Origin of the sequence: Tepidimonas fonticaldi (assembly GCF_007556755.1) — a bacterium.
GTDB lineage: Bacteria > Pseudomonadota > Gammaproteobacteria > Burkholderiales > Burkholderiaceae_C > Tepidimonas > Tepidimonas fonticaldi.
The window spans coordinates 1-191,205 of record NZ_VJOO01000003.1 but is presented as its reverse complement, the minus strand read 5'-3'; the positions used below and the strand labels follow the sequence as shown (position 1 = coordinate 191,205).

The following is a 191,205-nucleotide window of genomic DNA, read 5'->3' as shown; positions in this document are numbered from 1 at the left end:
ATGGGGGACGGGGCGGCATGGCCCCTTCGGCCAGCGGGCCCGCATCGGGCGGGGCCGGCTGGGGGTCGAAGCTGCCCCCTGGGGGCAGCTCCAGGTGGGCGGGCATGGCCAGGTGCGCCGGCAGCGCTCGGGGGCGCCGGCCCGCCCCGGGCGCTTTCGGGGGGGCGGGCGAGCGGCCCCGGTTGTTGCCGCGCAGATAGCGGTTGCGGCTGTCTCGGCCGCTGCCGGCGTGGTCCAGGGGCGGCAGGTAGCGCGACAGCTCCTCCAGCGCACGCTGGTACACGTCGCGCTTGAACTCGATCACCAGATCGAGCGGCACCCAGTAGTCGTTCCAGCGCCAGGCGTCGAATTCGGGGTGATCCGTGGCGCGCAGGTTCAGGTTCCAGTCGCCGCTGACCAAGCGCAGCAGAAACCAGATCTGCTTTTGGCCCTTGTAGTGGCCGCGCGCGTCGCGGCGGATGTAGCGGTCCGGCACCTCGTAGCGCAACCAGTCCCGTGTGCGGGCGATGATCGCCACGTGTTCCGGGCGCAGACCGATCTCCTCGTGCAGCTCCCGGTACATCGCCTGTTCCGGGGTCTCGCCGCGGTCGATGCCGCCTTGCGGGAACTGCCAGGAGTGGGTGCGGATGCGCTTGCCCCAGAACACCTGGTTCTTCTGGTTGAGCAGGATGATGCCGACATTGGGCCTGAAGCCGTCTCTGTCAAGCATAATCGACCCCAATTTTCAAAAACTGTCTCGATTATGCATCGCAGGTCGGGATTTGTGTCGCCATGAAAGCCTCCCAGTTCTTCATCTCCACCCTCAAGGAAGCCCCGGCCGACGCCGAGGTCGTCAGCCACCGGCTCATGATGCGCGCCGGCATGATCAAAAAGCTCGGTGCCGGCATCTACACCTACATGCCCATGGGGCTGCGCGTCATCCAGAAGGTGGAGCGCATCGTGCGCGAGGAGATGAACCGCGCCGGCGCGGTGGAGCTGACCATGCCCATCATCCAGCCCGCCGAGCTGTGGCAGGAGACCGGGCGCTTCGACAAGATGGGGCCGGAGCTGCTGCGCATCCGCGACCGGCACGAGCGCGACTTCGTCGTGCAGCCCACCAGCGAAGAGGTGGTGACCGACATCGCCCGCCAGGAGCTGCGCAGCTACAAGCAGTTGCCGAAGAACTTCTACCAGATCCAGACCAAGTTCCGCGACGAGCGCCGGCCGCGCTTTGGCCTGATGCGCGGGCGCGAGTTCATTATGAAGGACGCCTACAGCTTCGACCGCGATGCCGAGAGCGCGCAGCGCAGCTACCAGATCATGGCGCAGGCGTACCGGCGCATCTTCGACCGCTTCGGGCTGCGCTACCGCGCGGTGGCGGCCGACAGCGGCGCCATCGGCGGCGACCTGAGCGAGGAGTTCCAGGTGATCGCGGCCACTGGCGAGGATGCCATCGTCTACTGCCCGACCAGCGACTACGCTGCCAACCTGGAAAAGGCCGAGGCGCTGCCGCCCGCGGGCCCGCGCCCGGCGCCCGCGCAGTCGATGGCCAAGACCCCGACGCCGGGCAAAAGCACCTGCGCGCAGGTGGCCGAGCTGCTCGGCGTGCCGCTGGCGCGCACCGTCAAGTCCATCGTGCTGGCCACCGACGAGGTCAACGAGCGCGACGAGATCGTTGCCACCCGGATCTGGCTGCTGCTGCTGCGCGGCGACCACGACATGAACGAGGTCAAGGTCGGCAAGCTGCCCGGGCTGGAGCTGGGATTCCGCTTCGCCACCGAGGCCGAGATCGTCGAGCACTTCGGCTGCCGCCCCGGCTACCTGGGGCCGGTCGGCACGCGCAAAGCCGTGACGGTGGTGGCCGACCGCGAGGTGGCGGTGATGGCCGACTGGATCTGCGGCGCCAACGAGGTCGATTTTCACCTGACCGGCGTCAACTGGGGGCGCGACCTGCCGGAGCCGGATCTGGTGGCCGACATCCGCAACGTCGTCGCCGGCGACCCGTCGCCGGACGGCAAAGGGGTGCTGGCGATCGAGCGCGGCATCGAGGTCGGGCACGTGTTCTACCTCGGCACCAAGTACAGCCGGGCGATGAACGCCACCTTCCTCGATGAGGATGGCAAGCCCAAGCCGTTCGAGATGGGCTGCTACGGCATTGGCATCACGCGCCTGCCGGCGGCGGCCATCGAGCAGAACCACGACGAGCGCGGCATCATCTGGCCGGACGCGATCGCGCCGTTCACAGTGGTGATCTGCCCGATCGGCATGGACCGCAGCCCCACCGTGCGCGAGGCCGCCGAGCGCCTGCACGACGAGCTGGCCGCGCACGGGGTGGACGTCATCCTGGACGACCGCGGCGAGCGGCCCGGGGCCATGTTTGCCGACTGGGAGCTGATCGGCGTGCCGCACCGCGTCACCCTTGGCGACCGCGGCCTCAAGGACGGCCTGGTCGAGTACCAGCACCGGCGCGACACCGCGGCCACGCCGGTGCCGCTGGCCGACATCGTGGACTGGCTGCGCGGCCGCATCGCGGTGTGACCATGGATACGGCCCCCGGGCCAGGCCTCGACCGGCGCCGCTGTCTGGGGCGGCTGGCGGGGTTGGCCGCACCGGTGCTGGCGGGGCGGAGCCTCGTGCCCATCGCGGGGGCCTGGGCGTGGGCGGCCGCCGCCCCGGCGCAGGCCGGTGCCCAGATCGAGGAGCCGCTGTCCGACGCGGTCCGCCACGCGCTGCAGGCGGCCGTCGAGCAGCTCGATCCGCCGGAGCCCGAGTTTCTGACGGCCGAGGAGCGGCTGGCCTACCTGCGCTGGCTGAGCCGGGCGAGCTGGCAGTTGCGGCGCCGCAAGCCCGAACCCCAGGCGCGCGTCGATTTTCTGCAAACGGTCTGGTACGAAAGCCGGCGCGCCGGACTGGACACGGCGCTGGTGCTGGGCCTGATCGAGGTCGAGAGCGCCTTTCGCAAGTACGCGATCTCGCGGGCCGGCGCGCGCGGCTACATGCAGGTGATGCCGTTCTGGACGCGGGTCATCGGCGATGGGGATCCGGACAAGCTGTTCCATCTGCAAACCAATCTGCGCTATGGCTGCGTCATCCTGCGCCACTACCTGCAGCGCGAGCGCGGCGACCTGTTCCTGGCCCTGGGGCGCTACAACGGCAGCCGCGGACGCGCCCCCTACCCGAACGCGGTGTTCGCGGCCGAGCGCCGCTGGCGGCTGGCGTGAGGGCCGATCCGCACGGCGACCGAACTTCCGGCCGAATCCGGCCTCTGATGCGTGACCACGTGATGCCCGGCGGCGGGCGTCCGGTCGGTGAGGAGATGTCCATGCGTTGGCTGATCTGGGTGGTGTTTGCGCTTGCGATGGTGCTGTGGACGGCCGTGGTGTTCGTCGGCACCCAGCTCCTGGGCTGGGCGGCGGGGCTGCTGTCGTCCGGACAGGACGCCGCCGCGGTGACGCAGGCGGTCCAGCACTTTCCCTGGCCGGCATGGCTGGTGCTGTGGGTGGATCCGGCCTGGCTGCAGCAGCTCGCCGCCGCGCTGACGCAGTCGTGGGCCTGGCTGACGGCGGTGCTGCCGGCCTTCGCCACGATCGCCGGCTGGCTGGTGCCGCTGGCCTGGGTGGCGTGGGCGGTGGTCGCCTTCGGTCTGCTGGCGCTGGCCGTGGTGCTGCACGTGGTCAGTGGTCGCCTGGGGCGCCAGTGGGGCAGCCTGGCGGCGTCGGTGCGGGGACCCCATGGCCGTTGAGTTGGCGCGCGCGCTGCGCGAGGCGGCGGCCCGGCTGGGCGAGATGGCCGATTCCCCGCCGCCGGGCGGTGCCCCGGTCGCGCTGAGTCTGGGCGAGGTCGTCGATCTGCATGGCCACGGCTCGGGGGCCGTGCTGCTGATGGTGATGGCGCTGCTGACCGTGCTGCCGGTGGCCGGTGCCGGCACGGTCCTGAGCTTCGGCCTGTGGGCGCTGGCGCTGGCCTGGATGGCGGGACGTGACGCCATCGTGCTGCCGCGCCGCGTCGGCGCCGTGACGCTGCGCGGCACCTGGGCGACGCGCGGCCTGGAGCTGCTGGCCATGACCTACGAAACCGCCGCGCGCTGGCTGCGTCCGCGCTGGCCCGCCCTCGTCCACCCACGCCTGCGTCTGTGGTGGGGCCTGTGGATCGCGCTGATGGCAGGCATCATCTTCCTGCCGCTGCCGTTCGGCAACGTACTGCCCAGCCTCAGCCTGATCGCGCTGAGCCTGGGCTGGATGTTCCGCGACGGGCTGGCCTTGCTGGTGTCCGGGGCCATCGGGGCGGGGGCGATCGCCTACCTGGTCACGCTGTGGCAGGGGGTGGAGCACCTGTTTCGCTGGTGGTTCTGACCTCGTCCCCGGCCCTCACTGCAGGAAGCCGATGCGCGCGCGTCCGCCGGCAGCCGCGGGCAGGTCCCGCGTCTCGATGCGGTCGCGCCGGTCCAGCCGTGCGTTGCCAAAGCCGGTCATGAGCCCCCGGCGCATCTCGCGCGGGGCCATGCCCGCCAACTGATCGAGCACGTCGTCGCCCGGCTCCTCGTCGAACAACCGCCCCCAGTCGTGTGCGGCGCGCAGCCGCTGGTAGAGCTGGCGCGCAATGCCGCGGGCCTCGTCGCGCGTGGGCGGGGCGATCTCGAACACATTCATGCGGTTGAGGATGGGGTCCGGAATGGTCCGCTCGTCGTTCGCGGTGGTGATCCAGATGACCTGGCTGGCATCGATGGGCACCTCGGCGAACTCGTCCACGAAGCGCTGCGCCGTCTGCGGCTCCAGCAGGCCGTAGAGGGCGCCCAGGGGGTCGTACTGCGCGTCGCTGGCTTTGTCGATTTCGTCCACCACCAGCACCGGGTTGGCGTAATTGCCTTCCACCAGGGCCTCGAACACCTTGCCGGGTTTGGCGCCTTTCCATTGCGACGACGAGCCCGACAACAGCCAGCCGGCGGTCATCGAACTCATGGGCACCAGGGTCATGGTGGTGGCCAGCAGATCGGCGAGCTGCTGGGCGAAGTGGGTTTTGCCGACACCGGGCGGCCCCAGCAGCAACAGGGGGGTGATCTCCAGGCTGTCGCTGCTTTCCTGCGCCAGCGCGACGTGGCGCCGCACGTCGTCGAGCACGGCGCGGAAGTTGGGCAGCTGCTCGTACAGCGGCTCCAGATCGGGCACGCCAGAGGGCTTGACCGCGAAGCGCTGCGGGCCGCGCTCCAGCATGCGCTCGTAGGTTTGGCACAACGTCGCCTGTTCGCGATCATTGCCCTGGGCCTTCAGGCGCCGCAGGCGCTGTTCGACCTCCTCGGGGCTGAAGACGTCGCGCACCCGCGCGATCGGCAGGCCGCGGGTGGCGGGGATGGCGGGAACGGGGCTGGCTTCCATGGCACTCTCCTTCGACGACCAATCCTGCGGTCATTGAAGCATGGACCGTGCCAACGGCCCAACCCGGGCAATCCCGGATGGCGTATCTGCGCCGCTGGCGCGACCTTATGAGGTTGATGCCCCGAGGAGCTGTTGCAGCTCGCCGGACTCGTACATCTCCATCATGATGTCCGAGCCGCCGATGAACTCCCCGCGCACATAGAGCTGCGGAATGGTCGGCCAGTTGCTGTATTCCTTGATGCCCTGGCGGATTTCGGGGTCCTCCAGCACATTGACCGTGACGAGGCTCTTGGGATCGACCCCGCAGGCCTTGAGGATTTGCACCGCGCGGCCAGAAAAGCCACACATCGGAAAGCTCGCCGTGCCCTTCATGAACAGCACGAGGTCGTGGGATTTGACCAGTTGGTCGATGCGCTGCTGTACGTCGCTCATGGGTCCCTGCGAATGAGGTGATGAAAACCCTGGATTATCGCCAGTCCCCCGACCTGACGGGTGCCCGGCCGCCCATGCCCCCACCGGGGGCGGTATCACCCCGGCCAGCGGCCGCCGGTGCAGCGGCGGTGGCCGCCCAGATCGCGCCGATGGTCGATGTCGCGCCAACCCCCGTGTTCTAACAAGCTGGCAACCGCGTCGGCCTGGTCCCAGCCGTGCTCTAGGAGCAGCCAGCCGCCAGGTTCCAGCCGCGCAGGGGCGCCGGCGACGATGGCACGCAGGTCCTCCAGCCCATCCGCTCCCCCGACCAGGGCGCCGATGGGCTCGTGCCGCAAGGCGCCCAGGTGCGGATCGTCGGCGCGCAGATAGGGCGGATTGGCGACGATCAGGTCGAAGCGCACCGGCCACAGGGGGGCATCGGCCGTGCCGGCGTCATCGGCCCCCCCCGGCCAGGGCCGCCAGTCCGACCACCAGCGTCCCTGCACCCAGCGCACCGGCAGTCCCAGCCGCCGCCCGTTGGCCGCGGCCACGGTCAGGGCGTCGGCGCTCTGGTCCAGGCCCCAGACGGCTGCGTCCGGCCGGGCGTGCTGGAGGGCCAGCGCGATGGCACCGCTGCCGGTGCCCAGGTCCACCACCCGCACGCCCGCGTGTGCGGGCAGCACCGCCAGCGCCCAGTCCACCAGGGTTTCGGTGTCGGGGCGGGGGTCCAGCACGCGTGCGTCGACCCGCAAGGTCAGGCCATAGAAGCCGCGCTCGCCGGTCAGGTACGCCAGGGGCTCCCCGTCGATTCTGCGCTGGCACAGGGTCGCGTAGCGCGCGGCGGCCTCGGGCGCCAACGGGGTGTCGTCGTGGGCCAGCAGCCAGGCCCGGTCCGCCAGCGGTCGCCCCAGCGCATGCAGGAGCAGCCACTGGGCGTCCAACCGGTCCATGCCCCGCGCCTGGGCCGCCCGCAGCGCGTCGCGCAGGGTGGACGGCGCATCCGCACCGCAGGCCGGTGGGGGGTGGGGGGGCGCATCCATGTCCGGTCGGTGGGTCAGGCGGCCCCGGTGGCCCGCGCTTCCAGCTCGGCCATCAGCTCCGCGCCGTGCGCCAGCTGCAGCCCGTGGATCAGATCGTCCAGATCCCCCTCGAGCACGGCGGGCAGCTTGTACAGGGTCAGGTTGATGCGGTGATCCGTGACCCGGCCCTGGGGAAAGTTGTAGGTACGGATGCGGTCGCTGCGGTCGCCGCTGCCGATCAGGCCCTTGCGCGCGGCGGCCTCGCGGGCCTCGCGCTCGCGGCGTTCGCGCTCCTGCAGGCGCGCCAGCAGCACCTGCAGCGCACGGGCCTTGTTGCGGTGCTGGCTGCGGTCGTCCTGGCATTCGGCCACCAGGCCCGTGGGCAGGTGGGTGATGCGCACGGCCGAGTCGGTCTTGTTGACGTGCTGGCCGCCGGCACCGCTGGCGCGGAAGGTGTCGATGCGCAAGTCGGCGGGGTTGATCTGGACCGTCTGCGCTTCGTCCGGCTCGGGCAGCACGGCCACGGTGCAGGCGCTGGTGTGAATGCGCCCCTGCGACTCGGTGACCGGCACCCGCTGAACGCGGTGCCCGCCGGACTCGAAGCGCAGCCGCCCATACGCGCCCCGGCCGATGATGCGCAGCACGACCTCCTTGCTGCCGCCGAGCTCGCTCGGGGATTCGCTGATGACCTCGGCGCGCCAGCCCTGCCGCTCGGCGTCGCGGACGTACATGCGCGCGAGTTCGGCGGCAAACAGTGCGGCCTCCTCGCCGCCGGTGCCGGCGCGGATTTCGACGAAGGCATTGCGCTCGTCGTCGGGGTCGCGCGGCAGCAGCAGGGTCTGCAGTTGCGCGGCCAGGGTGTCGAGCTCGGTCTGCGCCGCGGCTTCCTCGTCCGCGGCCAGCGCGGCCAGGGCCGTGTCGCCGCTGAGCTGGGCCTCGGCCGCCAGCTGCCGGGCGCTGTCCCGATCGGCCTCGCGCTGCAGGTAGCGCCGATAGGGCTGGACGATGGCATCGGTCTCGGCGTGCTCGCGCGTCAGGGCGCGAAAGCGTTCCAGGTCGGTGGTCGCGTCCGGCGCCGCCAGTTGGGCGTCCAGCTCGTGCAGGCGCAGGCGCAGGCGCTCGAGCGTCTCGCGAACGAAGGGTTTCATGGGCGTGGGGCGGGCCCGTCCGCGGTACCGGAGCGTGCGGACGGTGCCTCCAGCCGTCCGCGCAGGAATAGGCGCGACACCACCTCGGCCGTGTGGCGGCGGCTCGCTTCGTCCCCGCTGTGCAGCTCGGCCAGCGCACCGTGCAGCATTTTTTGCGTCAGTCCGCGCGAGAGCGCCTCCAGCACGGTGTCCACATCCTCGCCACGGGCCAGCAGGCGCCGCGCGCGGGCGATTTCGGCCGTGCGCCAGGCGTCGGTCTGCGCCTGCAGATCGCGGATCAGCGCGACCACGCCCGCGTTCGGATCGCGCTGACGCAGCCAGTGCATGAAGCTCTGCACGCCGGCGTCGATGATGGCCTCGGCCTGGGCGACGGCGGCTTGGCGCTGGTCTTTGCCGGTCTGCACGACCGCGGCCAGGTCGTCCACGGTGTACAGGTACACATCGTCGAGGGCCTTGACCTCGGCCTCGATGTCCCGCGGGACGGCCAGATCGACCATGAACATGGGGCGGTGGCGGCGGCGCTTGAGTGCGCTTTCCACCATGCCCAGCCCGATCAGCGGCAGGGTGCTGGCGGTGCAGCTCACCACGGCGTCGAACTCGTGCAACCGCGCTGGCAGGTCGGACAGGCGCATCACCTCGGCCCCGAACCGGGCGGCCAGCTTTTCGCCGCGCTCCAGCGTGCGGTTGGCGATGACCATCGCGCGCGGCTGGCGCGCCGCGAAGTGGGTGGCGGCCAGCTCGATCATCTCGCCCGCGCCGACGAACAGGATGCGGATGTCGCGCAGGTCCTCGAACAACTGCCCGGCCAGCCGCACTGCCGCGGCCGCCATGCTGATGGAGTGGGCGCCGATCTCGGTGCTGCTGCGCACCTGTTTGGCGACCGCGAACGAGCGCTGGAACAACTGGTGCAGCGTGGTGCCGAGTGCGCCGGCCTCGTCCGCGACGCGCACCGCGTCCTTCAGCTGACCCAGGATCTGGGCCTCGCCCAGCACCATGCTGTCCAGCCCGCTGGCGACGCGAAAGGCGTGGCGTGCCGCCGCATCCTCGCGCAGCACATAGGCGTGCTGCATCAGCGTCTCGGGGGGCACGCCCGCGGCCTCGGCCAGCCAGTGCGCGGCGGGCTCGATCAGCGGCTCGTCGGCGGCGCAGTACAGCTCGGTGCGGTTGCAGGTGGACAGCAGGGCGGCTTCGGGCTGGCGCGCCACCGACGCGCGAAACCGCCGCAGCGCCTCGGGCACCTGGTCGAGGGCGAAGGCAAACCGCCCCCGCACATCGAGCGGGGCCGTTTGGTGGTTGATGCCGAGCGCCCAGACTGCCATGGTTGCGGATTATAAAATTTTGGGCTCCGTGGATGCCCTGGCCCTGCTTCTCCATTTGCTCAACCTCGTGGCGCCGGCCTGGGGCCTGGCGGCGCTGCTGGCGCCGGCGCTGGCCTGGCGGGGGGGCGCGCGCCCGCGCTGGCGCGCCGGGCTGGCGCATGGGGCATGGCTGGGGGTGTGGGGCTCGGCCGTGCTGATCGCGGGCCTGGTGCTGACCGGCCGGGACGGCCGCATGGCCACCTACGCCGCGCTGGTGGGCGTGATGGGCACGGTCGCGGCCTGGCGGGACGGGGCCGGACGCCGATGACCCCCACGGGTATCGGGGCGCCGACCCTGATGCCAGTGGTGCCGGGGTGCGCTGCGGTAACATCCGGTCCCCGTGTCGGCCGCCGCGCCTCCCCAGCGGGCCCCGCCGGCGCGCGGTCCGCCAGCCGCTACCGCCCATGAACGCTCCGACGCCCCTTCACGCCCTGCTCGACGCCGAGCCCGACGCCCCGCGCCTGCGCGAGATTCCGTACAACTACACCTCGTTTTCGGACCGGGAGATCGTCCTGCGGCTGCTGGGCGCGCGCGCCTGGGCGCTGCTGGAGCAATTGCGCCGCGAGCGCGCCACCGGCCGCTCCGCCCGCATGCTGTACGAGGTGTTGGGCGACATCTGGGTGGTGCAGCGCAACCCCTACCTGCAGGACGATCTGCTGGCCAACCCCAAGCGCCGCGCCGCGCTGATCGAGGCCCTCCACCACCGGCTGGGCGAGATCGAGAAGCGCCGCCGCCCGCAAGAGGACGCGCAGCGCGACGCCCTGGTCGGCGAACTGCTGGACCATGCGCGGCGCGCGGTGCAGGCCTTTGCCCAGGCGTTCGACGACATGGCGGCCCTGCGCCAGCGCGTCGTCAAGGTGCTGCGCCGCCACACCCACAAAGACAACATCAAGTTCGACGGCCTCAGCCGCGTCAGCCACGTCACCGACGCGACCGACTGGCGCGTGGAATACCCCTTCGTCGTCCTGACCCCCGACACCGAGGCCGAGATGGCCGGACTGGTCCAGGGCTGCATCGAGCTGGGCCTGACCATCGTCCCGCGCGGCGGTGGCACGGGTTACACCGGCGGTGCAGTGCCCTTGACGTGGAAGAGCGCGGTCATCAACACCGAAAAGCTGGAGTCCATGACCGAGGTCGAGCATGTGCGCCTGCCCGGCCTGGACCAGCCCGTGCCGACCATCTGGACCGAGGCCGGCGTCGTCACCCAGCGCGTGGCCGACGCCGCCGAGCGCGCCGGCTTCGTTTTCGCGGTGGATCCGACCTCGGCCGAGGCCTCGTGCATCGGCGGCAACATCGCGATGAACGCCGGGGGCAAGAAGGCGGTGCTGTGGGGCACGGCGCTAGACAACCTGGCGAGCTGGCGCATGGTCACGCCCGATGCCGAGTGGCTGGAGGTGCACCGCATCGGCCACAACCTGGGCAAGATCCACGACGCCGAAGTGGCCAGCTTCGAGCTGCGCTACTTTGCCGCCGACGGCAAGACGCCGCTGCGCACCGAGCGGCTGGACATCCCCGGTGCGCGCTTTCGCAAGGCCGGCCTGGGCAAGGACGTCACCGACAAATTTTTGAGCGGCCTGCCCGGCGTGCAGAAGGAGGGCTGCGACGGCATCATCACGAGCGCGCGCTGGGTGGTGCACCGCATGCCGGCGCACACGCGCACGGTGTGCTTGGAATTCTTCGGCAATCCCAAGGACGCCGTGCCCTCGATCGTCGAGATCAAGGACTTCATGTTCGCCGAGCAAAAGCGCACGGGCACGCTGCTGGCGGGGCTGGAGCACCTGGACGACCGTTACCTGAAGGCGGTGGGCTACACCACCAAGAGCAAGCGCGGCACCCTGCCCAAGATGGTGCTGATCGGCGACATCGTGGGCGACGACCCGGACGCCGTGGCCCGCGCCGCCAGCGAAGTGGTGCGGCTGGCCAACGCCCGTGCGGGCGAGGGCTTCACCGCCGTCAGCCCCGAGGCGCGCAAAAAATTCTGGGCCGACCGCAAGCGCACCGCGGCGATCAGCCGGCACACCAACGCCTTCAAGATCAACGAAGACGTCGTGATCCCGCTGGAGCGCATGGGCGAGTACACGCTGGGCATCGAGCGCATCAACATCGAGCTGAGCCTGCGCAACAAGATCCGCCTGTGCGACGAGCTGGAGGCCTTTTTCGCCCGGGGGTCGCTGCCGCTGGGCAAGGCCGAAGACCCCAACGATGCGCCGAGCCCCGAGTGGCTGGCCGAGCGCACCGAGCAGGCGCTCGCCCTGATCCGGGACGTGCGCAGCCAGTGGCAGGCGTGGTGCGACGGCCTGGACACGGTGCCGGCCGACGGCGGGCGCACGGTCTTCGAGCAGTTGCAGGACCACACCTGGCGCGCAAGCTGGAAGACGCAGATCCGCCAGCCGCTGCGCGACCTGTTCACCGGGGCCGTGTTCGCGCCGCTGCTGGCCGAGTGCGAGGCCATCCATCGCCGCGTGCTCAAAGGCCGGGTCTGGGTGGCGCTGCACATGCACGCCGGCGACGGCAATGTGCACACCAACATCCCGGTCAACAGCGACGACTATGCGATGCTGCAGACCGCGCACGAGGCGGTGGGCCGCATCATGGCCCTCGCGCGCAGCCTGGACGGGGTGATCTCGGGCGAGCACGGTATCGGCATCACCAAGCTGGAGTACCTCAGCGACGACGAAATCGCCCCCTTTGCCGACTACAAGCGCCGCGTGGACCCGCAGGGGCGCTTCAACCGCGGCAAGCTGTTGCGCGACGCCGCGGCGCTCGGCCCCGACGTGCACGCCGCCGACCTCAGCCAGGCCTACACCCCCAGCTTCGGCCTCATGGGCTACGAGTCGCTCATCATGCAGCAGAGCGACATCGGCGCCATCGCCGACAGCATCAAGGACTGCCTGCGCTGCGGCAAGTGCAAGCCGGTGTGCTCCACCCATGTGCCGCGCGCCAATCTGCTGTACAGCCCGCGCAACAAAATCCTGGCCACCAGCCTGCTGATCGAGGCCTTTCTGTACGAGGAGCAGACGCGCCGCGGCGTGTCCATCCAGCACTGGGAGGAGTTCGAGGACGTGGCCGACCACTGCACGGTCTGCCACAAGTGCGAGAGCCCCTGCCCGGTCAAGATCGACTTCGGCGACGTGTCGATGGCCATGCGCAACCTGCTGCGCAAGATGGGGCAGAAATCCTTCCGCCCGGGCAATGCGCTGGCGATGGCCTTCCTCAACGCCACCCGCCCCGAGACCATCAAGCTGATGCGCTCGGCCATGGTGGACGTGGGCTACAAGGCGCAGCGGCTGGCCCATGACGCCCTCAAGGGGCTGGCACGCCGGCAGACCGGCGCGCCCCCGGCCACCGTCGGTGCGGCGCCGGTCAAGGAGCAGGTCATCCACTTCATCAACAAGAAGATGCCCGGCAACCTGCCCAAGAAGACCGCGCGCGCGCTGCTGGACATCGAGGACAAGGCCTACGTGCCGATCATCCGCGACCCGCAGCGCACCAGCGCCGACGCCGAGGCGGTGTTCTACTTCCCCGGCTGCGGCTCGGAGCGGCTGTTCAGCCAGGTGGGCCTGGCCACGCAGGCCATGCTGTGGCACGTCGGCGTGCAGACCGTGCTGCCGCCGGGCTACCTCTGCTGCGGCTACCCGCAGCGCGGCAGCGGCCAGTTCGACAAGGCCGAGCAGATCATCACCGACAACCGCGTGCTGTTCCACCGCGTGGCCAACACGCTGAACTACCTGGACATCAAGACCGTGGTGGTGAGCTGCGGCACCTGCTACGACCAGTTGCAGGGCTACGAGTTCGACAAGATCTTCCCCGGCTGCCGCATCATCGACATCCACGAATACCTGCTGGAAAAGGGCGTCAAGCTCCAAGGCAAGGAGGCCTACCTCTACCACGACCCCTGCCACAGCCCGATGAAGCTGCAGGAGCCGCTCAAAACCGTCAAGGCGCTGGTGGGCGAGACGGTGGTGGCCAGCGACCGCTGCTGCGGCGAGTCCGGCACGCTCGCGGTGACGCGGCCCGACGTCTCGACCCAGGTGCGCTTCCGCAAGGAGCAGGAGCTGCGCAAGAACGAGCGCGAGCTGGCCGAATTGGCGCAGCGCACCGGGGCACAGGCCACGCCGGGCCGCACCAAGATCCTGACCTCCTGCCCGAGCTGTCTGCAGGGCCTGAGCCGCTACGGCGAAGACCTCAGCAACGGCCTGCTGGAGGCCGACTACATCGTCGTCGAGATCGCGCGCCAGATGCTGGGCGAAAACTGGCTGCCCGATTACGTGGCGCGCGCCAACGCCGGCGGCATCGAGCGGGTGCTGGTGTGACCGATTGCCCGCTGTGCCGCGACGATGGCGGCCTGCTGCTGTGGCGCGGTGAGGGCTGGCGCGTGGTGCGGGCGCTGGGCGCCGAGGTGGCCGCCGCGCCCGCGTGGTACCGCGTCATCGCCGCCGCGCACGTGGCCGAGTGGAGCGACCTGCCGCCGGCCGGGCAGGCGCGCGCGATGACGCTTGTGACGGCGGTGGAGCGCGCGCTGCGCGCCACGCTCGCGCCCACCAAGGTCAACCTGGCCAGCCTCGGCAACGTGGTGCCGCACCTGCACTGGCACGTGATCGCGCGCTTCGACTGGGACAGCCGCTTTCCGGCGCCGGTGTGGGTGCCGGCGCAGCGCGGTGACGACGCGCTGAGGCTCGCGGCGCTGCGCGAGCGGCTGCCGGCCTGCGACGCCGCCGTCGTGCAGGCATTGGATGCGCTGTCGATCACCCCCGTTCAGGAGAATCCGCGATGACCTCTGCGCCCCATCCCCACCCCACCGAGCTGACCGTGCACGGCGCCTCGCGCGTGCTGGAGATCGCTTTCGACGACGGTGCGCGCTTCCGCATCCCGTTCGAGCTGATGCGCGTCTATTCGCCCTCGGCCGAGGTGCAAGGGCACGGCCCCGGTCAGGCGGTGCTGCAGACCGGCAAGCGCCACGTCGAGATCGTCGCGCTGGAGCCGGTGGGCCACTATGCCGTGCAGCCGACCTTCTCCGACGGGCACGACAGCGGCATCTACACGTGGGAGTATCTGTACTTCCTGGGCAGCCGGCAGGCCGAGCTGTGGGTGGATTACGAACGCCGCCTGGCCGAAGCCGGTGTGGACCGCGACGCGCCAATGCCCGACCCGGCCGCGGCCGGGTGTGGCCGCCACTGAACGGTGCCGCCGCCCCAGCGTCTTTGGCGTACCATGGCGCCATGACGCAGACGCATTTTGGCTTCGAGACCGTCGACGAGCGCGAGAAGGCGCGGCGCGTGCGCGCCGTGTTCGATTCGGTGGCGCCGCGCTACGACTTGATGAACGACCTCATGTCCGCCGGCCTGCACCGCTGGTGGAAGGCCTATGCGGTCATGGTGGCCAATCCGCAGCCCGGGCAGCGCGTGCTGGACATCGCGGGCGGCACGGGCGATCTGGGGCTGGCGATCGCCCCGCGGGTGCGGCCCGGCGGGACGGTCGTGCACACCGACATCAATGCCGCCATGTTGCGCGAGGGCCGCGATCGGCTGCTCGACCACGGCATCGTGTTACCCACGGTGGTGTGCGACGCGGAGCAGCTGCCCTTCCCGGACGGGCATTTCGACCTCGTGACCGTGGCGTTCGGCTTGCGCAACATGACGCACAAGGAACTTGCGCTGCGCGAAATGAATCGAGTGCTCAAGGTCGGCGGCAAGCTGCTGGTGCTCGAGTTCTCCAAGGTCGCGCCCCCGCTGCGCAAAGCCTACGACTGGTACAGCTTCCACGTGCTGCCGCGACTGGGGCGCTGGGTGGCGAACGACGAGGCCAGCTACCGCTATCTGGCCGAGTCGATCCGCATGCACCCCGATCAGGAGACGCTGCGGGCCATGGTGCGCGAAGCGGGCTTCGGCCACGTCGACGTGCACAACCTGACCGGTGGCGTCGTCGCCTTGCATGTGGGACTGAAGACCTGAAACCTGCCCCGGCGCCGGGGCTGTACGGAGACATCGACGTGAACACGAAAATCGGGACCTGGCTGCTCGTGGCGGTGATGACGCTGTCGTCGGCCGAGGTGTGGGCCAAGCGGCTGGGGGGCGGTGGCTCGATGGGCAAGCAATCCAGCAACGTGGTGCAGCGCAACAGCGCGCCGCCGCAGCAAGCCCCCGCTCCGTCACCGTCGCAGGCCCAGCCCGCGCCCGCTGCGCCCGCCGGGGCCGCGGCCGGGGCGGCGGCCAAGCCGCAGCGCCCCTGGGGCGCGATGCTGGGGGGATTGGCGGCGGGGCTGGGCCTCGCGTGGCTGGCGTCGGCGCTGGGCTTTGGCGAAGCGTTCGCGCAGTTCCTGCTGGTCCTGCTGCTCGCCGTCGCGGTGCTGGCGGTCATCGCCTGGATGCGGCGCGGCCGCGCGGGCTCGGCCGCTCGCTCGCCCTTGGCGGTTCAGGGGGCGGGCACCGCCACCTCGCCGGTGACGCCGCGCAGCTACCAGCCGGGCAATGTGGGCAACGACGCCTCGGCCCGCCCGTGGGAGCGCACCCAGTTCAGCGGGGTCGATGCGGGCGCCTCCGGCACCGCCGGGGCCTCGGGCAGCCTGATCGGCAGCGCCCTCGGCAGCCACGCGGCCCTGTCGGGCTCCCAGTCCTGGGGCATTCCGGCCGACTTCGACACCGAGGGCTTTTTGCGGGCGTCCAAGGACAACTTCGTGCGCCTGCAGGCGGCCTGGGACCGCGGCGACATCCCCGCCCTGCGCGCGCTCATGACCGATGAGATGCTGGCGCAGATCGAGGCGCAGCTTGCCGAGCGCGAAGCGGCTCAGTCCGGTGTGCCCAACGTCACCGAGGTCGTGTCGCTGGACGCGCAGCTGCTCGGTATCGAGGACCTGGGTCGGGAGTACATGGCCAGCGTCGAGTTCTCCGGTCTGATCCGCGAGAACCCGGCGGAGGGGCCGGCGCCGTTCCGTGAGGTGTGGAACATCACCCGGCCCAAGGAAGGGCGCGGCGGCTGGCTGGTCGCGGGTGTGCAAGCCTTGCAGTGACGCGGCGGCGCGACCGCGTGCCGATCCGGCAGAATCGGGGGCATGACTGAGCCCCCGATTTTTTTTCAGCCCCGGCCCGGCACGGGCCCGTGGCGGCTGCCGACGCCGCCGGCCTGGCTGCTCGACGAGGCCCGCAACCGCATCGTGCTGCTCCTCAACCATGTGCTGCAGCAGGAGCCCGAGGCCATGCACCGCCTGCGCCGTCAGGCCGGCAAGTGGGTGCGGGTGCGCTGGGGCCGGGGGGGGCCGGCCGCGGGTGCGGGGGACATGGGGCTGGTCGTGCGCATTTCGCCGGCCGGTCTGCTGGAGAGCGCGGCCGACGAGGTCCGCGCCGATCTGGTGCTCGCGATCGACGAGCCGTCCCCGCTGACCTTGGCCGGCAAGCTGGCGCGGGGCGACAAGCCCGCGGTGGCCATCGAGGGGGATGTGCAACTGGCCGCCGACGTGGCGTGGCTGGTGGACAACGTGCGCTGGGATGTGGAGGAGGACCTCGCCCGGCTGATGGGCGACGCCATGGCCCACACCCTGGTGCAGACGGCCCGCACGGCAGCCTCGGCCCTGCGCGCCTGGGTCGTCCCCGCCGCGCAGGCCGCCCGGGAGCGGGCCGCAGCGCTGCGCGAGCGTGTCGCGCCCCGGCGCGCGCCGGACGACAGCGGCGGGACGGCGCCATGAGGCGGTGGCTGCGCGGCTGGTTCATCGTCTGGGTCGCTCTGCGCTACGGCCTCGACGAACTCGTCCTGTCGGGCTTTCGGCACCCGGTGCTGGCGTCGCTGCGCTGGCTGGTCACGGTCGGGCGCAACCTGTCGGCCCCGCGCGGGCAGCGCCTGCGCGAGGCGCTGGAGCGGCTGGGGCCGATATTCGTGAAGTTCGGGCAAGTGCTTTCCACCCGCCGCGATCTGCTGCCCCCGGACATTGCGGACGAGCTGGCGCGGCTGCAGGACCGCGTGCCGCCCTTTCCGACCGAGGTGGCCATCGCGACCATCGAGCGGGCCTTCGGCCGACCGCTGGATGCGGTGTTCGCCACCTTCGAGCGCGAGCCGGTGGCCAGCGCCTCGATCGCGCAGGTGCACTTTGCCACGCTGCGCGACGGGCGCGAGGTGGCGGTCAAGGTGCTGCGCCCCAACATGCTGCCGGTCATCGAGAAAGACCTGGCGCTCATGCGCACCATGGCGGGGTGGCTGGAGCGCCTGTCGCACGACGGCCGACGCCTCAAGCCGCGCGAGGTGGTGGCGGAGTTCGACAAATACCTGCACGACGAGCTCGACCTCGTGCGGGAGGCGTCCAACGCCGCGCAACTGCGCCGCAACATGGCCGGCTTGAACCTGGTGCTGATCCCCGAGATGTACTGGGACCACTGCCGCAGCGACGTGCTGGTCATGGAGCGCATGCGCGGCGTACCCATCAGCCAGGTGCAGCGTTTGCGCGAGGCCGGCGTGGACATCCGCCAGCTCGCGCGCGACGGCGTGACGATTTTTTTCACCCAGGTGTTTCGCGACGGCTTTTTCCATGCCGACATGCACCCGGGCAACATCCAGGTGTCCCTCGAGCCCGAGACCTTCGGGCGCTACATCTCGCTGGATTTTGGCATCGTCGGCACGCTCACGCAGTTCGACAAGGAGTACCTGGCGCAGAACTTCACGGCCTTCTTCCGGCGCGACTACAAGCGCGTGGCCGAGCTGCACATCGAGTCGGGGTGGGTGCCGGCCGGCACGCGCGTCGATGAGCTCGAAGCGGCCATCCGGGCCGTGTGCGAGCCCTACTTCGACCGGCCGCTCAAGGACATCTCGCTCGGGCTGGTGCTCATGCGGCTGTTCCAGACCTCGCGCCGCTTCAATGTCGAGATCCAGCCACAGCTCGTCCTGCTGCAAAAGACGCTGCTCAACATCGAAGGGCTGGGGCGCGAGCTCGACCCGGACCTGGACCTCTGGAGCACGGCCAAGCCGTTCCTGGAGCGGTGGATGCTGGAGCAGGTGGGCCCGAAAAAATTCTGGAGCCAGCTCAAGGCCGAGGCGCCGCACTACGCCAAGCTGGTGCCGGAGCTGCCGCGCCTGCTGCACGACTATCTGCGCCAGCGGCCGACCGACCTGCGCAGCGAGATCGACCGCCTGGTGCAGGAGCAGCGCCGCACCCAGCGGCTGCTGATGATGGTGATCTATGTGCTGTTCGGCTTCGTTGCGGGCTTGATGGCGATGCAGTGGTGGCTGCGCATGCGCCTGTGGTGAGCGCCGCCCTTGAAGGTCGGGCACGCATCCCCCACCTATAATGGGAAGTTTTTCCGGATTCGTGTCCCAACTTCGACTTCCTTGCAGGTGCAGCCATGCCCATCTACGCGTACAAGTGCGAGTCCTGTGGCCACGCCAAGGACGTGTTGCAAAAGGTGTCTGACGAGCCGCTGAGCGTGTGCCCGGCGTGCGGCGCGGCGACGTTTCGCAAGCAGTTGACGGCCGCCGGCTTCCAGCTCAAGGGGACCGGCTGGTACGTGACCGATTTCCGCAACGGCGGCGGGTCGGCATCGTCCGCGTCCACCGGCGCGGCCGCCGCCACGGCCACCGCCGGGGCCAGCACGGCCGCGGCGACCGACGGCGCCGCGGGCTCCACCCCGTGCGGGGCAGCCTGTGCCTGTCATTGACCGGGCGCGTGTGGTCGGCGCCCTGCGGCGGTGGCTGCTCGCGGGGCTGCTCGTGCTCGTCCCCCTGATCGTCACCCTGTGGGTGCTCGACTGGGTGGTCTCGACGCTGGACCAGACGCTCGACATTCTGCCGGCCGCGTGGCAGCCGGAGCGCTGGCTCGGCATGCGCGTGCCGGGCATGGGGGTGCTGCTGGCGCTGGCCATCGTGCTCGGGATCGGGGCGCTCGCGTCCAACTATGTCGGCAACCAGTTGGTGGCCTGGTGGCATGCGCTGCTGCAGCGCATCCCGGTGGTGCGCTCGATCTACTCCGGGGTCAAGCAGGTCTCGGACACGCTGCTGTCCGAAAAAGGCAACGCCTTCCGTCAGGCCCTGCTGGTGCAGTGGCCGCGCGAGGGCATGTGGACCATCGCCTTTCTGACCGGGGCGCCCGGGGGCGACGTCGCGCGCCACCTGCCGCCCCAGGACTACCTCAGCGTCTATGTGCCCACCACGCCCAACCCCACGGGCGGCTACTTCGTGATGGTGCACCGCCGTGACGTCGTGCCGCTGGCCATGACGGTGGACGAGGCGCTGACTTACGTCATTTCCATGGGTGTCATCGTGCCCGGCGGCCGCAAGGGCCCGCTGCCCCCGTCGGCGGCTGCGGTGCCCGGGTCGGCCTGAGTCCCGTTCGATTCCTCTCCCTTCCAAGGTTTTTTCCATGCACATGCGCACCACCTACTGCGGTCTGGTGACCGAGGCCCTGATGGGGCAAACCGTGACCCTGTGCGGCTGGGTCAACCGGCGCCGCGACCATGGCGGCGTGATCTTCGTCGATCTGCGCGATCGCGAGGGCACCGTGCAGGTGGTCTGCGACCCGGACCGCCCGGAGATGTTTGCCACCGCCGAAGGGCTGCGCAACGAGTTTTGCGTCCAGGTCAAAGGCGTGGTGCGCGCGCGCCCGGAGGGCACCGTCAACGAGTCGATTCGCAGCGGCCGCATCGAGGTGCTGTGCCACGAGATCACGGTACTCAACCCGAGCGTGACGCCGCCGTTCCAGCTCGACGACGAGCACCTGTCCGAGACCACGCGCCTGACTCACCGCGTGCTGGACCTGCGCCGCCCGTACATGCAGCGCAACCTGATGCTGCGCTACCGCGTGGCGATGGAGGTGCGCAAGTTCCTGGACGCCAACGGCTTCATCGACATCGAGACGCCGATGCTGACCAAGAGCACGCCGGAGGGCGCGCGCGATTACCTGGTGCCCAGCCGCGTGCACGACGGCATGTTCTTTGCCCTGCCGCAATCGCCCCAGTTGTTCAAGCAGTTGTTGATGGTGGCGGGCTACGACCGTTACTACCAGATCACCAAGTGCTTCCGCGACGAGGACCTGCGCGCCGACCGCCAGCCGGAGTTCACGCAGATCGACATCGAGACCTCGTTCCTGACCGAGCAGGAGATCCGCGACCTGTTCCAGGGCATGATCAAGACGGTGTTCGCCAACACCATCGGCGTGGATCTGGGCGAGTTTCCGGTCATGCCGTATGCCGAGGCGATGGCGCGCTACGGCTCAGACAAGCCGGATCTGCGCGTCAAGATGGAGTTCACCGAGCTGACCGACGTCATGAAGGACGTCGAGTTCAAGGTGTTCTCCGGACCGGCCAATCAGCCGGGCGGCCGCGTCGTCGCGCTGCGCGTGCCGGGCGGTGCCGAAATGAGCCGCTCCGAGATCGACGCCTACACCGAGTTCGTCAAGATCTACGGCGCCAAGGGGCTGGCGTGGATCAAGGTCAACGACCTGGCCGCCGGCCGCGACGGCCTGCAGTCGCCGATCGTCAAGAACCTGCACGACGCCGCCCTGCAGGCCATCCTGCAGCGCAGCGGGGCGCAAAACGGCGACCTGCTGTTCTTCGGCGCCGACAAGGCCAAGATCGTCAACGACGCCATCGGCGCGCTGCGCGTCAAGATCGGCCACAGCGACTTCGGCCGCAAGAACGGCTTGTTCGAGGACCGCTGGGCGCCGCTGTGGGTGGTGGACTTCCCGATGTTCGAGTACGACGAGGACGAAGGCCGCTGGGTGGCGGTGCACCACCCGTTCACCGCACCGAAGGACGGCCACGAGGAGCTGATGGCCACCGACCCGGGTGCCTGCCTGGCCAAGGCCTACGACATGGTGCTCAACGGCTGGGAGCTGGGCGGCGGCTCGGTGCGCATCCACCGCGCCGACGTGCAGCGCAAGGTGTTTGCCGCGCTCAACATCGGCGAGGAGGAAGCGCGCGCCAAATTCGGCTTCCTGCTCGACGCGCTGCAGTACGGCGCGCCGCCGCACGGCGGGCTGGCCTTCGGCCTGGACCGTCTGATCACGCTGATGACCGGCGCCGAGTCGATCCGTGACGTCATCGCCTTCCCGAAGACGCAGCGCGCGCAGTGCCTGCTGACGCACGCCCCGAGCCCGGTGGACGAGAAGCAGTTGCGCGAACTGCACATCCGCCTGCGCAACCCGCAGCCGGCATGATACGATGGAAACGATTGTTACCACAGGAGCCCTCTCATGACCGACAACACGTTGCAACCCAAGGACAAGCTCGTCGCCGACCTGAAGGTGGTCGTGGCGGATGCAGAGGAACTGCTGGCGGCCACCGCCCATTCGACGGGGGAGAAGGTGGCCGAACTGCGCGAGCGCCTGCAGGACAACCTGCGCTCGGCGCGGCACCGTCTGGCGGATGCCGAAGCGGCCCTGCGCGAGCGCACGCGCGAAGTGGCCAAAGCCACCGACCACTATGTGCATGAGCATCCCTGGAAAGCCATCGGTGTGGCCGCCGGCATCGGCCTGCTGGTGGGGATGCTGATCGGCCGCCGCTGATTCGCCGCGCCGGGGCGGTTGCCGCTCTGCGAGCCAACGGCATGGCACAAGACGAAAGGTCGGCGGGCAGCGCGGCGTCGGAATCGCTCGGGTCGGCCGTTCGGGGCTGGCTGCACGACACCGCCGAGTTGCTGCGTGTGCGCCTGGCACTGCTGGGCGTCGAGGCGGCCGAACACGCCCAGGATGTCGCCGAAGCGATGGGCGCGGCGGTGGCCGCCGCGGTGCTGTTGTCGCTCGGGCTCGGTTTTCTGGCGGTATTGCTGACGGTGCTGCTCTGGGACAGCCACCGGCTGCTGGCTCTGGCAGTCTTCACGGCGGTGTTTTTGACGCTGGGGGCCGTGGCTCTGGCGCGGGCGCAGCGCCGCTTGCGTGGGGTCCGCTGGTTTGCCGCCAGCACCGCCGAGCTGGCCCGTGACGTGGAGCGCCTGCGTGGCCGGGGGTGAGGCACGCGAGCGCCTCGCCGCGCGCCGGCAGGCGCTGCAGCAGCGCTCGACCGAATTGCGCGAGCGCTTGGCGATGCACGGCGCTGCGCTGGCACCCGCCATGGACTGGGCCGATCGCGCGCGCGAGGGCTGGCGCTGGATGCGCGCCCACCCCTGGGTGCCCCTGGCCGGTGCGGCGGTGCTGCTCCTGCGGCGCCCGCGCATGGTCTGGCGCGGGGCCTGGTGGGCGTGGCGGGGATGGCGGCTGTGGCAGCGCTACGCCATCTGGCTGGATGCGTTGGGGGTGCGGCCCGGACGCCGCGTCCCGGGGGTCGGGGGGCGTGCAGGCCGCGCCTAACCCGTTAGGGTATGCCGATACAATGCTTCGCAACGTATAGACAGGACGCGCCCCATGTTCGTCATCGTCGGCTGGCTGGTGGCCATCGGCTGTATCTTCGGTGTCTTCATCATCCACGGTGGCAACATCGGGGTCATCATGAAGGCGCTGCCCTTCGAGATGATCACCATCTTCGGGGCGGCCATCGGGGCGTTCATCGCCGGCAACCTGATGAAGGTGCTCAAGGGCGTCGGCCGGGGGTTGGGGGCCTGCTTCAAGGGCTCCAAGTACACCAAGGCCCGGTTCATGGACCTGCTGGCGCTGCTGTACGACATTTTGCAAAAGGCCCGCAAGGAGGGCCTGATGGCCATCGAGAGCGACGTCGAGAACCCCGAAGCCTCGCCCTTGTTCCAGAAATACCCGACGATCGCCAGCGATCACCACACGGTCGAGTTCATCACCGACTACCTGCGCCTGATGGTGTCGGGCAACCTCAATGCGCACGAGATCGAGGCCATCATGGACGCCGAGCTCGACACGCACCATGCCGAGGAACATGCGGCGGTGGCAGCCCTGCAGCGGCTGGCGGGGGCCCTGCCGGCTTTCGGTATCGTGGCGGCGGTGCTGGGCGTGGTCAACACGATGGGCTCGGTCGGTCAGCCGCCGGCGGTGCTGGGCGGCATGATCGGCTCGGCCCTGGTGGGCACGTTCCTGGGCATTTTGCTGGCCTACGGCTTTGCCGAGCCCCTGGCCAGCCTGCTGGAGCAAAAGGTCGAGGAGGCCAGCAAAGAGTTCCAGTGCGTCAAGACGACGCTGCTGGCCAGCATGCAGGGCTATGCGCCGATGACGGCGGTCGAGTTCGGGCGCAAGGTGCTCTTCTCGACCGAGCGGCCAACCTTCAGCGAGCTCGAGGCCCACGTCAAGAAAAAGTGACGACGCCACCCTGACCCCCCGCTCGCCGCCCCGAATCCGCACGTCCCATGGCCTCCTCCGGCAAGCCGCTGCAGCCCATCATCGTCAAGCGCGTCAAGAAAGGCGGGCATGGCGCGCACGGGGGTGCCTGGAAGATCGCCTACGCCGACTTCGTGACGGCGATGATGGCGTTCTTCCTGCTGATGTGGCTGCTGGGCTCGACCACCGAGGGCGACCGCAAAGGGCTGGCCGACTACTTCAACCAGCCGCTGAAGGTGATGCTGTTTGGCGGGCCGGGGTCGGGCGGCGCGAACAGCATTCTGGACGGCGGCGGCGACGACCTGACCAAGAGCGTGGGCGAAGACGCCAGCGGCAATGTCGACGAGAAGATGCGCGAGCTGGGCGCGCAGCTCGCCCGGGCCGAGGCGATCCGCCAGGACAAGCAACGCATCGCCACCTTGCGGGACAAGATCGAAAACATTATCAACCTCAACCCGCAACTGTCCGAGTTCAAAAGCCAGATCCGCCTGGAGATGGTGCAGGACGGCCTGAACATCCAGATCGTCGACGATCAGAACCGGGCGATGTTTGACACCGGCAGCGCGCTGGTCAAGCCCTACATGCGCGAGATCCTGCGTGCCATCGCGCAGGCGGTGGCCGAGGTGGACAACCGCATTGCGCTGTCCGGCCACACCGACGCCACCCCGTATGGCAGCGGCGAGCGCTCGTACAGCAACTGGGAGCTGTCGGCCGACCGGGCCAATGCGTCCCGCCGCGAGCTGGTGGCTGCCGGGCTGCCCGAGGGCAAGCTGGCGCGCGTGGTTGGCATGGCCGACAAGCAGCTGCTGTTTCCCGACCAGCCGTTCGACCCGCGCAACCGCCGCATCAGCATTCTGGTGCTCACCCGCGAGGCGGAGGAGCGCATGTCCAAATCCCTCGAGGCTGCGCCCACCATCAACGACGAAGGCGATGCCCGATCGGCGCTCGAGGCGGCGCAAAATCCCGCTGTCAAAGCGCCACCCGCTGCCAGTGGGCGGGCCGTGCCCTTAAACTAAGGGCGTCCCGGACGGAGTCTTCCATGGCCGATGTGCGTTTTTTGATTGTCGACGACTTTTCCACGATGCGCCGGATCGTGCGCAACCTGCTCAAGGAATTGGGGCATGGGGATGCCGACGAGGCGGAGGACGGCTCGGCGGCGTTGCACAAGCTGCGCAATGGCAAGTTCGACATGGTCATCACCGACATCAACATGCCGAACATGAACGGCTTCGAGCTGCTCACGCAGATCAAGTCCGACGAGAAGCTCAAGCACCTGCCGGTGCTGATGGTCACGGCCGAGGCGCGCAAGGAAGACATCATCGCCGCGGCGCAGGGCGGGGCGGCCGGCTACATCGTCAAGCCGTTCACGAAAGCCACGCTCGAGGAAAAGCTGACCAACATTTTCCGCAAGATGGGTTGGGCCTGACGGCACCACGGGGAGGGTAGGCCATGACCGATGCCGCATCCGAAGCGCCCAAGCCCGACGGCAAAGGCGACATCTATCAGCGTCTGGGGGAGATCACGCGCGAGCTGCACGAGGCGCTCAAGGCGCTGGGCTACATGCCCGCGCTCAAGGACGCCGTCGGTGAGCTGCCCGACGCGCGCAGCCGCCTGGAGTACATCGCGCGCCTGACGGGCGAGGCGGCGGAGAAGGTGCTCAACCGGGTGGACGAGGCCAAGGCCGAGCAGCACACGGTGATCGACAGCAGCCGCCAGTTGGTCGAGACGATCGGCGCGGTGCCGGGCCTGAAATGGGCCATGCCGGAGCTGCTGGAGTGGTCGCACAAAATCCAGGCGGCGGCCGAGCGCACCGACCACCACCTGACCGAGATCATGATGGCGCAGGATTTTCATGATCTGACGGGGCAGGTGATCAAGAAAGTGGTCGCCCTGGCCGGCACGCTGGAGCAGCAGTTGCTGCAACTGCTGATCGAAACCGCCCCGCCCGCGGCGCCGGCGGAGGCGTCCGGCAGCACCGCGTCGAACGAGCCGCGGCGGCCGGAGCTGTCCGGGCCGGTGGTCAACCCCGAGGGGCGCACCGACGTCGTCACCAGCCAGGCGCAGGTGGACGATCTGCTGGCCAGTCTGGGTTTCTGACGGCGGGCCCCCGGGGGCAGGGGCGGACGCGGAAGTGGCGGGTTTTGGCCGCCTTTTGGGCCTTTAGAAAACCCGGGTGCCGCCGGACAATGCGGTCGTCAGCCACTGAACGGCCGCCATGGAATCGACCCAGGACAAGAACCAACCCGCCACCCCGCGACGCCTGCAAAAGGCGCGCGCGGATGGCCAGGTCCCCCGGTCGCGGGACCTGACGCACCTGGCGGTGCTGGGCGGCGGGCTCGTGCTGCTGTGGTCCACGCTGCCGTGGGCCTTTGAGCGCCTGCGGGGCGCCATGCGCGAGGGCCTGCGCTTCGACGCCGTCACCGTGCGCGAACCGCAACGCATGCTCGAGCGCCTGGCGGATGCCCTGCAATTGGCGCTGGGTTACTACCTGCCGCTGGGCCTGGCGGTGATCGCCATCGCGGTGATCGCGCTGGTCGCGGCCGGGTCGTACGCGGTGAGCGCCAAGCCCTTGATGCCCGACTGGTCCAAGATCGGGCTGCTCAGCGGCATGAAGCGCTTGTTTTCGCGCCAGCAGGTGGTCGAGGTGCTCAAGCTGCTGGCCATCACGGCAATGATCGCGCTGATCGGCGCCTTGTATGTCGAATCGCACATCGGCGCATTCGCCAGCCTGCTGCTGCGCCCGCTGGATGCGGCGCTCGCTCAGACGGGCGAGTGGTTCGTGATCGGCGTGGCCTGGATGCTGGCCGTGGTGCTGCTCGTGGCGCTGGTGGACGTGCCGCTGCAGCAGTACCTGTACCGCCACCAGTTGCGCATGTCGCTGCAGGAGGTGAAGGACGAGCACAAGGAGACCGAGGGCAATCCCCTGGTCAAGAACAAGCGCCGCCAGCGGGCGCGCGAGATTGCTTACGGCCAGAGCGTGCGGCGCGTGCCCGAGGCCGACGCGGTCGTCATGAACCCGACCCACTACGCGGTGGCGTTGCGCTACGACGAGCGCACCATGGCGGCCCCGCATGTGATCGCCAAGGGGACCGATCTGCTGGCCCTGCGCATCCGCGACGTCGCCCGCGATGCGCGCGTGCCCGTGCTGGAGTCGCCCATGCTGGCCCGGGCCTTGTATGCCCACACCGAACTCGACCATCCCGTGCCGGCCGCGCTGTTCACGGCCGTGGCGCAGGTGATGGCCTACGTCTACCGTTTGCGCGCCGCGCTCAAGGGACAAGGGCCCATGCCCAAGCCGCCCCGTCCCGAGGTGCCCGTCGAACTCGATCCCCTGCACGGTCGCCAGCCGGCCTGAACCCTGTCCTGAGCCTTCCGACCCATGAACGCCGTTCTGCAATCGCTGCAACAGTCGCTGCGCCCCTGGCGGGGCCACGGTCAGGCGCTGGCCGCCCCGGCCCTGGTGTTGCTGGTGCTGGCCATGCTGGTGCTGCCTCTGCCGCCGTGGTTGCTGGACACCTTCTTCACCCTCAACATCGCGATTGCGCTGACGGTGATGATGGTGGCCGCCTACATGCGGCGCGCGCTCGACTTTGCGGTCTTCCCCACCGTGTTGCTGATCACCACGCTGCTGCGGTTGTCGCTCAACGTGGCCTCCACCCGCGTGGTGCTGATGGAAGGGCACACGGGGCCGGGCGCAGCCGGCGCGGTGATCGAGGCCTTCGGCACCTTTCTGATCGGCGGCAACTTCGCGGTCGGCCTGATCGTGTTCCTGATCCTGGTGGTGATCAACTTCGTCGTCATCACCAAGGGCGCCGAGCGCATCGCCGAAGTGGGCGCGCGCTTCACCCTGGACGCCATGCCCGGCAAGCAGATGGCCATCGACGCCGATCTGAACGCCGGCCTGATCGACCAGGCCGAGGCCAAGCGCCGCCGCGCCGAGGTGTCGGAGGAGGCGGACTTCTTCGGCAACATGGACGGTGCGTCCAAGTTCGTGCGCGGTGACGCCATCGCCGGCATCCTGATCCTGATCATCAACATCGTCGGCGGCTTTGCCATCGGCATGCTGCAGCATGGCTTGCCCCTGGAGCAGGCCGCGCACAGCTACATCACGCTGTCGGTGGGCGATGCGCTGGTGGCGCAGGTGCCCGGCCTGCTGGTGTCGGTGGCGGCGGCCATGGTGGTCTCGCGCGTCGGCAAGGAGGAGGATCTGGGCCAGCAGATCGTCGCGCAGATGTTCGACTCGCCCAAGGTGCTGGGCGTGACCGCCACCGTGATGGCGCTGCTGGGCAGCATCCCCGGCATGCCCAATCTGGTGTTCCTGGGCTTTGCGGCGATCATCGGTGCGGTGGCGTTCTGGCTGGCGCGCGAGCGGCGCAAGCCTTCGGCGCAGGAGCTGGCCGCCCAGCAGGCCGCGCAGGCGCCGGCCGAGACCGAGGCCACCTGGGACGACCTGCAGCCGGTGGACCTGCTGGGGCTGGAGCTGGGCTACCGCCTGATCGTGCTGGTGGACCGGTCGCGCCGCGGCGATCTGCTCACCCGCATCAAGGGCGTGCGCAAAAAGTTTGCGCAAGAGGTGGGCTTTTTGCCGCCCCCCGTGCATGTGCGCGACAACCTGGAGCTCAAGCCCAGCGCCTACCGCATCACGCTGCGCGGCGTCGTGGTGGGCGAGGGCGAGGTGTTCCCGGGGCAGTTTCTGGCCATCAATCCCGGCCACATCCGCACGCCGCTGATCGGGCAGCCCACGACGGACCCGGCCTTCGGTCTGCCGGCGACGTGGATCGAAGAACACCAGAAAGAAAGCGCGCAAATGGCGGGCTACACCGTCGTTGATGCGGAGACCGTGCTGGCCACGCATTTGTCACACTTGATGCAAGTCCACGCGGCCAAGCTGCTCAGCCGGACCGAGGTGCAAGAACTCGTCGAGCATGTGCGCAAGCTGGCCCCCAAACTGATCGAGGAAGTGATCCCGGCCATGGTGCCCATCGGCGTGTTCCAGAAAGTGCTGCAGCTGCTGCTGGAGGAGGCCGTGCACATCCGCGACATCCGCACGATCATCGAGACGCTGGCCGAACACGCCGGGCAGATTCAGGACCCGGTGGAGCTGGCGCGGCGGGTGCGTCAAGCGTTGGCGCCGGCCATCGTGCAACAGATTTACGGGCCGGTGCAGGAGCTGGAGGTCATCGCCATCGAGCCGGGGCTGGAGCGGCTGCTGACCCAGGCCCTCGGTCCGCAGAGCATGGGCGCGCTGGACCCGGGCGTGGCGGACATGTTGACCCAGTCGGCCGCCCGCGTCGCATCGCGCCAGGAAGAAAGCGGCGTGCCCGCCGTGCTGCTGGTGCCCGACGCCATTCGCCAGGGCATCGCGCGGCTGCTCAAGCGCGCCGCGCCGCGCCTGCAAGTGCTGGCGCACAGCGAGATCCCTGACACCCACACCATCCGCATCGGCCCGATCATTGGAGAGCCCGCATGAATGCGCAACGATTCGTCGCCCCCAACTCGCGCGAGGCCATGGCGCTGGCGCGAGCCGCCTTTGGCGAGCAGGCCGTGATCCTGTCCACCCGCTCGACGGAGCAGGGTTTCGAGGTGGTGGCCACGTCCGAGGATCAGCTCTCGGCGATTGCCGCACAGGTGGCTACGCCCGCCGCGGCGACGGGCCGTGCGCTGCCCGAGTCGCCGGTGGGGCGGTCCGGGCGCGCGACGCTGGGGCTGCAGCAGCGCGCGGCGGCCCAGTTGCCGCCCGTCTCGCCGGACAGCTCGGTGGCGCAGGACACCGAGACGCTGGCGATGAGCACGCTGTCGTTCCAGGAGTACGTGCGCGAGCGCATGCTGCGCAAGCGCCGCGAGGCCCTGCAAGGGGCACGGCCGGCGGAGGCGCCGGGGGCCGCCCGGCCCGCGGCGCCGGTGCGGGCGCAGCCCCAGCCGCAGCACCCGCGCCAGGCACCCGTTGCGCCGCGTGCGGACGATGCCATGGTGCTGCCCTTTGGCCGCACCCAGGCGGCGCCAGCGGCTGCGGCGGCCCCGCAACGCCCCGCCGCGCCGGCCGATGCCGCAGCCGCCGGGCAGGCCAATCCGCTCGCGGCCCAGTTGGCGGCGCTGCAGGCGATGATGGAGGAGCGCTTTCAGACCCTGGCCTGGCTGGGGCAGGCGCGCCACAACCCCATCCAGTCCCAGCTCATGCACAAATTCATCCGGGCCGGCTACTCGCCGACCGTGGCCCGGGCCGTGCTCGAGCGCCTGCCGGCGCAACTGGGGGCGGCCGAGGCCTGGCGCTGGACGCTGGAGGTGCTGGCGCGCAACCTGCGCGTGGCGCGCGAGCCGGGCCAGCTGTGCGACGAGGGCGGGGTTTTCGCCCTGATCGGCTCCACCGGCGTCGGCAAGACGACCACCGCCGCCAAGCTGGCCGCGCAGTGCGTCAAGGCCTACGGCGCCAACAGCGTGGGCCTGATCACGCTGGACACCTATCGCGTCGCGGGCTACGAGCAACTGCGCGCCTACGGCCGCATGCTGGGCGTGGTCGCGCACCTAGCGCACGACCGGGCCGCCCTGCAGGATCTGCTGGAGCTGCTGGCCAACAAGCGCATGGTGATCATCGACACCGCCGGGCTGGGTCAGAAAGATCCGCGCATCCAGGAGATGATGGCGCTGCTGCAGGCACCGCAGATCCGCAAGCTGCTGGTGGTCAACGCCGGCAGCCACGGCGACACGCTGGATGAGGTGTTCCAGGCCTACCGCGAGACCCCGCTGCACGGCGTGATCCTGTCCAAGGTGGACGAAGCCGCCAAGCTGGGGCCGGCCGTCGATGCGCTGATTCGCCACCAAGTCGTGCTGCGCGGGCTGACCACCGGCCAGCGCGTGCCGGAGGATTGGCAGCGCCCGGATGCCACCGCGTTGGTGCGCATGTCCATGGGCGGGCACGGCAAGTCGGCGTTCGACCCCACCCCGGCCGAGCTGCCGTTCTTCTTTGCGGACCCGGTGCACGCGGGCTGGCAGCCCGAAGGGGCTGCGCATGCTTGAGCCCGTTCACGACCAGGCCGCCGGCCTGCTGGCGTGGAACCTGCAGCCGCCCACCCGCGTGCTGGCGGTGGTGGCGACCGAGCGGGGCTCGGCGTCGCTGGAGCTGCTGTGGCGCCTGCGCCAAGGGTGCGAGGCGATCGGGGTGGCGTCCGCCGTGGTCGAGGGGCTGCCCGGCACATGGCCGGACGACGGTCCGCAGGCCGGGGGCGTCTGGCTCTGGCACACGCCGGTCAATACCGCCGTATCCTGGTGGCCGGTCGAAGACGGGGGCCGGCCGCTCGTGGCGCTGACCGCGGAGCCCGCCGCCCTGGTGGCCGCTTACCGCGCCCTCAAGGTCTTGCGGCAGGCGGGATTGCAGCCCGTCGTGGTGGCTCTGCCCGACGAGGCGCAAGGCTGCGCCGGTGCGAGGGGCGATTGCGCGCCGGCGCCGTTGCATGCCGCGCTGTCCGCGCTGCAGCGCACCTGCCAGGCGCACCTGGGTTGGGTGCCGGCCGTGTGGTGGCTGGGGTATCATGAATACCCATCGGCCGAGCCAGGAGGCGAGGCGGTGCTGTACAAGATACTGGATGCCGCGTGGACGCTGGACGTGCCCGGCGGCGAGGGAGGCGGACGGCGGCCATGCTGATGTTCTGCCCGGTATCACCGCCCCGGCCGATCCGATCGTCGGAGTTGTTGATGTATACGCCCAAGGGCACGCTCGACCGAGATGCGCAGTTGCGGCAGTACGCCCCTTTGGTGCATCGGCTGGCCCATTTGATGATTGCGCGCCTGCCGGCCAGCGTCGAGATCGATGACCTCATCCAGGTGGGCATGATCGGCCTGACCGAGGCGCTGGCCCGCTACGAGCCGTCCATGGGGGTGCAGTTCGAGACCTTCGCCAGCCAGCGCATCCGCGGTGCCATGCTCGACGAGCTGCGCGACGCGGACTGGATGTCGCGCGGCTCGCGCAAGCTGCAAAAAGACATCGAGGCGGCCATCCACCGGCTGGAGCAGCGCTTGCAGCGCCCTCCCAAGGAATCCGAGATCGCACAGGAGTTGGGCATGTCGCTGGCCGACTACCACGACACCCTCGCCCGCATGCGCGGGACGCAGTTGGTCTACCTGGAGGATTTGGGGGGCCGCAGCGAAGACGACGAGGGGTTTTTGGATCGCTTTTTGCCCGACGACGGCGAGCACAACCCGGAGAGCATCCTGGCCGATCAGCGCATGCGCGCGGCGCTCGTCGAGGCGATTGGCAAACTGCCCGAGCGCGAGCAGTACGTGATGAGCATGTACTACGAGCACGACATGAACCTGAAAGAGATCGCGGCCGTGCTGGGCGTCACCGAGTCGCGGGTCAGCCAGCTCCATTCGCAGGCGGTGGCCCGTCTGCGCGCCCGCTTGCGCGAGCACTGACACGGTCTGCGGCTGCGGTCAGCCGTAGCCGCCCACGCCACCGCGGCCTGGGCGCTGACGCCCCAGGCGGGTGTAGGCCTGCAAATCGTCCTGTGGCAGCAGTTGCGCCAGCGCGTGGCGCGTCGCACCCGACAAGCGGGCCTGCAGGTCGTTCAGGGTGAGCAGCCGTTGGCCGATATCGGCCAGCAGCACGGCCACATCCGCGGGGCGGTTGGCGGGAGCGGGGCGCTGAATCAGCGGGCGCACGGCCGAAAAGGCCTGAGCCAGATCGGCGCAGGCCGCCACCCAGGCGTCGGCATCCACCTCGCCGGCGGCATGCCGTGTCAACACTTGCAAGGCTTGATCGAGCCGATCACGCAGTCCTTCGAGCGCAGGCGTCCAATCGACGTCGGCCATGGAATGCCATCAACTGGAGCGGCGCGCTCCGGCCGCGGCCACACCGAGCAGCTCGCGGGCGCTGCTGAGCAATTTGTCGGCAATGGCTTCGGCGTTCACCGAAAAGCTGCCGTTTTGGATGGCGGTCCGCATGGCCTCCACCTTGGCGGCGTCGAAGCTGTCCGTGCCGGAGCGTGCCACACCGTTGGTCATGGCTTGCGTGACCGGGGAGAACTTGACGCTGGCGCTGGCCGTCTCGGCGGGCGTCGGCGCATTGCTGGTCGCGGGCGAACTCACCCCCTCCGCGGTGCGCTTGGACACCGGAGTCGGCAGGCCGAACTTGGATTCAGGCGAGTTGTTGACTTTCATGGCACTCTCCAGACCCCGTACCAGAGGTCATCTGAGAGCGTTATCGGCAGGATGAGCCCGGACTTTACCCCTTTTTTGACGTTTGTGGGGATTCACAAGGGAACCGAGACCGTCTGGGCATCCACCACGGTGCCGGTCAGCACCCGGCGGTTGGCCAGCCGCACGCGCACGGACTCGCCCACGCGCCCGTCGCCCAGTGCCTCGGCGGTGGCGGTCAGTGTAAAGCCTTGGCCTTCGACCCGCACCCGCACCACACTGCCCATGCCAAAGGCGTAGGGCGCGCGCACCAACCCGGTGCGCAGTACCTGTCCGGCGGCCAGACCGCGCGCGGCTTCCAGTCCCACCCAGTCTTTGGGCGCGACCAGCACGCTGTCGCGGTGGGCGGTCCACTCCACTTCGGTGGGTTCGGCATGCTCGGCGGTCAGCGTCTCGCCCGGCGCGACCGGGCGCCGCAGCACCCAGCCCGGCCCCCAGACCCGCACATAGATCGGCAGGAAGACGTTCCAGGGCACCGGCCCCTCGGTGCAGCGCAGCCCGATGCGGCTGCGGCCCCACAGCCGGGTGCCAGGGGGCAGGTGGGGCTCCACCCGCTGGCAGGGCGCCAAGCGCAGGCGGCTGTCCAGGGTGCCGACCTCGATGTCGGCCCGCAGCGGCACGGGCAGGGTGCCCTCGCGCAATTGCTGCCCCACCTCGCCGTTGAGCCATTGGCCGATCTGGGCACGCCACGGGGCGGAACCCAGCTCGGCCGCAGCGGGCTGCGGCGTCTGGGGCTGCGCCTGCGCAACCCCGCCGCCCCACAGCAGGGCGGCTGCCGCCAAGCCGGCCGACATCGTTTGCCGCCAGCGGGGAGAGGAGGGTCGGGCCGAGCAGAACACAAGCGCACTGTAGGCCGGCAGGCCCCTAAGCAATCGCCCGAAATGCGCCGCTTCGGGGGGTGCTTATCGCCGCTTCGTCCGCCCTCAAGTTTTTGACAATGTCTTCATCGAGCGACGGAATCGCGACACCGTCCAGACCCTCCGGGCAATTGCCAATCTTGTCACGCCAACCGCCGAGGCCGCCATGTTGAACCGACTGACCGATCGCATGGACCTGCTGGGACAGGCCCTGCAGTTGCGCGCCTACCGTCAGCAGGTCATCGCGAGCAACATCGCCAACGCCGAAACCGCGGGCTATGTCGCGCGGGATTTCGACTTTCGCTCCGCTCTGCAAGAGGCCCGTGCCGCCACGCGCCGCACGGCCCTCTCGGCCAGCGACGGGCTGGCGGGCAGCGATCCGCGGCACCTGCGCACGGCGGTGCACAGCGCCGCGGGCGTGGTTGATCGGGTCAAGGTCGCTTACACCGTGCAGACCCAGCCGTCGTTGGACCAAAACAGCGTGGATCTGGACCAGCAGCGCGCCAACTTCGTCGACAACGCGGTCCAGTACGAATCGACGCTGCGCTTCATCAACGGGCATGTCAAGACCATGCTCAGCGCCATCCAGGGCCAGTGATCGGGAGGCCGCCATGTCGATGTTTCGCATCTTCGATGTCTCGGGCAGCGCCATCAGCGCCCAGGCCCAGCGCCTCAACACCGTGGCCAGCAACCTGGCGAATGCCGACGCGGTCGCGGGCCCCGACGGGCGGGGCTATAAGGCGCGGCAAGTGATGTTCGAGACCGTGCCGATGGGTGAGCCCGCATCGGCCGGGGTCAAGGTCAAGACGGTGGTGGAAAGCGATGCGCCCAACCGCCGCGTCTACAACCCGCACCATCCCAGCGCCGATGCGCAGGGTTATGTGACCTATTCCAACGTCAACCCGGTGGAGGAGATGGTCAACATGATCGCCACGGCGCGCTCGTACCAAAACAACGTCGAGGTCATGAACACAGCCAAGTCGCTGTTGTTGAAGACCCTGCAGATGGGGCAGTGATCCCCGCATCGAAGGACAGACGCCATGTTCATGACCCCCTTGAGCAACAGCGAGATCGACGCCTACAACGCCCGCGGCGGCGCGCAGGCCGAATCGACCGACCCCAAGGCCGCGCAGGAGCGGTTTCTCAAGCTCTTCGTCGCGCAGCTCAACAACCAGGATCCGCTCAATCCGCTGGACAACGCGCAGATGACCACGCAGATGGCGCAGATCAACCAGGTGGTCGGCCTGCAGCAGGTCAACGAGACGCTCAAGAGCCTGGCGACGCAGTTCGGCATGGTCAGCAGCATCCAGGGCGCCCAGCTCGTGGGCCGCGAGGTGGCGAGCGAAGGCAACGGCCTGGTCGTGGCCGACGGCAAGGCACGCGGCGCGTTCAATCTGGCTGGTGCCGCGGACCGCGTGAGCGTCGAGATTCTGGGCCGCGCCGGCGAGGTGCTGGGCACCGTCGATTTGGGCGGACGGGGGGCGGGCCTGCAGACGTTCGAGTGGCCGCTCGGGTCGGTCGACCCGGCCCGCGTCGCCACGCTGCGCGTCACCGCCACGGGCGGCGGGCAGTCCGTCACGGCCACCCCGCTGGCGCTGCACAAGGTGCAGTCGGTGGGCTTGGTCGAGGGCGCGCTGCGCCTGCGCACCGATGGCGGCACGCTGGCTTACGACCAGGTCCTGGCCTTTCTTTGATCCGTTTGTTGTTTATTGCCCGACGAGGAGCACACCATGAGTTTCGGAACCGGCCTGTCTGGATTGAACGCCGCCAGCAAGAACCTGGACGTCATCGGCCACAACATCGCCAACGCCAACACCACCGGGATGAAGGCCGGTCGGGCGGAGTTTGCCGAAATGTACGCTGCCTCGCTCGGGGCGGCTGGCGGCAGCAACGGCGGCATTGGCGTGAGCGTGGCCACCGTGGCCCAGATGTTCACGCAAGGCAACATCAAGGTCACGGGCAACAACATGGACATGGCCATCAACGGGGAGGGCTTCTTCTCGGTGCAGATGGCGGACGGCTCCCTGGCCTACACGCGCAACGGCGAGTTCAAGCTCGACCGCGACGGCAACATCATCACCAACAATGGGGCCAAGCTGCTCGGGTATCAGACCGACACCGCCGGCAAGCCGACGTCGGTGGAGCCGGTCCCGTTGAATCTGCCGACCGGCAAGAACATCGACCCCAAGATGTCGACGGAACTCAAGCTGACGATGAACCTGGACTCGCGGGCCGATGTGCAAACGGTCGGTGCACCGTTGACGGCAGCCAACAAGGAGTTCGGCACGTCCATGAATGTGTACGACACCCTGGGCAACGCGATTCCGGTGCAGCTCTATTTCGTGAAGACGGCGGCCAACGCCTGGGACGTCGTGTCCGTTTATCAGCCCACCGATCCGCCCAATACGCCGGCCACGGAAACCAATCTGGGAACGATCTCGTTCGATCCGGCGACCGGCAAGCCCACGCTGCCGCTGACGCTGACCAACATCCAGATTGCGGCTGGCGCGGTCAACGCCACGGCCGGGCTGCCCGCCACGAACATCGATGTGGCGCTGAATTTTGGCGATCCCACCAACCCCGCAGCGGCCACGGTCACGCAGTTTGGCTCCAAGTTTGCGGTTTACGAGGTCGCCCAAGACGGCTACCCCTCTGGCGAGCTGACCTCGATTAACGTGGGGGAAGACGGTGTCATCACGGCCCGCTACTCCAATGGGGTGAGCCAGGCCAACGGTCAGATCATGCTGACCCGCTTCCGCAACGTTCAGGGGCTGCAACCCGTCAACGGCGGGTACTGGCAGAAGACGCAGGCGTCGGGTGACCCCATCATCGGCCAGCCGCTGACCGGCCGCTTCGGCCTGATCCGCTCCGGCGCGCTGGAAGAGTCCAACGTCGACCTGACGCAGGAGCTGGTCAACATGATCGTGGCGCAGCGGCACTACCAGGCCAATGCGCAGACGATCAAGACGCAGGACCAGGTGCAGCAAACGCTGGTCAACCTGCGCTGAGGTCGCGAGGAGTAAGGCATGGACCGCGTCATCTACACCACGCTGTCCGGGGCGTCTGCGGCGATGCAGCGCCATCAGGTCATCGCGCACAACCTGGCCAACGTCACCACCACCGGCTTTCGGGCCGAGCTGTCGACGTTTCGCGCGGTGCCTCTGCAGGGCGAGGGGGCGACGACGCGGGTGCATGCGCTGGAGGCGACGCCGGGCTACCTGGACAAGGCGGGACCGATGCAAAACACCGGGCGCCCGCTGGATGTGGCCGCCGTGGGCAACGCCTTCTTCGCCATCCAGGCCCTGGATGGCACCGAGGCCTACACCCGCGCCGGCGCGTTGCAGGTGAATGCCCAGGGCAACCTGGTCGGCTTCAATGGCCTGCCGATGCTGGGGACCGGGGGTGCGCCGCTCACCATCCCCGAGGGGGCGCAGGTGCGCATCGGGCGCGACGGCACCGTCACCGCCAAGGTGGGCGAGCAAGCCCCGCAGGAGGTCGGCCGCCTGAAGCTGGTGACCCCGGAGGCGGGCCAAAAGCTGGTGCGCGGCGAGGACGGGCTGTTTCGGGGCGGTGACGGCCAGCCCCTGCCGGCCGACCAGAACGCCACCCTGATCGACGGCATGCTGGAGGGCTCCAACGTCGATCCCATCCAGGCCATGGTGGACATGATCGCGGCCACGCGCCAGTACGAAGTGCAAATGCGGATGTTGCAAAACGCCGAGAAGAACGACCAGAGCGCCGCGCAGTTGCTCAGCCTCAACGCCTGAGCGGGAGAATTCTCATGATCAATTCGCTTCAGATCGCCAAGACGGGCATGCAGGCCCTGCAGACGCAGTTGGACGTCATCTCGCACAACCTGGCCAACGTGGGGACGCCGGGTTTCAAGCGCAGCACGGCGCTGTTCGAGGACCTGATCTACCAAAACCTGCGGCAGGTGGGCGGCAACGCCACCGAAAACGCCGAGCTGCCCACCGGGCTGCAGATCGGCCTGGGCGTGCGCACGGTGGCCACGGCGCGCACCTACACCCAGGGCAACCTCCGGCAAGAGGACGACAACCTGGCTGTGGCCATCAACGGCAACGGATTTTTCCGCGTGCAGCTGCCCGACGGCAGCATCGCCTACACGCGCGATGGCAGCTTCAAGCTCAACGAGGGGCAGCTGGTGACCAACCAGGGCTATCCGTTGGCCGACGCCATCCAGGTGCCGCAAAACGCCCGCAGCCTGACCATCGGCAAGGACGGCACGGTGACCGCCACCGTGGGCAACGCCGCCCAGCCCCAGGTCATCGGCCAAATCACACTGGCCAATTTCATCAATCCCGCTGGGCTGGAACCGCTCGGGCAAAACCTGTTTCGCGAGTCGCAGGTCTCGGGGGCGCCCGTCGAAGGGCCCCCGGGGGCCGAAGGCTTTGGGCAGACGCTGCAAGGCTATCTGGAAAGCTCCAACGTCAACGTCGTGCAGGAGCTGGTCAACATGATCCAGACCCAGCGCGCCTACGAGCTCAACTCCAAGGCCGTGACCACGTCCGACCAGATGCTGCAGCGCCTGACGCAGCTGTGATCCCCACCCCTGCCGGAGCCTTGCCATGAACGCCGCCCGCCGCCTGCTCGCCGTGGCCGCCGCCGCCCTGCTGGGAGGCTGCGCCTCGCTGTCCCAGATTCCGGACGTGGATCTGGCCAAACCGCCCGAGGACGGCATCCGCTACCCGCAGACGCGCCCGGCCGTGACCGAAGCGCCCAGCGGCTCGCTCTACACCGCGGTGGCGTACCGGCCGGGCTTCGAGGACCACCGCGCGCGCCTGCCGGGCGATGTGCTGACGATCCAGATCACCGAGTCGCTGTCCGCCTCGCAAAGCGCCAAGACCGATGTGGCGCGCGAAAGCAGCATCGGCGCGAGCGTGTCGGCCTTTCCGTTCGTCACCGGCACGGTGCTGGGCGATCTGACCACCGGCGCCAAGTCCAGCAACACCTTCAAGGGCGACGGCAAGACCGAGGCCAGCAACACCTTCCGCGGCTCCATCACCGCGGTGGTGACCGAGGTGCTGCCCAATGGCCACCTGGTCGTCATCGGCGAGAAGCAGATCGGCGTCAACCAGGCGGTGGACGTGCTGCAGTTCAGCGGCACGGTGGACCCGCGCGTCATCCAGCCGGGCAACGTCGTGCCCAGCACCCAGGTGGCCAACGTGCGCGTGCTGTCGCGCGGTCGCGGGGCGCCGGCCGATGCGCAAACATTTGGCTGGCTGGCACGGTTCTTTTTGACGCTTTTGCCGTTCTAAAGTTTTTCCACAATCGGTTCACGAGGTGATGCGCGATGAACCGATGGACTTTTCTCCCCCGCGGGCTGCTGGCCGCCATGACGATCATGGCCGCCTCGGCCCTGATGCCGGCCCCGGCGCAGGCCACGCGCGTCAAGGACGTGGCCGCCGTGCAGGGCGTGCGCAGCAACCAGTTGGTCGGCTACGGCCTGGTGGTGGGGCTGGACGGCACGGGTGACGGCAACAACGCCTACACCACCCGCAGCCTGGCCAATTTCATGCAGCAAATGGGCATCAGCCTGCCGCAGGGCGTGACGGTGCAGCCGAAGAACGTCGCCGCGGTGCTGGTGACGGCCGATCTGCCGGCGTTTGCCCGGCCCGGGCAGACGATCGATGTGACGGTGTCGTCGGTCGGCAGCGCCAAGTCGCTGCGCGGCGGCACGCTGATCCAGACGCCGCTGCGCGGCGCCGACGGGCAGGTCTACGCGCTGGCGCAGGGCAGCCTGGTGGTGGCCGGGGCCGGGGCGTCGGCCGGCGGCAGCAGCGTCACCGTCAACCACCTGAATGCCGGCCGCATCCCCAACGGCGCGCTGGTGGAGCGCACCGTGCCGACACCGCTGCTGCTGGGCGAGGGGGTCACGCTGGCGCTGCGGGCGGACGACTTTCAGACCGCCTCGCGCGTGGCGGCGGCGATCAACCGCGCCATCGGCGACGGCACCGCGCAGGCGCTGGACGGCCGCACGGTGCAGGTGCGCGCGCCGCGCGACCCCAACGAGCGCGTGGCGTTCCTGGCCAGTCTGGAGGATCTGCCGGTGGAGCTGGCCACGCCGACCGCGCGCGTCGTCTTCAACGCCCGCACCGGCTCGGTGGTGCTGAACCAGGCGGTCAAGCTCGCGCCGGCGGCCATCGCGCACGGCAACCTCTCCATCAGCATCAGCTCCACCCCGCAGGTCAGCCAGCCGCCGCCGCTGGCGCCCCCGGGGGCCCAGACCGTCGTGACCGAGAAGGCGGACATCCAGGTCCAGCAAGACGGCGGCAAGATCATCGAGGTGGAGGCCTCCGCGCAGCTGGCGGACGTGGTGCGCGCGCTCAACAAGCTGGGCGCCACGCCGCAGGATTTGCTCGCCATCCTGCAGGCGCTCAAGGCGGCCGGGGCGCTGAAGGCCGAGCTGGAGGTGATCTGACATGGTGGCCGACGTGCGCTTCACCCTGGGGGCCGACGCCGCGCGCGGGCTGGCGGCGGATGCCCGCAGCCTCGACGCCCTCAAGGGCGCCGCCGGCCGCGACCCGAAGGCGGCGCTGAAGGAGACCGCCCGTCAGTTCGAGGCGCTGTTCATGCGCGAACTGCTCAAGTCGATGCGCGAGGCGACGATGAAGAGCGGTTTGATGGACAACGAAGGCACCGACCTGGGCATGGACCTGCTCGATGAGCAGTGGGCGGTCAAGATGACCGGCCTGCCGGGGGGGCTGAGCGAGATGATCGAGCGCCAGTTGCAGCAGCAGATCGACCCCACGTCGCGGCCGCGTGCGGCGGACGGTGGTGCTGCGCCCGCCGCCACCACCCCGGCGACGCCCCCCAGCGCAGGGGCGGTGCCGCGCCCGACGGCGTCGCAGGCCGCGTTCGTCGAGCAGCACCGCAGCGCGGCGCAGCAGGTGCAGCGCGAAACCGGCATCCCCGCCGCCTTCATGATCGGTCAGGCCGCGCACGAGACCGGCTGGGGCCGCAGCGAGATCCGCACCGCCGACGGCGGCAACTCGCACAACCTGTTCGGCATCAAGGCCGGCCCGGGCTGGAGCGGCAAGGTCGCTGAGGTCACCACCACCGAGTACGTGGACGGCCAGCCGCGCAAGATGGTGCAGCGCTTTCGCGCCTACGACAGCTACGCCGAGGCGTTCCGAGACTACGCGCGGCTGATCACCGGCAGCCCGCGCTACCAGGCAGTGGTGCGCAACCTGCACTCGCCGCAGGCATTCGCCCAGCAGCTTCAGCAGGCCGGCTACGCCACCGACCCGCAGTACGCGGCCAAGCTGAGCCGCGTCATCAACACCACGCTGCAGCTGCAGCGTGCCCTGGCGTGAGGGGCGGGAGAACATCATGAGCGCCCTCAACATCGCCACCCGCGCGCTGACCACCAACCAGTCCGTGCTGCAGGTCATCGGCCACAACATCGCCAATGCCAACACCGAGGGCTACACGCGCCAGCGCGTGGAGCTCAACTCCGTGCCCGGGCAGCAAATGGGCAGCGGCTACTTTGGCAAGGGGGTGCAGATCGAGGCGGTGACCCGGGTGGGCTATGACGCGTTTTTGACGCGGGAGTCCAACGTCACCCGCGCGACCGCGGCGGCCGACCAGGTGCGCCTGCAGTATTTGCAGGGTGTGGAGTCGCTTTTTCCGCTGGGGGACGGCAGTCTGGGCAAGCTGCTCAACGATGCGCTCAACGCCTGGACCGATGTGGCCTCCAGCCCCAACGACAGCGCGGCGCGGCAGGTGGTGCTGGACCAGTTCGATGCGCTGGCCGCGCGCATCCGCGACGGTGCCGCGCGCATCGACGAGATCGCCACCGGTGCGCGCCTGCAGGCGACCGAAGTGACCAAGGAGATCAACCGCCTGGCGCAGGCGATCGCCAGCGTCAACGACGCCATCGCGCGCACCCAGGGCACCGGCGCCAGCCCCAACGACCTGCTCGACCAGCGCGATCGCCTGATCGCGCAGCTCAACGATCAGGTGCAGGTGACCACGCTGCGTGCCGACGACGGTACGCTTTCGGTGTTCGTGGCCGGCAGCCTGCCGCTGGTGCTGGGCAACCGCGCGGCCGAACTGCGCGTGCCGCGCGCCGAGCTGGACGGCGACCGCCAGATCCAGTTGCAGTTCGTGCAAGGGGCGAGTGCCTACGACGTGCCGGCCGACTTTCTGAGCGGCGGCAAGCTCAAGGGCCTGCTCGACTTCGTCAACCGCGACGTCATCCGCACCCAGGCCGAACTGGGCCGCATGGCGCTGGCTTTGGCCACGACCGTGAATCGCCAGCAGCAAAGCGGTCTGAACCTGCTGGGCAATGCCGGTGCCGACCTGCTGACCTACGATGCGTTGAGCGGCAAGCCGGCCTCCACCAACACGGGCGGCGGCAGCGTGAGCGCGACGGTGGCCGATCCGACCCAGCTGAAGGCCGAGGATTACATTCTGGAATTTACCTCCGGAACGCAAGCGCTGATCCGGCGCGGCAGCGACGGGTGGTATTGGAACGGCAGCGGCTGGCAGGCCAACGCCGCCGCCCCGGTCACCGTCAACGGCTACTCCCTGGAGGGGCTGACGCTGAGTGTGCCGACCTCACCGGCGGCGGGGGATCGCTTCATGCTGTCCCCCGGCGCCACGGCCGCGGGTTCGCTGCGCATGGCGCTCTCGCGGCCGGCGGAATTGGCCGCAGCCGGCCGGGTGACGCTGTCGCAAAATCCCTCCAACACCGGCAACGCCACGATCGAGGCCGTCTCCGCCACCGTGACGGCGGGCTCGTGGGCCACGCCGCCCCTGCCCGCCAACCTGACGTTCACCGCGCCCAACACCTTTGCCCTGGCGGGGTTTTCGCCCGCGTCCGTGGCGTATACGCCGGGCGAGCCGATGACCTTCACCTACACCTCGGGTTCCGATACGGTGGAGGTGAAGATCACGCTGCGGGGGCAGCCCAATGCGGGCGACGGCTTCCAGCTCCAGAACACCCCTCCCACCGGGGTTGTGTTCAACGGCAGCAACGCCCAGGCGATGCTGGCGCTGCGCGACCAGGTGATGTTCGACGGCAGCATCAAGCTGTCGGAGGGCTATGTGGCGGTGTTCTCCAACCTCGCCTCGCGCGTCAACGAGGCTGCCACGCGCGCCAGCTTTTCCAAGGCGCAGGCCGACGACGCCGAGCAGCGCCGCGCCAACCAGGCCGGCGTCAACCTCGACGAAGAGGCCGCGCGCTTGCTGCAGTTCCAGCAGGCGTATCAAGCCTCGGCCAAATACCTGCAGACCGTGCAGTCCATCTTCGACACGCTGATCAGCACCTTCCGTTGACGAGGCCCATCATGTCGACCGTCTACCGCGTGGCCACGGCCTACAGCTACGACAGCACGATCAACCGGCTGCAGCAGCGCGGCGCGCAGCTCGCGGAGCTGCAGGACCAGCTCTCCTCCGGCAAGCGCGTGCGCCGCATCAGCGACGACCCGTCGGCCGCGGCCTTGGCCGAGCGTGAGCAGGCTCGCATGCAGCGCATCCAGTCCGACCAGCGCGCGCTGGAGGCGGCGCGGCGCAACATCGAGCTGAGTGAAAGCACCCTTGGGGACGTCAACGACCTGTATCTGCGCGCCAAGGAACTGATCGTGCAGGGGGGCAACGGCGCGCTCAACGCCAGCGACCGCCGCACCATCGCCGACGAGCTGGAGGGCATCCGCGAGCGCATTCTGGCGCTTTCCAACACGCAGGACACGCTGGGGCGGCCGCTGTTCATGGGGCAGGGAACGCTCAACACGAGCGGGCAGCCGTTCGTGGAGAGCGTCGTCGCGCCGACGCCGCAAACCTATGGCAACGACAGCCGGATCGTGCAGTGGCAGGGTGTCGCCGGCCAAAGTGCGCCAACCGAGACGTCGTTGCCCCATATCCTGGATGGCGAGCGGATTTTCGGCCCGTCGGGGACGCAGGCCAACGACAGCATTTGGGAAACGCTCGATCGCGCCATCATCGCGCTGAAAAACCCCAGTTTGTCCGCCAATCAACTCGCCACCGAACTCGGCCAGGCGAACGCCAATCTGACCGTGCGGCTCGACGCCGTGCTCTCCGCCCGCGGCCAGTTGGGCGACTGGCTCAACCGGGCCGACGCGGTGCAGACGGCCCTGAAGGCGCGCGAGGACTATCACATCGAGCAGCAGTCCGATCTGACGGATCTGGACATGGTCGAGGCCATCTCGCGCTTCCAGACCCAGCAGTTGGCGTACCAGGCCGGGCTGTCGTCGTATGCGCAGGTGCAGCGGCTGTCGCTGTTCCAATACCTGGCCTGACGGCGCCCCGGCCGTCACGTGGGCGGCGGTGCCGACTTCGGCTACAGTGTCGGCGCCATGGGCTTCAATCCGCTGGACCACGCGGTCTTCACGTATCAGCCGATCTGGGGTGACGGGCGCCGCCTGATCGGCGCACGCCTGCAGGCGCGCCTGCTGGACGACGGCGTCGATGCTCCTCACCTGCTGCATGCGATGGCCGACTGGTGGTCTGCCGGATCGCCATTCCTGCTGGTGGCGTTTGCCGACCAGCGTCCCGTTTTGCAGGCCTTGTCGGCGTCGCCGCCGGATCACGTCTGGCTCGAGGTGCCGGACTTTGGCCCGCGCATGCCGCCGGAGCTGCTGCAGGCCCTGACGCAGGCCCGGCGCCTGGGGCACCGGCTGGTGCAAAACCTGCCCTTGGCCCGTGCGCATCCCGTCACCGGGAGCGCGGCCGAGCGCTTCCGCTACCTGCTGCACCTGTGGCCCGACCATGTGCGACAGGCCCTGTCCGCGCAGCGGCCCGCCGACAGCCCCGTGCTGCCGGGGCAGTTGTATGGGGCGATCGGCCAAGTCGCCCTCGCTGCGCACTGCCTGGATGTGCGCCAAGCCTGGGGGGTGGTGGGCTGGCCGGATGACGATGCGCTGGCGTCCCGCCCCGCAAGTGCCCTGGGGGTCGACAAGGGCGCGCTGTTGCGCGTGCAGCAGGCCCTGCTGCGCGAGGCGTCCATCGAGACGGTGATCGGTCTGGTGCACAGCGACGTGCTGCTGACCTACCGCTTGCTGCAGTTGGTCAACGGCGATGCCTTCGGCACCGGGCGCGAGGTGTCCAGTGTGCGGCAGGCCGTCCTGTTGCTGGGCGAGCGGCGTTTCCGCGATGCGTTGCTCCGGCTGCTGCCCGGCGCGGTGTCCGACCCCGATCTGCAGCCCGTGCGCCAAGCCCTGGTGCTGCGTGCGCAGTTGATGCAAATGCTCATGGATGCCGGTGCCCAACACGAACTGGCCACCGAAATCTATCTCACGGGGCTGTTTTCCACGCTGGATCGCTGGCTGCGCGTGCCGCTGGCGCAGGCCTTGGAGCGCGTGCCCCTGTCCGAAGCGATCACCGAGGCGCTGCTGGCAGGGGAGGGGCCGTACGGCGTGTACCTGGACCTGGCCCGGCGGCTGGCCGACCCGGCGCAGTCGCAACACCTGCCCGCCCGGATGCAGGAGGAAGGCTTCGCCCTCTCACACGTCAATACGGCGCTGCTGCGCACGCTGGCGCGCTGGCGCTCATCGGTGTGAGGGGCATACCGGGGTTGGTCGGTATCGGGGGCCAAAAAACCAAAGCCCGCGCGATGGCGGGCTTGGCGGTGTGTTTTTGGCTCCCCGACCTGGGCTCGAACCAGGGACCTACGGATTAACAGTCCGGCGCTCTACCGACTGAGCTATCGGGGATCGGTAAGCCCTGCATTATAGCGACAAAATCGGCCGATCTGCCCGGCGTCGCCCGTTGGACAGGCGCCTGTGGCACAGTCCGCGGCGCCTGCGCACAATCGTGGGCCGGTAGCCTTGGGAGCCTGTATGGATTTGCGATTGTCCCCCGACGAGAGCGCCTTTCGCGACGCGGTGCGCGCCTTTCTGCGCGACGAGCTGCCGCCCGAACTGGCCACCAAGGTCCGGCAGGGCCTGCGCCTGACGCGCGACGACATGGCGCGCTGGCACGCCATCCTGCACGCGCGGGGTTGGCTGGCCAGCCACTGGCCGCGCGAATGGGGCGGCCCCGGCTGGGGGCCGGTGCAGCGCTTTATTTTCGAGAACGAATGTGCGCTGGCCGGCGCGCCGCGCATCGTGCCGTTCGGCGTCAACATGCTGGGCCCGGTGCTGATCAAATATGGCTCCGAGCCGCAGAAGCGCCACTGGCTGCCGCGCATCCTGGACGGCTCGGACTGGTGGTGCCAGGGCTACTCGGAGCCGGGGGCCGGCTCGGACTTGGCGTCGCTCAAGACCACCGCGGTGCGCGACGGCGACCACTACGTCGTCAACGGCCAAAAGACGTGGACGACGCTGGGGCACTACGCCAACCGGATGTTTTGCCTCGTGCGCACCGACCGCAACGCCAAGCCGCAGGAGGGCATCAGTTTTCTGCTCATCGACCTCGACAGCCCGGGCGTGGAGGTGCGGCCCATCATCACGCTGGACGGCGAGCACGAGGTCAACGAGGTGTTTCTGACCGACGTGCGCGTGCCGGCGGACCGCCTGGTCGGCGCGGAGAACCAGGGCTGGACGATCGCCAAGTATTTGTTGACCTACGAGCGCACCAACATCGCCGGCATCGGCTTTTCGGTCGCGGGGCTAGAGCGGCTCAAGGTCATCGCGCGTGCGGTGCACAAGGGCGGACGGCCGCTGATCGAGGATCCGCTGTTCGCCGCCCGGCTGGCGCGCGTGGAAATCGAGCTGGAGAACCTCAAGACCACCAACCTGCGCGTGCTGGCGGCGGTGGCCGGTGGCGGTGCGCCGGGGCCGCAGAGTTCGCTGCTCAAGATCCTGGGCACGCAGGTGCGGCAGGAGATCCTGAGCCTGACCCGCCGCGCCGTGGGCCCCTATGCGCTGCCGTGGATCGAGGCGGCGCTGACGCTGGAGGGCGCCGATCAGGCGGTCGGTCCCGCCGGGGCGGCCAGTGCCGCGGCGCAGTATTTCAACTACCGCAAGCTGTCGATCTTCGGCGGCTCCAACGAGATTCAGAAAAACATCGTCGCCAAGACGGTGCTCGGCCTGTGAGGAGGGCCACCCATGGACTTTTCGCTCACCGATGACCAGCGCATGCTGGCCGACTCGCTGGACCGCTATCTGGCGCAGCGCTACCCCATCGACCGTCGCCATGCAGCGGCCGCCACGCCCCAGGGGTACGACGTGGACCTGTGGGCCGGGCTGGTGGAGCTGGGGGCCGTCGCGGCGCTGCTGCCCGAGTCTGCCGGGGGATTGGGCGGGGGCGGCTTTGACATCGCCACCGTGTTCGAAAGCGCGGGCCGGGCCCTGGTGATCGAACCCCTGCTCGGGGCCGCGGTGGTGGGGCAGATGCTGGCCCGCGCCGACGCCCCGCAGGCGTGGGCCGCGTGGCTGGAGCGGCTGGCTGCCGGCGCGGTCGTCGCGCTGGCCCACGAGGAGCCCGATGCCCACTACGAACCCACCCACGTCGCCACCACCGCCCAGCATGATGCCGGGGGCTGGGTGCTCGACGGTCACAAGGCGGTCGTGCCGCATGGCGGCCAGGCCGAGGGCTGGCTGGTGTCGGCCCGGCTGTCCGGCGCCGTGCGCGATGCGGAGGGCATCGCGCTGTTTTGGGTGCCGCGCGGCACACCCGGCGTGTCGGTGCGCACCTATCCCCGCATCGATGGCGGTGGCGCCGCGGATGTGACCCTGACCGCGGTGCGAGTGCCGGCCGACGCCTTGGTGGCCGGCCCGGCGCGGGCGCGCCAGGTGTTGGCGCATGGGCTGGCCTGTGGGGCGCTCGCCCTGTGCGCCGAGGCACTCGGCGCCATGGAGGTCGCGTTGCGCATGACGCGCGACTACCTGCAGACGCGCCGCCAGTTTGGGCGCCCGATCGGCAGCTTTCAGGCGCTGCAGCACCGTGCGGTCGATCTGTGGATGGCGGTCGAGCAATCGCGCTCGGCCGTCATCAACGCCGCGGCCGCCTTCGACGGGGACGACCCGCTCGAGCGCGACCGCCTTATCGCGGCCGCCAAAGCCACCATCGGCCGCGCCGGCACCCAGGTCGCCGAGGAGAGCATTCAGCTGCATGGCGGCATCGGCATGACGTGGGAACTGCCGCTGTCGCACTACGCCAAGCGCTTGGTCATGGTCGACCACGAATTGGGCGACGAAGACCATCACCTCGCCCGCTTCATCGCGCTGAGCCGCGAGCGGGAGACGCGGGCCTGACCGTCCCGGGGCGGGCCGCCCCGGAACCCTGTTCCGCGCACCGCGATCCACCCGCCATGCACGCCCCGCAACCGCCGCGCCCTGCGCCGCCGCACCGCTGGCGCGCCATGGGGCGTTGGGTGGCGGTGGGCGTCGTGGCCGTGGCGGCCGCCGGATGCAGCGTGATCGGTCTGGCCTACAACCGGCTGCCCACCGTGGTGATGTGGCGGCTGGACAGCTTGTGGGACCTGGATGCCCCCCAGCGCCAGGGGCTGGACGAGGCCACCCGCCGCTGGCACCAATGGCACCGCCGCGAGCAGCTCCCCGCCATTGCCGCCCTGTTGCGGCGCTGGCAGACCCTGGTGATCGGCCCCCTCGACGCCGACACCGTTTGCCGCGAGGCCGACGCGGTGCGCGCTCTGCTGCGCCAGGCCGCCGACCGCACGGTCGACGATCTGGCCCATTGGCTGCCCACCCTGACCGATGCCCAACTGGCCCACTGGCGCGAGCGCCTGGCGGAAGGTGACCGGGAATGGCGCCGCGACTGGGGGGAGTCCGACATCGATCGGGGCGTGCGCCTGAGCCGAACCCGCGAGCGTTTGGAGATGTTCTACGGCCGCCTCGACGAGACCCAGCGCCGCTGGTTGCGCGAGCGCCTGCGGGCCGTCGACCCCCGCCCCGACCGGGCCTGGGCGGAGCGGCAGCGCCGCCAGAACGACTGGCTGGAAACGGCCCGTCGCCTGCGCGGCCAAGCCCCCGACGTTGCCGTCGCGGAGGTGCGTGCCCTGTGGGCGCGGACCTGGCAATCGCCCGACCCGGTGCTGGCCGCGCATCAGGCGGCCGTATGGGTTGAGGGCTGTAGCTGGCTGGCCGACTGGCACGCCCAGGCCACCCCAGAGCAGCGGGCCCGGGCCGCCAGCCAGTTGCAGGCCTACGAGCGCGACATCCGCGCGCTGATTCCCAACGGCAGCCCGCCCAACGCCAGCCTGTCCCGCGCCATCGCCGGGCCATGAATGAAAAAAGCCCGCCAAGCGGTGCTTGGCGGGCTTCATGCAGAGCGTAGACGACTGGGCTGGCCGATTACATGTCCATGCCCATGCCGCCCATGCCGCCGGCAGCCGGCGCCGGGGTTTCGGCCTTCGGCGTCTCGGCGACCATGCACTCGGTGGTCAGCATCAGGCCGGCCACGGAAGCGGCGTTTTGCAGCGCGGTGCGGGTCACCTTGGTCGGGTCCAGGATGCCCATCTCGATCATGTCGCCATAGGTGTCGTTGGCGGCGTTGAAGCCGAAGTTGCCCTTGCCTTCCAGCACCTTGTTGATCACGACCGAGGGCTCGCCACCGGCGTTGGCCACGATCTCGCGCAGCGGGGCTTCGATGGCCTTGAGCACCAGCTTGATGCCGGCGTCCTGGTCGGCGTTGGCGCCATGCAGCTCGCCCACCGCCTGACGGGCACGCAGCAGCGCCACGCCACCGCCGGGGACGATGCCCTCTTCGACGGCCGCACGGGTGGCGTGCAGGGCGTCTTCCACACGGGCCTTCTTCTCCTTCATCTCGACCTCGGTGGCCGCGCCGACCTTGATCACCGCCACGCCGCCGGCCAGCTTGGCCACGCGCTCTTGCAGCTTCTCGCGGTCATAGTCGGAGGTCGCTTCCTCGATCTGCACGCGGATCTGCTTGACGCGCGCTTCGATGTCCTCGGCCTTGCCGGCGCCGTCGATGATGGTGGTGTTCTCCTTGGCCACCTCGACGCGCTTGGCCTGACCCAGGTCGGCCAGCGTCACCTTCTCCAGCGTCAGGCCGACTTCCTCGGCGATGACCTTGCCGCCGGTCAGGATGGCGATGTCCTCCAGCATGGCCTTGCGGCGATCGCCGAAGCCCGGGGCCTTGACGGCGCACACCTTCAGGATGCCGCGGATGGTGTTGACCACCAGGGTGGCCAGCGCCTCGCCTTCGACGTCCTCGGCGATGATCAGCAGCGGACGGCCGGCCTTGGCCACCTGCTCCAGCGCCGGCAGCAGGTCACGGATGTTGCTGATCTTCTTGTCGTGCAGCAGGATGTACGGGTTGTCCAGCACCGCCACCTGCTTGTCCGGGTTGTTGATGAAGTAGGGCGACAGGTAGCCGCGGTCGAACTGCATGCCCTCGACGACGTCGAGCTCGTTCTGCAGCGACTTGCCGTCTTCGACGGTGATCACGCCTTCCTTGCCGACCTTGTCCATCGCTTCGGCAATGATGTTGCCGATCGACTCGTCGCTGTTGGCGGAGATGGCGCCGACCTGGGCGATTTCCTTGCTGGTGGTGGTGGGCTTGCTGATCTTCTTCAGCTCGGCCACCAGCGCCTCGACGGCCTTGTCGATGCCGCGCTTGAGGTCCATCGGGTTCATGCCGGCGGCCACATACTTCATGCCCTCGCGCACGATGGCCTGGGCCAGCACGGTGGCGGTGGTGGTGCCGTCACCAGCGTTGTCGCTGGTTTTGGACGCGACTTCCTTGACCATCTGCGCGCCCATGTTCATCAGCTTGTCCTTGAGCTCGATCTCCTTGGCGACCGACACACCGTCCTTCGTGACGGTGGGGGCGCCGAACGAGCGCTCCAGGACCACGTTGCGGCCCTTCGGGCCCAGGGTGACCTTGACCGCGTTGGCCAGGATGTTCACGCCTTCGACCATGCGGGCGCGGGCTTCGCCGCCAAACACGACGTCTTTTGCTGCCATTTTTCAGTTTCCTTTGCGAATAGGGGAGGTGAGCGTTGTCAGACCGGTGTCGGTCGGGGTCACTTCTCGACGACGGCGAACAGGTCGTCTTCCTTCATGACCAGCAGCTCTTCGCCGTCGACCTTGACGGTCTGGCCGCTGTACTTGCCGAACAGCACACGGTCGCCGACCTTGACGCTCAGCGGCTTGGTTTCGCCCTTGTCGTTGGTCTTGCCGGGACCGACGGCCAGCACTTCGCCTTGATCGGGCTTCTCGGCGGCGTTGTCCGGGATCACGATGCCCGAGGCGGTCTTGGTCTCGTTTTCCAGGCGCTTGACGATCACGCGATCGGCGAGAGGACGAAGTTTCATGCGATCTCCTGTCGAAAGGACGATGAGAATGTGAGAAGGAGACGGCGGAGGGTGCTGTTAGCACTCACTGCCGACGAGTGCTAATGATAAGGGCTGCGGAAACGGTTTTCAAGGGGCTCGGGTGGTGCCCGTGACCCGGCAAGGGCATCACGCCGACGGCGGTCGCGCCGTCTGGTGCCGAACCCAGTCCATATAGCCCTCGCTGGCCTCGATGGGTGTGTGCCAGATGGCGGGCAATTGGTAGGGGTGGTGCGCGGCGATGAAGTCGCGCAGCGCCGGCCAGTCGGCCGCGCGCGCCTTGGCCAGCAGCCGCCACTCGGCTTCGTTCTGCACAGCGCCGTTCCACTCATAGACGCTGGCGATGGCGTGCAGCTGCACGCAGGCTGCCAGCCGCGCGCGCACCAAAGCCTGTGCCAGCGCGCGGGCACCCTCCTCGTCGGGCAGCGTCGTGAATACCGCGATCAGCGCGTCGTCCATGGCGATGTCGGGGGGCGATTGACAACCCGTCCGATGGTAGCCGATGGCGGGTCGTGCACTGTGGCTGCTCTTGGCGACACCGTGGCGACGGAAGGCTGGTCGAGCAACAAAAAAGCCCGCTCACTGGCGGGCTAAGTCGTTGATTGATTTGGTGGCGCTTCAGGGATTCGAACCCCGGACCTGCGGATTATGATTCCGTCGCTCTAACCGGCTGAGCTAAAGCGCCATTCGAAGCCGTGATTATAGCCAAATTCCGCGCCGGACCTGACCAGGGCTGATGCCCCGGCTGGGCACGTGTCGGGGGCGCGCAGGTCCCGGCCGGTCAGCGGTGCTGAAAGTTCGGCGCGCGCTTGTCCAGGAAGGCGGCCATGCCTTCCTTTTGGTCCTCGGTGGCAAACATCGCGTGGAACAGCCGACGCTCGTACATCAGGCCGTCGGCCAGCGGGCCCTCGAAGGCGCGGTTGACCGCTTCCTTGGCGGCCAGCACCGCCAGCCGCGGCAACGCGGCGATGGACAGCGCGACGGCCAGCGCCTCGTCCATCAGCTTGTCCAGCGGCACCACCCGGCTGACCAGGCCGGCGCGCTCGGCCTCGGCCGCGTCCATCATGCGCCCGGTCAGCGCCATGTCCATGGCCTTGGCTTTGCCAATCGCGCGCGGCAGCCGCTGGGTGCCACCAGCGCCGGGGATGACACCGATCTTCACCTCCGGTTGGCCAAACTTGGCGTTGTCAGCCGCGATGATGATGTCGCACATCATCGCCACCTCGCAGCCGCCGCCCAGCGCGAAGCCGGCCACCGCCGCGATGACGGGCTTGCGCACGTGGCGCAGCGCCTCCCAGTTGCGGGTGATGTATTCGGTGCGGTAGACGTCCGAGAAGGTGTAGCGCGCCATGGCGGCAATGTCGGCGCCGGCGGCAAAGGCCTTCTCGTTGCCCGTCAGCACGATGCAGCCGATCGCATCGTCGGCGTCGAAGGCCTTGAGCGCGGCGCCCAGCTCGTTCATGAGCTGGTCGTTCAGGGCGTTGAGCTGTTTGGGGCGGTTCAAGGCGATGATGCCAACCGGCCCTTCGGTGCGGGTGAGCAGGGTTTCGTACAGGGGGGATGTCTCGCTCATGCGGGTTTCCTCGGACGGGCGTCAAGAATGGGGTCGTGCGTCGGTGACCACCGCCGACTATAGCGTCCCGGCGGCGCCGCACCGGCGGTGGCGGAGGCCATGGCCGGCCGCCCGGGCGGGTTACGATTCGTGCATCGCGGCGGCATGGCTGGCCGCCCGTTCCCGAGCCAGAGGAGACTCCCCATGACCCAGCAACCAGCGGCCGCGCCGGGGGCCGACGAGATTCTGTTCGAGCGCCGCGGCGCGGTGGCCGTGCTCACGCTCAACCGCCCCCAGGCGCTCAACAGCTTTACCCGCACCATGCACCAGGCGTTTCAGCGCGCGCTGGCCGACGTGGAGGCCGACCGCGGCATCCGAGCCCTGGTGCTGACCGGCGCCGGACGCGGCTTTTGCGCCGGGCTGGACCTGTCGGAGCTGGACTTCTCCCCCGGCCCCGACATGCTGGAACGCGCCAACCCCGGACCGATCATCGAGACCTGCTTCAACCCCAGTGCACGCGCGCTGATGCAGTTGCGCGTGCCCACGGTGGCGGCGGTCAATGGGGTGGCGGCCGGGGCTGGCGTATCCCTGGCGCTGACGTGCGACATCGCCATTGCCGCCCCCGGCGCCAGCTTCGTGCAGGCGTTCAGCAAGATCGGGCTGATTCCCGACGCGGGCGGGAGCTGGCTGACGGTGGAGCGCTTGGGGCTGGCGCGGGCCATGGCCCTGGCCATGTTGGGCGACAAGCTGCCGGCGGAGCAGGCGCGCGATTGGGGGCTGATCTGGTCGGTAGCCGACGATCCCCTGGCGGCGGCGCTGGCGATGGCGGAACGCCTGGCCGCCATGCCGACGCGGGCGCTGGTGAGCACGCGGCACCTGCTGCGCGGTGCGCTGCAGCGCTCGTTCGAACAGCAGCTCGACGCCGAGCGCGATTGCCAGGCCGCGCTGGGCCGCAGCCACGATTACGTGGAGGGCGTCACGGCCTTCCTGCAGAAGCGCGCGCCGCAGTTTCGCGGGGAGTGAGGTCGGCCCGGGCCTCGGCCGGGGCGGGCTGCAGCTGCACGGTGGTGGCTGGCGCCGGCCACTGGAGCGGGCAGCGCAGCACGCGGCCATCGCGGGCCACCCAGCACACCAGGGGTTCGTCCGCGGTCAGCCCGCGGGCATGCAGGGCCACGTCGTCCAGCCGTCGCACGCGCCAGATTTCACCCGCGCGTTCCACGGCCAGCCATTCGTCTCCGGCGGCCAGGCCGGCTGCCTCGGCCGCCCCGCCCCGCAGCACGTTGCGCAGGCGGATGCCGCTGGCCTCGTCCACGCGCAGACCGAGCTGTTGCGCCAAGGGCGCGCGCTCCTCGATCCAGCGCACGCCATGCCGCTCCAGCAGAGGGCGCAGGGGCAACTCGTCGGTGCCGTGCACCCAGGCGTCCAGTTCGGCACCCAGATCGCGGCCGGCCAGGCGGCGCAGCACGGCGCGCAGGTCCGCCTCGCGCATGGGCCCACCCGCGCAGCGCTGCCACAGCGCACGCATCACGTCGTCCAGGGTGGTTCGCCCCTCTATGCGCAGCGTCAGATCCAGGCACAGGGCCACCAGGGCGCCTTTGGCGTAGTAGCTGACGGTCGCGTTGGGCGTGTTCTCCTGCACCCGGTAGTACTTGATCCAGGCGTCCCAACTGGCCTGCGCCACGCTCTGTACCTGCCGCCCCGGGGTTTGCAGCACATGGTTGATGGACTTGGCCAGCAACTGCAAATGGGTGGCTTGGTCGATCAGCCCCGCGCGCAGCAGCAGCAGGTCGTCGTAGTAGCTGGTGAAGCCCTCGAAGAACCACAGCAGCTCGGTCGGGTTCTCGCGGTCGTAGTCGTAGCGGGTGAACTCCCGCGGGCGCAGCCGCTTGACGTTCCAGGTGTGGAAATATTCGTGGCTGATCAGCCCCAGCAGCGTGGTGTAGCCGTCGCCCGCGCGCAGCGGCGCAGGCGCCTGGTCCGGCGCCCGCGGGCCGGGCAGCGGCTGCAGGGGCAGGTCGGTGCGGGCGCAGACCAGCGCGGTCGAGTGGCGGTGTTCCAGACCGCCATAGCCGTCCTGCGTGGCGTTGAGCAAAAACAGGTAGCGGTCGATCGGGGGCGCGCCGTCGGGCCCGTGCCACAGGGCCATGGCGGCCTCGCACACCTGCGCGGTGTCGCGCAGCAGCCGCTCGCCGTCGAAGCCGGCCACCGCGCCACTGACGACGAAGCGATGGGGCACCCCCCGCACCACGACGTCGCCGCACCAGAAGTCGCCCATTTCCACGGGGCTGTCGGCCAGTTCGTCGTAATCCGTGGCCAGGTAGGTGCCAAAGCCGTCTCCGGCGGCCCAGCGCCAGCCTGGGGCCCTCCGCGGCCGCGTACCCGCAGCCGGGGCCCAGGGGCGCAACGCCGTGGCCACGCGCCAGCCGCGGGTGGCGTCGCTGCCGGCCAGCGTCAGGGCGTGCGGTTCGTCTTCGCGCCCATGGACGCGCAGGCACAGGCTGGTGGCGTTGAAAAAGCCCCGCCGCGCATCCAGGTAGGCGGCGCGCACCGAGGGGTCGAAGGCATAAACCTCGTACTGCAAGGTCAGCGTGCGGGCGGCGGCCTCCGCGTCCAACTCGGCTTGCCAGGTGTTTTTGTCCAGCGCGCGCAGGGGTACCGGATGCCCATCCACCGCCGCTTGCAGGCGCTGCAGGTGCTGGGCAAACTCCCGCACCAGGTAGCTGCCCGGAATCCACACCGGCAGGCTGACGCGCTGCCGCGGCGCGGGGCGGTCGATCGCCAACGTGACCCGCCACAGGTGGGCGTGGACATCGGCCACCTCGACGGTGTAGCGCAGCGCCGCCGGCGGGCCGAGGTGGCGGGCCGGGGCGGGGCAGCGAGGGGTCATTTGGCGCCGCCGCTTTGGGCCAGCAGCGGCTCCAGGCGGTCCAGCCCCACCGCGCCCGGCAGGCGCGTGCCATTGGCCAGGATGGTGGTCGGGGTGCCGGTGATGCGGTACTTCTGGCCGAAGGCGATGTTGCGCTCCAGGGCCGTGGTGTCGCACTTGGCGTCGGCCTTGGGCTCGGGCGGGGTCACGCCGCGCTGCATCCAGTCGTCCCAGGCCTTGTTGCGGTCGCGCGCGCACCAGATCGCGCGGGATTTTTGCTCCGAATCCTTGCCCAGCACGGGGTAGAGGAAGGTGTGGATGGTGACGTTGTCCAGCTTGGCCAGATCCCGCTCGAAGCGTTTGCAGAATCCGCAGTTGGGGTCGGCAAACACGGCGAGCTTGCGCTGCCCGTTGCCGCGCACCACGGTAAAGGCGTCCTTCAGCGGCAGTTCGTCGAAGGCGATGGCGGTGAGCTTCTCCAGCCGTTCGTCGGTCAGGTTGACGCGCGCCTTCGTGTCGATGAGGGCGCCCTGGATCAGGTAATTGCCTTCGGCATCGGTGTAGAGGATGTCCGTGCCGTTGATGCGGATCTCGAACAGGCCGCGCATGGGGGTGGGGCGCACCTCGTCGATGCGCGGCAGGTTGGGCAGGCGCTCGCTGAGGTTTTTGCGGATGACGGCTTCGTTGGCGTGGGCAGCGGTGGCCAGCAGCGCAGCGCCCACCAGGCCCAGCGTGAGGCGACGCACCGCGGGCAGGACGGGCAGGGCAGAACGGGTCATGTGAGGTCTCGGCAAGAAAGGGGTGGCCCGGGTGGGGCCATCAAGGGTGGGGCGTGACGGGCTGGCCGGCTGCCTGTTGGATGAACCAGTGTTTGATCGGTTCCAGCTGGTCCACCGCGCGCAGCCCCCAGCGACGCAGCGCGGCCAGTCGTGCGTCGGGGCTGCCGAACAGGCCGTACAGGGTGTCGGTGGCGGTTTGCATGGCGGACACGGGGGCGGCGCGGGCGCGCTCATAGCGGCGCAGCAGGCGCAGGTCGCCCAGCGGGCGCCAGTACTCGCGCTCGCGCAGCACGCGCGCCAGCTCGGCCACGTCGCCGAGTCCGACGTTGAGGCCCTGGCCCGCCAGTGGATGCATGGCGTGGGCGGCATCCCCCGCGAGCGCCAGCCCCGGACGCACCCAGGGGCGGGCGATCGACAGCTCCAGCGGCCAGCCCGCCGGCTGGCCCAGCGTGCGCATGGGGCCCAGGGCCGCCGCGCACGCCTGCTGCACCGCCTGGGCAAAGGCGTCGGGTGGCAGCGCCAGCAGGTCGGCCGCGCGGGCGTGGGGCACCGACCACACCAGGGCCACCGTCTGCCCCTCGGTTCCCCCCATGGGCAGCAGTGCCAGGATGCTGTCCCCGCAGAACCATTGCCGCGCCACCGCGCCATGGGGGCGCTCGCAGTGCAGCCGTGCCGCGATGGCGGTGTGGGGGTAGGGGCGTCTGTCGTAGGCCAATCCTTCGGCCGCCCGGGTGGCGCTGCGGCGCCCTTCGCAGACGACGGTGAGGGCGGCTTTGGGTCGCACCCCGCCGTCGTCGGTCAGCCGTTCGATGCCCGGCTGGAAGGCCACCGCCTGCGCCAGCGTCGCTTCCAGCGCGGGCACATCGACGATCCACGCCAGCGGGTGGGGCGCCGCCGTGTCGGCATCGAAGCGCACGGCGGCCGCGGCGTCGATGCCGTCCGCGTCGGGGATCGGGTCGGCATCCGCCACCCACATGTGCCGCACGGGCGTGACGGTGTCCCCCTCGTTTGGCCAGGCACGCACCGATTCCAACAGCGCGCGCGAGGCGGCGTTGAGGGCGTAGGCGCGGATGTCCGGCGCCGTCGCCCCGCCCGCGGGGGGGCGCTCGACCAGCGCGACGCGCAGGCGCTCGCGCGCCAGCAGCAGCGCCAGCGTGCGGCCGACGATGCCGCCTCCCAGGATCGCCACGTCGTAGGTCTTGGTCATAAAGGCATTGTAGGCGTCGGTACGACTGTGGGCACAATGGCGGCTTGCCGATCACCCCGCCACAGGGCTCACCGCCATGAACGACGCCCCCGATACGCTGCCGCTCACCCTGGATCAACTGTGGATCTACCCGGTCAAGTCCTGTGCCGGCATCCGTTTGCGCTCGGTCGAGCTGCTGGAGACGGGCCTGGAGTGGGACCGCACCTGGATGGTGGTGGATGCGGACGGCGAGTTCGTCTCGCAGCGCGAGCTGCCGCGCATGGCCTTGATCCAGCCGCGCCTGCGCATGGGGCGGCTGGAGCTGCGCGCGCCAGGCATGCTGTCGCTGCACCTCGCGCTCGACGCGGCCGAGTCGCCGCGGCGCGTGCGCATTTGGGACGATGCGGTGGACGCCTACGACATGGGGGACGTCGCGGCGCAATGGTTCACCGACTTTTTGGGCGCGGACCTGCCGCCGGGCCTGGGGCCCCTGCGGCTGGTGCGGTTCGATCCGCAGGAGCGGCGCCTGTCCTCGCTGCGCTGGACGGGCGGGGTCGAGGCCCCCAATACCTTTGGTGACGGCTTTCCGTTGCTGGTGGTCTCCAGCGCGTCGCTCGACGATCTGAACGAACGGCTGGCGGCCCAGGGGTACCCTCCGGTGGGCATCGAACGCTTGCGCGCCAACCTGGTGCTGGGTGGGACGTATCCGCACGACGAGGACCGCATCGACCGCATCGATTGGCACGCCGAGGGCGCCCCCGCCGATGCGCCGGCCGTCACGTTGCAACTCGTCAAGCCGTGCGCGCGCTGCACCATCCCCGACGTGGATCCGGCCACGGGGGTGCCGGACGGCCGCCTCAGCCCGCTGCTGCACACCTACCGTCAGGACAAGCGCCTGATGGGGGCCGTCACCTTTGGCATGAATGCCATCGTGCGCCGCGGCGACGGGCACATGCTGCACGAGGGCATGCGCGGCACAGGGCATTGGGGGGCATGGTGATGCGCGCGGATGCGCGCAGCCGGGCCGCGCCTGGCCCCTGCGGCCCCCGGTAAAATCCCAGCTTTCGCCGGCGCGTGCCGCCGCCCCGCCCACCTCCCACCCGTCGCCCCGCCATGAGCCTCAAATGCGGCATCGTGGGCCTGCCCAACGTCGGCAAGTCCACCCTGTTCAACGCCCTCACCAAGGCCGGCATCGCCGCCGAGAACTACCCCTTCTGCACCATCGAGCCCAACGTGGGCGTGGTGGAGGTGCCCGATCCGCGCCTGCAGCAACTGGCCGCCATCGTCCGGCCGCAACGGGTCGTGCCGGCGATCGTCGAATTCGTGGACATCGCAGGCCTGGTCGCCGGTGCCAGCCGGGGCGAAGGCCTGGGCAACCAATTCCTGGCCCACATCCGCGAGACGGACGCCATCATCAACGTGGTGCGCTGCTTCGACGACCCCAACATCGTCCACGTGGCCGGCAAGGTGGACCCGATTGCCGATATCGAGGTCATCCAGACCGAGCTGTGTCTGGCCGATCTGGGCACGGTCGAGAAGGCGCTGCAGCGCTACCAGAAAGCGGCCAAGAGCGGCAACGACAAGGAAGCGGCCAAGATGGTGGCCGTGCTGGGCCGGGTGCGCGCCGTGCTGGACGAAGGGCGCCCCGTGCGCGTGATGGAGCTGACCGACGAGGAGCGGGCCCTGCTCAAGCCGCTGTGCCTGATCACCGCCAAGCCGGCGATGTTCGTGGGCAACGTGGCCGAGGATGGCTTCGAGGGCAACCCCTACCTGGACCAGTTGCGCGCCTATGCGCAGCGCCAGGGCGCGCCGGTGGTGGCCATCTGCGCCAAGATCGAGGCCGAGCTGGCCGACATGGACGAGGCGGACCGCACCGAGTTTCTGCGCGAACTGGGCCTGGAAGAGCCGGGCCTGAACCGCCTGATCCGCGCCGCCTACCAACTGCTGGGCTTGCAGACCTACTTCACCGCCGGCGAGAAGGAGGTGCGCGCCTGGACCATCCACATCGGCGACACGGCGCCCCAGGCGGCGGGCGTGATCCACTCGGATTTCGAACGCGGCTTCATCCGCGCCCAGACCATCGCGTTTGACGACTACATCGCCTACGGCGGTGAGCAGGGCGCCAAAGACGCAGGCAAGATGCGCGCCGAGGGCAAGGACTACGTCGTCAAAGACGGCGACGTGATGAACTTTTTGTTCAACGTGTGACGCCCGCGGGCATGAAAAAGCCCGCTCGGTGGCGGGCTAAGTCATTGATTTGGCTGGTGGGTCCTGTAGGATTCGAACCTACGACCTACGGATTAAGAGTCCGCTGCTCTACCAACTGAGCTAAGAACCCTGCCGTTTGGTGGACCGAAGGAGGATCGAACTCCCGACCTCTGCATTGCGAACGCAGCGCTCTCCCAGCTGAGCTATCGGCCCGTGAAGCGCACATTATACCGAAAACCGCGCCGTTCCATGCCGATGGCCGCAACGGGTGCCGCCACCGGCCAAAAACTGTATACACTTCGGATGGGTCGCAGCGGCGCAAGGGCGCGCGGACCGTCCGGGTGGGGCGGTGCGTGCGCGGGTCGCGGCCAGGGGCTCCCACAGCGCCCGCGGTGGTGGGGGCCGCACAACGCCTGCGCGCGACGCGCATGGAGCGCACCGTGGACGCCTATCTGCTGGACTGGGCCAATTTTTTGTTGCGCTGGCTGCATGTGATCGCGGCCATCGCGTGGATCGGGTCGTCGTTTTACTTCGTCTTTCTGGACAGCAGCCTGACGCCGCCGGCGGACGAGCGGCTGCGCCGCGACGGGGCCACGGGCGAGTTGTGGGCGGTGCACGGCGGCGGGTTCTACCACCCGGTCAAGTATGCGGTGGCGCCGCCCAGTCTGCCGCCGCGATTGCACTGGTTCTATTGGGAGAGCTACACCACCTGGCTCAGCGGCTTTGCCCTGTTTGCCGTGTCCTACCTGTGGCAGGCCAATGTCTATCTGGTCGATCCGCGGGTGTATGCGTGGCCGGCCCCGTGGATGGCCGGGGCGGCCGCGCTCGGGTTTCTGGTGGTGTTTTGGGTGCTGTACGACGGCATTTGCCGCCTCTGGGGCCAGACGCCGGGGGGTGACCGCAAGGTGGGGTGGGCGGTCGCGGCCTTGGTGGCCTTGGCCGCGTGGCTGGCGTGCCAGTGGTTTGCGGGGCGCGCCGCGTTCTTGATCGTCGGGGCGATGTTGGCCACGGCCATGAGCGCCAATGTGCTGTTCTGGATCATCCCCGGCCAGCGCAAGGTCGTGGCGGCTTTGCGCGCGGGGCAGACGCCCGATCCGGCGCATGGCCAGCGCGGCAAGCAGCGCAGCGTGCACAACACGTATTTCACGCTGCCGGTGGTGTTTGCGATGTTGAGCAACCACTACAGCTTTCTGTACGGGCACGCGTCCAATGCGCTGGTGCTGCTGGCGCTGATGGCCGCGGGCGCGGCGATTCGCCAGTTTTTCGTGCTGCGCCACGGCTACCACCTGGGGCGCAACGCCCACCCGTGGCCGTATGCGGTGGTGGGCGTGGCGGTGATCGTGGCCGTCGTCGTCTGGCTGCGGCCGGCAACGCCCGCCAGTGCGGGGGCCATGGCGGCCCCTCCCGATGCGGCCCAGGTGATGGCGGTGGTGCAGCAGCGCTGCGTGATGTGCCATGGCGAGGCGCTGGCGTCCAAGAATGTACGGCTGGACTCCGCCCCGGCGCTGGCGCAGCATGCGCAGGCCGTCTATCAGCAGGTGGTGGTCACGCGCCAGATGCCGCTCAACAACGCGACCGGGATGACGGAGGACGAGCGCGCCCTGATCGCCGCATGGCTGCGCGCCGGGGGCGCGGGCGCCTCGTCGCCCTGACACGCAGAATCAGCCTTCCACCGTTTTGACGTCCATGACCCGCAGGCTCACCCCGCCGGCCTGCCGGGCGGCCTTGTCGCCGATCACGGATTTGTTGGCGTAGGACTGGTAGCGCTCGCGCAGCGGCTGGATGACGTCGGCCAGCGCCGCGGCGTCGTCGATGCGCGATTCATAGCGTTTGAGCACGCCCCAGGCGGATTCGATGATTTTGGCGTTGCAGGTGGCGCGCCCTTGCTCGATCAGTTCCAGCACGGCCGCGCGCGGGTTGCCGGCCAGGTTCTGGCGCATGGCGTGTTCCACGATGCCCAGCACCTCGTTGTGCAGGGTGGACAGCCGCTCGGCATACGGGGGGTGGGCGTTGGCCGCTTGCGCCAGCAGCGCCGTCAAGGCCTTGGAAGTGCAAAAGCGCCGCCCCAGCACGGTCAGGCGCTCCTCGACCTCGTCGATCTGGATGGCGCGCTGGGCCTGGTAGGCGAGCAGGGTGGTCAGGTTGCAGGCGGCCTCGAAGTCGAAGTCCGCCTCGGTGATGGTGGCCATCATCGCGCGCACCTGGCTGAGCACCCGCGCCACCTGCGCATCGTGCAGGAGCAGGGCGATTTCCAGCACCTGGGCCAGCCGCCGCAGCCGCAGCGATTTGGGGTGGCGCTCCACCATGCGCAGGGCGTCGTCCAGGTAGCGTTGCAGGCCTTTGCGGTCCCCGGCCTCGAAGCGCATGAAGCCCAGCAGCACCAGCGACTGCGCATCGAACATCTTGGAGTCCAGCCCCAGCCGGACCGAGCGCGCCAGCAACTCCTCGGCCAGCGCGCCCTGGCCGCAGTAGTGCGCCAGCATGCCGTGGCGCTGCAGCCGGCTGATGGACGAGGGTGTCAGATCGGTGGCCATGCGGTAAGCGGCTAAGGCGGCGTCGAAGTTGCCCAGTTCAATCTGGGCGCGCCCCATGACGTCGTAGGCGTCGGCGTATCCGGGCTCGCCGTTGATCAGGCCCTGCAGGGTCTGGCTGGCTTTTTGCGACTGCCCGGCTTCGAGCTGCGCGCGCGCCACGCCCAGCTTGGCCCAGGGCATGGCTTTGGCCTCGACCACCGCTTCGTACAGGCGCTGGGCCTCGTCGTAGCGCTCCAGCCGCAGCAGCAGCTCGGCGCCGACCCGCGCCGCATACAGCCAGTAGTCGTCACGCTGCTGAAAGCGCCGCAGGCACAGCTCGGCGGCGCGCTCATACCGCCCGCCCTCGACGGCCTCGAAAATGTCCTTGAGCACCGTCTTGCGGTGCCGCGCCTGGCCAATGCGCTGTGCCAACTGGCTGGCGGTGAAGGGTTTGAGCAGGTACGAGTCGAGCGCGGACTCGGCCGCCTCGGCGACCTTGGAGTAGGCCGCCTCGGCCGTGACCATGATGAACACGGTGGCGAAGGGCAGCAGCCCGGCGCGGCGCAGATCGTCCAGCAGCGCCTGGCCCGTGCCCGTGTCGTTGGGAAAATGCTGCTCGCACACCACGACGTCGAAGGTGCGGAACTCGAGCTGGCGGCGGGCGTCGGTGATGCGGGGGCTTTGCGCCACCGTGCGGGCGCCCATCTCGCGCAGTTGGGACACCAGGATGGAGCGCGACGTGGGATTGCCATCGATGACCAGCGCCGTGGCCCCGTACAGATCCATCAGGCTCATGGCGCGGGATTATCGGCATGCCCAGGGGGGATGGCGGGGGGCGCGGCGCGGTCCATGGGGCCCAGATTGACGCCCCCCGAGGGGCGCAGCCGCGGGTCGCCCAAGGCGGGGCGGTTGCGCGCCGTCCCATACGCCTGGCGCAAGGCAGCCACCCGGGTGCGCCAGCTGTCGGCGTTGGGGATGTCGCCGTCGTAGCGCTGCAACATCAGCCAGGCGGTCTCCACCGCCCGGGCGTTGAAGCTCTCCTGCGCCACGGCGTACAGCTCCGCCAGCGCCAGCACCGGCTCGCCCTGGCTGGCGCGGCGCAGCGCCTGTTCGATGCGCTGCACCATGGTGGCTTCGCACTCGCGCAGGCGCTCGGCATACCGGGTGTGGTGGCTGGCGGCGTTGGCGAGCAGCTCGCCCATGGCCTTGGAGGTGGCAAAGCGCAGGCCCAGCCGGGTGACCAGGGCCTCTTGGTCGGGCAGGGCGGTGTGCCGCGCCAGGGCGGCGAGCACGGCCAGCAGGTTGCAGGCGGCCTCCATGTCGAAATCGGGCGCGACGACGGTCTCACCGATGGTGGCCAGGGCGGGCGCGATGGCGTCTGCGCTGTGCTCGTTGGCGTGGGCCAGCAGATCGACCAGTTGCACGAAGCGCTGCAGCCGCGCGTCCTCGGGGTTGGCCAGGGCGCGCTTGCGCAGCTCGCCGTGATGGCGCTCGAGTTCCGCCGGGTCGCGGCGCTCGAAGGCGGCGATGGCCAGCAGCACCAGGCTCTCGGCGTCGAACATCTTGGAGTCGAGCCCCAGGTAGGTGGCGCGCTGCAGCAGTTCGATGGCCTTGTCCCGGTTGCCCAGAAAGAACGCCAGCATGCCCAGCCGCTGTTGGCGGCCGATGGCCATGGGGGTGGCCTCCAGCGCCTTGCTCAGGCTGCCGAGCGCGTCCTCGAACTGCCCCAGCTCCATCTGCGCCCGCCCGAGCACGTCGTAGGCGTCGGGGTAGTCGGGGGCGGTTTCGATCAAATGGCGCAGGGTGTCCAGTGCCGCCACGGTGGCCCCGCTGTCGAGCTGGCAGCGCGCCACGCCCAGCAGGGCCCAGGGGTGGGGCTCGGTGTCCCAGATGGATTGGAACAGGGCCTGCGCCTGGCCAAAGCGGCCCAGGCGCAGCAGGATCTCCGCCCCCCAGCGCGCGGCCGACAACCACTGCGGCCCCCGGGCCGCAAAGCGCTGCAGGCACAGCTCGACGGCGTCGTCGTAGCGGCCTTCTTCCAGCGCGCGGTGGATGTCCCACAGCGCCGCCTTGCGCCGCTGCGCCTGCTCGATACGGTCGTACAGGCTGCCGGCGGAGTAGGGGCGCACGATGTAGCTGTCCACCGACGACTCGGCCGCCTCGGCGACTTTCAGGTAGGTGGCCTCGTCGGTGATGAGGATGAACACCGTGCCGAACGGCAGCAGCCCGCTGCGGCGCAGGTCGTCCAGCAGCGCCTGGCCGGAGCCGCCGCGCGGGAAGGCGTCGCTGCAGACCACGAGGTCGAAGGCGTGGCGCTCGATCTCGCGCCGCGCATCGGCGATGCGGCTGGCCTGGCTGATGGAGGTGAAGCCAAAGCCCCGCAGCTGCCCTGCCAGCGTCATGCGGGTGGTGGGATTGCCATCGACGACCAGGGCGGCCGATCGGTGCATCTCCACCGGCCGCCCCGGCCCCGGCGCGGACATGCTCACACCACCGCGCCCAGCTTGAAGATCGGCAGGTACATCGCCACCACGATGCCGCCGATGATGGTGCCGAGAATCACGATGATGATCGGCTCCATCAGGCTCGAGAGGCCCGCCACCATGTCGTCGACCTCCTGCTCGTAGAAGTCGGCCGCCTTGCCGAGCATGTGGTCGATGGAGCCGGATTCCTCGCCGATGGCGCACATCTGCAGCACCATCGACGGGAAGATGCCGGTGTTGTTCATGGCCTGCGTCAGCGCCGTGCCGGTGGCGACCTCCTGCTGGATCTTGGTGGTGGCGTCGGCGTAGACCGAGTTGCCGGCCGCGCCGCCGACCGAGTCGAGCGCGTCCACCAGCGGCACGCCGGCGGCGAACATCGTCGACAGCGTCCGTGTCCAGCGCGCGACGACGGATTTTTCCACCAGCTGGCCGAAGATCGGCAGCCGCAGCAGCAGCCGGTCCATGAAGTGCTGCACTTTTTCGCTGCGCTTCCAGGCCTGGAAGAAGAAGTACAGCCCGCCGCCCAGCGCGCCGAAGATCAGCCACCAGTAGGCGACGAAAAATTCGCTCATGGCGATGACCGCCAGCGTCGGCGCCGGCAGGTCGGCGCCGAACGAGGTGAACACCTCCTTGAACGCCGGCACGACGAAGATCATGATCACCGACACGACGATGAAGGCCACCACCAGCACCGCGGTCGGGTACATCAGCGCCGACCTGACCTTGCCCTTGATGGCCTCGGTCTTCTCCAGGTAGGTGGACAGGCGGTCGAGGATGTCCTCCAGGATGCCGGCCGCCTCGCCCGCTTCCACCAGGTTGCAGTACAGCGAGTTGAAGTGGGCCGGGTGCTTGCGGAACGCCGCCGACAGCGAGGTGCCGGTCTCGACGTCGGTGCGGATCTCGTACAGCAGCCGCGCCACGCTCGGGTTGGGGTTGCCGCGGCCGACGATGTCGAACGCCTGCAGCAGCGGCACGCCGGCCTTCATCATCGTGGCCAGCTGGCGCGTGAAGATGGCGATGTCCTTGGGTTTGATGCGCTTGGCCGAGGCGAGCCGGCGCCGCTTGACCTTCTGCACCACGATGCCCTGGCGGCGCAGCTGCGCCTGCACCTGCGCCTCGCCGGCGGCGCGCAGTTCGCCCTTGACGGTCTTGCCGTGGCGGTCCTTGCCCTCCCACTCGAAGACGTGGTCCCGGGCGGCGGGGGGTGCGGTGGCCATGGGCGATCCCTCCGTGGATGTCGGCGATGAACGGGCGCGGGCGACTGGGGCCGTCAGTCGTTGGTCGCCGACAGCACCTCCTCCAACGACGTGATGCCCATCTTAACCTTGCGCAGGCCGCTTTCGCGCAGCGTGCGCACGCCCTCGCGGCGCGCCTGCTCGGCGATCTCCAGCGCGCTGGCGCCGCACAGGATCAGCTGCTGGATCGCCTCGCTGACGGGCATCACCTGGTAGATGCCGACGCGCCCCTTGTAGCCGTCGTGGCAGGCGGAGCAGCCGACCGGTTTGTACGGCTGCCAGTCGCCTTCCAGGTCCTGTTCGGTGAAGCCGGCGTCCAGCAGCGCCTGGCGCGGCAGGTCGTGGTGCGGCACCTTGCACTTGGGGCACAGGCGCCGCGCCAGCCGCTGCGCGGTGATCAGGTTGACGCTGGCGGCGATGTTGAACGGCGCCACGCCCATGTTGACCAGCCGCGTCAGCGTCGACGGCGCGTCGTTGGTGTGCAGGGTCGACAGCACCAGGTGGCCGGTCTGCGCGGCCTTGATGGCGATGTCGGCGGTCTCGAGGTCGCGGATCTCGCCGACCATGATGATGTCCGGGTCCTGGCGCAGAAAGGCGCGCAGCGCCGCGGCGAAGGTCAGGCCGGCCTTCTCGTTGACGTTGACCTGGTTGACGCCGGGCAGGTTGATCTCGGCCGGGTCCTCGGCGGTGGAGATGTTGACGCCGGGCTGGTTGAGCAGGTTCAGGCAGCTGTACAGCGACACCGTCTTGCCCGAACCGGTGGGACCGGTGACCAGCACCATGCCGTAGGGGCGGTTGATCGCCGCCAGCAGCTTGTCCTTCTCGTCCGGCTCGTAGCCGAGCGCGTCGATGCCCATCTGCGCGCTGCTGGGGTCCAGGATGCGGATGACGACCTTCTCGCCGAACAGCGTCGGCAGCGTGCTGACGCGAAAGTCGATCACCTTGTCCGGACCGACCTTGAGCTTCATGCGCCCGTCTTGCGGCACGCGCTTCTCGGCGATGTCGAGCTTGGAGATGACCTTGATGCGCGAGGCCAGCTTGTCCTTGATCGCCACCGGCGGCGTGGCGATCTCGCGCAGCTGGCCGTCGATGCGCATCCGTACGCGGTAGTGGTGCTCGTAGGGCTCGAAGTGCAGATCCGACGCGCGCATGGTGTACGCGTCCAGCAGCATCTTCTGCAGAAACTTGACGATCGGGGCGTCCTCGACCTCGGCGGCCACCTTGTCCGCCGGCTCGGCCGGGGTCATCTCGATGCCTTCGGCCTCGAAGTCGAAGGTCTGGCCGACGATCTGCTCGATGACCTGCCCGGCGCTGGCGGTGTAGGTCTCGACCAGTTTGCCGAGCTTGTCCACCTCGGCGATGATCCAGTCGACGGCCAGTTGCGTCTCGAACTTGACCTTCTCCGCCGCCTGCAGATCCGACGGGTCGGCCGTCGCCACCGACAGCCGGCTGCCGCGGCGCGCCAGCGGCACGATGCGGTATTGCTGACAGGTCTTGGGGTCGAGCAGGTGGTGCGGCAGCCGCTGCGGGTCGATGGCGTCCAGGTCGATCAGCGGCGCGGCAAACGCCACCGACATGGTGTGCGCCAAATCGCTCGGCGAGACGAGGGCGCTGTCGATCAGCTCGGTGATGAAGCCGGTCTTGTGGCTTTGGGCACGGGCGTAGAGGGTCTCGGCCTGCTGCTGGGACAGCGCGCCCGCGGCGATCAGCGCGCGCGCCAGCCCCGGCAGGGCCATCGTGGCGACGCCGTCGTCATCGGTCATGGCGATCCCCGGGGCGGGCGGTGCGCATCGGCTCGTGTATATTTCGCGCTCTTTCCGCGACGTTCGCGGCAAGATCAACACAAATTCGGTGCATAGTACGGAGTCACCATGGATCTGCGCAAACTCAAGACGCTCATCGACCTGGTCTCGGAGTCGAACGTTTCCGAACTCGAGATCACCGAAGCCGAAGGCAAGGTCCGCATCGTCAAGGCCGCTCCGGCTGCACCGGTCATGATGCCGGTGGCGGCGCCGGCGGTGGCTGCCCCCATCACTCTGACGGCGCCCGCGCCCGCCGAGGCCGCCGCCGCGCCGGCGCCCGCCGAGATCCAGGGACACGTGATCAAATCGCCCATGGTCGGTACCTTCTACCGTGCCCCCAGCCCGGGCGCCAAGCCGTTCGTCGAAGTCGGCCAGGCGGTCAAGGAAGGCGAGCCGGTGTGCATCATCGAGGCGATGAAGATTCTCAACGAAATCGAGGCGGATCGCGCAGGTGTCATCAAGGAAATTTTGGTCGAGAACGGCCAAGCCGTCGAATACGGGCAGCCCCTCTTCGTCCTCGCGTGAGGGCGGCGCCATGTTCAAGAAGATCCTGATCGCCAACCGCGGCGAGATCGCCCTGCGGGTGCAGCGCGCCTGCCGCGAGATGGGCATCAAGGCCGTCGTCGTCTACTCCGAAGCCGATCGCGAAGCCAAGTACGTCAAGCTGGCGGACGAGGCGGTGTGCATCGGCCCGGCGCCGTCGGGCCAGAGCTACCTCAGCATGCCGGCCATCATTTCGGCCGCCGAGGTCACCGACGCCGAGGCCATCCACCCCGGCTATGGCTTTCTGTCCGAAAACGCCGATTTCGCCGAGCGGGTGGAAAAGAGCGGTTTCGTCTTCATCGGCCCGACGCCCGAGTCGATCCGCCTGATGGGCGACAAGGTCTCGGCCAAGCAGGCGATGATCCGCGCCGGCGTGCCGACCGTGCCGGGCTCGGACGGCGCGCTGCCGGACGATCCGACCGAGATCAAGCGCATCGCGCGGTCCATCGGCTATCCGGTCATCATCAAGGCCGCCGGCGGCGGCGGCGGGCGCGGCATGCGCGTGGTGCACACCGAGGCCGCGTTGCTGCACGCCGTGCAGACCACCAAGAGCGAGGCGGCGGCGGCCTTCAACAACCCCGAGGTGTACATGGAGAAATTCCTCCAGAATCCTCGGCACATCGAGATCCAGGTGCTGGCCGACCAGCACCGCAACGCCGTCTACCTGTTCGAGCGCGACTGCTCCATGCAGCGCCGCCACCAGAAGGTGATCGAAGAGGCGCCCGCCCCGGGCATCCCGCGCCGCCTGATCGAGCGCATCGGCGACCGCTGCGCGGCGGCGTGCAAGAAGATCGGCTACCGTGGCGCCGGCACCTTCGAGTTCCTGTACGAAAACGGCGAGTTCTACTTCATCGAGATGAACACGCGCGTGCAGGTGGAGCACCCGGTGACCGAGATGATCACCGGCATCGACATCGTGCGCACCCAGATCCTGGTCGCCGCGGGCGAGAAGCTGCCGTTCACCCAGCGCCAGCTGCAGCTGCGCGGGCACGCCATCGAGTGCCGCATCAACGCCGAGGATCCGTACAAATTCACCCCGTCGCCCGGGCGCATCACGGCCTGGCACGCCCCCGGCGGCCCCGGGGTGCGGGTGGATTCGCACATCTATTCCGGCTACACCGTGCCGCCCCACTACGACTCGATGGTGGGCAAGATCATCGTGCACGGCGACACCCGCGAGCAGGCGCTGGCGCGCATGCGCGGTGCGCTGGCCGAGGTGGTGATCGAGGGCATCAAGACCAACGTCCCGCTGCACCGCGAGCTGATGGTGGACGCCAACTTCGAGGCCGGCGGCACCAACATCCACTACCTCGAGAGCTGGCTGGCGCAACGTGAGCGGGGCTGAACCGATGGCCGGCGCGGCGCGCTGGCACGAACTGCTGTTGCGCGTGTCCGAGGCGCGCGTGGAGGACGTCTGCGACGCGCTGGAGGCCTTGGAGGCGCTCAGCGTCTCGGTCGAGGACGCCGATGCGCATACCCCGGCAGAGCGGGCGCTGTTTGGCGAGCCCGGACTGCCGGCGCCGGCGCCCGGGTGGCAGCGCTCGCAGGTGGTGGCGCTGTTCGATACCGAAGCGCAGGCCCGCGAAGCGGCCGCCTTGCTCGTCCCGCAGGACTTTTTTGCCGATTGCGAGGTGGTCGGCGTGCGGCCGGTGGCCGACACCGACTGGGTGCGCCTGACGCAGTCCCAGTTCGACCCCGTGCCAATCACGCCCGATTTTTGGATCGTGCCGAGCTGGCACGAGCCGCCCGCCGAGGCCCGCACCGTCATCCGGCTCGACCCCGGGCTGGCGTTCGGCACCGGCACCCACCCCACCACGCGCATGTGCCTGCGCTGGATCGCCCGCCACGACATGGCGGGCCGGCGCGTGCTCGACTACGGCTGCGGCTCCGGCATTCTGGCCATCGCCGCGGCCAAGCGGGGCGCCGCGACGGTGGACGCAGTGGACATCGACCCGGCTGCCGTGGAGGCCACCCGGCTCAACGCGGCGGCCAATGGGGTGGCCCTGAACGCCGGCCTGCCGGAGGCAGCCCAGGGCCGCTATGGGCTGGTCTTGGCCAACATCCTGGCAACGCCGCTCAAGGTGCTGGCGCCGCTGCTGTGCGCCCACGTCGACGACGGGGGCGATCTGGTATTGGCGGGCATACTGGAGCGCCAGGCCGACGAACTGCGCGAGGCCTATGCCCCGTGGTTGACGCTGGCGGTCACCGACGCCGAGGACGGCTGGATCCTCATGACGGCCCGGCGGGGCTGAGCGCCGCGCGGCGGCCCCGGACGGCGCCGTCATAATCGCGGGCATGAGCTTCATCACCCGCTGCCCATCGTGTGGAACGGCCTTCAAGGTCGTGGCGGATCAGCTCAAGATCGCCGACGGCTGGGTGCGCTGCGGCCATTGCCAGCAGGTGTTCGATGCCACGCTGGATCTGCAGCCGGCCTTCGCCCCGCTGCCTCCTTCTGCGCCCCCCCCATCGCCCGGGGGAGCGCCCCCATCGCCCGAGGCAACGCCCCAGCCGACCGCCCCGCCACCGATGCCCGCCGCGGAACCGCCGGGGAACGCGGCAGCCGAGCCCGGGCCAGCCCCAGAACCGGAACCCGAACCGGCGCCATGGTCCGAGCCCGAGCCCGAGCCCGAGCCCGAATCCGACCGGCAGGAGCCGCGCGATGATGGCTACGATGCCGCCCCCTCGGTCGAGGCGGGTGGGGCGGACGTGGCGGGCGACCAGAGCGGCGACCATGACCCGTTCGTCGCGCAGACCGCGGCGCCGGCGCAAGAGCCGTCGTTCGTTCGCCAGGCGCGGCGGCGGGCCTTTTGGCGCAGGCCCGTCGTGCGCGTCATCCTCGCGCTGCTGGCGTTGGGGTTGGCGGCGCTGCTCGCGGGGCAGATCGCGTGGGTCTGGCGCGACACCTTGGCGGCGCGCTACCCAGCGGCCCGACCGGCCCTGGCGGCTTTTTGCGACCGCCTGGGGTGTACCATCGCGCCGCCCCGGCGGCCGCAGGATGTGCTCATCGAGGGCTCGGTGCTGCTGCGGCGCGCGCCGGACCGCTACAGCTTTCACCTCGTGGTGCGCAACCACGCCGACACCGAGGTGGCGGCGCCCGCGCTGGAGCTGACCCTGACCGATCTGCAGGACCAGGTGCTGGTGCGCCGCGTCTGGACGCCCGACGCGTGGCCACAGCCCCTGGAGCGGCTGGCGCCGGGGGCCGAGTGGCCGTTGCAGCTGGAGCTGGCCTTCGACCACCCCGATGCAACCCGCATGACGGGCTACCGGGCCGTGCTGTTCTACCCCTGACGCCCTGCGAGGCGCTGTTTTTCACCTTCTGCCCATGACCATCCTCGTCTGCGGTTCCCTGGCCTTCGACACCATCATGGACTTCGAAGGCCGTTTTGCCGACCACATCCTGCCCGACCAGTTGCACATCCTGAATGTGTCGTTCCTGGTGCCGGGATTGCGGCGCGAGTTTGGCGGCTGCGCGGGCAACATCGCCTACGGCCTGCGGCTGCTGGGCAGTGCGGTGCGGCCCGTGGCGGCGCTGGGCGCCGATGGCGAGCACTATCTGCAGCGCCTGCGCGCCCTGGGCATCGACGTCTCCGCCGTGCGCCTGATGCCCGAGATCTACACCGCCCAGGCGATGATCATGACCGATCGCCACAACAACCAGATCACGGCTTTTCACCCGGGTGCGATGGCGCTGGCCCACACCAACCCCATCACCGCCACCGACGGGGTGACGCTGGCGATCCTCTCACCCGACGGCAAGCAGGCCACCTGGGAACACGCGGAACAACTGCACGCGGCGGGCGTGCCCTTTGTGTTCGACCCCGGCCAGGGGTTGCCGATGTTCGATGGTGCGGAATTGCTGCGGCTGGTCGATCTGGCCGATTGGGCGGCCTTGAACGATTACGAAGCCCGGCTGCTGTGCGACCGCACGGGCCTGACCTTGCCCGAGCTGTCGCGGCGGCTGCGAGCCCTGGTCGTGACCTTGGGGGAGCAGGGGTGCGACGTGTGGCAGGGCGGCGAGTGTATCCGCGTGCCCGGGGTGCCGGCGGCCGAGATCGTGGACCCCACCGGATGTGGGGATGCGTTCCGGGCCGCCTTGCTGCACGGTCTGGCCCGGGGCTGGTCGGTCACCGAAGCGGCGCAGCTCGGCAACCGCATGGGGGCGGCGAAGATCGCCACCCGCGGAGGCCAAAACTACCGCTTCGACGCCTGACCCGCAGGCACAGGACAAACCCGCCGTCCGGACGGACAGCGGGATGACCACGGCCCAGCGGATGCCCGCTCAGGGACGCGGGCCGGTCGGGAAGGGCCAGGCGGCTTTCGGGTTGAGCTTGGTTTGCGCGCTGGGTGCCGGGGCGGCGGCGGCCTTGGCCGCTTTTTTCTTGGGCGCGGCTTTGGCGGGTTTTTCCGCAGCTGGGGCTTTCACCGCCTTGTCCGCCTTGGCGGGTTTGGCCGTGGCCTTGGTGGCCGCAGGCTTGGCGGCGGTCTTGGCGGTGGCTTTCGGGGCCGCCTTGGCCGGGGTCTTGGCGGTCGCCTTGGCCGCGGGTTGGCTGGCGGCCTTCGCGGGCGCCTGGGTCTCGGCTGCCGGTGCCGCCTTCTTCGCCGTTTTGGCCGGGGCCTTCTTGGCGGCCTTCGGGGCGGCTTCGGCGGTCGTCGGGGCAGCCGTCTTGGCGGTCTTCTTCGCCGGCGCGGCCGCTGCCTTCGGCGCAGCGGGGGCCTTGGCGGCCGCCTTCGTCGTCTTGGCGGCGGCTGCCGGCTTGGCCGCCGGTTGCGCCTCGGCCGCGACCTTCTTCGGCGCCGCCTTCGCGGCCTTCGGGGTGGCTGCCTTTGCGGCCGTCTTCTGCTTCGCGGTCTCGGTGGCCGCGGCGGCGGCCTTCTTCGCGGTTGCCATGGGGGTTCTCCTGCTTCAGGTTGGCGGGGGTTGGAAGGGGGGAGGCCGCGAGATGCAGACGACGGGCGCGCCGCGGATCAATCCCAGGACAGCGCGCCGCCCGATTGGTACTCGATCACGCGGGTTTCGAAGAAGTTGCGCTCCTTCTTCAGGTCGATCATCTCGCTCATCCAGGGGAAGGGGTTTTCCTCGTTGGGGAAGAGCGGCTCCAGGCCGATCTGGGTGGCGCGCCGGTTGGCGATGTAGCGCAGATAGCCCTTGAACATGCTGGCGTTGAGCCCCAGCACGCCGCGCGGCATGGTGTCCTCGGCGTATCGGTACTCCAGATCCACCGCCTTGAGGAACAGCTCTTTGATCTCGGCCTTGAAGGCGGGCGTCCACAGGTGCGGGTTTTCCAGCTTGAGCTGGTTGATCATGTCGATGCCGAAGTTGCAGTGCATCGATTCGTCGCGCAGGATGTACTGGTACTGCTCGGCCGCACCCGTCATCTTGTTTTGCCGCCCCAGCGCCAGAATCTGCGTGAAGCCGACGTAGAAGAACAGCCCCTCCATCAGGCAGGCGAAGACGATCAGCGACTTCAGCAGCGTCTGGTCCGCCTCGGGCGTGCCGGTCTTGAAGGCGGGATCCATGATCGCGTCGATGAAGGGGATCAGGAACTCGTCCTTGTCGCGGATCGACGGGATCTCGTGGTAGGCGTTGAAGATCTCGCCTTCGTCCAGCCCCAGCGACTCGACGATGTACTGGTAGGCGTGGGTGTGGATGGCCTCCTCGAACGCCTGGCGCAGCAGGAACTGGCGGCATTCCGGCGCCGTGATGTGGCGGTAGGTGCCCAGCGTGATGTTGTTGGCGGCCAGCGAGTCGGCGGTGACGAAGAAGCCCAGGTTGCGCTTGACGATGCGGCGCTCGTCCTCGGTCAGGCCGTTGGGGTCTTTCCAGAGCGCGATGTCGCGCGACATGTTGATTTCCTGCGGCATCCAGTGGTTGGCGCAGGTGGCGAGGTATTTCTCCCACGCCCATTTGTACTTGAACGGAACGAGCTGGTTGACGTCCGTCTGGCCGTTGATGATGCGCTTGTCGGCGACGTTGACGCGGCGAAAGCTCGCCGCCTGCGCGCGCACCGACTGGCCGGCGGGCGCGCTGGCGGCGGCCGGGGTGGCATCCGGCGTGGCGCTCACCGGAGAGACATAGTCGAAGCCCGCGACGGGGGCGTTGGGCGTGGCGCCGAAGAGGGAGCCGGTCCCCACGGCCGGTTGCAGCGCAGGCGCAGCCTCGGGCGTGCGGCGTGCCGTTTGGGGGGCAACGGTGGGCGTTTGGTCTTCCCAGGTCAGCATGTTGGTGTCCGATTCGTGAAATTATTGAAAGGCATCGACGAAATGACAAGCGTTTGGCCCTGTGCCGGGGGCGCCGGTGGCCGCTGGCGGGGCGGGCTGTTGCGTGAGGGCATCAGTCCGGCCGGCGCCGGCGGCGAGGGCCGTCATTGACAGGCTTCGCAACCCGGGTCGTCGATGGCGCAGAACTTGATGTCGGTGGCGGGCTCGACCGCCCCCGGCGCCGCGGCGGCGGGGGCGCTGCCGGCGGTGGGCACGGCGTTGAGCGCGCCGCTGCGCACGGTGGACTTTTCGGCGTGGGTGGCGCCGGTGGTGCGCAGGTAGTAGGTGGTCTTCAGGCCGCGGATCCAGGCCAGCTTGTAGGTCTCGTCCAGCTTCTTGCCCGAGGCACCGGCCATGTAGATGTTGAGGCTTTGCGCCTGGTCGATCCACTTCTGGCGCCGCGCGGCGGCTTCCACCAGCCACACCGGCTCGATCTCGAACGCGGTGCGGTAGAGCTCCTTGAGGTCCTGCGGCACGCGGTCGATCGGCCACAGCGAGCCGTCGAAGTGCTTGAGGTCCATGATCATGACCTCGTCCCACAGGCCCAGGCGCTTGAGGTCCTTGACCAGATAGCTGTTGATGACGGTGAACTCGCCCGACAGGTTGGACTTGACCGACAGGTTGCCGAAGCACGGTTCGATGGACGCATCCACCCCGATGATGTTGGAGATGGTGGCGGTCGGGGCGATGGCGATGCAGTTGGAGTTGCGCATGCCGTCGCGGGCGATCTTGGCGCGCAGCGCGTCCCAGTCCAGCGTGCGCGAGCGGTCCACCTCCAGGTAGCCGCCGCGCTGCTGCGCCAACAGGTCCAGCGTGTCCAGCGGCAGGATGCCGCGGTCCCACAGCGAGCCCTTGAAGGTGGAATAGCGGCCGCGCTCCACCGCCAGGTCGCTGCTGGCCCAGTAGGCGTAGTAGCAGATGGCCTCCATCGAGCGGTCGGCGAATTCCACCGCCTCGGGCGACGCGTACGGGATGCGCAGCTCGTACAGCGCGTCCTGAAAGCCCATCAACCCCAGCCCCACCGGGCGGTGGCGCAGGTTGGCGTCGCGCGCCTTTTTGACCGCGTAGTAGTTGATGTCGATGACGTTGTCGAGCATGCGCATCGCGGTCGTGATGGTGCGCTTGAGCTTGTCGTGGTCGAGCTCCTTGCCGTGGGGGCCGTCCTTGAGGTGTTGCGCCAGGTTGACCGAGCCGAGGTTGCACACGGCCGTTTCGGTGTCGCTGGTGTTGAGCGTGATTTCGGTGCACAGGTTGGACGAGTGCACGACACCGACGTGCTGCTGCGGGCTGCGAATGTTGCACGGGTCCTTGAACGTGATCCAGGGGTGCCCGGTTTCGAACAGCATCGTCAGCATTTTGCGCCACAGGTCCACCGCGCGCACCTTTTTGCTCGGGCGGATTTCGCCGCGCTCGGCCTTGGCTTCGTAGGCGATGTAGGCCTCTTCGAACGCCTTGCCGACCTTGTCGTGCAGGTCGGGCACGCTGGACGGCGAGAACAGCGTCCAGTCGCCGTTTTCCATCACACGCTTCATGAACAGGTCCGGGATCCAGTTGGCGGTGTTCATGTCGTGCGTGCGGCGGCGGTCGTCGCCGGTGTTCTTGCGCAGCTCCAGGAACTCCTCGATGTCCAGGTGCCAGGTCTCCAGATAGCAGCACACCGCGCCCTTGCGCTTGCCGCCCTGGTTGACCGCGACCGCCGTGTCGTTGACGACCTTCAGGAACGGCACCACGCCCTGGCTTTCGCCGTTGGTGCCCTTGATGTGGCTGCCCAGCGCGCGCACGCGCGTCCAGTCGTTGCCCAGCCCGCCGGCAAACTTGGACAGCAGGGCGTTTTCCTTGATCGACTCGTAAATGCCGTCCAGATCGTCGGGCACCGTGGTCAGGTAGCAGCTGGACAGCTGCGAGCGCAGCGTGCCCGAGTTGAACAGCGTGGGGGTGCTGCTCATGAAGTCGAAGCTGGAGAGCACCTCGTAGAACTCGATGGCGCGCGCCTCGCGGTCGATCTCGTTGAGCGCCAGGCCCATCGCCACGCGCATGAAGAAGGCCTGCGGCAGCTCGATGCGCTGCTTGCGCACATGCAGGAAGTAGCGGTCGTACAGCGTCTGCAGCCCCAGGTAGTCGAACTGCAGGTCACGCTCGGGTTTGAGCGCCGCGCCCAGACGGGCGAGGTCGAAGGTCTGCAGCTCGGGGTTGAGCAGCTCGGCCTCCACGCCCTTTTTGATGAAGGCCGGAAAGTACTCGGCATAGCGCTCGCGCATCTGCGCGTGCGGGGTTTCTTCGCCCAGCACCTCTTTGTAGATGGTGTGCAGCAGCAGCCGCGCGGTGGCGTAGGTGTAGTCCGGGTCGGTTTCGATCTTGGTGCGCGCGGCCAGGATCGCGGCCTTGTGCACCTCCTCCATGGGCACGCCGTCGTACAGGTTGCGCAGCGTCTCGGCGACGATCGGCTCGGCCTTGACGTCGGCGCCCAGCCCCTCCACCGCGGAGTGGATCAGCGCCTGCAGGCGTTCGAGGTCGAGGGGGCGCCGCTCGCCGCCATCGACCACGTGCAGCACGGGCTGGGCAGGTTGCGCCTGGGCCGCCTTGGCGGCGCGTTCCTGCGCTCGGCGTTCGCGGTAGAGCACGTAGGCGCGCGCGACCTCGTGGTGGCCGCCGCGCATCAGGCCCAGTTCCACCTGGTCTTGCACATCTTCGATGTGGAAGGTGCCGCCGCCCGGGCGCGAGCGCACCAGGGCGCGCACGACCGCCTGGGTCAGTTGGTCCACCGTTTCGCGCACGCTGGCCGATGCGGCACCCTGCGGACCATGGACGGCCAGAAAGGCCTTCATCATGGCGACGGCGATTTTGTTGGGCTCGAACGGGACCACCGCGCCGTTGCGGCGGATGATCTGGTAGTGCGCCAGCGTGGCGCTGCTGGTGGCGCGTGCCGGCTCGGCGACGGCCATCGGGTGGGCGGCGGACGAGGGGGAGGTGAGGGTGGTCTGCATGGATCCTCGCGGAAGATCAAGGCTGCGGATGCTGGCGTGCAAACACTAGATGTAGTGTTTGACGTCAGCCGAAAACACTATCCGTAGTGTACCGACGCAGGCCCCGGGGGCAAGGGGGCGGGCCCAAAAAAAATTTATCCCCCGGCCCGATCCATATCCCCGGGTTTTTCCGGGGTGGGGGGCTGGCCGGGCGCCTCGCTGGCGAACCACGCCGCCGGCCAGCCGGTCAGGCGGATCAGCCGTGCCCAGTCGAAGCCCGGGCCGGGGTCGCGCTTGCGCCCGGGGGCGACGTGCTCGTGCCCGGCCACCGCGCGCAGCGCCGGCAGGCGTTCGCGCAGCGCGGCCAGCAGCGCCGCCAGCGCCGCGTACTGCGCGTCGGTGAAGGTGTCGCCCTCCAGCCCCTCCAGCTCGATGCCGACCGAGAAGTCGTTGCAGTTGTCGTGTCCCTGCCACGACGAGCGGCCGGCGTGCCAGGCGCGGCGATCCAGCGCGACGAACTGCACGCACTCGCCGTCGCGGCGGATGAGGACGTGGGCCGAGACCTCCAGCCCCCGGATGCTTTGAAAGTAGGGGTGTGCGTCCCAGTCCAGCGTGTTGGTGAACAGCCGCTCGATCCACGGGCCGCCGTACTCGCCCGGCGGCAGGCTGATGCTGTGCAGCACGACGAGCCACGGTTGCACGCCCGGCGGGCGCGGTCCGTGGTTCGGCGACGGCACGCGGCGCGCGCCGGGCAGCCAGCCGTCGTCGGGGTCAGGGGTCGCGGCCATCGTCAGCGCACCAGCTGGTTGAGCTGGATGATCGGCAGCATCACCGCCAGCACGATCAGCAGCACCACGCCGCCCATGGCGATGATCAGCAGCGGCTCCAGCCAGGTGGTCAGCCGCAGCAGGCGGCGCTGAGCGTCGTCGGCCAGCTGCTGCGCGGCGCGCTGCAGCATGGGGCCGAGCTGGCCGGTCTGCTCGCCCAGCCGCGCAAACGTCACCAGCAGGCCCGCGAGCGCCGGCCGGGTGGCCAGCGCCGCGGCCAGCGGCGCGCCTTCGCGCACCAGCGTCAGCGCCTCGTGCACGTCGCGCTGCAGCGCGGTGTTGCGCAGCGTGTCGGCGGCGGTGGCCAGCGCCCGCAGCAGCGGCACGCCCGCCTGCACCAGCAGCGCCAGCGTCGCGGCCAGCCGCGCCACGTCGAGCTGGCGCGCCAGCCGCCCCAGCAGCGGCAGGCGCAGCCAGGCGCGGTCCAGCGCCAGCCGCGCCGCCGGGCGCTGGCGGGCCAGCCGCCAGGCCGCCACGCCGGCGGCCAGCAGCGGCAGCAGCGTCCAGCCCCAGCCGCGCAGCCAGGCGCTCACCTGCAGCACCAGCACCGTCAGCGTCGGCAGCGCGCGCTTGCCGCTGGCGAACGCCTGCGCCACCTGCGGCACGACGTAGGTCATCAGAAACACGACGATGGCCAGCGCGAAGGCGGTGACGATGGCCGGATACAGCAGCGCCGACAGGATGCGCTGGCGCAGCGCCTCGGCGGCCTCGCGTTCGTCGGCCAGCCGCTGCAGCACGGTGCCCAGGCGCCCGCTGGCTTCGCCCGCGGCCACCACCGCACGGTACGGCGCGTCGAACACGCGCGGGTGGCGCGCAAGCGCCGCCGCCAGCGAGCTGCCGGCGTGGACCTCGGCGCGCAGCTCGGTGACGAGCGCCTGCTGCGCGGCGTCGTCGGCCTCGCGCGCGAGTTCGGCCAGCGCCCGCTCCAGCGGCAGGCCGCTGTCGACCAGCGCGGCCAGCTGCCGCGTCCATGTCGCCAGCCGCGCCGCCGGCCAGCGGCGCGAGCCGCCGCGGGCCGGGGCCGCCTCGTCACCCGCCGTCACCTGCAGCGGCACCAGCCCCTGCGCGCGCAGCTGCGCGCGCGCGGCGCGCGCGTGCTCGGACGCCAGCGTGCCGCGCTGGCGCCGTCCGTGCGCGTCGAGGGCCTGGTAGCGGAAGGTCGGCATCGCGGGTCGGCAGGGCTCGGGGGCGCTCAGTCGCGCGTCACGCGCCAGACTTCCTCGGCGCTGGTGACGCCCTGCGCCACCAGCGCGTCGCCGGCCTGGCGCAGCGGCACCAGGCCGTGCTGCAGCGCATGCGCGCGCAGCGCGGCTTCCGGCGCACGGTCATGGATCAGGGCTCGCAGGCCCTCGTCGACCACCATCAGCTCGAACAGCCCCGTGCGCCCGGCGTAGCCGGCCTGGCCGCAGTCGGCGCAACCGGCGCCGCCGCAGGCCGGGCAGACCTTGCGCACCAGCCGCTGCGCCAGCACGCCGAGCAGGGAACTGGACAGCAGGAACGGCTCGATGCCCATGTCCACCAGCCGCGTGACGGCGCTGGGCGCGTCGTTGGTGTGCAGCGTGGCCAGCACCAGGTGGCCGGTCAGCGACGCCTGGATGGCGATCTGCGCGGTCTCCTGATCGCGGATTTCGCCGATCATGATGACGTCGGGGTCTTGGCGCAGGATCGCGCGCAGCGCCTTGGCAAACGTCAGGTCGATCTTGGGGTTGACCTGCGTCTGGCCGATGCCGGGCAGCTCGTATTCGATCGGGTCTTCCACCGTCATGATGTTGAGCCGCTGCGCGTCCAGGCGCTGGAGCGCCGCGTAGAGCGTGGTGGTCTTGCCGCTGCCGGTGGGGCCGGTGACGAGCACGAGGCCGTGCGGCTGCGCGACCAGGCGCTCGAACGCCTGCAGCGTGGCGCCCTGCATGCCGACGGCTTCCAGGCTGAGCACGCCGTCGGACTTGTCCAGCAGGCGCAGCACGGCGCGCTCCCCGTGGGCGCTGGGCAGGGTGGAGACGCGCACGTCCACCGCGCGGCCACCCAGCCGCAGCGCGATGCGCCCGTCCTGCGGCAGGCGCTTTTCGGCGATGTCGAGCTCGGCCATGATCTTCAGGCGCGAGATCAGCGCCGCGTGCAGCGCCCGGTTGGGCTGCACCACCTCGCGCAGCGTGCCGTCGACGCGAAAGCGAACGCTGGAGTGGCGCTCGTACGGCTCGATGTGGATGTCGCTGGCGCGCTCGCGCACCGCCTGCGTCAGCAGCGCGTTGAGCATGCGGATGATCGGCGCGTCGTCGGCGGCCTCCAGCAGATCCTCGATCTGCGGCAGCTCCTGCATCAGGCGCGACAGGTCGGCCTCGCTTTCGACCTCGCTGACGATGGCGGCGGCGGTGGAGCCGCTGCCGTCGGCGTAGGCGGCCTGCAGCCGCGCGTCGAAGGCGGCGGCGGGTTCGCGCTGCAGCCGGCACGGGCCGTGCACGCGCTGCGCTTCAGCCACGGCGGACAATTGCCCCGCGGGCAGCAGTCCCCCGGCGTCGGCGCGCACGATCAGCCAGCGCTCGCCGCGGTCCACGTGCAGCAGCACGCCGTGGGCGCGCGCCCACGCGTAGGGCAGCGGGTGGGCGGCGCTCATCGGGCGGGGGCGGCAGCGGCGGGCGCGGGCGGCACGGCGGCGCCGGGCCAGGCGGGCGGCAGCACCGGCGCGTCCTGCACCGGGTGCAGGCGGCTCGGCTCGGGCTGGGCCTGCTCCTGCACGCCGCGCATCCATTGATAGCGGTCCAGCGCCAGCGCGTCGCCGGCGCGTGCGTCGCGCACCACCACCGGGCGCAGGAACACCATCAGGTTGGTCTTCTTGCGCGAGCGCTTCTCGCTGCGGAACAGGTGGCCCAGCACCGGCACGTCGCCCAGCCCCGGCACCTTGTCCTGGTTGCCGCCGAACTCATCCTGCAGCAGCCCGCCCAGCACGACGATGCCGCCGTCCTCCACCATCACGGTGGACTCGATCGAGCGCTTGTTGGTGATCAGGCCGCTCGGGTTGCCGATCGAACTTGGCAGCACGCTGCTGACCTCCTGGAAGATCTGCAGCTTGACGGTGCCCTGGTCGTTGATCTGCGGCCGCACGCGCAGCGTCAGGCCGACGTCGCGCCGCTCGATGGTCTGGAACGGGTTGACCGCGCCCTGGCTGGTGTTGTTGGCGGTGTACTGGCCGGTGATGAACGGCACGTTCTGGCCGATGACGATCTTGGCCTCCTCGTTGTCCAGCGTCAGCAGGTTCGGCGTCGACAGGATGTTGGCGTCGCCGTTGGTCTCGAGGAAGCGCGCCAGGGCGCTCAGCACGTAGGTGCCGCCGATGCGCTGCGCCAGGCCAATGTTGAAACCGGACGCCGGCAGCTGGCCCTGGCCGCCGTTCTGCGTGGCGAGGTTGAGGATATTGGCGCCACCGGTGCCGAAGTTGGTGCCGAGCAGCCCGATGGCGCCGTCGCCGTTGCGGCCGATGATGCTCTGCCACTGCACGCCGATCTCGGAAGCCTTCTCGGCGCTGACCTCGGCGATGAGGCTTTCGACGTAGACCTGCGCGCGGCGCACGTCCAGCAGGTCGATGACGCGGCGCAGCTCGCGGTACAGCGGCTCCGGCGCGGTGATGATGAGGGCGTTGTTGGCGGCGTCGGCCTGCACCTGGCCGCCAGTGGGGGCTGCGGTGGCCGCCCCCGCGGCGCCGCCGGGGGCCGCGCGCGTCCCGCTGGCCAGCCCCGGGGTACCGGCGCCCGGGTTGGCTGCCGGCGCCGTGGCCGGAGTGGCGGACGGGGTGGCCGGCGCGCCGTCGGTGCCACCCGGGGCGCCCGCGGCGGCCAGCGCGGCGCGCAGCGTCGTGGCGAGCTGCGCGGCGTCGGCGTGGCGCAGGTAGACGACGTGGATGTTGGCCGCCGCGCTGGCGGCACTGGGGCGGTCCAGCCGCTCGATCAGCGCCCGGGCCAGCTGCAGCCGCGCCGGGTGGCTGGCGCGCAGCAGCAGGCTGTTGCTGCGCGGGTCGGCCAGCACCGTGGTGCGCGGCCCGCCCGGCGTGCGGTTGGGGCCGGGGGCGCCGTCGTCGTCGAGCAGCTGGCGCAGCCAGCCGACCACGTCGGTGGCGATGGCGTGCTTCAGCGGCACCACCTCCAGGTCGGTGGCGGTGCCGACGTCCAGCGCCGCGATGATGCGCGCCAGCCGCTGCAGGTTGTCGGCGTAGTCGGTGATGACCAGCGCGTTGTGCGTGTTGTTGACGGTGATCGGGTTGTTCGGGCTGATCAGCGGGCGCAGGATCGGCAGCAGGTGGTTGGCGTTCTCGTGCTGCAGGCGAAAGATCTGCGTGACGAGCAGCCCGTCGCGCGCGGGGGCCGGCTCCTCGGTCAGCACCGGGCCGCCGAGCAGCTTGGCCTCGGCTTCCGGCACGATCTTCAGGATCCCGGCCGACTCCACCAGCGCGAAGCCGCGCAGCCGCAGCTCGGCGCCGAACTGCGCCAGCGCCGCGGCCGGGCGCACCGGCGTCTCGGTGACCAGCGTCAGCGGCCCCTTGACGCGCGGATCGACGACGATGGTGCGGCCGGTGGCGACGCCCAGCGCCCGCGCCACCGCCTCGATGTCGGCATCGACGAAGTTGAGCGTGATCGGCTGGCCGGGGCGGATCGCCGGCGGCAGGGTCTGCGCGGCCAGCGGGCCGGCCAGCGCCGCCGCCAGCAGCGCCAGCGCCGCGGCGCGGCCCAGGCGGACGGAGAGGGTGGCGTCGTTCATGCGGGGTTTCCGATGCGCAGGTGGGCGCGCGCACCGTCGCGGCGGCCCAGCAGGTTGAGCAGGTTGGACAGGGCGTCGAGCCGATCGGGGTTGGCCTCGGCCAGCCCCTGCAGCTGCAGCCGGCCGCCGGGCCAGCCGCCGCTGGCCTGCAGCCGCAGGTCGCCGCGCAGCGTGGCCAGCTCGAACGTCGGCGCGGCGCCCGGCGCGGCCTGCAGCGTGAGCCGGTAGCTGCCCAGCGGCCGCAGCGGGCTGACGGCCGAGGCGACGTCGAGCAGCTCGACGGTGACCGCGGCGGGGGCGGCCGGGGCCGCTGCGCTGGCCGCCGCGAGCGGCCAGCGCAGCGCCGGCAGCGCGAGGTGCGCGCGCCCCTGCAGGCCGAAGGTGTTCCACGGCGCGCCCAGCGCCTGCAGCCAGGCCAGATCGAACTGCGCCCGCCACGGCTCGGCCTGCAGCCACCAGCCGCCGTCGCGGCGGGCCAGCGTGGCGCGCCACGGCGCGTCGGCGGCGGCGTCGGGCTGCAGCGTCAGGCGCGCGCCGAGGGTGGCGAGGTCGGGCGAGAGCGTCCAGCGCAGCCGCCCGGGCAGCGTCAGCGCCGCGCCGTCGCCGGCCACGCGCAGCACGCCGGAGCCGGCCCACAGCGTGCCGGCCGGCTGCAGCAGCCGCACCCGGCCGTCGCTCGCGGCGGCCAGCGCCACGTCGGCCCAGCGCGCCGGGGCCTGGACGACGCTGGCGACGAGTGCGCCGAGCAGCGCGCCGAGCACCGCTGCGTGCCAGGGGATGCGGCGCGCGCGCGCGCTCACCGGGCGCCTCCCGCGGGGGCGAGGCGCGCCTGGCCGCGCCAGAGATCGCCGTCGCGCTGCAGGTCGAGTTCGGCCACCTGCAGCGCCAGCCGCTCGCGCAGGGCCACCAGCCAGTGCGCCAGCGCCTGTGCCGGCACGCCGGCCAGCTCGACGCGCCAGCCGCCGGCTTCGTCGGCGCGCAGTTGGGCGCCGGCGCCGAGCCGTTCCTGGGTCAGCGCGCGCACCGCCTCCAGCGTGGCGGGGGAGGTGGTGCCGGCGTCGGCGGCGGCCTTGCGCTCGGCCAGCGCCTGCGCCAGTGCGGCAGTGCGCTGCGCCTGCGCCTGGGCTTGCGTCAGCCGCTGCGGCGCCTGCTGAAGCGAAAGCCAAGCGGGCCACGCCACGCCGAGCGTCCACGCGAGCAGCAGCACCCCGACCAGCAGCGAACCGGCATGACGCCGCAGCGGCGCCGGCAGGCGCGCGGTGAGCGTCGGCAGCGCGGCGCGGATCGACGTCATCGACCGGCCTCCGGCTGCAGCCGCCACACCGGGCCGCCTTGCTCGGCCACGATCAGCCCGGCGGCGCGCGCCGCGGCGCGCACCTGCGCCGCGGGCGGGGCGGCGTCCCAGCGGAGTTCGAGCCGATCGCCCTGCAGGCGCAGCTGCTGCGGCGGCGGCCCGTCCAGCGCACCCCAGGCGTTCAGCCAGCGCTCCAGCGCCCCGGGCGACGCCGGCCCGCCCAGCTGGGCCAGCGCCTGCGCGAGCTGGCGCGGCGGGTCGAGCAGCACCGGCACCTGCGGCAGCGCCGCGCGCGCGATGCGCTGGGTCTCGGCCTGCAACGCGCGCTCGGCCTGACGCGCCTGCCACGCGGCCAGCGGCACGGCCAGCAGCGGCACCACGACCGCCGCCGCCACGCCCCAGCGCGCCGGCGCCCAGGCCGGCTCGCTGCCGACCTGTCGCGCGGTGCCCAGCGCGCGCTCCCACCACGCCCCGCCGATGCGGCGGCGCCAGGCGAACTGCGCCACATCCGGCCCGTCGCGCCATGCGTCGGCCCAGCGCCGCGCGGCCGGCAGCGCCTGCCAGGGGGCCTGCGGTCGCGCCGCGCGCGCGTCGTCGAAGGCGGCCGGGTCGGCGGCACAGGTCAGTGCAGTCGGCGATGCGTCGATGCCCGCCGGGGCGTCGTCCTGCGGCGTGCCGGGTGGCAGCAGCGCGTCGAGGTCGGCCAGCGGCACGGCGGCCACGCCGTCCGGCCCGGCCAGCACGGCGCTCGGGCTGCCGTCCAGCGCGTGCACCCACAGCACGGGCGCTGGCAGCGGATGGCTTTCGGGGAGCAGCCGCTCCACCGTCCAGCCGGGGGCCTGGACGGCGGCCACCGCGGCCTGCAGGCGCTCGTCGCGCACGGTGGCGACCCAGGTGCGGCCCTGCGGCGCCGCCGGCCCGAGCGCCCAGTGCAGCCGCTCGGGCTCGTCCAGCAGGTCGTCCTCCAGCAGACCGGCCAGCGCCTGCGGCGAGCGGGCGCCGCGGCCGGCCGGCAGCGCCACCGCATGCCACGCCAGCCAGCCGGTCGGCACGACGAGCGCGACGCGCTCGCGCCCGCCGAGGGCGGCCAGCCCCTCGGCCGGGGCACGCCCCTGCGCCAGCACCGTGCCGGCCTCGTCCACGCGCGCCCAGTGCCAGGCGGCCGGGGCCGCCTCGGCCGTCGCGCCGGCGGGGGCGGCGACGGTGGTGCAGCGGTCTACGGGGCGCAGGATCAGCATCGGTCGGGCGGGCGGCGTCGGGGCGCGGCAAGCATAGCACCGCCTCAAGGCGCAGCCGGGGTCGCGGCCGCCACGCCGCGCTGGCGCCACAGCACCTCCACGCGCGGGCCATCGCGGCGCAGCAGCGCGGTCTGCTGCACGGTCAGTTCGCCCAGCCGCAGCTGCCCGGTGACGAGGAAGTGGCGGCTGGCCACGCCCAGCAGCGTCGGCTGCCACGACGCCGCCAGGCGCGGCAGCGCTTCCACGAGCGCCTCGGCGCGCTCGAGCGGGCGCTGGCTGCGCAGGGTCAGCAGGCGCTGCGCCTCGGCGGCGTCCAGCCCGGCGACCGCGGCGCGCAGTACCAGCGGCCCGGCGGTGTTGAGGTTGACCGGAGTCGGCTCCGGCAGCCAGACGGTGTGCGGGGCCAGCCGCGCCCAGCTCGCGGCGCTCAGCCCCAGCGCCTGCAGATCCTCGGCGCGCTCGGGTGGAGGGTGGCGGGCCGGGCTTTGCGCCCCGGCCGGCCAGGCCTGCCGCAGCGCCTCGGCCACCGCACGCAGCTCGTCGGCCGGCAGCTCCAGCAGGCCATAGAGCCGCTCGAACGCCGCCAGCGCCGTGGGGTTGAGGCGCGGCGTGGCGCCTGTGACGTCGATCAGGTTGCGCCAGTTGAGGCGTGCCTGCGCGTCTTCGATGCGGCCGGCCAGCCAGGCCTCGTCCAGCACGTCGGCGCCGTCGTCGGCGCTGGCGCGCAGGAAGGTGGACAGCCTAGTCGGCTGCAGCGGCACCGCCCACGGTTCGGCCAGGTGGTCGGTGCGCGAGGCGCGGCCGTCCTCGCGCACGATCAGGCGCGCCCAGTCCAGCGCCCCGGTCAGCAGCCACGCGGCCTGCGCCTGGTCGCGCGCGGCGCGCTCCACGGCCCAGGCGCGCCACTGCAAGCTCCAGGCGGCAGCCCCCAGCGTGGCCACCACCGCCATCAGCATCAGCGCCATCAGCAGCGCTGCGCCGCGCGTCCGCGTCACGACTTGCCCCCGGCGACGCGGGCCGAGGCCCAGTCCAGCGTCAGCGCGCCGTCGAAGCCGGCGCCCGCGGCGGGTACCAGCACCAGCCGCACGGCGGCGGGCGGCACGCCTTCGGCGCCGTCGGCGTTCCACTGCGCGCCGTCCCACACCCGGATCTCGGCGCTGGCAATGGCCACGGTGCGCACGCCTTCGGCGCGCACGCGCTGCGGCGCCTGCACCCACGCCTGCGCCAGCGCCTCCCGCGTGGCCAGCGGCGGCGACTGCCAGCGCGCCCAGCGCCCGCCGCCGTCCACCGCGGCCCACGCCACCACCTGCCAGCCGGCGCCGTCGGCGGCGTGGCGCAGCAGGCGCACCGTGCCGCCCTGCAGCGACCAGGCCGGCGGCGGGTCGATGGCGCCGTCCACCGGCATCACCATCTGGTCGAGGTCGAGCTGCCACTGCGCCAGCACGTCGGCCCAGCCGAGCTGCGCGGCGCTGCGCGCCTCGGTGGCCTCGCGCACGCGCAGCAGCCCGTCCAGCGCGCGCCAGCCGAGCGTGGCCAGCAGCGCCAGCACCGCCAGCGCGGTCAGCAGCTCGATCAGCGTCAGGCCCCGGGCGCGGCGCATCGTCGGCCCCGTCAGTGCCGGCCGAGCACGGTGGTCAGCCGCGTCAGCACGAGGTCGCTGCCGGCTGGCCGCACCCGCACCTCGACGCGGCGAAAGCTCGGGTTCGGCGTCGGGTCGATGGCGATCTGCACCGTGTGCTCCACGCCGCCCTGCGTGCAGGAGAGCTCGCGCGTGCCGGGGGGCGGGAAGGCCGGCTCCAGCCGCAGCACGACCTGCGCGTTGTGTGCGCACAGCTGCGCCAGCCACTGGGCCGGCTGGCGCTCGGCGGTGCGCAGCAGGGCCTGGCCGGCCTGCTGGGCGGCCAGCGCCGCGGTGGCGACGATGGCCAGCGCCACCAGCACCTCCACCAGCGTGAAGCCGCCGGGGCGCCGGCGGGGCGGAACGCCCGGGCGGGGGGCTGCGGCGGATGCGGGCGCCATGCGGTTCACTCCACGCGCACCGCGCCCCAGCCGTCGAAGGCCAGCGTGCGCGTGCGCTCGCCGTGGCGCAGCGTCAACCGCCACGGCGGGCCCATGGGTTCGGTCCCGAGCGAGAGCGCCGGCTGCGGCGGCTCCAGCGTCAGCGCCACGTCCTCCAGGGGCCACGGGCGCGCGCGCGGCAGCTCGGGCAGGGCCGCCTCCGGCAGGCCGCGCCAGCGCAGGCCCTGGGCGTCCCAGGCCAGCTCAGCGCGGGTGCCGCCGGCGCGCGCCAGTGCCCGCACGGCCTCGATCTGGTCGCGCAGCCCGGTCGCCAGCCGGTCCAGCCGCCGGTCGGCGTCGCCGCGCCACGCCTGCACCACGCCGACGCTGGCGATGCCGACGATGGCCAGCACCACCAGCAGCTCCAGCAGCGTCAGCCCGCGCGGGCGCCGCGCGGCCCCGGCGGGCGCGGGGTCACTGCCAGCTGCCGATGTCGGCATCGTTGCCCTCGCCGCCGGGCTGGCCGTCGGCGCCGAGCGAGAACACGTCCACCTCGCCGTAGGCGCCGGGGTTGAGGTACTGATAAGGGCGGCCCCAGGGGTCGTTCGGCAGCTTGTCGAGGTAGGGGCGCCAGTTCGGCGCCGGGGGGCCGGAGGCCGGCCGCTGCACCAGCGCCTGCAGGCCCTGCTCCTGCGAGGGGTAGCGCTGGTTGTCCAGCCGGTAGAGCTTGAGCGCCTGCATCAGATTGGCCACGTCGGCCCGTGCGGCGGTGACGCGCGACTCGTCGGCGCGGCCGATGACGTTGGGCACGATCAGCGCCGCCAGCACCCCGATGATGACGAGGATGACCAGCAGCTCGATCAGCGTGAAGCCCCGCAGGACGCGGCGGGCGGGGGGCGCGGGCGCGCAGGCGGATGTCATGCCAACGATGATAATGCAGCCCCATGACGCCGCCCGCCGCTCCCCCTGTCCGCCCGCCGCCCGGCCGCCGCCGCGCGCGCGGGCGGGCGCGGCTGCCGGCGCTGGCCGCGCTGCTCGCGTGGGGGGTGGCCGGCTGGCTCGCGGCGGCATGGGGATGGCGGCTGTGGGGGCAGGCGCAGGGCGTGGCGCCTGCGGCGCCGCCGCCGTCGTCGGCCCCGGTCGCTCAGGCGGAGACGATGGCGCGGGCGCTGGGCGGTGGGGAGGGTCTTGCCGCCACCCCGCCGCCGGCGCCGGCCGCCGTCGCCGCCACCGGCGCGGCGTGGCGCCTGCTGGGCCTGGTGGCCGATGGCGGAGGACGGGGTGCCGCGCTGCTCGTCACCGATGGCCAGCCGGCCAAGCCGTACCGCGCGGGCGCGGCGCTGCCGGATGGCTGGCGCGTGCAGCGCATCGAGCGCGACGGGGTGTGGCTGAGCCCGCCGCAGGGCGGCGAGGCGGTGCGACTGCCCGCCCCGGTGCGGCCGGCGGCACCGGCTGCGGCGCCGCCGGCCGGCGGTTGAGGCGGTCGTCAGCCCGCGCTTCGCAGCCGCCCGACGGGCGAGGGTGCCGACCCCCTCACCCCCGCAGGAACAGCCGGTAGACCGGGTTGTCGGTCTCCTCGACGTAGGGGTAGCCGAGCTCGCGCAGGAAGCGCTCGAACGCTTTGCCGTCCTTGGGCGGCACCTGCAGGCCGACCAGGATGCGGCCGTAGTCGGCGCCCTGGTTGCGGTAGTGGAACAGGCTGATGTTCCAGCTCGGGCGCATCAGCGTCAGGAACTTCAGCAGCGCGCCGGGCCGCTCCGGGAAGATGAAGCGCAGCAGCCGCTCGTCCTGCGCCAGCGGCGAGTGGCCGCCAACCATGTGGCGGATGTGCTCCTGCGCCAGGTCGTCGTGCGTGAGGTCCAGGGTCGCGAAGCCCTGCCGCTCGAAGGCGGCGGCGATCTTGGCGCTTTCACCCTTGCCGTGGGTGGTGAGCCCCACGAACACGTGCGCCACCCTGGCGTCGTGGATGCGGTAGTTGAACTCGGTGACGTTGCGCGGGCCGCCGGGCAGCGAGCCGATGGCCTGCAAAAAGCGCAGAAAGCTGCCGCGCTCCTCGGGGATGGTGACGGCGAACAGCGCCTCGCGCTCCTCGCCGACCTCGGCACGCTCGGCGACGAAGCGCAGCCGGTCGAAGTTCATGTTGGCGCCGCACAGGATGGCGGCGTAGGTCTCGCCGCGCGTCTTGTGCTCGGCGACGTGCTTCTTGATCGCCGCCACCGCCATCGCGCCGGCCGGCTCGACGATGCTGCGCGTGTCGACGAACACGTCCTTGATCGCGGCGCAGACCTCGTCGGTGTCCACCGTGACGTAGCCGTCGACCAGCTCGCGCGCGATGCGGAAGGTCTCCTCGCCGACCAGCTTGACCGCGGTGCCATCCGAAAACAGCCCGACGTCGGCCAGCTGCACGCGCTGGCCCGCGCGCACCGAGCGCAGCATGGCGTCGGAGTCGCTCATCTGCACGCCGATGACGCGGATGTCGGGTCGCACGGCCTTGAGGTAGTTGGCCACGCCGGCGATCAGGCCGCCGCCGCCGATGGCGACGAACACCGCGTCGAGCCGGTTGGAGCCCAGACCCTGCAGCTGGCGCAGCATCTCCATCGCGATGGTGCCCTGGCCGGCGATGACGTCGGGGTCGTCGAACGGGTGCACGAAGGTGAGACCCTCGCGGCGCGCCAGCTCCGCGGCGTGCTGCGCGGCGTCCGAATAGCTGTCGCCGTGCAGCACCACCTCGCCGCCCAGCGCGCGCACAGCGTCGATCTTGACCTGCGGCGTGGTGGTGGGCATGACGATGACGGCGCGCGCGCCGAGCTTGTGCGCGCCCAGGGCCACGCCCTGCGCGTGGTTGCCGGCCGAGGCGCAGATGACGCCGCGCTGCAGCTGCTCGGCCGACAGGTGCGCCAGCTTGTTGTAGGCGCCGCGCAGCTTGAAGCTGAACACCGGCTGCTGATCCTCGCGCTTGAGCAGCACCTTGTTGTGCAGGCGGCGGCTGAGGTTGCGCGCCGGCTCCAGCGGCGTTTCGCGCGCCACGTCATACACGCGCGCGGTGAGGATCTTCTTCAGATAGTCCTGCGGGGTCAGCGGGGTGGGATCGGGGCAGGCGGGGGACTGGGCAGGCATGGCGATTCCGGATGGGTCCGCGCAATCATACGGCGCACGGATGCGGTGCCCGGCCGACCGCAGCCCGTCGCAGCGGGGCTGGGCACGAAAAAAAGGCCCAGGCGCGATGCCTGGGCCTTGAACCACCCATAGAGGGCAGAGGAGACAACCGTTGCCGGGCCACGAGGCCCCGACGACGACACCGGTCATGCGTCGAGCGCGTCGTACAATGGCACGTATTATACACCGCTTATATTGCGGTGCAGCATGCTTGTCTGCGCCGTGTCGTTTTGGAGACAGTTGGATGGAATGCACCGTCACCTGGACCGGCGCCGCGGGCGCCGGCTCCAACATGGGTTTCGTGGCCGCGACCGGCAGCGGTCACATCGTGGCGATGGACGGGGCCGCGGACCCCACCAAGCCCGAGACCAGCGGCGCCAACCTGGCGCCCCGGCCCATGGAGCTGCTGCTGGCCGGAACCGGCGGCTGCACCTCGTTCGACATCGTGATGATCCTCAAGCGTGGCCGGCACGACGTGCGGGGCTGTCAGGTCAAGATGTCCGCCACCCGGGCCGAGACCGAGCCCAAGGTGTTCACCTCGATCCACATGCACTTCGTGGTGCACGGCAAGGGCATCCCGGCGTCCGCGCTCGAGCGCGCCATCCAGCTCAGCCACGAAAAATACTGCTCCGCCAGCATCATGCTGGGCAAGACGGCGCAGATCACGACCAGCTACGAGCTGATCGAAGTGGACTGACCCGCGCGGTCAGATCCGGTGTGCGACCGTCGTCATGACCTTGGCGGCGGCGCGCATCGCCCACTTCACGGGGGGCGGCAGCTCCACACCGCCGGCCTGCTGCGCATCGCGCGCATGGCGGATTTCGTCGGCCTTCATTTGCGCCACGATGGCCTGCGACGGATGGTCGCGCGCCGGCAGGCGGTCCAGATGGCCGTCCAAGTGGGCCTCGACCTGGCGTTCGGTCTCGACGACGAAGCCCAGGCTGATGCCGCGCCCGGCCAGACCGGCCGCCACGCCGATGGTCAGCGCCCCGGCGTACCACAGTGGCGCGAGCAGCGAGCGGCGGTCGCCCAGCTCGTCCAGCCGCTGCTGGCACCATGCCAGGTGATCGGTCTCGTCCTGCCCGGCGGCCTCCAGGTGGCGGGCGGTGCGTTCGCGCTCCTCCGGACGGCCGGGGCCCAGCCGGGCCGCCAGCGCCTGTCCGGTGTAGAGCGCCTGCGCGCAGATTTCGCCCACGTGGTTGACGCGCATCAGCGCCCCGGAGAGGCGGCGTTCCGACTCGGTCATCTGCGCGGCCTCGGCCTGCCGCTCGGCGGACACGGCGGGCGTCGGTCGCGCGGCGCGGTGGGGGGCGAACAACGTGCGCAGGGCGTTGTCGGCGGTGATCAGGGTGGCATCGATGAACGAAGTCATGACGCCCATCCTAGCGCAGACGTCACGGGGCCGCTTTGATGTCGGTCACGATGTAGGCCCCATCGGCCTTCTGCGCGCGAAACCGCACCCGTGCCCCCGGTTGCAGCCCCTGCAGAAGGGCTGGATCGCGCACCTGGAACACCATGGTCATCGGCGGCATGTCCAGATCGGGGATGTCGCCGTGGCGCACAGTGATCTTGCGCGCCGCGGTGTCGATGCGCCGCACCTCGCCTTCGGCCCAGCGGTCGGCGGTGGCCGCCGGGGCGGCCGACTGCGTCTGGTGGTAGCTGGCATACACCCGGGTGGAGCCGTCGCGCTGCACGAGCAGCACGTCGTAGGGGTCGCGGCGGTTGCCGTACTCGGGGCCGTCCATGCCGGGGCTGCCCACCGGCATGCGCGGCACCGACAGGCCCAGCGCCGCAGGCCGCTCGCGCAGCAGGCGCTGGATGTCCCCCGCAGGCACATGGCCCTCGACCACATAACCACCCACCCGGGCCGTGTGGCAGGAGCCGAGCGCCTGCGGCATGCCCAGCCGCTGGCGCATGCCGGCGTTACCGCTGTCAAAGGCCTGGACTCGAAAACCGTTGGCCTCCAGGTGGCGAATCCAGTCGTTGCAGCAGCCGCATTGGGGGTCTTTCCACACCTCCACCAGGGGGGCGGCGGGTTGGGCCATGCCCAGCCCCGTGCCCGAGGCGGCCAGCCATGCTGCGCCCCAGCGCATCCAGTCGCGTCGTTTCATGGTGTCTTCTCCTGTGCAGCGGGCTCGACCCGGATGCGGCCGACCATGCCCGCTTCGAAGTGGCCGGCGATCAGGCACGCAAACGCGAAGTCGCCGGGGCGGTTGAAGTGCCAGACGATATCGCCGCGCCGCCCGGGCGGGACATGGGCCATGTGCGGTTCGTCGTGCTCCATGCCGGGGTGTTTTTTCATGAGCTCTGCGTGGGCGGCGAGTTCCTCGGGCGTGCCGATCACGATCTCGTGCATCACCCGCCCGCGGTTGACGGCGCGCAGGCGCAGTGTCTCGCCTTCGCGCACGGCCAGGCGGTCGGGTTGAAAGCGCATGTCGTCGCCCATGCGGATTTCGATGGTGCGGGTCACGCGCGCGGGGTCACCCGCGATGCCCCAGGGCTTTTGCTCCGGGGGCAGCGCGGCGGCGCGGGGATGCGAGGCGTGGCTCTGTGGTCCATGGGCGGTGGCCAGCAGGGGCAGGGCCGACAGGCCGGCCAGCAGCGCACGGCGCAGGGGGTCAGTGGGGGTGGCCATGGTGTCCTCCGGTGGGTTTGCGGGCGTCGAAGGGGGCGGGCGTGGTGGGAGCGGCGGGGTTGGCATGGTGGCCATGGTGGCCATGGTGGCCGTGGCCGGCGCCCTGCGGCGCACCGGCCGGCGCCAGAGCGGGGGCCTCGGTCATCTCGACCGGGCGCGCCTGGGTGCCCGGCGGTTGGCGGTACCAGCCCGGGTCGCGGTAGTCGCCCGGGGCCTGGTCGCGGCGCACCTTCAGGGTCGTGAACATGCCGCCCATCTCGACCGGGCCGTAGGGGCCGGTACCGGTCATCATCGGGAAGGTATTGTCGGGCAGGGGCATTTCCATCTCGCCCATGTCGGCCATGCCGCGTTCGCCCATGACCATGTAGTCGGGCACGACGCGCTGGATGCGCTGCACCAGGCCGCGGTGATCCACGCCGATCATCGTGGGCACCCCGTGGCCCATGGCGCCCATGGTGTGGTGGCTCTTGTGGCAGTGCATGGCCCAGTCGCCCTCCTCGTCGGCGACGAATTCGATCTGCCGCATCTGCCCCACGGCGATGTCGGCGGTCACCTCCATCCAACGCGACTCCGGGCGGGTGGGGCCGCCGTCGGTGCCGGTGACCTCGAACTCGATGCCGTGGATGTGGATGGGGTGGTTGGTCATGGTCAGGTTGCCGATGCGCACGCGCACACGCTCGCCCAGGCGCGCCACCAGCGGGTCGATGCCGGGGAAGACGCGGCTGTTCCAGGCCCAGATGTTGAAGTCGAGCATGGTGTTGACGTTGGGGGTGCGCGCGCCCGGCGTGACGTCGAAGGCGTTGAGCAGGAAGCAGTAGTCGCGGTCCACCTCGGCGATCCAGGGGTGTCGGCCCTTGGGGTGCGTGACCCAGAAGCCCATCATGCCCATGGCCATTTGCACCATCTCGTCCGCATGCGGGTGGTACATGAAGGTGCCCGGGCGGCGGGCGACGAACTCGTAGACGTAGGTCTTGCCGGGCGGGATTTGCGGCTGGTTCAGGCCCCCCACGCCGTCCATGCCGTTGGGCAGGCGCTGGCCGTGCCAGTGGATGGTGGTGTGCTCGGGCAGCCGGTTGGTGACGTAGATGCGCACCCGGTCGCCTTCCACCACCTCGATGGTGGGGCCGGGACTGGCACCGTTGTAGCCCCACAGATTGACCGTGAAGCCGGGCGCAAACTCGCGCACCACCGGTTCGGCCACCAGGTGGAACTCCTTGACACCGTCCTTCAGTCGAAACGGCAGCGTCCAGCCGTTGAGCGTGACGACGGGGCGGTAGGGACGGCCGGCGCCGGTGACACCGGGCGGGATCCACGGCCCGGCGGTGTCGGTGCCGGTGCGGATGACGGGCTCGGGCAGGCCGGCCAGGGCGTGGCGGGCCACGGCGGCACTGGCCACGGCAGCGGTGCCGGCGAGTGCCTGCGCAAAAAATCGGCGGCGTTCCATGGTCAGTGGCCTTTCGCGGGGGTGGCGGGGGCATCGGCAGGGGCAGGCATGGCCCGTTCGCTCAGCGGCAGGCCGGCCAGCACGGCTTGCAGGTCCAGCCAGGCCAGCCAGGCGTCGCGTTCGGCGGTGACCGCCGCCTGCTGGGCGGCGATGCGCTCGCGCGCGGCGGCGAGCACCTCCCAGGTGCTGGCCAGCATGCCGTTGTAGCGCAGCAGGGTTTCTTCCTCCAGCGCCTGCAGGGCGGGCAGGACGCGGTGGCGCTGGCGTTCGGCCCGTTCCGCGGCGCGTCGGGCGTTGGCCCATGCGAGGTCGAGGTCGCCGTCCAGCCGGCGCTCCAGCCGTGTCAGCGCGGCGTGCGCCGCCAGCGCCTGGTCCCAGGCGTGCGGCCAGCGCGGGGCGGTCGGATCCCACCGCGGAGCGTCCGGCAGGCCGCGCGCGACGGCCTGCGCCCAGGCGGTCTGTAGTTCGTCCCAGGCACCCGGGGGCAACGCGGCGCGCTGCCGCTGGGCGTCGAGCTGCAGGCGGCGCCAGTCGGGGTGCCGCTCGCGTACCTGGGCGGCCCAGGTGGCGCGGACATCGGTTGCCGCCAGGCTGGGCCGCGCGGGCAGGGTGTCGGGCAGGTGGCGCGCCAGGGCTTCGGGGGATTCGCCGCCACCGATCTGCTGCCACAGCCGCACCACGGCCTGCTGTTCGGCCGCGATGGCGTGCTCCACACGCGCGTCGGCGTCCCACAGCGGCAGGGTTTCGCGCCCTTGCCGCTCGGCGCTGAAGTTGCCGGTCTGGCGCATGCGCCGGGCCAGCTCGGCTCCCGCGTCGGCGGCGGTGTGGGCGTCCTGGGCCAGCCGGCGCACCTGGCGCGCCGCCACCGCCTCGATCCAGGCGGCTTGCGCATCCCGGACGACGGCCGCCGCGGCCTGCGCCAGGCGCAGCCGCTCGGTCGTCCCCAACCCTGGGGTGACGAGCAGATCGGGACGCGCCAGCAGGGCGCGACGGACCACCTCGTCCAGGGACCAGGTGGCGGTGTCGGGCGCGGGTGCCGGGCGCGGGCCAAGGCCCTGGGCCTGTTCCCAGCGCAGGATGTCGGCGTGTCCGCGCGGGAAAGCCCCGACGGCGTCGTTGGCCGCGCGCCACGCGGTGGCGGGGTCGGTGGGGGCGTCCCCCGCCGGCGGCGGGCCGGATGGCGGGGCCGTTGGAGCCGTTGGAGCCGATGGGGCCGCACGGGCTGCGGGGGTGGACGTGCCGGGGGGCGAGCCACCGGGGTGAACATGGGGTATCTGGGCGTGCGCGGTGGTCAGGGCCGCCAACAGCAGCAGACCCCACCCACGCCGCCCGGGATGAGCACGGGGCATGAACGATCTCCGGAAACGGGACGGGCGCGCGGCGGCGCACCAGGCCGCCGGCGACGGAACGCGGGCCGGTTCAGGCGATCGGGGGTTTGTGCGGCGGGGCCATCGCCGGGGTCGGCGGCAGGTGCGCCTGGGTCAGGCCCCAGCGATGCGGGACAGGGTTGCCGAATGCCACTGTCGCAGGCGCTGCCATCGCCGTGTTGTGACAAATGTCACACAGGGAGCATCCCGCGTGGGGGCTCTGGGCCGAGTCGTGATCAGCCGTCCCATCCAACGGCGAGTGCGACGCGTGCCGTGCGGCATCGTGCGCGGGCGCCTCGGCGTGCATCGCATGGTGCGAGGCCGTATGGTCCTGCGGGGCCATGGGTGTGGCCACCGATGGCGTTGGCGCGTGGCAGGACTGCAGCGCCATGGCATCCGCTGCCCACAACCGCCAGGGCAGCAGAGCCCGCAGCAACCACACCAGTGCGCGACGCATGGCCGCCATCATAGCGGTGGCGGGTGTTCCGTGCTGCCGCGCCCCCGTTCAGCCCCACACGCCGGGCGCCATTCAGCGCGGGCGCGGACGCGGCGGCGGTGCCGTGTTGACCGCCAGGGTCAGCAGTGCCGCCGTGACGAAGACCGCGCCCAGCCACGCCAGCCGTTCGAACCCCAGGACGTGGATGGCCGCGCCGCCGATGGCGGAGCCCAGGGCCGTGCCGATGTAGACCATCGAGGCGTTCAGGCTCAACAGCAGGGGGGCTTGGGTGAACGCCAGCTCCGCCAAACGGGACTGCTGCGGGGTCATCAGCCCAAAGCCGCAGACGGTCCACACCGCAAAGGCGACGGCCGTCCAGGCCAGGTGCCCGGCTGTCCAGGGGACGGCGATCATGGTCAATAGCAGACAGGCCAACAGCAGCGCGATCGTGCGCCGAGGCCCCAGTTGGTCGGCCGCCCAGCCCCCGCCCAGGGTGCCCACCACGCCCGCCGCGCCGATGCCGGCCAGCAGCGCGCTCAGCCCGCCCGGCGTGAGCGGATTGAGCGCGAGCTGCACCGGCCCCATGTAGGCGGTCACGACGAAGATGCCCGTGAAGTACAGCAGCGTCAGCAGCAGCGCGAGCACCACGTCGCGCCGGCGCAGCACCGCGCCGATGCCGCGCAGCGAGGTCCCGCCGGCGTCCATGCCGGCGCGCAGGCGGCGGTGCAGCAGCCAGCCGATCAGCAGCGCGGCCGCCCCCACGCTCAACAGGGGCCAGCGCCAGCCCCATTGCAGGCCCAGCCAGGCGCCATAGGGCATGCCGAGCACATAGCTCAGGCTCATGCCCAAAAAGGTGCGCGACAGCGCCCGTCCGCGCTGCTCGGGGGCCGCCAACTGCACGGCCAGTCCGGCGGCAATCGGGGTGAACACCGCGCCCGCGCCCATCAGCACCCGCCCCACCATCAGCACCGTCAGATTGGGCGCCGCGGCGCCGAGCAGCGTGCCGCAAGCGAACAGGCCCAGCGCCCCCTGCATCACCCACGCCCGTGGCCAGCGGGCCGTGAGCGCCATCAGCAGCGGGGCCAGCACCGCGTTGGCCAGCGCGTAGACGGTCATGGTCTGTCCCGCGGCGCCGACGCTGACCCCCAGTCCGTCGGCCACCGGTCCCAGGTAGCCCGTCATGCCAAAGGCCCCAGTGCCGATCACGAAGTTGCACGCCGCAAACAGCCACAGCAGCCCCGGCAGGGGCGCGGCGGGCGCCGGAGCGTGTGGTGTTGGACCGGAGGAGGGCACGGGGTTGGCCATGGGGGGACATGGTAGTCGGCGGCTGCGGTGCGGCCTGGCACGCGGGTGACGGTGTGCCGGTCTCGCACGAGACAGGCCCGTCCTTGGCGAGCGGGCCCCGCGCTGTCTATGCTGCGCGCTGGCGGCACGGCCCCACCGTGCCGCCCCACGACTGCATGACAAGATTCGAGGAGACTGCCCGATGACCACCGCCGAGTCCGCGACCCATCCCCCCAGCGATGCCCCCAGCGCCGGCGACGACCGGCCGCATGCCCGCGTCTGGCCCGCGCGTGTGCCGCGGACCATCCAGCCGCCCCAGACCTCGCTCTGGTTCAACCTGGAGGTGAGCGCGCGGCGGTACCCGGACAAGGCGGCGACGGTCTTTTTCGACCGGGTGATGACCTATCCGGAGCTGCAGCGCCAAGCCGAGCGCATCGCCGCCTGGCTGGCCGCGCGCGGTGTGCGGCGGGGCGACCGCGTGATCCTCTTCCTGCAAAACTGCCCGCAGTTCATCGTCGCTTACTACGGCATCCTGCGGGCCAATGCGGTGGTGGTGCCGGTCAACCCGATGAACAAGGCCGACGAGCTGGGCCACTACATCACCGATCCGCAAGCCCGCGTGGCCATCGCCGCGGCCGACCTGGCCCCTGCGTTGTGCGCGGCCGACGCCGCCCTGCCGCCCGAGCAGCGCCTGCGCGACCTGCTGGTGCTGCACTACCGCGATGCGATGCCCGACGATGCCTTCGACGGCGAGGCCGTGCCCCCCGCGTGGCGCGAGTGGCTGGCCACGCGCCACCCCCTGCCCACGCTGACGCATGGCCAAGTGGCAGATTGGGCGCAGGCCCTGGCCTGCACCGATCCCCTGCCGCCGCACGAGGTGGGGCCGGACGATCTGGCCGTGCTGCCTTACACCAGCGGCACCACCGGGCTGCCCAAGGGTTGCATGCATCCGCACCGCACGCTGATGCACAACGCGGTGGCCGCCGCGGTGTGGACCAATGGTACCGCCGAAAACATCGGGCTGCTGGTGGTGCCCATGTTCCACATCACCGGCATGGTGGCCGGCATGCACACCAGCGTCTATTTGGGCGCGACGGCGGTGATCATGCCGCGCTGGGACCGGGATCTGGCGGGCCGGCTCATCTCGCGCTGGCGGGTGACGCACTGGACCAACATCCCCACCATGGTGATCGACCTGTTGGCCAGTCCGCACTTCAATCACTACGACCTGTCCAGCCTGGTGTTCATCGGCGGGGGTGGCGCGGCCATGCCCGCGGCGGTCGCGCAACGCCTGCTCGACCAGTTTGGCCTGCGCTATGTGGAAGGCTATGGCCTGACCGAGACCGCGGCCCCCTCGCACCACAACCCGCCGGACCGGCCGCAGCCCCAGTGTCTGGGGGTGCCCTTCATCGGCTGCGACGCGCGCGTCGTGGACCCCGACACCCTGCAGGAGCTGCCCCCCGGCGAGGCGGGAGAGATCGTCGTGAGCGGTCCCATGGTCTTCGACGGCTACTGGCAGCGCCCGGATGCGACGGCGGCCGTGTTCTTCGAGCACCGGGGGCGGCGCTACTTCCGCACCGGGGACTTGGGCCGGGTGGACGACAACGGCTACTTTTTCATCACCGACCGCCTCAAGCGCATGATCAATGCCAGCGGCTTCAAGGTCTGGCCGGCCGAGGTCGAGGCGCTGATGTTCCGCCACCCCGCGATTGCCGAGGCCTGCGTCATCGGCGTGCCGGACGCCTACCGGGGCGAGACGGTCAAGGCGGTCGTCGTGCTGCGCCAGGCGGCGCGCGGCACCGTCAGCGAGGCGGACATCATCGCCTGGTGCCACGAGCACATGGCCGCGTACAAAGCCCCGCGGCTGGTGGAGTTCGTGGACGCCCTGCCCAAGAGCGGCAGCGGCAAGGTGATGTGGCGGCTGTTGCAGGAAGCGGCTCGGACCGCCGCGCCGGCCGCGGCCTGACGTGCCAGAATTCCCCCGGACCATCCCTGACGGAGTTGCCTGTGTTCCAAGCCCTGCTGATCGACAAGACCGACGCCGGATACGGCTGCGCGCTGACCGAATTGGCCGACGACCGTTTGCCCGCCGGCGAGGTGACGGTGCGCGTGTCGCACTCCACCCTCAATTACAAGGACGCGCTGGCCATCACCGGGCGCTCGCCGGTGGTGCGGCAGTTCCCCATGGTGCCGGGCATCGATCTGGCCGGCACGGTAGAGGCCAGCGACGACCCGCGCTTTCAGCCGGGTGACGCCGTGTTGCTCAACGGCTGGGGCGTGGGCGAGGTGCACTGGGGCGGGCTGGCGCAGCGCGCGCGCCTCAAGGCCGACTGGCTGTTGCCGCTGCCCGCCGGCCTGACGGCGTGGGAGGCCATGGCCATCGGCACCGCGGGCTACACCGCCATGTTGTGCGTGATGGCGCTGCAGGCCCACTGGGCGGCGCAGGGCGTGGCGCCCGGTGCCGGTGACGTGCTGGTGACCGGCGCGGGCGGCGGCGTGGGCAGCGTCGCCATCGCGCTGCTGGCGCGTGCCGGACACCGCGTCGTCGCCTCCACCGGCCGCCCGCACGAGGCGGACTATCTGCAGGCCCTGGGCGCGGCGGAGGTGATCGACCGCGCGACGCTGGCGGCGCCCGGCAAGCCGCTGCAGAAAGAACGCTGGATCGGCGTGGTGGATGCGGTGGGCAGCCACACCCTGGCCAACGCCTGCGCCAGCACCCGCTACGGCGGCGCGGTGGCGGCCTGCGGGCTGGCGCAGGGCATGGACTTTCCGGCCACGGTGGCGCCGTTCATCCTGCGCGGGGTGACGCTGTACGGCATCGACAGCGTCATGGCCCCGCTGGCGCGCCGCCGCACGGCGTGGCAGCGGCTGGCCGCCGAACTGGACCGGGCGCTGCTGGCGCGCATGACGCGCACCATTCCCCTGGCCGATGCCATCGCCGCGGCCGACGACGTCCTGGCTGGGCGGGTGCGCGGCCGGCTGGTCGTGGACGTCAACGCGTGACGTCGCTGCGGGCCGGCGGCGCCGGCACGATGTGCCGGTAGGCGTGCCAGGTGGCATGGCCCAGCACCGGCCCCACCACCAGCAGCCCCAAGAAGGCCGGCAGCATCGCCAGCACGCACAGCCCGGTGATCCACGCGCCCCACAGGAACATGACCCCCGGGTTTTGCAAACAGGCGCGAAAACTCGTGAGGGCCGCCGACACCGCATCCGTCTGTCGGTCCAGGATCATCGGGATGGAAATCGCGCTGCTGACGAAGATCAGCCCCGCGAAGATGGCCCCAACGACCACATAGGTGACCAGAAACTCCAGGTTGTCCAGACTCAGCAGCGCGGCCAGCATGTTTTCGCTGGAGGGCATGGTGTTCATCGTCACCGCAAACACCACCAGCGAGGCGCGGCCCCACAGCATCTCCAGGATCAGCAGCACGCCGGCAAAGATGGCCATGGTGGACAGCGTGGGCCGCCACGCCCACAGCGACGCGCGCAGCGAGGGGCGGCGACCCTCCTCCAGCGCGCGGCTCGCGTCGTACAGCCCCAGCGCCAAAAACGGGCCCATGAGCAAAAAGCCCGCGCTCAGCGCCAGCACATAGGCCGGCGCATGCTGGAACGCCTGCCACAGCGCCTGCCCCATCAGCGCAAAGCACGCGCCGTAAAACAGCCCGATGCGCGGACAGGCGCGAAAGTCTTGCCAGCCCCGGGCCAGCCAGCGCAGCGGATCGCCCGGGCTCAGCGAGGCCAGCGGCAGCGAAAAAACCGACTCCCGCCCGGCCTCGGTGTCCGGGCGGTTGGTGTCGTGGGGGCCGGTGTCGGTCGATTCGGGGTGGGTGGCTGCCATGGATGTCCCTCCGCGATGGTGCGTGTCCTGCTCAGCATTTGATTTTTGTCAAACACCAAACATAGACCGCTGCGGCGGCGGCGTCCATAGCGTTTACCCGCAGCGCGGCCGAGCGGGCCGGCTACACTTGGCGCACCATGATTGCGCACTTCGACCCGCCCACCGTCGCCGCCGATCAACTCGACGCCACCCTGGCCCGCCAGGGGTATGCGGTGCTTGGCGCGGCGGCGGTGCGGGCCTGGCTGGGGCTGGACGCCGCCGCCCTGACGGCCCTGCAACCCGCCTGGGACGACCTGCCACCGGATCGCTACCTCAAGGACGGCGGCCGCTACCGCCGGCGCCGGCACGGCTGCTTCGTCGTCGAGGGCGAAGCCGTGCGCCCCATGCCCGAGCGGCCCCACTACCAGCCCGTGGAGTACAACGCGCTGCACGGGGGCATGCGGCGTTGGTTTGCCCCGCTGACCGACGCCCTGGTCGCCCAGCCGGCGTGGACACGGCTGCTGCAACGCACCGGGGCCGTGGTGTCCGCCCTCAAAGGTGCGCAGCCCTGGTATGTGGAGGCCCACCCCTTCCGTATCGACACCACGGGGGGCATCGGCCGCCCCACGCCCGAGGGCGCGCACCGCGACGGCGTCGATCTGGTGGCCGTCTTTCTGGTCGGCCGCCACGGCATCAAGGGGGGCGAGAGCCGCGTGTTCGAGGCCGACGGCCCCAATGGCCAGCGCTTCACGCTGACCGAGCCGTGGTCCGTGCTGCTGCTGGACGACGAACGCGTCATCCACGAGACCACACCCATCCAGCCGCAGACCGAGGGCGTGCTCGGCTGGCGCGACACGCTGGTGCTGACCTACCGCGCCGGCGGCTTTTTGGGCGATTGATGGGGCGATCGATCGGGCCGCCGCGCGACGGCGGCGCCCGCAGCGTCACTGTGGCTGGAAGCCGCTGTCGCGGATGATGCGGGCCCAGACCTCGGTATAGGCGCGCTCGCGCTGGGCGAGTTGCTCGCCGCTCATGTGACCGACCGTCAACCCCATCGCCGTCAGGCGATCCCGCACCGCGGGCTGCGCCAGGGCTTTGGCCAGCGCGGTGCTGACCTGCTCCAGCGCCGCCTTGGGCGTGCCGGCCGGGGCGAACAGGCCGTAGTAGGGCACCTCCTCGAAGCCAGGGATGCCCAGCTCGGCAAACGTCGGCACGTCGGGCAGGATGGCCTGGCGCGTGCGGCCCATGACGCCGACGATCTGCACCTTGCCGGCCTTGTGGTTTTCGATGAAATCGGGCACCGACCCCACGCCGGCCGGGATCTGGTTGCCCAGCATGTCGGCCATCATGGGCGCGCTGCCGCGGTAGGGCACGGCCACCAGGTCGAGCTGCTGGCGCTTGGCCAGCGACTGCACCAGAAACTGCGGCACCGACGCCGGGGCGGGGATGCCGACGTTGGCCTTGCCGCCCTGCTGTCGCACCCAGGCGACGAAGTCCCGGTACGTCTTGGCCGGGGTGCCGCCCGAGACGGCCAGCGCGTTGACGAAGGTGGCAAAGCCCGCCACCGCGACGAAGTCCTTGGCCGGATCGAACCCCGGATTGCGCAGCACCTGCGGCAGGATGGAGATGGTGTGGTCGTGCGACAGGAACAGGGTGGTGCCGTCCGGCGCAGCGGCCTTGAGGGCCTGGGCCGCCAGTTGCCCGCCCGCGCCGGCCCGGTTGTCCACGATCACCGGGGTGCCCAGCGCCTCGCGCAGCGGCTCGGCCAGCAGACGCGCGATGGCGTCCGTGCCTCCGCCGGGGGGAAAGCCGACCAGGATTTTCACGGTTCGGTTGTCGGCCAGGGCGGTAAGCGGGGCGCCCAGGCCGGCGGCGGCGCAGGCCAGTCCGGTCTTGAGCCAGGTGCGGCGGGAAGTCGGGAGCAGGGGCATCGGAAACCTCCGGAAAGGGGTGTTGGGGCGATCCGCTGGGCGGGCGTCGGCAGGGACGCCGGCGTGTGTGTGGATTATGCGTTCCCCGTCAGCCCACCGAGAATGCCTATATTGAGCGCTTCCACCGGACCTGCCGCACCGAGGTGTCGCTGCTCACGAGGCGTTCAATGCCGTCGCATGAAACCGGGGTTCGAATCCCTGGGCAAAAGCATTGACGACCGAACGGGGGGTGAGCACCTGCACGACTTCGGATGCCGGAACGGTCGGACCCGGTCGGTACCCGTCAAAGCTCCACTCCAGACAACCCTGCCTCGTCTTTGCCAGAAACAAATTCTTCCAGACGAAGAAAGCGCCGACGGGAAGTGAGTCAAGGCGGGCGTCGTAGGTGAGCTTGTTCTTGTTTCTGTCGACCCGCTCTCGATGCAAGACGCTGTCGAGGGCCTTTAAGGACACCTCTTTACAGGCATCGGGGTTCGCCTTGAACCACGCCGTTTTGAACGCCTGCGCTCGCTCGCGTTGACAGAAGTTGCAGGGACGATGACCCGCTGAAAACGCCGTTGCCTCGTCCAGAAAAAACAACTCCGAGTAGTTGTTCGGCGTCGAAAACGGCCGGGGTCGCTGGATGCCCTTGTACTCGAGCAAGCAGGTGACCCAGGCGTGGTGGGCCCAAGGCTTGACGATGCGTTGATTGGCATCGTGAAGGATTCCACGATTGCCCATCAGCGTGCCCCGGCTGGGCACAGCACACAGCTCACCCCTGGGGTTCACTCGATTCTGGAGCATCTCTTTTCTGGTGCGTGTCTTACCCCGCGTCGCGCACATCGGCCACGCACGGATCGCCAAAATCCGGCCGTTCCAGCCAAGCGAGCACCCGGCGTGCCGCCTGATGCGCCGGTGTGAGCTGCCCCTGGGCGTGCAACTGCACGAAGCGGTCCCGGTCCGGAAAGCCCGCCGGATCCCCGGCGCGCATCTGCACCTGCATGTCCGTGTCGATGACCCCGGGCGCCAGCGAGACGATGCGTGCCCCGCGGGGGCGGCGGGCCTCGTCCAGCGCCGTGCAGCGGCTGAAGTGGTCCAGCCCGGCCTTGACCGCACAGTAGATGGACTGCCCCGCCATCGCGTAGCGCCCCAGACCCGAGGAGATGTTGAGCACCCGCCGCGGGCCATCCCAGTCCTGCGCCTGCACCCAGCGGTCGGTGGCGCGCAAAAAGGTGGCCGTCAGGTGCATGGGCGCTTCCAGCCCCACGCGCAGGGCGCGTGAGAGCGCCTCTGCTGGGCTGGACTGCAGCGGACCGATGGGCGGCAGCACGGCGGCGTTGTTGATGAGCGTCGCGCTGGCCAGCGCGGCCGGCGCCAGCGTGTCGAGCCAGCGGGCCAGCCGCTCGGCGGCCTCGGCCGGCTCGACCAGGTCCTGGCTCCACTGCTCCAGGTGCGCGCCGCTGCGCGCGGCCAGCGTGGCGAGCGCCGGGTCGGGCCGGCGCTCGATCGTCAGCAGCAGCCGGTCCGGCCCCAGCAGCTGCTCGGCCATGGCGCGGCCCAGCCCGCGCGAGGCCCCGGTGAGGAGGGTGAGGTGTCGACGGTCCATGGAGCCATTCTGGCATCGGTGGCGCGACCGTGCTGAACCATAATCGGGATCCCATGTGGATCGACACCCACTGCCACCTCGATGCGCCCGAATTGGGCCCCGACGCGCGGGCCGAGCGTGCCCGGGCGCGCGCGGCGGGAGTGGCGTGCTGCGTGCTGCCCGCGGTGCAGGCGCGTGACTTTGCCACGGTGCGGGCGCTGGCCCACGAGATGGGCGACGCCTATGCGCTGGGCATCCACCCGCTGTACGTGCCGCAGGCCACCGAGGACGACCTGGTCCGGCTGGAGCGGGCGCTGGCCGAGGCGCGTGACGACCCGCGGCTGGTGGCGGTGGGCGAGATCGGGCTGGACTTCTTCGTGCCCGAACTGTGCACCGACGCCATGCGGGAACGTCAGCAGCGCTTCTACCGCGCGCAACTGCGGCTGGCGCAGCGCTTCGGCCTGCCGGTGATCCTGCACGTGCGGCGATCGGCCGATGCGCTGCTGGCGGGGCTGCGCGCCCAGGCCGATGCCGGGCACCCGGTGTGCGGGGGCATCGCGCACGCCTTCAACGGCAGCCTGCAGCAGGCGCAGGCCTTCGTGGCGCGCGGCTTGTGCCTGGGGTTTGGCGGCGCCGTGACCTTTGACACCGCACGGCGCCTGCGCGAGCTGGCCGCCACGCTGCCGCTGCAGGCGCTGGTGCTGGAGACGGACGCCCCGGACATTCCGCCCCAGTGGCTGTATGTGACGGCGGCCGAGCGGGCCGCGGGCCGCCCCCAGGGCCGCAACTCACCGGCGGAGCTGCCGCGCATCGGGGCCGAGATCGCGCGGCTGCGCGGCCTGGCCCCTGCGGCCCTGGCCGCCGCCACCTGGGCCAATGCCTGCGCGGCGCTGCCGCGGCTGCGGGCTTTGCTCGGCCCTGCGCCGGATACGGACGCGGCCGTGGCGGAAGCCGCAGCCGCCGGGGGCGCGGCATGAGCGATCGGCAAGCGCCGCGTCTGCAGGGGCTGCCACCGGTGGTGGGGCCGCACACGCGGCTGCTGGTGCTGGGCAGCTTTCCCAGCGTGGCGTCGCTGCGGGCGCAGCAGTACTATGCCCATCCGCACAACCATTTCTGGACCATTCTGGGCACCCTGTGGGGGCTGCGCGCCATTGCCCACAACGGTGGCGAGAGCTGGCGCCACGCCCGCCACACCCGCGCGCTGGGCGTGCCCGTGGAACGCCTGCCCTCCACCAGCCCCGCCAACGCGAGTTGGAGCCTGGCGCGCAAAACCGCGGCCTGGGCCGAGGTGCTGGCCCGCCACGGTATTCCCGTGCATGCCCCGCCGCAATCCACCGACGCACGATGACGCCCGCCCATTCCCGCGCCGCGCCGCCGTTGCCCAGCGTCACCTTTTCCGAGGAGGGGCCGCTGCGCCACCTGCACCTGGGCAGCACGCCGTGGATCCAGGGCAGCATGCGCCTGGACCGGCCCAACGACCTGGCGCTGGAGTATGTGCAGCGCATGATGGCCTGGCTGCTCTTCGTCGAGCCGGACGGCGTCGCCGCGCGCCGCGCCCTGCAATTGGGCCTGGGCGCGGCGGCGCTGACCAAGTTCTGCCACCGCCGGCTGGGCATGGACACCACGGCCGTGGAGCTCAATCCGCAGGTGGTGGTGGCCTGCCGCACCTGGTTCCGCCTGCCGCCGGACGGCCCGCGCCTGCGCGTGGTGGTGGGCGACGCGGCGCAGTGGGTGCGGCACGCGCCCTGGGCCGGCACCGTGGATGCGCTGGCCGTGGACCTGTACGACCACGACGCCGGTGCGCCCGTGCTGGACAGCGCGGACTTCTATGCCGATTGCCACCGCCTGCTCACCGACGACGGCGCCCTCACGGTCAACCTGTTTGGCCGGCGCGCCAGCTTCGAGCGTTCGTTGGCCGCGCTGACGCAAGCCTTCGGCCGCGACGCGCTGTGGGTCTTCAAGCCGACGAAAGAGGGCAACACCGTGGTGCTGGCCCAGCGCTCGCCACAGCGGCCGTCGCGCGAGGTGCTGGCGGCGCGCGCCGATGCCATCCGCACCCGCTGGCGCCTGCCCGCCCTGCACTGGCTGCGCAGCCTGCAACCCCTGGACCCATGACACCCGCGCCGTCCGCGTCCCCCGCCGCGCGCCGCGTCGGTCTGCTGCTGGCCCTGGCCGGCTCGATCGCATTCAGCGGCAAGGCGATCATCGTCAAGCTGGCCTACCGCTACGGGGTGGACGCGGTCACGCTGATCATGTACCGCATGCTGTTCGCGCTGCCGCTGTTCCTGGCCATGCTGTGGTGGGCGACGTACCGCCAGCGCCAGCCGGTCGCACCCCTGACGCGGTCCGACTGGCTGGGCATCGTCTGGCTGGGCTTCACCGGCTACTATGCGGCGAGCTTTCTGGACTTCTGGGGCCTGCAGTACATCAGCGCGAGCCTGGAGCGGCTGATCCTGTATCTGAATCCCACCCTGGTGCTGCTGCTGGGCTGGGGGCTGTACCGCCGGCCGATCACGGGGCGCCAGGCCGGCGCCATGGCGCTGAGCTATGCGGGCGTGCTGCTGGTCTTCGGGCACGAGGTGCGCTTCGACGGGTGGGGCACCGCCATCGGCGCCGCGCTGGTGTTGGCCAGTGCCGTCAGCTACGCGGTCTACCTGGTCTACAGCGGCCAGCTCGTGCGCCGGCTGGGGTCGCTGCGGCTGGTCGGCTGGGCCACCACGGTGGCCTGCCTGCTGTGCCTGCTGCAGTTCGTGCTGCTGCGGCCGCTGTCGGCGGCGGCGGTGGCGCCGGAGGTGATCGCCCTGTCGGTCGCCAACGCGGTCCTGTGCACCGCGGCGCCCGTGGTCATGGTGATGATGGCCATCGAGCGCATCGGCCCCGGCCTGACCGCGCAGACCGGCATGGTCGGCCCGCTGTCCACCATCGCGCTGGGCGTGCTGGTGCTCGGCGAGCCGTTCAACGGCTGGATCGTGGCTGGCACCGCGCTGGTGCTGGCCGGGGTGTTGTGGGTCAGCCGGCCGGACCGTTGACGGGCTGGCCGGGGTTTATCAGGAGCAAACGATGGATCTGGGCATCGCAGGCCGCTGGGCGATCGTGTGCGGCGCCAGCAAGGGGCTGGGCTGGGGTTGCGCGCGGGCGCTGGCGCTGGAAGGGGTCAACGTGGTGATGGCCGCACGCGGCGCCGAGGCGCTGGAGACGGCGGCCGCGCGGCTGCGCGCCGAACGGCCCGCCGGCGCGCGCAACCAGATCCTCACCGTCGCGGCCGACGTGACGACCGAGGCCGGGCGGGCCGCGTTGTTCGCGGTGCCCGGCGGTCCGGGGCGGGACGTCGACATCCTGGTCACCAACGCCGGCGGGCCGCCTCCGGGCGATTTCCGCCAATGGGGCCGCGACACCTGGCTGCGCGCGCTGGACGGCAACATGCTCACGCCCATCGAACTCATCAAGGCGACCGTGGACGGCATGGCGGCGCGCGGCTTCGGGCGCATCGTCAACATCACCTCCAGCGCGGTCAAGGCCCCCATCGACATCCTGGGCCTGAGCAACGGCGCGCGCAGCGGCCTCACCGGCTTCGTCGCCGGGCTGGCGCGCAGCGGTCTGGCGGCGCGGGGCGTCACCCTCAACAACCTGCTGCCGGGCAAGTTCGCCACCGACCGCCTGCGCGCCACGCTGCAGGCCGCGGCCGACAAGGCCGGGCAGCCGCTGGAGGTCATCGAGCATCAGCAGCGCGAGGCTATCCCCGCCGGCCGCTTTGGCACGCCGGAGGAGTTTGGCGCCATCTGCGCCTTTTTGTGCAGTGTGCATGCGGGCTACCTCACGGGCCAGAATGTCCTGGCCGACGGGGGGGCGTATCCGGGGACGTTCTGAGTGACCGTCGTCGGGACCCGTCTAGCTGGCGCTCACCCCATCAACCCATCGAGCGGACTCAACGCCCCCACCCCCGCGCGGTTCAGCACATGGGTGTAGATCATGGTGGTCGACACATCCGCATGACCCAGCAGCTCTTGCACGGTGCGTATGTCGTGGCCACGTTCGAGCAAATGGGTGGCGAAACTGTGGCGCAGGCTGTGGCAACTGGCCTGACGGCCGATACCCGCCTGCGCCACCGCCGCACGCAGGGCCTTCTGCACGCTGTCCTCATGCAGGTGATGCCGGCGTGTCACGCCCGAGCGTGGGTCCACCGACAGTCGCCCGCTGGGAAATACGAACTGCCAGCCCCACTCGCGCCCCGCCGCCGGGTACTTGTGCGCCAGCGCATCCGGCAGCATCACCTCGCCAAGCCCCTCGGCCAAGTCCGCCTCATGCAACTGCCGCACGCTTTCCAAATGCGCCTTCAGCGCCGGCACCACTGTGGCCGGTAGCGGCACCACCCGGTCCTTATCCCCCTTGCCCCGACGCACCACGATCAGGTTGCGCTCGAACGCGACATCCTGCACGCGCAGACGCAGGCATTCCAGCAAGCGCATGCCCGTGCCATAGAGCAGTGCGGCAATCAGCCCATGCACCCCGTCCATCGCTGCCAGCAGCCGCTTGACCTCGGCGACCGACAGCACCACCGGTAAACGCTTGGGCCGCTTGGCCCGCACCATGGGTCCCAAGTCACCCAGGGGCTGTTCCAAAGCCTTGTCATAAAAAAACACCAGGGCATTCAAAGCCTGATTCTGGGTGCTGGCCGATACGTTGCGCACCACGGCCAGATGCTGCAGAAAGCTCACCACCTCCGCCGCGCCCAGCCTGGCCGGCGCGCGCATGCCATGAAACGCCACCAGCCGACACAACCAATGCAGATAGGCTTTCTCGGTGCGTATCGACAGGCCCCGGGTGCGGATCGTCCGCGACAACAACAAGAAGTCTTCACGATGCAGATGCACCACCCGCGCACACCCGCCTTCCCCCATGCGCTCCAGCAAGGATGCCTCAGCCGCCGCGGGCGGGATGGAGACCGCCGGCTGGCGCGCGACGCTGGGATGAGTGGGTTCGAGCGCGGTGGCGGAAGCCAACCAATAGGCCCAGTCAAAAATCTCCAGCCAAGTCGGCCTGACCATGCTAAACAGAATCTGTATAGCAACCACCACCTGGCGGAACTGCCAACCCTCCAGCGCGCCTTCCCGTCCCAATTTTTCCAGGTACGCCGTCACGTCATCCGCCGTCAGTTCCGCCAGCTTCCGCCCTGGAAAAGCGCGGATGAACCCCTCCGCACGCACCACATGCCATCGGTCTGCCGGGGGCTTAACCCCTTGTTCATGCAGCAGTTGTATGAAGCTGTCCCAGAATCGGCGCTGGCGCTCTTCGCGAGACACTTGGCCCACGTGTTCCTCCTTGATTGTCTAGCGCAGAAAGCGTAACATAATAGTTGTCCAGAAACCAGTAGGTCGCACCGTCGAGAGCGGTGCTAACAAGAATCGGTGTAGCACTGATATACAAGATTCTGTTCAATCAACTGTTAGATGCCAGATTTGGCGTTGCGTATGCTCACAGAAAATCGACAGCCGCAAGACTGTTTTTGGCAACTCATAGCCACCACTATTTCTGCTTCATACCGTAGAGGAGATTGCACGTGAAGAACTGGCTCTTTCTGGCTATTGCAATATTTGGTGAGGTCGTCGCAACTTCCGCACTGAAGTCCAGCCATGGATTCACCAAGTTAGTTCCTTCTGTTGTAGTTGTGGCTGGCTACGGGCTTGCGTTCTATTTCCTCTCTCTCGCACTCAAGTCCATCCCGGTCGGCATTGCTTATGCTGTTTGGGCTGGCCTCGGCATCGTACTTGTGGCAGCTATCGCTTGGATCTTCCATGGCCAGAAACTAGACTTGTGGGCGTTCGTTGGCATGGGACTTATCGTTAGTGGCGTCGCCGTTCTAAATCTGCTATCCAAGGTCAGCGCACATTGATCGGGCTGGCATCTAACAATTCATTCAAGCCGACGCCGCTTCGCGGCGCGGCTTAACTCAGGTGTTAGCCGTACAACAAAGGATTTCGCATGTCCGAAAGAGTAAACCTTGGCAAGTCAGCACCTACGCTGTATCAAGCCGTCATTGAGCTTGACCGACTTGCCTCCGAAGCCCTGACCACCGCAGGCATTGCGGAAGGCTTCTCGCATCTCTTGCGCCTGCGCGCATCCCAGATCAATCAATGTGCTTTCTGTGTCAGGCTGCATGCGCGTGACGCCCTTTCCAGCGGGGAATCTGGCGATCGTGTGGCCGTTTTAGCTGCGTGGAAAGAGACGGAATACTTCACCTCAAAAGAGCGCGCCGCATTGGAACTTGTCGAGGCAATTACATTGGTCTCTGATGGACAAGTGCCGGACTCGATCTACGAGCAAGCCGCAGCAAATCTCTCAAAAGAAGAGCTGTCAGCCATTGAGTGGCTGGCAGTTGTCATCAATACTTGGAACCGCATCGCTATCTCTAGCCGTTACCCTGTAAAGGCGTAGGTACGGCTAACAATTCATTCAAGCCGACGCCGCTTCGCGGCGCGGCTTAATTCAGGCGTTGGGCATCACAGCCACCACCAGCGCCTATAGACCCGCATCGTCCACATCGCAACTTCACTCAAGGAGACTCTCAATGTCCATTTACGTACTTCGTTCAGTCGCTCTCGCCGTTGCCGTCGCCGCCACTCTCGCAGCCTGCGGCAAGCAATCCTCGTCATCCCGCGACTCCAGCGCCGATGTTCAAGCCTGCAGAGGCGAAGTTGAGAGAGCCGTTCATCAACCTGGACAATCAGACACCGAGGCCTATCGTGCGGCTGAAAATGCACTGGATGCATGCATGAAGCGCAAAGGCTATTGAGCTCCGATGAATGACGTCGAACTAACCAATCGCGCTATCGACTTCTTGCACAAGCAACTCGGCTGCAATTCGAGCCGGGGTCGGCGAATCTCGGCCAAGGAGGTTGCTGACGCCGTAGGTGGCTATGCACCATCAGTCGGTAGGTGCTATGAGGCAATTCTGGCTGAGTTATTGAAGAGAGGTCACGCAATCAGGTACGACCGCACGTCCACGCCAAAGTGCTTCGTTCTGAATTGAAATCGCATTACTTCGGCGGTTCCAGCCACCTGCTCAGCAAAGCCACGTGAGGCCCAACATGGCGCTCAACTCGGACGGGCGAAATGCTGCGCATTTCGCCCGCCGGTTAGCTCGAACGTTAGCCACCAAGGTACCATGAAAACCATAGCCGCATATTTAGTTCTAGTATTTTTTGCAGGCACTGCACTTTCAGAGTCTATTTCTGAAAATTTAGCTTGGAATAAAGAATTTTCCAGTGAATCAGTGCATGGTGTTTTTGTACTTTGTAAAAGCAGTAGTAATTCCTGTACAACAAATAATGCAACACGTGCATCTACGGCCTATATTCCAGCATCAACATTCAAAATTCCCAATGCTCTCATAGGCCTTGAAACCGGCGCCATAAAAGATGCGCGGCAGGTTTTCAAATGGGACGGCAAGCCCAGAGCCATGAAGCAATGGGAAAAAGACTTAACGCTAAGGGGCGCTATACAAGTTTCTGCTGTTCCGGTATTTCAACAAATTGCAAGAGACATTGGCAAAAAAAGAATGCAAAAATACCTTAACCTTTTTTCATATGGCAACGCCAATATAGGCGGAGGCATTGACAAATTTTGGCTAGAAGGTCAGCTTAGAATCTCAGCAGTCAATCAAGTTAAATTTTTAGAGTCGCTTTACCTAAATAATTTGCCAGCATCTAAAGCAAACCAACTTATAGTAAAAGAGGCAATAGTTACAGAAGCAACTCCAGAATATATAGTGCATTCAAAAACCGGGTATTCCGGTGTGGGCACAGAATCAAATCCTGGTGTCGCTTGGTGGGTTGGTTGGGTAGAAAAAGGAACTGAGGTTTACTTTTTTGCATTTAACATGGACATAGACAATGAGAGTAAGTTGCCGTCAAGAAAATCCATTCCAACGAAAATCATGGCAAGTGAAGGTATCATCATTGGTGGCTAACAAGGCGCTCAAGGCCGTGGCTGCGCCACTGGACGTCTCCAATCGGCGCATGCTTCGCATTTTGCGCGCCGCTTGTAGCCGCCCCTTAGCTTTGCGTTAGACATCATGAGGGAAGCGGTGACCATCGAAATTTCGAACCAACTATCAGAGGTGCTAAGCGTCATTGAGCGCCATCTGGAATCAACGTTGCTGGCCGTGCATTTGTACGGCTCCGCAGTGGATGGCGGCCTGAAGCCATACAGCGATATTGATTTGTTGGTTACTGTGGCCGTAAAGCTTGATGAAACGACGCGGCGAGCATTGCTCAATGATCTTATGGAGGCTTCGGCTTTCCCTGGCGAGAGCGAGACGCTCCGCGCTATAGAAGTCACCCTTGTCGTGCATGACGACATCATCCCGTGGCGTTATCCGGCTAAGCGCGAGCTGCAATTTGGAGAATGGCAGCGCAATGACATTCTTGCGGGTATCTTCGAGCCAGCCATGATCGACATTGATCTAGCTATCCTGCTTACAAAAGCAAGAGAACATAGCGTTGCCTTGGTAGGTCCGGCAGCGGAGGAATTCTTTGACCCGGTTCCTGAACAGGATCTATTCGAGGCGCTGAGGGAAACCTTGAAGCTATGGAACTCGCAGCCCGACTGGGCCGGCGATGAGCGAAATGTAGTGCTTACGTTGTCCCGCATTTGGTACAGCGCAATAACCGGCAAAATCGCGCCGAAGGATGTCGCTGCCGACTGGGCAATAAAACGCCTACCTGCCCAGTATCAGCCCGTCTTACTTGAAGCTAAGCAAGCTTATCTGGGACAAAAAGAAGATCACTTGGCCTCACGCGCAGATCACTTGGAAGAATTTATTCGCTTTGTGAAAGGCGAGATCATCAAGTCAGTTGGTAAATGATGTCTAACAATTCGTTCAAGCCGACCGCGCTACGCGCGGCGGCTTAACTCCGGCGTTAGATGCCAGATTTGGCGTTGCGTATGCTCACAGAAAATCGACAGCCGCAAGACTGTTTTTGGCAACTCATAGCCACCACTATTTCTGCTTCATACCGTAGAGGAGATTGCACGTGAAGAACTGGCTCTTTCTGGCTATTGCAATATTTGGTGAGGTCGTCGCAACTTCCGCACTGAAGTCCAGCCATGGATTCACCAAGTTAGTTCCTTCTGTTGTAGTTGTGGCTGGCTACGGGCTTGCGTTCTATTTCCTCTCTCTCGCACTCAAGTCCATCCCGGTCGGCATTGCTTATGCTGTTTGGGCTGGCCTCGGCATCGTACTTGTGGCAGCTATCGCTTGGATCTTCCATGGCCAGAAACTAGACTTGTGGGCGTTCGTTGGCATGGGACTTATCGTTAGTGGCGTCGCCGTTCTAAATCTGCTATCCAAGGTCAGCGCACATTGATCGGGCTGGCATCTAACAATTCATTCAAGCCGACGCCGCTTCGCGGCGCGGCTTAACTCAGGTGTTAGCCGTACAACAAAGGATTTCGCATGTCCGAAAGAGTAAACCTTGGCAAGTCAGCACCTACGCTGTATCAAGCCGTCATTGAGCTTGACCGACTTGCCTCCGAAGCCCTGACCACCGCAGGCATTGCGGAAGGCTTCTCGCATCTCTTGCGCCTGCGCGCATCCCAGATCAATCAATGTGCTTTCTGTGTCAGGCTGCATGCGCGTGACGCCCTTTCCAGCGGGGAATCTGGCGATCGTGTGGCCGTTTTAGCTGCGTGGAAAGAGACGGAATACTTCACCTCAAAAGAGCGCGCCGCATTGGAACTTGTCGAGGCAATTACATTGGTCTCTGATGGACAAGTGCCGGACTCGATCTACGAGCAAGCCGCAGCAAATCTCTCAAAAGAAGAGCTGTCAGCCATTGAGTGGCTGGCAGTTGTCATCAATACTTGGAACCGCATCGCTATCTCTAGCCGTTACCCTGTAAAGGCGTAGGTACGGCTAACAATTCATTCAAGCCGACGCCGCTTCGCGGCGCGGCTTAATTCAGGCGTTAGGTGCTTTGTGCGCGGCGTAGTTCTTGCGTGCTTTGCACCATAACTCTCGGAGCAGCCATGAGCAGTCAGCGCGTATTCAAATCAAGTGACCACATGCAAGTCAGCGACGGTGAGCCGATCCGCTCCGTTGTCCAAGAGTCTGAACATTCAGTGATCGTCGCTTGGCACGTTGAGCCGGGACAAACGATAGCTGCGCATACGCATCCAGAAGGCCAAGATACCTGGATAATTCTGTCCGGTCACGGCGATTATCAAATCGACGAACAAGGCAACACCGTTGTGGTCACATCAGGCGATGTTGTCGTAGCCAAACGAGGCCAAGTGCATGGCGTCACTTGCACGAGCAAAGAACCATTGCGTTTCATTTCCGTAGTCGCACCAATCGAAGCAGGTTATGTTCGTCTTCCACCACGCTCGCGGGTTGACACGTGAAGCGCAACACTCAAAGCTACAGGTCGAAATACTATGAAGACCTTCCACTCCGCGCCACAGCCTAACTGTAAGTTCAACGTGGACGCCAACAGCGGCCATGCCTTCGGCATTTTATTGGCCGCTGTTGGTGCCCTGCGCCCTTCGGGCTCCGGCGCCAGTTAACTCGTTCGTTAGGTTGTATTGACCCAGCGGTTTCTGCACAGGTCAGGCTGCTAAAGCATAAGCCTCAGCCGGGGTCTTCATGGCGAGCGCCTGGTGAGGGCGCCGGTGGTTGTAGAAGCCGATCCAGTCTGCGATCACGCGGCTGGCGTGTTGGAGGGTCTCGAACCGGTGGCGGTGCACGCATTGGTCTTTGAGCGTTCTGATCACGCGTTCGACCATGCCGTTTTGCTCCGGGCTGTACGGGGTGATGAATTCCTGCTGCAGACCATAGCTCTTGACCAGCGCCGTGTAGCTGCGGCTGGTGAACACCAATCCGTTGTCCGACCTCAACAAGAACGGGTGCTTGACCTTGCCCAGGCAGCCGTAGCGGGCGATCAGCGCCTGCTCCAGCGCCGCCTCGGCGGTCTTGGAGCGGCCGCTGCGGCTGAGGTGCCAACCCAGCAATTCGCGGCTGTAGCAGTCGATCACCAGAGCCAGAGAAGCCCACCCATCACGCCCCGTCCACACGCGGCACAGGTCCGTCGCCCAACGCTCGTTGGGAGCCTTGGCCACCGACGGCAGCGCCTGGATACGAGGCCTGAATCCCACCGACCGCTTGCGAACCTGCCAGCCCTTGAGCTGGAAGATGCGCTGCACGGTGTTCTTGTTGAACCCAAGCAGATGCGCCACCGTCCGGTAGCCGAACGACGGGTTCTCTTCGATCATCGCCTTGATGGGCTTGACGAGGTGCTCCTGAACCTTGGGCACAGCCTTGGTGCTGCGGTAGTACACCGTGCGCCGGGGTATGTCGAACCACTGGCACAGCTTGACAAGGCTGACCTTGAACCCGTCTTGCGCCAATCCCTGCTGAAGGCTAAGGATCATTTCTCGTCCTCGTTGCCCAGCAGGGACGCCAGCTTTTTTCGGGCACGCAACTCCAGCATGGCTTCGCCGTAGGCCTCCTGCAACTCGCGCAGTTGCTTCTCGTACTGCTCCTTGACTTCCAGGGGCTTGGTACGCAGTGCGTTCTCCATACCGCGCTTGCCTTCATCGACCCATTGCTCAACCTCGGAGGGGTTGAGATCGAAGGTCCGACTGGCCTCCGAGATCGTGGTCTTGCCCTGGATGATGTCCAGGACCAGGGCCGTTTTACGCTTGGCTGTCCAGCGCTTGATATCGTCTTCCATCAGGGTGCTCATCGTCGTTTCCTTCAACGTTAACACCTGAGCAGGAATTCACTGGGTCAATACACAGCCGCTCTCCAGCCAGGCTTGCTTGAGCAGACCCAGCAGGCGCTGGTCGTCGCGGGCTTTGTCGCTTTCGGGCTGCTGCTTCCAGGCGTAGTAGCCGCTGGGGTGCACCTGCAGACACAAGCACATGCGTCGAACGCTGTGCTGGACCTCGTGCGCCTTGATGAACGCGTACCTCACCCGGACTGCTTGGCAAAGTACGCGGCGGCCTTTTTTAGGATGTCGCGCTCCTCGGTCACGCGCTTGAGCTCGGCCTTCAGGCGGCGCAGTTCCTCCGACCGGGATAGCTGCTCCTGGCGCTGGCCAGGGGGCGTTTGCCGCTCCTTGATCCACTTGTACAGACTGTGCTGGCTCACGCCCAGCCGGGCGGACACCTCGGCCACCGGGTGACCGCGCTCCACGATCTGTCTGACCGCTTCGATCTTGAATTCTTCCGGATATCTCTTCTGACTCATGGCACCTCCTATTAGGCCTCAGGTTTGAGGCTCAGAGGTGTCTACTAGACCCGGGGCGATTCAGCCGCTGGGACGCCGTGCCGGCGATGCCGGCCCATCGCCCCTCACTTTCGCGTTAGCCATCGTGCCACCCCCCCAGCGATACCATTCGAGCAGGGCCGATGAGGATCGCGGTCCGGCGGGCGGGAGCACTGCGACGGGGGGAGGCCCTTCCACCACGGTAGGCAGCCGAGCCGCACCGCTCCCACGAGAAACGGGGCCGCCCTCACCCCCGCCGCGACGACACCGCGATGCCGGCGACGATCAGCCCGAAGGCCAGGGCGTGGTAGGCCCGCGGGGTTTCGCCCAGCAGCAGGGACGACATCACGGCGGCGAACAGCGGCGTGAGGTTGGTGAAGAAGCCGGCCACCGTCGGGCCGGCGCGCTGCACGCCCGCCCCCCAGCACCGGTAGGCGATGACCGACGGCCCCACGGCGACGAAGAGCAGCACCGCCGCCAGGGCCCAGCTCCAGTGGATGCGGGTGGGCATGTCCGCAGGCGCGGCGGTGGTGAGCCAGATCCATTCCCCGCCCGCCAGCGCGGCGGCGCTGATCAGGCCGAAGGCGGTTTGCGCCAGCAAAAACGCCGCCCAGTCGCGCCGGATCTCGGGCGATTCGTCGCGCCGGGTGAGCAGCCAGCTGTAGCAGGCCCAGGTGAAGGCGGCGGCCAGCATCCAGGCGTCGCCCGGCACGAAGTGCAGTTTCAGCAGGTTGGCCCACTGGCCCTGCGACAACACCACCAGCACCCCGGTCAGGGACAGTGCCGCCCCCGCCAACTGCTGCCGCTGCACGGGTGCGCCGAAGAACAGCCGGCCCACCAGCATCATCCAGACCGGCATGCTCGACGCGACCAGCGTGACGTTCAGCGGCGTGGACGTGTGCAGTGCCAGGTACTGCAGCATGTTGTAGCCCGCCACCGCGAACAGCCCCAGCACGGCAAAGCGCCGCCACTGCCGCCACATCGGGCTGCTCGGGCGCAGCACCCAGTGCGCCAGCGGCACGAGCAGGGCAAAGGCGATCAGCCAGCGCAACAGGTTGAAGGTGATGGGCGGAATCCAGGCCGCCGCCATGCGGCCGACCACGGCGTTGCCCGCCCACAGCAGGGGCGGAATGGTGAGCAGCGCGATGGTGGAGGGGGTCAGGGGCGCAGTCGTGTCGCGGGGCATGGGGCGACTGTACCCGAGCCGTCGCGGGGCTGCCGATGGCCCCACCGAAGGGCCCGGTCCCAGTCGTGGCACCATTGGGGGTTTGTTTGGCCACTGACCCGCAGGAGACCCCCCATGATGAACAGCCGTGCCGTGCAGATCGACGCCCCCGGCGGCCCCGAGGTGCTGCGCCTCGTCGAGGTGGAGGTGGGCGATCCGGGGCCGGGCGAGGTGCGCATCCGCCACCACGCCATCGGCTTGAACTTCATCGACGTCTACCACCGCACGGGCCTGTACCCGATGCCGCTGCCCGCGCGTCTGGGCATGGAGGGCGCGGGCGTGGTGGAGGCGGTGGGCCAGGGTGTGACGCACCTGGCCGTGGGCGACCGCGTGGCGTATGCGTCCCAGCCGCCGGGCAGCTACTGCGATGTGCGCGTCATGCCGGCCATGAATGTGTGCCGCCTGCCGGACGCCATCTCGTTCGAGGAGGGCGCGGCCATGATGCTCAAGGGGCTGACGGCGCAATACCTGCTCAAGCACAGCCGGCCGGTGGAGGGGCTGCAGCCCGGGGACTTTGTGCTGTTTCATGCGGCCGCGGGGGGCGTGGGCCTGATCGCCTGCCAATGGGCGCGCGCGCTGGGCTTGCGCCTGATTGGCACCGCCGGTACCGACGACAAGTGCGCGCTGGCCATCGCCAACGGGGCCGAGCACTGCATCAATTACCGCACGCAGAACTTTGTCGAGCGCGTCAAGGCGATCACGGGCGGTAAAGGGGTGAAGGTCGTGTACGACTCGGTGGGCAAGGACACCTGGGACGGCTCGCTGGACTGTCTGGCGCCGTTTGGGCTGATGGTGTCGTTTGGCAACGCCAGCGGCCCGGTGCCGCCGTTTGCGCCCGGCATCCTGGGGCCCAAGGGCTCGTTGTACGTGACGCGGCAGACCTTGTTCTCGCACATCACCAGCCGCGAGCGCACGCAGGCCATGGCCGACGACCTGTTTGGTGTCGTGACGTCGGGACAGGTCAAAATCCACGTCGAGCAGCGGTTTGCGCTGGCACAGGTGCAGGACGCTCACCGGGCGCTGGAGGCGCGGCAAACCACGGGCTCGACCGTGCTGCTGCCCTGACGGCTGTGCGGTGGTGCGGCGCCAGCGCGCCACCGCCCGGTCACGGGCGCGTCATGGCCGGTTGGGGGCAGTTTCGCACCAGTAAGCCAACTCGTTGCCGCGGGACGGTTCGCGCACCACTTGCAGCCCGGTAAACCCGTGCGGGCCGTTGGCGGGTGAGCCGGGCAGGTAACTGGCCTGGTGCAGCAGATACGGGCGGCCGTCCCGCAGCGCCAGCGTGCGCACCGTCACGCCCGCCCCGGGGGCGGGGGGCAGACGGTTGGCCACCTCCACCACCACCGTGGCCCCTTCCAGCAGGGGTCGGGCCGGGCCGTCGTGTGCCGTGGGTTCGATAACGAAGACGCGCGTGGCCCCGGCATAGGCCACGTGGCAAGCCACCGGCTGCGTCAGGGCCGAAGCACTCCACACGGCGGGCAAGAGGAAAGCGATCGCGCGTTTCACGTTGCCCTGTTTATACAACGGGATTCAGTCGAAGCCGATGCGCTTGACCGCCGACAACACCTGCACCACCCCTCGGGTGGCCTGGCTGAAGGGGGTGCCGGGGGCGATGGCCTCCTCGGCCTGTCGCCACTCGCGGCGGTTGACCAGCTCGCCCACGCCCGCGGCGACCTGGTGGAAGTGCTTGTGGCGCTCGATCAATTCGGCAAAGCGCGGTTGCGAGCCAAAACGCTGGCGACCTTCGCCGTAAATCCACTTGCCCAGCGCGCAGCAGTCGTCGCGGCGCAGCGTGTCGGTGTCCACGGTGGCTTGGTTTTCGATCGCGTCGCGCAGCTTGACCTTCCACTGCCGGTGCGCGTCGATGATGCCGTCCACGTCCAGGCCCTGCACGGCGCTGGCGTACTGGCTGCGGCCGCCTGCCAGCCGGAACTCGTCCACCAGCGCCGCCATGCGCAACGCGGCATCGCGCTGCGCGGCCGAGGCGGTTGCGGTCTCTTCGGCCAGGGCGGCGTTTTGCTGGGTGTTGCGGTCCAGCTCCTGCACGGCTTCGCCGATCTGCTTGACGCCCAACTGCTGCTCGCGCGCGGCATTGGCCACTTCGTCCATCAGCTCGCGCGTGCGTTGTGCCGAGGCGACGATGTCCTGCATCACGCCGCCCACGCCCTGCACCACGTCCACGCCGGCGGCCACGTCCTGCACGGTGCGCTCGATCAGGTCCTTGATCTCGCGCGCGGCTTGGCTGGAGCGCTGGGCCAACTGCCGCACCTCGCCCGCCACGACTGCAAAGCCCCGGCCCGCTTCGCCGGCGCGCGCGGCTTCCACCGCGGCGTTGAGCGCCAGGATGTTGGTCTGGAAGGCGATGCCGTCGATGACGCCCGTGATGTCGCGGATGCGCGCGGAGGACTCCTCCAGCCGGCGCATGGTCTGCACCACGCGCTCGACGATCTCGCCGCCGCGGGCGGCGGAGCCGGCGTTGGTCTGTGCCAGATCGGCCGCCTGCGCCACCAGGTCGGCGGTGTGCGCCGAGGTGGACGAGGTTTGCTCCAGCGCGGCGGAGGATTCCTCCAGCGCCGCGGCGGACGATTCGGCCCGCGCGGCGACGTCGCGCGCCCCGTGGGTCACTTCGATGGCCGAGTGCACCACCTCGTTGCTGGCGTGGCGCACGGCACGGATGATGTCGGTCAGGGCCGCCTGCAGCATGGCCAGCTCCCGCTGCAGACTGCCGAGGGTGTCGTCGGCGTCGGACACGATGGGCTGTCGTAGGTCGCCCATGCTGAGCGTCAGCATGTCACGCCGAATGGCGCGCACGCGCTGCTTCATGGTGCGCATGGTCCACGCCACACCGGCGACGGCACCGGCCACGGCCAGCCCGTCCAGCCCCCAGCGCCAGGCGGGGATGGCGCTGCCGGACGCCCAGCCGACCGCATCACCGATCAGCGGCATGGCCGAAGCGACGATGGCGGTCACACACCCCACGGTCAGGTTGTGGCGCCACCCCTGGCCCCCCGATGGGGCCTGGGTGGGTGCTGTGGCCGTGGAAATCGCCAACGCAGCTTGGGACATGTCTCCTCCATTCTTGTGGGTTGGATGGATCAAGCAACCGACTTTAGCAGAAGGTCACGCCACATCCTCGTCGCGCCAGGCCAGGTGCACGGCCCAGATGTCGTCCAGCCGGCGCAGCAGCGCCTGCACGGCGTCGGGCCAGAAGTGGCGGCCGGATTGCTCCTGCAGCAGCGCCAGCGCGCGCTCGCGCGGCCAGGCGGGCTTGTACGGGCGCGCGCTGATCAGCGCGTCGAACACGTCGGCCACCGCGACGATGCGCGCCTCGGGGCTGATGGCCTCGCCCTTGAGGCCGTGCGGGTAGCCGCTGCCGTCCCATTTTTCGTGGTGCTGCAGCGCGATCGTGCGCGCCATGCGCAGCAGCGGGCTCGCGTCCTCGCCGATGATGTCGGCGCCCATCTGCGGGTGCTGGCGCATCACGGCCCATTCGGCCTCGTCGAGCTTGCCGGGCTTGAGCAGGATGGCGTCGGGCACGCCGATCTTGCCGATATCGTGCATCGGCGCGGCGGCCAGCAGCAGGTCGGCGTAGCGGCGCGGCGCGCCCAGCTCTTGCGCGATCAGGCGGCTGGTGTGGCTCATGCGGATGACGTGGCGGCCGGTTTCGTTGTCCTTGAACTCGGCTGCGCGCCCCAGGCGGCGGATCACCTCCAGCCGCGTGCGCTCGACCTCGTCGCGCTGCACCAGCGCCAAGTGGTTGCGAATGCGCGCGCGCAGCACCGGCGGCGAGATCGGCTTGGTGACGTAGTCCACGGCGCCCAGTGCGAGGCCTGCGGCCTCGTCCTCGTCGGCGTCCAGCGCGGTGCAGAACAGCACCGGGATGTCGGCCGTGGCCGGGTCGGCCTTGAGCAAGCGCAGCACGTCGTGGCCGCTCATGCCGGGCATCATGACGTCCAGCACGATCAGCTGCGGCGGGGCTTCGCGCACGCGGCGCAGCGCCTCGGTGCCGCTGCGCGCAAACGACAGGCGGTACTCCCCCTCCAGCACCTGGCGCAGCAGCTGCAGGTTGGCCGGCTCGTCGTCGACCAGCAGCAGGCGCGGCGGGGCGTCCAGCTCGGCCCAGGCGCCGAAGTCGGGGGAATGGGCGGTGGCATCAGGCATCGGTCGGGGTCTCCTCGGGGTGGGGGGCGGCGGGCCGCCACTGCGCCAGCCGCGCCAGTGCGGTGTCGAAGTCGAAGGCGTCCAGCGCCTCGCGCAGCGCGGCCGCGTGCGCGGGGTGGGTGACGGCCAGCGCGGCCAGCGCCGCCTCGTCGAGTTCGCCGCGGCGGCAGGCGGCCTCGATCTGTCGCAGCAGCGCTGCGGCGGCGGGCCCGGGTGGGGACAGCGCGTCGGCCGGCGGCATGGCGGGTGCCGGTGCAGGCGGCGGCGCTTGCTGCGCCAGCCAGTCGGTCAACGCCTGCCAGGCCTGCCGCGCCGCCGCGGGGTCGGCCGGCTGGCCTTGCGCAAGGGTGCGCTCCTGTTCGCGCGCGGCCAGCGCCAGCGCGGGCAGCGCCAGGTTGGCCGCCGCACCCGCGATGCGGTGCCATGCGGCACGGTCCCAGCGCTCGACGTCGGCCCAGGCGGGGGCCTGCTGCGCGTACCAGCGTTGCACCTGCGCCACCCATTCCCCGCCCCACAGCGCGCGGCCGTTCGCGGGGTCGGCCACGGGCGGCGCAGGCGCGGCGGGTGCGCCGCCATCCGGCGCTCGGGGCGTCTCCGGTGGCGGTTCGGTCGCCCCGCCGCCAGCGGACGGATCGGGTGGCGGCGCGGCTGCGGGTCCATCGGGCCCGTGCCGGCGCCGGCCGGCCTCGGCCAGCGCACGGCGCAGGGCCTGCGGGTCGATGGGTTTGTCCACGAAGCCGTCCATGCCGGCGTGCAGGGCGGCGGCACGGTCGCTCGCCAACACGCTGGCGCTCAGCGCCAGCACCGGCACCGGCGGCCACCCTTGCGCGCGCTCCCACGCGCGCAGGCGCTCGCAGGTGGCCACACCGTCCAGCCCGGGCATGTGCAGATCCAGCAGCACGACATCCCAGGCGGCGGGATCGGCCTCGTAGTGCGCCAGCAGCGCCGCGCCGTTGGCCACCACGGTGGCGCGGTGCCCCTCGCGTTCGAGCAGGCGCGCCAGCAGCTCGCGGTTTTGTTCCACGTCGTCGGCGGCCAGCACCCGCAGCGGCGCTCCCGGCGCCCCCGTGCCGTCGGTCATCCCGGTTTCCTCGGCGCACAAATCGTCGGGCAGTGTCACTTGGAGGTGAAAGTCCTCTACTCGCCCGGCCACACGGCGCTCTCGGCGCCGGAGGTGCTGATCGGCACCTGGCGGGCGTGCCAGCGCCACCCGGCGGGTGCCGCCCTCGACGAAGCGCAGGTGGTGGTGGCGATGCGACGCATCGGCGACGTGTGGGCGCAGTTGTTCCCGGCCGAGCAGCAACGCATCGCGCGCCTGCTGATCGAGCGGGTGCAGCTGCATGATCACGGACTCGACATCCTCTGGCGCGAGGACGGCTGGCTGGGATTGGAGCCCGAGATCGGCGCACATCCCTTGGTCGAGGAGTGCCGCGCGAGCGCCGAGGAGGTCTTGGCATGACCCAGGTACCTTCCGATCCCGTGCCGAAACCCCGCCGCCGCGCGATCCGCGTCGAGGTCGGCCCCGACGCGCGCAGCTACGTCAGCGGCAGCCAGCGGGTGACCCTGGTGCCCCTGACGATCAAGCGCCGGCAGAACCGCAAGCTCCTGATCCCGCCGACGCCCGAGTCCGCCGCCGCGACCGCGGGCGGCCTGGATGCGCCGATGATCAAGACGCTCGGCAAGGCCTTCTACTGGAAGCGGCTGCTCGAGGAGGGGCGCTATCCCACGACGACCGACCTGGCCCGCGCGCTGAAGTTGGAGCCCGGGTGGGTGGCCGAGGTGCTGCGTCTGACCCTGCTGGCCCCCGACATCGTCGAGGCCATCCTGGACGGGCGCCAGCCCCGCCATCTGAACCTGCAGACCCTGCGTGGCCGGCACGATTTGCTGCCGCGCGACTGGGCCGAGCAGCGCAAAGTCCTGGGGTTCTCGCCTCTCGAAAGCTGACGTTCAGCCGGCGCAACAGTCCGCCTTGCCGCGTTCTTGAATGGGCGGGCAAGGCACGGTGCCATAGGAGCAATAGACGCAGCAATCGCCGTGCTTGGGCTTGAGCACGGTGTGGCAGGCCTCGCACTCATAGAACCACTGGCAGGCCTCGGTGGGCATGACCTCGGTCTTCGCGTGCCCGCACGCCGGGCAGTGCAGCGTCGATTCGAGGACGACGGCGTTCATTTCGCGCTCCCGACTACCGTCGAGGAATAGCCCGCGTCCTGGGCGGTGCGCAACAGCGCCTGGACGTCGGTCCTCGCGTCGTCGAAGGTCACCGTCGCCTCGCGCTTGTCGAGGTTCACGTCCGTCTTCGCCACGCCCGGCACCTTGCCCAGGGCCTTCTTGACCGTGATGGGACAGGCGGCGCAGTTCATGCCCGGCACGGCAAGCGTGACGGTCTTGGGGGCCGCCGTCGCCGGAGCGCTCGATGCGAGAGCGAGCGCGAGGCAGGACCATGCCAGCCGTTTTTTCATGACGACCTCCGTTCTTCCCATAAGATAGTGGCGTGGGAAACGCGACCAGTTTGACGCTGGCCTGTCCTTCGAGGGGGAGCTCAAACCCATGACGAACATCCTGCGGCGCAATCACGTCACCGACCATGCGGGCCCAGGCACCCCTGTGCTCTACGCCCACGGCTTTGGCTGCCATCAAGACATGTGGGCCGATATCACGCCAGCGTTCGCCGGCCGGCACCGGCAGGTGTTGTTCGACTACGTCGGCTCGGGCCGCTCCGATCCGTCGGCGTTTTCGGTGCAGCGCTATTGCCATTTGCGCGGCTATGCGCAGGACCTGCTGGAGGTGTGCGAGGCCACCGGATTGACCCGCGACGTGGTAGTGGTGGCGCATTCGGTGAGCTGCTCGATCGCCATGCTGGCGGCCATCGAGCGCCCGCAATGGTTCCGGCACCTGGTCCTGATCGGCCCCAACCCCTGCTTCGTCAACGATCCCCCCTACGTCGGCGGCTTCGAGCGCAGCGACCTGCAAGAGCTTCTGGAGCTGATGCAGCGCAACTACATGGGCTGGGCGGATTTCTTGGCACCCGTGGTCGCCGGCGACAGCGACACATCGCGCGCCAGACTGCGCGAGAGCTTCTGCTCCACCGACCCGGTGATGGCCAAGACTTTCGCCGAGGCCACCTTCTTTGCCGACAACCGCGCCGATCTGCCTCGGGTGAGCACCCCCTGCCTCATCTTGCAGCATGCCCGCGACGCGCTGGCGCCGCTGGCGGTGGGCGAGTATTTGCACGCCCATCTGCCGCTCAGCACCTTGCAGGTGCTCGACGTCACCGGGCACTGCGCCCACATGAGCCACCCCCACCTGGTCATCGAGGCGGTGCGCGGAGTGTTGAAGGATTAGCGCGGGGCGCGAGCCCAGCCGCCCCCCCCTGATGAGCCACGTCCCCCTGAGCGACATTCCCGCGCCCTGTTGGGTGACCGACGGCCAGGGCGTGCTGCGGCGCTACAACGCTCGGCTGGCCGAGTGGGCGGGCTTGCCCGATCCGGGTGCGCAAGGCGATGTTGCCGTGACGATGACCGACTGGCTCACGCCCGCCGGCCGTATCTTCTTCGAAACCCACGTCTGGCCCACGCTGCGCCGCGACGGCCTCATCGTCGAAATCTTTGCCTACTGGCAGCCAGGCGGCCGGCGCTCGGGGGCTTATGTCAGCGCCAAGCGGATGGAACACGACGCCGAGCCGCAGTATTTGTGGCTGCTGTTCGCCGCCGAGGATCGCCAAGCTTTCGAACAAGCGCTGATCCAGGCCCGGCAACGCGCGCAATCCCAGGCCGAGCAGTTGCAGGAGGCGCACGCGCGGCTGCGCCTGCTCAACGGGCAGCTCCAGCGGCAAATCCATCAGACGCAGGCCGAGAACCGCACCCTGTCCAAACTGGCCGCCCATGATCCCCTCACCGGGTTGGGCAACCGGCGCAGCCTGCAGGCGCTGTCGCAGGCGCTGGCATCGCGCCCGGCACCAAGGAGGCCATATGCGGTGCTCATGATCGACATCGACCACTTCAAGGCCATCAACGACCAGCACGGCCATGCGCGGGGCGATGCGGTGCTGGCGGGGGTGGCCGAGTGCCTGCGACGCTGCGCGCGGCAAAGCGACACCGTGGTTCGCTATGGCGGAGAGGAGTTCACGCTGGTGCTGCCCGACGCGGACGTCTCGCAAGCGCTGGTAGTGGCCGCGCGGGCGCATGAGGAGATCGCCCGCGCCCGGCCCGGTGGACTGGCAGTGACGGTGAGCATCGGCGCCGCCGCTGCGCTCAGCGACGATGCCGATCTCTATGAGGTGCTGCAACACGCCGACGAGGCGCTGTATGCCGCCAAGTCCCAGGGCCGCAACACCACAGTCTGCCATTCGTCCAGTCGGCGCTGACGCCGCACGACCCGTCGGCGCTCCATCGGTGCGAAGGAGCCTGTGTCGCACCCCCCTCATCCCAATCCAGTCCGGCCAGGCGAGCCGCGTGCACGCCGTTCGTGCTTGTGGCCATCGGCGAACCAGAAGTTCCTTCGTGGTTCGCCATTCGGTCCCTCCAAGGTTCGCCACCCGAAGCCTGCAATGACACCTGTTCCTCAACAGCGTCATAGGAGGCTTCCATGCCGACAACGGCAAGCACCATCACCCGGTCGCCGGTCGATGCGATCAACGGTCTGTCTCCCGGCGATCGTCGGGTCCTCAACGAGAACGAGCTCGCGCAGCGCTGGGGCCTGAGCCCCAAGACGCTTCAGCGCTGGCGCAGCGAAGGGCGTGGCCCGCGCTACCTGAAGCTGTCCAAGCGCGTGAGCTACCCGCTGGAGTCGGTCATCGAGTTCGAGCGCAGCGCCCTGCACGACTCGACCTCCGAGCGCGCGGCGCGGTGAAGGAGGATGCGATGAGCGATCTGACTCTCTATCCCGCCGACATCGCCGCGATGTCCATCGGCCAGCTCGCGGCCTTGCCGCCCGAGCAAAAGGCCGAGATCAGCCGCCACCTGGACGAAGCGCTCGCCTGGCTCAAGCAGGCCCGCGCCAAGTTCGACGCCGCGCTCGATGCCGCCTACGGCGAGCAGGCCCGCGCTGCACGTCAGCAGGCCGTCAACAGCGGCAGGCGCACCTCCACGCGCGTGCCGACGCCGACTTCGCTGCTGAGCGCCACGCGCCCGCCCATCAGCTCGGCCAGGCGCCGCACGATGCTCATGCCCAGGCCCGTGCCGCCGTAGCGGCGCGCGGTGCCGGCGTCGGCCTGCACGAAGGGGTCGAAAACGGCGCGCTGGCGCTCCGGGGGGATGCCGATGCCCGTGTCCTCCACCCACAGCAGCAGGAACTCCCCGGCTACCGCCGCGCCGAGCGTGACGCCGCCGCGCTCGGTGAACTTGAGCGCGTTGCCGAGCAGGTTGGTCAGGATCTGGCGCACGCGGTCGCCATCCCCGTGCCAGCAGCGCGGCAGCGTGACGGCCGCGTCCAGCCGCAGGTCCAGCCCCTTGCGCGCGGCCAGCACGCCGAACTGCGACACCAGGTCGTGCAGCAGCCGGTCCAGCCGGAACGGCACCGGCACGATGCGGAACTCGCCGCGCTCCAGCTTGGCCGCGTCCAGCACGTCGTTGAGGATGCGCAGCAGCGCGCGCGCCGACTCGAGGATCGTGCGCGCCTGCTCGCGCTCGGCGCTGCCGTCCGGCAGCCGCTCGCGCAGCAGCTCCGCGAAGCCGACGATGGCGTTCATCGGCGTGCGGATCTCGTGGCTGACGTTGGCGAAGAAGGCGCCGCGGCTGGCCAGCGCCTGCTCCAGCTCGCGCTGCGTGCGTTGCAGCGCCTGCACCATGTGCACGCGCTCGGTGACGTCGAAGGCCAGCTTGAGCACCGAGCGCACGCGCCCCTCGGCGTCGAGCATCGGCTGGTACCAGCCCGAAAGATACACGGTGCGGCCGTCGCGCGTGCGGCGCGGGAATTCGCCCGGCTGCGCCTCGCCGCGCCGCAGCGCGGCCCAGAAGGCGGCCATGTCGGCCTCCTGTGCCTCGTCGGTCCAGACCCGGCGGTGCGGCTGGCCGGCGAGCTCGTGCGGCGCGTAGCCGAGCAGCCCGGCCAGCTTGGCGTTGACCTCGACGAAGGTGCCGTCCGGCGCCAGCACGGCGCGGCCGACCACGTTGTCGATCGCGGCCAGCAGCGCGCGCTCGCGCTCACGCGCCTCGTGCTCGTCGGTGACGTCGGTCAGGTACAGGTCCAGCACCGGGATCGGCGCGGCGCGCCCGCGCGGATCGGGCTGGAAGTCGTGCGCGACGGCGCGCACGCGCACCTGGCGCCAGCCCTGCGTGGCGTGGCGCACGCGCACCTGCAGCTCGGTCTGGTAGAAGGCCGGGCGCTGATCCGGGACGACGCGCGCGACGGCCCCGCGGTCCTCCGGGTGCACCAGATCGAGCAGCGACCATTCCCCGCGCTGGTAGCCCTCCAGCGACTGGCCGGTCAGGCCGGCCAGCGACGGCGACACCAGCAGCCGCTCGAAGCCGCCGCCGGCGCGCAGGCGCACGATGGCGCCGGGCAGGTGGTTCAGGATGTCGCTCAGCAGCGCCTCGCGCTCGCCCAGCCGGCGCGCCAGCGCCCGGTAGGTGGCGATGCCGAGCAGCCCCCAGGCGAAGCCGAACGTCACCGCCACCACCACCGCCACCACCACCGCCAGCTCGAACTGGCGGCTCGACCAGCGCGGAAACGCCGGGTCGAACGGGCCGATGAAGAGGGAGGCCTGCATCGCCGTGTAGTGCATGCCGCTGGTGGCCAGCCCCAGGATGCAGCCGGCGACGACGATTACCGCCAGCCCCGGCAGGCGCGTGTGGCGGCGCAGCCACTCGCGCGCGCCCAGCCCCGCCACCGCCAGCGCCACCGCCACCACGATCGACAGCGCAAAGCCCGCCGGGTCGTAGCGCAGCGCGCTGGCGATGCGCAGCGCGCCCATGCCGCTGTAGTGCATGGCGCCGATGCCGGCGCCGACCCACACGCCGGCCACGACCACCGCGCGCACGCCGGGGCGGCCCTGCGCGCCGGGCCGCGCGTACAGCCGCAGGCCGATGGCCGAGGCGGCCAGGCTCGGCAGCATCGACAGCGCGGTGATCCAGGGGTCGTAGCGCACCGGCTGGCACAGGTCGGCGGCCAGCATGCCGATGAAATGCATCGCCCACACGCTGACCCCGAGTGCCAGCGACGCCAGCGCGTAGGCGCCGCGCGCCACCACGGGGCCGAAGCGGTCGGCGCGGCGCGCCAGGCTGACCAGCTGCATCGCCGCCACGCCGCCGGCACAGGCGATCAGCAGCGACAGCGCGACCAACCACGGGTCGTAGACGACCGCGGCCAGCGGCCCGGCCTCATCCCGCCACGCAAACCAACGTTGCCACCATGCGTCCATGCCACCCCCGACCGCTGCGCGCCCATCATAGCGGGGCGCCATGGCGCGCGCGGGACGCGTGGGTACGGACGTTCAGCGCGCGCCGCGCGTCGGCATCACGTGCACCCAGTCGCAGTCCAGCCAGACGCGCAGCGGCTGGCCCGGCTGCAGCACCTGCCGCAGCGGGCCGGAGCGCACCAGCCGCAGCTCCACCCCGGGCAGGCCATCGACGCTGGCGCTGGCCATCGTCGTCTCGCCGAGGTGGCGTACCTGTTGCACGGTGGTGGCCAGCGCCGTCTCGCACAAGGCCGCGGCATGGCCAGCCGCCAAGCGCTCGTCGTCCAGGTGCAGGCCATCGCCCTGCACGACCCAGGTGACGCGCTGCCCCGGCGGGATCTTGCCCTTATCGGGCACGCGCAACCGCAGCGGCGAGACCGAGCCGTCCGGCAGCAGCCATTGCAGCCAGCCGGCGCCAGCGGCGCGGTCGGCCTCGTCGCGGGGTCCGAGCCACACGCCCTGGAAGCGGTTCTGCACGCCCAACAGATCGGCCACGCGTGCGTTGCGCGGGCTGCGGTAGATGTGCGCCGGCGTGCCGCTCTGCAACACCTGGCCCTGATCCATCACCACCAGCCGGTCGGCCAGGTGGCGCGCTTCGACCATGTCGTGCGTGACGAGGATGATCGGGATCGCCAGATCCTTGCGCAGGTCCGCCAGCAGGCCGTAGAGGCCCTGGCGGTTCATCTGATCGACCGCCGAGAACGGCTCGTCCAGCAGCAGCAAACGCGGCTGGCGCGCCAGCGCCCGCGCCACCGCCACGCGCTGCTGCTGCCCGCCGGAGAGGTTGGCGGGCCGGCGTTGCATCTGCTGCGGCGTCAGGCGCACGTGCTCCAGCCAGCGCGCCGCCTCGGCGCGGCGCTGGCTGCGCGGCCGGTGCAGCAGCGCCAGCGCCACGTTGTCCAGCGCGCTCAGGTGCGGCATCAGCGCGTAGTTCTGGAACACCAGCCCGACGTGGCGCCGTTGCGGCGGCACGAACACCCCGGCCTGCGTGTCCACCCAGACCTCGTCGCCGACGCGGATGACGCCGCGCTGTGGGCGCATCAACCCGGCCAGGCAGCGCAGCAGCGAGGTCTTGCCCGCGCCGGACGGCCCCACCAGCGCCAGCAGTTCGCCGGGCTGGCACTGCACCGCGCCGTGCAGCGGCATCGGCTCGTGCTGGTCGATCTCGACGTGCAAGGCACCGCTCATGACCGGGCCCTCAACGCTTCGCGGTGCGCGCCGCGGCGAAGAACGACGCCGCCACCGCCACCAGCGACAGCACCAGCAGCAGCAGCGCCATGCGGTCGGCCGCCTGCAGGTCGAACGCCTGCACGCGGTCGTAGATGCTGATGGCGATCGTCTTGGTCTCGCCGGGGATGTTGCCGCCGACCATCAGCACGACGCCGAACTCCCCCAGCGTGTGCACGAAGGTCAGCACCGAGGCCGACAGGATCCCCGGCCAGGCCAGCGGCAGCTCCACGCGCCACAGCGTCTGCCAGCGCGACAGGCCGTGCACCGCGGCGGCCTCCGTCAGGTTGGCCGGGATGGCCTCGAAGGCGCGCTGGATCGGCTGCACCATGAACGGCACGTTGAACACCACCGAGGCGATCAGCAGCCCCAGGAAGTTGAACGTCAGCCGGATGTCGAAGTGCTCCAGCATCCAGGCGCCCAGCGGCGACGCGGCACCGAGCGAGACCAGCAGGTAGTAGCCCAGCACCGTCGGCGGCAGCACCAGCGGCAGCACCACCGCCGCCTCCACCAGCGACTTGCCGACGAAGCTGGCGCGAGCCAGCCAGCGCCCCATCCACAGGCCCAGCGGCAGCAGCACCAGCAGGGTCGCCGCCGCCAGCTCCAGCGACAGGATCAGCGCCTGCCAGTCCATCGCGGCGTCACCGCTGCGGCATCGCGAAGCCGTAGCGCACCATGATGGCCTGCGCCTGCGGCGTGGCCAGGAAGTCGTAGAACTGCCGCGCAGCCGGCGGCGCGTCCTTCATCAGCACCAGGCGCTGCGCCAGCGGCCTGTGCCACGATTCCGGGATCAGCGCGAAGTCGCCCAGCGCCGCGACCTGCGGCGCCTTGGCCAGCGACAACGCGATGATGCCGCCCTCGGTGGAGCCGGAGGTGGCGAACTGCGCCGTCTGCGCGATGTTCTCGCCGTAGACCAGCCTGGGCTCGATCGCCTCCCACAGGCCGGCGTGCTGCAGCGCCTCCTTGGCGCGCTTGCCGTACGGGGCGTGGTCCGGCGCGGCGATGGCGAACTTGCGTAGCCGCCCGTCCTTCAGCGCCGCGGCCAGATCCTTCAGCTCGCCGTCGGCCTTCAGGCGCGAGCCCTTCGGCACCATGATGCCGATGCGCCCAAAGGCGTAGAGTCGGCCGCGGTCCAGCGTCTTGCCGGCCTCGGCCAGCTTGAAGACGAAGTCCTCGTCGGCCGACATGAAGAGGTGAAACGGCGCCCCCTGCAGGATCTGCGAGTAGAAGTTGCCGGACGAGCCGAACACCAGCCGCAGCCGGTGGCCGGTGCGCTGCTCGAACAGCCGGGCGACCTCCTCCACCGCGAACTTGAGGTCGGCGGCGGCGGCCACGGTGGGCGGGGCAGCCGGGGTGGATTGGGCCAGCGCGGTGCTTTGCCAGCCGATGGCGGCCAGCGACAGCGCGGCGACGGTGATCCAGCGGCGCAGGGGGGATGGCATGGGGGCTCCTTCGGTCAGCGGCTGCGCCGCACGCGCAGGATCTCGTCCAGGATCAGGCCGATGGCGCCAATGGTGATCGCGGTGTCGGCCAGGTTGAAGGCCGGAAAGTGCCCGCCGGGGAACAGCGGGGTCAGCCAGCGGAAGTGGAAGTCCAGGATGTCCACCACATAGCCGTGGACCATGCGATCGATGACGTTGCCGAGCGCGCCGCCGAGCAGGCAGGACAGGGAAAAGGCAAACAGCCGCTGGTGCGCGTGGCTGCGCAGCGTCCAGACGATGAAGACGGCCACCGCCAGCCCGATGGCGGTGAAGAGCCAGCGTTGCCAGCCTCCGGCCTGCGCCAAGAAGGAAAACGCCGCCCCGGGGTTGTGCACGCGCACGATGTTGAAAAACGACGTCACTGGGGTGACGTCGCCCAGTCGGTAGAAGCCGACGATGAGTGTTTTGGTGAACTGATCGAGCAGGACGATGGCAAAGGCCAGTCCGAGCCAGGTCAGCATGCCGCGGGAGGACGCTTTGGCCATGGGAGCGTGGATGGTGAGGGCTCAGGCGGCGTGCCGCGCTTCACCGCTGCCGTACAGATTGCTGGTGCAGCGCCCGCACAGGTGCGGGTGGGCGGGGTCGTGGCCCACGTCGGCGCGCCAGTGCCAGCAGCGCGCGCATTTGGCGTGCGGCGAGGGAGTGACGGTCACGGCCAGCTCGCTGCCGGCCTGCAGCGTCAGCGCCGAGACGATGAAAACGAACTTGGCGTCCTCGCCCAGGCTGGCCAGCAGCGCATGGTCTTCGGCCGGCAGGGTGAGCGTGACGTGTGCCTGCAGCGAGGGGCCGATGCGCCCGGCCGCACGCTCGTCTTCGATGGCCTTGTTGACCGCATCGCGCACCGCCAGGATGCGCGCCCACTTGGCCAGCAGCGCCTCGTCGGGCGTGGGCAGCGGCAGGTAGGTCTCCGTGAAGATGGAGGGCGAGCCGTTGACCGGGGTGCCGACCAGCGCCCACGCCTCTTCCGCGGTGAACGACAGGAAGGGCGCGATCCAGCGCAACATGGCGTGCGTGATCTGGTGCAGCGCGGTCTGGGCGCTGCGCCGCGCGAGGCTCTTGGGGGCGGTGGTGTACAGGCGGTCCTTGAGCACGTCCAGATAGAACGCCCCCAGATCCTCGGAGCAAAACACCTGCACCTTGGCCACGACGGGGTGGAATTCGTAGACGTGGTAGTGCGCCAGGATCTCGGCCTGCAATTGCGCGGTGCGCGCCAGCGCCCAGCGGTCGATTTCCAGCATCTGCTCCGTGGGCACCGCATCGGCCTGCGGGTCGAAGTCGCTGATGTTGGCGAGCAGAAAGCGCAGGGTGTTGCGCATGCGCCGGTAGGCGTCCACCACGCGCGCCAGGATCTTGTCGTCGATGCCCAGGTCGCCGGAGTAGTCGGTCGCCGCCACCCACAGGCGGATGATCTCGGCACCGAGCTTGCCGCTGATTTCCTGCGGGGCGACGACGTTGCCCAGCGATTTGCTCATCTTGCGGCCTTGGCCGTCCACCGTGAAGCCGTGGGTCAGCAGGCCGCGGTACGGCGCGCGGCCGTACATGGCGCAGGCCGTCAGCAGCGAGGAGTGGAACCAGCCGCGGTGCTGGTCGTGGCCTTCCAGGTACAGGTCGGCTTCCGGGCCGCTGTCGTGGCCGGCACCGGCGTGGCTGCCCTTGAGCACCGTCGTGTGCGTGGTGCCGGAGTCGAACCAGACCTCCAGGATGTCGTTGCTCTTGCTCCAGCGGGACGGGTCGCCGCCGTCGCCAATGCGCTGCAGGATGTCGGCGGGGGTGAGCTTGCTCCACGCCTCGATGCCGCCTTGTTCCACCACCTCGGCGGCCAGGTCGATGATCTCGGGCGTGCGCGGGTGCGGCTCGCCGCTGTCCACCTCCAGCAGGAAGGGCAGGGGCACGCCCCAGCTGCGCTGGCGGCTGATGCACCAGTCGGGCCGGTTGGCGATCATGTCGCGCAGCCGTGCGCGGCCGTTTTCCGGGTAGAACTGGGTGTGCTCGATGGCCTCCAGCGCCATCTCGCGCAGGGTGCGCGGCGCTGGGTCAGTCGCGAAGATGCCGCGCGTGGCCGCCGTGGGCGCATCCATGCGCACGAACCACTGGGCCGCGGCGCGGTAGATCACCGGCGTCTTGTGGCGCCAGCAGTGCGGATAGCTGTGCGTGATGGTCTGGGTGGCGAACAGGCGACCCGCCTCGCGCAGCGTATCGATGATCGCCGGGGCCGCCTTCCAGATGGACTGTCCGCCAAAGAGGGGCAGCTCCGGCGCATACACGCCGTTGCCCTGCACGGGGTTCAGAATGTCGGCCAGCGCCAGCCCGTGCGCCACGCAGGAGTTGAAGTCCTCCACACCGTAGGCAGGCGCGGAGTGGACGATGCCCGTGCCGTCGTCGGCGGTGGCATAGTCGGCCAGATAGACGGGGGCGAGCCGGTCGTAGCCCGGGTGCACATGGGCCAGCGGGTGGTGGAAGTTCAGCTTTTCCAGCGCGCGGCCGGGCACGGTGGCCAGCACCGCCCCCTCCAGGCCGTAGCGCTGCAGGCAGGACTCGACCAGCGCCTCGGCCAGCACCAGCAGGCCGCGCGGCGTGTCCACCAGGGCGTAGAGCAGCTCGGGGTTGAGGTTGAGCGCCTGGTTGGCCGGAATGGTCCACGCGGTGGTGGTCCAGATGACGGCGAAGATGGGTCGCCCCTGCAGACCGGCGGGGCTGGCGTGCGGCAGCCCGCTGTCGCGGAAGAAAGCCTGCAGCAGCTTGTCCGGCTCCGCGCACAGAAAGCCGACGTCCAGCGTTTGGCTCTGCTTGTCGGCGTATTCGATTTCGAACTCCGCCAGCGACGAGCCGCAGTCGAAGCACCAGTACACGGGTTTGAGCCCGCGGTACACGAAGCCCCGCTCCATCACGCGCTTGAAGGCGCGGATCTCCTCGGCCTCGTTGCGAAAGTCCATGGTGCGGTAGGGCCGCTCCCAGTCACCCAGCACGCCCAGGCGTTTGAAATCGGCGCGCTGCTGGTCGATCTGCTCGGTGGCAAAGGCGCGCGCCTTGGCCTGCATCTCGTCGCGGCTCAGGCCCCGGCCGTGCAGTTTCTCGATCGCGTTTTCGATCGGCAGGCCGTGGCAGTCCCAGCCGGGGATGTACTGCGCGTCGAAGCCCGCGAGCTGGCGGGCCTTGACGATCATGTCCTTGAGGATTTTGTTGACCGCATGGCCGATGTGGATCTTGCCGTTGGCATACGGCGGGCCGTCGTGCAGGATGAACTTGGGCGCGCCGCGGCGCGCCTCGCGCAGACGGCGGTAAATGCCCTGGGCCTCCCATTGGCGCACCCAGTCCGGCTCGCGCTGCGGCAGGTTGCCGCGCATGGGGAAAGGGGTGTCCGGCAGATTGAGCGTGTGGCCGTAGTCGGGGGCCGGGGCGGAGTCGCGGCGGTCGGTCATGATGGGCGGGCGGGCGTGGGGCCGTGCGCGGCAAACCAGGCGCGGGCATCGGCGCAATCCTGTGCGATGCCGGCGGTCAGGGCATCCAGGCTGTCGTACCGGCGTTCGTCGTGCAGCTTGTGCAGCAGTTCGACGCGGATGATTCTACCGTAGGCCTCTCCCGGCACCGGGGCGTTTGCCAGGGCGGCGCGCACCCGCTCGGGCCAGTCCAGACAGTGGGTTTCCAGCAGCACGCGGCCGCCGTTGACGTCGTTGGGATCCAGCGAGGGGCGCACGCCCAGGTTGGCCACCCCGGGCAGCGGGGCGGCGTCGGGCGCCGGGTCCAGCCCATGCACCTGCACGACGAAAATGCCGCTGGCGGCCGGCTTCCAGTGGTCGAAGCGCAGGTTGAGGGTGCGAAAGCCGTCCCCGTGACCGGAGGCCGACTCGCCGAGGGCGCGGCCCAGCTTGCGCCCGTGCACCACATGCCCGCTGATGGCGTAGGGGCGCCCCAGCAGCGCGGCGGCGCGGGCCATGTCGCCGGCGGTGAGCGCCTCGCGCACGGCCGAGCTGGACACGCGCAGCCCGTGCACCTCGTAGCTCATCATGCGCGCGACGTCGAAACCCCGGGCCTCGCCCGCCGCATCGAGCAGCGCGTAGTCGCCGCGGCGCTGCGCGCCGAACCGAAAGTCGTCGCCCACCAGCACATACCGCGCCCCCAGGGCGCCGACCAGCACCTCGTCCACGAACGCATCGGCCGACAGCCCGGCCAGCGCGTCGTCGAACGGCAGGATCACGCATTCGTCGATCCCGCAGCGGCGCAGCTCGGCCAGCTTGTCGCGCAGCGTGGCGATGCGCGCGGGCGCCAGTTCCGGACGGCGGTGGCGGGCGGCGAAAAAATCCCGCGGATGCGGCTCGAAGGTGACGGCGCACGATGGCACGCCGCGGTGCCGCGCCTCGTTGATGAGCAGCGCCAGCATCGCCTGGTGACCGCGGTGCACCCCGTCGAAGTTGCCGATGGTCAGCGCCCGCGACACGGCGGGGCGCTGGCGCAGGTTGTGCAGGCCGTAGGTGATCTTCATGTGGTGGGCGGGCGGCTGTCACGCGAACGTCGCCAAAGCGCGTTACTATGACACAGCCATGAGGGTGCTGAAGCTGACCGGGCAAGGCCTGCCGCAGGCGTGGTTGACGCTGGAGGAGGCCGTGCTGCACTACGCCGCCGGCGATGTGCGCTGGGTGGCGGGGGCGCACATCGCCACGTTTCGCGGCGGGCACAACGCGCGCACCGGCCAGCAGTCGGTGGTGGCGGTGCACTCCATCATCGGCACCCGGGGCCAGACGGCGATCAACCCGTTCGACATCGTGCCGTCGCTGTCCAACGCCAAGCTGTTCGCCCGCGACCGGCACCTGTGCGCGTATTGTGGGGACCGCTTCGACGACGCCCTGCTGACGCGCGAGCACATCCGGCCGCTCGCGCAGGGCGGGCGTGACCACTGGATGAATGTGGTGACCGCCTGCCGCGCCTGCAACCACCGCAAGGGCAACCGCACGCCCGAGCAGGCGCACATGCCGCTGCTGTACGCGCCGTACGTGCCGAGCCTGTGGGAGGACTTCATCCTGCGCAACCGCCGCATCCTGGCGGACCAGATGGAGTTTCTGATGGCGCATCTGCCGCGGCATTCCCGCCTGCACGCCTGACCGCACGGCGCAAGGCGCGCCCGCCCAGGTTGGGCCGGGTCTGCGCTGCTGCACGCCAGCGCCCATGGCGCGGAAAAGCCGGTTACGATGGCTCCACCGCGTCGCCCCGATCATCCCCTTCCGTCGCGTAGGAGCCCTCCATGCCGGACGCCCGTGCCACCGCTGCCGCAGACGCCCACCGCTGGCGCTTCTTCCGCGCCGGCGGCGTGGAGCAGGTGCGGCTGGACCATGCCGCCGACCTGTGGGCCCTGGCGGAGCTGGACCCCAAGCTGTGGGCGGCGCTGGCCTGCCCCACCGCAGGGCTGGCCATTGCGCCGCAGACGCTGGCCGCGCTCGACAGCGACGGCGACGGCCGCGTGCGGCTGCCCGAGGTGCGTGACGCCGTGCGCTGGGTGTGCCAGCGGCTGCGCGATCCGGCGCTCATCTTCGCGCCCGGCGATGCCTTGCCGCTGGCGGCACTGACCGACGACGAAGAGGGGGTGGCGCTGCAGGCCGCCGCGCGCGAACTGCTGGTGCGCGCGGGCCGCCCGGGCGCCGAGGCGCTGCAGGCGTCGGACATGGCGGACCTGGCGCAGGTCTTCCCCCCGGCGTTGCCGAACGGCGACGGGGTCGTGCCGGCCGATCTGGCCCGTGCGGAGGACGCGGGCCTGGCGGACTGGGTGGAGCGGATCGCCGCCGCACGCGGGGCGACGCCCGACCGCAGCGGCCAGCCCGGCATCGACGCCGAGGCGCTGGCCGCGTGCGAGGCCGACGTGGCCGCGGTGCTGGCGTGGCAGGCAGCCCGGCCGCCCGGCGACGCGCAGGCGATGGCCGCGGCGCTGCACGCGGTGGATGCCGTGGCGGCCAAGGTGGAGGATCACTTCACCCGCTGTCGGCTGGCCGCGTTCGACCCCCGGGCCGCGGCCGCCCTCGATTGGACGCCCGAGCAGGTGCAGGCCCTGGCCGATCAGGCGCTCAGCCCGGATCGGCCCGAACTCGCCGCCTTGCCGTTGGCCCATGTGCAGCCGTCGGCCGTGCTGCCGCTGCGCGATGGCATCAACCCCGCCTGGGCGGCGGCCATCGCCGCGCTGCGCGAGCAGGCCGTCGCCCCGTTGCTGGGCGAGCGCGACACCCTGGAGGCCGACGACTGGGCACGGTTGCGCGAGCGCCTGGGTGCCTGGCGCGCGTGGGCGGCGGCACGCCCGGACACGCCGGTTGCCGATTGGGATGCCGATACCCTGGCCCAGTGGCGCACCGCCGATGTGCCCGCGCGGCTGCGGGCCCTGATGGCGCGTGATCGCGAGGCCGCCGCGCTGGCGGATCGCCTGGATGCGCTGCAGCGCCTGCTGCTGTGGCGCCGCGATCTGGGCGTCCTGTTGCGCAACGTCGTCAACTTTGCGGACTTTTACGGTGGCACGCAGCCGGCCGCCTTCCAGGCTGGCACGCTGTTCATCGACCAGCGCGAATGCCGGCTGTGTCTGCCCGTGGCCGATGCGGCCGCACATGCGCAGCTCGCCGCCTACAGCGGGCTGTATCTGCTGTACTGCCACTGCGAGCGCGCCGGCGAGCCGCCGATGACCATCGTCGCCGCCCTGACCGCCGGCGATGCGCCGGACTTCATGGTCCCGGGACGCAACGGGGTGTTCGTCGATCGCCAGGGGCGGGACTGGAGCGCGCGCGTCGTGCGCGTGGTGGAAAACCCGATCAGCGTGCGCGAGGCCTTCTGGGCCCCCTACAAACGGATCGCGCGGCTGATCGGCGAGCAGGTGCGCAAATTCGCCGCGGCCCGCGAGCAGGCGGTGCAGGCCCAGGCGGCCGAGCGCGTCGGCGCGGGGGCCGAGGCCGTGCAGCGGCCCGAGGCCAAGCCGGCGGGGCAGCAGGCCTTCGACATTGCGCGCTTTGCCGGCATCTTTGCCGCCATCGGCCTGGCGCTGGGAGCGATCGGCACGGCGCTCGCCGCCGTGGTCACGGGCTTTTTGCAACTGGCGTGGTGGCAGATGCCGCTCGTGGTGCTGGGGTTGATGGTGCTGATCTCGGGGCCGTCGGTGCTGCTGGCGTGGCTCAAGCTGCGGCAGCGCAACATCGGTCCCCTTCTGGACGCCAACGGCTGGGCCGTGAATATTCGCGCCCGCATCAGCATCCCCTTTGGCGTGCGGCTGACCGCGCTGGCGACGCTGCCCCCCGGGGCCCAGCGCGGCGGGGCGGATCCGGATGCCGACGCGCCGTCGCCCTGGCGCTGGCTGGTGCCGCTGCTGGCGGCGTTGGCCGTGGCCGTGTGGGGGTGGCGCGCCGGCTGGTGGGGGGGGGTGAAGCCCTAGCGCCGCAGCATCCAGCGCAGCAGCCGCGCGCTGAAGGCACCGTAGGGCGGCCGCACCCAGCGGTCGAAGACCGCGCCCACCAGCGGGTGCTGCAGGTACACCCCTTTCAGGTGCGAGAACCGGTCGAACCCATGCCGGCCATGGTAGGCCCCCATGCCGCTGGGCCCGATGCCGCCAAACGGCAGACCGTGCTGGGGCTGGTGCAGCATGCAGTCGTTGACCGCGGCCATGGCCGACTCCACGCCGCCGTCGTAGGGAACGATGGGCGGCAGCGGGCCAAAAATTTCCTCGCGCATCAGCGCACAGTCGGCCGGTGGGTCCAGCACGGCGACCGGCCCCATGCAGCGCGTGCCGGTGGGCCCGGCATCCCGGGCGCACCAGTGTGGCACCGCCCGCCGCGGCTTCTTCCGCCAGCCGTTGCATGCGTGCCCAGGCGGCGGTGGAAATCAGCGCGGTGTAGTCCGGGTCGGCCTCGCCCAGCGGCCAACGCTGCCGCACACTCTGGCGCAGGGCGGCCACGAAGTCGGCCTGCCGCGCACGTGGCACCAGACAATAGTCCGGCGCGATGCAGGTTTGCCCGGCGTTCCAGCCCTTGGCGGTGGCGATGCGGTCGGCCGCTTGCGCCAGATCGGCGCCCGGGCCCACGATGGCCGGGGATTTGCCGCCCAGCTCCAGCGTCACGGGGGTGAGCTGCGCGGCAGCGGCTTGCATCACCAGCCGCCCGACGCCCATGGGGCAGGGCGCTCAGGCCGCCACGCCGGCCTCGTCCGTCATGCGGGCGGCGACTTCGCCCAGGTGGTGCAGCGTGTCGCCAAAGGTCAGCTCCAGCTGCGTCAGCGTCTTGAAGCAGTGGCTGACGACGTACTCGTCCGTGACGCCGATGCCGCCGTGCAGTTGCACCGCCTGCTGGCCCACGAAGCGCATCGATCGCCCGAGCTGCACCTTGGCCCGCGCCAGCGCCTGGCGGCGTTGCGGGTCGGGCTCGCCGAGCTTGAGCGTGGCGTAGTAGCTCATGCTGCGCGCCAGCTCCAGTTCCATCTTCATGTCGGCCGCGCGGTGGCGCAGCGCCTGGAAGCTGCCGATCGGCACGCCAAACTGCTTGCGCGTGTTCAGGTACTCCAGCGTCAGCGCCAGGGTGCGGTCCATCACGCCCACGGCTTGCGCGCAGGCCAGCGCAATGCCCACGTCCACGGCCCAGGCCAGCGCGGTGTCGCTGTCGCGGCTGACCAGCCGGGCCGGCGCACCGTCCAGCACCAGGTCCGCGGCCCGGCTGCCGTCTTGGGTGGCGTAGCCGGTGGCGGTGGCGCCGGGGGCGCCCCGTTCCACGCAAAACAGCGCCAGCGCGCCGTCCAGCCGCGCGGGCACCAGCCAGGCGTCGGCACGGTCGCCGGCCGGCACCACATGCTTGGTTCCCCCCAGCCGCCAGCCCGCCCCGTCGGCCGTGGCGGTGGTGGTGCAGTGATCCAGCCGGTGGCGGCTGCGCCGCTCGGTGTGCGCCAGCACCATCCGATCACCCGCGGCCAGGCGCGGCAGCCAGTCGGTCTGCAGCGCGGCGTCGGCGTGGCGCTGCAGCACGGCGGCGGCCAGCAGCGTCTGCGCCAGGGGCTCCATCACCAAGCCGTGGCCCAGTGCTTCCATGACGACCATGGCTTCCACCGGGCCCAGGCCCAGCCCCCCGTGCGCCTCGGGCACGGTCAGGCCGGTCAGGCCCAGATCGGCCAGCTCGCGCCAGGCATCGGCGTCGAAGCCCCCCGCCGCGACGATGCGGCGACGGCGCTCGAAGTCGTAGCCCTTGTCGGCCCAGCGTTGCACGGCATCGCGCAGTTGGATCTGCTCGTCGGTGAAATCGAAATCCATGACGGTCTCCGGGATCGGGGATCAGCCCAGCAGCGTCTGGGCGACGATGTTGCGCTGCACCTCGTTGCTGCCGCCGTAGATGGTGGTCTTGCGCATGTTGAAGTAACGCGGCGCCAGTGGGGCCAGCGCGGGGTCGCCCCCCAGGGCGGCGGCCGCGGTGTGCCCCTCCAGTGCGTGTTCCAGGTAGGGCAGGGCCATCGGCCCGGCGACCAGCATCATCAGTTCGGTGGTGCGCTGCTGGATCTCGCTGCCGCGGATCTTGAGCAACGCGGCGATGTCCAGCGCGGGCTTGCCGCTTTTTTCGGCGGCCAACACCCGCAGCACCAGCATTTCCAGCGCGACGATGTCCACCTCCAGCAAAGCGATTTGGTCACGGATGCGCACGTCGTCCCACACGCCCTCGGCCTGCGCCAGGCGCTTGAGGCGCTTGAGCTCGCGCTTGGCGCGGTTGACGTCGGCGATGTTGGCGCGTTCGTGCGACAGCAGGTACTTGGCGTAGGTCCAGCCCTTGTTTTCCTCGCCGATCAGGTTGTCGGCCGGCACGCGCACGTTGTCGAACCAGACTTCGTTGACCTCGTACTCACCGTCCAGCAGCCGGATGGGCCGCACGGTGATGCCGGGCGACTTCATGTCGATGAGCAGGAAGCTGATGCCCGTCTGCGGCTTGCCCTCGGTGCTGGTGCGCACCAGACAGAAAATCCAGTCGGCGTGCTGGCCCAGCGTGGTCCAGGTCTTTTGCCCGTTGACGATGTAGTGGTCGCCGTCGCGCTCGGCGCGGGTGCGCAGGCTGGCCAGGTCCGAGCCCGAGCCCGGCTCGCTGTAGCCCTGGCACCACCAGACCTCGCCGCTGGCGATGCCGGGCAGAAAGCGCCGGTGCTGCTCCGGCGTGCCGAACGCCATGATGACGGGCGCCACCATCACCGGGCCGAACGGCAGGATCGGCGGGGCGCCCGCTTCGGCCAGGGCCTCGTCGAACAAGTGCTGCTGCACCGGTGTCCAGCCCGGTCCGCCGAAGGACACGGGCCAGCGGTAGGCCAGCCAGCCCTGGCGGCCCAGGATGCGCGCCCACCCCTGAATGTCGTCTTTGCTCAGGCGCAGGCCCGCATGCACCTTGGCGGCCAGCTCGGGGGCCAGGTGCGCCGCGATCCAGGCCCGCACCTCGTCGCGAAAGGCCAGTTCCTCGGGCGTGAATGCCAGATCCATGCATCGTCTCCTCGTCGGTCGAAGCCCTGTTTATGCACGGTCGTTCGGTTTTGCGCTGTCGGGGGCGCGACAGCGCCAGCCGCTACACTGCCGGGCCATGAGCGCAGCCCCCCGACCGACCCCCCGCCCGCTGGTGATCCTGATCTCCGGCACCGGCAGCAACATGCAGGCCATCGTGCGCGCGGCGCAGGCGCAGCGCTGGCGCGAGCGCCATGGGGCGTTCGTCGCCGCCGTCATCAGCAACCGGCCCGACGCCAAAGGGCTGGCCTGGGCGGAAGGGGAGGGCCTGCCGACCGCGGTGGTGGACCACAAGGCCTACCCCAGCCGGGAGGCGTTCGACGCGGCGCTGGCCGAAGCGATCGCGCGCTTCGACCCGGACGGCCGGGCGCTCGTGGTGCTGGCCGGCTTCATGCGCATCCTCACGCCCGGCTTCGTCGAGCGCTTCGCCGGGCGGCTCCTCAACATCCACCCGTCGCTGCTGCCGGCCTTTCCGGGGCTGCACACGCACCGGCGCGCCATCGAGGCGGGCTGCCGCTTCGCCGGCGCCACCGTGCACCTGGTGACGGCGGAGCTGGACCACGGCCCGATCCTGGAGCAGGCGGTGGTGCCGATCCTGCCCGGTGACACGCCCGAGACGCTGGCCGCGCGCGTGCTGACGCAGGAGCACCTGATCTACCCGCGCGCCATCGAGCGCTGGCTGCGCGACGCTGGCGCCTGACGTTCATCGTCTGGCGCCGTCGGTCATCGCCGGGGCGCGCCGCATCCGGCACAGTGGGGGCTTGCTTTCCCCGTGTTGCTGGAGCCGTTGCCATGTCCGCCGTTGGCCGAATCGTGACCCGCGCCTGTGCCGCTGCCGCCCTGACCCTGCCCCTGACCGCAGGGGCGGTGGCGGCCCCCATCCCCCCGGCCGTCACCCGTCATCTGACGCTGCCCTATGGCCGGATCGCCTACGACGACACCGGTGGCTCCGGACCGCTGGTGCTGGCCATCCCCGGCATGGGCGATCTGCGCAGCGAATACCGGGCGCTGCGGCCCTTGCTGTGGCGCGCCGGCTACCGCGTGGTGACGATGGACATTCGCGGCCATGGCGGCTCGTCGGCGGCGTGGGACGACTATTCGGCCCGCGCCGTCGGGCTCGATGCGCTCGAGCTGATCCGGCACCTGCAGGCCGGGCCGGCGGTGATCCTGGGCAACTCGTTTGCCGCCGGCTCGGCGCTGTGGGCCGCGCACGAGATGCCGGCGCAGGTGCGCGGCGTGGTGCTGCTGGGGCCGGTGGTGCGCGACGGCGAGCCGCCGTGGTGGGCGCGCGCGGCGGTGGCGGTTGGCTTCGCCGGCCCGTGGCGCACGGCTTTCTGGATGGCGTTTTGGGACAGCCTGTTCCCCCTGCGCAAGCCGGACGATCACGCCCAGGCGCGCGCCGCGCTGGCGGCCAACCTGCGCGAGCCGGGGCGCATGGCGGCGCTGCGCACGATGGTGGGCCTCTCCAAGGCCGACACCGAGGCGATCGTGGGACGTAGCCGGGTGCCCGCGCTGGTGGTGATGGGCACGCGCGACCCCGACTTCCCCGATCCGGTGGCCGAGGCGCGCTGGCTGGGCGAGCAGTTGGGCGCCGCGCCCGTCCTGGTGGAAGGCGCGGGCCACTATCCGCATCTGGAAGTGCCGGAGCAGGTCGCGCCGGCGCTGCTGGCGTTTCTGGCCCGCACGGCCCCGCTGCGATGACCTCAGCGAGGATCCGTCGAGGCCGGGCCGTCGGTATTTGTCGCGGGCTGGGCGGCTCCCCGGCGCATCGCTTGCGGAGTGGTGCCCGTCCAGCGGCGAAAGGCACGGTGAAACGCGCTGGGCTCCGAAAACCCCAGCAGGTAGGCGACCTCGCCCAGCGCCAGCCGACCCTCGCCCACCCAGCGCAGGGCCAGCTCGTGCCGTACCGCGTCGAGCAGCGGGGCAAACCCCGTACCCTCGTCGCGCAGCCGCCGCTGCAGGCTGCGCTCGCTCAGGCCCAGCTGGCGGGCCACGGCGGGCAAGGTCGCGCGCTCGCCGTCCAGCCCCTGCAGCAAGGCACGCCGTACCCGGTCGGACCACGATGCGGCCGGGGAGCCGAGGCGCTCGAGCAGGCCGTCCGCATGGGCGGTCACGATGCGCGACAGCTCCGCATCGGCCGCGGGTACCGGGCGCCGCAGCACCGCCGCGTCCAGCACCAGGCACGACTGCACAGCCCCGAAGCGCGGGGTGACGCCGAACACCGCGCGGTGATCCGCGAGGCCGCCGGCGGCCTCATGCGCGAAATCGACCGCCACGGCCCGCACCGGGGCGGCACCGATCTGCGACGCCACCACCACCAGCGAGGCGAGCGTGAACTCCACCGCATGCCGGCTGGGCCGTGCGCGGGAATCGGCCAAGCGGTGCACGATGCGCACCACTGCGCCCTGGGGCTGGATGTCGAACGTGGCCACGTCGTGCAGCAGCCGGTTGTAGCGCGCCAGCCGCCGCAGGGCCGTGCCCAGATCCGGCGCCGTGCGCACCGCATAGTCCAGCACCTGGAACATGCCCGGGCGGATCGCCGCCGCCGCATGCAGCCCGAAGGCCACGTCGCCGCTGCGCCGCGCCGCTTCGTCCCACAGGCGGGTTTCCACCGCCAGGGGCATGCGCGCGTCCGGATCGTCCAGCCAGGCCGCCTCGAACCCCGCTGCGGCCATCAACCCATCGGCCGCCACCCCCCGCGCTGCGGCCGCGCCCACGATCATGGCGCCGATGCGGGCCGAGACTGAGATCGAAGCGGCGGCTATTGTGCCGGCAGCATACATGGCGCAGGATACCCAGGGTGTGCGACGAATCGTCGTGCCCATCCTACCCCTTCCAGGAGATGCCATCATGCCGGTCGGATCCGCTCCCGCGTCTGAAGTGGCGGTCGCTGCCCTCGACGTGCCGCCCCGCGCCCAGCCCTCGCTTTACCCGCCGCCGTTCGCCGCCCGCATGGCCGGCCGCATCAAGCGGGCGCTGGGCGACGTGTTCGGGCTCAGCCGCTTCGGTGTCAACCTCACCGAACTGGCGCCGGGTGCGGTCTCGTCGCTGCGCCACGGGCACAGCCAGCAGGACGAATTCGTCTACATCCTGCAAGGCCACCCCGTGCTGCGCACCGATGCCGGCGACACGCCGCTGGCCCCTGGCATGTGCGCCGGTTTTGCCGCCGGCTCGGGCGATGCGCACCAGCTCGTCAACCCGACCGCCGAAACGGTGGTCTACTTGGAGATCGGCGATCGAACCCCCGGCGACACGGTGCACTACCCCGACGATGACCTGCGGGCCGTGCGTGTCGATGGCCGCTGGGTCTTTACCCACAAGGACGGCCGGCCGTACTGACCTCGTGCAACGACCGCCCCAGCCACCCTGGAAGCCCCCCATGCCCACCATCATCCACCCCCGTGATTTCACCGCCGAGCGCGCCTGGGGCGCGCTCGACATCGCCCAGCTCGACGGCATCACCGTACGTCTGCACTGGACCGACGCGCCCTACCGCTGGCACGTCAACGATGGGGCGGAGGTGTTTACCGTGCTCGACGGCCGCGTCGAGATGCGCTGGCGCGAGGCCGGTGAGGAGCACCGCCGCCTGCTGGAGCCGGGCGACGTCTTCTTTGCCGAGGTCGGCTGCGAGCACGTGGCCCATCCGCAGGGGCCGGCGCGCATTCTGGTCGTGGAGCGGGCGGGGTCGGTGTGAGTGGCGGGGTGGTCAGCGCCAGGTGTACGCCACCGCCGCGCCCACGGCGACCAGCGCCACCACCGCCCAGCCGATGCGGTCGATGTGGCGGCGCAGCAGCGGCTCCATGCGCGCGCCGCCCCAGCGCATCAGCGCGGCCACCAGAAAGAAGCGCGCCCCCCGCCCGACGAGCGAGGCCAGCGCGAACGGCAGCAGCGGCATCGCCAGCGCCCCGGCGGCGATGGTGAACACCTTGTACGGAATCGGCGAAAAGCCGGCGATGAACACCGCCCAGGCGCCCCAGGCGTCGAACCACGCCACCGCCTGCTGGTAGGCCGGCCAGTAGCTGCTGCCGCGCAGCCACGGCTCGAGGGCCGCAAACGCCAGCCAGCCGATGAGATACCCGGCCAGCCCCCCCAGCACCGAGGTCCAGGTGGTCAGCCACGCCAGCGACCAGGCGCGCTGCGGCTGCGCCAGCGCCATCGGCGCCAGCATCACGTCCGGCGGCACCGGGAAGAACGACGACTCGGCAAAGCTCAGTGCCGCCAGGTAGCGCGGCGCGCGCGGGTGGCGCGCCCACGTGAGCGCGCGGTCGTAGAGCGGGGCGAACAGGCGCATCGCGGCGGCTCCGGCCTCAGGCGTGGTGGAACACCAGCCCCGCGTGCTCGCGCATCGCGTGGAAGCGGATCTTGGGCCAGTTGCCTTCCACCGCGCGCAGCGTGGCGGCGTGGTCGAGCAGAATGGCGGGCGCGTCCACGGCATCCCACGCCATGCGGTGGATGTTGGCGTCGATGAAGCGCTTCAGTTCCGCCTCGCCGCCGTTGTCGGGCGGGCAGGTCACCCAGCGCACCACGTGGTAGGGGCTGGCGGCGATGCGCGCCTTGACGCCGTACTCCGTCTCCAGCCGGTGCTGCACCACCTCGAACTGCAGCTGTCCCACCGCACCCAGCAGCAACACCGAGCCGACCATCGGCCGAAACACCTGGATCGCGCCTTCCTCGCCCAGTTGCTGCAGGCCGGCGCGCAACTGCTTGGTGCGCAGCGGGTCGGCCACCTCGACGCTGCGGATGATCTCCGGCGCGAAGAACGGCAGCCCGGTGAACTGCAGCGCCTCGCCCTCGGTGAGCGTGTCGCCCAGCTGCAGCAGCCCGTGGTTCGGGATGCCGATGATGTCGCCGGCGTAGGCCTCCTCCAGCAGCTCGCGCCGCTGCGACAGGAACGACACCACCGTGTTGGGCTTGAACTCCTTGCCGGTGCGGGTGATGCGCAGCTTCATGCCGCGCTCGAAGCGGCCGCTGGCCACGCGCACGAAGGCCACGCGGTCGCGGTGCGCCGGGTCCATGTTGGCCTGGATCTTGAACACCACGCCGCTGAACTTGGGCTCGGTCGGCGCCACCTCGCGCTGCAGCGCGGGCTTCGGCCCCGGCGGCGGCGCCAGATCGACCAGCGCGTCCAGCACCTCCTTGACGCCGAAGTTGTTGATCGCCGAGCCGAAGAACATCGGCGTCTGCGTGCCGGCCAGAAACGCCGCGTGCTCGAATGGCGGGGTGGCGCCTTCCACCAGCTCCAGCTCCTCCTGCGCCTGTTGCCACTCGGCGCCGAAGCGCTGCGCGATGGCGGGATTGTCGCGGCCGGCCAGGATCTCCTCGTCGCCGTCGCGGCGGTCCTCGCCGGGGGCGAAGACGCGCATCTGCTCGGCGCGGCGGTCCCACACGCCGTGGAACAGCTTGCCCATGCCGACCGGCCAGGTGAACGGCACCACCGTCATGCCCAGCTCGCGCTCGATCTCGTCCAGCAGATCCAGCGGTGCCTTGACCTCGCGGTCCATCTTGTTGATGAAGGTCAGGATCGGCGTGTTGCGCGCGCGGCAGACCTGCAGCAGCCGCCGCGTCTGCGGCTCCACGCCGTTGCCGGCGTCGATCACCATCAGCGCCGCGTCCACGGCGGTGAGCACGCGGTAGGTGTCCTCGCTGAAATCCTGGTGGCCCGGCGTGTCCAGCAGGTTGATCACGCAGTCGCGGTACTCCATCTGCATCACGGAGCTGGCCACCGAGATGCCGCGCTGCTTCTCGATCTCCATCCAGTCGCTGGTGGCGTGGCGCGCGGCCTTGCGCGCCTTGACGCTGCCGGCGATGTGGATGGCGCCCGAAAACAGCAGCAGCTTTTCGGTCAGCGTGGTCTTGCCCGCGTCGGGGTGCGAGATGATGGCGAAGGTGCGCCGGCGGCGCACCTCGGAGGCGAGGTCTGGCATGGGGCGCGATTATCCCGCAGCCCCGGCGCACCCTCCTTGCCCGCGCCCCGTACCCTGTGCCCGCGGGCCGTCGGCGACAATCGCCCCATGTCCCGCTCCCCCCGTCCGCCAGCACGCCGTTCCGCCGCCGTGGCGCCCGTGGCCTTGGCCACCCGGCTGTTGCAGGAGACGCTGCGCTTCCAGCAGCCGCCCGATGCGCTGCTCGCCGACGCCTTTCGCGGCCCTCAGCGGGTCGGCCCGCGCCTGCGCCAAGCGGTGGGCGATGCCCTCTACGCCGCGCTGCGCGATTTGCCCCGCTGGCATGCCTTGACCACGGCCTTGCAGGGGCAGGGCGGTGCGCCGCTGGATGTGGCGCGCTGCCGGACCCAACCCGGCTGGTGCGACAGCGTCATCCGGCTGGCCTGGCCGGATGCGGCCCTGCCGGCGTTGGCCGAGTCCGATGCGTCCGCCGCCGCCGAAGTCGGCGACTGGCAGGCGCGCGCTCGCGCGGTGGACCTGACGCCCGCCCCCGACACGGTACGCCTGGGCCTGCCCGACTGGCTGATCGAGCGCCTGCGCAGCGCGGTCGGGCCCGAGATTGACGCCCTGGCCGCCGCCCTGCGCCGGCCCGCCCCGCTGGACCTGCGTGTCAATGCGCTGCGGGCCAAGCGCCCTGCCGTGTTGGCGGAACTGCAAGCGGCGGGCTTGCCTGCCGAAGCCACGCCGCATGCGCCGTGGGGCATCCGCTTACCCGCCCGCGTGCCCCTGCAGGGGCTGGAGGCCTACGCCCGTGGTGCCATCGAAGTCCAGGACGAAGGCTCGCAACTCATCGCGGCGCTGGTTGGTGCCCGTCGTGGCGAAACCGTGGCCGACTTCTGCGCCGGTGGCGGCGGCAAAACCCTGGCCCTGGGGGCGGACATGCGCGACAGCGGCCGCCTGTACGCCTTCGACACCGTGGCCCGCCGCCTGGACGCCCTGCCGGCCCGCGCCCGGCGCGCCGGGCTGACCCAGGTGCACCCCATGGCCATCGCGCACGAACGCGACGAGCGTCTGCAGCGCCTGGCCGGCAAGATCGACCGCGTGCTGGTGGACGCGCCCTGCAGCGGGCTGGGCACCCTGCGGCGCCACCCAGAACTGATGTGGCGCCACACCCCCGCCACCGTCGCCGAGCTGGCCGCCCTGCAGCAGCGCATTCTGGCCGCCGCGGCGGCACTCGTTCGCCCCGGCGGTCGTCTGGTCTACGCCACCTGCAGCCTGTTGGTGGAGGAAAACGAGGCCGTGGCCGACGCCTTCACCGCCGCTTTGCGCGGCGACTTCGTGCGTTTGGATGCGCAGGCGCTGCTGGCCGACGCCCGCGTGGACGACCCGGCGTCGGTGGTGGAAGGCGGCGCCCTGCGCCTGTGGCCGCACCGCCACGGCACGGACGGCTTTTTTGCCGTGGCGTGGCAGCGGCGTGGTTGAAGGGGCCGCCTTGGTGGACCCATACCCAAGATTGCCGTCAGACCTTTAAAGGTCTATATTCGGTCCCATCCATTACGACAAAACCGCCATGCGCTACTCATCCCAAGTCAAGCCCATCAGCTACCTGAAGGCCAACGCCGCCGAGGTGCTCACCCGGCTTGCCGAACAGCGCGAGCCCCTGGTCATCACCCAGAACGGCGAAGCCAAGGCCGTGCTGCAGGACGTTACGTCCTTCGAGGAAACGCAGGAGACCTTGGCCCTGTTGAAGATCCTGGCGCTGGGGCAGCAGGACGTGGAGGCCGGTCGCGTCAAGCCGGTCGCCGATGTCGTGGCGCGCCTGCGCGCAAAACGGGCCACGGCCTGATGGTCGGCAGGCCGACGCGCTACGTTGTCCTGCTGACCGAGGGTGCAGAGCAGGACGTGGAGGCGCTCTACGACTACATCGCCGAGTTCGACAGTGTGGCCAACGCCAACCACGTTCTCGACCGCTTGATGGAGGTCGTGGAGGGGCTCGCCCAGTTTCCTGAGCGCGGCAGCTATCCCCAGGAACTCGTTGCGCTGGGCATCAAGGACTACCGCCAGACGGCATTCAAGCCTTACCGGGTGATCTATCGCGTCCTGGGCAGCCGGGTCGTGATCTACCTGATCGTCGATGGTCGCCGGGACATGCAGGCGGTGCTGGCGCGCCGATTGCTGGGCGTTTGAGCCTGGCTTTGCTCTGCTAATACGGTTGGTACGGGTGGCGGGACTCGAACCCGCACGGCCGAACGGCCTCAGGATTTTAAGTCCTGTATGTCTACCGGTTCCATCACACCCGCATACCGGTTGCGGGTGACGATTCTATCGGGGGTCCGGCCCTCGGCTCGCCCGGGGCTCAAGCGGCCGCGGTGCCTTCGAAGCGGCGAATGCGCCCCAGGGCATCGGACAAAGTCGCGCGTGCCACGGCCATGTCGTGATCGGCTTGCAGCCCCATCCAAAACTCCGCGCTGTTGCCGAAGAACGCTGCCAGTCGCAGTGCCGTATCCGCCGTGATCGTGCGGCGTTCCCGCACGATGTCGTTGATGCGGGTGGCGGGCACCCCCAGTGCCAGCGCCAGCGCGTGGGGCGTCAGCCCCAGCGGGATGAGAAACTCCTCCCGCAGCACCTCGCCAGGATGGATGGGCCGCATGCCCGGCGCCACAGTGTCCATGGTATCTGCCCCTTTCAGTGATAGTCCACGATCTCGACGTCGTAGGCGTCGCCATCGACGAAGCGGAAACACACCCGCCACTGGTCATAGATGCGGATGCTGTGCAGCCCGTTGCGGTCGCCGTGCAAGGCTTCGAGTCGGTTGTTGGGCGGAATGCGCAGATCATCCAACCGGGCGGAGCGGTGCACCATCGCCAGCTTACGCTCCGCCACGGCTCGGATGTTCACGAAGCGCGGCACGGACCGCCCGGCGAAAAGCGCTTCGGTGTCGCGGCAGCGGAACGACCGGATCATGTCGATGAGTTTACCATTGAGCGGTAAACGCCAAGCGTTAACATACCGGTCTGCTTCTTTCGCCCGCTGGCCGGGTGGTACTTTTCTGCGCTTGCCTCCAGACCCCCGCCGTACAATCGCAGCTTTGACCCAGCGGTGGCGACCATGAGCCAAGACAACCCTCCGTTCGAGATCCACGTGCATGGCGACATCCGCCTGCGTGATGACGTGGACTACACCCATATCCAGGAGGCGCTGCGGCCGTTGTGGAAGTATGTCGGCGCGCGCTCGCTGATCGATGCCGCAGCCAGTTCCTACGAAGAAGAACCGGGCATCCGCTTCGACCCGCAGGAGCACGTCCTGCAGATGTGCTGGACCATCGAAGGCGACGACGATTTTCGGCTGGCCATCGAGGAGGCCTGCATGGGCCTCAACGAGATCGCGGCCACTGGCGCGGCGATCGAGGTGTCGTTCTACGACCTCGATTTCGACGAGGAAGAGGCCCCGCCCGATGCCGAGGCGCGCGACGATTTTCTGATGTGCTTCGTCGGCCCGACGCCGGCGGCCATCATGCAGGTTCAGCGCGATCTGCTGGTGCAGGATGTCGTGCAGCTGATGGAGCGGCATTTCGACGCCTCCGAGCTGGGCGGCGTGGTCGAGGCCATCGACCGCCTGTTCTCCAGCCGCTTCGACGCCATGGTGAACTCGCTGCAGCTCGGCCGCCCTCCGCGCGGCGCAGGCCCCGGCGGCGGGCACGGTGGCCCGCGCAAGCCGCGGCACCTGCACTGATCGATCAGCCCGCCGTCACGGCGATGCCCTTGAACTCGCCGCTGGCTATGCGCTGGCGCCACTCGGCCGGGCCGCTTTGGTGCACGCTGTTGCCGGTGGCGTCCACGGCCACGGTCACTGGCATGTCCTGCACCTCGAACTCGTAGATGGCTTCCATGCCCAGGTCCTCGAAGCCCACCACGCGGGCCGCCTTGATGGCCTTGGCCACCAGATAGGCCGCGCCGCCCACGGCCATCAGGTAGGCGCTGCGGTTGTCGCGGATGGCCTCGATGGCCACCGGGCCGCGCTCGCTCTTGCCGATCATGGAAATCAGCCCGGTCTTCTCCAGCATCATGCGGGTGAACTTGTCCATGCGGGTGGCGGTGGTGGGGCCGGCGGGGCCGACCACCTCGTCGCGCACCGGGTCCACCGGGCCGACGTAGTAGATCACGCGGTTGGTGAAGTCCACCGGCAGCTTCTCGCCCTTGGCCAACATGTCGGCAATGCGCTTGTGCGCGGCGTCACGGCCGGTGAGCATCTTGCCGTTGAGCAGCAGCTTTTGCCCCGCCTTCCAGGACGCCACCTCCTCCTTGGTCAGGGTGTCCAGGTTGACACGGGTGGCGCTCTGGGTGTCGGGCGTCCAGGTCACGGCGGGCCAGTCTTCCAGCTTCGGGGGTTCCAGCTTGGCCGGGCCGCTGCCGTCCAGGTGGAAGTGCACATGGCGCGTGGCCGCGCAGTTGGGGATCATCGCCACCGGCAGGCTGGCCGCATGGGTGGGGTAGTCCAGGATCTTGACGTCCACCACGGTCGTCAGGCCCCCCAGCCCTTGCGCACCGATGCCCAACGCGTTGACCTTCTCGTACAACTCCAGCCGCAGCTCTTCCACGCGGGTGAGCGCGGCGCCGGAACGCTTCTTGTCGATCAACTCGTGGATGTCCACCGGCGCCATCAGCGATTCCTTGGCCAGCAGCATGGCCTTCTCCGGCGTGCCGCCGATGCCAATGCCCAGGATGCCCGGCGGGCACCAGCCCGCGCCCATGGTCGGCACGGTCTTGAGCACCCAGTCCACGATGGAGTCCGACGGGTTGAGCATGACCATCTTGGTCTTGTTCTCCGAGCCGCCACCCTTGGCGGCGCAGATGACCTCGATGCCATCGCCGGGCACGATCTCGTAGTGCACCACGGCCGGGGTGTTGTCCTTGGTGTTCTTGCGCGCGCCGGCCGGGTCCGCCAGCACCGAGGCGCGCAGCGGGTTGTCGGGGTTGAGGTAGGCGCGGCGCACGCCTTCGTTGACCATGTCCTGCACGCTCATCGTGGCGTCGGGCCAGGTCACATTCATGCCCACCTTCAGGAACACGACCGCGATGCCGGTGTCCTGGCAGATCGGGCGGTGGCCCTCGGCGCTCAGGCGGCTGTTGGTCAGGATTTGCGCGATGGCGTCCTTGGCGGCCGGGCTTTGCTCGCGCTCGTAGGCTTTGCCCAGCGCCTGGATGTAGTCCAGCGGATGGTAGAAGCTGATGTACTGGAAGGCGTCGGCGATGGACTGGATCAGGTCTTCCTGGCGGATGGCGGTCATGGTGGGTTCCCTTGACGTAACGGCAGCGCGCCACGCCATCCCCGGCACGGCGCGACGGGGGCGGGCGTCAGTGGTCGTCGTCGCCCGGGTGGTGGATCAGCTTCTCGGTCAACGCGATCGCCAGCGCGCTCAGCAGAAACACCGCATGGATCACGGTCTGCCACAGCAGCACCTTGTCGGTGTAGTTGGCCGCGTTGATGAAGGTCTTGAGCAGGTGGATCGAGCTGATGCCGATGATGGCCGTGGCGAGCTTGACCTTGAGCACGCCGGCGTTGACGTGGTTGAGCCACTCCGGCTGGTCCGGGTGCCCTTCCAGCCGCAGGCGGCTCACGAAGGTTTCGTAACCGCCGACGATGACCATGATCAGCAGGTTGCTGATCATCACCACGTCGATCAGGGCCAGCACCACCAGCATGATGATGGTTTCGTTGAGGCCGTCCAGCTTGGCCGAGGTGACGTAGCCGATGCTCGTGACCAGCTTGTCCAGCGCGGCTTCGTTGCCAAACGCCGCTTCGATCAGGTGCACCAATTCCACCCAGAAGTGGTACACATACACCGCTTGCGCCACGATCAGGCCGATGTACAGTGGCAGTTGCAGCCAGCGGCTCGCGAAGATCAGTTTCGGCAGCGGCGGGATCGGCTTGTTTAACTGGGTCATGAAGCGCTCGGTAACGGATCTGGCGCGCCAATTGTAGTGGCGGGGTCTGCCGTGCCGGCGGGCTGCGCCTTTGCGTAAGGGCCTCGTCAGAGACCCGCTGCACAGTTGCCGGCTGTCGTTGTCCCCATTCCAAACGTCCTGAGGAGACCCCCGACATGGCTGAATCGACCTCTGCCATCACTTCGATGCTGGTGGAAAACCGCGTTTTCGATCCCCATCCGTCGCTGGCGGCCCAGGCGCGCGTGTCCGGCATGGACGCCTACCGTGCCTTGTGTGCCGAGGCCGAGGCCGATTTCGAGGGCTTCTGGGCCCGCCGCGCGCGCGAGCTGCTGGTCTGGCACAAGCCCTTCACCCAGGTGCTGGACGAGTCCAACAAGCCGTTCTATCGGTGGTTTGCCGACGGTGAGTTGAACGCCTCGTACAACTGCCTGGACCGCCACATGGGCACCCCCGTCGAGAACAAGACGGCCATCGTCTTCGAGGCCGACGACGGGGCGGTCACCCGCGTCACCTACAAGGAACTGCTGGCGCGCGTCAGCCAGTTTGCCAACGCCCTCAAGAGCCTGGGCGTCAAGAAAGGCGACCGCGTCGTCATCTACATGCCCATGACCATCGAGGGCGTGGTGGCGATGCAGGCCTGTGCGCGCATCGGCGCCACGCACAGCGTGGTGTTCGGGGGCTTCTCGGCCAAGGCGCTGCAGGAGCGCATCCAGGACGCCGGCGCGGTGGCCGTCATCACCGCCAACTACCAGATGCGCGGCGGCAAGGAACTGCCCCTGAAGGCCGTCGTGGACGAGGGCATCGCCATGGGCGGGTGCGAGTCGGTGCGCCACGTCGTGGTGTTCCAGCGCACCGCCACCGCCTGCGCCATGGTCCCCGGCCGCGATGTGTGGATGCACGAGGCGCTCGCGGGGCAGCCCACCGAATGCGCCCCCGAGTGGGTCGGCGCCGAGCACCCGCTGTTCGTGCTCTACACCTCCGGCTCCACCGGCAAGCCCAAGGGCGTGCAGCACTCCACCGGCGGCTACCTGCTGTGGGCCAAGCAGACCATGCTGTGGACCTTCGACCTGAAGGACAGCGACGTCTTCTGGTGCACGGCCGACATCGGCTGGATCACTGGCCACACCTACGTCGCCTACGGTCCGCTGGCGGCGGGCGCCACGCAGATCGTCTTCGAGGGCGTGCCGACCTACCCCAACGCCGGGCGCTTCTGGCAGATGATCGAGCGCCACAAGGCCACCATTTTTTACACCGCGCCGACCGCGATCCGCTCGCTCATCAAGGCCAGCGACACCGACGACAAGGTCCACCCGAAGAACTGGGACCTGTCCAGCCTGCGCATCCTCGGCTCGGTGGGCGAGCCGATCAACCCCGAGGCGTGGATGTGGTACTACAAGCACGTCGGCGGCGAGCGCTGCCCGATCGTCGACACCTTCTGGCAGACCGAGACGGGTGGCCACATGATCACGCCGCTGCCGGGCGCCACGCCGCTGGTGCCGGGCTCGTGCACGCTGCCGCTGCCCGGCATCTTCGCCGCCATCGTCGATGAGCAGGGCAACGACATGCCGAATGGCCAGGGCGGCATCCTGGTCGTCAAGAAGCCGTGGCCGTCGATGATCCGCACCATCTGGGGCGACCCGGAGCGCTTCAAGAAGAGCTACTTCCCCGAGGAGCTCAAGGGTTACTACCTGGCCGGCGACGGCGCCGTGCGCTCCGAGGATCGCGGCTACTTCCGCATCACCGGCCGCATCGACGACGTGCTCAACGTCAGCGGCCACCGCATGGGCACGATGGAGATCGAGTCGGCGCTGGTGGCCAAGACCGACCTCGTCGCCGAGGCCGCGGTGGTCGGCCGCCCGGACGACCTGACCGGCGAGGCCATCGTCGCCTTCGTCGTGCTCAAGCGCCCGCTGCCGCAGGGCGAGGAGGCCAAGCAGATCGCCAACGAGCTGCGCAACTGGGTGGCCAAGGAAATCGGCCCGATCGCCAAGCCCAAGGACATCCGCTTCGGCGAGAACCTGCCCAAGACCCGCTCCGGCAAGATCATGCGCCGCCTGCTGCGCGCGATCGCCAAGGGCGAGGCGATCACGCAGGACGTCTCCACGCTGGAGAACCCGCACATCCTGGAGCAGCTGGCCAAGACCAACTGACGCCGGCGCTGCGGCGGCCGCCGACGGGCGGCAAAACAAAAAGCCTCGCGATCCGCGAGGCTTTTTTGTGGCTGGCGAGCCACCGTCCACCGCCCGGCCGGGCCGGGCGGGCCGGCGCATCACTTCAGGCTCAGCACCCAGGCGGCCAGCTTCTTGGCTTCGGCCTCGTTGACCTGCGGGTTGGCCGGCATCGGGATGGCGCCCCACACGCCCGAGCCACCCTTTTGGATCTTGGTGGCCAGCATGTCGACCGCCTTGGCATCGCCGGCGTATTTCTTGGCGATGTCCTTGTACGCGGGGCCGACGAGCTTTTTGTCGGTGGCGTGGCAGGCCATGCAGTTCTTGGCCTTGGCCAGGGCTTCGTCGGCCAGGGCCGGCGCGGAGACGACAGCGGTCGCGGCCAGGATGAGCAGAGCGCGTTTCATGGTGTCTTTCCCGTGAAGGTTGAGGAAGGAGCGGCAGACGGAAGGCATTCTAGCGGGACGCCCGTCGGGCACAATCCGTCTTTACAGCTTGTTGCAAACGATACGTCCGCGGGCGATTCCTGGGGTTTCACAGGGGTTTCGCCGCTCGGTTCCAGGAGTGTGGCCATGGGCTTTCTCGTGCTGGGCGTGGTCTTGCTGATTCTCAAGTGGGCGGCCATCGGCCCGGTGGCGCAGTGGTCGTGGACCTGGGTGCTCGCGCCGTTTGCCCTGGCCGCACTGTGGTGGTGGTGGGCGGACTGGTCGGGCTACACCAAGCGCCGCGCGATGCGCCGCGACGAGGCCCGCAAGGCGGCCCGCCTCGAGAAAGCCCGCGCCAGCCTGCGGCCCCCGAAGTTCCGTCCCTGAGGTGCCACCCCACGTGTCGCCGGCCGGCGGCTGCGCTGGCACAATGACACGGCAGACCCGAGCGGCGGTTGCCCGCGCAGCCGCCATCCCCTGATCCCATCCCGCATCGATCCATGCCCACCTATCGCTCCCGCACCACCACGCAAGGCCGCAACATGGCCGGCGCGCGCGCCCTGTGGCGCGCCACCGGCATGAAGGACGGCGACTTCGACAAGCCCATCATCGCCGTGGCCAACTCGTTCACGCAGTTCGTGCCCGGCCATGTGCACCTGAAGGATCTGGGTCAGTTGGTGGCGCGCGAGATCGAGGCCGCCGGTGGCGTGGCCAAGGAGTTCAACACCATCGCCGTGGACGACGGCATCGCGATGGGCCACGACGGCATGCTGTATTCGCTGCCCAGCCGCGAGCTGATCGCCGACAGCGTCGAGTACATGGTCAGCGCGCACTGCGCCGACGCGCTGGTGTGCATCTCCAACTGCGACAAGATCACGCCGGGCATGCTGATGGCGGCGATGCGCCTCAACATCCCGACCGTGTTCGTCTCCGGCGGCCCCATGGAGGCCGGCAAGGTGCGCCTGGCCGTGCCCGGCGAGCAGGCGGTGCAGATCAAAAAGCTCGACCTGGTCGACGCCATGGTCATGGCCGCCGACCCGCACGTGGACGACGCCACGGTGGCCGAGGTCGAGCGCTCGGCCTGCCCGACCTGCGGTTCGTGCTCGGGCATGTTCACCGCCAACTCGATGAACTGCCTGACCGAGGCGCTGGGCCTGTCGCTGCCGGGCAACGGCACGGTGCTGGCCACGCACGCCGACCGCGAGCAGCTGTTCCGCCGCGCCGGCCGGCTGATCGTCGAGCTGGCGCGCCGCTACTACGAGCAGGACGACGCCTCGGTCCTGCCGCGCTCGATCGCCACCTTCGAGGCGTTCGAGAACGCGATGTCGCTCGACATCGCGATGGGCGGCTCCACCAACACCGTGCTGCACCTGCTGGCCACCGCGCGCGAGGCTGAGGTGAACTTCACCATGGCCGACATCGACCGCCTGTCGCGCCGCGTGCCGACGCTGTGCAAGGTGGCGCCCAACACCAACAAGTACCACATCGAGGACGTGCACCGCGCCGGCGGCATCATGGGCATCCTCGGCGAGCTGGCGCGCGCCGGTCTGCTGCACACCAACGCCCGCACCGTGCACAGCCCCACGCTGGCGGAGGCGCTGGCGCACTGGGACGTGATGGTCACCCAGTCGGAGGAGGTGCGCACCTTCTACCGCGCCGGCCCGGCCGGCATCCCGACGCAGCAGCCGTTCAGCCAGAGCACGCGCTGGCCGACGCTGGACCTGGACCGCCGCGAGGGCTGCATCCGCTCGGTGGAACACGCCTACTCGCGCGACGGCGGGCTGGCGGTGCTGTACGGCAACTTGGCGCAGGACGGCTGCATCGTCAAGACCGCCGGCATCGACGAGAGCATGTTCGAGGTCGAGCAGCTGCGCTACACCACCAGCGTGCCGACCTCGGTGCTGCGCGTCTTCGAAGGGCCGGCGCGCGTGTTCGAGAGCCAGGACGCGGCGGTGGAGGGCATTCTGGGCGATCAGGTCCAGCCCGGCGACGTGGTCGTCATCCGCTATGAAGGCCCGCGCGGCGGCCCCGGCATGCAGGAGATGCTCTACCCGACCTCGTACCTGAAGTCCAAGGGTCTCGGCAAGGTCTGCGCGCTGCTGACCGACGGGCGCTTCTCCGGCGGCACCTCGGGGCTGTCGATCGGCCACGTCTCGCCGGAGGCGGCCGCCGGCGGCACGATCGGGCTGGTGCGCGACGGCGACCGCATCCGCATCGACGTCACGCGCCGCAGCATCGAGCTGCTGGTCAGCGACGAGGAGCTGGCTGCGCGCCGCGCCGAGCAGGACCGCCTCGGCTGGAAGCCGGCCAAGCCGCGCGCACGCAAGGTCTCGGCCGCGCTGCGCGCCTACGCGCATTGGGCCACCTCCGCCGACCGGGGCGCCGTGCGGGATTTGTCCGGCCTGGACGACTGACGCCCGGTCAGCCGCGCACGCGTCTGCGTGTCCAGGCGGCACGCAGCGCGACGAACAGCACCAGGACCTCCTCCTGCGTCAAATCCGGAAAATGCTCCCGCACCCGCAGCGGAACGTGGTGGGTGAGGGCGTGCCCGGCGATGCCTTGGTGGGGGTCGAGCAGCGGCTGGCAGAGTTCGAACGCTTCTTCGAAGACCGCCCGCACCCGGTGGTAGCGGCGCTGGCCGTCGGTGCGGACTTCCATGGTGTCCCTCCTTCGTGCGGACATGTGTTCTGTCATCCGATCGTCACCATGATAACGGGCGGCCGTCGGCGGCCATCGAGTACCATCGGCGCATGTTGATGCATCCCCAATTCGACCCGGTGGCCATTCGCATCGGGCCGCTGGCCGTGCACTGGTACGGCCTGATGTATTTGGCCGGCTTCGCCATGTTCGTCTGGCTGGGGCGACGGCGCCTGCGGCACGAGCCCTACCGAACGCTCGGCTGGCAGCCGCGGGATGTGGAGGACATCCTGTTTTGGGGCGTGCTGGGCGTGATCCTGGGTGGGCGCCTGGGGTATGTGCTGTTTTACAAGCCGCTCACCTACCTGGCCGAGCCGTGGCGGGTGTTTGCCGTCTGGGAAGGGGGCATGAGCTTCCACGGCGGGTTGCTCGGCGTGCTGCTGGCGATGGCGTGGTGGGCCCGCCGCCAACAGCGACCGTGGCTGCAGGTCATGGACTTCGTCGCGCCGTGCGTGCCCGTGGGGTTGGCGCTGGGCCGCATCGGCAACTTCATCAACGGCGAGCTGTGGGGCCGTCCGGCGCCGCCGGATCTGCCGTGGGCCATGGTGTTCCCCGCCGCCGGCCCGCTGCCGCGCCATCCATCGCAGCTCTACCAGTTTGCGCTGGAGGGGTTGCTGCTGTTCGTGCTCCTGTGGGCGTTTGCGCGCCGGCCTCGCCGCGTCGGCGAGGTATCGGCCGCGTTCCTCACCGGCTACGGCGTGATGCGCTTTGCCGCCGAATACTTCCGTGAGCCCGATGCCCACTTGGGCCTGTTGTCGCTGGGCCTGAGCATGGGCCAGTGGCTGAGCCTTCCGATGGTCGTGGCGGGGGTGGCCCTGTGGCTGTGGGCGCGCCGCACGCCTGTTGCCCTCTGATGACCCCGACGATGGACACCGCATCCGTGACCAATCTGTACGCCGCGCTGCGCGCCGGCTTCCCCGCCGATCTGGACACCCCCGCGATCGAGACCGACGAGGGCCTCGTCTACACCTGGCGCGACCTGGAGCGCGGCAGCGCGATGATCGCCAACCTGCTTGCGGGGCTGGATCTGCCGCCCGCCTCCCGCGTGGTCGTGCAGGTGGACAAGTCGGTCGAGGCGCTGATGCTCTACCTGGGTACCCTGCGCGCGGGCCATGTCTATGTGCCGCTCAACACCGCCTATCCGGCGGCCGAGGTCGAGTACTTCATCGACGATGCCGAGCCCGCGGTCGTCGTCTGCGCCCCGCAGCGGTTTGGCTGGGTCAGCGCCCTGGCGTTTCGGCGCGGCGCGCGGGCGGTGTTCACACTCGGGGCCGATCGCAGCGGCACGCTGCTGGATCGCGCGGCGCACCAGCCGGACCAGCAGGTGCCCGCCGCGGTCGGGGCGCAGGCGCTGGCCTCCATCATTTACACCAGCGGCACCACCGGGCGCAGCAAGGGGGCGATGCTGACGCACGGCAACCTGCTCGCCAATGCCGAGGTGCTGCGCCGCTACTGGGACTGGCGCCCGGACGACGTGCTCATCCATGTGCTGCCCATCTTCCACGTGCACGGGCTGTTCGTCGCGGTGCACGGCGCCTTGCTCAACGGCAGCCCCATGCTGTGGGCGGCCAAGTTCGACCCGTGCACCGTGCTGAATTGGTTGCCGCGCGCCACCGTCTTCATGGGGGTGCCCACGCTCTACACCCGGCTGCTGGCCGAGTCGGAGCTGACCGCCGAGCGTTGCGCGCACATGCGGCTGTTCATCAGCGGCTCGGCGCCGCTGCTGATCGAGACCTTTCGCACCTGGCAGCAGCGCACCGGCCACACCATTCTGGAGCGCTACGGCATGAGCGAGACGATCATGCTCACCTCCAACCCCTGCACGCCCGACCCCCGCTACGGTGGGCAGGCCGAGCGCCGCGGCGGCACCGTGGGTTTTCCGCTGCCGGGGGTGGCGCTGCGCATCGTCGGCGATGGCGACCGGCCGTTGCCGACCGGCGAGGTGGGCGGTGTGCAGGTGCGCGGCCCCAGCGTGTTTCAGGGCTACTGGCGCATGCCCGACAAAACCCGCGCCGAGTTCACCGCCGACGGGTGGTTTCGCACCGGGGACGTCGGTGTCATCGACGAGCGCGGCTACCTGACGCTGGTCGGCCGCAGCAAGGATCTCATCATCAGCGGGGGCTACAACGTCTACCCGGCGGAGGTGGAGGGCGCGATCAACGAACTGCCCGGCGTGGCCGAAAGCGCCGTCGTGGGTGTGCCGCACCCCGATTTTGGCGAGGTGGGCGTGGCCCTGGTGATCGCGCAGCCCGGCCACCGTATCGATCCGGACGCCGTGCTGGCCACGCTGCGCACGCGCCTGGCCAACTACAAGGTGCCCAAACGCTGCGTGGTGGTGGACGAACTGCCGCGCAACGCCATGGGCAAGGTGCAAAAAAACCTTTTGCGCGAGCGCTACCGCGACAGCTTCGCCGCCTGAACGGCGGGCGGTGCTCGCTTCAGCGCAGCACCAGCACGGGGATGTGCGAGTGCGTCAGCACCTGCTGTGTCTCGCTGCCCAGCAGCAGCCGCTTGATGCCCCGCCGCCCGTGCGACGCCATCACGATCAGGTCGCATTTGTGGCGCTTGGCCGCGGCGATGATGGCCTCGGCGATCAGGTCGGATTTGACCGTGATCGGCTTGACCTTCACCTGCCGTGCCTGGGCCAGCGTCTTGACGGCGGCCACCGTCTGGCGCGCTTCGTCCTCCCACTGCTTTTCGATCTGCCGCACCTCGGGCGTGCCAAGCGCCACCCCCCCTTCGAAATATGTCTGCGGGTAGCGCGGCACGACGCGCAACGCGACGAGCTCCGCCCCCGTCAGGTCGGCCAGGGCGATGGCGTGCTCTACGGCACGGTCGGACAGCTTGGAGCCGTCGGTGGTTACCAGGATGCGCTGGTACATGCAGGGTCTCCTCTGAAAGCAATACGGCCGGCCTGCGGGGCCCGCCCGTAACTGCCTACCATCTTGGCACGGTAACACGCGCCCCGAGTCGGGGTTTGACCTAGGTCAAGCCCGCGTGCCGGTCGATCGGGTACCGTTCGGCAATGAGCGAAACAGCCCCGCCACCGCGAGCGGCTGCAGGGGCGTCCGTCCCTGCAGCGGGGGATGGCACGCCGTTGGCCGGGGTGTGGGGCGGCCACCGCGGGCCGCTGGAGGTGCACGACGACTTCCGCGTGCTGGACGACCCGCTGGAACAGCGCGACTTCACCGACACGCGTGAGGAGGGCGGCCGCACCGTCTGCGAATCGACGCTGGTGGTGCAGGGCATGTACTGCGCCGCCTGCGCCGACACGGTGGAGGCGGCGCTGGCGGGGCGCGGCGGCGTGCTGGAGGCGCAGGTGCACGCCGCCACGCGGCGCCTGACGCTGCGCTGGGACCCGGCGCGCACGCGCCTGTCGGAGCTGGCCGAGGCGGTCGGCCGCGTCGGCTACCGGCTGCTGCCGATGCAGCAGGCGTTGGCGGTCAGCGAGCGCACGCGCGAGACGCGCCGCGCGCTGTGGCGGCTGTTCGTCGCGGGCTTTTGCATGATGCAGGTGATGATGTACACGTGGCCCGAGTACGTCACCGAGCCGGGCCAGATCCCGGCCGACCTGCTGCAGCTGCTGCGCTGGGCGTCGTGGGTGCTGAGCCTGCCGGTGCTGCTGTTCGCCAGCGGGCCGTTCTTCGGCAGCGCCTGGCGCGACCTGCGTCAGGGGCGCATCGGCATGGACGTGCCGGTGTCGCTGGGCATCCTGATCACCTTCGTCGTCAGCACGCTGGCCACCTTCGATCCCACCGGGCCGTGGGGGCACGACATCTGGTACGACTCGCTGACGATGTTCGTGTTCTTCCTGCTCGGCGGGCGTTACTTGGAGTACAAGCTGCGTGATCGCACCGCCGGCGCCCTGGACGCGCTGATGAACCGCCTGCCGGAGGTGGTGCAGCGCGAGCGCGCCGACGGCGCGCTGGAGGCGGTGTCGCTCAAGCGCCTGCAGGCCGGCGACGTGGTGCACGTGCAGGCCGGGCAGGCGTTTCCGGGCGACGGCGAGGTGCTGTCGGAGGCCGCCACGGTGGACGAGGCGCTGCTGACCGGCGAATCGCACCCGGTGACGCGCCGCCGCGGCGAGGCGGTGGTGGCCGGCAGCCACAACCTTGGCGGCACGGTGCGCGTGCGGCTGCAGCGCGTCGGGCGCGAGACGCGCTTCGCGCAGATCGTCGCGTTGATGGAGCAGGCCAGCACCGACAAGCCGCGCCTGGCGCGGCTGGCCGACCGCGTCGCCGCGCCGTTCCTGGTGGCGGTGCTGCTGGCGGCAGGGCTGGCCGGGCTGTACTGGTGGCAGTTCGACCCCAGCCGGGCGCTGGCAGTGGCGGTGGCGGTGCTGATCGTCACCTGCCCGTGCGCGCTGTCGCTGGCCACGCCGGCGGCGATGCTGGCCGCGGCCGGCGGTCTGGCGCGCCGCGGCATTCTGACGCGGCGGCTGCAGGCGTTCGAGGCGCTGGCCGCGGTGGACACGGTGGTGTTCGACAAGACCGGCACGCTGACACAGGACCGCGTGGTGGTGCGCGACGTGCTGACGCGCCCCGGCGTGACGCGCGAACAGGCCCTGGCGGCGGCTTGGCCGCTGGCGCGCGCCTCGCTGCACCCGGTGTCGCGCGCGCTGGTGGCCGCCGCCGGCGACGTGCCCGACGCCCCGGCGTGGGAAGTGCGCGAGACCCCGGGCCGGGGCCTGACCGCGCAGGGGCCGGACGGCCAGCCGTGGCGCCTGGGCTCGGCGGCGCACTGCGGGCTGGACGAGGCGGCGCTGGTCGCGGCCGGCCGCGCGCCGGCCGATGTGCCGTGCGCGCACCTGTGCGACGGGCAGGGGTGGCTGGCCACCTTCGTGCTCGACGAGGGCGTGCGCCCCGAGGCGCGCGAGGCGATTGAGCGGCTGCGCGCGCTCGGGCTGCAGGTTCGGCTGCTGTCGGGCGACCGGCTCGGCGCCGCGCAGCGCGTGGCGCGGCCGCTGGGCATCGAGCACGTCGTCGCCGGCGCCAGCCCCGAGGACAAGCTCGCCACGCTGCACCGCTGGCAGGCCGAGGGGCGGCGCGTGGCGATGGTCGGCGACGGCCTCAACGACGGCCCGGTGCTGGCCGCCGCGGATGTGTCGTTCGCGCTCGGCCACGGCGCGCCGCTGACGCAGACGCGCGCCGACCTCGTCGTGCAGAGCGGGCGGCTCACCGACATCGTGCGCACGGTGGAGATGGCGCGCGCGACGCTGCGCGTCGTGCGCCAAAATCTGGCCTGGGCGGCTGGCTACAACGCGCTGGCGGTGCCGCTGGCGGTGGCCGGCTTCATGCCGCCGTGGGCGGCGGGGCTGGGCATGGCGGCCAGCTCGCTGCTGGTCATCGGCAACGCGATGCGGCTGGGCCGCCGCGGCGCTCCGACGGCCGATGGCGCACCGTCGCCAGCGGCAGCCCCCGCGCCCGCTTGATGGGCGCCTACCCCCCGTAACTGGGAGAATCGAACGATGGAAATCCTCTACCTGCTGGTGCCGCTGTCGGTGGTGCTGGTGCTGCTGATCATCGGCCTGTTCTGGTGGGCGCTGCACTCGGGACAATTCGACAACGTGGAGCGCGAAGGCGAGCGCATCCTGCGCCAGGATTGACCTATGTCAAGGGCGCAGGGGGAGGGCTCCCGGATACTGCGCCTGGGTGATTTTCACAACAGGAGTGTTACCTATGTCTGCAACCACGGCGGCCCCTGCGACGGGGGTCTATAACGACAAGGTCGTGAGGCAGTTCGCCATCATGACCGTGGTGTGGGGCATCGTCGGCTTTCTGGTCGGCGTCATCATTGCCGCACAACTGGCCTGGCCGGAGCTCAACTTCGGCATCGAGTACCTGACGTACAGCCGGCTGCGCCCGCTGCACACCAGCGCGGTGATTTTTGCTTTCGGCGGCTCGGGCCTGTTCGCCACCGCCTATTACGTGGTGCAGCGTACCTGTCAGACGCAATTGTTTGCGCCGGCACTGGCCTCGTTCACGTTCTGGGGCTGGCAGGCCGTCATCGTGCTGGCGGCGATCACCTATCCGCTGGGCTACACCCAGGGCCGTGAATACGCCGAACTGATCTGGCCGATCGACATTCTGGTGGCCGTGGTGTGGGTGGCCTTCGCGATCGTGTTCTTCGGCACGGTGGGCACCCGCAAAGTGCGGCACATCTATGTGGCCAACTGGTTCTACGGCGCCTTCATCATCGCCGTGGCGATGCTGCACATCGTCAACAACATCCAGATCCCGACCAGCCTGACGCACTCGTACTCGGTGTACGCCGGTGTGCAGGACGCCATGGTGCAGTGGTGGTACGGCCACAACGCGGTGGGCTTCTTCCTGACCGCGGGCTTCCTGGGCATGATGTACTACTTCATCCCCAAGCAGGCCGAGCGACCGGTGTACTCCTACCGGCTGTCGATCGTGCACTTCTGGGCGCTGATCTTCACCTACATGTGGGCGGGTCCGCACCACCTGCACTACACCGCGCTGCCGGACTGGGCGCAGTCGCTCGGCATGGTGTTCTCGCTGATCCTGCTGGCGCCGAGCTGGGGCGGCATGATCAACGGCATCATGACGCTGTCGGGCGCTTGGCACAAGCTGCGTGACGATCCGATCCTGCGCTTCCTGATCGTGTCGCTGTCGTTCTACGGCATGTCGACCTTCGAAGGGCCGATGATGTCGATCAAGACCGTCAACGCCCTGAGCCACTACACCGACTGGACCATCGGCCACGTGCACTCCGGCGCGCTGGGCTGGGTGGGTCTGGTGACCATGGGTTCGCTGTACTACCTGATTCCGCGCCTGTTCGGCCAGAAGAAGATGTACAGCGTCAAGGCCATCGAGCTGCACTTCTGGATTTCGACCATCGGCATCGTGCTCTACATCGCCGCGATGTGGATCGCCGGCGTGATGCAGGGCCTGATGTGGCGCGCGGTCAACCCGGACGGCTCGCTCACCTACACCTTCGTCGAGTCGGTCAAGGCCACTTATCCGTTCTACGTGATCCGTCTGCTGGGCGGCGTGCTGTACCTGGCCGGCATGTGCGTGATGGCGTGGAACGTCTGGAAGACCGCGGCCCAGGGCAAGGTTACCCCGGTGGCCATCCCTGCCCCCGCGCACGCCTGAGGAGGACACCATGGCCAACACACAACACCAGCCGAGCGGTCACGAGCGCATCGAGACCAACAACTTCCTGATGATCGTCCTCATCACCCTGGTGGTGGCGGTGGGCGGTCTGGTGGAGATCGTGCCGCTGTTCTTCCAGCACTCCACCACCAAGCCGATCGAGGGCGTCAAGCCCTATCCGGCCTTGCAACTGGCCGGGCGTGACATCTACATCCGCGAGGGTTGCTACGCCTGCCACTCGCAGATGGTGCGCCCCTTCCACGCCGAGACGCTGCGCTACGGCCCGTACTCGGTGGCGGGTGAGTTCGTCTACGACCATCCGTTCCAGTGGGGCTCCAAGCGCACCGGTCCGGACTTGGCGCGCGTGGGCGGCCGCTACTCCGACGAGTGGCACCGCATCCACCTGATCAACCCGCGCGACCTGGTGCCGGAGTCCAACATGCCCGCCTACCCGTGGCTGGAGCGCCGCCCCGTGGACGCCGACGCGCTGCCCGTCAAGATGCGCGCGCTGCGTCAACTGGGCGTGCCGTACACGGACGAAGAGATCGCCAAGGCCACGGAAGAGGTCAAGGGCAAGACCGAGCTGGAGGCGCTCATCGCCTACCTGCAGGGTCTGGGGACCGCCCGCTCGTGGGACAAGCTGGCGCAGCCGGCCACCAAGACCGCCCAGTCCGCCGCGGGTCAAGCCGCAGCCGATGCGGCGCAGTGAGGGGGCGAGATCATGGATGTCAACGATCTGCGCGTCATCGTCACGGTGCTGAGCTTCGTGACCTTCATCGGCATCTGGGCCTGGGCCTGGTCCCGCAAGAACCGGGAGCGTTTCGAGGAAGCGGCCCAACTGCCCTTCCGCGACGAGTGAGGCCCGTCAGGAGAGAACCATCATGAGCGATTTCACCAGTGACTTCTGGCACCTCTTCGTAGCCGGCGTGACCCTGATCAGTATCCTGGCCTGCGCGTTTTTCCTGTGGGCCAGCGGCAAGACCAAGGTCACGCCCGCGGCGGACAACACCACCGGCCACGTGTGGGACGGCGACCTGCGGGAGATGAACAACCCCCTGCCGCGCTGGTGGGTGTATCTGTTCATCATCACCGTGGTGTTTGCCCTGGCCTACGGCCTGATGTACCCGATGTTCGGCAAGGTGCAGGGCCAACTGGGCTGGAGCTCCCAGGGCCAGTGGGAAGCCGAGCGGGCCAAGGCCCTGGCGGCGATCGAGCCCCTGTACGCCAAGTTCAAGGGCATGGATCCCAAGGATCTGGCAAAGGACCAGCAGGCCATGGCGGTCGGCGAGCGGCTGTACATGAACTACTGCGCCCAGTGCCACGGCTCGGACGCCCGCGGCAGCAAGGGCTTCCCCAACCTGACCGATGCCGACTGGCTGGGCGGTGACGGGCAGCCGGAGTACATCCACAAAACCATTGCCGAAGGCCGCCAGGGCATCATGCCCCCGATGGCGGCAGCGGTCGGCACGCCCGAGGATGTTCGCAACCTGGCGCACTATGTGCTGAGCCTGTCCGGTAGCCCGCACGACAGCGTGCGCGCCACGCAAGGGGCCGCCAAGTGGGGCGCCTGCGCGGCCTGCCACGGCGCGGACGGCAAGGGCATGCATGCCACCGGCGCGCCCAACCTGACCGACCAGATCTGGCTGCACGGTTGGGGTGAAGAGGCGATCATTAAAATGATCAACGAGGGCAAGACCAACGTCATGCCGGCGCAAAATGCCTTGCTGACCGATGCGCAAATCCATGTGCTGACGGGCTACGTCTGGAAGCTGTCGAATCCGAACTGATCCCGTCGCCGGGGGGCGGCGCCTGTGTGGCCCGCCTCCCGGTTTTTTTGATTCGTACCGAATACTGCCATGAGTACCAGCGCTGCCAACACGCCCCAAGGCCCGACCCCGTCGGATGAAGAGGTCGAGGTTTCCCTGTACGCGGCCCGCAAAAAGATCTATCCGCGGGCGGTGACGGGGTTGTTTACCAAGTGGCGCTGGGTCTTCGTGTGGTTGACCCAAATTGTTTTTTACGGATTGCCCTGGCTGGCCTGGAACGACCGGCAGGCCGTGCTGTTCGATCTGGAGGCGCGGCGTTTTTATATTTTTGGTCTGGTGCTGTACCCGCAGGATTTCATTTACCTGACGGGCATTCTGGTGGTATCGGCGCTGTTGCTGTTTTTGTTTACGGCGATCGCCGGGCGACTGTGGTGCGGCTACGCCTGCCCGCAGACGGTCTACACCGAAATTTATTTGTGGATGGAAAAGCTCTTCGAGGGCGACCGCTCGGCGCGCATGCGCCTGGATCAGCAGCCCTGGAGCCTGAACAAGGTGGCCCGCAAGGGCGGCAAGCATCTGGCGTGGATCGTCTTTGGGCTGTGGACGGGCTTTACGTTCGCCGGCTATTTCACGCCGATTCGCGACCTGGGCGCGGCGTTTTTGGCCTGGAACCTGGGGCCGTGGCAAACCTTCTGGATCTTCTTCTACGGCTTTGCGACCTACGGCAATGCGGGCTTCATGCGCGAGCAGGTCTGCAAATACATGTGCCCGTATGCCCGCTTCCAGAGCGCGATGTTCGACAAGGACACGATGATCGTGACCTACGACGCCAAGCGCGGCGAGCCGCGCGGCGCGCGCAAGAGGTCGGCCGACCCCAAGGCGCTGGGCCTGGGCGACTGCATTGACTGCACGCTGTGCGTGCAGGTTTGCCCCACGGGCATCGACATTCGCAATGGCTTGCAATACGAGTGCATTAGCTGCGGAGCTTGCGTCGACGTGTGCGACCAGGTGATGGAAAAAATGGGCTATCCCAAAGGCCTGGTGAAATACTCCACGCAAAATGGCATGGAGCGTGGGTGGAGCCAGGCGCAAATGATTCGGCGCGTTTTCCGTCCGCGCGTTTTGATTTACAGCTCGATCCTGTTGGCCATTGTGGCGGCTTTGGGGGTCAGCTTGTGGTTGCGGGTGCCGCTGAAGGTCGATGTGATTCGCGACCGCGGGGCGCTCGCGCGCATGGTGGAGATGGGACGCATCGAAAACGTCTACCGCATTCAGTTCATGAACGCCTCGGAGCACGAGCGCGAGCTGGCCGTGACGGTGGAGGGGCTGCCGGGCATCGAGGTCACCTCCGAGCGCAGCGTGCATCTGCTGCCCACCGAGGTGCGCTCGGTCGCCGTGCGGGTGCAGGTGCCCCCAGGCTTGCAGGCCGGCTCGCATCCCATCACATTCGGCTTCCGCACGCCGGATGGCACGATCGATGTGCGGGAGAAGACCACCTTCGTGGTGCCCCGTTGACGCCAACCCCCGGGAAAACCCCCGGGGGGCTTCGAACCCAAGAGCGATACACCAAGGCCTACACTATGTCCACGATGACCGCCCCTACGCCCGCCCCGCCGTCCCCGGCACGCCCGTGGTACCGTGAACCGTATGTCTGGATGGTGATCGGGGGGCCGCTGGTCGTGGTGGTGGCGTCCCTGGTGACGGTCACGATCGCGGTGCGCAACGCGGATACGGTGCTGCCGCGCGAGGCCGCCCCGGCGCCCGCCGTCGTGGCGCCCGATCGGATGACCCCGGAAGAGCGGCTGCAGGCCGAAAAGGCCCTGCTGCCGGCCAACCAGGGCCGCAACCACGCCGTGTCGTCGGCATTGCCCAAAAAAGATTGAGGCCCCGCCGGGGCCACACCCGAGAGGAGTGCATGATGTTGGCCCAACGCGTGATGTGGATCGCCTGGCCCGCCTTCCTGATGGCGGCGGTGATGGAAATGGTGGTGTTCGCCTTCGTCGATCCCAGCGAGTTGCATTGGGCGGGGGAGTCGCTCGGGTGGTCGCGACAGACCGTCTATACCCTGGCCTTCTTTGTTTTCTGGGGCTTGACCATGGCGGCCGGCGCGCTCACGACGCTGTTGTCCTTGTCGCCGTGGGAGGTCAACCGCTGCCCGGTTCCGCCGGATCAGCGTCCCGCGGACTGTGTCCGGGGCGATGGGGCGGTGGCCAATCCCCGCCCGTCGTGCGACGACGGGCGCTGCGGCGGCTGCGCCTGAGCGGTCTGCATTCGATAGGACTGCGCTCGAGGGGACTGGCTGGCGCCGTCAGTCCCCGCCCGGGCTGGCGTGGTTGACGATGGCGCCCAGCGCGTCGGGGTCGAGGATGCGCACATAGCGCTGCTTGACCTCGATGATCCCGTCGTCCTGAAAGCGCGAGAAGGTGCGGCTGACCGTCTCCAGCTTCATGCCGAGGTAGCTGCCGATTTCCTCGCGCGTCATGCGCAGCACCATCTCGGATTTGGAAAACCCCCGCGCGTGCAGGCGCTGCACCAGATTCAGCAGGAAGGCCGCCAGCCGCTCCTCGGCGCGCATGCTGCCCAGCAGCAACATGACGCCCTGGTCGCGCACGATCTCGCGGCTCATGATGCGGTGCACATGGTGCTGCAGCGCGCTGAATTCGCGCGAGAGCTGCTCCAGCTTGTCGAACGGCAGCACACACACCTCGGCGTCCTCCAGCGCGATCGCGGAGCAGGAGTGCTTGTCCTGCACGATGCCGTCCAGGCCCAGGATCTCCCCCGCCATCTGAAAGCCCGTGACCTGGTCGCGCCCGTCCGCCGTCGTCACGCTGGTCTTGAAAAAGCCCGAGCGCACCGCGTAGAGCGAGGTGAACGCATCGCCCGCCGCGAACAGCGCCGCGCCGCGCCGCACGCGCCGCCGATTGGCGATCAGGTTGTCGAGCTGCTCCATCTCCCCGGGGTTGAGGCCGACGGGGATGCAGAGCTCGCGCAGATTGCAACTGGAGCAGGCGACTTTGATGCTGTGCAGATCCATGGGCGCTGTGGCGTTGCCGGCCCGCAGGCCGAAGGGGGACTGTCCAATGGGGGACTGCCAAATGCGACCGATGATAACAACCGGTCGGCGTGCCCGCAGCGTTTTGTCCCGGTGGGCGTTGCGGGCATCGGTGTGCAGTGGGTTTGACTCACGTCAAGGGCCGCGGGGCCGTCCTGGGGCACATTACCCTCCCAATGGAGTCCATGCCCATGAAGCACGTCATCGATGAAGCCCTGCTGCGCCGGTTCGACATCCCCGGCCCGCGCTACACGTCCTACCCGACGGCGGACCGCTTCGTCGAGGCGTTCACCGAGCGCGATTACATCCAGGCGCTCGAGCAGCGCCGCGCCGGCTCGATGGCGCTGCCGCTGTCGGTCTATGTGCACATCCCGTTTTGCGAGTCGCTGTGCTACTACTGCGCCTGCAACAAGGTGATCACCAAGCACCACGGCAAGGCGGCGGAGTATCTGCGCTACCTCTCGCGCGAGCTGGAACTGCAGACCGACCACTTTGGTCGTGGTCACCGGGTCAGCCAGTTGCACCTGGGGGGCGGCACGCCCACCTTCCTGAGCGATGCCGAACTGGCCGACCTGATGGCCATGATCCGCCGCCACTTCGAGCTGGTGCCGGGGGGCGAGTACTCGATCGAAGTCGATCCCCGCACGGTGACGGCCGAGCGCCTGGCGCACCTGCACCAGCTGGGCTTCAACCGGCTGAGCTTTGGCGTGCAGGATTTCGATCCCACCGTGCAAAAGGCCGTGCACCGCATCCAGCCGGCGGAGCAGGTGTTTGCCCTGGTCGCCGCGGCGCGGGAGCTGGGCTTTGAGTCCATCAACGTCGATCTGATCTACGGCCTGCCCCAGCAGACGCCGGAGTCCTTCCGCCACACCCTGGAGCAGGTGGAGCGCCTGCGGCCGGACCGCATTGCGCTGTATGCCTACGCGCACCTGCCGGCGCGCTTCAAGCCGCAGCGGCGCATCGTCGTGGCCGAGTTGCCCAGCCCGGCCGACAAGCTGGCGATGCTGTCGCTGTCGCTGGACCATCTGAGCGCGGCGGGCTATGTGTATGTGGGCATGGACCACTTTGCCCTGCCCAACGACGCGCTGGCGGTGGCCAAGCGGCAGGGGCGGCTGCACCGCAACTTTCAGGGCTACAGCACCCAGCCCGACTGCGATCTGATCGCGCTGGGGGTGTCGGCCATCGGCCGCATCGGCGCCACCTACAGCCAGAACGCCAAGACGCTGGACGAGTACTACGACGCGCTGGACCAGGGGCGGCTGCCCATCGTGCGCGGACTGGCGCTGACACGCGAAGATCTGCTGCGCCGCAGCGTCATCATGGCCATCATGTGCCAGGGTTTGGTGGACTTCGAGTCCATCAACCTGGCGCATCTGGTGGATTTTCGTTCGCACTTTGCGCGGGAGCTGGAGCAGTTGCGCGCCCTGGAGCGCGACGGGCTGGTGCGCGTGGACGATGCGCACCTGGAGGTCACCGCGACGGGGTGGTATCTGGTGCGGGCGATTGCGATGGTGTTCGACCGCTACCTGCAGGTCGATCAGGACCGCGCGCGTTTCTCCAAGATCATCTGACCCCCCGTCCCGCCCCGTGACCGTGCGGGGCTGATAGCATGCGCCCATGCTCGCTTCCATGACGCTGTCGGCCCTGGTGATGGGCCTTGTGGGGGGGCCGCACTGCGTGGCCATGTGCGGGGCGGCGTGCGCCGGGATTGCCCGGGCCGCGGCGCCCCGGTCGCGTCAGGCGCTGTGGACGTGGCTACTGGGGCGCCTGGTGGGCTATTCGGTGCTCGGCGCGCTGGCCGGGGGTACGGTGCAGGGCATGGGGTGGCTGGGCCAGCAGACGGTGGTGCTGCGCCCGGTGTGGACCATGATGCACGTCGCCGCGCTGCTGCTGGGGCTGCTGCTGGTGGTGCAGGCCCGTCAGCCGGCCTTTCTGGACGGCTGGGCGCAGGCCGTCTGGCGCCGCGCCCGGCCCGTGATGAGCCGGCTGGGTGCCCGCGCTCCGGCGGTGCTGGGCGTGGGCTGGGCGCTGATGCCCTGCGGGCTGCTGTATTCGGCGCTGCTGGTGGCGTCGCTGTCCGCCTCGGCGCTGGAAGGCGCGGCGATCATGGCGGCTTTTGCCGTCGGGACCATGGTGTCGCTGGTCGCCGGGCCGTGGCTGCTGCTGCGGCTGGGCGATGCCCGATCGGGCGGGTGGGGTATACGCCTGGCTGGGCTGGCGCTGGCGGCCACGTCCGGCTGGGCGCTGTGGATGGGCATCACCCAGCCGACGGGTCTGTGGTGCGCGTGACGGGCGGTGTGGCCCGCGTGGGCCACGTCGCCACGATCAGGCCGAGCAGCGCGACGCCGAAGGCCAGCCACTGCAGCAGCGTCAGCCGCTCGCCCATGAACAGCACGCCGATGGTCGCGGCGCTGATGGGCAGCATCACGGTAAACACGCCGGCCCGCGCGGCGGAGACGTGGCGCAGCCCCGTCATCCACAGCCACACGGTCCAGACGCTGGCCGCCAGGCCGTAAAACACCAGCAGCGCCCACAGCGGCGCACCCATGCGCCCCCAGTCGTAGTCCAGGGCGGCCCACAGGCCCAGCGGCGTCATCAACGCCAGCCCCCACAGGTTGATGAGCGCCGCGATGCGTTTGGGGCCCACCTGGGCGCTCAGGCGCTTGCCGATGACGACATAGGCGGCCTCGCAGCAGACGGCAGCCAGCACCAGCAGGTTGCCCCACACCGCGAGCGGCAGCCCCATCCAGGTGGCGCTGGCGGCCGCTGCCGTGTGCGCGGCGGCCCCCTTGTCCAGCGAGAACAGCCCGATCCCCACCGCCGCCAGCCCGATGGCGGCCAGCGCCCGGCGGTCCAGCCGCTCGCGCAGGAAGAGGGCGGACTGCAGCGCCACCACGGCCGGGATGGCCGCCATGATCACCCCGGCCGCGCTGGCGGTGGTCAGGCTCACGCCATACAGCATGCAAATGGAAAACAAAAAATTGCCGAGCAGCCCCTGCAAAAACAGCAGCGCGTGCGTGCGGCGGCCGGGGGGCGCCTCGTGCGCGGGGCGGCGCACCCAGTGCGCCATGGCCGCGGCGCCGATCAAATAACGCAGCCACGCCAGCAAAAACACCGGCATGGCCGCGACCAGCGGTTTGGACAGGGCCACGTAGCTGCCCACCAGCGCCATGCTGGCGGCCAGGGCGCCGTAGGCCGTCCAGGGGGTGCGCGGGGGTGTCATCGGGGGTCGGGCACCAGGATGGTGGGGCGGGCCTCGGGCAGGGTATAGGGGTAGTCGCGGCTGTAGTGCAGGCCGCGGCTTTCCTTGCGCTGCTGGGCCGAGCGCACGATCAGGTCCGCCACCTGCACCAGATTGCGCAGCTCCAGCAAGTCGCTGCTGACGTGGAAGCGGGCGTAAAACTCCTGGATTTCGGCCTGCAGCAGCGCGATGCGGTGGGCCGCGCGCTCCAGCCGCTTGTCCGTGCGCACGATGCCCACATAGTCCCACATGAAGCGGCGCAGTTCGTCCCAGTTGTGGCTGATGACGACCTGCTCGTCTGCATCGATCACCCGGCTGTCGTCCCAGGGGCGTGCGGCGATGGGGGCGGGGCGGGGTTGGGCCACCATGTCGCGCACCGCCGCGCGCGCAAACACCATGCACTCCAGCAGCGAGTTGCTGGCCAGCCGGTTGGCGCCGTGCAGGCCGGTGTAGCTGGCCTCGCCCACGCAGTACAGGCCCGGCAGGTCGGTGCGCGCGCGCAGGTCGGTGACCACGCCGCCGCAGGTGTAGTGTGCCGCCGGCACCACGGGGATCGGCTCGCGCGTGATGTCGATGCCCAGCTCCGCGCAGCGCTTGAGGATGTTGGGGAAGTGCTCGTGCAAAAAGGCCGACGGCTGGTGCGAGATGTCCAGGTACACGCACGGGATGCCGTGCTTCTTCATCTCGAAGTCGATCGCGCGCGCGACGATGTCGCGCGGGGCGAGTTCGGCGCGCGGGTCGTGGTCCGGCATGAAGCGGCGGCTGCCCAGGTGCGGCGGCAGCTTCAGGATGCCGCCTTCGCCCCGCACGGCCTCGCTGATCAAAAAGCTCTTGGCCTTGGGGTGGTACAGGCAGGTCGGGTGGAACTGGATGAACTCCATGTTGGCCACCCGGCAGCCGGCGCGCCAAGCGGCGGCGATGCCGTCGCCGGTGGCGGTGTCGGGGTTGGAGGTGTACAGGTATACCTTGCCCGCGCCACCCGTGCACAGCACGGTGTGCGGCGCCGCGAACACCTCCACCCGGTCGGTGGCCACGTCCAGCACATAGGCGCCCAGCACGCGCCGGGGCAGCTCGCGGCACTCGGCGTGGCGGTCGCTCAGGATCAGGTCCACCAGCGCGTGGGTTTCGAACACGTCGATATTGGCCGCCGCGCGCACCCGCTCGATCAGCGTTTGCTGCACGGCCGCGCCGGTGGCGTCGGCGGCGTGCACGATGCGGCGGTGGCTGTGTCCGCCCTCGCGCGTCAGGTGCAGGCCGTCGCCCTCGACGGTGAAAGGCGTGCCCAGCTCGCGCAGCCAGGCGATGGCCTCGGGCGCATGTTCGACGGTGAAGCGCGTCGCCTCGGGTTCGCACAGGCCGGCCCCGGCGACCATGGTGTCGTCGATGTGGTCCTGGAAGCTGTCGTCCTCCGCCAGCACCGCGGCGATGCCCCCCTGCGCCCAGCCGCTGGAGCCGTCGGTGATCGAGCGCTTGGTGACGATGGCGACCCGCCAGCTCGGCGGCAGCAGCAGCGCGGTGGTCAGGCCGGCCAGGCCGCTGCCGATGATCAGCGCGTCGTAGACGTGGTGGGCCGGGGCGGCCGTGGGCGGGGATGGGTTCATGGCGATGGCGGGTCCGGTGCGGGGGGCTCAGGACGGCACGTAGGCGAGCCGGACGTAGATGGGGGCGTAGGCCTCGGCCTGGGTCAGCTCGATCAGGTGCTCCTTGGCCAGTTCGAGCATGGCGATGAAGGTGACGATGGCGACCGGCACGCCGCGCGCCGGATCGAACAGCTCGCCAAACTCCACGAAGCGGCGGCCTTGTAGGGTGCGCAGCACCAGGCTCATGTGCTCGCGCACGGACAGGGCCTCGCGCGTGATGGTGTGGCGCTGCACCAGGCGGGCGCGGCGCAGGATGTCGCGCCAGGCGGCGCGCAAATCATCTACCGACACGTCCGGCCAGCGCGGCGCCAGCGACTGCTCGATGTGCACCTGCGCGCGCCAGAAGTCCCGCCCCAGTTGGGGCAGCGCGTCCAGGCTGCGCGAGGCGAGCTTGATCTGCTCGTACTCCAGCAGCCGGCGCACCAGCTCGGCGCGGGGGTCCTCCGGCTCGCTGCCGTCCGGCGCGGGCTTGGGCGGCAGCAGCATGCGCGACTTGATCTCGATCAGCATGGCCGCCATCAGCAGATACTCGGCCGCCAGCTCCAGGTTGTGCGCGCGCACCTGCTCCACGTAGCCCAGGTACTGGCGCGTCACCTCGGCCATCGGGATGTCCAGGATGTTGAAGTTCTGCCGCCGGATCAGGTACAGCAGCAGGTCCAGCGGCCCCTCGAAGGCCTCGAGGAACACCTCCAGCGCATCCGGCGGGATGTACAGATCCTGCGGCAGCGCGAACAGCGGCTCGCCGTACAGGCGCGCGATGGCCACCTGATCGATGACCTCGGGCTGCGCGGTCACCGCCTCGGGCGCGGGGGGCAGCTCGGCCGGCGGGCCGCTCACTTCAGCGACGGCTCGGTCTGGTAGACGTAGGGTTTTTGCGGGACGCGCGCGCGCTGCGCCTCGCGCCAGAAGTCGCGGTCCTGCGGGCGGTCCCACAGCAGGGCGCGGCCGGCGCGCTGCTCGGCCTCCAGCGCGGGCTTGCTGCGCTTGAGCGATTCGATGAACTGGGTGGCGTCGGAGACGTAGTCGGGCAGACCAAGCGGGTTCATGGGCGTTCTCGTGGGCGTCGCGTCAGCCGGCGATTTTAGGCCGCCGGGGGCAGGGGCGACCAGCCGGCCAGCCGCGACAGAAAGCCGGTGCGGCGCATCAACGACAACGGCTGTTCGTGCAAATGGTCGATGACCAGACGGCCGCCGCGCCGCTCGATGGCGTCGTGCAGGCCGGTCAGTGCATCCAGCCCCGTGGTGTCCAGCAGCATCAGGTGCCGCGCGTCCAGGCGCACCTGCACGCCGGTATCGGCTGCTTCCACCGCCTGGATCAAGGGGTCCAGTTTGGTGACGGCGCCAAAGAACAGCGAGCCGTACAGCTCCGCCTCGATGCGTTGTGGATCGGCCCGGTGCAGCGTGACGCGGAACAGGCTGCTTTGCCGCCGCACGAACAGCACCACCGCCAGCACCAGGCCCAGCTCCACCGCCACCGTGAGGTCGAAGATGACCGTCACGGCAAAGGTGCTCAGCAGCATCAGGCGGTAGTGGTGGCTGAAGTGCTTGAGGCGCGCAAACTCGCGCCACTCGCCCATGTTCCACGCCACGAACAGCAGAATGCCCGCCAGCACGGCCAGCGGCACATGGCGCGCCAGGGGTGCGGCCAGCAGCACGATGGCCGCCAGCGTCGCCGCGTGCACCATGCCCGCGACGCCGCTGGTGGCCCCGCTGCGGATGTTGGTGACCGTGCGCGCGATGGTGCCCGTGGCCGGCATGCCACCGATGAACGGCACCACCGCGTTGGCGATGCCCTGCGCCATCAGCTCCTGGTTGGGGTCGTGCTTGCGGCCGCCGTGCAACTGGTCGGCCACCCGCGCGCACAGCAGCGACTCGATGGCGCCCAGCAAGGCGATGGTCAGCGTCGGGGTGACGAGCTGGCGCACGGTTTGCCAGGACACGTCGGGCCACACCAGCGCGGGCAGCCCCTGCGGGATGCTGCCAAAGCGGCTGCCGATCGTGTCCACCGGCCACTGCAGCGCCCAGGCCAGCAGCGACAGGGTGACCAGGGCCACCACTGGCGCCGGCAGACGCGAGGTGGCGCGCAGCGCGCTGACGCCCTCCAGCGCGTCCAGCCGCTGGCGAAAGGCCGAATCCGTGGCCCACAGCCGCGGCCACACGAACAGCCCCAGCACGCACAGGCCCGCCAGCGCCACCGAGTACGGGTTGACGGTGGACAGCGCCCCACCCACCGTGTGCAGGATGCCGAAAAAATCCGCCGGCATCTTGGCCACTTGCAGCCCAGCGCGTCGCGCAACTGCGACAGCCCAATGAGCACCGCGATGCCGTTGGTAAAGCCGATGACGACGCTGACCGGCACGAAGCGCACCAGCACCCCCAGGCGCAGCCAGCCCATGGCAAACAGCAGCAGCCCCGCGCAGAAGGTGGACACCAGCAGCCCGCCGACGCCGTGCCGCTCGACGATGCCATAGACGATGACGATGAAGGCGCCAGCCGGCCCGCCGATTTGCACCGATGTGCCACCGAACGCGGCGATGATGAAACCGGCGATGATCGCGGTCCACAGGCCGGCGGTGGGTTGCAGGCCGCTGGCGATGGCAAACGCCATGGCCAGCGGCAACGCGACGACGCCGACGGTCACGCCGGCGCCGATGTCGCGCATCAGGCGCGCCCGGTCGTAGGCGCGCAGGTCATCGAGCAGACGGGGACGAAACGGATGCAGAGCGCGCATCACCGCACGCGCATGCCCGGCTCAGCACCGGCGTGCGGCTCCAGGATGAACAGCCCCGGGTGGGCCTGGCCGTCGGCGTGGCTGGCGGCGAGCACCATGCCTTCGCTGACGCCGAACTTCATCTTGCGCGGGGCCAGGTTGGCCACCAGCACCGTCAGCTTGCCGACCAGCTGATCCGGCGCGTAGGCCGAGGCGATGCCGGAGAAGACGTTGCGCGTGCGGCCCTCGCCGACGTCCAGCGTCAAGCGCAGCAGCTTGGTGGAGCCCTCCACCCGCTCGCAGGCGACGATGCGCGCGATGCGCAGGTCCACCTTGGCGAAGTCGTCGATCGTGATCGTCGGGGCGATGGGCTCGCCGCCGGGCAGCGGCGCGGTGTCTGCGGCGGGGGCTGCGGCCGGCGGCTCGAACAGGGCGTCCAGCAGCTTGGGGTCGACGCGCTGCATCAGGTGCTCGTACGGGGCGATGGCGTGCCCGGCGCCGAGCGGGCGCGCGGCGTTGGCGAAGTCCAGCGGCGCGCAGCGCAGGAAGGCCTCCACCCGCTCGGCGGTGGCCGGCAGCACGGGCTTGAGCATCGCGGTAAGGATGCGGAACGCCTCGATGCAGGTGGTGCAGACGTCGTGCAGCCGCGCGGCGAGTTCCGGCTGCTTGGCCAGCTCCCACGGCTTGTTCTGGTCCACGTAGGCGTTGACGCGGTCGGCCAGCGCCATGATCTCGCGCACGGCCTTGCCGTACTCGCGCTCGGCCCAGAGTTCGGCCACCGCCGGCAGCGCGGTCTGCAGCGCATCCAGCAGCGCCTCGCCGTCCGGCGCGATGGCGCCCAGCCGCCCCTCGAAACGCTTGGCGATGAAGCCCGCCGCGCGCGAGGCGATGTTGACGTACTTGCCGATCAGGTCGCTGTTGACGCGGGCGACGAAGTCCTCCGGGTTGAAGTCCACGTCCTCCACGCGCGGGTTGAGCTTGGCGGCCAGGTAGTAGCGCAGCCACTCCGGGTTGAGGCCCAGGCGCAGGTAGCGCAGCGGGTCGATGCCGGTGCCGCGGCTCTTGCTCATCTTCTCGCCGCTGACGGTGATGAAGCCGTGCACGAACACCTGCGTCGGCGTCTTGCGGCCGGAGAAGTGCAGCATCGCCGGCCAGAACAGCGTGTGGAAGTAGGTGATGTCTTTGCCGATGAAGTGGATCTGCTCCACTGCCGGGTCGGCGATAAATTCGTCGAACGTCTGCGTCGTGCGCGACGGCGCGTGCCAGTGGTTGGCGGCCTGACCCTTGTCGAAGTGGTTCTTCAGGCTGGCGAGATACCCGATCGGCGCGTCCAGCCAGACGTAGAAGTACTTGCCCGGGGCGTCCGGGATCTCGATGCCGAAGTACGGCGCGTCGCGGCTGATGTCCCAGTCGCCCAGGCCGCCGCGGCCGTCCTCGTCCTTGGCGAACCATTCGCGGATCTTGTTGACCACCTCCGGCTGCAGGCGGCCGGGGGCGGCGGTCCACTCCTCTAGGAACTGCACGCAGCGCGGATCCGATAGCCGGAAGAAGAAGTGCTCCGACTGGCGCAGCTCGGGCGTGGCGCCCGACAGAGCCGAGTAGGGGTTCCTCAGCTCCGTGGGGGTGTAGACGGCGCCGCAGGCCTCGCACGAGTCGCCGTACTGGTCGGCCGCGCCGCAGCGCGGGCACTGGCCCTTGATGTAGCGGTCGGGCAGGAACATGCCCTTGATGGGGTCGTAGAACTGCTCGATGGTGCGCCGCTCGATCAGCCCGGCGGCCTTGAGCGCCCGGTAGATGGCCTGCGCCAGTTCGTGGTTTTCCGGCGCGTCGGTGCTGTGCCAGTTGTCGAAGCGGATGTGAAAGCCGTCCAGGTACGCCGCGCGGCCGGCGGCGATGTCGGCGACGAACTGCTGCGGCGTCTTGCCGGCCTTTTCTGCCGCGATCATGATCGGCGCGCCGTGCGCGTCGTCGGCGCCGACGAAGTGCACCTCGTGCCCCAGCAGCCGCTGCGTGCGCACCCACACGTCGGCCTGGATGTACTCCATGATGTGGCCGATGTGGAAGTGGCCGTTGGCGTAGGGCAGGGCGGTGGTGACGAAGAAACGGCGCGAGGGCATGGAGCGGTCCTGTAACGGTCCTGTAACGGCGGACAAGTCCGGGATTCTAATGAGGACACTGCGCGCGCAGGGGCAAGCGCCCCGTGTGCGAGCCGCTAGACTCGCGCCATCGGACATGGCCCCAACGCGGCCGCAGAGCGGCCCAACCTTCGGAGACTGCACCCCCATGAGCGTCAACCAACAAGCGCTGCTGCAAGCGCTGCAAGCCGTCGTCGACCCCAATACGGGCAAGGACTTCGTCACCACCCGCGCCCTGAAAAACCTGCAAATCGCCGGGGGCGACGTGGCCTTTGAGGTGGAGCTGGGCTACCCCGCCAAAAGCCAGTTGGCGGATCTGCGCCGCGCGCTGGTCACCGCCGCCCGCAGCGTGCCCGGGGTGGGCAATGTGTCCGTGCAGATCAACACCCGCATCCTGGCGCATGCCGTGCAGCGCGGGGTGCAACTGCTGCCGCAGGTCAAAAACATCATTGCCGTCGCCTCGGGCAAGGGCGGGGTGGGCAAAAGCACGACCGCCGTCAACCTGGCGCTGGCCCTGGCGGCCGAGGGCGCGCGCGTGGGCGTGCTGGATGCCGACATCTACGGCCCCAGCCAGCCCATGATGATGGGCATCGAAGGCCGGCCCGAAAGCCTGGACGGCAAAACCATGGAGCCGCTGGAAAACTATGGCCTGCAGGTCATGTCCATCGGCTTTTTGGTGGACAAGGACGAGGCCATGATCTGGCGCGGCCCCATGGCCACGCAGGCGCTGGAACAACTGCTGCGCCAGACGAACTGGAAGGATCTCGATTACCTCGTCGTGGACATGCCCCCGGGCACCGGCGACATCCAGCTGACGCTGGCGCAGCGCGTGCCGATCACCGGCGCGGTCATCGTCACCACGCCGCAGGACATCGCGCTGCTGGACGCAAGGAAAGGCGTCACGATGTTCCAGAAGGTGGGGGTGCCGATCCTCGGCGTCGTGGAAAACATGGCCGTGCACGTCTGCCCGAACTGCGGCCATGCCGAGCACATTTTCGGCGCCGACGGCGGCAAGCGCATGGCGGCCGATCTGGGGGTGGCCTACCTGGGGGCGCTGCCGCTCAACCGCAGCATCCGCGAGCAGGCCGACAACGGCCGCCCGACGGTGGTGGCCGACCCGGACGGCGAAATCGCCGCACTGTACAAGGCCGTGGCGCGGCAGGTCGCCATCACGGTGGCCGCGAAGGCCAAGGACTACTCCAGCAAGTTTCCGACGATCAAGATCAGTCAGGGGACGTGAGGTTGGGCCATTGGTTCTGCGCACGCAGCCGAGCACAGTGATAGACGTACATGGCCCCCAGATGCGATCGGCGGCGAACGATGGTGTGGGCCGGTAATCCATCGGCCGCGCGATGCTGGATGATGTGATCCAGTGCACCGTCCGCGCAGAGTGTTCGAACGCCGTGGCCCGACAACGACGACGGGTGGTAAATAGGGGCATGTAGGTCGAACGGGCTCCATTCACCGCTCCCGGTGTCGTTGCGTCCCTCAGACAGATCGCCGATCGCGCGCAGCCGCGTGTACAGGGTTAGCGCGTGCGGTCGAGCAAAGACGATCCCGATGCCTTGGACGCTCTGGGCGTAGCCGGCCGTTACAAGCGTGAACCACGGTCCGAGATCGTTGCCAGCCCAGTACACCACGTCACCCCGTCGGATGCCCAGCGCCTGCAGCAGCGCCTGATCGTCGTGCAGATACCCAGCCTCCAGCGTGCGGGTGGCGGACGTTCGCTGGTCCCACAGAATCAGAGCCATCCCTAGGAGGAACCAGGCTGACACGACCCGGATCCTCGGGGTGAGGGTCCAGACCCCTAGGAATACCAGAGCCGGCAGCAGCTTGTGGGCAATGAAGGACGGGGCTTCCAGTTTCACGCCGAGAAGGGGCCATTCGATCTCCGTGGGGAGGTTGCCCGAGAAGCGGAAATAGGCTAGGACCGATGCCCACACGACGATGGCGGCGATGATCAACCGTCGTGTTCGTTCGGAGCAGTGCGTTTGCCACACAGCGTTGACGATGGTGAGCGCACTTGGGGCGACCAGTGTGGCGTAGCCTGCCAGCAGCAGCGCACTACCCAATCCGGAGCCAGCCGCCAGGTAAGAGACGGTCAGCCCGAAGGCCGCGGCCCGGCGACGGGGAATGGGCCGGGTGACGATGATGTCCAGTGCCGCGAGCAGGGCCACGACCGTTGCCAGCCAGCTCACCCGCCAGACCTGTGCTTGCGCCAGCAGGACGGCCGGGTAGTAAAGCCCCACCACCAGCGCCACGAGCAGGCACCATACGGCCACGAAAGCCACCGCGTGGTACAGCCGCCGGTGGCGGGCAGCACCCAACCGGCCTGCCAACAGCAGCAAGGCAATCGGCCACAGATTGCGATCCAGGCCGACCTCCGAAGCCTCCAGTGGCAGGACGATTGCCGAGGTGTGGCGCACGAGACTTTCCCACAATGGGTCCATTCGTTCCAGGAGCGGGACCCCGGCCCATGCGCCGACAGCCAATGCCGCGATGGTCAGCAGGAGCAGCCCCAAAACCACCCGGTCGCGCAAGGCCAGCACCAGGATGCACGCGATGCCGCCGATGGCCATCAGCGGGTGCAGTGTGAGCGCTACGGCGAACAGCAGGCCGGCGGCTGCGCGGTGTCCGCCGATCCATGCGGCCATGCCCGCCAGCGCCAGCCCCATCGCATAGGGGCGGGCGGTGGCGAAGCTTTCGTTGACGAACAACAGATTCGCGCCGAGGTCGTAGGAGGGGTTCAGGATCGCAAGCAGACTCGCGTACGCCGCGGCGCAACGCCAGCCAAGCATCCGCGCGCCCAACACCAGACAACCGGCCAGCCAGACGGCACCGCCTGCCATGGCGACAGCTTTGGCGGCCTCCGAGGGGGGCAGGACACGCAGCAGCGCCGCATAGGCCTCGTCAAACAGGGTCAGGTCGCCTTGGGAGCCGAAGGCAAACCACACGTCCCGAACAAAAGCGTCCGGCAGCAGGCGGTTCAGTGCCAGGACGAGATAAATGCGCGCATCGTGCCAGATGCCTTGATACGGATGGCTCAGGAGCCAGACGGTCCACGCCAAGGCCCCATACCCGGCGTGCTGCGCCCACCCTTTTTCTAGCCCGGGCCGATGCGTCCCGGCTTTATCGTCAAGCGGCCCCATCGCCCCTTGAGCGCGGGGATTGGGCCGGTTGGTCTTTGCGGTGCTCAATCGTCTCGTGGTACTCGTCGTCCAGGTTGACAGCCCAGATCGATTCCCGGGTGACATCGCCGCCCAGGATGGCGTCGACCGCGAGTTTGGCCGTGAGCATCGAATGATCCTGGTTGTTGTAGCGGTGCATGCCGTTGCGCCCAACGAGCCAGAGGTTGTGGATACCGTCCACCCAGCGACGCACGACGCCAAAGTCGCCATAGCTGCCGAAATAAGCCGGGTAAGCCTTTTCCACCCGCACGAGGTGGGTGTCCAGCACGTCGGCGGGGTCGATCAGGTCGATGGAGGCCAGCTCCCGGATCGCAAACCCGGTGAATGTGTCATCGTCCATCGACCACAGGTCATCGCCGACGTTGCAAAAATACTCCAGCCCCAGCCAGACGGTACCTTCTGGGTCGGCTACGAGGTCCGGGCTCCAGTTGTTGAAGATCTGGAGCCGGCCCAAGCGGACGTCTTTTTCCTGGATGTAGATCCAGTTGTCGGGCAGCCGCTGGCCCACGGTGCGGTCAGGGTCGGCGTCGCCGGGATGCCGCTTCATGCGCCGCACGAGCAGCCCGACGGTGATGAAGTCGCGATACAACAGCCCGTGCGCCACCCGCGCCACATCGTCCGGGGCAGGCGGATTCATGCCGGCGATCAGATCCTTCACAGGCATTGTGGAAATCACGTGTTCGGCTGGGATCGTTTGCCGGCGACCTTCACGATCCACGATGTCGACCGCCGTGATGCGATTGCCCTGGCGTTGCAGGCCGGTCACGCGCGTCCCCAGCAAAATGGTGCCGCCGCGGTCGGTGATTTCGCGCGCGGCCAATTCCCACAATTGACCGGGGCCGAGGCGGGGGTAGAGGAATTGCTCGATCAGGCTGGTGTGGCGGGTGGCGTTTTGGGTATTGCGCAGCAGCCGGCCCGCGGCGTGTTTGAGCGCTTCCGTAATCGACAACCCTTTGATGCGCTGCGCGCCCCATTCGGCGCTGATGTCCTGGCAGGGAACGCCCCACACCTTTTCGGTGTAGTCCTTGAAGAAGGTGCGGTACAGCTCCTCGCCAAAGCGGTTGACGATAAAGTCCTCAAGGTTACGCTCCTGACGGGGCAGGATACGCGCCTTGGCGTAACTGGCGAGAATGCGGGCCACCCGCTGGGGCCCCAGATTGGACAATGTGGTCCAATTCAGCTTGAGCGGGTAGTCGAACAGGCGGCGCAGGAAGTAGATGCGCGACAAACGCGGCCGCACGAGCATGCATTCGCTGTCCCCATGAACCGCGTCAGACTGGATGGAGCGCGACTGCCGGTGGTAATGGATCCGCATCGACTCGGCATCGCCGCCAGCGATCGGCATCAGACTGCGCCACCAATCCATCACCCAGTCCGACTTGGAAAAGAAGCGATGCCCCCCCAAATCCATGCGGTTGCCGCGGTGGACAACAGTTTTAGAAATACCGCCGACCTGCGCGTCAGCCTCGATCAACAGCGGCTTGATGCCGCTGCGGCGGATCAACTCGAGACCGGCGGTCAGGCCGGCGGGGCCGGCGCCGATAATGATCAAATTCAATTGACTCTGTAAGAAATAAATCAATTACGCGCGGACTAACAACGAAATAACTTTAAGTGTTGCGGCACTCGGGTGGAACATACTTATGTTTATCGCTCGGAGCGCTGCAGCGCCATTGGATTTGCCCATTCGCAGTCAACGTTGGCGTCAAGGTTACAGTCAAAGCTCCTGCCTTGGATGTCGTCTCAACCGAGAGTATGCCGTTACCTGTGCATACTTGGTCAGCTGTTCGCGCCGCGACGTTGTCTGTTGCGGTTAGCGCTTGTACACCCCTGCACGCAGTCGCATTGACAGCATTTTCCGAGGCTATATTTTCTCCTACTGTGGCCTTGGCGGCAGACAAAGCCGCCATGGCTTCAGATACCCGAGCTCTAATTGTATAGTCTTGATAAGCGGGTAATGCAATTGCCGCCAAAATACCGATGATCGCCACGACGATCATCAGCTCGATGAGCGTAAAGCCCTGTTGAACACGTTTCATGGTTTACCTCCAGTGATGGATCAATTGGCCCCTTCTTCATTGGGGTCGAACTTATGGTAGCACCCTTCGTGCCAGCGGACGTGTACGAGCAGCGCTCTCTCTGCCTGGCGTGGTACGGGTGCGACGCCTGCGGTCCGACCCGGCGATCCCGCGTCAAAAGTTCACGTTAAATCTTGATCTTCAACGCGGGCGGCAGCCACTCCGCCGGCAGGTCCAGACGACGGTGAGCGCCCTCGCGGTGCACGATGTGGAGGGTCGACAGAAACCGCTCCAGCGGCGTGGGCGGTGCGATCGGCTCAGGCGTGGTCGTCATATGGCGATGCCGGTGTGCTGGGCCACCCGCACGATCGGGGTGGCGGGGGTGGTGGGGTCGATGACGAGGGCGTCGATGCGTTGGTTACCCAGGCGCATCTGCAAGCGGGCGACCAGCCGGTGCGTGCGCGCGGCACGGTCCGGCAGCGGCTCGGGGCATTCGATCAGCAGGTCGATGTCACCGCCGCGCGCCGCATCGTCGGTGCGCGAGCCGAATAGCCGCACCCGCGCATGCGGGCCGAAAAGCTCGCGCACGGTGTCGCGGATGAAGGTACGCTCCGTTTCGCTCAGGCGCATGCCACCTCCCATCCGACGATCTGGCGCTTGGCGCGGCTGAACTCCACGCCCAGCTCGATGACCTCGTGGATGCCCGGCGCGCCGCGGTGCTTGGCGGCGTAATCCTTGGCCTTGAGCTGGCGCATCGCCTCGCCGGTCGGCTCCTCACCGTCGATGACCTTGAACTCGATCACCCATGCGCGGCTGGCGTGGCGGATGACGAGGTCGCACTGGCCGGGGTTGGAGACCTCCTCCGGCACGATGTCCAGGCCCAGGCTGGCCAAGTGGCTGTAGAAGACGCTGGCGTAGTAGCCCTCGTACTGGGCGATCGGGTTGTTGCGATACCAATCGTTTGGGATGCTGGCGTACAGGCGCTGGAAGTGGGCGCGCAGGGCGTCGGTGTCGGCGGCGCGCAGCATGCGCACCACGTCGGTCATGCGGCCTTCGGGGCGCTGGGGCAGCCAGGCGCGCAGCAGCGCACGGTTCAGCGCCGCGCGCACCTCCAGGTTCGGCACGCCAAGCTCGTACTCCCGCACGCCGTCGCAGACCTCGATGCGCTGGATCGTGAGGTAGCCGGTCTGCCACAGCATCGCCTCCACGGCAATGTCGTCGACGTCGAAGGCCGACAGCAGCTCGTCATCCGCGATCAGCCGCTCCAGCTGCGGGGTGTAGAAGCCCCGGTTCCGCAGCCACTCGACGAGGAAGGTGGGCGTGCCGGTCTCGAACCAGTGCGCGCGGAACTGCCGGCTGCGCAGCAGTAACAACACGTCAAACGGGTTGTAGACGCTGGTGGGTCCCCAGCGGTAGCCGTTGTACCAGCGCCGGATCTCCTCGCGATCCAGCGCCTGGCCCTCGGCTGCAGCAGCCCGCAGCTCCGGCGCGAACACCGTGTCGATGTCCTCGTCGGTGTAGCCGCAGACGGTGCCGTATTCCGGATCCAGCGTCAGGTCGTAGAGGTTGTTCAGGCCCGAGAAGATGGAGACCTTGCTGAACTTGGATACCCCCGTCAGCAGCACGAAGCGCAGGTCGGCGTCGCGGCCCTTGATGACGCTGTAGAGGTTGCGCAAGCCCTCGCGCATCGCGCGGGCGATGTCGGGGGCCTCGAGGTTGTCGAGGATCGGCTTGTCGTATTCGTCGACCAGCACCACGGCCTGGCGGGCGTAGGCTTCGGCGGCGCGGGTGATGAGCTCGGCGAAGCTGCCGGGGATGTCCCCGGGGTCCTCCAGCGTCACGCCCAGGCGCTGCGCCTGCTCGCGCAGCTGGCGGCGGATGTGTCGGTCGAGCTCCTCGCGCTTCTCCAGCCGTCCCTCGGCAAAGCTTAGGCGAATCACCGGGTGGGGCTTGGCCCAGTGCCAGTGGTCGGCCAGGAACAGCCGCTCGCGCGGGGCGGTGCCGTCCGCGCCATCGTGCGCGTCGAACAATTCACGCCGACACTCGAACGCCGCGGCGATGGTGTCCAGCAGCAGGCTCTTGCCGAAGCGGCGCGGGCGGGAGAGGAAGTAGTGCTTGCCGCTGTCGACCAGGCGCGCGATGAGCGGCGTCTTGTCGACGTAGTAGTAGCCGCCCTCGCGGATGTCGCGCAGGGTCTGGATGCCGATGGGCAGCTTGCGGCGAGTATGCATCAGAAAAGACTAACACAGCTCTTTGGCCTGTGCAGATGGGCTTCGTGTTGTATGGGCCGTCCTCCTCAAAAAATCATTTGCTCTTCACGAAAAGCTGAACTCCTGATTTGGGTGCAATCTGCGTGATTGACGGAGTGGAGGCCTCTGTCAACTCGACACCATTGTCCTCTGGGACGCCGAGCGTAATCGTTTCGCCGGAGCCGACGAGGCAAGTGAAGGCGACGGAAGTTTTGCTAAATTGTTCGTCAGTGGGGACAGTTTCGACAGAGCAAGCAGAGGAAAAAATGCCGCCGTACGGGCTGGTACGATTGGCAAGCAGCGTCACGGCGCTCCACGCAAATCCGTTGTCCGCGCGTGTCAGTGTGCCGGTAACACTCGATAGGCCGATGATTTCCACCCAGTAGTCTAATGGGCGAAGGCACGTGGGGTTTCCATTATTATTTTCGGGGTTGCGGCACTCGATTCCTAATGCGCCAGCAACAGGGGGGGAGATGGCTTTTGTTTGTGATATGCCGCCATAACCTACCGTGAAGAAAGTTTGGGTTGTCGTTGGAGTGCCGGGGCTGATGAAACTAAGGCCTTGGGCGACCCCTCTCCTATCGGGATTTTGTATCACTGTTGGGCAAAAGCCTTTTTGATTGTTAGAGTATAGAATGAAATGCAGCCCGCGTAAGCGCTGCTCGGCTTCGTGGCGGGCAAGTAATCCGCTTTGGCCCTTAATATCTGTTTCGACGTTCGGGGGGATGGGGCTGGAGTAAATGGATTTGAGAGAGCGAAAACCGCCATAAATATCGGGATTGTTCGCTGTGCCTGGCGCTGCGCCATCGGGGCAAGCCCAGATCTTGTTGGGAACGCTAGTAAAGTCGATGCCTACATTGCCGTACCAGCCCTCCGGTACATAACAGATGTATGCGGCTGACATTGCCGTAGCGGGTGCTCCTATGACGTAGGTTTCGGGGTTGTTGGCATCTGAATAATTGAGCGGAAATTGGCAAAACGCAGCTCCGGTGGCAAATATGGTTAGCCCATTTGTACTGCGTAGCGATGCGATAGTCGGAACGTTGTTGCCGTTGAAAAGAACGCCGGTGATGCGAACATAGCGCGTGTTGCTGATCAGTCGTTCAAAAAAATTTCCGGTACTATTGTTTCTGGCGTAAAGGACGAATCGGCCGCCGCTGTCTTCTCGTATGGCAACCTGTGCGTTTCGGTCGCTGGCGGTTTCGGATGCCGAGATTGTTCCGGGGAGTAGATTGGGATTGGAAATGCCCGTGTCTTTGTTGCGGAGCTCGGCAATGATGGGTTTGGGGATTTCTATTCCCGTCTCACCCCCGGAGCCGCTCACTGCTGTTTTTTGTGCGATTGGTATTGTAAAATCCAGCGAGCGTCCCCCCATTGTCGCGGGGCTTTTACACTGAGATGTGGTTGTGATGCTAATACGGTAGTTGCAAGACGTGTTTGTGCTTGATGTGAGGTTGACAGATAAATTTGAGGCGATGCCAACGGAGCATCCGGATGCTGGGTCGCAGCAGGCGGTGGTGCTGTTGGCGCGCAACTGCTCAACCGCTGCGGTAATCGAGGCAAGTGTGGTTGCGTGATTTTTTGTGGAGCAATGCGCATCCAGAATGGCGGACTGCATACGCACGGCCCCAACCACGCCCGCCGTGACCACTAAGAGTGCAATAAGATTTTCAACGAGAGTGATGCCTCGAGCGGCGTTGAGTTTTAACATGGAAGAGCCTCTAAGTGTGCGTTACCTGTCGCATCCCGGATGATCACATAATACCCAGCCGCCGTGGATACCTGCTGGCACGCAGCATCCTGCAAGAGCTGCTGCGAGGCGCGGGAGTCGGCGGCGAGGTCTCATCCGAAGGAGTGCGATCAT

The 191,205-nt window shown here is 69.3% G+C and carries 191 protein-coding genes, 5 tRNA genes and 3 pseudogenes; 102 read left to right on the top strand and 97 right to left on the bottom strand.

The features are described 5' to 3' along the window. Positions 1-709, bottom strand: a 709-nt coding sequence (locus Tfont_RS03185) for an RNA pyrophosphohydrolase (RefSeq protein ID WP_260682236.1), incomplete at its 3' end; no start/stop codon positions are given. A 62-nt stretch (positions 710-771) separates the two neighbouring features. Between Tfont_RS03185 and Tfont_RS03180 the strand changes: the two genes are divergently transcribed. The 4 genes from Tfont_RS03180 to Tfont_RS03165 all read left to right on the top strand — a co-directional run bounded on the left by Tfont_RS03180 (position 772) and on the right by Tfont_RS03165 (position 4,331). Continuing rightward, a complete protein-coding gene (locus Tfont_RS03180) occupies positions 772-2,517 on the top strand; it encodes a proline--tRNA ligase (protein ID WP_143968350.1) in 1,746 nt (581 codons plus the stop codon). A 2-nt stretch (positions 2,518-2,519) separates the two neighbouring features. Then, complete coding sequence (locus Tfont_RS03175; protein WP_143968349.1) at positions 2,520-3,200, top strand: lytic transglycosylase domain-containing protein; 681 nt, start codon at positions 2,520-2,522, stop codon at positions 3,198-3,200. Positions 3,201-3,301: 101 nt separating this feature from the next. Further along, positions 3,302-3,721, top strand: coding sequence for a hypothetical protein (locus tag Tfont_RS03170; RefSeq protein ID WP_143968348.1), 420 nt, complete (start codon positions 3,302-3,304; stop codon positions 3,719-3,721). Continuing rightward, positions 3,711-4,331, top strand: a complete 621-nt coding sequence (locus tag Tfont_RS03165; protein WP_143968347.1) for an exopolysaccharide biosynthesis protein — start codon at positions 3,711-3,713, stop codon at positions 4,329-4,331. The genes Tfont_RS03170 and Tfont_RS03165 overlap by 11 nt, the downstream gene beginning before the upstream one ends. Before the next feature lie 15 nt (positions 4,332-4,346). On the opposite strand, the gene Tfont_RS03160 is transcribed toward Tfont_RS03165, so the two are convergent. From Tfont_RS03160 to hemA, 5 genes are all read right to left on the bottom strand, one after another. Next, entirely contained in the window at positions 4,347-5,351 is a 1,005-nt protein-coding gene (locus Tfont_RS03160) for an AAA family ATPase (RefSeq protein ID WP_143968346.1), read from the bottom strand. A 105-nt stretch (positions 5,352-5,456) separates the two neighbouring features. Next, positions 5,457-5,783, bottom strand: a complete 327-nt coding sequence (gene grxD / locus Tfont_RS03155; RefSeq protein ID WP_143968345.1) for a Grx4 family monothiol glutaredoxin — start codon at positions 5,781-5,783, stop codon at positions 5,457-5,459. 95 nt (positions 5,784-5,878) lie between these two features. Beyond that, positions 5,879-6,802: a peptide chain release factor N(5)-glutamine methyltransferase gene (gene prmC / locus Tfont_RS03150; RefSeq protein WP_143968344.1), complete on the bottom strand. Its 924-nt coding sequence runs from the start codon at positions 6,800-6,802 to the stop codon at positions 5,879-5,881. Positions 6,803-6,816: 14 nt separating this feature from the next. After that, the gene (gene prfA, locus Tfont_RS03145) at positions 6,817-7,929 is read right to left on the bottom strand and encodes a peptide chain release factor 1 (protein WP_068608363.1); all 1,113 of its coding nucleotides are present in this window, start codon (positions 7,927-7,929) and stop codon (positions 6,817-6,819) included. Next, on the bottom strand, positions 7,926-9,248 hold the full coding sequence (gene hemA, locus Tfont_RS03140; protein WP_068608365.1) for a glutamyl-tRNA reductase: 1,323 nt from the start codon (positions 9,246-9,248) through the stop codon (positions 7,926-7,928). Before hemA ends, prfA begins: the two co-directional genes overlap by 4 nt. Here hemA and Tfont_RS03135 point away from each other — a divergent pair. From Tfont_RS03135 to Tfont_RS03025, 23 genes are all read left to right on the top strand, one after another. Continuing rightward, positions 9,247-9,555: a hypothetical protein gene (locus Tfont_RS03135; RefSeq protein ID WP_143968343.1), complete on the top strand. Its 309-nt coding sequence runs from the start codon at positions 9,247-9,249 to the stop codon at positions 9,553-9,555. The genes hemA and Tfont_RS03135 overlap by 2 nt on opposite strands. Positions 9,556-9,691: 136 nt before the next feature. Then, on the top strand, positions 9,692-13,600 hold the full coding sequence (locus Tfont_RS03130) for a DUF3683 domain-containing protein (protein ID WP_143968342.1): 3,909 nt from the start codon (positions 9,692-9,694) through the stop codon (positions 13,598-13,600). Continuing rightward, entirely contained in the window at positions 13,597-14,061 is a 465-nt protein-coding gene (locus Tfont_RS03125) for an HIT family protein (RefSeq protein WP_143968341.1), read from the top strand. The genes Tfont_RS03130 and Tfont_RS03125 overlap by 4 nt, the downstream gene beginning before the upstream one ends. Continuing rightward, positions 14,058-14,465 (top strand): gamma-butyrobetaine hydroxylase-like domain-containing protein, encoded by a 408-nt coding sequence (locus tag Tfont_RS03120; RefSeq protein WP_068608370.1) that lies wholly within the window; start codon positions 14,058-14,060, stop codon positions 14,463-14,465. The genes Tfont_RS03125 and Tfont_RS03120 overlap by 4 nt, the downstream gene beginning before the upstream one ends. A 41-nt stretch (positions 14,466-14,506) precedes the next feature. Beyond that, complete coding sequence (ubiE, locus tag Tfont_RS03115) at positions 14,507-15,238, top strand: bifunctional demethylmenaquinone methyltransferase/2-methoxy-6-polyprenyl-1,4-benzoquinol methylase UbiE (protein ID WP_143968340.1); 732 nt, start codon at positions 14,507-14,509, stop codon at positions 15,236-15,238. A gap of 77 nt (positions 15,239-15,315) precedes the next feature. Continuing rightward, positions 15,316-16,293, top strand: coding sequence for a Tim44 domain-containing protein (locus tag Tfont_RS03110; protein ID WP_143968359.1), 978 nt, complete (start codon positions 15,316-15,318; stop codon positions 16,291-16,293). A gap of 42 nt (positions 16,294-16,335) precedes the next feature. Then, complete coding sequence (locus Tfont_RS03105; protein WP_185974456.1) at positions 16,336-16,965, top strand: ubiquinone biosynthesis accessory factor UbiJ; 630 nt, start codon at positions 16,336-16,338, stop codon at positions 16,963-16,965. After that, positions 16,962-18,515, top strand: a complete 1,554-nt coding sequence (gene ubiB, locus Tfont_RS03100; protein ID WP_068608376.1) for a ubiquinone biosynthesis regulatory protein kinase UbiB — start codon at positions 16,962-16,964, stop codon at positions 18,513-18,515. The genes Tfont_RS03105 and ubiB overlap by 4 nt, the downstream gene beginning before the upstream one ends. Positions 18,516-18,610: 95 nt before the next feature. After that, positions 18,611-18,922, top strand: a complete 312-nt coding sequence (locus Tfont_RS03095) for an FmdB family zinc ribbon protein (RefSeq protein ID WP_143968339.1) — start codon at positions 18,611-18,613, stop codon at positions 18,920-18,922. Continuing rightward, positions 18,909-19,586, top strand: a complete 678-nt coding sequence (locus tag Tfont_RS03090; RefSeq protein ID WP_260682235.1) for a DUF502 domain-containing protein — start codon at positions 18,909-18,911, stop codon at positions 19,584-19,586. The genes Tfont_RS03095 and Tfont_RS03090 overlap by 14 nt, the downstream gene beginning before the upstream one ends. A 37-nt stretch (positions 19,587-19,623) precedes the next feature. Further along, positions 19,624-21,417: an aspartate--tRNA ligase gene (gene aspS, locus Tfont_RS03085; RefSeq protein WP_143968338.1), complete on the top strand. Its 1,794-nt coding sequence runs from the start codon at positions 19,624-19,626 to the stop codon at positions 21,415-21,417. Positions 21,418-21,453: 36 nt separating this feature from the next. After that, positions 21,454-21,765: a DUF883 family protein gene (locus tag Tfont_RS03080; RefSeq protein ID WP_068608384.1), complete on the top strand. Its 312-nt coding sequence runs from the start codon at positions 21,454-21,456 to the stop codon at positions 21,763-21,765. Between the two features lie 41 nt (positions 21,766-21,806). Further along, a complete protein-coding gene (locus Tfont_RS03075) occupies positions 21,807-22,208 on the top strand; it encodes a phage holin family protein (protein ID WP_143968337.1) in 402 nt (133 codons plus the stop codon). Next, positions 22,177-22,545, top strand: coding sequence for a YqjK family protein (locus Tfont_RS03070; RefSeq protein WP_143968336.1), 369 nt, complete (start codon positions 22,177-22,179; stop codon positions 22,543-22,545). Before Tfont_RS03075 ends, Tfont_RS03070 begins: the two co-directional genes overlap by 32 nt. Positions 22,546-22,599: 54 nt before the next feature. Then, the gene (gene motA, locus Tfont_RS03065; RefSeq protein ID WP_143968335.1) at positions 22,600-23,457 is read left to right on the top strand and encodes a flagellar motor stator protein MotA; all 858 of its coding nucleotides are present in this window, start codon (positions 22,600-22,602) and stop codon (positions 23,455-23,457) included. 47 nt (positions 23,458-23,504) lie between these two features. Continuing rightward, positions 23,505-24,491, top strand: a complete 987-nt coding sequence (gene motB, locus Tfont_RS03060; RefSeq protein WP_068608390.1) for a flagellar motor protein MotB — start codon at positions 23,505-23,507, stop codon at positions 24,489-24,491. A 23-nt stretch (positions 24,492-24,514) separates the two neighbouring features. Beyond that, positions 24,515-24,901 (top strand): chemotaxis response regulator CheY, encoded by a 387-nt coding sequence (gene cheY / locus Tfont_RS03055; RefSeq protein WP_068608392.1) that lies wholly within the window; start codon positions 24,515-24,517, stop codon positions 24,899-24,901. A gap of 23 nt (positions 24,902-24,924) precedes the next feature. Then, entirely contained in the window at positions 24,925-25,572 is a 648-nt protein-coding gene (locus Tfont_RS03050) for a protein phosphatase CheZ (protein ID WP_068608394.1), read from the top strand. A gap of 118 nt (positions 25,573-25,690) precedes the next feature. Then, positions 25,691-26,830 (top strand): EscU/YscU/HrcU family type III secretion system export apparatus switch protein, encoded by a 1,140-nt coding sequence (locus tag Tfont_RS03045; RefSeq protein WP_143968334.1) that lies wholly within the window; start codon positions 25,691-25,693, stop codon positions 26,828-26,830. Between the two features lie 24 nt (positions 26,831-26,854). Next, positions 26,855-28,945: a flagellar biosynthesis protein FlhA gene (gene flhA, locus Tfont_RS03040; RefSeq protein WP_143968333.1), complete on the top strand. Its 2,091-nt coding sequence runs from the start codon at positions 26,855-26,857 to the stop codon at positions 28,943-28,945. Beyond that, positions 28,942-30,489, top strand: a complete 1,548-nt coding sequence (flhF, locus tag Tfont_RS03035) for a flagellar biosynthesis protein FlhF (protein WP_143968332.1) — start codon at positions 28,942-28,944, stop codon at positions 30,487-30,489. The genes flhA and flhF overlap by 4 nt, the downstream gene beginning before the upstream one ends. After that, positions 30,482-31,114, top strand: coding sequence for a hypothetical protein (locus Tfont_RS03030; RefSeq protein WP_143968331.1), 633 nt, complete (start codon positions 30,482-30,484; stop codon positions 31,112-31,114). The genes flhF and Tfont_RS03030 overlap by 8 nt, the downstream gene beginning before the upstream one ends. A 50-nt stretch (positions 31,115-31,164) precedes the next feature. Beyond that, positions 31,165-31,884, top strand: coding sequence for an RNA polymerase sigma factor FliA (locus Tfont_RS03025; RefSeq protein ID WP_143968330.1), 720 nt, complete (start codon positions 31,165-31,167; stop codon positions 31,882-31,884). Positions 31,885-31,902: 18 nt separating this feature from the next. Here the strand turns inward: Tfont_RS03025 and Tfont_RS03020 are convergent, their stop codons facing one another. The 3 genes from Tfont_RS03020 to flgA form a co-directional block, all read right to left on the bottom strand. Continuing rightward, complete coding sequence (locus tag Tfont_RS03020; RefSeq protein WP_143968329.1) at positions 31,903-32,280, bottom strand: hypothetical protein; 378 nt, start codon at positions 32,278-32,280, stop codon at positions 31,903-31,905. 9 nt (positions 32,281-32,289) lie between these two features. Further along, positions 32,290-32,628, bottom strand: a complete 339-nt coding sequence (gene flgM, locus Tfont_RS03015) for a flagellar biosynthesis anti-sigma factor FlgM (protein ID WP_068608409.1) — start codon at positions 32,626-32,628, stop codon at positions 32,290-32,292. A 92-nt stretch (positions 32,629-32,720) separates the two neighbouring features. Continuing rightward, complete coding sequence (flgA, locus tag Tfont_RS03010) at positions 32,721-33,458, bottom strand: flagellar basal body P-ring formation chaperone FlgA (RefSeq protein ID WP_143968328.1); 738 nt, start codon at positions 33,456-33,458, stop codon at positions 32,721-32,723. A gap of 229 nt (positions 33,459-33,687) precedes the next feature. On the opposite strand from flgA, the gene flgB reads away from it, so the two are divergent. From flgB to Tfont_RS02950, 12 genes are read left to right on the top strand one after another with little or no spacing between them, the layout of a single operon-like run. Further along, entirely contained in the window at positions 33,688-34,119 is a 432-nt protein-coding gene (gene flgB / locus Tfont_RS03005) for a flagellar basal body rod protein FlgB (protein ID WP_143968327.1), read from the top strand. A 13-nt stretch (positions 34,120-34,132) separates the two neighbouring features. Next, positions 34,133-34,537 carry a flagellar basal body rod protein FlgC gene (gene flgC, locus Tfont_RS03000; RefSeq protein ID WP_143968326.1) on the top strand — a complete coding sequence of 135 codons (405 nt, stop codon included), beginning with the start codon at positions 34,133-34,135 and terminating at the stop codon, positions 34,535-34,537. 24 nt (positions 34,538-34,561) lie between these two features. Beyond that, a complete protein-coding gene (locus Tfont_RS02995; RefSeq protein WP_068608418.1) occupies positions 34,562-35,215 on the top strand; it encodes a flagellar hook assembly protein FlgD in 654 nt (217 codons plus the stop codon). Between the two features lie 36 nt (positions 35,216-35,251). Further along, a complete protein-coding gene (gene flgE, locus Tfont_RS02990; RefSeq protein ID WP_068609785.1) occupies positions 35,252-36,529 on the top strand; it encodes a flagellar hook protein FlgE in 1,278 nt (425 codons plus the stop codon). Between the two features lie 18 nt (positions 36,530-36,547). Next, positions 36,548-37,288, top strand: a complete 741-nt coding sequence (gene flgF, locus Tfont_RS02985; protein ID WP_068608420.1) for a flagellar basal-body rod protein FlgF — start codon at positions 36,548-36,550, stop codon at positions 37,286-37,288. A gap of 14 nt (positions 37,289-37,302) precedes the next feature. Beyond that, on the top strand, positions 37,303-38,082 hold the full coding sequence (gene flgG / locus Tfont_RS02980) for a flagellar basal-body rod protein FlgG (RefSeq protein ID WP_143968325.1): 780 nt from the start codon (positions 37,303-37,305) through the stop codon (positions 38,080-38,082). A gap of 25 nt (positions 38,083-38,107) precedes the next feature. Then, positions 38,108-38,797, top strand: coding sequence for a flagellar basal body L-ring protein FlgH (locus tag Tfont_RS02975; RefSeq protein WP_068608424.1), 690 nt, complete (start codon positions 38,108-38,110; stop codon positions 38,795-38,797). Between the two features lie 35 nt (positions 38,798-38,832). Further along, positions 38,833-39,960, top strand: a complete 1,128-nt coding sequence (locus tag Tfont_RS02970) for a flagellar basal body P-ring protein FlgI (RefSeq protein ID WP_068608426.1) — start codon at positions 38,833-38,835, stop codon at positions 39,958-39,960. Position 39,961: 1 nt separating this feature from the next. Then, a complete protein-coding gene (gene flgJ / locus Tfont_RS02965; RefSeq protein WP_143968324.1) occupies positions 39,962-40,855 on the top strand; it encodes a flagellar assembly peptidoglycan hydrolase FlgJ in 894 nt (297 codons plus the stop codon). A gap of 16 nt (positions 40,856-40,871) precedes the next feature. Then, positions 40,872-42,821: a flagellar hook-associated protein FlgK gene (gene flgK, locus Tfont_RS02960; protein WP_143968323.1), complete on the top strand. Its 1,950-nt coding sequence runs from the start codon at positions 40,872-40,874 to the stop codon at positions 42,819-42,821. A gap of 11 nt (positions 42,822-42,832) precedes the next feature. Then, positions 42,833-43,801 carry a flagellin N-terminal helical domain-containing protein gene (locus tag Tfont_RS02955; protein ID WP_143968322.1) on the top strand — a complete coding sequence of 323 codons (969 nt, stop codon included), beginning with the start codon at positions 42,833-42,835 and terminating at the stop codon, positions 43,799-43,801. Between the two features lie 57 nt (positions 43,802-43,858). Beyond that, the gene (locus tag Tfont_RS02950) at positions 43,859-45,061 is read left to right on the top strand and encodes an HDOD domain-containing protein (RefSeq protein WP_143968321.1); all 1,203 of its coding nucleotides are present in this window, start codon (positions 43,859-43,861) and stop codon (positions 45,059-45,061) included. Positions 45,062-45,138: 77 nt separating this feature from the next. Here the strand turns inward: Tfont_RS02950 and Tfont_RS02945 are convergent. Then, positions 45,139-45,214: transfer RNA gene (locus Tfont_RS02945), tRNA-Asn, on the bottom strand. Between the two features lie 126 nt (positions 45,215-45,340). On the opposite strand from Tfont_RS02945, the gene Tfont_RS02940 reads away from it, so the two are divergent. The 3 genes from Tfont_RS02940 to Tfont_RS02930 are packed head-to-tail and all read left to right on the top strand — an operon-like array spanning position 45,341 to position 48,690. Then, a complete protein-coding gene (locus Tfont_RS02940) occupies positions 45,341-46,537 on the top strand; it encodes an acyl-CoA dehydrogenase family protein (protein ID WP_068608435.1) in 1,197 nt (398 codons plus the stop codon). Between the two features lie 12 nt (positions 46,538-46,549). Beyond that, positions 46,550-47,698, top strand: a complete 1,149-nt coding sequence (locus tag Tfont_RS02935) for an acyl-CoA dehydrogenase family protein (RefSeq protein ID WP_143968320.1) — start codon at positions 46,550-46,552, stop codon at positions 47,696-47,698. Positions 47,699-47,754: 56 nt separating this feature from the next. Beyond that, positions 47,755-48,690: a DUF6279 family lipoprotein gene (locus Tfont_RS02930; RefSeq protein WP_143968319.1), complete on the top strand. Its 936-nt coding sequence runs from the start codon at positions 47,755-47,757 to the stop codon at positions 48,688-48,690. A 67-nt stretch (positions 48,691-48,757) separates the two neighbouring features. On the opposite strand, the gene groL is transcribed toward Tfont_RS02930, so the two are convergent. The 5 genes from groL to Tfont_RS02905 all read right to left on the bottom strand — a co-directional run bounded on the left by groL (position 48,758) and on the right by Tfont_RS02905 (position 52,333). After that, positions 48,758-50,392 carry a chaperonin GroEL gene (gene groL / locus Tfont_RS02925; RefSeq protein WP_143968318.1) on the bottom strand — a complete coding sequence of 545 codons (1,635 nt, stop codon included), beginning with the start codon at positions 50,390-50,392 and terminating at the stop codon, positions 48,758-48,760. Between the two features lie 59 nt (positions 50,393-50,451). After that, the gene (gene groES, locus Tfont_RS02920; RefSeq protein ID WP_068608443.1) at positions 50,452-50,742 is read right to left on the bottom strand and encodes a co-chaperone GroES; all 291 of its coding nucleotides are present in this window, start codon (positions 50,740-50,742) and stop codon (positions 50,452-50,454) included. A gap of 147 nt (positions 50,743-50,889) precedes the next feature. Further along, the gene (cutA, locus tag Tfont_RS02915; RefSeq protein ID WP_143968317.1) at positions 50,890-51,219 is read right to left on the bottom strand and encodes a divalent-cation tolerance protein CutA; all 330 of its coding nucleotides are present in this window, start codon (positions 51,217-51,219) and stop codon (positions 50,890-50,892) included. A gap of 149 nt (positions 51,220-51,368) precedes the next feature. Continuing rightward, a tRNA-Met gene (locus Tfont_RS02910) sits at positions 51,369-51,445 on the bottom strand. Between the two features lie 96 nt (positions 51,446-51,541). Beyond that, entirely contained in the window at positions 51,542-52,333 is a 792-nt protein-coding gene (locus Tfont_RS02905) for an enoyl-CoA hydratase (RefSeq protein WP_143968316.1), read from the bottom strand. Positions 52,334-52,516: 183 nt separating this feature from the next. Between Tfont_RS02905 and Tfont_RS02900 the strand changes: the two genes are divergently transcribed. Further along, complete coding sequence (locus tag Tfont_RS02900; RefSeq protein WP_143968315.1) at positions 52,517-53,335, top strand: enoyl-CoA hydratase-related protein; 819 nt, start codon at positions 52,517-52,519, stop codon at positions 53,333-53,335. On the opposite strand, the gene Tfont_RS02895 is transcribed toward Tfont_RS02900, so the two are convergent. Genes Tfont_RS02895 through Tfont_RS02885 form a run of 3 tightly spaced genes read right to left on the bottom strand, consistent with a single transcriptional unit; the run spans position 53,289 to position 57,164 of the window. Then, positions 53,289-55,199 (bottom strand): M61 family metallopeptidase, encoded by a 1,911-nt coding sequence (locus Tfont_RS02895; protein ID WP_143968314.1) that lies wholly within the window; start codon positions 55,197-55,199, stop codon positions 53,289-53,291. The two genes, Tfont_RS02900 and Tfont_RS02895, sit on opposite strands and share 47 nt — an antisense overlap. After that, positions 55,196-55,957, bottom strand: a complete 762-nt coding sequence (locus Tfont_RS02890) for a DsbC family protein (protein ID WP_143968313.1) — start codon at positions 55,955-55,957, stop codon at positions 55,196-55,198. Before Tfont_RS02890 ends, Tfont_RS02895 begins: the two co-directional genes overlap by 4 nt. Positions 55,958-55,997: 40 nt before the next feature. Beyond that, positions 55,998-57,164, bottom strand: coding sequence for an FAD-dependent oxidoreductase (locus Tfont_RS02885; RefSeq protein ID WP_143968312.1), 1,167 nt, complete (start codon positions 57,162-57,164; stop codon positions 55,998-56,000). Between the two features lie 76 nt (positions 57,165-57,240). Here Tfont_RS02885 and Tfont_RS02880 point away from each other — a divergent pair, with 76 nt between their 5' ends. Both Tfont_RS02880 and ychF read left to right on the top strand, forming a co-directional pair. After that, on the top strand, positions 57,241-58,143 hold the full coding sequence (locus Tfont_RS02880; protein WP_143968311.1) for an MOSC domain-containing protein: 903 nt from the start codon (positions 57,241-57,243) through the stop codon (positions 58,141-58,143). A gap of 113 nt (positions 58,144-58,256) precedes the next feature. After that, the gene (gene ychF, locus Tfont_RS02875; RefSeq protein ID WP_068608459.1) at positions 58,257-59,351 is read left to right on the top strand and encodes a redox-regulated ATPase YchF; all 1,095 of its coding nucleotides are present in this window, start codon (positions 58,257-58,259) and stop codon (positions 59,349-59,351) included. A gap of 54 nt (positions 59,352-59,405) precedes the next feature. On the opposite strand, the gene Tfont_RS02870 is transcribed toward ychF, so the two are convergent. After that, positions 59,406-59,481: transfer RNA gene (locus tag Tfont_RS02870), tRNA-Lys, on the bottom strand. A 7-nt stretch (positions 59,482-59,488) separates the two neighbouring features. After that, a tRNA-Ala gene (locus Tfont_RS02865) sits at positions 59,489-59,564 on the bottom strand. Between the two features lie 179 nt (positions 59,565-59,743). Between Tfont_RS02865 and Tfont_RS02860 the strand changes: the two genes are divergently transcribed. Then, the gene (locus Tfont_RS02860) at positions 59,744-61,003 is read left to right on the top strand and encodes a urate hydroxylase PuuD (RefSeq protein WP_185974455.1); all 1,260 of its coding nucleotides are present in this window, start codon (positions 59,744-59,746) and stop codon (positions 61,001-61,003) included. A gap of 9 nt (positions 61,004-61,012) precedes the next feature. Here Tfont_RS02860 and Tfont_RS02855 read toward each other — a convergent pair whose 3' ends face one another. Genes Tfont_RS02855 through pilB form a run of 4 tightly spaced genes read right to left on the bottom strand, consistent with a single transcriptional unit; the run spans position 61,013 to position 67,345 of the window. After that, the gene (locus Tfont_RS02855; protein WP_143968309.1) at positions 61,013-62,659 is read right to left on the bottom strand and encodes a response regulator; all 1,647 of its coding nucleotides are present in this window, start codon (positions 62,657-62,659) and stop codon (positions 61,013-61,015) included. Beyond that, positions 62,656-64,347, bottom strand: a complete 1,692-nt coding sequence (locus Tfont_RS02850) for a tetratricopeptide repeat protein (RefSeq protein ID WP_143968308.1) — start codon at positions 64,345-64,347, stop codon at positions 62,656-62,658. Before Tfont_RS02850 ends, Tfont_RS02855 begins: the two co-directional genes overlap by 4 nt. Before the next feature lie 2 nt (positions 64,348-64,349). Next, positions 64,350-65,564 (bottom strand): type II secretion system F family protein, encoded by a 1,215-nt coding sequence (locus Tfont_RS02845; RefSeq protein WP_143968307.1) that lies wholly within the window; start codon positions 65,562-65,564, stop codon positions 64,350-64,352. A gap of 53 nt (positions 65,565-65,617) precedes the next feature. Then, positions 65,618-67,345 carry a type IV-A pilus assembly ATPase PilB gene (gene pilB / locus Tfont_RS02840; protein WP_260682234.1) on the bottom strand — a complete coding sequence of 576 codons (1,728 nt, stop codon included), beginning with the start codon at positions 67,343-67,345 and terminating at the stop codon, positions 65,618-65,620. Positions 67,346-67,453: 108 nt separating this feature from the next. Here pilB and accB point away from each other — a divergent pair, with 108 nt between their 5' ends. Genes accB through Tfont_RS02815 form a run of 5 tightly spaced genes read left to right on the top strand, consistent with a single transcriptional unit; the run spans position 67,454 to position 72,137 of the window. After that, on the top strand, positions 67,454-67,909 hold the full coding sequence (accB, locus tag Tfont_RS02835) for an acetyl-CoA carboxylase biotin carboxyl carrier protein (RefSeq protein ID WP_143968306.1): 456 nt from the start codon (positions 67,454-67,456) through the stop codon (positions 67,907-67,909). A 10-nt stretch (positions 67,910-67,919) separates the two neighbouring features. Further along, positions 67,920-69,272: an acetyl-CoA carboxylase biotin carboxylase subunit gene (accC, locus tag Tfont_RS02830; protein WP_143968305.1), complete on the top strand. Its 1,353-nt coding sequence runs from the start codon at positions 67,920-67,922 to the stop codon at positions 69,270-69,272. 4 nt (positions 69,273-69,276) lie between these two features. After that, the gene (gene prmA, locus Tfont_RS02825; RefSeq protein ID WP_143968355.1) at positions 69,277-70,179 is read left to right on the top strand and encodes a 50S ribosomal protein L11 methyltransferase; all 903 of its coding nucleotides are present in this window, start codon (positions 69,277-69,279) and stop codon (positions 70,177-70,179) included. Positions 70,180-70,222: 43 nt separating this feature from the next. After that, on the top strand, positions 70,223-71,215 hold the full coding sequence (locus Tfont_RS02820) for a zinc-ribbon and DUF3426 domain-containing protein (protein ID WP_143968304.1): 993 nt from the start codon (positions 70,223-70,225) through the stop codon (positions 71,213-71,215). 34 nt (positions 71,216-71,249) lie between these two features. Further along, positions 71,250-72,137 carry a carbohydrate kinase family protein gene (locus Tfont_RS02815; RefSeq protein WP_068608478.1) on the top strand — a complete coding sequence of 296 codons (888 nt, stop codon included), beginning with the start codon at positions 71,250-71,252 and terminating at the stop codon, positions 72,135-72,137. A gap of 69 nt (positions 72,138-72,206) precedes the next feature. Here Tfont_RS02815 and Tfont_RS02810 read toward each other — a convergent pair whose 3' ends face one another. From Tfont_RS02810 to gspG, 15 genes are all read right to left on the bottom strand, one after another. Then, positions 72,207-72,815 (bottom strand): histone, encoded by a 609-nt coding sequence (locus tag Tfont_RS02810; protein WP_143968303.1) that lies wholly within the window; start codon positions 72,813-72,815, stop codon positions 72,207-72,209. Between the two features lie 77 nt (positions 72,816-72,892). Further along, positions 72,893-74,146 carry a ribonucleotide-diphosphate reductase subunit beta gene (locus tag Tfont_RS02805; RefSeq protein ID WP_185974454.1) on the bottom strand — a complete coding sequence of 418 codons (1,254 nt, stop codon included), beginning with the start codon at positions 74,144-74,146 and terminating at the stop codon, positions 72,893-72,895. A 143-nt stretch (positions 74,147-74,289) separates the two neighbouring features. Next, on the bottom strand, positions 74,290-77,169 hold the full coding sequence (locus Tfont_RS02800) for a ribonucleoside-diphosphate reductase subunit alpha (protein WP_143968302.1): 2,880 nt from the start codon (positions 77,167-77,169) through the stop codon (positions 74,290-74,292). Between the two features lie 134 nt (positions 77,170-77,303). Then, on the bottom strand, positions 77,304-77,936 hold the full coding sequence (ampD, locus tag Tfont_RS02795; RefSeq protein WP_143968301.1) for a 1,6-anhydro-N-acetylmuramyl-L-alanine amidase AmpD: 633 nt from the start codon (positions 77,934-77,936) through the stop codon (positions 77,304-77,306). A gap of 2 nt (positions 77,937-77,938) precedes the next feature. After that, the gene (gspF, locus tag Tfont_RS02790) at positions 77,939-79,141 is read right to left on the bottom strand and encodes a type II secretion system inner membrane protein GspF (protein WP_143968300.1); all 1,203 of its coding nucleotides are present in this window, start codon (positions 79,139-79,141) and stop codon (positions 77,939-77,941) included. A gap of 26 nt (positions 79,142-79,167) precedes the next feature. After that, positions 79,168-80,586 carry a GspE/PulE family protein gene (locus Tfont_RS02785; protein WP_143968299.1) on the bottom strand — a complete coding sequence of 473 codons (1,419 nt, stop codon included), beginning with the start codon at positions 80,584-80,586 and terminating at the stop codon, positions 79,168-79,170. Next, the gene (gene gspD, locus Tfont_RS02780; protein WP_143968298.1) at positions 80,583-82,721 is read right to left on the bottom strand and encodes a type II secretion system secretin GspD; all 2,139 of its coding nucleotides are present in this window, start codon (positions 82,719-82,721) and stop codon (positions 80,583-80,585) included. Before gspD ends, Tfont_RS02785 begins: the two co-directional genes overlap by 4 nt. Continuing rightward, complete coding sequence (locus tag Tfont_RS02775) at positions 82,718-83,521, bottom strand: type II secretion system protein N (protein ID WP_143968297.1); 804 nt, start codon at positions 83,519-83,521, stop codon at positions 82,718-82,720. The genes gspD and Tfont_RS02775 overlap by 4 nt, the downstream gene beginning before the upstream one ends. Continuing rightward, entirely contained in the window at positions 83,518-84,015 is a 498-nt protein-coding gene (gene gspM, locus Tfont_RS02770) for a type II secretion system protein GspM (RefSeq protein WP_082955409.1), read from the bottom strand. Before gspM ends, Tfont_RS02775 begins: the two co-directional genes overlap by 4 nt. Further along, positions 84,012-85,253, bottom strand: a complete 1,242-nt coding sequence (gspL, locus tag Tfont_RS02765) for a type II secretion system protein GspL (protein ID WP_143968296.1) — start codon at positions 85,251-85,253, stop codon at positions 84,012-84,014. Before gspL ends, gspM begins: the two co-directional genes overlap by 4 nt. A gap of 44 nt (positions 85,254-85,297) precedes the next feature. After that, entirely contained in the window at positions 85,298-86,248 is a 951-nt protein-coding gene (gspK, locus tag Tfont_RS02760; RefSeq protein WP_231960246.1) for a type II secretion system minor pseudopilin GspK, read from the bottom strand. Continuing rightward, on the bottom strand, positions 86,245-86,853 hold the full coding sequence (locus tag Tfont_RS02755; RefSeq protein ID WP_068608496.1) for a PulJ/GspJ family protein: 609 nt from the start codon (positions 86,851-86,853) through the stop codon (positions 86,245-86,247). The genes gspK and Tfont_RS02755 overlap by 4 nt, the downstream gene beginning before the upstream one ends. An 11-nt stretch (positions 86,854-86,864) precedes the next feature. Continuing rightward, positions 86,865-87,272 (bottom strand): type II secretion system minor pseudopilin GspI, encoded by a 408-nt coding sequence (gene gspI / locus Tfont_RS02750; RefSeq protein ID WP_143968295.1) that lies wholly within the window; start codon positions 87,270-87,272, stop codon positions 86,865-86,867. Positions 87,273-87,277: 5 nt separating this feature from the next. Next, positions 87,278-87,751, bottom strand: coding sequence for a prepilin-type N-terminal cleavage/methylation domain-containing protein (locus tag Tfont_RS02745; RefSeq protein WP_068608498.1), 474 nt, complete (start codon positions 87,749-87,751; stop codon positions 87,278-87,280). Then, positions 87,726-88,172: a type II secretion system major pseudopilin GspG gene (gene gspG, locus Tfont_RS02740; protein ID WP_143968294.1), complete on the bottom strand. Its 447-nt coding sequence runs from the start codon at positions 88,170-88,172 to the stop codon at positions 87,726-87,728. The genes Tfont_RS02745 and gspG overlap by 26 nt, the downstream gene beginning before the upstream one ends. Positions 88,173-88,195: 23 nt before the next feature. Here gspG and Tfont_RS02735 point away from each other — a divergent pair, with 23 nt between their 5' ends. Further along, a complete protein-coding gene (locus Tfont_RS02735; protein ID WP_143968293.1) occupies positions 88,196-88,729 on the top strand; it encodes a type II secretion system protein N in 534 nt (177 codons plus the stop codon). 55 nt (positions 88,730-88,784) lie between these two features. Here the strand turns inward: Tfont_RS02735 and ilvA are convergent, their stop codons facing one another. Then, positions 88,785-90,368: a threonine ammonia-lyase, biosynthetic gene (gene ilvA, locus Tfont_RS02730; RefSeq protein WP_143968292.1), complete on the bottom strand. Its 1,584-nt coding sequence runs from the start codon at positions 90,366-90,368 to the stop codon at positions 88,785-88,787. Between the two features lie 283 nt (positions 90,369-90,651). Between ilvA and Tfont_RS02725 the strand changes: the two genes are divergently transcribed. Beyond that, positions 90,652-91,104, top strand: coding sequence for an OsmC family protein (locus tag Tfont_RS02725; protein ID WP_068608506.1), 453 nt, complete (start codon positions 90,652-90,654; stop codon positions 91,102-91,104). 9 nt (positions 91,105-91,113) lie between these two features. Here the strand turns inward: Tfont_RS02725 and coq7 are convergent, their stop codons facing one another. The 6 genes from coq7 to Tfont_RS02695 all read right to left on the bottom strand — a co-directional run bounded on the left by coq7 (position 91,114) and on the right by Tfont_RS02695 (position 97,594). Beyond that, entirely contained in the window at positions 91,114-91,779 is a 666-nt protein-coding gene (gene coq7, locus Tfont_RS02720; RefSeq protein ID WP_082955497.1) for a 2-polyprenyl-3-methyl-6-methoxy-1,4-benzoquinone monooxygenase, read from the bottom strand. 22 nt (positions 91,780-91,801) lie between these two features. Next, positions 91,802-92,518, bottom strand: coding sequence for a copper-binding protein (locus Tfont_RS15020; protein WP_143968291.1), 717 nt, complete (start codon positions 92,516-92,518; stop codon positions 91,802-91,804). Further along, positions 92,515-93,042 (bottom strand): cupredoxin domain-containing protein, encoded by a 528-nt coding sequence (locus Tfont_RS02710; RefSeq protein ID WP_068608512.1) that lies wholly within the window; start codon positions 93,040-93,042, stop codon positions 92,515-92,517. The genes Tfont_RS15020 and Tfont_RS02710 overlap by 4 nt, the downstream gene beginning before the upstream one ends. Continuing rightward, positions 93,026-94,486, bottom strand: coding sequence for a multicopper oxidase family protein (locus Tfont_RS02705; RefSeq protein WP_143968290.1), 1,461 nt, complete (start codon positions 94,484-94,486; stop codon positions 93,026-93,028). The genes Tfont_RS02710 and Tfont_RS02705 overlap by 17 nt, the downstream gene beginning before the upstream one ends. A 2-nt stretch (positions 94,487-94,488) precedes the next feature. Beyond that, positions 94,489-95,835, bottom strand: a complete 1,347-nt coding sequence (locus Tfont_RS02700) for a TolC family protein (RefSeq protein WP_143968289.1) — start codon at positions 95,833-95,835, stop codon at positions 94,489-94,491. Positions 95,836-96,382: 547 nt separating this feature from the next. Further along, entirely contained in the window at positions 96,383-97,594 is a 1,212-nt protein-coding gene (locus tag Tfont_RS02695) for an MFS transporter (RefSeq protein WP_260682233.1), read from the bottom strand. A gap of 181 nt (positions 97,595-97,775) precedes the next feature. Here Tfont_RS02695 and Tfont_RS02690 point away from each other — a divergent pair, with 181 nt between their 5' ends. Beyond that, positions 97,776-99,539 carry a long-chain fatty acid--CoA ligase gene (locus Tfont_RS02690; RefSeq protein WP_143968288.1) on the top strand — a complete coding sequence of 588 codons (1,764 nt, stop codon included), beginning with the start codon at positions 97,776-97,778 and terminating at the stop codon, positions 99,537-99,539. Positions 99,540-99,580: 41 nt separating this feature from the next. Continuing rightward, the gene (gene acuI, locus Tfont_RS02685) at positions 99,581-100,576 is read left to right on the top strand and encodes an acrylyl-CoA reductase (NADPH) (RefSeq protein WP_143968287.1); all 996 of its coding nucleotides are present in this window, start codon (positions 99,581-99,583) and stop codon (positions 100,574-100,576) included. Here acuI and Tfont_RS02680 read toward each other — a convergent pair. Next, entirely contained in the window at positions 100,566-101,411 is an 846-nt protein-coding gene (locus Tfont_RS02680) for a DUF2189 domain-containing protein (protein WP_143968286.1), read from the bottom strand. The genes acuI and Tfont_RS02680 overlap by 11 nt on opposite strands. Positions 101,412-101,548: 137 nt before the next feature. Here Tfont_RS02680 and Tfont_RS02675 point away from each other — a divergent pair, with 137 nt between their 5' ends. Next, positions 101,549-102,289, top strand: a complete 741-nt coding sequence (locus Tfont_RS02675) for a 2OG-Fe dioxygenase family protein (RefSeq protein WP_143968285.1) — start codon at positions 101,549-101,551, stop codon at positions 102,287-102,289. Between the two features lie 45 nt (positions 102,290-102,334). Here the strand turns inward: Tfont_RS02675 and Tfont_RS02670 are convergent, their stop codons facing one another. From Tfont_RS02670 to Tfont_RS02660, 3 genes are all read right to left on the bottom strand, one after another. Next, complete coding sequence (locus Tfont_RS02670) at positions 102,335-103,321, bottom strand: Bug family tripartite tricarboxylate transporter substrate binding protein (RefSeq protein WP_143968284.1); 987 nt, start codon at positions 103,319-103,321, stop codon at positions 102,335-102,337. A 153-nt stretch (positions 103,322-103,474) separates the two neighbouring features. Then, entirely contained in the window at positions 103,475-104,104 is a 630-nt protein-coding gene (locus tag Tfont_RS02665) for a hypothetical protein (protein ID WP_143968283.1), read from the bottom strand. A gap of 19 nt (positions 104,105-104,123) precedes the next feature. Next, positions 104,124-104,906, bottom strand: coding sequence for an SDR family NAD(P)-dependent oxidoreductase (locus tag Tfont_RS02660; protein ID WP_143968282.1), 783 nt, complete (start codon positions 104,904-104,906; stop codon positions 104,124-104,126). Between the two features lie 53 nt (positions 104,907-104,959). Here Tfont_RS02660 and Tfont_RS02655 point away from each other — a divergent pair, with 53 nt between their 5' ends. From Tfont_RS02655 to Tfont_RS02635, 5 genes are read left to right on the top strand one after another with little or no spacing between them, the layout of a single operon-like run. Further along, complete coding sequence (locus tag Tfont_RS02655; RefSeq protein WP_143968281.1) at positions 104,960-105,862, top strand: TatD family hydrolase; 903 nt, start codon at positions 104,960-104,962, stop codon at positions 105,860-105,862. Further along, on the top strand, positions 105,859-106,233 hold the full coding sequence (locus Tfont_RS02650) for a hypothetical protein (protein WP_143968280.1): 375 nt from the start codon (positions 105,859-105,861) through the stop codon (positions 106,231-106,233). The genes Tfont_RS02655 and Tfont_RS02650 overlap by 4 nt, the downstream gene beginning before the upstream one ends. Continuing rightward, on the top strand, positions 106,230-107,000 hold the full coding sequence (locus Tfont_RS02645; protein ID WP_143968279.1) for a class I SAM-dependent methyltransferase: 771 nt from the start codon (positions 106,230-106,232) through the stop codon (positions 106,998-107,000). The genes Tfont_RS02650 and Tfont_RS02645 overlap by 4 nt, the downstream gene beginning before the upstream one ends. After that, positions 106,997-107,914, top strand: a complete 918-nt coding sequence (locus Tfont_RS02640) for a DMT family transporter (RefSeq protein WP_143968278.1) — start codon at positions 106,997-106,999, stop codon at positions 107,912-107,914. Before Tfont_RS02645 ends, Tfont_RS02640 begins: the two co-directional genes overlap by 4 nt. A gap of 31 nt (positions 107,915-107,945) precedes the next feature. Then, positions 107,946-108,752, top strand: a complete 807-nt coding sequence (locus Tfont_RS02635; protein ID WP_143968277.1) for an SDR family oxidoreductase — start codon at positions 107,946-107,948, stop codon at positions 108,750-108,752. Between the two features lie 32 nt (positions 108,753-108,784). On the opposite strand, the gene Tfont_RS02630 is transcribed toward Tfont_RS02635, so the two are convergent. Continuing rightward, complete coding sequence (locus Tfont_RS02630; RefSeq protein ID WP_313906457.1) at positions 108,785-110,194, bottom strand: integron integrase; 1,410 nt, start codon at positions 110,192-110,194, stop codon at positions 108,785-108,787. 248 nt (positions 110,195-110,442) lie between these two features. Between Tfont_RS02630 and qac (Tfont_RS02625) the strand changes: the two genes are divergently transcribed. From qac (Tfont_RS02625) to Tfont_RS02590, 8 genes are all read left to right on the top strand, one after another. Next, positions 110,443-110,775 (top strand): quaternary ammonium compound efflux SMR transporter QacL, encoded by a 333-nt coding sequence (gene qac / locus Tfont_RS02625; protein WP_000800531.1) that lies wholly within the window; start codon positions 110,443-110,445, stop codon positions 110,773-110,775. Between the two features lie 89 nt (positions 110,776-110,864). Next, positions 110,865-111,317 carry a carboxymuconolactone decarboxylase family protein gene (locus Tfont_RS02620; protein ID WP_143968275.1) on the top strand — a complete coding sequence of 151 codons (453 nt, stop codon included), beginning with the start codon at positions 110,865-110,867 and terminating at the stop codon, positions 111,315-111,317. A gap of 133 nt (positions 111,318-111,450) precedes the next feature. Continuing rightward, positions 111,451-111,675, top strand: a complete 225-nt coding sequence (locus Tfont_RS02615) for a hypothetical protein (RefSeq protein ID WP_143968276.1) — start codon at positions 111,451-111,453, stop codon at positions 111,673-111,675. A gap of 372 nt (positions 111,676-112,047) precedes the next feature. Continuing rightward, positions 112,048-112,851, top strand: coding sequence for an OXA-5 family class D beta-lactamase OXA-129 (locus Tfont_RS02610; protein WP_032492122.1), 804 nt, complete (start codon positions 112,048-112,050; stop codon positions 112,849-112,851). 105 nt (positions 112,852-112,956) lie between these two features. After that, positions 112,957-113,748, top strand: coding sequence for an ANT(3'')-Ia family aminoglycoside nucleotidyltransferase AadA2 (locus tag Tfont_RS02605; protein WP_001206356.1), 792 nt, complete (start codon positions 112,957-112,959; stop codon positions 113,746-113,748). Positions 113,749-113,917: 169 nt separating this feature from the next. Then, positions 113,918-114,250, top strand: coding sequence for a quaternary ammonium compound efflux SMR transporter QacL (qac, locus tag Tfont_RS02600; protein WP_000800531.1), 333 nt, complete (start codon positions 113,918-113,920; stop codon positions 114,248-114,250). Positions 114,251-114,339: 89 nt separating this feature from the next. After that, entirely contained in the window at positions 114,340-114,792 is a 453-nt protein-coding gene (locus Tfont_RS02595) for a carboxymuconolactone decarboxylase family protein (RefSeq protein ID WP_143968275.1), read from the top strand. A gap of 119 nt (positions 114,793-114,911) precedes the next feature. Beyond that, a complete protein-coding gene (locus Tfont_RS02590) occupies positions 114,912-115,286 on the top strand; it encodes a cupin domain-containing protein (protein ID WP_143968274.1) in 375 nt (124 codons plus the stop codon). Positions 115,287-115,490: 204 nt separating this feature from the next. Here the strand turns inward: Tfont_RS02590 and Tfont_RS02585 are convergent, their stop codons facing one another. From Tfont_RS02585 to Tfont_RS02570, 4 genes and pseudogenes are all read right to left on the bottom strand, one after another. Further along, positions 115,491-116,312: an IS3 family transposase gene (locus Tfont_RS02585; RefSeq protein WP_143968273.1), complete on the bottom strand. Its 822-nt coding sequence runs from the start codon at positions 116,310-116,312 to the stop codon at positions 115,491-115,493. Next, positions 116,309-116,626: a DUF1153 domain-containing protein gene (locus Tfont_RS02580; RefSeq protein WP_143968272.1), complete on the bottom strand. Its 318-nt coding sequence runs from the start codon at positions 116,624-116,626 to the stop codon at positions 116,309-116,311. Before Tfont_RS02580 ends, Tfont_RS02585 begins: the two co-directional genes overlap by 4 nt. 48 nt (positions 116,627-116,674) lie before the next feature. Then, a pseudogene (locus Tfont_RS02575) lies at positions 116,675-117,132 on the bottom strand (transposase); the annotation flags it as partial. Positions 117,133-117,397: 265 nt separating this feature from the next. Next, positions 117,398-118,336 carry a DMT family transporter gene (locus Tfont_RS02570; RefSeq protein WP_143968271.1) on the bottom strand — a complete coding sequence of 313 codons (939 nt, stop codon included), beginning with the start codon at positions 118,334-118,336 and terminating at the stop codon, positions 117,398-117,400. Positions 118,337-118,450: 114 nt separating this feature from the next. On the opposite strand from Tfont_RS02570, the gene Tfont_RS02565 reads away from it, so the two are divergent. After that, entirely contained in the window at positions 118,451-119,440 is a 990-nt protein-coding gene (locus tag Tfont_RS02565) for a quinone oxidoreductase family protein (protein ID WP_260682232.1), read from the top strand. A gap of 51 nt (positions 119,441-119,491) precedes the next feature. Here Tfont_RS02565 and Tfont_RS02560 read toward each other — a convergent pair whose 3' ends face one another. The 4 genes from Tfont_RS02560 to Tfont_RS02545 are packed head-to-tail and all read right to left on the bottom strand — an operon-like array spanning position 119,492 to position 123,656. Continuing rightward, positions 119,492-119,881: a hypothetical protein gene (locus Tfont_RS02560; protein WP_143968270.1), complete on the bottom strand. Its 390-nt coding sequence runs from the start codon at positions 119,879-119,881 to the stop codon at positions 119,492-119,494. 24 nt (positions 119,882-119,905) lie between these two features. Then, entirely contained in the window at positions 119,906-121,441 is a 1,536-nt protein-coding gene (locus Tfont_RS02555) for a methyl-accepting chemotaxis protein (protein ID WP_143968269.1), read from the bottom strand. Between the two features lie 54 nt (positions 121,442-121,495). Further along, positions 121,496-122,536, bottom strand: a complete 1,041-nt coding sequence (locus tag Tfont_RS02550; protein WP_143968268.1) for a response regulator — start codon at positions 122,534-122,536, stop codon at positions 121,496-121,498. Beyond that, a complete protein-coding gene (locus Tfont_RS02545) occupies positions 122,529-123,656 on the bottom strand; it encodes a response regulator (protein ID WP_143968267.1) in 1,128 nt (375 codons plus the stop codon). The genes Tfont_RS02550 and Tfont_RS02545 overlap by 8 nt, the downstream gene beginning before the upstream one ends. Between Tfont_RS02545 and Tfont_RS02540 the strand changes: the two genes are divergently transcribed. Further along, a complete protein-coding gene (locus tag Tfont_RS02540) occupies positions 123,657-123,995 on the top strand; it encodes a hypothetical protein (RefSeq protein WP_260682231.1) in 339 nt (112 codons plus the stop codon). It abuts the gene before it with no gap. Beyond that, positions 123,992-124,480, top strand: coding sequence for a hypothetical protein (locus Tfont_RS02535; RefSeq protein WP_143968266.1), 489 nt, complete (start codon positions 123,992-123,994; stop codon positions 124,478-124,480). Before Tfont_RS02540 ends, Tfont_RS02535 begins: the two co-directional genes overlap by 4 nt. A 3-nt stretch (positions 124,481-124,483) precedes the next feature. Here the strand turns inward: Tfont_RS02535 and Tfont_RS02530 are convergent, their stop codons facing one another. After that, positions 124,484-124,705: a GDCCVxC domain-containing (seleno)protein gene (locus Tfont_RS02530; RefSeq protein WP_054284892.1), complete on the bottom strand. Its 222-nt coding sequence runs from the start codon at positions 124,703-124,705 to the stop codon at positions 124,484-124,486. Further along, positions 124,702-124,995 carry a mercury resistance system periplasmic binding protein MerP gene (gene merP, locus Tfont_RS02525; protein ID WP_054284961.1) on the bottom strand — a complete coding sequence of 98 codons (294 nt, stop codon included), beginning with the start codon at positions 124,993-124,995 and terminating at the stop codon, positions 124,702-124,704. Before merP ends, Tfont_RS02530 begins: the two co-directional genes overlap by 4 nt. 88 nt (positions 124,996-125,083) lie before the next feature. On the opposite strand from merP, the gene Tfont_RS02520 reads away from it, so the two are divergent. The 3 genes from Tfont_RS02520 to Tfont_RS02510 all read left to right on the top strand — a co-directional run bounded on the left by Tfont_RS02520 (position 125,084) and on the right by Tfont_RS02510 (position 127,384). Further along, positions 125,084-125,878, top strand: coding sequence for an alpha/beta fold hydrolase (locus Tfont_RS02520; RefSeq protein ID WP_019561765.1), 795 nt, complete (start codon positions 125,084-125,086; stop codon positions 125,876-125,878). A gap of 31 nt (positions 125,879-125,909) precedes the next feature. Beyond that, the gene (locus Tfont_RS02515; protein ID WP_143968265.1) at positions 125,910-126,899 is read left to right on the top strand and encodes a GGDEF domain-containing protein; all 990 of its coding nucleotides are present in this window, start codon (positions 125,910-125,912) and stop codon (positions 126,897-126,899) included. 221 nt (positions 126,900-127,120) lie between these two features. Further along, positions 127,121-127,384 (top strand): helix-turn-helix transcriptional regulator, encoded by a 264-nt coding sequence (locus Tfont_RS02510; RefSeq protein WP_143968264.1) that lies wholly within the window; start codon positions 127,121-127,123, stop codon positions 127,382-127,384. A 202-nt stretch (positions 127,385-127,586) separates the two neighbouring features. Here Tfont_RS02510 and Tfont_RS02500 read toward each other — a convergent pair whose 3' ends face one another. The 7 genes from Tfont_RS02500 to Tfont_RS02470 form a co-directional block, all read right to left on the bottom strand. Next, positions 127,587-129,893, bottom strand: coding sequence for a sensor histidine kinase (locus tag Tfont_RS02500; protein ID WP_185974453.1), 2,307 nt, complete (start codon positions 129,891-129,893; stop codon positions 127,587-127,589). A 72-nt stretch (positions 129,894-129,965) separates the two neighbouring features. Further along, entirely contained in the window at positions 129,966-131,117 is a 1,152-nt protein-coding gene (locus tag Tfont_RS02495) for an ABC transporter ATP-binding protein (protein WP_143968262.1), read from the bottom strand. Between the two features lie 10 nt (positions 131,118-131,127). Beyond that, positions 131,128-131,790, bottom strand: coding sequence for a molybdate ABC transporter permease subunit (modB, locus tag Tfont_RS02490; RefSeq protein ID WP_068608551.1), 663 nt, complete (start codon positions 131,788-131,790; stop codon positions 131,128-131,130). 7 nt (positions 131,791-131,797) lie between these two features. Further along, complete coding sequence (gene modA, locus Tfont_RS02485; protein ID WP_143968261.1) at positions 131,798-132,598, bottom strand: molybdate ABC transporter substrate-binding protein; 801 nt, start codon at positions 132,596-132,598, stop codon at positions 131,798-131,800. A gap of 14 nt (positions 132,599-132,612) precedes the next feature. After that, the gene (lspA, locus tag Tfont_RS02480) at positions 132,613-133,122 is read right to left on the bottom strand and encodes a signal peptidase II (RefSeq protein ID WP_143968260.1); all 510 of its coding nucleotides are present in this window, start codon (positions 133,120-133,122) and stop codon (positions 132,613-132,615) included. A 21-nt stretch (positions 133,123-133,143) separates the two neighbouring features. Further along, positions 133,144-136,056, bottom strand: a complete 2,913-nt coding sequence (gene ileS / locus Tfont_RS02475) for an isoleucine--tRNA ligase (RefSeq protein ID WP_143968259.1) — start codon at positions 136,054-136,056, stop codon at positions 133,144-133,146. Then, positions 136,053-137,117, bottom strand: coding sequence for a bifunctional riboflavin kinase/FAD synthetase (locus tag Tfont_RS02470; protein ID WP_143968258.1), 1,065 nt, complete (start codon positions 137,115-137,117; stop codon positions 136,053-136,055). Before Tfont_RS02470 ends, ileS begins: the two co-directional genes overlap by 4 nt. Positions 137,118-137,175: 58 nt before the next feature. Between Tfont_RS02470 and Tfont_RS02465 the strand changes: the two genes are divergently transcribed. Further along, entirely contained in the window at positions 137,176-137,733 is a 558-nt protein-coding gene (locus Tfont_RS02465) for an HNH endonuclease (RefSeq protein WP_143968257.1), read from the top strand. 140 nt (positions 137,734-137,873) lie between these two features. After that, on the top strand, positions 137,874-140,030 hold the full coding sequence (locus Tfont_RS02460; protein ID WP_143968256.1) for a hypothetical protein: 2,157 nt from the start codon (positions 137,874-137,876) through the stop codon (positions 140,028-140,030). Here Tfont_RS02460 and Tfont_RS02455 read toward each other — a convergent pair. The 4 genes and pseudogenes from Tfont_RS02455 to Tfont_RS02440 all read right to left on the bottom strand — a co-directional run bounded on the left by Tfont_RS02455 (position 140,027) and on the right by Tfont_RS02440 (position 143,090). Then, positions 140,027-140,371 (bottom strand): hypothetical protein, encoded by a 345-nt coding sequence (locus tag Tfont_RS02455; protein WP_068608564.1) that lies wholly within the window; start codon positions 140,369-140,371, stop codon positions 140,027-140,029. The genes Tfont_RS02460 and Tfont_RS02455 overlap by 4 nt on opposite strands. Before the next feature lie 34 nt (positions 140,372-140,405). Then, positions 140,406-140,762: pseudogene (locus Tfont_RS15015) on the bottom strand (aldehyde dehydrogenase family protein); the annotation flags it as partial. A gap of 12 nt (positions 140,763-140,774) precedes the next feature. Next, a complete protein-coding gene (locus tag Tfont_RS02445) occupies positions 140,775-141,887 on the bottom strand; it encodes an acyl-CoA dehydrogenase family protein (protein ID WP_143968255.1) in 1,113 nt (370 codons plus the stop codon). Positions 141,888-141,908: 21 nt separating this feature from the next. Further along, complete coding sequence (locus tag Tfont_RS02440; RefSeq protein WP_143968254.1) at positions 141,909-143,090, bottom strand: acyl-CoA dehydrogenase family protein; 1,182 nt, start codon at positions 143,088-143,090, stop codon at positions 141,909-141,911. 97 nt (positions 143,091-143,187) lie between these two features. Here Tfont_RS02440 and purN point away from each other — a divergent pair, with 97 nt between their 5' ends. Together purN and Tfont_RS02430 are read left to right on the top strand one after the other, a co-directional pair. Then, positions 143,188-143,808: a phosphoribosylglycinamide formyltransferase gene (gene purN / locus Tfont_RS02435; RefSeq protein WP_068608570.1), complete on the top strand. Its 621-nt coding sequence runs from the start codon at positions 143,188-143,190 to the stop codon at positions 143,806-143,808. A gap of 92 nt (positions 143,809-143,900) precedes the next feature. After that, entirely contained in the window at positions 143,901-144,809 is a 909-nt protein-coding gene (locus tag Tfont_RS02430; protein WP_143968253.1) for an alpha/beta fold hydrolase, read from the top strand. Positions 144,810-144,811: 2 nt separating this feature from the next. Here the strand turns inward: Tfont_RS02430 and qhpR are convergent, their stop codons facing one another. After that, positions 144,812-145,831, bottom strand: a complete 1,020-nt coding sequence (qhpR, locus tag Tfont_RS02425; protein ID WP_185974452.1) for an AraC-like transcriptional regulator QhpR — start codon at positions 145,829-145,831, stop codon at positions 144,812-144,814. 127 nt (positions 145,832-145,958) lie between these two features. Here qhpR and Tfont_RS02420 point away from each other — a divergent pair, with 127 nt between their 5' ends. Then, positions 145,959-146,447, top strand: coding sequence for a cupin domain-containing protein (locus Tfont_RS02420; protein ID WP_068608579.1), 489 nt, complete (start codon positions 145,959-145,961; stop codon positions 146,445-146,447). Positions 146,448-146,487: 40 nt separating this feature from the next. Next, on the top strand, positions 146,488-146,802 hold the full coding sequence (locus tag Tfont_RS02415; RefSeq protein ID WP_058615743.1) for a cupin domain-containing protein: 315 nt from the start codon (positions 146,488-146,490) through the stop codon (positions 146,800-146,802). Positions 146,803-146,814: 12 nt separating this feature from the next. Here the strand turns inward: Tfont_RS02415 and Tfont_RS02410 are convergent, their stop codons facing one another. Further along, positions 146,815-147,399, bottom strand: a complete 585-nt coding sequence (locus Tfont_RS02410; RefSeq protein ID WP_143968251.1) for a YqaA family protein — start codon at positions 147,397-147,399, stop codon at positions 146,815-146,817. A 16-nt stretch (positions 147,400-147,415) separates the two neighbouring features. Next, positions 147,416-149,032 carry a peptide chain release factor 3 gene (locus Tfont_RS02405; RefSeq protein ID WP_143968250.1) on the bottom strand — a complete coding sequence of 539 codons (1,617 nt, stop codon included), beginning with the start codon at positions 149,030-149,032 and terminating at the stop codon, positions 147,416-147,418. Between the two features lie 87 nt (positions 149,033-149,119). Between Tfont_RS02405 and Tfont_RS02400 the strand changes: the two genes are divergently transcribed. The 3 genes from Tfont_RS02400 (at position 149,120) to Tfont_RS02390 (ending at position 151,177) form a co-directional block, all read left to right on the top strand. Continuing rightward, complete coding sequence (locus Tfont_RS02400) at positions 149,120-150,472, top strand: RsmB/NOP family class I SAM-dependent RNA methyltransferase (RefSeq protein WP_143968249.1); 1,353 nt, start codon at positions 149,120-149,122, stop codon at positions 150,470-150,472. 88 nt (positions 150,473-150,560) lie between these two features. Beyond that, entirely contained in the window at positions 150,561-150,836 is a 276-nt protein-coding gene (locus Tfont_RS02395; RefSeq protein WP_143968248.1) for a type II toxin-antitoxin system Phd/YefM family antitoxin, read from the top strand. Beyond that, positions 150,836-151,177, top strand: a complete 342-nt coding sequence (locus Tfont_RS02390) for a type II toxin-antitoxin system RelE/ParE family toxin (RefSeq protein ID WP_143968247.1) — start codon at positions 150,836-150,838, stop codon at positions 151,175-151,177. Before Tfont_RS02395 ends, Tfont_RS02390 begins: the two co-directional genes overlap by 1 nt. Positions 151,178-151,203: 26 nt before the next feature. On the opposite strand, the gene Tfont_RS02385 is transcribed toward Tfont_RS02390, so the two are convergent. The 3 genes from Tfont_RS02385 to Tfont_RS02375 form a co-directional block, all read right to left on the bottom strand. After that, positions 151,204-151,290 (bottom strand) — tRNA-Leu (locus Tfont_RS02385). A gap of 56 nt (positions 151,291-151,346) precedes the next feature. Then, entirely contained in the window at positions 151,347-151,661 is a 315-nt protein-coding gene (locus tag Tfont_RS02380; protein WP_143968246.1) for a HigA family addiction module antitoxin, read from the bottom strand. 14 nt (positions 151,662-151,675) lie between these two features. Further along, a complete protein-coding gene (locus Tfont_RS02375; RefSeq protein ID WP_068608592.1) occupies positions 151,676-151,954 on the bottom strand; it encodes a type II toxin-antitoxin system RelE/ParE family toxin in 279 nt (92 codons plus the stop codon). 144 nt (positions 151,955-152,098) lie between these two features. Here Tfont_RS02375 and Tfont_RS02370 point away from each other — a divergent pair, with 144 nt between their 5' ends. After that, positions 152,099-152,722 carry a DUF6806 family protein gene (locus tag Tfont_RS02370; protein ID WP_068608594.1) on the top strand — a complete coding sequence of 208 codons (624 nt, stop codon included), beginning with the start codon at positions 152,099-152,101 and terminating at the stop codon, positions 152,720-152,722. 4 nt (positions 152,723-152,726) lie between these two features. Here the strand turns inward: Tfont_RS02370 and Tfont_RS02365 are convergent, their stop codons facing one another. Continuing rightward, positions 152,727-154,277 carry a fumarate hydratase gene (locus tag Tfont_RS02365; protein ID WP_068608597.1) on the bottom strand — a complete coding sequence of 517 codons (1,551 nt, stop codon included), beginning with the start codon at positions 154,275-154,277 and terminating at the stop codon, positions 152,727-152,729. Positions 154,278-154,344: 67 nt separating this feature from the next. Then, a complete protein-coding gene (locus Tfont_RS02360) occupies positions 154,345-154,935 on the bottom strand; it encodes a TIGR00645 family protein (RefSeq protein ID WP_143968245.1) in 591 nt (196 codons plus the stop codon). Between the two features lie 155 nt (positions 154,936-155,090). On the opposite strand from Tfont_RS02360, the gene acs reads away from it, so the two are divergent. After that, the gene (acs, locus tag Tfont_RS02355) at positions 155,091-157,085 is read left to right on the top strand and encodes an acetate--CoA ligase (RefSeq protein ID WP_143968244.1); all 1,995 of its coding nucleotides are present in this window, start codon (positions 155,091-155,093) and stop codon (positions 157,083-157,085) included. Between the two features lie 119 nt (positions 157,086-157,204). Here the strand turns inward: acs and Tfont_RS02350 are convergent, their stop codons facing one another. Next, complete coding sequence (locus tag Tfont_RS02350; RefSeq protein WP_143968243.1) at positions 157,205-157,510, bottom strand: c-type cytochrome; 306 nt, start codon at positions 157,508-157,510, stop codon at positions 157,205-157,207. A gap of 165 nt (positions 157,511-157,675) precedes the next feature. Between Tfont_RS02350 and Tfont_RS02345 the strand changes: the two genes are divergently transcribed. Next, entirely contained in the window at positions 157,676-157,915 is a 240-nt protein-coding gene (locus tag Tfont_RS02345; RefSeq protein WP_143968242.1) for a TIGR04438 family Trp-rich protein, read from the top strand. A gap of 113 nt (positions 157,916-158,028) precedes the next feature. Continuing rightward, complete coding sequence (gene ilvD / locus Tfont_RS02340; protein WP_143968241.1) at positions 158,029-159,942, top strand: dihydroxy-acid dehydratase; 1,914 nt, start codon at positions 158,029-158,031, stop codon at positions 159,940-159,942. A gap of 7 nt (positions 159,943-159,949) precedes the next feature. Here the strand turns inward: ilvD and Tfont_RS02335 are convergent, their stop codons facing one another. Beyond that, on the bottom strand, positions 159,950-160,186 hold the full coding sequence (locus Tfont_RS02335; RefSeq protein ID WP_143968240.1) for a hypothetical protein: 237 nt from the start codon (positions 160,184-160,186) through the stop codon (positions 159,950-159,952). A 92-nt stretch (positions 160,187-160,278) separates the two neighbouring features. Between Tfont_RS02335 and lgt the strand changes: the two genes are divergently transcribed. Both lgt and Tfont_RS02325 read left to right on the top strand, forming a co-directional pair. After that, positions 160,279-161,079 (top strand): prolipoprotein diacylglyceryl transferase, encoded by an 801-nt coding sequence (gene lgt, locus Tfont_RS02330; RefSeq protein WP_068608609.1) that lies wholly within the window; start codon positions 160,279-160,281, stop codon positions 161,077-161,079. Positions 161,080-161,090: 11 nt separating this feature from the next. Then, positions 161,091-162,644, top strand: a complete 1,554-nt coding sequence (locus Tfont_RS02325) for a malonate--CoA ligase (protein ID WP_143968239.1) — start codon at positions 161,091-161,093, stop codon at positions 162,642-162,644. Between the two features lie 19 nt (positions 162,645-162,663). Here Tfont_RS02325 and Tfont_RS02320 read toward each other — a convergent pair whose 3' ends face one another. Next, on the bottom strand, positions 162,664-163,107 hold the full coding sequence (locus tag Tfont_RS02320; RefSeq protein ID WP_068608611.1) for a universal stress protein: 444 nt from the start codon (positions 163,105-163,107) through the stop codon (positions 162,664-162,666). A gap of 143 nt (positions 163,108-163,250) precedes the next feature. On the opposite strand from Tfont_RS02320, the gene Tfont_RS02315 reads away from it, so the two are divergent. The 9 genes from Tfont_RS02315 to Tfont_RS02275 all read left to right on the top strand — a co-directional run bounded on the left by Tfont_RS02315 (position 163,251) and on the right by Tfont_RS02275 (position 171,369). Further along, positions 163,251-165,656, top strand: a complete 2,406-nt coding sequence (locus Tfont_RS02315) for a heavy metal translocating P-type ATPase (protein WP_143968238.1) — start codon at positions 163,251-163,253, stop codon at positions 165,654-165,656. Positions 165,657-165,692: 36 nt separating this feature from the next. Further along, the gene (gene ccoS, locus Tfont_RS02310) at positions 165,693-165,830 is read left to right on the top strand and encodes a cbb3-type cytochrome oxidase assembly protein CcoS (RefSeq protein ID WP_143968237.1); all 138 of its coding nucleotides are present in this window, start codon (positions 165,693-165,695) and stop codon (positions 165,828-165,830) included. A gap of 73 nt (positions 165,831-165,903) precedes the next feature. Then, positions 165,904-167,343 (top strand): cytochrome-c oxidase, cbb3-type subunit I, encoded by a 1,440-nt coding sequence (ccoN, locus tag Tfont_RS02305; protein ID WP_143968236.1) that lies wholly within the window; start codon positions 165,904-165,906, stop codon positions 167,341-167,343. A 10-nt stretch (positions 167,344-167,353) separates the two neighbouring features. Further along, a complete protein-coding gene (gene ccoO, locus Tfont_RS02300; protein WP_143968235.1) occupies positions 167,354-168,052 on the top strand; it encodes a cytochrome-c oxidase, cbb3-type subunit II in 699 nt (232 codons plus the stop codon). A 12-nt stretch (positions 168,053-168,064) separates the two neighbouring features. Then, complete coding sequence (locus Tfont_RS02295; protein ID WP_068608619.1) at positions 168,065-168,202, top strand: cbb3-type cytochrome oxidase subunit 3; 138 nt, start codon at positions 168,065-168,067, stop codon at positions 168,200-168,202. Positions 168,203-168,224: 22 nt separating this feature from the next. Next, positions 168,225-169,130 (top strand): cytochrome-c oxidase, cbb3-type subunit III, encoded by a 906-nt coding sequence (gene ccoP / locus Tfont_RS02290; protein ID WP_143968234.1) that lies wholly within the window; start codon positions 168,225-168,227, stop codon positions 169,128-169,130. A 69-nt stretch (positions 169,131-169,199) separates the two neighbouring features. Then, a complete protein-coding gene (ccoG, locus tag Tfont_RS02285) occupies positions 169,200-170,624 on the top strand; it encodes a cytochrome c oxidase accessory protein CcoG (protein ID WP_143968233.1) in 1,425 nt (474 codons plus the stop codon). Between the two features lie 65 nt (positions 170,625-170,689). Beyond that, positions 170,690-170,992, top strand: coding sequence for a nitrogen fixation protein FixH (locus tag Tfont_RS02280; RefSeq protein WP_185974451.1), 303 nt, complete (start codon positions 170,690-170,692; stop codon positions 170,990-170,992). Positions 170,993-171,027: 35 nt separating this feature from the next. Continuing rightward, positions 171,028-171,369 (top strand): hypothetical protein, encoded by a 342-nt coding sequence (locus tag Tfont_RS02275; protein WP_231960307.1) that lies wholly within the window; start codon positions 171,028-171,030, stop codon positions 171,367-171,369. Positions 171,370-171,417: 48 nt separating this feature from the next. On the opposite strand, the gene fnr is transcribed toward Tfont_RS02275, so the two are convergent. Next, a complete protein-coding gene (fnr, locus tag Tfont_RS02270; protein ID WP_143968232.1) occupies positions 171,418-172,143 on the bottom strand; it encodes a fumarate/nitrate reduction transcriptional regulator Fnr in 726 nt (241 codons plus the stop codon). A 209-nt stretch (positions 172,144-172,352) separates the two neighbouring features. Between fnr and hemN the strand changes: the two genes are divergently transcribed. Both hemN and Tfont_RS02260 read left to right on the top strand, forming a co-directional pair. Then, a complete protein-coding gene (gene hemN / locus Tfont_RS02265; protein ID WP_068609811.1) occupies positions 172,353-173,732 on the top strand; it encodes an oxygen-independent coproporphyrinogen III oxidase in 1,380 nt (459 codons plus the stop codon). A gap of 46 nt (positions 173,733-173,778) precedes the next feature. After that, positions 173,779-174,450 carry a sulfite exporter TauE/SafE family protein gene (locus tag Tfont_RS02260; RefSeq protein WP_143968231.1) on the top strand — a complete coding sequence of 224 codons (672 nt, stop codon included), beginning with the start codon at positions 173,779-173,781 and terminating at the stop codon, positions 174,448-174,450. On the opposite strand, the gene Tfont_RS02255 is transcribed toward Tfont_RS02260, so the two are convergent. The 6 genes and pseudogenes from Tfont_RS02255 to metG form a co-directional block, all read right to left on the bottom strand. Further along, entirely contained in the window at positions 174,419-175,384 is a 966-nt protein-coding gene (locus tag Tfont_RS02255; protein WP_143968230.1) for a DMT family transporter, read from the bottom strand. The genes Tfont_RS02260 and Tfont_RS02255 overlap by 32 nt on opposite strands. Next, the gene (gene nadB / locus Tfont_RS02250; protein ID WP_068608635.1) at positions 175,381-177,003 is read right to left on the bottom strand and encodes an L-aspartate oxidase; all 1,623 of its coding nucleotides are present in this window, start codon (positions 177,001-177,003) and stop codon (positions 175,381-175,383) included. Before nadB ends, Tfont_RS02255 begins: the two co-directional genes overlap by 4 nt. A gap of 27 nt (positions 177,004-177,030) precedes the next feature. After that, the gene (locus Tfont_RS02245; protein WP_143968229.1) at positions 177,031-177,879 is read right to left on the bottom strand and encodes a segregation and condensation protein A; all 849 of its coding nucleotides are present in this window, start codon (positions 177,877-177,879) and stop codon (positions 177,031-177,033) included. Next, complete coding sequence (locus Tfont_RS02240; RefSeq protein WP_068608639.1) at positions 177,876-178,088, bottom strand: DUF3460 family protein; 213 nt, start codon at positions 178,086-178,088, stop codon at positions 177,876-177,878. The genes Tfont_RS02245 and Tfont_RS02240 overlap by 4 nt, the downstream gene beginning before the upstream one ends. A 35-nt stretch (positions 178,089-178,123) precedes the next feature. Next, positions 178,124-179,772, bottom strand: a pseudogene (locus tag Tfont_RS02235) (SulP family inorganic anion transporter). After that, positions 179,772-181,868 (bottom strand): methionine--tRNA ligase, encoded by a 2,097-nt coding sequence (gene metG / locus Tfont_RS02230; RefSeq protein ID WP_143968228.1) that lies wholly within the window; start codon positions 181,866-181,868, stop codon positions 179,772-179,774. Before metG ends, Tfont_RS02235 begins: the two are co-directional and overlap by 1 nt. Before the next feature lie 166 nt (positions 181,869-182,034). On the opposite strand from metG, the gene apbC reads away from it, so the two are divergent. Then, positions 182,035-183,126: an iron-sulfur cluster carrier protein ApbC gene (gene apbC, locus Tfont_RS02225; RefSeq protein ID WP_143968227.1), complete on the top strand. Its 1,092-nt coding sequence runs from the start codon at positions 182,035-182,037 to the stop codon at positions 183,124-183,126. On the opposite strand, the gene Tfont_RS02220 is transcribed toward apbC, so the two are convergent. From Tfont_RS02220 to Tfont_RS02195, 7 genes are all read right to left on the bottom strand, one after another. Next, positions 183,110-184,954, bottom strand: coding sequence for a hypothetical protein (locus Tfont_RS02220; RefSeq protein WP_143968226.1), 1,845 nt, complete (start codon positions 184,952-184,954; stop codon positions 183,110-183,112). The genes apbC and Tfont_RS02220 overlap by 17 nt on opposite strands. 67 nt (positions 184,955-185,021) lie before the next feature. Next, positions 185,022-186,632 carry an NAD(P)/FAD-dependent oxidoreductase gene (locus Tfont_RS02215; protein ID WP_143968225.1) on the bottom strand — a complete coding sequence of 537 codons (1,611 nt, stop codon included), beginning with the start codon at positions 186,630-186,632 and terminating at the stop codon, positions 185,022-185,024. Positions 186,633-186,684: 52 nt separating this feature from the next. Next, positions 186,685-187,113 carry a pilin gene (locus Tfont_RS02210; protein ID WP_143968224.1) on the bottom strand — a complete coding sequence of 143 codons (429 nt, stop codon included), beginning with the start codon at positions 187,111-187,113 and terminating at the stop codon, positions 186,685-186,687. 166 nt (positions 187,114-187,279) lie between these two features. Beyond that, positions 187,280-187,426, bottom strand: a complete 147-nt coding sequence (locus Tfont_RS14460; protein WP_185974450.1) for a hypothetical protein — start codon at positions 187,424-187,426, stop codon at positions 187,280-187,282. Beyond that, complete coding sequence (locus tag Tfont_RS02205; protein ID WP_143968223.1) at positions 187,423-187,722, bottom strand: nucleotidyltransferase domain-containing protein; 300 nt, start codon at positions 187,720-187,722, stop codon at positions 187,423-187,425. The genes Tfont_RS14460 and Tfont_RS02205 overlap by 4 nt, the downstream gene beginning before the upstream one ends. Next, positions 187,713-189,323: an ATP-binding protein gene (locus tag Tfont_RS02200; RefSeq protein WP_143968222.1), complete on the bottom strand. Its 1,611-nt coding sequence runs from the start codon at positions 189,321-189,323 to the stop codon at positions 187,713-187,715. Before Tfont_RS02200 ends, Tfont_RS02205 begins: the two co-directional genes overlap by 10 nt. Before the next feature lie 73 nt (positions 189,324-189,396). Then, entirely contained in the window at positions 189,397-191,052 is a 1,656-nt protein-coding gene (locus Tfont_RS02195) for a hypothetical protein (RefSeq protein WP_143968221.1), read from the bottom strand. Positions 191,053-191,205: the final 153 nt, after the last annotated feature.

Bases quoted from the DNA above. Each gene is read 5' to 3' on its own strand.
- Tfont_RS02710 (WP_068608512.1), bottom strand. From the start codon at position 93,042: ATGGCCACCCCCACTGACCCCCTGCGCCGTGCGCTGCTGGCCGGCCTG.
- gspI (WP_143968295.1), bottom strand. From the start codon at position 87,272: ATGGCGCCCGCATCCGCCGCAGCCCCCCGCCCGGGCGTTCCGCCCCGC.
- Tfont_RS02955 (WP_143968322.1), top strand. From the start codon at position 42,833: ATGTCGACCGTCTACCGCGTGGCCACGGCCTACAGCTACGACAGCACG.
- Tfont_RS02555 (WP_143968269.1), bottom strand. From the start codon at position 121,441: ATGTCCCAAGCTGCGTTGGCGATTTCCACGGCCACAGCACCCACCCAG.
- lgt (WP_068608609.1), top strand. From the start codon at position 160,279: ATGTTGATGCATCCCCAATTCGACCCGGTGGCCATTCGCATCGGGCCG.
- Tfont_RS02420 (WP_068608579.1), top strand. From the start codon at position 145,959: ATGCCGGTCGGATCCGCTCCCGCGTCTGAAGTGGCGGTCGCTGCCCTC.
- Tfont_RS02210 (WP_143968224.1), bottom strand. From the start codon at position 187,113: ATGAAACGTGTTCAACAGGGCTTTACGCTCATCGAGCTGATGATCGTC.
- gspD (WP_143968298.1), bottom strand. From the start codon at position 82,721: ATGAACGACGCCACCCTCTCCGTCCGCCTGGGCCGCGCCGCGGCGCTG.
- Tfont_RS02345 (WP_143968242.1), top strand. From the start codon at position 157,676: ATGGGCTTTCTCGTGCTGGGCGTGGTCTTGCTGATTCTCAAGTGGGCG.
- Tfont_RS02950 (WP_143968321.1), top strand. From the start codon at position 43,859: ATGGGCTTCAATCCGCTGGACCACGCGGTCTTCACGTATCAGCCGATC.
- Tfont_RS02615 (WP_143968276.1), top strand. From the start codon at position 111,451: ATGTCCATTTACGTACTTCGTTCAGTCGCTCTCGCCGTTGCCGTCGCC.
- Tfont_RS02495 (WP_143968262.1), bottom strand. From the start codon at position 131,117: ATGAGCGGTGCCTTGCACGTCGAGATCGACCAGCACGAGCCGATGCCG.
- Tfont_RS02705 (WP_143968290.1), bottom strand. From the start codon at position 94,486: ATGGAACGCCGCCGATTTTTTGCGCAGGCACTCGCCGGCACCGCTGCC.
- Tfont_RS03020 (WP_143968329.1), bottom strand. From the start codon at position 32,280: ATGGCCGACGTCGATTGGACGCCTGCGCTCGAAGGACTGCGTGATCGG.
- gspM (WP_082955409.1), bottom strand. From the start codon at position 84,015: ATGACGTCGATCCGCGCCGCGCTGCCGACGCTCACCGCGCGCCTGCCG.
- Tfont_RS02695 (WP_260682233.1), bottom strand. From the start codon at position 97,594: ATGGCCAACCCCGTGCCCTCCTCCGGTCCAACACCACACGCTCCGGCG.
- Tfont_RS03050 (WP_068608394.1), top strand. From the start codon at position 24,925: ATGACCGATGCCGCATCCGAAGCGCCCAAGCCCGACGGCAAAGGCGAC.
- modA (WP_143968261.1), bottom strand. From the start codon at position 132,598: ATGCCATCCCCCCTGCGCCGCTGGATCACCGTCGCCGCGCTGTCGCTG.
- Tfont_RS02410 (WP_143968251.1), bottom strand. From the start codon at position 147,399: ATGCGCCTGTTCGCCCCGCTCTACGACCGCGCGCTCACGTGGGCGCGC.
- Tfont_RS02820 (WP_143968304.1), top strand. From the start codon at position 70,223: ATGAGCTTCATCACCCGCTGCCCATCGTGTGGAACGGCCTTCAAGGTC.
- Tfont_RS02470 (WP_143968258.1), bottom strand. From the start codon at position 137,117: ATGAAGATCACCTACGGCCTGCACAACCTGCGCCAGCGCCCCGCCGTG.
- Tfont_RS02665 (WP_143968283.1), bottom strand. From the start codon at position 104,104: ATGCTCCAGAATCGAGTGAACCCCAGGGGTGAGCTGTGTGCTGTGCCC.
- gspF (WP_143968300.1), bottom strand. From the start codon at position 79,141: ATGCCGACCTTCCGCTACCAGGCCCTCGACGCGCACGGACGGCGCCAG.
- Tfont_RS02690 (WP_143968288.1), top strand. From the start codon at position 97,776: ATGACCACCGCCGAGTCCGCGACCCATCCCCCCAGCGATGCCCCCAGC.
- Tfont_RS02240 (WP_068608639.1), bottom strand. From the start codon at position 178,088: ATGAACCCGCTTGGTCTGCCCGACTACGTCTCCGACGCCACCCAGTTC.
- Tfont_RS02640 (WP_143968278.1), top strand. From the start codon at position 106,997: ATGACACCCGCGCCGTCCGCGTCCCCCGCCGCGCGCCGCGTCGGTCTG.
- Tfont_RS02895 (WP_143968314.1), bottom strand. From the start codon at position 55,199: ATGACCCCTCGCTGCCCCGCCCCGGCCCGCCACCTCGGCCCGCCGGCG.
- Tfont_RS02295 (WP_068608619.1), top strand. From the start codon at position 168,065: ATGGATGTCAACGATCTGCGCGTCATCGTCACGGTGCTGAGCTTCGTG.
- Tfont_RS02595 (WP_143968275.1), top strand. From the start codon at position 114,340: ATGTCCGAAAGAGTAAACCTTGGCAAGTCAGCACCTACGCTGTATCAA.
- Tfont_RS02605 (WP_001206356.1), top strand. From the start codon at position 112,957: ATGAGGGAAGCGGTGACCATCGAAATTTCGAACCAACTATCAGAGGTG.
- flgB (WP_143968327.1), top strand. From the start codon at position 33,688: ATGTTGAACCGACTGACCGATCGCATGGACCTGCTGGGACAGGCCCTG.
- flhF (WP_143968332.1), top strand. From the start codon at position 28,942: ATGAATGCGCAACGATTCGTCGCCCCCAACTCGCGCGAGGCCATGGCG.
- cutA (WP_143968317.1), bottom strand. From the start codon at position 51,219: ATGGACGACGCGCTGATCGCGGTATTCACGACGCTGCCCGACGAGGAG.
- ccoG (WP_143968233.1), top strand. From the start codon at position 169,200: ATGAGTACCAGCGCTGCCAACACGCCCCAAGGCCCGACCCCGTCGGAT.
- grxD (WP_143968345.1), bottom strand. From the start codon at position 5,783: ATGAGCGACGTACAGCAGCGCATCGACCAACTGGTCAAATCCCACGAC.
- Tfont_RS02580 (WP_143968272.1), bottom strand. From the start codon at position 116,626: ATGAGCACCCTGATGGAAGACGATATCAAGCGCTGGACAGCCAAGCGT.
- Tfont_RS02350 (WP_143968243.1), bottom strand. From the start codon at position 157,510: ATGAAACGCGCTCTGCTCATCCTGGCCGCGACCGCTGTCGTCTCCGCG.
- ilvD (WP_143968241.1), top strand. From the start codon at position 158,029: ATGCCCACCTATCGCTCCCGCACCACCACGCAAGGCCGCAACATGGCC.
- Tfont_RS03025 (WP_143968330.1), top strand. From the start codon at position 31,165: ATGTATACGCCCAAGGGCACGCTCGACCGAGATGCGCAGTTGCGGCAG.
- acs (WP_143968244.1), top strand. From the start codon at position 155,091: ATGGCTGAATCGACCTCTGCCATCACTTCGATGCTGGTGGAAAACCGC.
- modB (WP_068608551.1), bottom strand. From the start codon at position 131,790: ATGGACTGGCAGGCGCTGATCCTGTCGCTGGAGCTGGCGGCGGCGACC.
- Tfont_RS02500 (WP_185974453.1), bottom strand. From the start codon at position 129,893: ATGGACGCATGGTGGCAACGTTGGTTTGCGTGGCGGGATGAGGCCGGG.
- Tfont_RS03135 (WP_143968343.1), top strand. From the start codon at position 9,247: ATGGTTGCGGATTATAAAATTTTGGGCTCCGTGGATGCCCTGGCCCTG.
- coq7 (WP_082955497.1), bottom strand. From the start codon at position 91,779: ATGACTTCGTTCATCGATGCCACCCTGATCACCGCCGACAACGCCCTG.
- ccoN (WP_143968236.1), top strand. From the start codon at position 165,904: ATGTCTGCAACCACGGCGGCCCCTGCGACGGGGGTCTATAACGACAAG.
- flgC (WP_143968326.1), top strand. From the start codon at position 34,133: ATGTCGATGTTTCGCATCTTCGATGTCTCGGGCAGCGCCATCAGCGCC.
- metG (WP_143968228.1), bottom strand. From the start codon at position 181,868: ATGCCCTCGCGCCGTTTCTTCGTCACCACCGCCCTGCCCTACGCCAAC.
- Tfont_RS03095 (WP_143968339.1), top strand. From the start codon at position 18,611: ATGCCCATCTACGCGTACAAGTGCGAGTCCTGTGGCCACGCCAAGGAC.
- lspA (WP_143968260.1), bottom strand. From the start codon at position 133,122: ATGGCCAAAGCGTCCTCCCGCGGCATGCTGACCTGGCTCGGACTGGCC.
- Tfont_RS02515 (WP_143968265.1), top strand. From the start codon at position 125,910: ATGAGCCACGTCCCCCTGAGCGACATTCCCGCGCCCTGTTGGGTGACC.
- Tfont_RS02800 (WP_143968302.1), bottom strand. From the start codon at position 77,169: ATGCAGACCACCCTCACCTCCCCCTCGTCCGCCGCCCACCCGATGGCC.
- Tfont_RS02440 (WP_143968254.1), bottom strand. From the start codon at position 143,090: ATGGATCTGGCATTCACGCCCGAGGAACTGGCCTTTCGCGACGAGGTG.
- flgG (WP_143968325.1), top strand. From the start codon at position 37,303: ATGATCAATTCGCTTCAGATCGCCAAGACGGGCATGCAGGCCCTGCAG.
- Tfont_RS02565 (WP_260682232.1), top strand. From the start codon at position 118,451: ATGATGAACAGCCGTGCCGTGCAGATCGACGCCCCCGGCGGCCCCGAG.
- ychF (WP_068608459.1), top strand. From the start codon at position 58,257: ATGAGCCTCAAATGCGGCATCGTGGGCCTGCCCAACGTCGGCAAGTCC.
- Tfont_RS02205 (WP_143968223.1), bottom strand. From the start codon at position 187,722: ATGCGCCTGAGCGAAACGGAGCGTACCTTCATCCGCGACACCGTGCGC.
- Tfont_RS02510 (WP_143968264.1), top strand. From the start codon at position 127,121: ATGCCGACAACGGCAAGCACCATCACCCGGTCGCCGGTCGATGCGATC.
- Tfont_RS02725 (WP_068608506.1), top strand. From the start codon at position 90,652: ATGGAATGCACCGTCACCTGGACCGGCGCCGCGGGCGCCGGCTCCAAC.
- Tfont_RS03120 (WP_068608370.1), top strand. From the start codon at position 14,058: ATGACCTCTGCGCCCCATCCCCACCCCACCGAGCTGACCGTGCACGGC.
- ubiB (WP_068608376.1), top strand. From the start codon at position 16,962: ATGAGGCGGTGGCTGCGCGGCTGGTTCATCGTCTGGGTCGCTCTGCGC.
- Tfont_RS02405 (WP_143968250.1), bottom strand. From the start codon at position 149,032: ATGCCAGACCTCGCCTCCGAGGTGCGCCGCCGGCGCACCTTCGCCATC.
- Tfont_RS02940 (WP_068608435.1), top strand. From the start codon at position 45,341: ATGGATTTGCGATTGTCCCCCGACGAGAGCGCCTTTCGCGACGCGGTG.
- Tfont_RS02995 (WP_068608418.1), top strand. From the start codon at position 34,562: ATGTTCATGACCCCCTTGAGCAACAGCGAGATCGACGCCTACAACGCC.
- Tfont_RS02745 (WP_068608498.1), bottom strand. From the start codon at position 87,751: ATGCCGACATCGGCAGCTGGCAGTGACCCCGCGCCCGCCGGGGCCGCG.
- Tfont_RS02585 (WP_143968273.1), bottom strand. From the start codon at position 116,312: ATGATCCTTAGCCTTCAGCAGGGATTGGCGCAAGACGGGTTCAAGGTC.
- prfA (WP_068608363.1), bottom strand. From the start codon at position 7,929: ATGAAACCCTTCGTTCGCGAGACGCTCGAGCGCCTGCGCCTGCGCCTG.
- Tfont_RS02655 (WP_143968281.1), top strand. From the start codon at position 104,960: ATGTGGATCGACACCCACTGCCACCTCGATGCGCCCGAATTGGGCCCC.
- Tfont_RS02530 (WP_054284892.1), bottom strand. From the start codon at position 124,705: ATGAACGCCGTCGTCCTCGAATCGACGCTGCACTGCCCGGCGTGCGGG.
- nadB (WP_068608635.1), bottom strand. From the start codon at position 177,003: ATGAACCCATCCCCGCCCACGGCCGCCCCGGCCCACCACGTCTACGAC.
- Tfont_RS02200 (WP_143968222.1), bottom strand. From the start codon at position 189,323: ATGCATACTCGCCGCAAGCTGCCCATCGGCATCCAGACCCTGCGCGAC.
- cheY (WP_068608392.1), top strand. From the start codon at position 24,515: ATGGCCGATGTGCGTTTTTTGATTGTCGACGACTTTTCCACGATGCGC.
- pilB (WP_260682234.1), bottom strand. From the start codon at position 67,345: ATGACCGATGACGACGGCGTCGCCACGATGGCCCTGCCGGGGCTGGCG.
- hemA (WP_068608365.1), bottom strand. From the start codon at position 9,248: ATGGCAGTCTGGGCGCTCGGCATCAACCACCAAACGGCCCCGCTCGAT.
- Tfont_RS03170 (WP_143968348.1), top strand. From the start codon at position 3,302: ATGCGTTGGCTGATCTGGGTGGTGTTTGCGCTTGCGATGGTGCTGTGG.
- Tfont_RS02260 (WP_143968231.1), top strand. From the start codon at position 173,779: ATGCTCGCTTCCATGACGCTGTCGGCCCTGGTGATGGGCCTTGTGGGG.
- apbC (WP_143968227.1), top strand. From the start codon at position 182,035: ATGAGCGTCAACCAACAAGCGCTGCTGCAAGCGCTGCAAGCCGTCGTC.
- Tfont_RS03030 (WP_143968331.1), top strand. From the start codon at position 30,482: ATGCTTGAGCCCGTTCACGACCAGGCCGCCGGCCTGCTGGCGTGGAAC.
- groL (WP_143968318.1), bottom strand. From the start codon at position 50,392: ATGGCAGCAAAAGACGTCGTGTTTGGCGGCGAAGCCCGCGCCCGCATG.
- flhA (WP_143968333.1), top strand. From the start codon at position 26,855: ATGAACGCCGTTCTGCAATCGCTGCAACAGTCGCTGCGCCCCTGGCGG.
- Tfont_RS02335 (WP_143968240.1), bottom strand. From the start codon at position 160,186: ATGGAAGTCCGCACCGACGGCCAGCGCCGCTACCACCGGGTGCGGGCG.
- Tfont_RS02970 (WP_068608426.1), top strand. From the start codon at position 38,833: ATGAACCGATGGACTTTTCTCCCCCGCGGGCTGCTGGCCGCCATGACG.
- Tfont_RS02735 (WP_143968293.1), top strand. From the start codon at position 88,196: ATGACGCCGCCCGCCGCTCCCCCTGTCCGCCCGCCGCCCGGCCGCCGC.
- Tfont_RS02885 (WP_143968312.1), bottom strand. From the start codon at position 57,164: ATGACCAAGACCTACGACGTGGCGATCCTGGGAGGCGGCATCGTCGGC.
- Tfont_RS02465 (WP_143968257.1), top strand. From the start codon at position 137,176: ATGAGGGTGCTGAAGCTGACCGGGCAAGGCCTGCCGCAGGCGTGGTTG.
- qhpR (WP_185974452.1), bottom strand. From the start codon at position 145,831: ATGATCGTGGGCGCGGCCGCAGCGCGGGGGGTGGCGGCCGATGGGTTG.
- Tfont_RS02280 (WP_185974451.1), top strand. From the start codon at position 170,690: ATGTCCACGATGACCGCCCCTACGCCCGCCCCGCCGTCCCCGGCACGC.
- Tfont_RS02810 (WP_143968303.1), bottom strand. From the start codon at position 72,815: ATGGCAACCGCGAAGAAGGCCGCCGCCGCGGCCACCGAGACCGCGAAG.
- Tfont_RS02195 (WP_143968221.1), bottom strand. From the start codon at position 191,052: ATGTTAAAACTCAACGCCGCTCGAGGCATCACTCTCGTTGAAAATCTT.
- Tfont_RS02255 (WP_143968230.1), bottom strand. From the start codon at position 175,384: ATGACACCCCCGCGCACCCCCTGGACGGCCTACGGCGCCCTGGCCGCC.
- accB (WP_143968306.1), top strand. From the start codon at position 67,454: ATGGATCTGCGCAAACTCAAGACGCTCATCGACCTGGTCTCGGAGTCG.
- hemN (WP_068609811.1), top strand. From the start codon at position 172,353: ATGAAGCACGTCATCGATGAAGCCCTGCTGCGCCGGTTCGACATCCCC.
- Tfont_RS03110 (WP_143968359.1), top strand. From the start codon at position 15,316: ATGACGCTGTCGTCGGCCGAGGTGTGGGCCAAGCGGCTGGGGGGCGGT.
- Tfont_RS02445 (WP_143968255.1), bottom strand. From the start codon at position 141,887: ATGGATTTCGATTTCACCGACGAGCAGATCCAACTGCGCGATGCCGTG.
- Tfont_RS02975 (WP_068608424.1), top strand. From the start codon at position 38,108: ATGAACGCCGCCCGCCGCCTGCTCGCCGTGGCCGCCGCCGCCCTGCTG.
- Tfont_RS02620 (WP_143968275.1), top strand. From the start codon at position 110,865: ATGTCCGAAAGAGTAAACCTTGGCAAGTCAGCACCTACGCTGTATCAA.
- gspL (WP_143968296.1), bottom strand. From the start codon at position 85,253: ATGCTGATCCTGCGCCCCGTAGACCGCTGCACCACCGTCGCCGCCCCC.
- Tfont_RS02360 (WP_143968245.1), bottom strand. From the start codon at position 154,935: ATGACCCAGTTAAACAAGCCGATCCCGCCGCTGCCGAAACTGATCTTC.
- flgA (WP_143968328.1), bottom strand. From the start codon at position 33,458: ATGTCGGCCGGCTTGGCGGCAGCCGCCCTGCTGTGGGGCGGCGGGGTT.
- Tfont_RS02380 (WP_143968246.1), bottom strand. From the start codon at position 151,661: ATGGACACTGTGGCGCCGGGCATGCGGCCCATCCATCCTGGCGAGGTG.
- Tfont_RS02400 (WP_143968249.1), top strand. From the start codon at position 149,120: ATGTCCCGCTCCCCCCGTCCGCCAGCACGCCGTTCCGCCGCCGTGGCG.
- Tfont_RS02460 (WP_143968256.1), top strand. From the start codon at position 137,874: ATGCCGGACGCCCGTGCCACCGCTGCCGCAGACGCCCACCGCTGGCGC.
- gspG (WP_143968294.1), bottom strand. From the start codon at position 88,172: ATGACATCCGCCTGCGCGCCCGCGCCCCCCGCCCGCCGCGTCCTGCGG.
- groES (WP_068608443.1), bottom strand. From the start codon at position 50,742: ATGAAACTTCGTCCTCTCGCCGATCGCGTGATCGTCAAGCGCCTGGAA.
- Tfont_RS02325 (WP_143968239.1), top strand. From the start codon at position 161,091: ATGGACACCGCATCCGTGACCAATCTGTACGCCGCGCTGCGCGCCGGC.
- Tfont_RS02520 (WP_019561765.1), top strand. From the start codon at position 125,084: ATGACGAACATCCTGCGGCGCAATCACGTCACCGACCATGCGGGCCCA.
- Tfont_RS02430 (WP_143968253.1), top strand. From the start codon at position 143,901: ATGTCCGCCGTTGGCCGAATCGTGACCCGCGCCTGTGCCGCTGCCGCC.
- Tfont_RS02390 (WP_143968247.1), top strand. From the start codon at position 150,836: ATGGTCGGCAGGCCGACGCGCTACGTTGTCCTGCTGACCGAGGGTGCA.
- Tfont_RS02315 (WP_143968238.1), top strand. From the start codon at position 163,251: ATGAGCGAAACAGCCCCGCCACCGCGAGCGGCTGCAGGGGCGTCCGTC.
- accC (WP_143968305.1), top strand. From the start codon at position 67,920: ATGTTCAAGAAGATCCTGATCGCCAACCGCGGCGAGATCGCCCTGCGG.
- Tfont_RS02675 (WP_143968285.1), top strand. From the start codon at position 101,549: ATGATTGCGCACTTCGACCCGCCCACCGTCGCCGCCGATCAACTCGAC.
- Tfont_RS02930 (WP_143968319.1), top strand. From the start codon at position 47,755: ATGCACGCCCCGCAACCGCCGCGCCCTGCGCCGCCGCACCGCTGGCGC.
- motB (WP_068608390.1), top strand. From the start codon at position 23,505: ATGGCCTCCTCCGGCAAGCCGCTGCAGCCCATCATCGTCAAGCGCGTC.
- Tfont_RS02850 (WP_143968308.1), bottom strand. From the start codon at position 64,347: ATGTCCGCGCCGGGGCCGGGGCGGCCGGTGGAGATGCACCGATCGGCC.
- Tfont_RS02900 (WP_143968315.1), top strand. From the start codon at position 52,517: ATGACCCAGCAACCAGCGGCCGCGCCGGGGGCCGACGAGATTCTGTTC.
- ubiE (WP_143968340.1), top strand. From the start codon at position 14,507: ATGACGCAGACGCATTTTGGCTTCGAGACCGTCGACGAGCGCGAGAAG.
- ccoO (WP_143968235.1), top strand. From the start codon at position 167,354: ATGGCCAACACACAACACCAGCCGAGCGGTCACGAGCGCATCGAGACC.
- flgF (WP_068608420.1), top strand. From the start codon at position 36,548: ATGGACCGCGTCATCTACACCACGCTGTCCGGGGCGTCTGCGGCGATG.
- Tfont_RS02645 (WP_143968279.1), top strand. From the start codon at position 106,230: ATGACGCCCGCCCATTCCCGCGCCGCGCCGCCGTTGCCCAGCGTCACC.
- Tfont_RS02535 (WP_143968266.1), top strand. From the start codon at position 123,992: ATGACCCAGGTACCTTCCGATCCCGTGCCGAAACCCCGCCGCCGCGCG.
- flgE (WP_068609785.1), top strand. From the start codon at position 35,252: ATGAGTTTCGGAACCGGCCTGTCTGGATTGAACGCCGCCAGCAAGAAC.
- purN (WP_068608570.1), top strand. From the start codon at position 143,188: ATGAGCGCAGCCCCCCGACCGACCCCCCGCCCGCTGGTGATCCTGATC.
- ccoP (WP_143968234.1), top strand. From the start codon at position 168,225: ATGAGCGATTTCACCAGTGACTTCTGGCACCTCTTCGTAGCCGGCGTG.
- Tfont_RS02320 (WP_068608611.1), bottom strand. From the start codon at position 163,107: ATGTACCAGCGCATCCTGGTAACCACCGACGGCTCCAAGCTGTCCGAC.
- Tfont_RS02815 (WP_068608478.1), top strand. From the start codon at position 71,250: ATGACCATCCTCGTCTGCGGTTCCCTGGCCTTCGACACCATCATGGAC.
- Tfont_RS03045 (WP_143968334.1), top strand. From the start codon at position 25,691: ATGGAATCGACCCAGGACAAGAACCAACCCGCCACCCCGCGACGCCTG.
- aspS (WP_143968338.1), top strand. From the start codon at position 19,624: ATGCACATGCGCACCACCTACTGCGGTCTGGTGACCGAGGCCCTGATG.
- Tfont_RS02395 (WP_143968248.1), top strand. From the start codon at position 150,561: ATGCGCTACTCATCCCAAGTCAAGCCCATCAGCTACCTGAAGGCCAAC.
- Tfont_RS02670 (WP_143968284.1), bottom strand. From the start codon at position 103,321: ATGCCCCTGCTCCCGACTTCCCGCCGCACCTGGCTCAAGACCGGACTG.
- Tfont_RS02375 (WP_068608592.1), bottom strand. From the start codon at position 151,954: ATGATCCGGTCGTTCCGCTGCCGCGACACCGAAGCGCTTTTCGCCGGG.
- ileS (WP_143968259.1), bottom strand. From the start codon at position 136,056: ATGACCGACCGCCGCGACTCCGCCCCGGCCCCCGACTACGGCCACACG.
- motA (WP_143968335.1), top strand. From the start codon at position 22,600: ATGTTCGTCATCGTCGGCTGGCTGGTGGCCATCGGCTGTATCTTCGGT.
- Tfont_RS02935 (WP_143968320.1), top strand. From the start codon at position 46,550: ATGGACTTTTCGCTCACCGATGACCAGCGCATGCTGGCCGACTCGCTG.
- Tfont_RS03165 (WP_143968347.1), top strand. From the start codon at position 3,711: ATGGCCGTTGAGTTGGCGCGCGCGCTGCGCGAGGCGGCGGCCCGGCTG.
- Tfont_RS02845 (WP_143968307.1), bottom strand. From the start codon at position 65,564: ATGGCCACCGCACCCCCCGCCGCCCGGGACCACGTCTTCGAGTGGGAG.
- Tfont_RS02700 (WP_143968289.1), bottom strand. From the start codon at position 95,835: ATGCCCCGTGCTCATCCCGGGCGGCGTGGGTGGGGTCTGCTGCTGTTG.
- Tfont_RS02550 (WP_143968268.1), bottom strand. From the start codon at position 122,536: ATGCCTGATGCCACCGCCCATTCCCCCGACTTCGGCGCCTGGGCCGAG.
- Tfont_RS03105 (WP_185974456.1), top strand. From the start codon at position 16,336: ATGACTGAGCCCCCGATTTTTTTTCAGCCCCGGCCCGGCACGGGCCCG.
- Tfont_RS02855 (WP_143968309.1), bottom strand. From the start codon at position 62,659: ATGAGCCTGATGGATCTGTACGGGGCCACGGCGCTGGTCATCGATGGC.
- merP (WP_054284961.1), bottom strand. From the start codon at position 124,995: ATGAAAAAACGGCTGGCATGGTCCTGCCTCGCGCTCGCTCTCGCATCG.
- Tfont_RS02805 (WP_185974454.1), bottom strand. From the start codon at position 74,146: ATGCTGACCTGGGAAGACCAAACGCCCACCGTTGCCCCCCAAACGGCA.
- Tfont_RS03175 (WP_143968349.1), top strand. From the start codon at position 2,520: ATGGATACGGCCCCCGGGCCAGGCCTCGACCGGCGCCGCTGTCTGGGG.
- Tfont_RS14460 (WP_185974450.1), bottom strand. From the start codon at position 187,426: ATGACGACCACGCCTGAGCCGATCGCACCGCCCACGCCGCTGGAGCGG.
- Tfont_RS02880 (WP_143968311.1), top strand. From the start codon at position 57,241: ATGAACGACGCCCCCGATACGCTGCCGCTCACCCTGGATCAACTGTGG.
- Tfont_RS02680 (WP_143968286.1), bottom strand. From the start codon at position 101,411: ATGGCAGCCACCCACCCCGAATCGACCGACACCGGCCCCCACGACACC.
- ccoS (WP_143968237.1), top strand. From the start codon at position 165,693: ATGGAAATCCTCTACCTGCTGGTGCCGCTGTCGGTGGTGCTGGTGCTG.
- Tfont_RS02590 (WP_143968274.1), top strand. From the start codon at position 114,912: ATGAGCAGTCAGCGCGTATTCAAATCAAGTGACCACATGCAAGTCAGC.
- prmA (WP_143968355.1), top strand. From the start codon at position 69,277: ATGGCCGGCGCGGCGCGCTGGCACGAACTGCTGTTGCGCGTGTCCGAG.
- Tfont_RS02455 (WP_068608564.1), bottom strand. From the start codon at position 140,371: ATGGGGCCGGTCGCCGTGCTGGACCCACCGGCCGACTGTGCGCTGATG.
- Tfont_RS02370 (WP_068608594.1), top strand. From the start codon at position 152,099: ATGAGCCAAGACAACCCTCCGTTCGAGATCCACGTGCATGGCGACATC.
- Tfont_RS03075 (WP_143968337.1), top strand. From the start codon at position 21,807: ATGGCACAAGACGAAAGGTCGGCGGGCAGCGCGGCGTCGGAATCGCTC.
- Tfont_RS03130 (WP_143968342.1), top strand. From the start codon at position 9,692: ATGAACGCTCCGACGCCCCTTCACGCCCTGCTCGACGCCGAGCCCGAC.
- Tfont_RS15020 (WP_143968291.1), bottom strand. From the start codon at position 92,518: ATGAAACGACGCGACTGGATGCGCTGGGGCGCAGCATGGCTGGCCGCC.
- flgM (WP_068608409.1), bottom strand. From the start codon at position 32,628: ATGAAAGTCAACAACTCGCCTGAATCCAAGTTCGGCCTGCCGACTCCG.
- ilvA (WP_143968292.1), bottom strand. From the start codon at position 90,368: ATGCCTGCCCAGTCCCCCGCCTGCCCCGATCCCACCCCGCTGACCCCG.
- Tfont_RS03160 (WP_143968346.1), bottom strand. From the start codon at position 5,351: ATGGAAGCCAGCCCCGTTCCCGCCATCCCCGCCACCCGCGGCCTGCCG.
- Tfont_RS02570 (WP_143968271.1), bottom strand. From the start codon at position 118,336: ATGCCCCGCGACACGACTGCGCCCCTGACCCCCTCCACCATCGCGCTG.
- Tfont_RS02275 (WP_231960307.1), top strand. From the start codon at position 171,028: ATGTTGGCCCAACGCGTGATGTGGATCGCCTGGCCCGCCTTCCTGATG.
- Tfont_RS02415 (WP_058615743.1), top strand. From the start codon at position 146,488: ATGCCCACCATCATCCACCCCCGTGATTTCACCGCCGAGCGCGCCTGG.
- ampD (WP_143968301.1), bottom strand. From the start codon at position 77,936: ATGGCCGCGACCCCTGACCCCGACGACGGCTGGCTGCCCGGCGCGCGC.
- Tfont_RS02365 (WP_068608597.1), bottom strand. From the start codon at position 154,277: ATGACCGCCATCCGCCAGGAAGACCTGATCCAGTCCATCGCCGACGCC.
- Tfont_RS02650 (WP_143968280.1), top strand. From the start codon at position 105,859: ATGAGCGATCGGCAAGCGCCGCGTCTGCAGGGGCTGCCACCGGTGGTG.
- prmC (WP_143968344.1), bottom strand. From the start codon at position 6,802: ATGGATGCGCCCCCCCACCCCCCACCGGCCTGCGGTGCGGATGCGCCG.
- flgJ (WP_143968324.1), top strand. From the start codon at position 39,962: ATGGTGGCCGACGTGCGCTTCACCCTGGGGGCCGACGCCGCGCGCGGG.
- fnr (WP_143968232.1), bottom strand. From the start codon at position 172,143: ATGGATCTGCACAGCATCAAAGTCGCCTGCTCCAGTTGCAATCTGCGC.
- Tfont_RS03080 (WP_068608384.1), top strand. From the start codon at position 21,454: ATGACCGACAACACGTTGCAACCCAAGGACAAGCTCGTCGCCGACCTG.
- Tfont_RS02610 (WP_032492122.1), top strand. From the start codon at position 112,048: ATGAAAACCATAGCCGCATATTTAGTTCTAGTATTTTTTGCAGGCACT.
- Tfont_RS02635 (WP_143968277.1), top strand. From the start codon at position 107,946: ATGGATCTGGGCATCGCAGGCCGCTGGGCGATCGTGTGCGGCGCCAGC.
- Tfont_RS02785 (WP_143968299.1), bottom strand. From the start codon at position 80,586: ATGAGCGCCGCCCACCCGCTGCCCTACGCGTGGGCGCGCGCCCACGGC.
- flgK (WP_143968323.1), top strand. From the start codon at position 40,872: ATGAGCGCCCTCAACATCGCCACCCGCGCGCTGACCACCAACCAGTCC.
- Tfont_RS02755 (WP_068608496.1), bottom strand. From the start codon at position 86,853: ATGCGCCGCGCCCGGGGCCTGACGCTGATCGAGCTGCTGACCGCGCTG.
- Tfont_RS02890 (WP_143968313.1), bottom strand. From the start codon at position 55,957: ATGACCCGTTCTGCCCTGCCCGTCCTGCCCGCGGTGCGTCGCCTCACG.
- Tfont_RS02660 (WP_143968282.1), bottom strand. From the start codon at position 104,906: ATGGACCGTCGACACCTCACCCTCCTCACCGGGGCCTCGCGCGGGCTG.
- Tfont_RS03180 (WP_143968350.1), top strand. From the start codon at position 772: ATGAAAGCCTCCCAGTTCTTCATCTCCACCCTCAAGGAAGCCCCGGCC.
- Tfont_RS02905 (WP_143968316.1), bottom strand. From the start codon at position 52,333: ATGAGCGAGACATCCCCCCTGTACGAAACCCTGCTCACCCGCACCGAA.